Source organism: Leisingera daeponensis DSM 23529 (genome assembly GCF_000473145.1).
Classification (GTDB): Bacteria; Pseudomonadota; Alphaproteobacteria; order Rhodobacterales; family Rhodobacteraceae; genus Leisingera; species Leisingera daeponensis.
Genome location: NZ_KI421500.1, coordinates 2,003,958 through 2,222,128, shown reverse-complemented (window position 1 = coordinate 2,222,128; position 218,171 = coordinate 2,003,958). Strand labels below are relative to the sequence as shown.

Annotated in this window: 228 protein-coding genes, 1 other RNA gene and 1 riboswitch (2 of these 230 cut by a window edge); of the genes, 130 read left to right on the top strand and 99 right to left on the bottom strand. The window is 65.5% G+C overall.

The window, feature by feature from the left end:
- From DAEP_RS0111290 to DAEP_RS0111280, 3 genes are all read left to right on the top strand, one after another.
- On the top strand, nt 1-107 hold the final stretch of the coding sequence (locus tag DAEP_RS0111290; protein ID WP_027244723.1) for a M48 family metallopeptidase. It extends 580 nt beyond the left edge of the window; 107 of the gene's 687 nt are visible here — the last part of the coding sequence; its start codon lies beyond the left edge, outside the window; its stop codon occupies nt 105-107.
- A gap of 124 nt (nt 108-231) precedes the next feature.
- Entirely contained in the window at nt 232-2,034 is a 1,803-nt protein-coding gene (locus DAEP_RS0111285) for an adenylate/guanylate cyclase domain-containing protein (RefSeq protein ID WP_245595084.1), read from the top strand.
- Between the two features lie 81 nt (nt 2,035-2,115).
- Complete coding sequence (locus tag DAEP_RS0111280) at nt 2,116-2,778, top strand: GntR family transcriptional regulator (protein WP_008556941.1); 663 nt, start codon at nt 2,116-2,118, stop codon at nt 2,776-2,778.
- A gap of 9 nt (nt 2,779-2,787) precedes the next feature.
- Here the strand turns inward: DAEP_RS0111280 and DAEP_RS0111275 are convergent, their stop codons facing one another.
- The 3 genes from DAEP_RS0111275 to DAEP_RS0111265 form a co-directional block, all read right to left on the bottom strand.
- The gene (locus DAEP_RS0111275) at nt 2,788-3,663 is read right to left on the bottom strand and encodes a DUF1206 domain-containing protein (protein WP_027244721.1); all 876 of its coding nucleotides are present in this window, start codon (nt 3,661-3,663) and stop codon (nt 2,788-2,790) included.
- 159 nt (nt 3,664-3,822) lie between these two features.
- Nucleotides 3,823-4,785 (bottom strand): acetyl-CoA carboxylase carboxyltransferase subunit alpha, encoded by a 963-nt coding sequence (locus DAEP_RS0111270; protein WP_008555478.1) that lies wholly within the window; start codon nt 4,783-4,785, stop codon nt 3,823-3,825.
- Nucleotides 4,786-4,945: 160 nt separating this feature from the next.
- Nucleotides 4,946-5,542: a LysE family translocator gene (locus DAEP_RS0111265; protein ID WP_027244720.1), complete on the bottom strand. Its 597-nt coding sequence runs from the start codon at nt 5,540-5,542 to the stop codon at nt 4,946-4,948.
- Nucleotides 5,543-5,615: 73 nt separating this feature from the next.
- On the opposite strand from DAEP_RS0111265, the gene DAEP_RS0111260 reads away from it, so the two are divergent.
- Entirely contained in the window at nt 5,616-6,068 is a 453-nt protein-coding gene (locus DAEP_RS0111260) for an Lrp/AsnC family transcriptional regulator (RefSeq protein ID WP_027235288.1), read from the top strand.
- A gap of 426 nt (nt 6,069-6,494) precedes the next feature.
- Here DAEP_RS0111260 and DAEP_RS0111255 read toward each other — a convergent pair whose 3' ends face one another.
- Nucleotides 6,495-7,097 (bottom strand): hypothetical protein, encoded by a 603-nt coding sequence (locus DAEP_RS0111255; protein ID WP_027244719.1) that lies wholly within the window; start codon nt 7,095-7,097, stop codon nt 6,495-6,497.
- Between the two features lie 66 nt (nt 7,098-7,163).
- Complete coding sequence (locus DAEP_RS0111250; protein ID WP_027244718.1) at nt 7,164-8,123, bottom strand: L-malyl-CoA/beta-methylmalyl-CoA lyase; 960 nt, start codon at nt 8,121-8,123, stop codon at nt 7,164-7,166.
- A 470-nt stretch (nt 8,124-8,593) separates the two neighbouring features.
- Here DAEP_RS0111250 and dgcN point away from each other — a divergent pair, with 470 nt between their 5' ends.
- From dgcN to DAEP_RS0111225, 5 genes are all read left to right on the top strand, one after another.
- Nucleotides 8,594-9,595 (top strand): N-acetyltransferase DgcN, encoded by a 1,002-nt coding sequence (gene dgcN / locus DAEP_RS0111245; protein WP_008557835.1) that lies wholly within the window; start codon nt 8,594-8,596, stop codon nt 9,593-9,595.
- Nucleotides 9,596-9,747: 152 nt separating this feature from the next.
- On the top strand, nt 9,748-10,713 hold the full coding sequence (gene dgcA, locus DAEP_RS0111240) for an N-acetyl-D-Glu racemase DgcA (RefSeq protein WP_027244717.1): 966 nt from the start codon (nt 9,748-9,750) through the stop codon (nt 10,711-10,713).
- Nucleotides 10,714-10,723: 10 nt separating this feature from the next.
- On the top strand, nt 10,724-11,584 hold the full coding sequence (locus tag DAEP_RS0111235; RefSeq protein ID WP_027244716.1) for a D-amino-acid transaminase: 861 nt from the start codon (nt 10,724-10,726) through the stop codon (nt 11,582-11,584).
- Between the two features lie 325 nt (nt 11,585-11,909).
- Nucleotides 11,910-12,113: a hypothetical protein gene (locus DAEP_RS0111230; RefSeq protein WP_027244715.1), complete on the top strand. Its 204-nt coding sequence runs from the start codon at nt 11,910-11,912 to the stop codon at nt 12,111-12,113.
- Nucleotides 12,114-12,310: 197 nt separating this feature from the next.
- On the top strand, nt 12,311-13,147 hold the full coding sequence (locus DAEP_RS0111225) for a CE1 family esterase (protein ID WP_027244714.1): 837 nt from the start codon (nt 12,311-12,313) through the stop codon (nt 13,145-13,147).
- Nucleotides 13,148-13,184: 37 nt separating this feature from the next.
- On the opposite strand, the gene DAEP_RS0111220 is transcribed toward DAEP_RS0111225, so the two are convergent.
- A complete protein-coding gene (locus tag DAEP_RS0111220) occupies nt 13,185-14,009 on the bottom strand; it encodes a dienelactone hydrolase family protein (protein WP_027244713.1) in 825 nt (274 codons plus the stop codon).
- A gap of 74 nt (nt 14,010-14,083) precedes the next feature.
- Between DAEP_RS0111220 and DAEP_RS0111215 the strand changes: the two genes are divergently transcribed.
- Nucleotides 14,084-14,572, top strand: coding sequence for a winged helix-turn-helix transcriptional regulator (locus DAEP_RS0111215; RefSeq protein WP_245595083.1), 489 nt, complete (start codon nt 14,084-14,086; stop codon nt 14,570-14,572).
- 92 nt (nt 14,573-14,664) lie between these two features.
- Here the strand turns inward: DAEP_RS0111215 and DAEP_RS0111210 are convergent, their stop codons facing one another.
- The 3 genes from DAEP_RS0111210 to DAEP_RS0111200 all read right to left on the bottom strand — a co-directional run bounded on the left by DAEP_RS0111210 (nt 14,665) and on the right by DAEP_RS0111200 (nt 16,130).
- On the bottom strand, nt 14,665-14,979 hold the full coding sequence (locus DAEP_RS0111210; RefSeq protein WP_008556105.1) for a DUF1244 domain-containing protein: 315 nt from the start codon (nt 14,977-14,979) through the stop codon (nt 14,665-14,667).
- Between the two features lie 80 nt (nt 14,980-15,059).
- Nucleotides 15,060-15,299: a DUF6868 family protein gene (locus DAEP_RS0111205; RefSeq protein WP_008553553.1), complete on the bottom strand. Its 240-nt coding sequence runs from the start codon at nt 15,297-15,299 to the stop codon at nt 15,060-15,062.
- Nucleotides 15,300-15,392: 93 nt separating this feature from the next.
- Complete coding sequence (locus DAEP_RS0111200) at nt 15,393-16,130, bottom strand: N-formylglutamate amidohydrolase (protein WP_027244711.1); 738 nt, start codon at nt 16,128-16,130, stop codon at nt 15,393-15,395.
- Between the two features lie 120 nt (nt 16,131-16,250).
- On the opposite strand from DAEP_RS0111200, the gene pyk reads away from it, so the two are divergent.
- From pyk to rplT, 3 genes are all read left to right on the top strand, one after another.
- Nucleotides 16,251-17,696 carry a pyruvate kinase gene (pyk, locus tag DAEP_RS0111195; RefSeq protein ID WP_027244710.1) on the top strand — a complete coding sequence of 482 codons (1,446 nt, stop codon included), beginning with the start codon at nt 16,251-16,253 and terminating at the stop codon, nt 17,694-17,696.
- A gap of 285 nt (nt 17,697-17,981) precedes the next feature.
- The gene (gene rpmI, locus DAEP_RS0111190; RefSeq protein WP_008557770.1) at nt 17,982-18,182 is read left to right on the top strand and encodes a 50S ribosomal protein L35; all 201 of its coding nucleotides are present in this window, start codon (nt 17,982-17,984) and stop codon (nt 18,180-18,182) included.
- Between the two features lie 15 nt (nt 18,183-18,197).
- Entirely contained in the window at nt 18,198-18,563 is a 366-nt protein-coding gene (rplT, locus tag DAEP_RS0111185; RefSeq protein WP_008557989.1) for a 50S ribosomal protein L20, read from the top strand.
- Between the two features lie 84 nt (nt 18,564-18,647).
- Here rplT and DAEP_RS0111180 read toward each other — a convergent pair whose 3' ends face one another.
- Together DAEP_RS0111180 and DAEP_RS0111175 are read right to left on the bottom strand one after the other, a co-directional pair.
- Nucleotides 18,648-19,649, bottom strand: coding sequence for a hypothetical protein (locus DAEP_RS0111180; RefSeq protein ID WP_027244709.1), 1,002 nt, complete (start codon nt 19,647-19,649; stop codon nt 18,648-18,650).
- Nucleotides 19,650-19,795: 146 nt separating this feature from the next.
- On the bottom strand, nt 19,796-20,842 hold the full coding sequence (locus DAEP_RS0111175; protein WP_036760616.1) for a PAS domain-containing sensor histidine kinase: 1,047 nt from the start codon (nt 20,840-20,842) through the stop codon (nt 19,796-19,798).
- Nucleotides 20,843-21,050: 208 nt separating this feature from the next.
- Here DAEP_RS0111175 and DAEP_RS0111170 point away from each other — a divergent pair, with 208 nt between their 5' ends.
- Nucleotides 21,051-21,815, top strand: coding sequence for a MauE/DoxX family redox-associated membrane protein (locus tag DAEP_RS0111170; protein ID WP_027244707.1), 765 nt, complete (start codon nt 21,051-21,053; stop codon nt 21,813-21,815).
- 6 nt (nt 21,816-21,821) lie between these two features.
- Here DAEP_RS0111170 and DAEP_RS0111165 read toward each other — a convergent pair whose 3' ends face one another.
- On the bottom strand, nt 21,822-22,457 hold the full coding sequence (locus DAEP_RS0111165) for a DUF1326 domain-containing protein (protein WP_027244706.1): 636 nt from the start codon (nt 22,455-22,457) through the stop codon (nt 21,822-21,824).
- Between the two features lie 182 nt (nt 22,458-22,639).
- Here DAEP_RS0111165 and pheS point away from each other — a divergent pair, with 182 nt between their 5' ends.
- Genes pheS through pheT form a run of 3 tightly spaced genes read left to right on the top strand, consistent with a single transcriptional unit; the run spans nt 22,640 to nt 26,410 of the window.
- Complete coding sequence (pheS, locus tag DAEP_RS0111160; RefSeq protein WP_008555021.1) at nt 22,640-23,713, top strand: phenylalanine--tRNA ligase subunit alpha; 1,074 nt, start codon at nt 22,640-22,642, stop codon at nt 23,711-23,713.
- A gap of 17 nt (nt 23,714-23,730) precedes the next feature.
- The gene (locus DAEP_RS0111155) at nt 23,731-24,009 is read left to right on the top strand and encodes a YrhK family protein (protein ID WP_027244705.1); all 279 of its coding nucleotides are present in this window, start codon (nt 23,731-23,733) and stop codon (nt 24,007-24,009) included.
- Between the two features lie 4 nt (nt 24,010-24,013).
- Nucleotides 24,014-26,410, top strand: coding sequence for a phenylalanine--tRNA ligase subunit beta (gene pheT / locus DAEP_RS0111150; protein ID WP_027244704.1), 2,397 nt, complete (start codon nt 24,014-24,016; stop codon nt 26,408-26,410).
- Between the two features lie 88 nt (nt 26,411-26,498).
- Here the strand turns inward: pheT and DAEP_RS0111145 are convergent, their stop codons facing one another.
- A complete protein-coding gene (locus DAEP_RS0111145; protein ID WP_027244703.1) occupies nt 26,499-27,377 on the bottom strand; it encodes a LysR family transcriptional regulator in 879 nt (292 codons plus the stop codon).
- Nucleotides 27,378-27,464: 87 nt separating this feature from the next.
- On the opposite strand from DAEP_RS0111145, the gene DAEP_RS0111140 reads away from it, so the two are divergent.
- The 5 genes from DAEP_RS0111140 (at nt 27,465) to DAEP_RS0111120 (ending at nt 30,562) form a co-directional block, all read left to right on the top strand.
- Entirely contained in the window at nt 27,465-28,100 is a 636-nt protein-coding gene (locus tag DAEP_RS0111140) for a class I SAM-dependent methyltransferase (RefSeq protein ID WP_027244702.1), read from the top strand.
- A gap of 51 nt (nt 28,101-28,151) precedes the next feature.
- Complete coding sequence (locus DAEP_RS0111135; protein WP_027244701.1) at nt 28,152-28,814, top strand: phosphoribosyltransferase; 663 nt, start codon at nt 28,152-28,154, stop codon at nt 28,812-28,814.
- Nucleotides 28,805-29,254 (top strand): YtoQ family protein, encoded by a 450-nt coding sequence (locus DAEP_RS0111130; protein ID WP_027244700.1) that lies wholly within the window; start codon nt 28,805-28,807, stop codon nt 29,252-29,254. The genes DAEP_RS0111135 and DAEP_RS0111130 overlap by 10 nt, the downstream gene beginning before the upstream one ends.
- Nucleotides 29,251-29,781 carry a GNAT family N-acetyltransferase gene (locus DAEP_RS0111125; protein ID WP_027244699.1) on the top strand — a complete coding sequence of 177 codons (531 nt, stop codon included), beginning with the start codon at nt 29,251-29,253 and terminating at the stop codon, nt 29,779-29,781. Before DAEP_RS0111130 ends, DAEP_RS0111125 begins: the two co-directional genes overlap by 4 nt.
- 244 nt (nt 29,782-30,025) lie before the next feature.
- Nucleotides 30,026-30,562, top strand: coding sequence for a hypothetical protein (locus DAEP_RS0111120; RefSeq protein ID WP_027244698.1), 537 nt, complete (start codon nt 30,026-30,028; stop codon nt 30,560-30,562).
- A gap of 98 nt (nt 30,563-30,660) precedes the next feature.
- Here the strand turns inward: DAEP_RS0111120 and DAEP_RS0111115 are convergent, their stop codons facing one another.
- The 4 genes from DAEP_RS0111115 to ald all read right to left on the bottom strand — a co-directional run bounded on the left by DAEP_RS0111115 (nt 30,661) and on the right by ald (nt 35,072).
- Nucleotides 30,661-31,467 carry a mechanosensitive ion channel family protein gene (locus tag DAEP_RS0111115; protein ID WP_027244697.1) on the bottom strand — a complete coding sequence of 269 codons (807 nt, stop codon included), beginning with the start codon at nt 31,465-31,467 and terminating at the stop codon, nt 30,661-30,663.
- Between the two features lie 211 nt (nt 31,468-31,678).
- Entirely contained in the window at nt 31,679-32,584 is a 906-nt protein-coding gene (locus DAEP_RS23950) for a calcium-binding protein (RefSeq protein ID WP_154665053.1), read from the bottom strand.
- 196 nt (nt 32,585-32,780) lie between these two features.
- On the bottom strand, nt 32,781-33,665 hold the full coding sequence (locus DAEP_RS0111105; RefSeq protein WP_027244696.1) for a hypothetical protein: 885 nt from the start codon (nt 33,663-33,665) through the stop codon (nt 32,781-32,783).
- Between the two features lie 288 nt (nt 33,666-33,953).
- Nucleotides 33,954-35,072 carry an alanine dehydrogenase gene (gene ald, locus DAEP_RS0111100; RefSeq protein ID WP_027244695.1) on the bottom strand — a complete coding sequence of 373 codons (1,119 nt, stop codon included), beginning with the start codon at nt 35,070-35,072 and terminating at the stop codon, nt 33,954-33,956.
- 139 nt (nt 35,073-35,211) lie between these two features.
- Here ald and DAEP_RS0111095 point away from each other — a divergent pair, with 139 nt between their 5' ends.
- Together DAEP_RS0111095 and ppk2 are read left to right on the top strand one after the other, a co-directional pair.
- On the top strand, nt 35,212-35,670 hold the full coding sequence (locus DAEP_RS0111095) for an Lrp/AsnC family transcriptional regulator (protein ID WP_008556791.1): 459 nt from the start codon (nt 35,212-35,214) through the stop codon (nt 35,668-35,670).
- A 333-nt stretch (nt 35,671-36,003) separates the two neighbouring features.
- Entirely contained in the window at nt 36,004-36,921 is a 918-nt protein-coding gene (gene ppk2 / locus DAEP_RS0111090; RefSeq protein WP_008554675.1) for a polyphosphate kinase 2, read from the top strand.
- Between the two features lie 82 nt (nt 36,922-37,003).
- Here the strand turns inward: ppk2 and DAEP_RS0111085 are convergent, their stop codons facing one another.
- Together DAEP_RS0111085 and rpsU are read right to left on the bottom strand one after the other, a co-directional pair.
- Complete coding sequence (locus tag DAEP_RS0111085) at nt 37,004-38,047, bottom strand: CAP domain-containing protein (protein WP_027244694.1); 1,044 nt, start codon at nt 38,045-38,047, stop codon at nt 37,004-37,006.
- Nucleotides 38,048-38,762: 715 nt separating this feature from the next.
- A complete protein-coding gene (rpsU, locus tag DAEP_RS0111080) occupies nt 38,763-38,969 on the bottom strand; it encodes a 30S ribosomal protein S21 (protein WP_005614280.1) in 207 nt (68 codons plus the stop codon).
- A 116-nt stretch (nt 38,970-39,085) separates the two neighbouring features.
- On the opposite strand from rpsU, the gene DAEP_RS0111075 reads away from it, so the two are divergent.
- Both DAEP_RS0111075 and DAEP_RS0111070 read left to right on the top strand, forming a co-directional pair.
- Nucleotides 39,086-39,787, top strand: a complete 702-nt coding sequence (locus DAEP_RS0111075; RefSeq protein WP_008557983.1) for a COQ9 family protein — start codon at nt 39,086-39,088, stop codon at nt 39,785-39,787.
- Nucleotides 39,788-39,911: 124 nt separating this feature from the next.
- Nucleotides 39,912-40,895 carry an NAD(P)H-quinone oxidoreductase gene (locus DAEP_RS0111070; protein ID WP_027244693.1) on the top strand — a complete coding sequence of 328 codons (984 nt, stop codon included), beginning with the start codon at nt 39,912-39,914 and terminating at the stop codon, nt 40,893-40,895.
- Nucleotides 40,896-40,958: 63 nt separating this feature from the next.
- Here DAEP_RS0111070 and DAEP_RS0111065 read toward each other — a convergent pair whose 3' ends face one another.
- Both DAEP_RS0111065 and DAEP_RS0111060 read right to left on the bottom strand, forming a co-directional pair.
- Complete coding sequence (locus tag DAEP_RS0111065; RefSeq protein ID WP_008554820.1) at nt 40,959-41,816, bottom strand: DUF2189 domain-containing protein; 858 nt, start codon at nt 41,814-41,816, stop codon at nt 40,959-40,961.
- Nucleotides 41,817-42,125: 309 nt separating this feature from the next.
- A complete protein-coding gene (locus DAEP_RS0111060; protein WP_008556616.1) occupies nt 42,126-42,770 on the bottom strand; it encodes a ribonuclease T2 family protein in 645 nt (214 codons plus the stop codon).
- Between the two features lie 144 nt (nt 42,771-42,914).
- Here DAEP_RS0111060 and DAEP_RS0111055 point away from each other — a divergent pair, with 144 nt between their 5' ends.
- Nucleotides 42,915-43,682, top strand: a complete 768-nt coding sequence (locus DAEP_RS0111055; protein WP_027244692.1) for a DUF1013 domain-containing protein — start codon at nt 42,915-42,917, stop codon at nt 43,680-43,682.
- Nucleotides 43,683-43,991: 309 nt separating this feature from the next.
- Complete coding sequence (locus DAEP_RS0111050) at nt 43,992-46,124, top strand: hybrid sensor histidine kinase/response regulator (protein ID WP_027244691.1); 2,133 nt, start codon at nt 43,992-43,994, stop codon at nt 46,122-46,124.
- 57 nt (nt 46,125-46,181) lie between these two features.
- Here DAEP_RS0111050 and recR read toward each other — a convergent pair whose 3' ends face one another.
- A complete protein-coding gene (gene recR / locus DAEP_RS0111045; protein ID WP_008554673.1) occupies nt 46,182-46,781 on the bottom strand; it encodes a recombination mediator RecR in 600 nt (199 codons plus the stop codon).
- Between the two features lie 134 nt (nt 46,782-46,915).
- Between recR and DAEP_RS0111040 the strand changes: the two genes are divergently transcribed.
- Nucleotides 46,916-47,419 carry a GNAT family N-acetyltransferase gene (locus DAEP_RS0111040; RefSeq protein ID WP_051337376.1) on the top strand — a complete coding sequence of 168 codons (504 nt, stop codon included), beginning with the start codon at nt 46,916-46,918 and terminating at the stop codon, nt 47,417-47,419.
- 76 nt (nt 47,420-47,495) lie between these two features.
- On the opposite strand, the gene DAEP_RS0111035 is transcribed toward DAEP_RS0111040, so the two are convergent.
- Both DAEP_RS0111035 and DAEP_RS0111030 read right to left on the bottom strand, forming a co-directional pair.
- Complete coding sequence (locus DAEP_RS0111035) at nt 47,496-47,840, bottom strand: YbaB/EbfC family nucleoid-associated protein (RefSeq protein ID WP_008556296.1); 345 nt, start codon at nt 47,838-47,840, stop codon at nt 47,496-47,498.
- A gap of 199 nt (nt 47,841-48,039) precedes the next feature.
- The gene (locus DAEP_RS0111030) at nt 48,040-49,845 is read right to left on the bottom strand and encodes a DNA polymerase III subunit gamma/tau (protein WP_027244689.1); all 1,806 of its coding nucleotides are present in this window, start codon (nt 49,843-49,845) and stop codon (nt 48,040-48,042) included.
- A gap of 194 nt (nt 49,846-50,039) precedes the next feature.
- Between DAEP_RS0111030 and DAEP_RS0111025 the strand changes: the two genes are divergently transcribed.
- On the top strand, nt 50,040-50,582 hold the full coding sequence (locus tag DAEP_RS0111025; protein WP_008557845.1) for a protein-tyrosine phosphatase family protein: 543 nt from the start codon (nt 50,040-50,042) through the stop codon (nt 50,580-50,582).
- 157 nt (nt 50,583-50,739) lie between these two features.
- Here DAEP_RS0111025 and DAEP_RS0111020 read toward each other — a convergent pair whose 3' ends face one another.
- Together DAEP_RS0111020 and DAEP_RS0111015 are read right to left on the bottom strand one after the other, a co-directional pair.
- Nucleotides 50,740-51,144 carry a hypothetical protein gene (locus DAEP_RS0111020; protein WP_051337373.1) on the bottom strand — a complete coding sequence of 135 codons (405 nt, stop codon included), beginning with the start codon at nt 51,142-51,144 and terminating at the stop codon, nt 50,740-50,742.
- 107 nt (nt 51,145-51,251) lie between these two features.
- Nucleotides 51,252-51,474: riboswitch (cobalamin riboswitch) on the bottom strand.
- A gap of 18 nt (nt 51,475-51,492) precedes the next feature.
- On the bottom strand, nt 51,493-52,101 hold the full coding sequence (locus tag DAEP_RS0111015; RefSeq protein ID WP_027244687.1) for a TetR/AcrR family transcriptional regulator: 609 nt from the start codon (nt 52,099-52,101) through the stop codon (nt 51,493-51,495).
- 70 nt (nt 52,102-52,171) lie between these two features.
- Here DAEP_RS0111015 and DAEP_RS0111010 point away from each other — a divergent pair, with 70 nt between their 5' ends.
- Complete coding sequence (locus DAEP_RS0111010) at nt 52,172-53,044, top strand: alpha/beta hydrolase family protein (protein WP_027244686.1); 873 nt, start codon at nt 52,172-52,174, stop codon at nt 53,042-53,044.
- A 24-nt stretch (nt 53,045-53,068) separates the two neighbouring features.
- Here DAEP_RS0111010 and DAEP_RS0111005 read toward each other — a convergent pair whose 3' ends face one another.
- Together DAEP_RS0111005 and nudC are read right to left on the bottom strand one after the other, a co-directional pair.
- Nucleotides 53,069-53,536, bottom strand: coding sequence for an SRPBCC family protein (locus tag DAEP_RS0111005; RefSeq protein ID WP_027244685.1), 468 nt, complete (start codon nt 53,534-53,536; stop codon nt 53,069-53,071).
- 57 nt (nt 53,537-53,593) lie between these two features.
- Nucleotides 53,594-54,580: an NAD(+) diphosphatase gene (gene nudC / locus DAEP_RS0111000; RefSeq protein WP_027244684.1), complete on the bottom strand. Its 987-nt coding sequence runs from the start codon at nt 54,578-54,580 to the stop codon at nt 53,594-53,596.
- A 335-nt stretch (nt 54,581-54,915) separates the two neighbouring features.
- Between nudC and DAEP_RS0110995 the strand changes: the two genes are divergently transcribed.
- Nucleotides 54,916-56,772 carry a 5'-nucleotidase C-terminal domain-containing protein gene (locus DAEP_RS0110995; RefSeq protein ID WP_027244683.1) on the top strand — a complete coding sequence of 619 codons (1,857 nt, stop codon included), beginning with the start codon at nt 54,916-54,918 and terminating at the stop codon, nt 56,770-56,772.
- Nucleotides 56,773-56,835: 63 nt separating this feature from the next.
- An RNA gene (ffs, locus tag DAEP_RS23580) (signal recognition particle sRNA small type) lies at nt 56,836-56,934 on the top strand.
- Between the two features lie 191 nt (nt 56,935-57,125).
- Here ffs and DAEP_RS0110990 read toward each other — a convergent pair.
- Nucleotides 57,126-57,959 (bottom strand): prephenate dehydratase, encoded by an 834-nt coding sequence (locus DAEP_RS0110990; RefSeq protein ID WP_027244682.1) that lies wholly within the window; start codon nt 57,957-57,959, stop codon nt 57,126-57,128.
- Between the two features lie 118 nt (nt 57,960-58,077).
- Between DAEP_RS0110990 and DAEP_RS0110985 the strand changes: the two genes are divergently transcribed.
- Nucleotides 58,078-58,584, top strand: a complete 507-nt coding sequence (locus tag DAEP_RS0110985) for a c-type cytochrome (RefSeq protein ID WP_027244681.1) — start codon at nt 58,078-58,080, stop codon at nt 58,582-58,584.
- 84 nt (nt 58,585-58,668) lie between these two features.
- Here DAEP_RS0110985 and DAEP_RS0110980 read toward each other — a convergent pair whose 3' ends face one another.
- On the bottom strand, nt 58,669-58,905 hold the full coding sequence (locus DAEP_RS0110980; protein WP_008553403.1) for a putative hemolysin: 237 nt from the start codon (nt 58,903-58,905) through the stop codon (nt 58,669-58,671).
- Between the two features lie 217 nt (nt 58,906-59,122).
- On the opposite strand from DAEP_RS0110980, the gene DAEP_RS0110975 reads away from it, so the two are divergent.
- The 5 genes from DAEP_RS0110975 to DAEP_RS23575 all read left to right on the top strand — a co-directional run bounded on the left by DAEP_RS0110975 (nt 59,123) and on the right by DAEP_RS23575 (nt 65,782).
- The gene (locus tag DAEP_RS0110975) at nt 59,123-61,036 is read left to right on the top strand and encodes an extracellular solute-binding protein (RefSeq protein ID WP_027244680.1); all 1,914 of its coding nucleotides are present in this window, start codon (nt 59,123-59,125) and stop codon (nt 61,034-61,036) included.
- Between the two features lie 9 nt (nt 61,037-61,045).
- Complete coding sequence (locus DAEP_RS0110970; protein WP_008554878.1) at nt 61,046-62,131, top strand: microcin C ABC transporter permease YejB; 1,086 nt, start codon at nt 61,046-61,048, stop codon at nt 62,129-62,131.
- Between the two features lie 3 nt (nt 62,132-62,134).
- Entirely contained in the window at nt 62,135-63,241 is a 1,107-nt protein-coding gene (locus tag DAEP_RS0110965) for an ABC transporter permease (protein WP_027244679.1), read from the top strand.
- Between the two features lie 100 nt (nt 63,242-63,341).
- Entirely contained in the window at nt 63,342-64,937 is a 1,596-nt protein-coding gene (locus DAEP_RS0110960; RefSeq protein WP_027244678.1) for an ABC transporter ATP-binding protein, read from the top strand.
- Nucleotides 64,938-65,053: 116 nt separating this feature from the next.
- Entirely contained in the window at nt 65,054-65,782 is a 729-nt protein-coding gene (locus tag DAEP_RS23575) for a response regulator transcription factor (RefSeq protein WP_008557384.1), read from the top strand.
- A 270-nt stretch (nt 65,783-66,052) separates the two neighbouring features.
- On the opposite strand, the gene hemN is transcribed toward DAEP_RS23575, so the two are convergent.
- Nucleotides 66,053-67,408, bottom strand: coding sequence for an oxygen-independent coproporphyrinogen III oxidase (gene hemN, locus DAEP_RS0110950; RefSeq protein WP_027244677.1), 1,356 nt, complete (start codon nt 67,406-67,408; stop codon nt 66,053-66,055).
- Nucleotides 67,409-67,469: 61 nt separating this feature from the next.
- Between hemN and fnrL the strand changes: the two genes are divergently transcribed.
- On the top strand, nt 67,470-68,210 hold the full coding sequence (gene fnrL, locus DAEP_RS0110945) for a transcriptional regulator FnrL (RefSeq protein ID WP_008553698.1): 741 nt from the start codon (nt 67,470-67,472) through the stop codon (nt 68,208-68,210).
- 336 nt (nt 68,211-68,546) lie between these two features.
- Nucleotides 68,547-68,804 (top strand): GlsB/YeaQ/YmgE family stress response membrane protein, encoded by a 258-nt coding sequence (locus DAEP_RS0110940; RefSeq protein ID WP_008557301.1) that lies wholly within the window; start codon nt 68,547-68,549, stop codon nt 68,802-68,804.
- Between the two features lie 79 nt (nt 68,805-68,883).
- Here DAEP_RS0110940 and DAEP_RS0110935 read toward each other — a convergent pair whose 3' ends face one another.
- Nucleotides 68,884-69,723 carry a universal stress protein gene (locus tag DAEP_RS0110935; RefSeq protein ID WP_027244676.1) on the bottom strand — a complete coding sequence of 280 codons (840 nt, stop codon included), beginning with the start codon at nt 69,721-69,723 and terminating at the stop codon, nt 68,884-68,886.
- Between the two features lie 204 nt (nt 69,724-69,927).
- Here DAEP_RS0110935 and ccoN point away from each other — a divergent pair, with 204 nt between their 5' ends.
- The 4 genes from ccoN to ccoP are packed head-to-tail and all read left to right on the top strand — an operon-like array spanning nt 69,928 to nt 73,395.
- A complete protein-coding gene (gene ccoN, locus DAEP_RS0110930; protein WP_008553499.1) occupies nt 69,928-71,538 on the top strand; it encodes a cytochrome-c oxidase, cbb3-type subunit I in 1,611 nt (536 codons plus the stop codon).
- A 14-nt stretch (nt 71,539-71,552) separates the two neighbouring features.
- Nucleotides 71,553-72,281: a cytochrome-c oxidase, cbb3-type subunit II gene (ccoO, locus tag DAEP_RS0110925; RefSeq protein ID WP_027244675.1), complete on the top strand. Its 729-nt coding sequence runs from the start codon at nt 71,553-71,555 to the stop codon at nt 72,279-72,281.
- Nucleotides 72,282-72,292: 11 nt separating this feature from the next.
- The gene (locus DAEP_RS0110920; protein WP_008556234.1) at nt 72,293-72,529 is read left to right on the top strand and encodes a CcoQ/FixQ family Cbb3-type cytochrome c oxidase assembly chaperone; all 237 of its coding nucleotides are present in this window, start codon (nt 72,293-72,295) and stop codon (nt 72,527-72,529) included.
- Nucleotides 72,526-73,395, top strand: coding sequence for a cytochrome-c oxidase, cbb3-type subunit III (ccoP, locus tag DAEP_RS0110915; protein ID WP_008555209.1), 870 nt, complete (start codon nt 72,526-72,528; stop codon nt 73,393-73,395). The genes DAEP_RS0110920 and ccoP overlap by 4 nt, the downstream gene beginning before the upstream one ends.
- 321 nt (nt 73,396-73,716) lie before the next feature.
- Here the strand turns inward: ccoP and DAEP_RS0110910 are convergent, their stop codons facing one another.
- A complete protein-coding gene (locus DAEP_RS0110910) occupies nt 73,717-76,218 on the bottom strand; it encodes a Hint domain-containing protein (protein ID WP_027244674.1) in 2,502 nt (833 codons plus the stop codon).
- Nucleotides 76,219-76,610: 392 nt separating this feature from the next.
- Here DAEP_RS0110910 and DAEP_RS0110905 point away from each other — a divergent pair, with 392 nt between their 5' ends.
- Nucleotides 76,611-77,597, top strand: coding sequence for a calcium/sodium antiporter (locus tag DAEP_RS0110905; RefSeq protein WP_027244673.1), 987 nt, complete (start codon nt 76,611-76,613; stop codon nt 77,595-77,597).
- Here DAEP_RS0110905 and DAEP_RS0110900 read toward each other — a convergent pair.
- A complete protein-coding gene (locus DAEP_RS0110900) occupies nt 77,567-78,316 on the bottom strand; it encodes a DUF2270 domain-containing protein (RefSeq protein ID WP_027244672.1) in 750 nt (249 codons plus the stop codon). The genes DAEP_RS0110905 and DAEP_RS0110900 overlap by 31 nt on opposite strands.
- A gap of 254 nt (nt 78,317-78,570) precedes the next feature.
- Nucleotides 78,571-78,771: a hypothetical protein gene (locus DAEP_RS0110895; protein WP_027244671.1), complete on the bottom strand. Its 201-nt coding sequence runs from the start codon at nt 78,769-78,771 to the stop codon at nt 78,571-78,573.
- A 98-nt stretch (nt 78,772-78,869) separates the two neighbouring features.
- Between DAEP_RS0110895 and DAEP_RS0110890 the strand changes: the two genes are divergently transcribed.
- From DAEP_RS0110890 to ccoS, 5 genes are all read left to right on the top strand, one after another.
- A complete protein-coding gene (locus DAEP_RS0110890) occupies nt 78,870-79,745 on the top strand; it encodes a LysR family transcriptional regulator (RefSeq protein ID WP_027244670.1) in 876 nt (291 codons plus the stop codon).
- Between the two features lie 230 nt (nt 79,746-79,975).
- A complete protein-coding gene (gene ccoG, locus DAEP_RS0110885; protein ID WP_245595081.1) occupies nt 79,976-81,538 on the top strand; it encodes a cytochrome c oxidase accessory protein CcoG in 1,563 nt (520 codons plus the stop codon).
- 3 nt (nt 81,539-81,541) lie between these two features.
- Nucleotides 81,542-82,006, top strand: coding sequence for a FixH family protein (locus DAEP_RS0110880; protein ID WP_027244668.1), 465 nt, complete (start codon nt 81,542-81,544; stop codon nt 82,004-82,006).
- Nucleotides 82,007-82,011: 5 nt separating this feature from the next.
- Nucleotides 82,012-84,189 carry a heavy metal translocating P-type ATPase gene (locus DAEP_RS0110875; protein ID WP_027244667.1) on the top strand — a complete coding sequence of 726 codons (2,178 nt, stop codon included), beginning with the start codon at nt 82,012-82,014 and terminating at the stop codon, nt 84,187-84,189.
- A gap of 30 nt (nt 84,190-84,219) precedes the next feature.
- The gene (gene ccoS, locus DAEP_RS0110870; RefSeq protein WP_027235212.1) at nt 84,220-84,378 is read left to right on the top strand and encodes a cbb3-type cytochrome oxidase assembly protein CcoS; all 159 of its coding nucleotides are present in this window, start codon (nt 84,220-84,222) and stop codon (nt 84,376-84,378) included.
- A 236-nt stretch (nt 84,379-84,614) separates the two neighbouring features.
- On the opposite strand, the gene DAEP_RS0110865 is transcribed toward ccoS, so the two are convergent.
- The 3 genes from DAEP_RS0110865 to DAEP_RS0110855 all read right to left on the bottom strand — a co-directional run bounded on the left by DAEP_RS0110865 (nt 84,615) and on the right by DAEP_RS0110855 (nt 87,662).
- Nucleotides 84,615-86,282, bottom strand: a complete 1,668-nt coding sequence (locus tag DAEP_RS0110865; RefSeq protein WP_027244666.1) for a D-alanyl-D-alanine carboxypeptidase family protein — start codon at nt 86,280-86,282, stop codon at nt 84,615-84,617.
- Between the two features lie 261 nt (nt 86,283-86,543).
- Nucleotides 86,544-86,870 (bottom strand): hypothetical protein, encoded by a 327-nt coding sequence (locus DAEP_RS0110860; protein ID WP_027244665.1) that lies wholly within the window; start codon nt 86,868-86,870, stop codon nt 86,544-86,546.
- Between the two features lie 78 nt (nt 86,871-86,948).
- Nucleotides 86,949-87,662: an HAD family hydrolase gene (locus DAEP_RS0110855; RefSeq protein ID WP_027244664.1), complete on the bottom strand. Its 714-nt coding sequence runs from the start codon at nt 87,660-87,662 to the stop codon at nt 86,949-86,951.
- A gap of 106 nt (nt 87,663-87,768) precedes the next feature.
- On the opposite strand from DAEP_RS0110855, the gene clpS reads away from it, so the two are divergent.
- The 5 genes from clpS to DAEP_RS0110830 all read left to right on the top strand — a co-directional run bounded on the left by clpS (nt 87,769) and on the right by DAEP_RS0110830 (nt 91,883).
- The gene (clpS, locus tag DAEP_RS0110850; RefSeq protein WP_036761102.1) at nt 87,769-88,092 is read left to right on the top strand and encodes an ATP-dependent Clp protease adapter ClpS; all 324 of its coding nucleotides are present in this window, start codon (nt 87,769-87,771) and stop codon (nt 88,090-88,092) included.
- 12 nt (nt 88,093-88,104) lie between these two features.
- On the top strand, nt 88,105-89,094 hold the full coding sequence (locus DAEP_RS0110845; protein ID WP_027244662.1) for a class I SAM-dependent methyltransferase: 990 nt from the start codon (nt 88,105-88,107) through the stop codon (nt 89,092-89,094).
- Between the two features lie 83 nt (nt 89,095-89,177).
- The gene (locus DAEP_RS0110840) at nt 89,178-89,981 is read left to right on the top strand and encodes an SDR family NAD(P)-dependent oxidoreductase (RefSeq protein ID WP_008555949.1); all 804 of its coding nucleotides are present in this window, start codon (nt 89,178-89,180) and stop codon (nt 89,979-89,981) included.
- Between the two features lie 15 nt (nt 89,982-89,996).
- Nucleotides 89,997-90,890, top strand: coding sequence for an oxygen-dependent coproporphyrinogen oxidase (gene hemF, locus DAEP_RS0110835; RefSeq protein ID WP_027244661.1), 894 nt, complete (start codon nt 89,997-89,999; stop codon nt 90,888-90,890).
- A 177-nt stretch (nt 90,891-91,067) separates the two neighbouring features.
- Entirely contained in the window at nt 91,068-91,883 is an 816-nt protein-coding gene (locus DAEP_RS0110830; protein ID WP_027244660.1) for a glycoside hydrolase family 25 protein, read from the top strand.
- Between the two features lie 131 nt (nt 91,884-92,014).
- On the opposite strand, the gene hemC is transcribed toward DAEP_RS0110830, so the two are convergent.
- Nucleotides 92,015-92,974, bottom strand: a complete 960-nt coding sequence (gene hemC / locus DAEP_RS0110825) for a hydroxymethylbilane synthase (protein ID WP_027244659.1) — start codon at nt 92,972-92,974, stop codon at nt 92,015-92,017.
- Between the two features lie 198 nt (nt 92,975-93,172).
- On the opposite strand from hemC, the gene hemE reads away from it, so the two are divergent.
- On the top strand, nt 93,173-94,207 hold the full coding sequence (hemE, locus tag DAEP_RS0110820; protein WP_027244658.1) for a uroporphyrinogen decarboxylase: 1,035 nt from the start codon (nt 93,173-93,175) through the stop codon (nt 94,205-94,207).
- A gap of 84 nt (nt 94,208-94,291) precedes the next feature.
- A complete protein-coding gene (locus tag DAEP_RS24250; RefSeq protein WP_027244657.1) occupies nt 94,292-94,459 on the top strand; it encodes a hypothetical protein in 168 nt (55 codons plus the stop codon).
- A 2-nt stretch (nt 94,460-94,461) separates the two neighbouring features.
- Here DAEP_RS24250 and DAEP_RS0110810 read toward each other — a convergent pair whose 3' ends face one another.
- Nucleotides 94,462-95,547, bottom strand: a complete 1,086-nt coding sequence (locus DAEP_RS0110810) for a CaiB/BaiF CoA transferase family protein (RefSeq protein ID WP_027244656.1) — start codon at nt 95,545-95,547, stop codon at nt 94,462-94,464.
- A 46-nt stretch (nt 95,548-95,593) separates the two neighbouring features.
- Nucleotides 95,594-96,454: a helix-turn-helix domain-containing protein gene (locus DAEP_RS0110805; RefSeq protein WP_036761101.1), complete on the bottom strand. Its 861-nt coding sequence runs from the start codon at nt 96,452-96,454 to the stop codon at nt 95,594-95,596.
- A gap of 104 nt (nt 96,455-96,558) precedes the next feature.
- On the opposite strand from DAEP_RS0110805, the gene pobA reads away from it, so the two are divergent.
- Both pobA and DAEP_RS0110795 read left to right on the top strand, forming a co-directional pair.
- The gene (pobA, locus tag DAEP_RS0110800; protein WP_027244654.1) at nt 96,559-97,740 is read left to right on the top strand and encodes a 4-hydroxybenzoate 3-monooxygenase; all 1,182 of its coding nucleotides are present in this window, start codon (nt 96,559-96,561) and stop codon (nt 97,738-97,740) included.
- A 90-nt stretch (nt 97,741-97,830) separates the two neighbouring features.
- The gene (locus DAEP_RS0110795; protein ID WP_027244653.1) at nt 97,831-98,691 is read left to right on the top strand and encodes a crotonase/enoyl-CoA hydratase family protein; all 861 of its coding nucleotides are present in this window, start codon (nt 97,831-97,833) and stop codon (nt 98,689-98,691) included.
- A gap of 219 nt (nt 98,692-98,910) precedes the next feature.
- Here the strand turns inward: DAEP_RS0110795 and DAEP_RS0110790 are convergent, their stop codons facing one another.
- Nucleotides 98,911-99,585, bottom strand: a complete 675-nt coding sequence (locus tag DAEP_RS0110790; RefSeq protein WP_027244652.1) for an NAD(P)-dependent oxidoreductase — start codon at nt 99,583-99,585, stop codon at nt 98,911-98,913.
- Between the two features lie 200 nt (nt 99,586-99,785).
- On the opposite strand from DAEP_RS0110790, the gene DAEP_RS0110785 reads away from it, so the two are divergent.
- From DAEP_RS0110785 to DAEP_RS0110735, 11 genes are all read left to right on the top strand, one after another.
- Nucleotides 99,786-100,307, top strand: coding sequence for an SRPBCC family protein (locus tag DAEP_RS0110785; protein ID WP_027244651.1), 522 nt, complete (start codon nt 99,786-99,788; stop codon nt 100,305-100,307).
- 121 nt (nt 100,308-100,428) lie between these two features.
- Entirely contained in the window at nt 100,429-101,388 is a 960-nt protein-coding gene (locus DAEP_RS0110780) for an ABC transporter ATP-binding protein (protein ID WP_008555720.1), read from the top strand.
- Nucleotides 101,385-102,146, top strand: a complete 762-nt coding sequence (locus tag DAEP_RS0110775; RefSeq protein ID WP_027244650.1) for an ABC transporter permease — start codon at nt 101,385-101,387, stop codon at nt 102,144-102,146. The genes DAEP_RS0110780 and DAEP_RS0110775 overlap by 4 nt, the downstream gene beginning before the upstream one ends.
- 207 nt (nt 102,147-102,353) lie before the next feature.
- Nucleotides 102,354-103,151 (top strand): S49 family peptidase, encoded by a 798-nt coding sequence (locus DAEP_RS0110770; RefSeq protein ID WP_027244649.1) that lies wholly within the window; start codon nt 102,354-102,356, stop codon nt 103,149-103,151.
- A gap of 1 nt (nt 103,152) precedes the next feature.
- Nucleotides 103,153-103,326: a hypothetical protein gene (locus tag DAEP_RS24245; RefSeq protein WP_008553295.1), complete on the top strand. Its 174-nt coding sequence runs from the start codon at nt 103,153-103,155 to the stop codon at nt 103,324-103,326.
- A complete protein-coding gene (locus DAEP_RS0110760) occupies nt 103,323-104,285 on the top strand; it encodes a calcium/sodium antiporter (protein WP_008553386.1) in 963 nt (320 codons plus the stop codon). The genes DAEP_RS24245 and DAEP_RS0110760 overlap by 4 nt, the downstream gene beginning before the upstream one ends.
- A complete protein-coding gene (locus DAEP_RS0110755) occupies nt 104,266-105,093 on the top strand; it encodes an SDR family oxidoreductase (protein WP_281171967.1) in 828 nt (275 codons plus the stop codon). Before DAEP_RS0110760 ends, DAEP_RS0110755 begins: the two co-directional genes overlap by 20 nt.
- 299 nt (nt 105,094-105,392) lie before the next feature.
- A complete protein-coding gene (uvrC, locus tag DAEP_RS0110750) occupies nt 105,393-107,294 on the top strand; it encodes an excinuclease ABC subunit UvrC (RefSeq protein WP_027244647.1) in 1,902 nt (633 codons plus the stop codon).
- A gap of 137 nt (nt 107,295-107,431) precedes the next feature.
- The gene (gene pgsA / locus DAEP_RS0110745) at nt 107,432-108,103 is read left to right on the top strand and encodes a CDP-diacylglycerol--glycerol-3-phosphate 3-phosphatidyltransferase (RefSeq protein WP_008554844.1); all 672 of its coding nucleotides are present in this window, start codon (nt 107,432-107,434) and stop codon (nt 108,101-108,103) included.
- Nucleotides 108,103-108,348, top strand: coding sequence for a molybdopterin converting factor subunit 1 (moaD, locus tag DAEP_RS0110740; protein WP_008553532.1), 246 nt, complete (start codon nt 108,103-108,105; stop codon nt 108,346-108,348). Before pgsA ends, moaD begins: the two co-directional genes overlap by 1 nt.
- Nucleotides 108,349-108,352: 4 nt before the next feature.
- Nucleotides 108,353-108,799, top strand: a complete 447-nt coding sequence (locus DAEP_RS0110735) for a molybdenum cofactor biosynthesis protein MoaE (protein WP_027244646.1) — start codon at nt 108,353-108,355, stop codon at nt 108,797-108,799.
- A 258-nt stretch (nt 108,800-109,057) separates the two neighbouring features.
- Here the strand turns inward: DAEP_RS0110735 and DAEP_RS0110730 are convergent, their stop codons facing one another.
- Genes DAEP_RS0110730 through ubiA form a run of 3 tightly spaced genes read right to left on the bottom strand, consistent with a single transcriptional unit; the run spans nt 109,058 to nt 112,314 of the window.
- Nucleotides 109,058-109,372, bottom strand: a complete 315-nt coding sequence (locus DAEP_RS0110730) for a hypothetical protein (protein WP_008556394.1) — start codon at nt 109,370-109,372, stop codon at nt 109,058-109,060.
- Nucleotides 109,372-111,291, bottom strand: a complete 1,920-nt coding sequence (locus tag DAEP_RS0110725; RefSeq protein WP_027244645.1) for an OmpA family protein — start codon at nt 111,289-111,291, stop codon at nt 109,372-109,374. The genes DAEP_RS0110730 and DAEP_RS0110725 overlap by 1 nt, the downstream gene beginning before the upstream one ends.
- A 60-nt stretch (nt 111,292-111,351) precedes the next feature.
- Entirely contained in the window at nt 111,352-112,314 is a 963-nt protein-coding gene (ubiA, locus tag DAEP_RS0110720; RefSeq protein WP_027244644.1) for a 4-hydroxybenzoate octaprenyltransferase, read from the bottom strand.
- Between the two features lie 12 nt (nt 112,315-112,326).
- Here ubiA and DAEP_RS0110715 point away from each other — a divergent pair, with 12 nt between their 5' ends.
- The 4 genes from DAEP_RS0110715 to DAEP_RS0110700 all read left to right on the top strand — a co-directional run bounded on the left by DAEP_RS0110715 (nt 112,327) and on the right by DAEP_RS0110700 (nt 116,338).
- Nucleotides 112,327-113,052 (top strand): 16S rRNA (uracil(1498)-N(3))-methyltransferase, encoded by a 726-nt coding sequence (locus DAEP_RS0110715; RefSeq protein WP_027244643.1) that lies wholly within the window; start codon nt 112,327-112,329, stop codon nt 113,050-113,052.
- Nucleotides 113,052-114,032 (top strand): hypothetical protein, encoded by a 981-nt coding sequence (locus DAEP_RS0110710; RefSeq protein ID WP_027244642.1) that lies wholly within the window; start codon nt 113,052-113,054, stop codon nt 114,030-114,032. The genes DAEP_RS0110715 and DAEP_RS0110710 overlap by 1 nt, the downstream gene beginning before the upstream one ends.
- Nucleotides 114,033-114,374: 342 nt before the next feature.
- Nucleotides 114,375-114,902 (top strand): hypothetical protein, encoded by a 528-nt coding sequence (locus DAEP_RS0110705; RefSeq protein WP_027244641.1) that lies wholly within the window; start codon nt 114,375-114,377, stop codon nt 114,900-114,902.
- 65 nt (nt 114,903-114,967) lie between these two features.
- Complete coding sequence (locus DAEP_RS0110700) at nt 114,968-116,338, top strand: glutamate--cysteine ligase (RefSeq protein ID WP_027244640.1); 1,371 nt, start codon at nt 114,968-114,970, stop codon at nt 116,336-116,338.
- Between the two features lie 50 nt (nt 116,339-116,388).
- On the opposite strand, the gene DAEP_RS0110695 is transcribed toward DAEP_RS0110700, so the two are convergent.
- The 8 genes from DAEP_RS0110695 to DAEP_RS0110660 form a co-directional block, all read right to left on the bottom strand.
- On the bottom strand, nt 116,389-117,261 hold the full coding sequence (locus DAEP_RS0110695; RefSeq protein ID WP_027244639.1) for a DUF805 domain-containing protein: 873 nt from the start codon (nt 117,259-117,261) through the stop codon (nt 116,389-116,391).
- Between the two features lie 164 nt (nt 117,262-117,425).
- A complete protein-coding gene (locus tag DAEP_RS0110690) occupies nt 117,426-117,902 on the bottom strand; it encodes a YHS domain-containing (seleno)protein (RefSeq protein ID WP_008554500.1) in 477 nt (158 codons plus the stop codon).
- Between the two features lie 378 nt (nt 117,903-118,280).
- Complete coding sequence (locus tag DAEP_RS0110685) at nt 118,281-118,553, bottom strand: hypothetical protein (protein WP_027244638.1); 273 nt, start codon at nt 118,551-118,553, stop codon at nt 118,281-118,283.
- Nucleotides 118,550-119,155 (bottom strand): glycerol-3-phosphate 1-O-acyltransferase PlsY, encoded by a 606-nt coding sequence (gene plsY, locus DAEP_RS0110680; protein WP_027244637.1) that lies wholly within the window; start codon nt 119,153-119,155, stop codon nt 118,550-118,552. Before plsY ends, DAEP_RS0110685 begins: the two co-directional genes overlap by 4 nt.
- Nucleotides 119,155-120,465 (bottom strand): dihydroorotase, encoded by a 1,311-nt coding sequence (gene pyrC, locus DAEP_RS0110675; protein ID WP_027244636.1) that lies wholly within the window; start codon nt 120,463-120,465, stop codon nt 119,155-119,157. Before pyrC ends, plsY begins: the two co-directional genes overlap by 1 nt.
- A complete protein-coding gene (locus DAEP_RS0110670; RefSeq protein ID WP_008555730.1) occupies nt 120,462-120,845 on the bottom strand; it encodes a hypothetical protein in 384 nt (127 codons plus the stop codon). Before DAEP_RS0110670 ends, pyrC begins: the two co-directional genes overlap by 4 nt.
- Complete coding sequence (locus DAEP_RS0110665) at nt 120,845-121,378, bottom strand: hypothetical protein (RefSeq protein WP_008554529.1); 534 nt, start codon at nt 121,376-121,378, stop codon at nt 120,845-120,847. Before DAEP_RS0110665 ends, DAEP_RS0110670 begins: the two co-directional genes overlap by 1 nt.
- 5 nt (nt 121,379-121,383) lie before the next feature.
- A complete protein-coding gene (locus DAEP_RS0110660) occupies nt 121,384-122,334 on the bottom strand; it encodes an aspartate carbamoyltransferase catalytic subunit (protein WP_008556044.1) in 951 nt (316 codons plus the stop codon).
- A gap of 186 nt (nt 122,335-122,520) precedes the next feature.
- On the opposite strand from DAEP_RS0110660, the gene DAEP_RS0110655 reads away from it, so the two are divergent.
- From DAEP_RS0110655 to DAEP_RS0110625, 6 genes are all read left to right on the top strand, one after another.
- Entirely contained in the window at nt 122,521-123,285 is a 765-nt protein-coding gene (locus tag DAEP_RS0110655) for a uracil-DNA glycosylase (RefSeq protein ID WP_027244635.1), read from the top strand.
- A gap of 9 nt (nt 123,286-123,294) precedes the next feature.
- Nucleotides 123,295-123,894: a metallophosphoesterase family protein gene (locus DAEP_RS22635; RefSeq protein ID WP_036760607.1), complete on the top strand. Its 600-nt coding sequence runs from the start codon at nt 123,295-123,297 to the stop codon at nt 123,892-123,894.
- Nucleotides 123,891-124,511 carry a LysE family translocator gene (locus DAEP_RS0110640; protein WP_008553639.1) on the top strand — a complete coding sequence of 207 codons (621 nt, stop codon included), beginning with the start codon at nt 123,891-123,893 and terminating at the stop codon, nt 124,509-124,511. The genes DAEP_RS22635 and DAEP_RS0110640 overlap by 4 nt, the downstream gene beginning before the upstream one ends.
- Nucleotides 124,512-125,054, top strand: coding sequence for a molybdenum cofactor biosynthesis protein B (gene moaB / locus DAEP_RS0110635; protein ID WP_027244633.1), 543 nt, complete (start codon nt 124,512-124,514; stop codon nt 125,052-125,054).
- A gap of 129 nt (nt 125,055-125,183) precedes the next feature.
- Nucleotides 125,184-126,638, top strand: a complete 1,455-nt coding sequence (locus tag DAEP_RS0110630; RefSeq protein WP_027244632.1) for an efflux RND transporter periplasmic adaptor subunit — start codon at nt 125,184-125,186, stop codon at nt 126,636-126,638.
- 5 nt (nt 126,639-126,643) lie between these two features.
- The gene (locus tag DAEP_RS0110625; protein ID WP_027244631.1) at nt 126,644-130,039 is read left to right on the top strand and encodes an efflux RND transporter permease subunit; all 3,396 of its coding nucleotides are present in this window, start codon (nt 126,644-126,646) and stop codon (nt 130,037-130,039) included.
- Here the strand turns inward: DAEP_RS0110625 and DAEP_RS0110620 are convergent.
- Nucleotides 130,009-130,470 (bottom strand): NUDIX hydrolase, encoded by a 462-nt coding sequence (locus DAEP_RS0110620; protein WP_027244630.1) that lies wholly within the window; start codon nt 130,468-130,470, stop codon nt 130,009-130,011. The two genes, DAEP_RS0110625 and DAEP_RS0110620, sit on opposite strands and share 31 nt — an antisense overlap.
- Complete coding sequence (locus tag DAEP_RS0110615; protein ID WP_036760605.1) at nt 130,467-131,288, bottom strand: protein-disulfide reductase DsbD domain-containing protein; 822 nt, start codon at nt 131,286-131,288, stop codon at nt 130,467-130,469. The genes DAEP_RS0110620 and DAEP_RS0110615 overlap by 4 nt, the downstream gene beginning before the upstream one ends.
- 178 nt (nt 131,289-131,466) lie before the next feature.
- On the opposite strand from DAEP_RS0110615, the gene DAEP_RS0110610 reads away from it, so the two are divergent.
- On the top strand, nt 131,467-132,024 hold the full coding sequence (locus tag DAEP_RS0110610; protein WP_008553769.1) for a YqgE/AlgH family protein: 558 nt from the start codon (nt 131,467-131,469) through the stop codon (nt 132,022-132,024).
- A 150-nt stretch (nt 132,025-132,174) separates the two neighbouring features.
- Here the strand turns inward: DAEP_RS0110610 and DAEP_RS0110605 are convergent, their stop codons facing one another.
- A complete protein-coding gene (locus tag DAEP_RS0110605) occupies nt 132,175-133,125 on the bottom strand; it encodes an L-threonylcarbamoyladenylate synthase (RefSeq protein WP_027244628.1) in 951 nt (316 codons plus the stop codon).
- Between the two features lie 141 nt (nt 133,126-133,266).
- Between DAEP_RS0110605 and DAEP_RS0110600 the strand changes: the two genes are divergently transcribed.
- From DAEP_RS0110600 to DAEP_RS0110580, 5 genes are all read left to right on the top strand, one after another.
- Nucleotides 133,267-134,970, top strand: coding sequence for an acyl-CoA dehydrogenase family protein (locus DAEP_RS0110600; protein ID WP_008555854.1), 1,704 nt, complete (start codon nt 133,267-133,269; stop codon nt 134,968-134,970).
- A gap of 4 nt (nt 134,971-134,974) precedes the next feature.
- Nucleotides 134,975-136,021 carry an MBL fold metallo-hydrolase gene (locus DAEP_RS0110595; RefSeq protein WP_027244627.1) on the top strand — a complete coding sequence of 349 codons (1,047 nt, stop codon included), beginning with the start codon at nt 134,975-134,977 and terminating at the stop codon, nt 136,019-136,021.
- Between the two features lie 48 nt (nt 136,022-136,069).
- Complete coding sequence (locus DAEP_RS0110590) at nt 136,070-136,522, top strand: DUF6173 family protein (protein WP_008556861.1); 453 nt, start codon at nt 136,070-136,072, stop codon at nt 136,520-136,522.
- Nucleotides 136,523-136,706: 184 nt separating this feature from the next.
- The gene (locus DAEP_RS0110585; protein ID WP_008557812.1) at nt 136,707-136,841 is read left to right on the top strand and encodes an aa3-type cytochrome c oxidase subunit IV; all 135 of its coding nucleotides are present in this window, start codon (nt 136,707-136,709) and stop codon (nt 136,839-136,841) included.
- A gap of 23 nt (nt 136,842-136,864) precedes the next feature.
- Complete coding sequence (locus DAEP_RS0110580; RefSeq protein WP_008555306.1) at nt 136,865-137,485, top strand: hypothetical protein; 621 nt, start codon at nt 136,865-136,867, stop codon at nt 137,483-137,485.
- Nucleotides 137,486-137,507: 22 nt separating this feature from the next.
- On the opposite strand, the gene DAEP_RS0110575 is transcribed toward DAEP_RS0110580, so the two are convergent.
- Both DAEP_RS0110575 and DAEP_RS0110570 read right to left on the bottom strand, forming a co-directional pair.
- Nucleotides 137,508-137,837 carry an AzlD domain-containing protein gene (locus DAEP_RS0110575; protein ID WP_027244626.1) on the bottom strand — a complete coding sequence of 110 codons (330 nt, stop codon included), beginning with the start codon at nt 137,835-137,837 and terminating at the stop codon, nt 137,508-137,510.
- The gene (locus DAEP_RS0110570; RefSeq protein WP_027244625.1) at nt 137,834-138,562 is read right to left on the bottom strand and encodes an AzlC family ABC transporter permease; all 729 of its coding nucleotides are present in this window, start codon (nt 138,560-138,562) and stop codon (nt 137,834-137,836) included. The genes DAEP_RS0110575 and DAEP_RS0110570 overlap by 4 nt, the downstream gene beginning before the upstream one ends.
- Nucleotides 138,563-138,626: 64 nt before the next feature.
- Between DAEP_RS0110570 and DAEP_RS0110565 the strand changes: the two genes are divergently transcribed.
- The 4 genes from DAEP_RS0110565 to DAEP_RS0110550 all read left to right on the top strand — a co-directional run bounded on the left by DAEP_RS0110565 (nt 138,627) and on the right by DAEP_RS0110550 (nt 142,825).
- Entirely contained in the window at nt 138,627-139,502 is an 876-nt protein-coding gene (locus DAEP_RS0110565; protein ID WP_245595134.1) for a formate dehydrogenase accessory sulfurtransferase FdhD, read from the top strand.
- A 61-nt stretch (nt 139,503-139,563) separates the two neighbouring features.
- Nucleotides 139,564-140,208 carry a molybdenum cofactor guanylyltransferase MobA gene (gene mobA / locus DAEP_RS0110560; protein WP_027244623.1) on the top strand — a complete coding sequence of 215 codons (645 nt, stop codon included), beginning with the start codon at nt 139,564-139,566 and terminating at the stop codon, nt 140,206-140,208.
- The gene (gene mobB / locus DAEP_RS0110555; RefSeq protein WP_027244622.1) at nt 140,205-140,696 is read left to right on the top strand and encodes a molybdopterin-guanine dinucleotide biosynthesis protein B; all 492 of its coding nucleotides are present in this window, start codon (nt 140,205-140,207) and stop codon (nt 140,694-140,696) included. The genes mobA and mobB overlap by 4 nt, the downstream gene beginning before the upstream one ends.
- Nucleotides 140,693-142,825, top strand: coding sequence for a molybdenum cofactor synthesis domain-containing protein (locus DAEP_RS0110550; protein ID WP_027244621.1), 2,133 nt, complete (start codon nt 140,693-140,695; stop codon nt 142,823-142,825). The genes mobB and DAEP_RS0110550 overlap by 4 nt, the downstream gene beginning before the upstream one ends.
- A 147-nt stretch (nt 142,826-142,972) precedes the next feature.
- On the opposite strand, the gene DAEP_RS0110545 is transcribed toward DAEP_RS0110550, so the two are convergent.
- The 3 genes from DAEP_RS0110545 to DAEP_RS0110535 form a co-directional block, all read right to left on the bottom strand.
- Nucleotides 142,973-144,007, bottom strand: coding sequence for a hypothetical protein (locus DAEP_RS0110545; protein ID WP_027244620.1), 1,035 nt, complete (start codon nt 144,005-144,007; stop codon nt 142,973-142,975).
- A gap of 21 nt (nt 144,008-144,028) precedes the next feature.
- The gene (gene greA, locus DAEP_RS0110540; protein ID WP_008555606.1) at nt 144,029-144,499 is read right to left on the bottom strand and encodes a transcription elongation factor GreA; all 471 of its coding nucleotides are present in this window, start codon (nt 144,497-144,499) and stop codon (nt 144,029-144,031) included.
- A 251-nt stretch (nt 144,500-144,750) separates the two neighbouring features.
- Nucleotides 144,751-145,131 carry a VOC family protein gene (locus DAEP_RS0110535; protein WP_008553862.1) on the bottom strand — a complete coding sequence of 127 codons (381 nt, stop codon included), beginning with the start codon at nt 145,129-145,131 and terminating at the stop codon, nt 144,751-144,753.
- Nucleotides 145,132-145,227: 96 nt separating this feature from the next.
- Here DAEP_RS0110535 and soxR point away from each other — a divergent pair, with 96 nt between their 5' ends.
- The 4 genes from soxR (at nt 145,228) to DAEP_RS0110515 (ending at nt 150,188) form a co-directional block, all read left to right on the top strand.
- On the top strand, nt 145,228-145,707 hold the full coding sequence (gene soxR, locus DAEP_RS0110530) for a redox-sensitive transcriptional activator SoxR (RefSeq protein ID WP_027244619.1): 480 nt from the start codon (nt 145,228-145,230) through the stop codon (nt 145,705-145,707).
- Between the two features lie 168 nt (nt 145,708-145,875).
- Nucleotides 145,876-147,525 (top strand): electron transfer flavoprotein-ubiquinone oxidoreductase, encoded by a 1,650-nt coding sequence (locus DAEP_RS0110525; RefSeq protein WP_027244618.1) that lies wholly within the window; start codon nt 145,876-145,878, stop codon nt 147,523-147,525.
- Nucleotides 147,526-147,661: 136 nt separating this feature from the next.
- On the top strand, nt 147,662-149,377 hold the full coding sequence (locus tag DAEP_RS0110520) for a tetratricopeptide repeat protein (RefSeq protein ID WP_008557600.1): 1,716 nt from the start codon (nt 147,662-147,664) through the stop codon (nt 149,375-149,377).
- Nucleotides 149,367-150,188, top strand: a complete 822-nt coding sequence (locus DAEP_RS0110515) for a 4-(cytidine 5'-diphospho)-2-C-methyl-D-erythritol kinase (protein ID WP_027244617.1) — start codon at nt 149,367-149,369, stop codon at nt 150,186-150,188. The genes DAEP_RS0110520 and DAEP_RS0110515 overlap by 11 nt, the downstream gene beginning before the upstream one ends.
- A gap of 90 nt (nt 150,189-150,278) precedes the next feature.
- On the opposite strand, the gene DAEP_RS0110510 is transcribed toward DAEP_RS0110515, so the two are convergent.
- A complete protein-coding gene (locus DAEP_RS0110510) occupies nt 150,279-151,277 on the bottom strand; it encodes a polyprenyl synthetase family protein (protein WP_027244616.1) in 999 nt (332 codons plus the stop codon).
- 57 nt (nt 151,278-151,334) lie between these two features.
- Between DAEP_RS0110510 and DAEP_RS0110505 the strand changes: the two genes are divergently transcribed.
- The 3 genes from DAEP_RS0110505 (at nt 151,335) to DAEP_RS23570 (ending at nt 152,724) form a co-directional block, all read left to right on the top strand.
- Nucleotides 151,335-151,550 (top strand): putative signal transducing protein, encoded by a 216-nt coding sequence (locus tag DAEP_RS0110505; RefSeq protein ID WP_027244615.1) that lies wholly within the window; start codon nt 151,335-151,337, stop codon nt 151,548-151,550.
- Entirely contained in the window at nt 151,547-152,314 is a 768-nt protein-coding gene (locus DAEP_RS0110500) for a tRNA1(Val) (adenine(37)-N6)-methyltransferase (protein WP_027244614.1), read from the top strand. The genes DAEP_RS0110505 and DAEP_RS0110500 overlap by 4 nt, the downstream gene beginning before the upstream one ends.
- Before the next feature lie 236 nt (nt 152,315-152,550).
- Nucleotides 152,551-152,724: a YdcH family protein gene (locus DAEP_RS23570; protein ID WP_084204422.1), complete on the top strand. Its 174-nt coding sequence runs from the start codon at nt 152,551-152,553 to the stop codon at nt 152,722-152,724.
- A 67-nt stretch (nt 152,725-152,791) separates the two neighbouring features.
- Here DAEP_RS23570 and yddG read toward each other — a convergent pair whose 3' ends face one another.
- Nucleotides 152,792-153,670: an aromatic amino acid exporter YddG gene (gene yddG / locus DAEP_RS0110490; protein WP_027244613.1), complete on the bottom strand. Its 879-nt coding sequence runs from the start codon at nt 153,668-153,670 to the stop codon at nt 152,792-152,794.
- Nucleotides 153,667-154,614 carry a transcriptional regulator GcvA gene (locus tag DAEP_RS0110485; protein WP_027244612.1) on the bottom strand — a complete coding sequence of 316 codons (948 nt, stop codon included), beginning with the start codon at nt 154,612-154,614 and terminating at the stop codon, nt 153,667-153,669. Before DAEP_RS0110485 ends, yddG begins: the two co-directional genes overlap by 4 nt.
- A gap of 112 nt (nt 154,615-154,726) precedes the next feature.
- Here DAEP_RS0110485 and DAEP_RS24240 point away from each other — a divergent pair, with 112 nt between their 5' ends.
- Nucleotides 154,727-154,876 carry a hypothetical protein gene (locus DAEP_RS24240; RefSeq protein ID WP_167630826.1) on the top strand — a complete coding sequence of 50 codons (150 nt, stop codon included), beginning with the start codon at nt 154,727-154,729 and terminating at the stop codon, nt 154,874-154,876.
- A gap of 90 nt (nt 154,877-154,966) precedes the next feature.
- On the opposite strand, the gene DAEP_RS0110475 is transcribed toward DAEP_RS24240, so the two are convergent.
- The 9 genes from DAEP_RS0110475 to DAEP_RS0110435 all read right to left on the bottom strand — a co-directional run bounded on the left by DAEP_RS0110475 (nt 154,967) and on the right by DAEP_RS0110435 (nt 162,799).
- On the bottom strand, nt 154,967-155,233 hold the full coding sequence (locus DAEP_RS0110475; protein WP_027244611.1) for a hypothetical protein: 267 nt from the start codon (nt 155,231-155,233) through the stop codon (nt 154,967-154,969).
- Entirely contained in the window at nt 155,205-156,695 is a 1,491-nt protein-coding gene (locus DAEP_RS23330; RefSeq protein ID WP_154665052.1) for a S8 family peptidase, read from the bottom strand. Before DAEP_RS23330 ends, DAEP_RS0110475 begins: the two co-directional genes overlap by 29 nt.
- 140 nt (nt 156,696-156,835) lie before the next feature.
- Nucleotides 156,836-157,558 (bottom strand): acetoacetyl-CoA reductase, encoded by a 723-nt coding sequence (phbB, locus tag DAEP_RS0110465; RefSeq protein ID WP_008554116.1) that lies wholly within the window; start codon nt 157,556-157,558, stop codon nt 156,836-156,838.
- Between the two features lie 193 nt (nt 157,559-157,751).
- Nucleotides 157,752-158,927 (bottom strand): acetyl-CoA C-acetyltransferase, encoded by a 1,176-nt coding sequence (locus DAEP_RS0110460; protein WP_027244610.1) that lies wholly within the window; start codon nt 158,925-158,927, stop codon nt 157,752-157,754.
- 419 nt (nt 158,928-159,346) lie between these two features.
- Complete coding sequence (locus DAEP_RS0110455; protein WP_027244609.1) at nt 159,347-160,186, bottom strand: EAL domain-containing protein; 840 nt, start codon at nt 160,184-160,186, stop codon at nt 159,347-159,349.
- Nucleotides 160,187-160,313: 127 nt separating this feature from the next.
- Nucleotides 160,314-161,246, bottom strand: coding sequence for a sterol desaturase family protein (locus DAEP_RS0110450; protein WP_027244608.1), 933 nt, complete (start codon nt 161,244-161,246; stop codon nt 160,314-160,316).
- Nucleotides 161,243-161,641: a hypothetical protein gene (locus DAEP_RS0110445; protein WP_008553678.1), complete on the bottom strand. Its 399-nt coding sequence runs from the start codon at nt 161,639-161,641 to the stop codon at nt 161,243-161,245. Before DAEP_RS0110445 ends, DAEP_RS0110450 begins: the two co-directional genes overlap by 4 nt.
- Before the next feature lie 75 nt (nt 161,642-161,716).
- Nucleotides 161,717-162,058 (bottom strand): hypothetical protein, encoded by a 342-nt coding sequence (locus DAEP_RS0110440; protein ID WP_027244607.1) that lies wholly within the window; start codon nt 162,056-162,058, stop codon nt 161,717-161,719.
- A gap of 168 nt (nt 162,059-162,226) precedes the next feature.
- The gene (locus DAEP_RS0110435) at nt 162,227-162,799 is read right to left on the bottom strand and encodes a TlpA disulfide reductase family protein (protein WP_245595079.1); all 573 of its coding nucleotides are present in this window, start codon (nt 162,797-162,799) and stop codon (nt 162,227-162,229) included.
- 22 nt (nt 162,800-162,821) lie between these two features.
- On the opposite strand from DAEP_RS0110435, the gene argH reads away from it, so the two are divergent.
- The 4 genes from argH (at nt 162,822) to DAEP_RS0110415 (ending at nt 169,142) form a co-directional block, all read left to right on the top strand.
- Complete coding sequence (gene argH / locus DAEP_RS0110430) at nt 162,822-164,216, top strand: argininosuccinate lyase (RefSeq protein ID WP_027244605.1); 1,395 nt, start codon at nt 162,822-162,824, stop codon at nt 164,214-164,216.
- 36 nt (nt 164,217-164,252) lie between these two features.
- The gene (locus DAEP_RS24235) at nt 164,253-164,429 is read left to right on the top strand and encodes a hypothetical protein (protein WP_167630825.1); all 177 of its coding nucleotides are present in this window, start codon (nt 164,253-164,255) and stop codon (nt 164,427-164,429) included.
- A gap of 786 nt (nt 164,430-165,215) precedes the next feature.
- A complete protein-coding gene (gene lysA / locus DAEP_RS0110420) occupies nt 165,216-166,481 on the top strand; it encodes a diaminopimelate decarboxylase (RefSeq protein WP_008554328.1) in 1,266 nt (421 codons plus the stop codon).
- Nucleotides 166,482-166,529: 48 nt separating this feature from the next.
- Nucleotides 166,530-169,142, top strand: coding sequence for a DUF4175 domain-containing protein (locus DAEP_RS0110415; protein WP_027244604.1), 2,613 nt, complete (start codon nt 166,530-166,532; stop codon nt 169,140-169,142).
- A gap of 62 nt (nt 169,143-169,204) precedes the next feature.
- On the opposite strand, the gene DAEP_RS0110410 is transcribed toward DAEP_RS0110415, so the two are convergent.
- Complete coding sequence (locus DAEP_RS0110410; RefSeq protein ID WP_027244603.1) at nt 169,205-170,128, bottom strand: zinc-ribbon domain-containing protein; 924 nt, start codon at nt 170,126-170,128, stop codon at nt 169,205-169,207.
- 220 nt (nt 170,129-170,348) lie between these two features.
- Here DAEP_RS0110410 and DAEP_RS0110405 point away from each other — a divergent pair, with 220 nt between their 5' ends.
- From DAEP_RS0110405 to DAEP_RS0110390, 4 genes are read left to right on the top strand one after another with little or no spacing between them, the layout of a single operon-like run.
- Nucleotides 170,349-171,026, top strand: a complete 678-nt coding sequence (locus DAEP_RS0110405) for a cell division ATP-binding protein FtsE (protein WP_008557426.1) — start codon at nt 170,349-170,351, stop codon at nt 171,024-171,026.
- Nucleotides 171,023-171,922, top strand: coding sequence for a cell division protein FtsX (locus DAEP_RS0110400; RefSeq protein ID WP_027244602.1), 900 nt, complete (start codon nt 171,023-171,025; stop codon nt 171,920-171,922). Before DAEP_RS0110405 ends, DAEP_RS0110400 begins: the two co-directional genes overlap by 4 nt.
- Entirely contained in the window at nt 171,919-172,668 is a 750-nt protein-coding gene (locus DAEP_RS0110395) for a lysophospholipid acyltransferase family protein (protein ID WP_008553401.1), read from the top strand. The genes DAEP_RS0110400 and DAEP_RS0110395 overlap by 4 nt, the downstream gene beginning before the upstream one ends.
- On the top strand, nt 172,646-173,251 hold the full coding sequence (locus DAEP_RS0110390; protein WP_027244601.1) for a pyridoxamine 5'-phosphate oxidase family protein: 606 nt from the start codon (nt 172,646-172,648) through the stop codon (nt 173,249-173,251). Before DAEP_RS0110395 ends, DAEP_RS0110390 begins: the two co-directional genes overlap by 23 nt.
- A gap of 114 nt (nt 173,252-173,365) precedes the next feature.
- On the opposite strand, the gene DAEP_RS0110385 is transcribed toward DAEP_RS0110390, so the two are convergent.
- The 12 genes from DAEP_RS0110385 to mdh form a co-directional block, all read right to left on the bottom strand.
- Nucleotides 173,366-173,674 carry an EthD family reductase gene (locus DAEP_RS0110385; protein WP_008555624.1) on the bottom strand — a complete coding sequence of 103 codons (309 nt, stop codon included), beginning with the start codon at nt 173,672-173,674 and terminating at the stop codon, nt 173,366-173,368.
- Between the two features lie 119 nt (nt 173,675-173,793).
- Nucleotides 173,794-175,185 carry a dihydrolipoyl dehydrogenase gene (gene lpdA / locus DAEP_RS0110380; RefSeq protein WP_027244600.1) on the bottom strand — a complete coding sequence of 464 codons (1,392 nt, stop codon included), beginning with the start codon at nt 175,183-175,185 and terminating at the stop codon, nt 173,794-173,796.
- 70 nt (nt 175,186-175,255) lie between these two features.
- Nucleotides 175,256-175,525, bottom strand: coding sequence for a hypothetical protein (locus DAEP_RS0110375; protein ID WP_027244599.1), 270 nt, complete (start codon nt 175,523-175,525; stop codon nt 175,256-175,258).
- 166 nt (nt 175,526-175,691) lie between these two features.
- Nucleotides 175,692-176,102 (bottom strand): MAPEG family protein, encoded by a 411-nt coding sequence (locus DAEP_RS0110370; protein ID WP_027244598.1) that lies wholly within the window; start codon nt 176,100-176,102, stop codon nt 175,692-175,694.
- Nucleotides 176,099-176,371 (bottom strand): hypothetical protein, encoded by a 273-nt coding sequence (locus tag DAEP_RS0110365; protein WP_027244597.1) that lies wholly within the window; start codon nt 176,369-176,371, stop codon nt 176,099-176,101. The genes DAEP_RS0110370 and DAEP_RS0110365 overlap by 4 nt, the downstream gene beginning before the upstream one ends.
- A 75-nt stretch (nt 176,372-176,446) precedes the next feature.
- Nucleotides 176,447-177,979 (bottom strand): 2-oxoglutarate dehydrogenase complex dihydrolipoyllysine-residue succinyltransferase, encoded by a 1,533-nt coding sequence (gene odhB / locus DAEP_RS0110360; protein ID WP_027244596.1) that lies wholly within the window; start codon nt 177,977-177,979, stop codon nt 176,447-176,449.
- A gap of 12 nt (nt 177,980-177,991) precedes the next feature.
- Nucleotides 177,992-180,943, bottom strand: coding sequence for a 2-oxoglutarate dehydrogenase E1 component (locus DAEP_RS0110355; protein ID WP_027244595.1), 2,952 nt, complete (start codon nt 180,941-180,943; stop codon nt 177,992-177,994).
- A complete protein-coding gene (locus tag DAEP_RS0110350; RefSeq protein ID WP_027244594.1) occupies nt 180,940-181,476 on the bottom strand; it encodes a DUF805 domain-containing protein in 537 nt (178 codons plus the stop codon). The genes DAEP_RS0110355 and DAEP_RS0110350 overlap by 4 nt, the downstream gene beginning before the upstream one ends.
- Before the next feature lies 1 nt (nt 181,477).
- On the bottom strand, nt 181,478-182,362 hold the full coding sequence (gene sucD / locus DAEP_RS0110345) for a succinate--CoA ligase subunit alpha (RefSeq protein WP_008557941.1): 885 nt from the start codon (nt 182,360-182,362) through the stop codon (nt 181,478-181,480).
- Nucleotides 182,363-182,374: 12 nt separating this feature from the next.
- The gene (locus DAEP_RS22625) at nt 182,375-183,202 is read right to left on the bottom strand and encodes a glycosyltransferase family 25 protein (protein WP_084204421.1); all 828 of its coding nucleotides are present in this window, start codon (nt 183,200-183,202) and stop codon (nt 182,375-182,377) included.
- Nucleotides 183,203-183,214: 12 nt separating this feature from the next.
- On the bottom strand, nt 183,215-184,408 hold the full coding sequence (gene sucC, locus DAEP_RS0110335) for an ADP-forming succinate--CoA ligase subunit beta (protein ID WP_008556852.1): 1,194 nt from the start codon (nt 184,406-184,408) through the stop codon (nt 183,215-183,217).
- Between the two features lie 303 nt (nt 184,409-184,711).
- On the bottom strand, nt 184,712-185,674 hold the full coding sequence (gene mdh / locus DAEP_RS0110330; protein WP_008557495.1) for a malate dehydrogenase: 963 nt from the start codon (nt 185,672-185,674) through the stop codon (nt 184,712-184,714).
- A gap of 158 nt (nt 185,675-185,832) precedes the next feature.
- On the opposite strand from mdh, the gene DAEP_RS0110325 reads away from it, so the two are divergent.
- Nucleotides 185,833-186,588, top strand: a complete 756-nt coding sequence (locus DAEP_RS0110325) for a sulfite exporter TauE/SafE family protein (protein WP_027244593.1) — start codon at nt 185,833-185,835, stop codon at nt 186,586-186,588.
- Between the two features lie 77 nt (nt 186,589-186,665).
- Here the strand turns inward: DAEP_RS0110325 and DAEP_RS0110320 are convergent, their stop codons facing one another.
- On the bottom strand, nt 186,666-186,980 hold the full coding sequence (locus DAEP_RS0110320; RefSeq protein WP_027244592.1) for a hypothetical protein: 315 nt from the start codon (nt 186,978-186,980) through the stop codon (nt 186,666-186,668).
- Between the two features lie 349 nt (nt 186,981-187,329).
- Here DAEP_RS0110320 and DAEP_RS0110315 point away from each other — a divergent pair, with 349 nt between their 5' ends.
- From DAEP_RS0110315 to DAEP_RS0110245, 15 genes are all read left to right on the top strand, one after another.
- A complete protein-coding gene (locus DAEP_RS0110315) occupies nt 187,330-188,184 on the top strand; it encodes an HpcH/HpaI aldolase/citrate lyase family protein (RefSeq protein ID WP_027244591.1) in 855 nt (284 codons plus the stop codon).
- 34 nt (nt 188,185-188,218) lie between these two features.
- On the top strand, nt 188,219-188,767 hold the full coding sequence (locus DAEP_RS0110310; protein ID WP_008556248.1) for an NnrU family protein: 549 nt from the start codon (nt 188,219-188,221) through the stop codon (nt 188,765-188,767).
- Nucleotides 188,768-188,789: 22 nt separating this feature from the next.
- A complete protein-coding gene (locus DAEP_RS0110305; RefSeq protein ID WP_027244590.1) occupies nt 188,790-188,993 on the top strand; it encodes a DUF1737 domain-containing protein in 204 nt (67 codons plus the stop codon).
- Entirely contained in the window at nt 188,993-190,024 is a 1,032-nt protein-coding gene (locus DAEP_RS0110300) for a MaoC family dehydratase (RefSeq protein WP_027244589.1), read from the top strand. The genes DAEP_RS0110305 and DAEP_RS0110300 overlap by 1 nt, the downstream gene beginning before the upstream one ends.
- 124 nt (nt 190,025-190,148) lie before the next feature.
- A complete protein-coding gene (locus DAEP_RS0110295; protein WP_008556023.1) occupies nt 190,149-190,850 on the top strand; it encodes a DUF1194 domain-containing protein in 702 nt (233 codons plus the stop codon).
- Between the two features lie 194 nt (nt 190,851-191,044).
- Nucleotides 191,045-191,428: a succinate dehydrogenase, cytochrome b556 subunit gene (gene sdhC, locus DAEP_RS0110290; protein ID WP_027235105.1), complete on the top strand. Its 384-nt coding sequence runs from the start codon at nt 191,045-191,047 to the stop codon at nt 191,426-191,428.
- A gap of 18 nt (nt 191,429-191,446) precedes the next feature.
- Nucleotides 191,447-191,818: a succinate dehydrogenase, hydrophobic membrane anchor protein gene (gene sdhD, locus DAEP_RS0110285; protein ID WP_008554201.1), complete on the top strand. Its 372-nt coding sequence runs from the start codon at nt 191,447-191,449 to the stop codon at nt 191,816-191,818.
- Nucleotides 191,819-191,837: 19 nt separating this feature from the next.
- A complete protein-coding gene (gene sdhA, locus DAEP_RS0110280; protein WP_008554370.1) occupies nt 191,838-193,643 on the top strand; it encodes a succinate dehydrogenase flavoprotein subunit in 1,806 nt (601 codons plus the stop codon).
- A gap of 11 nt (nt 193,644-193,654) precedes the next feature.
- Nucleotides 193,655-194,434 carry a succinate dehydrogenase iron-sulfur subunit gene (locus tag DAEP_RS0110275; protein WP_008554754.1) on the top strand — a complete coding sequence of 260 codons (780 nt, stop codon included), beginning with the start codon at nt 193,655-193,657 and terminating at the stop codon, nt 194,432-194,434.
- 83 nt (nt 194,435-194,517) lie between these two features.
- Nucleotides 194,518-194,817: a hypothetical protein gene (locus tag DAEP_RS0110270; RefSeq protein WP_245595078.1), complete on the top strand. Its 300-nt coding sequence runs from the start codon at nt 194,518-194,520 to the stop codon at nt 194,815-194,817.
- Between the two features lie 45 nt (nt 194,818-194,862).
- On the top strand, nt 194,863-195,573 hold the full coding sequence (locus DAEP_RS0110265; protein ID WP_027244588.1) for a ZIP family metal transporter: 711 nt from the start codon (nt 194,863-194,865) through the stop codon (nt 195,571-195,573).
- Between the two features lie 129 nt (nt 195,574-195,702).
- Nucleotides 195,703-195,864, top strand: a complete 162-nt coding sequence (locus DAEP_RS24230) for a hypothetical protein (protein WP_008557170.1) — start codon at nt 195,703-195,705, stop codon at nt 195,862-195,864.
- Nucleotides 195,865-195,928: 64 nt separating this feature from the next.
- Entirely contained in the window at nt 195,929-196,126 is a 198-nt protein-coding gene (locus DAEP_RS0110255; RefSeq protein ID WP_027244587.1) for a hypothetical protein, read from the top strand.
- Nucleotides 196,127-196,480: 354 nt separating this feature from the next.
- The gene (locus DAEP_RS0110250; RefSeq protein WP_208855445.1) at nt 196,481-197,650 is read left to right on the top strand and encodes a type III PLP-dependent enzyme; all 1,170 of its coding nucleotides are present in this window, start codon (nt 196,481-196,483) and stop codon (nt 197,648-197,650) included.
- Between the two features lie 102 nt (nt 197,651-197,752).
- Nucleotides 197,753-198,610 (top strand): urea carboxylase-associated family protein, encoded by an 858-nt coding sequence (locus DAEP_RS0110245; RefSeq protein ID WP_027244585.1) that lies wholly within the window; start codon nt 197,753-197,755, stop codon nt 198,608-198,610.
- Between the two features lie 206 nt (nt 198,611-198,816).
- Here the strand turns inward: DAEP_RS0110245 and deoD are convergent, their stop codons facing one another.
- The 3 genes from deoD to DAEP_RS0110230 form a co-directional block, all read right to left on the bottom strand.
- Nucleotides 198,817-199,521 (bottom strand): purine-nucleoside phosphorylase, encoded by a 705-nt coding sequence (gene deoD, locus DAEP_RS0110240; RefSeq protein WP_008554791.1) that lies wholly within the window; start codon nt 199,519-199,521, stop codon nt 198,817-198,819.
- An 18-nt stretch (nt 199,522-199,539) separates the two neighbouring features.
- The gene (locus DAEP_RS0110235; protein ID WP_008554383.1) at nt 199,540-199,857 is read right to left on the bottom strand and encodes an H-NS histone family protein; all 318 of its coding nucleotides are present in this window, start codon (nt 199,855-199,857) and stop codon (nt 199,540-199,542) included.
- Between the two features lie 120 nt (nt 199,858-199,977).
- The gene (locus DAEP_RS0110230) at nt 199,978-201,945 is read right to left on the bottom strand and encodes a protein meaA (RefSeq protein ID WP_027244584.1); all 1,968 of its coding nucleotides are present in this window, start codon (nt 201,943-201,945) and stop codon (nt 199,978-199,980) included.
- Nucleotides 201,946-202,155: 210 nt separating this feature from the next.
- On the opposite strand from DAEP_RS0110230, the gene DAEP_RS0110225 reads away from it, so the two are divergent.
- The 7 genes from DAEP_RS0110225 (at nt 202,156) to DAEP_RS0110195 (ending at nt 210,287) form a co-directional block, all read left to right on the top strand.
- Nucleotides 202,156-203,268 carry an acyltransferase family protein gene (locus DAEP_RS0110225; RefSeq protein ID WP_027244583.1) on the top strand — a complete coding sequence of 371 codons (1,113 nt, stop codon included), beginning with the start codon at nt 202,156-202,158 and terminating at the stop codon, nt 203,266-203,268.
- 30 nt (nt 203,269-203,298) lie between these two features.
- Nucleotides 203,299-204,729: a 1-acyl-sn-glycerol-3-phosphate acyltransferase gene (locus DAEP_RS0110220; RefSeq protein WP_027244582.1), complete on the top strand. Its 1,431-nt coding sequence runs from the start codon at nt 203,299-203,301 to the stop codon at nt 204,727-204,729.
- 113 nt (nt 204,730-204,842) lie between these two features.
- Nucleotides 204,843-206,123, top strand: coding sequence for a crotonyl-CoA carboxylase/reductase (gene ccrA / locus DAEP_RS0110215; RefSeq protein WP_008557479.1), 1,281 nt, complete (start codon nt 204,843-204,845; stop codon nt 206,121-206,123).
- A gap of 372 nt (nt 206,124-206,495) precedes the next feature.
- Nucleotides 206,496-207,215 (top strand): helix-turn-helix transcriptional regulator, encoded by a 720-nt coding sequence (locus DAEP_RS0110210; protein ID WP_027244581.1) that lies wholly within the window; start codon nt 206,496-206,498, stop codon nt 207,213-207,215.
- Between the two features lie 94 nt (nt 207,216-207,309).
- Entirely contained in the window at nt 207,310-207,951 is a 642-nt protein-coding gene (locus DAEP_RS0110205; protein WP_027244580.1) for an acyl-homoserine-lactone synthase, read from the top strand.
- 63 nt (nt 207,952-208,014) lie between these two features.
- Nucleotides 208,015-209,553 carry an ATP-dependent DNA helicase gene (locus DAEP_RS0110200; RefSeq protein WP_008556133.1) on the top strand — a complete coding sequence of 513 codons (1,539 nt, stop codon included), beginning with the start codon at nt 208,015-208,017 and terminating at the stop codon, nt 209,551-209,553.
- On the top strand, nt 209,550-210,287 hold the full coding sequence (locus DAEP_RS0110195; RefSeq protein ID WP_027244579.1) for an SDR family oxidoreductase: 738 nt from the start codon (nt 209,550-209,552) through the stop codon (nt 210,285-210,287). The genes DAEP_RS0110200 and DAEP_RS0110195 overlap by 4 nt, the downstream gene beginning before the upstream one ends.
- Before the next feature lie 217 nt (nt 210,288-210,504).
- Here DAEP_RS0110195 and DAEP_RS0110190 read toward each other — a convergent pair whose 3' ends face one another.
- The 9 genes from DAEP_RS0110190 to tsaB form a co-directional block, all read right to left on the bottom strand.
- The gene (locus tag DAEP_RS0110190; protein ID WP_008557578.1) at nt 210,505-211,290 is read right to left on the bottom strand and encodes a TIGR02186 family protein; all 786 of its coding nucleotides are present in this window, start codon (nt 211,288-211,290) and stop codon (nt 210,505-210,507) included.
- Nucleotides 211,291-211,292: 2 nt separating this feature from the next.
- Nucleotides 211,293-212,216: a sulfite exporter TauE/SafE family protein gene (locus DAEP_RS0110185; protein WP_027244578.1), complete on the bottom strand. Its 924-nt coding sequence runs from the start codon at nt 212,214-212,216 to the stop codon at nt 211,293-211,295.
- Between the two features lie 271 nt (nt 212,217-212,487).
- Nucleotides 212,488-213,453, bottom strand: coding sequence for an ABC transporter permease (locus DAEP_RS0110180; RefSeq protein ID WP_008554840.1), 966 nt, complete (start codon nt 213,451-213,453; stop codon nt 212,488-212,490).
- Nucleotides 213,453-214,547, bottom strand: coding sequence for an ABC transporter permease (locus DAEP_RS0110175; RefSeq protein ID WP_027244577.1), 1,095 nt, complete (start codon nt 214,545-214,547; stop codon nt 213,453-213,455). The genes DAEP_RS0110180 and DAEP_RS0110175 overlap by 1 nt, the downstream gene beginning before the upstream one ends.
- Complete coding sequence (locus tag DAEP_RS0110170) at nt 214,548-216,077, bottom strand: ABC transporter ATP-binding protein (RefSeq protein ID WP_008555178.1); 1,530 nt, start codon at nt 216,075-216,077, stop codon at nt 214,548-214,550.
- Complete coding sequence (locus tag DAEP_RS0110165) at nt 216,074-216,427, bottom strand: nuclear transport factor 2 family protein (RefSeq protein WP_027244576.1); 354 nt, start codon at nt 216,425-216,427, stop codon at nt 216,074-216,076. Before DAEP_RS0110165 ends, DAEP_RS0110170 begins: the two co-directional genes overlap by 4 nt.
- Before the next feature lie 16 nt (nt 216,428-216,443).
- Nucleotides 216,444-217,439, bottom strand: a complete 996-nt coding sequence (locus DAEP_RS0110160) for a BMP family lipoprotein (protein ID WP_008556713.1) — start codon at nt 217,437-217,439, stop codon at nt 216,444-216,446.
- 155 nt (nt 217,440-217,594) lie between these two features.
- Entirely contained in the window at nt 217,595-218,020 is a 426-nt protein-coding gene (locus DAEP_RS0110155) for a GNAT family N-acetyltransferase (RefSeq protein WP_027244575.1), read from the bottom strand.
- Nucleotides 218,013-218,171 carry the end of a tRNA (adenosine(37)-N6)-threonylcarbamoyltransferase complex dimerization subunit type 1 TsaB gene (gene tsaB / locus DAEP_RS0110150; protein ID WP_027244574.1) on the bottom strand. The gene runs 438 nt beyond the window's last position, so the window shows 159 of its 597 coding nt (coding positions 439-597); its start codon lies beyond the right edge, outside the window; the stop codon is at nt 218,013-218,015. Before tsaB ends, DAEP_RS0110155 begins: the two co-directional genes overlap by 8 nt.

Genomic DNA, 218,171 nt, shown 5'->3' with positions numbered 1-218,171 from the left:
AGGCGTTCTGGGACACGGTGGAGCGGATCCACGGGCGCTGGCAAGCCCCCCGCGCCTGGCTGCGGGAACACGGCGCCAGCCTGCACCGCTACCGGTTCGGCGAATAAACGCAGTGCTTTGCGGGCCGGGCTGCGCGGGCTAAGCTCGCGTCACGTTTCTGTTTCCAGTTGCCCCGGTTCCTGAGGCCAGCCCGTGCCAGACAAACCGCAAAGACGCCTTGCTGCCATCTTCGTGCTGGATATCGCCGGTTTCAGCCGCCTGATGGCCGAGGATGACGCCGGCACGCTGAACCAGGTTCTGGCGCAGCAGCAAAGTCTGATCGCCCCGGCGATCCGCCGCCGCCAGGGCCGGATCGTCAAGCTGATGGGCGACGGGGTACTGGCCATCTTTCCCAGCGTGATCTCGGCGGTGGAGGCCGCGGCGGAGGTTCAGGCCGGCGCCGCCCGCTACCGCCATCTGCAGCTGCGCATCGGAATTACCCTGGGGGAGGTGCTGATTGCCCAGGGCGATGTCTATGGCGACGACGTCAATATCGCCGCCCGGCTGGAGGCGCTGGCGCCGCTGGGCGGGGTGGCGCTGTCGGCTGCGGCTTACGCGCAGGTGCAGGGCCGCATCCCCTATACGTTTGAGGATATGGGTCTGCATGAGGTCAAGAACATTCCGCAGCCGGTGCATGTCTATGCGCTGGGGCAGGAGCTGACCTCGCTGCCCAGCCTGCGCCGCAGCCCGCCGGCGTCCAAGCCCAAGGCAGCCCGGCCGCACCGGGGGATGCGGCCTGCCGTGCTGCTTCTGGCGGGGAGCCTCGCCGCCGCCGCCGCTGCGGCCGGCCTCTGGGGCTGGCAGCAGGCGGCGCAGCAGAGCAGCGTTGCGGCGGTGATGCCCGGAACCCCGGCTGCCGCCGCCTTCGAGGGCCGCCCGGTGATCGCTGTCCTGCCCTTCACCGCCGGCAATCTGCAGCCCGCTATTGCCCGTTTGCTGTCAGAGGAGGTGATCCGCAGCCTGGCGCCGGCCGGGGGGATCCGCGTCATCGCGCCCGGCAGCGCCCGCGCCGCCGAGGGCCTGCTGCCGGCCGAGGCGGCTGCCCTTCTGGACGCGGATTTTGTCGTCAGCGGCCATTTGCCGGGCACCCTGCGCGACGGGGTGAGGCTGGAGATCCTCCAGGCCGGCACCGGGGCGGAGCCGCTCAGCATCCTGCCGCCGCAGCCGCAGGATTCGGTCTCCGGGCTTGCACCGTCGCTGGCGGCCAGTGTTGTCCGGTATTTCGGCAAGGCGCTGCCCGAACTTGCCCCCGGCGGCGCGGCAGATGACGCCGTCCTGAAGCTGTTCACCGCCCGCAGCCTGATGCAGCAAGGCGACCGCAGCGGCGCAGAGCAGGCCCTGCAGCGGGCGTTGCAGATGGCGCCGGACTGGCCGGAGGCGCAGGCGCTTGCTGCGCTGTGGCACCTGGACACGCTGACCGGCCCGCTCACGCACCTTCCGCATCGCGCTGCTGAGGCCGCGCAGATGACTGCGGGCTTGCCGCCAGGGGCCGCTGTGTTGCAGCTGCGGGCGCTGGCAGCACAATTCGCGGGCCAGTCCGGCGAGGCGCTGAAGCTCGCTGAAACCCTGGCGCAGGATTATCCCAATGACGCCTCCGGCCAGCTGACGCGTGCTTGGCTGCTGCATCTGGCGGGGCAGGGCGGTGCGGCGCAGAAAGTGCTGGATCAGACGCGCCGCCTCGACCCGTTGCCGCAGCCGGCCGTGCTGACCGTGCAGGCCGCCATCCGCCTCGCCGCCGGACAGGAGGCTGAGGCCGCCGCCGCCGCCGCCGAAGCCCTGGCGCTGGAACCCGCGGCTCAGCGCGCGCTGGTCCTGCACTGCGCCAGCCTCGCCGCCCTCGGCAGCTTCGAGGAGGCTGCAGCGGCCTGCGGCAGGCTTGCCGGGGCACCGCTGACGCTGGATCAGGCGTCGGCAGGGTTTCCCTACACCTCCCAGGCCCCGCTGCGGCGGCTGCGCACCGGTCTCAGCCTGGCCGGGATGTCCGGCCGCCCCTGACCGGTTGCGCGACCGCGAGGCGCACCGCTGCGCGCGGAACTGTCCGCTTGACCGGGGCGTGGTTTGTGATCACATGAGGGCATGAATCTGACTGCCCGCTCCTCCCAGGATGCCGCCTCTGCCTCCGTTCCGGCGCATGACCGTGTCTACCGGTCCCTGCGCACCCGCATCATGCACGGCGAAATCACACCCGGTGCCGCGCTCACCCTGCGTGGCATCGGCCGCGAGTTCGAGGTCTCGATGACGCCCGCGCGCGAAGCGGTGCGGCGGCTGGCTGCCGAAGGCGCGCTGTTCCTGTCCTCCTCGGGCCGGGTTTCGACGCCGGAACTCAGCAACGAGCGGATCGAGGAGCTCGCCGCCCTGCGTGCCCTGCTGGAGGTTGAACTGGCCAGCCGCGCCCTGCCGCGCGCGCATATCGCGCTGATCGACCGGCTGCAGATGATCAACACGACTGTGGCGGAGATGGTCTCGAAACGCGATGCGGTCGGCTATATCCGGACCAATCTGGAGTTCCACCGCACCCTCTACCTGCGCGCCCAGGCGCCGGCGATGCTGGCGATGGCGGAAACCGTCTGGCTGCAGCTCGGCCCCACCATGCGGGCGCTGTACGGCCGCCTGCGCCGCACCGACCCGCCGCAGAACCACCGGCTGATCATCGCGGCGCTTAAGGCTGGGGATGAACCGGGCCTGCGTCTGGCCGTGCGTTCCGACGTCACCCAGGGGCTTCGGTTGCTGGCAGGCTAGGTGCGGGCCTCAGCTTTTGTCCAGCGCCGCGCGCAGGGTTTCGGTTGCGCTGTCCGAGGCTTTCGGAACGATCCGGTACAGCGCATTGACCAAGCAGAACAGGGCGAACCCCAGCAGGCCAACGCAAAGCACGGTCACCAGGATACGGCCATATACCTTGTCATGCAGCCAGTCGAACGCGGTTCCGATACCGGCCTCAGGCGTGCCGGAGGCGGACAGGGCCGCCTGCAGAAGCAGTCCCCCGATAATGGCAATCACCACCCCATGCGCCGCCAGCCCGGCCTTCAGGGCGGTGTTCAGATGCAGGGTAACAGGATTGGCCCGCAGGTGGTTGCGATAGGATTCTTTCCACGCCTTGCGGATGTAATAGCCGCCGGCCCCAATCGTCACGATGCCCGCCACGGCCAGCACGGTCTGCCCGGCAGCACTGCTGAAATACCCGCCCAGGCCGCCGCCGCCGCCTTCCGAGGCGTCGCCAGAGCCGGTCAGAACCGACAGCGTCAGTATGCCAAGACCCAGATGGATCAGCCCGGTCACAATCATCCCGGCGCGCGCGATCAGCCCCTTCGCGCCGCTTCCATAGGCTTCGAGATCCCAGAAACTGTCCACCATGCGCCAGACCGCATAGGCAAACAGGCCGATGGTGATGAGGATGATAACCGCCGTGCCCCAGCCGCCCTGCAGCCATTCCAGCGCCTCCGCCGTGCCCTTGGCCTCGCCGCCCTGCCAGATTGAGCGCAGCGACACTCCGGCCACGGCCAGATAGACCAGCGCGCGTCCCGCATATCCGGCTCGCATGATCGGCACTGCCCAGGCGAAGTCCTCCGGGTCCACATCCTGCAGGCGCTTGCGGCGGGCGTCATTGAAAAAGCTGTCGGTTGTCATGGCATCAAATCCCGGCTGGGCAAAGGGAGGGCTCTCCCTGACTCAATGCGCCAAACCCGGATTTGTTCCCGCGCCCCTGCCGTGGCGGCGGCCGTGCCCTGAAACGGCAAAGCCCGGCACAGCGGCCGGGCTTTCAAATTCAACAGACCGTCCAGGCCGTTACGCCGCCAGCCCTTTGGAGCCGATGTCCAGGAACTTCTGGCGCCGGTCCTTGACCAGCGCGGCTGCGTCCTTGTCCTTCAGCTCGTCCAGCATCTCCTGGATGGCGCCGCCCACAGCCTTGATCGCCGCCTTGGGATCACGGTGCGCGCCGCCCAGCGGTTCCGGGATGATCCGGTCGTTGACGCCCAGCTTGTTCAGATCCTGCGCCGTCAGCCGCAGCGCCTCCGCCGCTTCGCGCATCTTCTCCGCATCCTTCCACAGGATCGAGGCGCAGCCTTCGGGGCTGATGACGGAGTAGATCGAATGCTCCAGCATCGCCACCCGGTTCGCCGTGGCAAAGGCCACCGCGCCGCCAGAGCCGCCTTCGCCGATGATCACCGAGATCAGCGGCACGCCGATCTTCAGGCACATCTCGGTCGAGCGCGCGATGGCTTCCGACTGGCCGCGTTCCTCGGCGCCTTTGCCGGGGTAGGCGCCGGCCGTGTCCACCAGGGTGATCACCGGCAGCTTGAACCGGCTGGCCATCTCCATCAGCCGCACCGCTTTGCGGTAGCCCTCGGGACGGGCCATGCCGAAATTGCGCTCGATCCGGGATTTGGTGTCGCTGCCCTTCTCATGGCCGATCACCATCACCGGCTGGTCGTTGAACCGGGCCAGCCCGCCCATCACTGCCAGGTCATCGGCAAAGTTCCGGTCGCCGGCCAGCGGCGTGTACTCGGTGAACAGCGCCTCGATGTAATCCTTGCAATGAGGGCGTTCGGGATGGCGCGCCACCTGGCATTTGCGCCAGGGCGTCAGGTTCTTGTAGAGGTCCTTCAGCAGCTGCGCCGCCTTGGCGTCCAGCGCCTTGGCCTCATCCGCCACATCCATTTCCTCATTCGCGCGCGCCAGCGCCCGCAGCTCTTCCGCCTTGCCCTCGATTTCGGCCAGCGGTTTTTCGAATTCCAGATACTGGGTCATGTTGCCTCTGCTCTGCAGGTTTGCAGCTATATGGCCTTCTGCGCCGCAAGATGCAACTCAGCAAGAGCCGGGATCACCGGCCCGGGCGCCAGAGGCTGCCACCGCGCGGCCGCGGCAGGCACCGCCAAGCACAACGGGCCGGGCAGGGGGCCGCCCCGCATCATTGCGGCCAGATCACCGGATACAGCGAGGCCACCAGCAGCGCTGCCATGGTCCAGTTGAACAGCACCAGGCGGCGCGGGCTGGTCAGGAACCGCGCCATCTGCTGGCCCAGCACCGTCCAGGAGCCGACCGAGGGCAGGTTGATGGCGCCAAACACCACACCCACCAGCACGATCGCCGCCAGAGTCTGATCGGGCGTATAGGCGCTGATCGCCGTCAGGGCCATCGCCCAGGCCTTGGGGTTCACCCATTGAAACGCCGCCGCCTGCAGAAACGTCATCGGACGCCCCTCAGCCCCCTTCGCCTTCACCGGTGCGGCATGGGCGATTTTCCAGGCGAGCCACAGCAGATAGGCGACCGACACCACCTTCAGCACGATGTAGCTGACCGGGAAGGCATCAAACACCTGCACCAGCCCGGCCCCCACCAAGAGCACCATGAACACGAACCCCAGCGCCACCCCCAGCATATGCGGGATGGTGCGGCGGAAGCCGAAATTGGCGCCGGAGGCCATCAGCATCAGGTTGTTCGGCCCCGGCGTGATCGAGGAGACAAAAGCAAACAGTGACAGCGCGGTGAGGAGTTCATAAGTCATGCGCAAAATCATTGCGCCAAACCTGCCAAATGAAATTGCGTTTAACTGCGTTTTGCGTCTATTTTCGCAATCAATGGCGAAGAATGACAAAATAAACCAGCAGATATTGCAGGAACTCACTCGCGACGGCCGCATCAGCAATCTTGAGCTGGCAGAGCGCGTGGGCCTGTCCCCCTCCGCCTGCCTGCGCCGGGTGCAGGAGCTGGAGCGCGCGGGGGTGATCACCGGCTACCGCGCGGTGCTGGACCGGCAGAAGCTGGGGGTGGGGTTTGCCACCTATATCGGCGTCGGCCTGGGGGAGCACACCAAGGAAGCGCAGGAAGCTTTCGAGCGCGCCATGCAGGCGGCGCCGGAGGTGGTCGAATGCCACAATATCACCGGCACCATCGAATACCTGCTGCGCGTCGAATGCGCCGACCTGCCGAGCTACAAGCGGTTCCACACCGACATCCTCGGCACCTCGCCCTATGTCACTGCAATCACCACCTATGTGGTGATGGGCTCGCCCAAGGATCTGCGGGCGTGACCGCTGCGCGGCTGGAATCTTGAGTATTTGGGGAAAGATGAAGCGCAGCAGCCTTTCATCTTTCCTCAAATACTCACTGCGCAACGGGAGCCGCGGGCGCGCGGCTGCGGGTGTTGCGCCTCCGGCGTGCGCTGCTCTCACCCGATCTTAAGCCGCCCGTGGCAGTCTTGGCCCCGGTCGCGATCACCCGCCGGGGCTTGGCTCCCCGGCTCCCTTGGAACCGGACTCCCGCCTGGCAGCGGGGCCGTGCAGAGACAACGTTTAGCACGCGGGCGGATACGCCCGTCCATCTCCGCCATTCTGGCGGCGCCGCCAGTCCTTAACGCCTTCGCTGAACCGGAACATGGCAACAGGCAAATACGGAACAGACACACCGGCAGGGCAGTGGCCTTGGCCGGCGGTTTTTGCGCGCCCCGCCTGGGGGCGTTACCCGTCCCGCAGCAGCGCCCGCATCGCAATCTCCGGCGAGGCCAGAACCGGCACCTCTGTCTTCTCCCGCAGCAGCTCTGCCGCCCCGGCCATCGAGGCTTGCGCCAGCACCACACAAGCAAAATCCATCGTCCCCAGCGCTTGGGAAACATCCCTGGCAACAGCCACGGCAAAACCGGCGCTGTCCCCGGCCTCGAACAGCGGCCAATGCTGGCCCAGAAGCAGGGGTGTCAGCTGCGGATCGTGCGCCCCAAACGCCCGCCGCAGCAGCGCCTCCGAGGGTTCTGCGGTGCTCTGCAGGCAATAGGCCATCAGCACCGGCCCGCCGATGCGCGCGGCCTCTTGCATCATCGGCCAGTCGATGCGGGTGGCGCCGGCCGCCTCCGCCGCCGGGCCGAGGGTGGTGCAGGTGCACAAGACCGGCCCGTCAACTGCGGCGACCGCAGCGGCAATCTCTGCTTCAAGGGCGGCATCAATCCCGTCCTGCGCCCGGTCCAGCCAGTCGGCGCGCACCTGCTGGTCCAGATCCGCTGCGGGCGCCAGGGCACGAAAGGTTGCCACATGCACTTCAGCCGTATGCAGCAAGGTCAAATCCGGCATCTCTTCCTCCTGCCAAAAAGGGCGCCCCCGCGGGACGCCCTTAAAACCTTCACGCGCGGACCGGCGTCAGCTGCCCGCGATCAGCTCGGCCTGCGCCACAATCACCTCAGCCTGCTTGATCGAGGCGATATCGACAAGACGGCCCTTGTAGACGGTAGCGCCGGCACCCGACGCCTTGGCCTCTTCCATCGCCGCCAGGATCTCGCGGGCTTCTGCCACCGCTTCCTCGGACGGGGTGAACACCTGATTGGCCAGCGCGATCTGGCTGGGGTGAATCGCCCATTTGCCGACCATGCCCAGCGTCGCCGAACGCTTGGCCTGGGCGATATAGCCTTCCTCGTCGGAGAAATCGCCGAACGGGCCGTCCACCGGCAGGATGCCGTGGGTGCGGCAGGCGGCAACAATCGCGGCCTGGGCCCAATGCCAGGGATCGGACCAATGCTTCTGGCCCTCGCGGATCATGTAATAGTTCTCCTGGGTGCCGCCGATGCCGGTGGTCTGCATTCCCATCGAGGCGGCGAAATCCGCAGCGCCCAGGCTCATCGCCTGCAGGCGGGGGGAGGATTTGGCGATCTCTTCCACATGGGCGATGCCTGCCGCGGATTCGATGATCACCTCAAAGGACACCGGCTTGGTGCGGCCCTTGGCGCGTTCAATCGCAGTGACCAGCGCGTCCACAGCATAAACATCCTCGGCGCAGCCCACCTTGGGGATCATGATCTGGTCAAGCCGGTCGCCGGCCTGCTCCAGAATGTCCACCACGTCCCGGTACCAGTAGGGCGTGTCGAGCCCGTTGATCCGCACCGACAGGTACTTGTTGCCCCAGTCCACGTTGTTGATCGCCTCGATCACATTGGCGCGGGCCTGATCCTTGTCGCTGGGCGCCACCGAATCCTCCAGGTCGAGGTTGATGACATCCGCCGCCGAGGCCGCCATCTTTTCGAACAGCTTCACTTTGGAGCCGGGGCCGAACAGCTGGCAGCGGTTGGGGCGCGCCGGGGCGGCGGGCTGGATGCGGAAGCTCATGTGGCAATCCTCCGGGTAATGACATTTCAATTCTGCTGGGGTGAAGTGTTAGAAAGTTGCGCTGGCATGTGCAAGGGAATTTTGCGGTTGCAGAAACCACCGCTGCGGCGCGGCGTGCCCCGGCTGTCGTCTAAATTTATGTCAGCAATTGTGACCTTTTTTGCATCTTTTCGATTTCGGCTTTGTTTTGCTTGAGAAATCAGGCGCGCCCGGTGCCGGAACAGCCTGATGAAATGCCGAAAACGGCTGTCTGAGCGGGGTCTTTTTTGCCGAGTCCATCCCTTGGGACGCGAATCCTGCGGGAAGGCGTAATTTTATGTCTCTAATACTGACCTAATGAAGATTTCTTCGAATAGTACGTGTTCACGCAGGAAAATCTTGCGCCATGTGGCGCAAATACGGCGTATTTCGTATGAACTTGTGCAGGAATCTCCGCAAACTCACCGGCAAGAGTGAGAAGGAAACCCGCCATGATCGAAACCCCTTATCTGCTGTTCCTGGGCGATGCGCCCGACATGCTGGCCGCCAAAGTTGCCATCGGCATCCGTGACTGGCGCCCCGACCACGCCGTTGGCCAGATCTCCCTGCCGGGCTGCGGCGCGGACCTGGGCCTAAAGGAAATGACCCTGGCCGAGGCAAAGGAAGCCGGCGCCAAGACCCTGGTGATCGGCGTCGCCAACCGCGGCGGCGTGATCTCGCCCGCGTGGAAAGAGGTGCTGATCGCGGCGCTGGAGATGGGGTATGACCTGGCGTCCGGCCTGCACAACCTGCTGCGCGACGAAGGCGACCTGGTGGCCGCGGCCCAGACCCACGGCGGCACCCTGCACGACGTGCGCGTGCCCACCGTCGGCTATCCGATTGCCAACGGCAAGAACCGCACCGGCAAGCGCTGCCTGGCAGTTGGCACCGACTGCTCGGTCGGCAAGATGTACACCGCTCTGGCGATGGACGCGGAAATGCAGAAGCGCGGCATGAAGTCGACCTTCCGCGCCACCGGCCAGACCGGCATCCTGATCACCGGCCACGGCGTGCCGCTGGACGCGGTCATCGCCGACTTCATGGCAGGGGCGATCGAATACCTGACCCCGGACAACGACGACGACCACTGGGATCTGATCGAGGGCCAGGGCTCGCTGTTCCATATCTCCTACTCGGGCGTCACTATGGCGCTGGTGCACGGCGGCCAGCCGGACGCGCTGATCCTGTGCCACGAGCCGACCCGCACCCATATGCGCGGCCTGCCGGACTATGACGTGCCAACCCTGGAGGAGCTGCGCGAGGTAGCCCTGCCGCTGGCGCAACGCGCCAACCCGGCCTGCAAGGTGGTTGGCGTCTCGGTCAACACCCAGCATCTGTCCGAGGACGAGGCAGTGAAATACCTCTCTGAGGTCGAAGAGCGCATGGGCCTGCCCGCCGTCGATCCCTACCGCCACGGCGCCGGCCGCCTGGTGGACGCGCTGGCCGCGGTCTGATCTAACAGCCCCGCCGGAGGTGCTCAGGCGCTATCCGGGATGCCTCCGGCGGGAGAATTTTTGGAAAGATGAAAAGGCAGGTGCCCCGGTTGCCGGGCATCGCGCCAAGGCCCGCCGCCGCGGCGCGCGGGGCCGCAGGAAAGGGCAGTTTCATGAACATCACCGTCACCCCGGACGTCTTCAAACTGGCGCAGGTCTTCACCATCTCGCGCGGCTCGCGCACCGAGGCCAAGGTGCTGACCGTGCGGGTAGAGAAGGACGGCGTCACCGGCTGGGGCGAATGCGTGCCCTATGCCCGCTACAACGAGACGCTGGAGAGCGTGGCCGCCGAGATCGAGGGGCTGCCCGCCGATTTCACCCGCGAGGAGCTGCAATCGCTTCTGCCTGCCGGGGCCGCCCGCAACGCGGTCGATTGCGCGCTGTGGGATCTGGAGGCGAAACAGGCCGGGAAGCGGGTCTGGGAGCTGGCGGGCTTGCCGGAGCCGGGGCCTGAGATCACCGCCTACACGCTGTCGCTCGATACCCCTGAGAAGATGCAGGCGCAGGCGGCGGAGAACGCCCACCGGCCGCTGTTGAAGATAAAGCTCGGCACTCCCGATGACATGCCGCGCCTGGAGGCAGTGCGCGCCGGTGCGCCGGAGGCGAAGATCATCATTGACGCCAATGAGGGCTGGTCGGCTGAGGTTTACGCTGAGCTGGCGCCGCATCTGCTGCGCCTCGGCGTGGAACTGGTGGAGCAGCCGCTGCCCGCGGGCGAGGATGAGGCCCTGATCGGGATGGCGCGCCCGGTGCCGGTCTGCGCGGACGAAAGCTGCCATGACCGTGACAGTCTGCCCGGCCTCAAGGGTAAATACGACGTGGTCAACATCAAGCTGGACAAGACCGGCGGTCTCACCGAGGCGCTGAAGCTGCGCGAGGCGGCGCTCGCCGAGGGCTATCAGGTGATGGTCGGCTGCATGGTCGGATCCTCGCTGGCGATGGCGCCCGCGACGCTTGTGGCGCAGGGTGCGGCGGTAACGGATCTTGACGGCCCGCTCTTGCTGGCCGAAGACCGCGAGGAACCTTTGACATTTGACGCTGAGGGCGTGCATCCGCCCAAGGCTGCCCTGTGGGGTTGAGGAGACAACAATGACCCGTACCGTTTATGTGAATGGCGAATACCTGCCCGAAGGTGAAGCCAAGGTTTCGATCTTTGACCGCGGCTTTCTGTTCGCCGATGCGGTTTATGAGGTGACCTCGGTTCTTGACGGCAAGCTGATCGACTTTGAAGGTCATGCCGTGCGCCTGGAGCGCTCCCTGAAAGAGCTGGACATGACCTCGCCCTGCTCCAAGGAGGAGCTGTTGGAGATCCACCGAAAGCTGGTGGAGCTGAACGGCATCGAAGAGGGCCTGGTGTACCTGCAGGTCTCCCGCGGCTCCGACGGCGACCGGGATTTTGTGTTTCCCTCCGCGGACACCCCGCCGTCGCTGGTGCTGTTCACCCAGAACAAGCCGGGCCTGGCCGACAGCCCGGCCGCGCAAAAGGGCGCCAAGGTGATTTCGATCGAGGACATCCGCTGGGGCCGCCGCGACATCAAGACGGTGCAGCTTCTGTACCCCTCGATGGGCAAGATGATGGCCAAGAAGGCGGGCTGCGATGACGCCTGGCTGGTCGAGGACGGCTATGTGACCGAGGGGACCTCCAACAACGCCTATTACGTCAAGAACGGCAAGATCGTGACCCGGCCGCTCAGCAACGACATCCTGCACGGCATCACCCGCGCCGCGGTGCTGCGGCTGGCGGCGGAAGCGCAGATGGAGATCGAAGAGCGCCTGTTCACCATCGAGGAGGCCAAGGAAGCCGATGAGGCCTTCACCACCTCCGCCAGCGCCTTTGTGATGCCGGTGGTGGAGATCGACGGCGTGCAGCTGGGCGACGGCACTCCGGGCCCTATCGCGAAGCGCCTGCGCGAGATCTACCTGGAAGAAAGCCGCAAGAAAGCCGTCTGAGGCGTCTGCCGGCACGGATTGGAAAGCCGCCCCGGTGTGGGCGGCTTTTTCGCGTTTCGGGGAATCATGCGGCGCGATGCTGGGCGGTAAAATTGCGTGAAAAGCGCGCGATCCGGGCTGCCGGGCAGGGGTATTGTTTTAGTCTCGTCAACAATCGCCGCCGCGCTGCGCCACTGTCGCCGGAAGCCGGTGCTTCCACTCCGGATTTTAACTAATTTTATACAAAATGGGCGCGTCAACGGCGAAATAGGATAGTCTGGATTTCAGTTGAAGAGGCGCCGGGGGACGGGCCGCCTGCCAGAGTAACAAGCCGCGGAGGTGCCAGATGGAACAGTGTTATCAGCCGGAACTGGGTCAGATGATGGCGGCGCAGGCTGCGGAGCCCAGCGACATCGAAATTCTTGCAGCCGTCCGCCGGGTGCTGACCGCAGAGGTGGTGGAGCACCCCGATTATGCGCAGCCTCCTGCTGGCGGGGGCTGGTTTGCCGGGTCGCTGGCGGCCCGGCTGGTTGGCAGGTTCCGCGGCTAGGCGCGCATCCGGGGGGGAGCGCGCCCGGCTGCGGAACGGCCGCCGGTTATTGTTTAAGGAATTTCAAACGCAGGCCGCCCCGTTCGGGCGGCCTTTTTTGCCTCCGGCGGGAATTTTCCTGCTGCCCGTCGCAGAAGGCAGGCACGGCGGCGGAATGTGCTAGTCTGGGGCGGTTAACCAGGCTGGGAGGGGCGCAGATGCTGAGCCGGATTTGGAGACTGCTGGCAGCGGTGCTGATTGCCGCGCCCGCGGCGGCAGCGGCACAATCGGCGGGGTGCGGCGGCGAAATCCCCTGTCAGGTCGCGGGCGGTGAATACCGCATTGCCTTGCCGGCGGGCTGGCAGGGCGGACCCGCCGTGATGTTTCTGCACGGCTACGGCAGCAGCGGCGCCAAGGTCATCGCGAACACCGGGCTGGTCAAGGCCTTCACCGGGCGCGGCTATGCGGTGATTGCCCCCAGCGGCCTGCCGTGGAGGCAGGGCAAGCCCGCGGACTGGTCCGTGCGCGACGGCTGGAACACCTATCCCCGCAATGACCTGGCCTTTCTGCGCGCGGTGCTGGCGGATGCTGCGGCGAATGCGGGCGTCGACCCGGACCGCCTGCTGCTGAGCGGGTTTTCCCGCGGCGGGTCGATGGTCTGGGAGGTGGCCTGCTTGGCGCCTGGCTTTGCCGCCGCCTATGCCGCGGTGTCGGGCGGGTTCTGGCTGCCGATGACGCAGGAGTGCAAGGGCCCGGTGCAGCTGCTGCATATCCATGGTTTTGCCGACACCGTCGTGCCGCTGGAAGGCCGCGCGATCCCGGACTCTGAGGCGGGGATCGTGCAGGGCGATATCTGGCAGGGGCTGCAGCTGTGGCGGCGGCAGAACAGCTGCCCCAGCAACGCCGCAGGCCATGAGGCCGCAGGCGGCGTCTGGCGCAAGCGCTGGGAGTGCAAGGCCGGCGGGCTGGAGCTGATCCTGCACCAAGGCGGCCATGGCCTGCCCAAGGGCTGGAGCGCCATGGCGCTGGACTGGTTCGAAGGCCTGGAGCGCTAAGCGGGACGGGGCAGGGATGCCCCGCCGGGCTTTGCGGTTAGCCGCCCTGCGTCAACCGCTGCCTGAAGAACGCCAGGATATCATCCCGCGCCTGCAGGGTCGGGTGGCCTGCCTCATCCACCAGATGCGCGGTGACCACGCTGTGCGGGGTGGGGACATGCTTGGCAAAGAACGGCGGAACCTCTGTGGCGGCAGCGCTGTCCGGCAGGGTTCGGGCGTCGAACCGGTCCCCCAGCGCCCCGGCGTAGGCCGCAAACCGCTGCGCCTGGCAGAAGGCGTCGCCCTGAAACCGGTAGGCGAGCACGGTGAGGTCCTCACGCTCCAGCCGCTCGCGCACCGCAGCCAGTTCCCCGGCCGGGCTTTCCAGACCGGCGGGGGCGTCCAGCGGCAGCGAGGGCTGCGCCAGGACTGGTGCCAGCATCGAGGGTTCCAGCATCATCGAGAGGGCGAAATTGCCGGTAAAGCACATGCCGATGGCGCCGGTGCCGGGGCCGCCGCATTCGCCATGAGCCAACCGCGCCAGCGCCCGCAGCCACCGGGTGACGGGGCTGGCGCCGCCGCCCGCAAAGGCGCGGAACTCGGCACTGACGCATGCACGGCGGAACACCTCTGCGCCGTCCTCCGCCGTGGCCACAGCACCGTCGCGCCCGAACAGCGAGGGCATATAGACGGTGAAGCCCGCATCGCGCACCCAGCGGGCAAAGCGGGCCACATGCGGGCTGATCCCGGGCATTTCCGCCATTACGATTACCGCCGGGCCCTTGCCGCACACATGCACGGTTTTTTCCGCATTGTTGAGAGTGATCCGGCGCGGTTCGAAATCCTCGAGCGCGTCATCCTGGTCCATCGGGTGCGGGGTCATCGGGGCTGTCCTTTCTGCCTGCGAATCTAAGTCTCAATTTTGAACCCAGATAGAAATCCCCTATCTGGGTCCGCATGTCAAACTCAGCCTCTGATTCCCGTGAAACCCCGCCCGCCGTCCGCCGCCGCGCCCTGGTGCCCAAGGAGCAGTGCCCGATGGCCTTGGCCGCCGAAATCCTTGGCGACCGCTGGACGCTGCTGATCCTGCGGGAAGCATTCTATGGCGTCTGCCGCTATGACGACATGCGCGAAGACCTGAAGGCGCCGCGATCGACGCTGACGGACCGGCTGAACAGTCTGGTGGCAGGGGGGATACTGGAGAGACAGCCCTATCAGGAGGCGGGCGACCGGGTGCGCCAGGCCTATGTGCTGACTGAGGCCGGGCGCGGATTGGCGCTGACCTTCCTGGCGCTGACGCAATGGGGGGAGGCGCAAGTGACCGGCGGCGCAGCGCCGGTCGGGGTGGTGGACCGCGAGACCGGCGCACCGCTGCGCGTGGCATTGGTGGATGCGGAGGGCGCGCCGATTGATCCTGCGCGCGCAGCGTTGCGGCTGAGGCGCTGAGGCGGCGGCCGTTCCACCTCTTTTCACCTTTGGTCAAATACTCCGGGGTGAATTGGCCGTCAGGCCAAGAGGGGCAGCGCCCCTGACGCCGCTTACTGCTTGTCGGTCACGTTTTCCTTGAACGCCACCTCGAAGGCCGCCTGTTTCTCGGCGCTGGCCTCGGTCTGGTAGCTGGCTTTCCACTCATCCATGGTCATGCCGTAGTAGATCTCGCGCGCCTCGGTCTTGTCCATCTCGATGCCGCGCTCATTGGCGGCTTCCTGGTACCAGCGCGCCAGGCAGTTGCGGCAGAAGCCGGCCATGTTCATCAGGTCGATGTTCTGCACATCGGTGCGGTCTTCCATCAGGTGTTTTTGCAGGCGGCGGAAGGCGGCGGCCTGGATTTCGATCTCGGTTTGCTTGTCCATAACAGAAAGTCCTCGGGTCATCGGCGCGTTTGCGCACAGGCCTAGCAGCCGCGGCGGGGGCGGGCAATGGCGGGCTGCGGTCAGATCAGCTGCAGCGCCAGCCACGGCCCCAGCGCGGTGGCGAAGATCAAGATCTTATAGGTGCCAAGCCAGCGGTAGAAAGTGAGGCTGACGTCCGCGGGCGCCAGCCCGAACAGGCGGGCGTGCAGCCCGGCGGCCCAGTCGTGCATCAGCATGAGGAGGAGGGCGGACAGGGTGAGCAGGCCGATGTGCAGCACGGTCAGCCAGCCGAAAAAGGCAGAGAGGGCTTCCTGGGTCATGACGGCTCCCTTCCCGGAAAATACCGCGTTTCCGTTACAGATATGGGGGCGGGGGGCCGGTTCGGCAACGCCGGGCCGGTTTCCGTCTCCGCATCAGAGACCGGAGGCGTCCAGCGCCCGGGGCAGGATGCGGGCCAGGCGCTCGGCCCAGGCGTGCTGGCCCTTGTGTTCGGCAATCAGGTCATTGCGCAGCTCGACCAGCGTGTTGGGGCGGCCGGGTTTGGTGGCGTGGGTCTCAATCGCGTCGCCGGGCAGGTGGCCGGTGTAGGGCTCATTGACGCCGACACACAGTCCGTCCTCGCGGTTCAGTTCCTCAATCACGAAGGGCGAGAACCGCTCTCCCTCGGGGAACAGGATGCCGATCTCCCAGGGCCGGGGCGGGCGGCCGCGCAGCTGGCGGGTGAAGCTGTGGACCGAGACGATCACCGTGCGCGGCCGTTCCGCCAGCCGCGCCAAGGCGCGGTGGTAGGGGCGGTAGCAGGTTTCCAGCCGCTCCTTCAGCTCTGCCGCGCCCGCGTGGCGGTTGGCGGGGATGATGGTGCCGTCGTAGAGCTTCATCAGCAGGGTCGGATCATCCTCGCCGCGGTTGGGGTCGATCACCAGGCGGGAGAAGTTCGAGGCCACCACCGGAGCGTCCAGCATCTCGCCCAGAAGTTTCGACACCTCGTAGGCGCCGACGTCATAGGCGATGTGGCGCTCCATATCCGCGCGCGGGAGGCCCAGGTCGCCGCCGCCGGCAAAGGGCGGCACAACATTGGTCGCATGGTCGCAGGTGATCAGCCAGCGGGCGGGGCGGTCGGCGCCGTGCACGAAAAAGGGTGTATATGTCATGGACCTGTCATCTTTTGGTGACGGCTATTTAGGGGAGTTGCGGGAAAATGGGAATTAGGGGATAAGCAGCCCAACGCTGTTTGCGATAACATATTTTCAGGTCCGGAGGAGTAGACCCCGATGAAACGCTCGCGCAATGTCAAGATTGTCGCCACCCTGGGGCCGGCTTCGGAAACCTATGAGACGATCCGCGCCCTGCATGAGGCCGGCGCTGATGTGTTCCGGCTGAACATGTCGCACGGCAGCCACCCGGAGATTGCCGAAAAGCACAAGATCATCCGGCAGGTGGAAAGGGACCTGGACAGCCCGATTGCCATTCTGGCGGACCTGCAGGGGCCGAAACTGCGGGTGGGGGTGTTTGCCAACGGGGCCGAGGAGCTGGAGGAGGGAGCCAAGTTCCGCCTCGACCTGGATGAGGCGGAGGGCGATGCGGCCCGCGTGTGCCTGCCGCATCCCGAGATCTTTCAGGCGCTGGAGCCGGGCGCGCATCTCTTGGTCAATGACGGCAAGATCCGCCTGGTGGTGGACGCCTGCGGCCCGGATTTTGCCGACTGCACGGTGGAGACCGGCGGCACGATTTCCAACCGCAAGGGGGTGAACGTGCCGGACGTGGTGCTGCCGCTGGCCGCCCTGTCGGAGAAGGACCGGGCGGACCTGGAATTTGTCTGCAATCTGGGCGTCGACTGGCTGGCGCTGTCTTTCGTGCAGCGGGCCAAGGACGTCTATGAGGCGCGCACGCTGGCTGATGGCCGCGCTGCGGTGCTGTCGAAGATCGAAAAGCCGCAGGCGGTGGAGGATTTCGAGGCCATCCTGGATGCCTCCGACGGGATCATGGTCGCGCGCGGCGATCTGGGCGTGGAACTGCCGGTCGCAGCGGTGCCGCCGATCCAGAAGCGTCTGGTGCGCAAGTGCCGGGCTGCCGCCAAGCCGGTGATCGTGGCAACCCAGATGCTTGAAAGCATGATCGAAAGCCCGATGCCGACCCGGGCCGAAGTCTCTGACGTGGCGACCGCCATCTATGAGGGCGCCGATGCGGTGATGCTGAGCGCCGAGAGCGCGGCCGGCCAGTATCCGGTGCAGGCGGTGCAGACCATGGACAAGGTGGCGATCGAGGTGGAGGCCGACCCGACCTATACCCAGATCATCGCCGCCTCGCGCTCTGCCAAGGGCACCACGGTGGCCGATGGCATCGTCGCCGCGGCGCGGGAGATTGCGGAGAAGACCGAGATCAAGGCGATCTGCTGTTTCACCCAATCGGGCACCACCGCGCTGCTGACCGCGCGCGAGCGTCCCGGCGTGCCGATCATCGCGATGACCCCGGTCAGCGCCACCGCACGGCGGCTGTGCCTCAGTTGGGGCTGCCATTGCGTGATGACGCCGGAACTGGACCGCTTCAAGGGTGCGGTCGTGAATGCAGCGCGGGCGGCGCGCGCGGGCGGCTATGCCGGCGACAGCGACCAGATCGTGGTCACCGCAGGCGTGCCGTTCAACGTGCCGGGCACCACCAACATCCTGCGCATCGCCCCCTGCGACGAGCGGCTGATCTACAGCACCGATCCGGAGTAACCGCCCCCCGTTTGGCGGGCTGATTGCCGGGGGCGTGGCGCCCCCGGTGCTGCTGCATTGAGCGGGCGGTGCCCAACCGCTCGCCTGCGCCTGGGCGGCAAGGCCCGGCTGGGATGCCGGCAAACACGGGCCGGGGGCGATTTTCCGGGGTCAGGGGCGCTTATTGCGGAGATTCCGCTTGCCCCCCGTGTGAGGTTTGCTTAAAGGGCAGCTCTGTTCCGCGCGGCCGGCCGTCGAGGCATGCCGAGTCGCGCGTCTAGCGAACCCGCATTGAAGGAGACGGAAATGCCCAAGATGAAGACAAAATCGAGCGCCAAAAAGCGCTTCAAGGTGACTGCGACCGGCAAGGTCATCGCAGGTCAGGCCGGCAAGCGCCACGGCATGATCAAACGCACCAAGAAATTCATCCGTGACGCCCGCGGCACCACGGTTCTGTCGGCCCCCGACGCAAAGATCGTCAAGGGCTTCATGCCCTACGACCGCTAAGAGGAGATCTGAGATATGTCCCGCGTTAAAGGTGGTACCACGACTCACGCCCGTCACAAGAAGGTCATCAAGGCAGCCAAAGGTTACTATGGCCGCCGCAAGAATACCTTCAAGGTTGCCCGCCAGGCCGTCGACAAGGCGAACCAGTACGCAACCCGCGACCGTAAGAACCGCAAGCGCAACTTCCGCGCGCTGTGGATCCAGCGGATCAACGCAGCCGTCCGTTCGCACGACGAAGCGCTGACCTACTCCCGCTTCATCAACGGCCTGACCCTGGCCGGTATTGAAGTGGACCGTAAGGTTCTGGCCGACCTGGCCGTGCATGAGCCCGAAGCCTTCGGTGCGATCGTGCGCCAGGCACAGGACGCGCTGGCAGCCTAAGGCTCCAGACGGATCTGAATTCGGAAAAGGCCGCCCTGTCCGGGGCGGCCTTTTTTGTTGCGGGGCGCTGTCGGCGGCGGAGCCCTAGCTGCATTCCACGATCATCAGGCCGGTGGTTTCATCCAGCCGTGTTGAAACGCGGTCCGCAGGCAGGTTCGCGCAATAGCCGTTCAGATCATAGTACCCAGCCAGGTTGGCGAAGGAATGCTCGTCGACCAGGCGGTAGTTGATTGCGTTATTCCCGGATGGAATGAACACGCTTTTTTCCGGGTTTCCATCGGGTGAGATAATGTCGCCCCGGGTGACTTCCAGATAGGCCCAGGCGTGTTCTGGCACGCTGATCTTCTGGGTTGTCTTGTTTGCGAGCACTTCTTCAAAGTCCCGGCCGATCGTGGTTTGGGAGGACCACTTGTACGCGTATTCGGTTTCCACCGAGGCGGTGACGTAATAGGTGCCGGAAACGGACGCGCTGGTTGTCACGCTGTGGGTCTGGGACAGCGCGCGTTCGTAGGATTCCGTTTTGCGGGAGGCAACTTCGGTATATTCGGTGAGCTCCATACCGGGGGTGATCGCTCCAACAATGGCGGTGACGTCCCGGGCAAGGACCGTGCTGCTGCTGTAGCCCACCACGCAAACGGCATCGAGTGAATCGAGGAAGTTCCCGCTGCTGCCGCCCAGGGCGATCACAAGCAGCTCCTCCCGGGAACAGCCCAGTTCCGCGGACAGCAGTTTTTCGTCGTTCAGGATGCCGCCATGAAGTGTTGTGCCGTCTGTAAAATAGAATTTGAGCCCGCTGAGAAAGCTGTCGCGTATGTCGTAGCCGATATCCTGGACGAGAATATCCGGCGACAGAGTGACCGAGTCGCCCATACCGCCGCCCTCGCCGCCGTGGCGCGCGCCGTTGAGGAAAATGGCGTCAATCAGAGTGCCGGTTTTCAGGCGCAACTCGCGCAGGGAAACAGGATCGAACCGGCCGCCGCCGCCGCCGCCCATGTGGTGCTTGACGATCTTGCCGCCGCTCTCTTTGAGTTCCTTGATCTCGTTCTGGGAAAATACCGGAAGTTCCTTGCTGAATGCGCCGTCCATTGCAAACCCTTTCGATGAATAGTGAACAATCAGAGATTGCGCATTGCCATCTGGATTCGTCTTTAAAATGATGCTGTGAAATTGCTTAAAACACGCAACCGGCGAGGGACGCGTGGAAATTCAGTCAATAACCTGATTGGTGCAGGTCAGCCTCTGGGCATCCGCAGGGTGAAGACGGTTGTCTGTTCGTCCGATTGCGCTGTCAGCAGGCCGCCATGGCCCTTGGCGATCTGCTGGGCGATGAACAGACCCAGCCCCAGACCGTTCTGAGAGGCCCGCATCTCGGCGCGGGTGAACGGCTCAAACAGACGGCCCATGGTTTCTGCCGGGATCGGCGCGCCTGAGTTGGTGACGGACAGAACGAAGTCGCCGCCGTCGTCGCGGGCGGTCACCGTGACCGGTTTGCCCGGCGTGCCATGCGTCACCGCATTCGACAGCAGGTTCGACACCAGCTGGGCCATGCGCTCCGGGTCGCAGCCGAGCGGATCCTGGAAGCTGTACTCCTCGTGCAGTTCCGTGCCCGGATTGGCCAGCCGGATCTCCTCCACCGTCTGGCTCAGCACCGGCCGCAGGTCTGTCTTTTCGGCGTGGTCGATCTCGACGCCATTGCCCAGGCGGGCGCGGGCAAAATCGAGAATGTCGTTGATCAGCGACGACATGCGGGTGACGGACTGGCGGCCCAGGGCCAGGATCTCCAGCGCCTTGGCGGATTGCGGTTCATTCTCCAAGAGCCGCAGCGCCGCGCCGACCGCTGACAGCGGATTGCGCAGGTCATGGCCCAGCACCGCAATGAACTGCTCGCGGAAACGGGCCTCCTGCTCGCGGGTGGCCAAATGGGCTTCGTTTTCCTTGGCGCGGGTGACATCCCGGGCGCTGCAGAAGAACCGGTCCCCCTCCGGCACCGCGTTCCAGGACAGCCAGCGGTAGGAGCCGTCTTTGTGCCGGTAGCGGTTTTCGAACTGCAGCACCGGATGGCCGTGCTTGACGCGCTCGAACGCTGCCTCTGTCCGGGAGATGTCGTCCGGGTGGACAAAGTGGAAGAACTGGCGGCTTTCAATTTCCTCGGGCAGCAGGCCCAGCGTGATGAACCAGGCGGGGTTGGTGTCGGTAAAGACACCGGAAGCGTCAACGACGCCGAGAAGGTCGGGGGTGACCCTCCAGGTCAAGGTGCTCCGGTCCAGGTGCGTCGGCATGACGGTACATCCATTTTGCGAGGTGCGGTTTACCGTGCGCACGCAAACCCCTGCGTTGCAAGAGCTAAGGTGCCTGCCTGGCAGCTAAAATGCTGCTCCTGCACCGTCCTTTGCGGGCCCGGGCAAATCAGGCGGAACTTTGGGGCGGGGGCGCGGCGTTGAGCCGGTGACGATGACCCATTGGCCAGGACCGGAACAGGAGCACGCAATGACCGCCGCAGACCCCGCCCGCACCAACGCCTCCCGCAATAGCGCAAAGCTGTACCGGATGGATATGCCGGGCCATTTGTGCCCCTACGGGCTCAAGTCCAAGGCGTTGCTGCGCTGGAAAGGGCATGAAGTTGAGGACCACCGGCTGGCCACCCGCGAGGAGGTTGAGCGCTTTCAGGAGCAGGCGGGAGTCGAGACCACGCCGCAGACCTATATCGGCGGCGAGCGGATTGGCGGCTATGAGGACCTGCGCGCCCATTTCGGCATCCCGGTCCGCGCCGACGGGGAGACCACCTATGTGCCGGTGATTGCGCTGTTTGCCATGGCGCTGGGAATTGCGCTGGCGGCGCAGTGGGCCGCGTTCGGGGCGCTGGCGGGCGGGCGGACGCTGCAATGGTTTGTCGCCGTTTCCATGTGCCTGCTGGCGCTGCAGAAGCTGCGCGATGTGGAAAGCTTTTCCAGCATGTTCCTGAACTATGACCTGCTGGCCCGCCGGTTTGTTCCTTACGCCTATGTCTATCCCTTTGCCGAAGGGGTGGCGGGCCTTCTGATGCTGGCGGGCGTGCTGATCTGGCTGGCGGCGCCGCTGGCGCTGGTGATCGGAACGGTTGGCGCGGTGTCGGTGGTCAAGGCGGTCTATATTGACAAGCGGGAGCTGAAATGCGCCTGCATGGGCGGCAGCAGCGCGGTACCGCTGGGCTTTGTCTCGCTCACCGAGAACCTGATGATGGCGGGTATGGGCGCCTGGATGCTGTTGAGCTGAAGGTGCCTAGGCCGCGATCCCGTGCGGGCCGTGGCGGATGATGGCCCATTGACCGTAGGTGTCGTCCAGATCCAGCTTGATCGCCGCGGTGGATTTGCTGGAGGCGCTGCCGATTTCGGCCAGGGTGAACTCGATGCCGCCGGGGATGTCGATGCGGACCCGGTGCGGGCCGCCGCCATGCGGGGCCTGGATCGGGCGGCCCGAAGCGCTGAGCAGCCCCTCGATCTCCACCGTGGCGGTGCGGTTTTCGATGTCGGCCTCATAGTCGATCCGCTTGATGAGCGTCTCATGCACGGTGTCGCACATGGCGCGGAACACCCACCAGTGGGTGGCTTCCTCCTCCGTTTCACCGCCCAGCAGCACGGTTTCCAGCGCCGCGCGCTGGGCATCTGTGGCGCGGTCGTCGATGATCGCCTGCAAGGCGCCCTTGCCTTCGAAGATCGGACCGGGCCAGGCGTAGAGCAGGGCAGCGCGGGTGCCTGCGAGGTCGGTTTCCTCGAAATGGCCCTTACCGACATGGATCACCTCAAATCCGGTGCAATGCCCGTGGGTGGGCAGATCCTCGAACTGGCAGGGGCAGCCGTAGTTGCAGTTGCAGTTCCCGAAGCTGCGCCCTTCGATGTACCAATCTGCATGTGCCATGGCTGTGTCCTCCGGAGCAGCTGATAAGATGTGCGCGGAGTGTATCACAAAACGGGCATCATTTCAGGCCGGGAACCGGCCTGGCGCAGGGCGGCGACACAGCCGCGCGCCTTCCGCCGCCGCCCTCTTGCTTTCAGCCGCTCTTGTGGTAGCAGGACACAAGCAGAATTCGAGGGGCCGTGATGGACGATCTTAAAGCCAAATACCTGGGTCAGATTGCAGAGGCCGCCGACGAGGCGGCGCTGGAGGCGATCCGTCTTGCCGCCGTCGGCAAGAAGGGCGAAGTGGCGCTGAAGATGCGCGAGCTGGGCAAGATGACCCCGGAGGAGCGCCAGGCGGCCGGCCCGGCGCTGAACGCGCTGAAGGATGAGATCAACTCGGCGCTGGCGGCCAAGAAGGCGGGTCTGGAAGATGCCGCCCTGGATGAGCGCCTGCGCACCGAATGGCTGGATGTGACCCTGCCGTCGCGCCCCTCCCGCCAGGGCAGCCTGCATCCGATCAGCCAGGTGCAGGAAGAGATCACCGCGATCTTCGCCGAACTTGGCTTCTCCGTCGCCGAAGGGCCGCGGATCGATACCGACTGGTACAATTTCGATGCGCTGAACATCCCCGGCCACCATCCCGCACGCGCCGAAATGGACACCTTCTATATGCACCGCGCCGAGGGCGACAACCGCCCGCCGCATGTGCTGCGCACCCATACCAGCCCCGTGCAGATCCGCTCGATGGAGAAGATGGGCGCGCCGCTGCGCATCATCTGCCCGGGCGGCGTCTACCGCGCCGACTATGACCAGACCCACACGCCGATGTTCCACCAGGTCGAAGGCCTGGCGCTGGACAAGGACATTTCGATGGCGAACCTCAAGTGGGTGCTGGAGGAATTCGTCAAATCCTTCTTCGAGGTGGACGGCGTCGAGCTGCGCTTCCGCGCCTCCCACTTCCCCTTCACCGAGCCGTCGGCAGAGGTCGACATCCGCTGCTCCTGGGAGGGCGGCACGCTGAAGATCGGCGAGGGCGACGACTGGATGGAGATCCTCGGCTCCGGCATGGTGCACCCCAAGGTGATCGCGGCCGGCGGCATCGACCCGGAGATCTATCAGGGCTTTGCCTTCGGCATCGGCATCGACCGTCTGGCGATGCTGAAATACGGCATCCCCGACCTGCGCGCCTTCTTCGACAGCGACCTGCGCTGGCTGCGCCACTACGGCTTTCAGAGCCTGGACATGCCGGCGCTGCATGGCGGGTTGTCGCGGTGATCCGCCGGGAGTGATCCATGCTTTTTGACCAGGACCACAGAGGCGGCTCTGCCGCCAAACGGCGCAAATACGCGGTTTACGAGATCGTCTATACGATCATAGATTTTTCCGCGGCTTTGTGCTTCATCATTGGTTCGGTCTTCTTTTTCGATGAGAGCCTGAAAACGGCAGGCACCTGGCTGTTTCTGATTGGGTCCATCCTGTTTGCAGCTAAGCCGACCCTGCGCCTTGTGCGGGATCTGCGGCTGGCAGCCATGGGGGACGACGCGGATCTGGCCCAGAGGTTCAAGGACTAAACACATGAAATTCACGCTTTCCTGGCTGAAAGACCACCTCGACACCGACGCCTCGGTGGAGGAGATCACCGAAGCCCTGACCGATCTGGGCCTTGAGGTCGAAGGGGTCGTCAATCCGGCCGATGCGCTGAAGGACTTTACCCTCGGCTATGTGAAGCACGCCGAGAAGCATCCGGATGCCGACAAGCTGCGGGTCTGCAAGGTCGACACCGACGAGGGCGAGCTGCAGATCATCTGCGGCGCGCCGAATGCACGGGAAGGCATCACCGTGGTGGTCTGCAAGCCGGGGATGTATGTTCCGGGCCTGGATATCACCATCGGCGTCGGCAAGATCCGCGGCATCGAGAGCTTTGGCATGATGGCCTCCGAGCGCGAGCTGGAGCTGTCGGAGGAGCATGACGGCATCATCGAACTGCCCTCGGGCGCGGTCGGCGACAAGTTTGTGGACTGGCTGGCGGAGAACGATCCGGCCAAGGTCGATCCGGTGATCGAGATTGCGATCACCCCGAACCGTCCCGATGCGCTGGGCGTCTATGGCATTGCCCGCGACCTGGCGGCGCGCGGCCTCGGCACCCTGAAGACCCGCGCATTCGAGGCGATTCCGGGCGATTTCGACAGCCCGATCAAGGTCACCATCGACGAAGACACCCTCGACGGCTGCCCGCTGTTTGCGGGCCGGGTGATCAAGGGCGTGAAGAATGGCCCCAGCCCGCAGTGGCTGCAGGACCGGCTGACGGCGATCGGCCTGCGCCCGATCTCGGCGCTGGTGGATGTGACCAACTTCTTCACCTTCGACCAGAACCGCCCGCTGCATGTGTTCGATGCGGCCAAGGTGCAGGGCAACCTGCGGGTGCACCGCGCCCAGGGCGGCGAGACGCTGGTGGCGCTGGATGAGAAGAAATACACCCTCGGCGCGGGCCACATGGTGATCTCCGACGAAAACGGCGTGGAGAGCATCGGCGGCATCATGGGCGGCGCGGAAACCGGCTGCACCGAAGGCACCGTGGATGTGTTCCTGGAGAGCGCGTTCTGGGATCACGTGCAGATCGCGATGGCGGGCCGGGCGCTCAAGATCAACTCCGACGCGCGCTACCGGTTCGAGCGCGGCGTGGATCCGGAATACACCATCGAAGGCCTGCACCGGGCGACCCAGATGATCCTGGATATCTGCGGCGGCGAGCCGTCAGAGATGGTGATTGCGGGCGATGTGCCGGATCATTCCCGCGCCTATAAGCTGGACTCCGGCCGGGTGCAGTCACTGGTGGGGATGGAGATCCCGGAAAGCGACCAGCGCCAGACCCTGACCCGCCTCGGCTTCCGCCTGGAAGGCAACATGGCGCATGTGCCCAGCTGGCGCCCGGATGTGCAGGGCGAGGCCGACCTGGTGGAAGAGGTCGCGCGGATTGCCTCTCTGACCAAGCTGCAGGGCAAGCCGCTGCCGCGGCTGACCGATGGTATCCCGAAGCCGGTGATGACGCCGCAGCAGCGCCGCCAGCAGATGGCGCGCCGCACTTGCGCCAGCCTCGGCTATAACGAGATCGTCAGCTACAGCTTCATCGACAAAGCCTCGGCGGCGCTGTTCGGCGGCGGCGATGATGCCACCATGCTGGCCAACCCGATCTCCTCGGAAATGTCGCACATGCGCCCCGATCTGCTGGCAGGGCTGCTGCAGGCAGCGGCCCGCAATCAGGCACGCGGTTTCATGGACCTGGCGCTGTTTGAGGCTGGGCCTGCCTTTACCGGCGGCGAGCCGGGCGAGCAGGTCAACCAGATCGCGGGCCTGCTGGTCGGGCGCACCGGACCCAAAGACGTGCATGGTGCTTCGCGGGCGGTGGATCTCTATGACGCCAAGGCGGATGCCGAGGCGGTTCTGGCCGCCATCGGCGCGCCGGCCAAGGTGCAGGTCCTGCGCGACGGTGCTGCCTGGTGGCACCCGGGCCGCCATGGCCGTATCTGCCTGGGTCCGAAAAAGATTCTCGGCGTCTTTGGCGAGCTGCATCCGAAGGTGCTGAAGCAGATGGGGATCAAGGGCGCGGCCGTGGCCTTCACCATCTTCCCGGACGAGGTGCCGCTGCCGCGCAAATCCGGCGCCACCCGCCCGGCGCTGGCGATCAGCGATCTGCAGGCGGTGGAGCGCGATTTCGCCTTTGTGGTCGATGCGGATGTGGAGGCGCTGACCCTGGTCAATGCCGCCGCCGGTGCCGACAAGGCGCTGATCGAGGATGTGCGCGTGTTTGACGAATTCATCGGCGGCTCCCTGGGTGAGGGCAAGAAGTCACTGGCGATCACCGTGCGGCTGCAGCCCAGCGACCAGACGCTGAAGGAAAAGGATATCGAGGCGGTGAGCGAGAAGATCATCGCCAAGGTCACCAAGGCAACCGGCGGCACCCTGCGGGGGTGACACCGGGCCCAAGACTTTTTGAAAAGTCTTGGCAATAGTTCTCAGAAAACTTTTGGGCGGCGCACCTGACGGGCGCCGCCTTATTTTTTCACCTGCCGGCAAAGAACTCCGCGAGCAGGTCGAACACCAGCCGGATCCGGCGGCTGGTGTGCAGCTCGCGGTGGGTGGTCAGCCAGACCGGGAAGGTGAGCGGCTCCATCCCCGGCAGCAGCCGCTCTACCCCCGGCGTGACGGCGGCCACATCATCCATCATCGGGCACACGCCGAAGCCCTGTTTGACAAGCTCCCAGGACGCCAGGCCGCTGGTGGATCTGATGCGGAAGTTGTCCGCTGTGAGATGGATGCCCAGCGGCGCCATGAAGGCGATGGAGCGGTCGACGTCGGCAAAACCGACAAAGTCATGATCCGCCAGACCGGCCGGCGCTGAGGGCCGTCCGCGGCGCTCCAGATAGCTGGGGGCGGCATAGAAATGAGCAGTGGCCTCCTGCACCAGGCGGGCGATCAGCTCGGGCTGTTCGGGGCGGACGTGGCGGATGGCGATATCGGCCTCGCGCCGCATCAGGTCGCGGATGTCGTTGGCGGCCACCACGTCAATTGTCAGGCGCGGTGCCCGCTGGCGCAGCTGGTGCAGCACCGGCGGCAGCACATGCGCCGACATCACATCCGAGGCGGTGATCCGAACCGTGCCCTCGATGGATTGCGCCTGGCCGGTGGCGGCCAGGGTCAGGCTATTCGCGGCCTCGCCCATCTTGCGGCTGTGGGTCAGCAGCTCGTGCCCCGCCTCGGTCAGCGCCAGGGCACGGCCAGGGCGTTCGAACAGCAGCACGCCCAGCTCCGCCTCCAGCGCGGCGACCTGGCGCGACAGCGTTGGCTGGGTCAGGCCAAGCCGGCGGGCGGCTGCGGACAGCGACCCGGTCTCGGCGGTGGCGAGGAAGGCGCGGATGTGGTTCCAGTCAGGGTTTTCCATGCAAATATGTATAACGGACTTGCGGATTTCGGCAATTTATCTGTGGTTCCTGCATGGATAGGCTCAAGCTCAGCAAGGAGAGCCGCCATGACAGCCGACGCCCGCTTTTGGAACAGGATTGCCCCGAAATACGCCGAGGCCCCGATACGGGACCTGGATGCCTACCGCTACACGCTGGAGCGCACGCGCTCTTACTTGCAGGACAGCGACAGGGTGCTGGAGCTGGGCTGCGGCACCGGCTCCACCGCGATTGCGCTGGCGCCGACCGCGGGGGAAATTATCGCAACCGACTTGTCGGAAGAGATGCTGAAGGTGGGCCGGGAACGGGCCTGGAATGCGGCGGCTTCCAATGTGGATTTCCGCTGCTGCGATGTGCTGAGCGCGCCGGACGGGCCGTTTGATGCGGTGATGGCCTTCAACCTCCTGCATCTGGTGCCGGATTTCGAGGCTGCGCTGGATGCGATAGCCGCCAAGCTGCCCGCGGGCGGGCTGTTCATCTCCAAGACGCCCTGCCTGGGCGAGGCGCGGGGAACCTGGAAGTACTGGATGTATACCGTGGCCATCCCGCTGATGCGGCTGGCGGGCAAGGCGCCCAGCTATGTGGATTTCCTGGATATCCGCACGCTGGAGGCCGCGGTGCAGCGCGCAGGGTTCGAGATCATCGAGACCGGCAATTACCCGGCGGACACGCCCGGGCGCTACCTGGTGGCGCGGCGCCGCTGAGGCGTTGCCTTTTGCGCCGCCGCGCTAGGTTACGGGGTGGAGGCGACCCGGATGTTTGAGGACCGGATCACTGCCGGGCGTCAGCTGGCCGACAGACTGGCTGAGCTGGAGATGAAAGACCCCGTGGTGCTGGCGCTGCCGCGGGGCGGGGTTCCTGTGGCGCTGCCCATTGCGCAAAAGCTGAACGCTCCGCTGGACCTGATCCTGATCCGCAAGATCGGCATGCCCTCCAACCCGGAACTGGCCGCCGGTGCGGTGGCGGAGGGCAGCAAGCCGATTTTCAACGGTGCGCTGTTGCAGGCCATGGGCATGAAGCCGGAGGATTTTGCTTCTCAGGTTGCCGGGGCGCATGCGGAAAATGCCGCGCGCCGCGCCAGATATTTGCAAGGGCGCGATCCGGTGGAGCTGGAGGGCCGCACCGTCATCGTGGTGGATGACGGCATCGCCACCGGCGCGACCTTTATGGCGGCGCATTCCTGGCTCAAGGAACGCAAGCCGGCAGAGGTGATTCTGGCGGTGCCGGTGGCGCCGCCGGAAGCGGTGGACGAACTGCGCCCGCTGGTGGATACTGTGATCTGCCTGCTGAGCCCCAAGGAATTCTGGGCGGTCGGCGCGCATTACAGGGATTTTGCACAGACCAGCGATGATGAGGTCACGGCTGCCTTGGCCGCGGCCCCGCAGGCTGGCGCAGGAAAGGACAGGACGTGGCATTGAAGGTATATCTTTCGGGCGAGATTCACACCGACTGGCGGGAGCAGATTGTCGAGGGCGCACGGGGGCTGGAGGTGAGCTTCAGCGCGCCGGTTACCGATCATGATGCCAGCGACGACTGCGGCGTGGCCATCCTCGGGGCTGAGGAGAACAAGTACTGGCACGACCACAAGGGCGCGATGGTGAATGCAATCCGCACCCGCAAGGGGATCTCGGACGCCGATGTGGTCGTGGTGCGGTTTGGCGACAAGTACAAGCAGTGGAACGCGGCCTTTGACGCAGGCTTTGCTGCCGCGTTGGGCAAATCGGTGATTGTGCTGAGCCCGCCGGAGCATCAGCACGCGCTGAAAGAGGTCCATGCGGCCGCGCTGGCAGTGGCAGAGGAGCCGCGCCAGGTGGTTGAGATCCTGCGCTATGTGCTGACTGGCAAGCTGCCTGGATGACCTATCCGGTTCTGGAGACGGACCGGCTGATCCTGCGCCCGCATAGGGTGCAGGATTTTGCTGCCGTCGCGGCGCTCTGGGCAGAGCCGGAGGTGGTGCGGTTCATTTCCGGCCAGCCCTCGACCCTGCAGGAAAGCTGGACCCGGCTGCTGCGCTACATCGGCCATTGGCAGGCGCTGGGCTATGGCTATTGGGCGGTGACCCTGCGCGGCTGCGGCACGTTCATCGGTGAGGTTGGGTTTGCCGATTTCCGGCGCGCGATGGAGCCGCCGCTGGACGGCATCCCCGAAGCGGGCTGGGTGCTGGCGCCTGACATGCAAGGCCGGGGGCTGGCAACCGAAGCGGTGCGCCGTATGCATCAGTGGGCGGCGGAGGCCACGGATTGGGCGGAGACCGCCTGTATCCTTGACCCTTCTCACGCGGCATCCCAGCGGGTGGCGCGCAAGCTGGGATACGCGCCTGCAGGCGAAGCGGTGTACAAAGACGCTCCGGCGCTGGTTATGAAACGGCCGGTCGCGCGTGTCTGAGGCCGGGTTCTCCCGCCCCTGAAGGCGCTTCCGGGGAAGCGCCAGGCAGCGTTGGGGGTGGCGCCGCGCTTTGCGCGGCGCGGCGGTGCTTCGCCCGCACGGACGCCGCTGGTTTTTTACGGCGGTACTCCCTTTTTGCGCTCATTCAACGCTTCGTTAAGCGCGGCGGCCTAGGGTGCGGGAAAAGACACAAGACAGTTGACAGGGCAGCCGCTCGCTTAACCGGGCGATGCCGGGACATGCCATGACGAACCGCCGCAGACCACCCTCGCAAATCACCCCGCAGATCGAGGATGCGGGCCTGTTCAAGCGCGAGGTGCGCGACGTTCCGGTTGAGCTGGTGCCGGTGTTCAGCCGCAACAACCGCCGTGATCTGGTGGTGAAGGGGATTGTCCGGCCAGGGACGGAGATTGAAGTGGTGTTTGCCGGCCGCCGGTTGCGGGAAGCGGCAGCGCTGGTGGAGCGGATGAAGAAGCTGCGGGCGCAGGGGGTGCGCGCGGCGATGACCGGGCACGACGCGATGGTCCGGATCCAGCAGCTGCGGCTGCCGGTCCAGGTGCGGGGCACCTGGCGGCTGCGGTTTGAACCCGATACCTCCGGCTGGGAGGTCAAAAGCTATCAGCTGCTGGCCGCGCAATGGGCCTTTACCGATCTGGACGGGAGCACGGTTGTCTGCGGCTGGCCGCCCGAACAGCCGCAGGACAGGCGGCTCGAGCGGGCCCGTGCGGCGCGGGCGCGCCAGGCTGCCACCCTTGCCGCCACTGCCGCCCGGTCGCGCTGAGCCGGCCGCTGCCGCACTGCAAGACGCCCCGCCGCAGGGGGGGGGCGCCGGGCCCAACGGGCTGAGGCCCGCAGGGCCCGAAGACGGGCGGGAGGGCCTCAGCCTTCCTTCTTGACTTCCACCGTGTGCGGGTAGGGGATTGAGATGCCCTTGGCGTCAAACGCCTCTTTCACGCTCTGCATCAGGGCAAATTTCAGCTCCCAGTAATCATCTGCCTGGCACCAGAGCCGTGCGGTCAGATCGACGGAGCTTTCGCCCAGGTTGGTGACCCGGACCCAAGGGGCGGGATCCTGCAGCACCCGGGGGTCGGCGTTTGCCTGCTCCAGGATGATTGCCTTGGCCACCTCGGCGCTGTCGCCGTAGTCGATGCCGAACACGAGGTCGGCGCGGCGTGTGGGGTGATGCGAGAAGTTGGTGATGATCGCGCCCCAGGCCTTGCCGTTTGGCACGATGATCTGCACGTTATCCGGCGTCGCCAGCTCGGTCACGAAGAGGTTCAGATCCTTCACGGTGCCCGAGGTGCCGCCGATGTCGACAAACTGGCCGATCTTGTAGGGGCGGAACAGGATCAGCATCACCCCCGCGGCCAGATCGCTGAGCGTGCCCTGCAGCGCCAGACCGATCGCCAGGGTGGCGGCGCCCAGCATGGCGACCAGGCTGGTGGCTTCGATCCCGAAGATGTTGAGGACGGCAACCAGCACCACCAGGAGCAGCACCCAGCGTACTGTGCTGGCGGCAAAATTGCCCAGTGTCGGGTCGATCTGCGGCGTGCTGTTGATCCGCCGCCGGACCACGCTGCTGATCCAGCCGGTGGCAATCCAGCCGAGGATCAGCACCACCAGCGCCTTGGCGCCACTTACCAACAGGGGCCAATAGGCGCCTGCCTCTTGCATCATCTGTTCCATGTGCGCTGTCCCTCCGCGCTGTCATTCATTGCGCCGGACTGTCGTGGAAGAGCCGGGCTGTGGCAATAGGGCGCAGCGGGGAAAGTTCGGGCGGCGAAGGCTCAACTTTCACGGGAGAGGAAGGGACGCCGCAAGCAAGCAGCTTGTTCCTGCGGTGAAAAGGGAAAGCCCAGCAGAGAGCCGCGGGATGGGCCGCAGCTCTCTGCCGCCGTCAGAACAAGAACAGATCGGCGGTGATGTCCTCGGCGTCAAGGCCGGATAGCGTGATGGAGACGTTGGCGAAACTGACTTCGGCGCCGCCGTCTGTTTGCGAAATCGTGAGATCAGAGAAATCGGAGGCGCCGCGCTTGATCCGGATCAGGTCCTCGCTGGTGTCGAAATTGAGGATTGTGTCGGAGCCGTCTCCGCGCTTGAACACGAAGAGGTCAGCGCCGTCGCCTCCGTCCAGGGTGTCGTTGCCCCTGTTGCCGTACAGGACATCTTTGCCGCCACCGCCATACAGGTTGTCGTTGCCGTTGCCGCCCATCAGCCTGTCGGCGCCGGACCCGCCATCAATGGTATCCTTGCCGTTGCGGCCCTTGAGAACATCTCTGCCGCTGCCGCCGGAAATGGAATCGGCGCCCGCTCCGGCGGAGACAGTATCCGCCCCGCGTCCGGCATCGATAGTTTCGCTGCCGGCCAGCTTGTAGTACTGACCGGGCCGGATGTTATCGTCTTCGTCAGAACCGCTGATGGTCCAGTCTTCACCGTTCACGAAAGATACAAACTGGTCGAGATCGAACCGGCCCGTGGCCGTGGTGGCGGTGCGGCTGGTCAGGTCGAATAGGCCGTCCGCACTGACATCGACGCCGTCCAGCACCAGTTTATCGCTGAATTTAATCGACGGGGTCAGGGAAATCTCAGAATATTCAAATTCGGTGATGCTGCCGGTGATGAAATAGCTGCCTGAGCCGGGCACCCGCAGGTCGTTGCCGAAAAGGCTCACAGAATAGGGGTAGTTGTAGATCAGCAGGAAGGTGCCGGTGTCGTATTTGTTGTTCAGCTGCGCGCCGTTGAAGGTTGCAACAAGCCCGGCCATCTGAGCTTCCAGAGACCCGGTCACAGTCATTGTCGGCATGTACTCAACCCTTGATAAGTTTCACAGTCGTTAATAGTGCTGGTAAGGAGGGGCTATACTAAGGGTTGCGGCGATTTCAAGGATCAACCGTGTCGCTTGCCCCGGTATTTCCGTAAGGTCAAGGCTCGGGAGATCCGCGGGCGGCTGAGATGCCCCCAGCCGCACCAGAACACACAAGCGACAGGCGGGGCGCTGGTCAGACCATATCGAATTCGTCCGCGCTCATGTCCTCAACGGTTTCCGGCTCCGGCATGGCATAATCGTACAGGCTCAGTGCTGCCATCAGGTCCTGTCCGGACAGATCCTCTGTACCGCTGAGAGCACCGTCATAGGCCGCCAGCAGCGCATCGGCGCCCGCGAAACCGCCCTCCGGTGCTGCAATGCGGAACAGCTCTTCCTGGGTGCCGTCCTCGCCGGGGCCGTAAAAGACCACGCCCTCCACCGCGGCCAGATCGCCGCCCATCTCATCCGACAGGTAGTAAGACAGGTAGTTTTCAAAGGTGGGCTCGGTTCCCTCGGGAAGCGCCGGCACGCTGTAGGGGTTCGGATCGGGTTCTTCTTCCAGAATGTAGGTGCCCCCTAGCGGGTCGCCGGTTTCGGAAAACACCTCCCCGAAAAAAACCTTGCCATAGAAGGGGTCTTCCGGCTCCACCGGCTCCTCAGGATCGCTGCTGACGGCCTTGATGGAACCTGCGTCGGTGGTCGTGGAAGTGGCGCGGATGCCGAAGACGCCAATTTCATCCAGGTCTTCGATGTCCAGGGCAACCGTCATCGTATCCCCGGCCTGCAAGTAAGTTTCCTTGGCTTCTCCTTCCGGGCCTAGGCCGGGGCTGCTGAGTTCGGTGGCCTCGTCCCACTGCACTTTTTCGCCGTCGAGGCTGGCGCCATTCATGTTCAGCGGGCCCTTCAGCGCCTCGCTGGAGCCGGAGAAGTCGTCATCGCCAAAGTAGATGGCATTCACATCCATTGCGCCTTCGCCGACGGTGATATCGGCAAAAAATTCGCCGTTTTCCTCGTAAACGGTGACGGTGTAGGTGAGACCCTCCACCGCATAGGTAAAGATCTTTGAACTATCAGGCATAGGGGGGAGTTCCCTTGTGACCGGAAATGGCTGAGCGGCCTTGCCCTGCCGGCCGTTGCTGTTCAGGCATGCCGCATTTTCACAAATTCGCCTTATTTTTAACAAAATTTGCGAGGGCTAAAAACCACTCAGCCGGGAACAAACCTTCCCGATTGTATCCAATAGGTGAACGGAAGCGGGGCCGGGCGCATGAGCGCCTGCCGGTGACGCTCCGGACGTCCGGCAAAGCAAAAGCCCCGCCGGTCGGGCGGGGCTTTCTAATTTCCGCAGTGCGTGCGGGCCTTGGCCTTACTGCTTCAACGCCAGTTTCGGCGACAGCACGTCCAGACCGAGGGCTTCGCCGACCGCGTAGTAGGTCAGCTGGCCTGCGTGCACGTTCAGGCCGTTCAGCAGGTGCGGGTCGTCCTCACACGCCTGGCGCCAGCCTTTGTTGGCCAGGTTCAGCATGAAGGGCAGGGTCGCATTGCCCAGGGCCTGGGTCGAGGTGCGCGCCACGGCGCCCGGCATGTTGGCCACGCAGTAGTGCATGATGCCGTCGACCTCATAGATCGGCTCGGCGTGGGTGGTCGCCTTGGAGGTCTCGAAGCAGCCGCCCTGGTCGATGGCGACGTCCACCAGAACCGCGCCCGGCTTCATCTCCGACAGCTGCGCACGGGACACCAGTTTCGGCGCTGCCGCGCCCGGGATCAGGACCGCGCCGATCACCATGTCTGCCTCGCGCACCAGCTCGGCCGTTGCGCCGGCGGTGGAGTACTGGTTCTTGAACGAGCGGCCGAAGACGTCGTCCAGGTACTTCAGGCGGGTCAGCGACCGGTCGAGGATTGTCACATCCGCGCCCATGCCGGCCGCGACCTTGGCTGCGTGGGTACCGACGACGCCGCCGCCGATCACCACGACCTTGGCCGGAGCCACGCCGGGGACGCCGCCCATCAGCACGCCGCGGCCGCCGTTGGCCTTTTGCAGGGTCCAGGCGCCGACCTGCGGAGCCAGGCGGCCGGCCACTTCCGACATCGGCGCCAGCAGCGGCAGGCCGCCGCGGTCGTCGGTGACGGTCTCGTAAGCAATTGCAGTACAGCCGCTTTCCAGCAGGTCTTTGGTCTGCTCCGGATCGGGGGCCAGGTGCAGGTAGGTGAACAGCAGCTGGCCTTCGCGCAGCATCTTGCGCTCAACCGCCTGCGGTTCCTTCACCTTGACGATCATGTCGGCAGTGGCAAAGATTTCCTCGGCGGTGTCCAGGATCGCGGCCCCGGCGGAGACATAGTCCTCGTCGGTGAAGCCTGCGCCCATGCCGGCGCCTTTCTGGATGACAACCTCATGGCCGTGGCTGACGGCCTCGCGGGCGGCGTCAGGGGTCATGCCGACGCGGAATTCCTGCGGTTTGATCTCGGTGGGGCAGCCGATTTTCATGTGAGTCTCTCCTCAAAACTGTCTGCGGTCATTTTGCCGCAGGCAGCGGAAAAGGTGCTTCTTTTTTGGGCAAAATAAAAACATGCCTTTCGAAGAATCTTCGACTATACATGCCAAACCCAGCAAGGATCTTCGCGAAATGTCTTTGGACGAAACAGATCGTCGCATACTCTCGGTTCTGCAGAAACAGGGCCGCATCTCCAACGCCGACCTGTCGGAGCGGGTGAACCTGTCCGCCTCGGCCTGCCACCGGCGGGTGCAGCGGCTGGAGGCGGAGGGGTATATCCGCGATTATGTCGCGCTGCTGGATGCGCGCAAGATGAATGTGCCGTCAACGGTGTTTGTCGAGATCACCCTGTCCGGCCAGGCGGACGAGGTGCTGGACGCGTTTGAGAAGGCGGTGTCCAGAATCCCGGATGTGCTGGAGTGCCATCTGATGGCGGGGACGGCGGATTACATTCTGAAGGTGGTGGCGGAAAACACCGAGGATTTCGCCCGCATCCACCGTCAGCACCTGGCGCGGCTGCCGGGGGTGGCGCAGATGCAGTCGAGCTTTGCGCTGCGCACCGTGTTCAAGACAACGGCACTGCCGGTCTGAGGCGCCGGCGGGGGTGTTTTGCGTGCACCTCCTGTACACCCTCTGTGCACCCCCTGCGCGCCATCCGTGCCAGCGATGGACGGCGGCAGCAGCTGTTCCAGCCGGTTGCGCGGGCGTGGCTGGCTTTGGGCTTGAAACCGGGCGGAATTTCCGGTTGCCTTAAAGGAAGCTGCCGGCACGCGGTCTCCGGTCCGGGGGGCGCAGCCGGCAGATGGTTTTCCGTCACGCGCAGCTAGGTATTCCGCGGCTGTTCCGGCGGGATGACATCAAACATTCACATGCTGCCGGTAAAAGGCGGCGTTTGCACCACCTGACAAGGAAGGAACCCTGCCCGTGACCCGCGAATTTGAAACCGCATCCCTGGATTGGCTGGAAGCGGAGCTGCAGGACACGCTGGACGAGGATATCGAGATTGAGTTCTCCGAGCCGATGCTGAGCCAGGAGATCCGCAAGATTTATCGTGAGCAGCACCCGGAGATGCTCGACCGGCAGGTCTATTTCCGCAACCTCCTGCGGCTGCAGGCGGAGCTGATCAAGGTGCAGGACTGGGTGCAGCACACCGGCGCCAAGGTCTGCATCCTGTTCGAGGGCCGTGATGCGGCCGGCAAGGGCGGGGTGATCAAGCGGATCACCCAGCGGCTGGACCCGCGGGTGGCGCGGGTGGTGGCGCTGCCGGCTCCGAACCGCCGCGAGCAGAGCCAGTGGTATTTCCAGCGCTACGTGCCGCATCTGCCGGCGGGCGGCGAGATCGTTCTGTTCGACCGCTCCTGGTATAACCGCGCGGGTGTCGAACGGGTGATGGGCTTCGCCAGCGACGATCAGGTCGAGCAGTTCTTTCAGGACGTTCCGGAATTCGAGAGGATGCTGGTGCGGTCGGGCATTATCCTGCTGAAATACTGGTTCTCGATCACCGACGAGGAGCAGCAGCTGCGGTTCATGATGCGCATTCACGATCCGATGAAGCAGTGGAAGCTGTCGGCGATGGATCTGGAGAGCCGGATCCGCTGGGAGCAGTACACCAAGGCCAAGGAGGCGATGTTCAAGCGCACCAACATCCCCGAGGCGCCCTGGTATATCGTCGAGGGCAACGACAAGAAGCGCGAGAGGCTGAACTGCATCGAGCACCTGCTGACCAAGATCCCTTATGAGGAGGTGCCGGGGGAGAAGGTGGTGCTGCCGGACCGCAAGTACAATCCGGATTACGAGCGCCAGGTGCTGCCGGATGAGCTGTACGTGCCGAAAATCTATTGAAGCTTGAAGCCCCGGGCACTGCAGCCCGCACATGAAAAAGGGCGCGCCGCGGCGCGCCCTTTCGTGGTTTGCCCGGTGGGGATCAGAACAGGAAGTCGCCTGCGCTGAGGTCTTGGGAGGTGATGCCCGCCAGCAGCATGCTGTCGCCGTCGATGTCGGTGATCAGCAGGCCGTTTGCGGTCTGGCTGGTGTGGCTGTTCATCAGGTCGGCGTAGCTGGTGATGCCATCCGCCGCGCCCAGGTCGATGCGCTCGCCGCTGGCATTCGGGTTGAAATCGGTGACGGTGTCGTTGCCGCTGCTGAAAACAAAGATGTCAGCGCCGCTCTTGCCGGTCAGCCGGTCATTGCCCGATCCGCCGTCCAAGGTGTCGGAGCCGGCGCCGCCAATCAGCCTGTCCCTGCCGCCGCCGCCGTTCAGATCGTCCGCGCCGCCGCCGCCGCGCAGAACGTCGTTGCCGGCGCCACCGTCCAGGCTGTCACTGCCGGCCCGGCCAAGCAGCTTGTCGCGGCCGCCGTCGCCGCTGAGGCTGTCGCTGCCGCCGCTGCCGGTCAGGGTATCGTTGCCACCCAGACCGTCCAGGCTGCCTGCGCTGCTCAGGGTCAGGATGTCATCGCCGGCGGTGGCGCCGGTGCCGGTGCTGCCGCCAGAGCCGCCGCCGGAACTGCCGCTGTCGAGCTGCAGCGGCGCGCTGGTCTTGGCGAAGTTCTGGGTGACCATGACGGCGTCCCAGCCGTTGAAGTTGCCCTGCTCGATACCGATGCCGATCACCTCGACATTGGCGTTCAGGATGTTGGCGCGGTGGCCGGGGCTGTTCATCAGCGAATTGTGCAGATCGACGACGTCATCGGAGAGGCCGGCGGCGCCGCGCTCGCTTTGCCAGGCAATGTTTTCGGCCCAGGTCCAGCTGCCGGAAAAGACAAAGCCTGCGTCCTTCATCCGGTCGCCCGCGCTGGAGCCGCCCGCGCCGGTGTGGGAGAACACATCCTGCTGCAGCATCCACTCGCTGTGGTCTTCTGACGAATCGTTGAGGCGCAGCTCCAGCTGCACTGGATTGAGCCCGCGCGAAGTGCGCTCGGCGTTGATCAGGTCGAGCATCTGGCGCTCGAGTTCGCTTGCCTGTGACATCGTGTACTGCTCCGTGAGTGTGCCGACTGTGCGGCGGTTCGCCACCCGGTTAACGGAAAATCAGATGGCTGAAAGGGCGGCAGGGGGCAGAGGCGGGTTTGCGGCGAAGCTCTGCCCGAAGCGCCGGGCGCGATACGCGGAAACCTGCGCGCGAAGCACCGGCCAGCGGCCCGCATCCGCCGCAGGCGCCATCCCGCCGCCGGATGGGGCAGGATGGCACGGGGTGCGGCAAGGGATTCGGTCGCTGGCTGCCGGACGGCTGAGCAGGGTGGGATATGCCATCGGAGGGAACAGGAAGGCCGGGCGCCGGCGGGGGGAAGCTGGCGGCGCCCGGCATCTATGGAAACCCGGAGAGGCGTGCCTTGTTTGCAGGGACCAAGACGGGCGCCGGTATTAATGGGGGGAGGCGCAGCCTGCCCCGGGTTTCAGAGTTCCGGGTGTTCCAGGCCCGGGCGGCGGGAGCAAAGTTAGGGAAACGCATCAGACTTGCCCGGCCGCACTTCCTGTATAGCAGAACGAAAACAAGAAATACACCCTAAAGATGTAATCCGAAATATCTCACGATTATTGCGTGTGCTGCAAATTGCGCGGGCCGTGCTTGCAGCCAGTACAAATGACAAACCCCCGGGCAGGGCCGCGGGGGTCGTCTGATCTTATGTTCCGGCAGGTCCGGGGACCGCCGTAGTGCTGTCCAAAGCTGGAGAGCAAGGTGTGCTTACAGCAGACCTTCGCGCTGGGCTTTCTTGCGTGCCAGTTTACGGGCACGGCGGATCGCTTCAGCTTTCTCGCGCGCTTTTTTCTCGGACGGCTTCTCGAAATGTTGCTTGAGCTTCATTTCGCGGAAGACGCCTTCACGCTGCAGCTTTTTCTTCAGGGCACGAAGCGCCTGATCGACGTTGTTGTCGCGAACACTAACCTGCATGTGGTTTTCACCACCTTTCTAAGTTGAGTTGCAAGGATTTGCAGGAAGTGGCCGTATAGCAAAGCGCGCATATTTTGTCTAGTAGGGTGTCAGAACACTGCCAGCTGGAGGGTGAGATGACCGAAGACCAGGATCGCGCGCAGGACGATATCAGGGAAAAACTGTTGGATGCGGCGCTTTTGCATGTGCCGTTTGACGGCTGGACGGAGGTGACGTTCCGCGCCGCCTGCCAGGACGCGGATGTGCCGGAGGTGCTGGCCCACGCGGTCTGCCCGCGCGGCGGCGTGGATCTGGCGCTGGCCTATCATGCGCGCGGCGATTCGCGGATGCTGGCGCGGCTGGAGGCCGAGGATCTGTCCGGCCTGCGGTTCCGCGACAAGGTGGCGGCGGCGGTGCGCTTCCGGCTGGAGGCGGTCGATGACAAGGAGGCGGTGCGCCGCGGCACCACGCTGCTGACGCTGCCGCAGTATGCCGGCGACGGGGTCAAGGCGATCTGGAACACCTGCGACCTGATCTGGGAGGCGCTGGGCGACGGCTCGGACGATCTGAATTGGTACACCAAGCGCGCCTCGCTGGCCGGGGTCTATTCCGCCACGGTGCTCTACTGGCTGGGCGACGACAGCCTGAACCACCAGGCGACCTGGGATTTCCTGGACCGGCGCATCGACAACGTGATGGATTTCGAGAAGCTGAAGGCCGGGCTGCAGAAGAATCCGCTGCTGAAGCCGTTCCTGGTGGGGCCGAACTGGCTGGCGGAGCAGATCAAGCCGCCGAAAGGCCGTGATGATCTGCCGGGGTCGCTGAACCCGCGGCGCTGAGTCGGACACGGATCGACTGGCCGGACGGATCTGTCCGCAAAGGCGCCCGGCTGCGGCGCCTTTGCTGTTTGCGCCCCCCTTGCCGGATGCTAGGCAAGGGGCAAGGATCAGGAGGATATTTCCCATGACAGAGATGATGCGCGCGGTGGAAATCAGCAAGCCCGGCGGGCCGGAGGTGCTGCAGCTGTGTGAGCGCCCGGTGCCGCAGGCGGGGCATGGCGAGGTGGTGATCAAGGTGGCCTATGCCGGGGTGAACCGCCCAGACGCGCTGCAGCGCGCGGGCGCCTACGATCCGCCAAAAGGCGCCAGCGATCTGCCGGGACTGGAAGCCTCGGGCGAGGTCGTGGCGGTCGGTGCGGGCGTCAGCGGCATCAGCGAAGGCGATCAGGTCTGTGCATTGCTGCCTGGCGGCGGCTATGCCGAATATGTTGCAACACCGGCGGCGCATTGCCTGCCGGTGCCTGCCGGGCTGGACCTGAAACAGGCGGCCTGCCTGCCGGAGACCTTTTTTACCGTCTGGTCCAATGTCTTCACCCGCGGCGGCCTGAAAGCGGGGGAGCGGTTCCTGGTGCATGGCGGCTCGTCCGGGATCGGCACCACCGCGATCCAGCTGGCGCGGGAGTTCGGGGCGCGGGTGTTCGCCACGGCAGGTTCGGATGAAAAATGCCAGGCCTGCCTGGACCTGGGCGCCGAGCGCGCGATCAACTACCGCGACGAGGATTTCGTCCAGGTGTTGCAAGGCGAGGGCGGCGCCGATCTGGTGCTGGACATGGTCGGCGGTGATTATATCCCGCGCAACGTCAAGGCGCTGGCCGAGGACGGGCGGCTGGTGCAGATTGCCTTTCTGCAAGGGCCGAAGGTGGAGCTGAACTTTGCCCTGATGATGGTGAAGCGGCTGACGCTGACCGGCTCGACGCTCCGGCCGCAAAGCGACCTGGCCAAGGCGCGGATTGCGCAGGATCTGAGCGAGGCGGTCTGGCCGCTGATCGAGGCGGGCAAGGTGGCGCCGGTGATGGACAGCGAATTTGCGCTGGCGGACGCCGCCGCGGCGCATGCCCGGATGGAAAGTTCCGGCCATATCGGGAAGATCGTTCTGAAGGTAGCGTGATGCCTTAGGGGTACACGCGCAAGGGCCGGCGGATCCGCCGGCCCCTGTTTGTTTGCGCGGCTGCTACTGCACGGCGCGCCGGTAGAGGTGCCAGGTGGCATGGCCCAGCACCGGCACCACGATGATCAGCCCGGCCAGGAACGGGATCGCGCCGATCACCAGCGCGGATCCGACAAGCACGCCCCAGGTCATGCAGACGACGGGGTTCTTGCGCATCACCCGGATCGAGGTAGCCACCGCCACCGGGAGGCCCACGTGGCGGTCCAGCAGCAGCGGGAAGGACACGATGCTCATCGCCAGCGCGGCAAAGGCAAACACTGCGCCCACAGCGCCGCCCGCGATGGCCATGATCCAGCCTGCGCGGGTGGTCAGCACGTCGGCAGCAAAACTTGTGATCGAGGACGGCGGCTCCGGTCCCAGGGTGCGGCTGTAGATCATGTCCGCCGCCACCAGCCAGATGACGAACAACGCCGCCAGATACAGCCCCAGCACCAGAATGGCGCCGAAGGCGGGCGAGCGGGTGACGCTTAAGGCATCCACCCAGCGCGGCTCCATCCCTTCTTCGCGGCGCCTGGACATTTCATAGAGGCCGATTGCTGCCACCGGCCCGAGGATCGCGAAGCCCATGATCATGGGCACGATCAGCGGCAGCAGGTTCATCGACAGGCTCATCACGATCAGCGCGATGCCGATGAGCGGATAAAACAGCACCAGGAACATCGCATCGCTGCGGCAGGCGGCAAAGTCCTCCAGGCCCGCGGCCAGGGAATGGATGATGTCATCCATGCTCAGTTCGCGCGCCTGCGGCAGCTCCCGCACGCCGTCGCTGCCCATCTCGCCGACCGTTTCACTGATATGGTGCCCGGTGGTTTCTGCACCCTGCAGAAGCCAGCTGAGCGGGTTACCGATTGTCTTTGCCATGCGCTTCCTCCTCCTCGCTGACCAAAACGGAAGTGCCGTTTAGGCAGGGCCGGGCGCGGCACGTGGATTTATTGTAGCACGAAACGCGGCAAAGTCCGCTTCACAGGGCCTTTACCGCTGCGCGAGAAGAAGGGCGCCTTGCGGCGCCTGCCGCCGGCGGGAGTATTTGCGGAAAGGTGAAACGGCGGCGGCTCAGGCCGTTCCCCCTGCGACACTGCGGCGCCAGCTTCATCTTTCACCGAAATACTCCGGGGTGAATTGGCCGAAAGGCCAAGAGGGGCAGAGCCCCAGCCTGGCCTGCGCGCAGGGTCAGCGCACCGGCGCGAAGCGGGCATCTTTCAATGTGCAGTCCTTGATCGCATCGCGTCCGCAGGGGACCGGCGCGAGCGTTTTGGACAGGCAGATGCGGGCTTCCTGGATGGCGCCGTCCCGGCAGGTGATGGTCAGGCTGTCGCGCGACAGGGAGGGGTTCTCTTTCAGAAACGCATCCTCCACCACCGATGCGGGCAGGGTGACGGGTTTGTCCAGCTTGCGGAACACGGCGGGGCGGGTGACAGCGGCATAAGCCGCGCGCATCGCGCCGTAATAATTCTGCGCGCTGAGGCCGGAGCAGGTGCCGTGTTTCTTCCACTGATGCCAGGCGAGGCCCGCGCTGCCCATGATGTCCGCCATCTGGCGGCTCATGGCGCGGCTTGGCGGCGCTTCAGCCGTGCGGCAATAGCTGGGCCAGCCGCGGTGATATTGCGGCCAGAGCCCGTGCAGGGTCCAGCCGTGATCGTGGCGGGCATCGCATTGGTCCGCATTGCGGGCATCGCCCTCCTGCGCGCACCAGTTCGGCGACCAGCTGAGCGCCAGCACGTAATAGTCGAACTCGCCCGCCTGCTCGCCCTCTGCCGCTGCGAGGGTGGAAAAACCGGTCAAAACAGCCGCCAAACCCAGCAATAACTTGCGCATTGGCCTCTTTCCTTATGAAATCAAGCTGACTATATAGGGCAGAAGTTCCCCGACAACGGAAACCTGCCCCGCCAGCCGGGGACGCCCTTTCAGGCGGCGGGAGAGATGTATCCGGGGATCAAGGTGTTTTAAGGAGATGAGCACATGGCAAAACCGTTGATGGCCAAGGCAACCGCCGTGTGGCTGGTGGACAATACCACGATCAGCTTCAAGCAGATCGCCGATTTCGTGGGCATGCACGAGCTGGAGATCCAGGGCATCGCCGATGGCGAAGTGGCGGTGGGCGTCAAGGGGTTTGACCCGGTGGCCAACAACCAGCTGACCCAGGACGAGATCGACAAGGCGCAAGGCAACCCGCTGCACAAGCTGAAGCTCAAGTTCAACCCGGCCGCTGCCGGCGAGGAAAAGCGCCGCGGTCCGCGCTACACCCCGCTCAGCAAGCGCCAGGACCGTCCGAACTCGATCCTGTGGCTGGTCAAGTTCCATCCGGAACTGAGCGACGGCCAGATCGCCAAGCTGGTGGGCACCACCAAGCCGACCATCCAGTCGATCCGCGAGCGCACCCACTGGAACATCGCCAACATGCAGCCGATCGACCCGGTGGCGCTGGGCCTGTGCAAGCAGTCCGAGCTGGACGCAGCGGTGCAGAAGGCAGCGGCCAAGAAAGCTGCCGAAGGCGGCGTGATGAGCGACGACGAGCGCCGCAAGCTGGTGTCTACCGAGCAGTCGCTGGAAATGGACGCGGAGCCGAAGATCCCGAGCGCCATCGAAGGGCTGGAAACCTTCACCCTGGGCGGCGGCTCCTCCGATGAGGACGATAAAAAGGAAGAGGATATCCGCGACGCCGACAGCTTCTTCAACCTGCCTGCGGGCGGCGATGACGAGGACGAGGACGAAGACTCCCGGTTCTGATCCTGCGGGGGTTTCTGCGCCCCGGTTCGGGTAAATCATTAAAAAGCCGCAAATCCGGTGCTCCGGATTTGCGGCTTTTTCTGTTAGAATTGAGTCTCAAGGTTACAAGATGTTGACTATGCGCCGCCGTTTTGCGCAGCATGATGTTGCGGGGCAATCGTGTTCCAGGTTGCCTGCGGTCAGTGAAGTCCGGGAGCCCCCTCGCCAAAAAGGGCGGTTTCCCACTGTGTCAGGGACGAATGTTAACGAGTGATGCCAGCGGGCCGGTGCAGGGCGCCAGCCTGCACGGGGATGGCAGGAGTACGGGATATGGATGCATCGGGGGTGCCGCTGCTGGGGGACAGCTGCGGCTTCAATCTGGGGGTGTTGGCTGGCCTGCACGGGCTGGACTTCTGCCAGGAATTTGCGGGGCAGCTGGCCCGGGGAACGGGCGCGGATCTGGTCACCGTGGGCGAGCTGAGGGTCCGGGAGAGCGGGCGCATCAGGGTGCTGGCCAGCAGTTTCGACGGGCTGCCGCTGGGGGATTTCGAATATGAGCTGCGCGGAGCGCCGTGCCGCGACGTGGTGCTGAGCGGTGCGCCGCAGGTGCATTCTTGCCGGGTGCCGGAGCTGTATCCCGACGGCGGGATGTTCATTGAAGAGGGCCTGCGCAGCTATGCGGGGGTGGCCCTGATGGATCCGGGCGGCGCCGCCTCCGGCCTGGTGCAGGCTGCCTGGCGCGAGGACATCGGAGGCGGTTTGGCGCAGCAGGCGGTGGCGGTGATGCAGCAGTTTGCGCCGCGGCTTGGCGCGGAGATCGCGGGGCTGCGGCGGCTGGCAGCCCTGGCGGCGCTGGCAGCGGGGCCGGGCAGCAGCTGTCCGCGGGCGGCCGTGCGGCAGATTGCGCAGGTGCTGCAGGGCGCGCTTAGGGTGCGGGGTGCGTTTGTTGCTGAATGCAGCGCGGGCAGCCCGGACCGCGGCCGGGTGGCGGCGTGCTGTATCGGCGGGCGGCTGGCGGATGCGGCTGAAGGCCGGGCCGTGCGCTATGATGGCGCCGGAGCGCGGCTGCCGAATGGCTGGGAGGCCGTTCACCTTCCCGAGGGTCTGCAGCAGGCGGTGCCGCAGCCGCCGCAGAACCGGGACCGTTCCCTGCAATTCTGTTTCGGCTATCTGCTGCGGGATGCGGACGGCGCGGTGACGGGATGGCTCGGGCTGCTGCATGACCGCGGCATCGGGGTCGGGGCGCTGGAGCCGGATCTGACGGCGCTGATTGCTGCCCGCTGCAGCCAGGAGCTGCGCCGCTGCGCCGCCCGGCAGCAGCGCGAGCAGGCGGCGGCCGCACAACTTGTCCGGCACAAGGCCGAGAGCCTGGGGCGGCTGGCAGGCGCCATCGCGCATGAGTACAACAATCTGCTGGCCTCAATGCAGGGCAGGGCCGAGCTGGCGCTGGAGAACCTGGAGGCCGCGCATCCGGCAGAGCAGCATCTGCGGGCGGTGGAGCAGGGCCTGCGGGCCTCGGCCGGGCTGGTCCGGCAGCTGACAGGCTTTGCGAGGCCCGCCAGCGGCCCGGTGCCTGCGCCCTGCGACCTCAACGCCACCGTGCAGGAGGCGATGGAGCTGGTGCCCTTGGGGTGCCGGAAGGGCAAGGCAGTGGTGCTGGATCTGGCCGAAGGCGTGCAGGCGGCGCATCTGGACCCGGAGGAGGTGCGCGAGCTGGTGCTGAACCTGGTGCTGAACGCCGCGGAGGCGATCGGCCCGGGCGCTGGCACCATCACGGTGAGAACCCGGCGCACCTGCCTGGATGCCGCTGAGCGGCGGCGGCTGCTGAAGGGGCGCAGGATGGCGGCGGGCGACTGCCTGCTGCTGGAGGTCAGCGACACCGGCGGCGGCATGGGGCCGGACATGCTCTCCCGGATCTTCGACCCGTTTTTTACCACCAAGCCCGGCGGCCGCGGCCTGGGCATGGCGGTGGTGCTGGGCATCGTCAGCCGCCATCAGGGCGGGCTGTCGGTGGAGAGCCGCGAAGGCGCGGGCAGTGTTATCCGCTGCTATTTTCCGGCCTGCGCGGCGGCTGCGGCGGTGCAGCCGCCCGCGGCAGGGCGCGCTGCGGCGGTGCGGCGGATACTGGTGGTGGATGACGAGGACACCGTGCGCCGGGCGGTGGCGGGGCTGCTGCAGCTGCGCGGCTGCGAGGTGGCGCAGGCGGACGGCTATGACGCGGCGCTGGCGCTGCTGCACGCGAAGGGGCCGTTTGACGGCGCGGTGATCGACATGAGCATGCCGGGGCGCGGCGGCTGGGAAACGCTGGCGGGCCTGCGGGCGGCGCAGCCCGGGTTGACGGCGGTGATGATGAGCGGCTTTGCGGTCAGCGCGGCGGCGGCGGGGTTCCCGGACTTGGGCGATGTGCAGGTGCTGGACAAGCCCTTCACCAAGGAAAAGCTGTACAAGGCGCTGTTCCGTTAGGCAGGGCCGGGGCCGGTCTGCGCTGGCGCGCGGCGCGGTTGCGCCCCGGGCGCGCCGTCAGATTTCCTTGCGTGCGCTGAGAGCCGCGGAGATGGTGCCGTCGTCCAGATAATCCAGCTCGCCGCCGATCGGCACGCCCTGCGCCAGCGAGGTCAGTTTCACCTGTCCCTGCAACTGGTCGGCGATGTAATGGGCGGTGGTCTGGCCGTCGATGGTGGCATTCAAGGCCAGGATCACCTCGCTGACGCCTTCGGTGGCAACCCGGTCCACCAGCCGCGGGATACGCAGATCTTCCGGCCCGACCGCGTCCAGTGCCGACAAGGTGCCGCCCAGCACATGATAGCGGCCTTTGAACACGCCCGCGCGCTCCATCGCCCAGAGGTCGGCGACATCCTCGACCACGCACAACTCGCCATTGGCGCGCCGTTCGTCGGTGCAGATCGGGCAGATCTCGGTGGTGCCGGCATTGCCGCAGTTGAGGCATTCGCGGGCCGTCGCAGCGACCTCGCTCATCACGTCGGCCAGGGGTGTCAGCAGCAGCGCCCGCTTGCGGATCAGGTGCAGCACAGCGCGCCGGGCCGAGCGCGGCCCCAGCCCCGGCAGCTTGGCCATCAGGGCAATCAGGTCTTCAATTTCGCTGTTGGAGTTCTTGATCATGCCGCGGGCCCTTTTCTTCCCAGTCATATAGGCTGATCGGGGCAGGGAAGCGCAAGGGCCGGGCGGGAAAATGTTCGGGGTTTGTTTTTCCGCGGGACCAGGCTATGCCTTGGCATGGCTGACGGAGGGGCGGCATGGAAAACGGCGCTTCGCGGGAGGATAACGGAGGTCCGCAACTGCGGTTTGCCCGGCTGGCGGAGGTGCCGCTGCAGGAGATTGCCCGCCATATGAGCGACCCGCGGATGGCGGAGCATATGCCGCTGCTGACAGGGGCCTGGGACGAAGCCTTTGCCAGGGATTTCGTGGCGGCCAAGGAGGCGTGCTGGCGGCGCGACGGGCTGGGCCATTGGGCGTTTCTGCGCGGCGATGCTTACATTGGCTGGGGCGGGTTTCAAAAAGAAGGAACCGAGTGGGATTTCGGTCTGGTGCTGCGGGCGGATTGTTTTGGAATGGGCCCGGCCATTGCCCGCAAGGCGCTGGCGTTTGCCCGCCGGGATCCGCGTATCCCCTTTGTCACCTTCCTGCTGCCGCCGACGCGGCGCCACATGCGCCCGCTGGAGCGGCTGGGGGCGGTGCAGACCGGGGAAGTCCAGTACCAGGGGCAGCTGTTCCTGAAGTTCCGGCTGGAGACGGGCTGAAACGGGCCTGTGGCAGGCAAAAGAAAAGGCGGCTCCGGGTCGCCGGGCCGCCTTTTGCAAACGATATGCGGGCCGCTTAGAACGGCAGCTTGATGTCCTTGGGCAGGCCCATGCTTTCGGTCAGCTTGGTCATCTCTTCCTGCGCTTTTTCGGCCGCTTTGGCCTGAGCGTCCTTGATCGCGGCCAGGATCAGGTCCTCGACCACTTCCTTGTCGTCGCCGTTGAAGATCGACGGGTCGATGTCCAAACCTTTCAGGTCGCCCTTGGCGGACGCGGTCGCTTTGACCAGGCCCGCGCCGGCCTCGCCGGTCACCATGACGTTGTGCAGGTCTTCCTGCATCTGCGCCATCTTGGTTTGCAGTTCCTGTGCCGATTTCATCATCTTGGCCATGTCGCCAAGACCGCCGAGACCTTTGAGCATCTGTGTTCTCCTGAGATTTCCGGTTTGGAGGACAAATACGGGGCGCAGGACCGCGAAACAAGGGGGAGGATCGTCCTGCGCTAAGAGTTTAGCCGCCTTCCGCCCGGCCGGCCCCCACGGGGCGGGCGCCCCGCCGGCACAGGCGCTGCGCTAACATTCTGAAACGGGGCTGGAAAAGCCGAAAGCGAGGGGAGAGGGTTCAGCCGTCCTCAAACGGGTCCCATTCGTCCTCCACTTCGGGCAGGGCGTCGGCGGCAACTTCGGCGGCCAGTTCCTCCGGCGTGCGGATGCGGGTGATCTTGGCCTTGGGGAAGCTTTCCAGCACCGCCTGCACCAGAGGATGCGCGGCGGCTTTCTCGCGCAGGGCGTTCTCGGCGGCGTCGCGCACCTCGGCAATCGTGGGGGCGTCGCCATCCGGCGCGATGGAGACCACCCAGCGGGCGCCGGTCCAGTTCTGCAGCGCCGAGCCAAGCCGGGCAGCCAGATCACGCGGCGCCTGTACCGAGGGGGTGAATTCGATCCGGCCCGGCTGGTAGGAGACCAGCCGCACACCGGTTTCGACCTCGACCAGCAGCTTCACGTCGCGGTTGGTGCGGATCAGTTCGACCACATGCTCAAAACTCGGGTAGCGGGCCAGCGCGGAGCTGACCTGCGGCGCCAGCGCCATCACCGTGCCGCCGCCGCCACGGGCCATTGGCGCGCCGCCGGCCGGACCGCCTTGGGCACTGGCTGGTGCAGTGACGCCAAGCGCCGGAGCGCCCATGCCTTGCATCGGCGCACCGCCGCCGGGACCGGATGGCGGCAGCGGCGGGGGCGGGGTGTCCTGCAGTTTGCGGATCAGCTCCTCGGGCGAGGGGAGGTCGGCCACATGGGTGATGCGGATCACAGCCATTTCCGCCGCCATCATCGCGTTCGGGGCGGCGGCGACTTCCTCAAGCGCTTTCAGCAGCATCTGCCACATGCGGGTAAGGACGCGCATCGCCAGCGCGTCGGCCATCGCCTGCCCGCGGGCGCGTTCGTCCGGGCCGACGGTGGGGTCCTCTGCCGCATCGGGGGTGATCTTCACCACCGAGACCCAATGGGTGATCTCCGCCAAGTCGCGCAGCACCGCCAGCGGGTCGGCGCCTTCGGCGTATTGCGCGCTGAGTTCGGTCAGTGCCGCCGCCGCATCGCCGCGCAGGATCATGTCCATCAGGTCCAGCACCCGGCCGCGGTCGGCAAGGCCCAGCATGGCGCGGACCTGGTCCGCCGTGGTCTCCCCCGCGCCGTGGGAAATCGCCTGGTCCAGCAGCGAAGTCGCATCCCGGGCAGAGCCTTCGGCAGCGCGGGTGATCAGCGCCAGCGCGTCGTCGGCAATCTGGGCCCCCTCAGCGGTGGCGATCTTGCGCAGCAGGGAAATCATCACCTCCGGCTCGATCCGGCGCAGGTCGAAGCGCTGGCAGCGCGACAGCACCGTCACCGGTACCTTGCGGATTTCGGTGGTGGCGAAGATGAACTTCACATGCGCGGGCGGCTCCTCCAGCGTCTTCAGCAAGGCGTTGAAGGCGGAGGTCGACAGCATGTGGACCTCGTCGATGATATAGATCTTGTAGCGGGCGGAGGCGGCGCGGTACTGCACCGAGTCGATGATCTCGCGGATGTCATTGACGCCGGTGCGGGAGGCCGCGTCCATCTCCATCACGTCGACATGGCGGCCTTCCATGATCGCCGTGCAATGCTCGCATTTGCCGCAAGGATCGGTGGTGGGGCCGCCCTGGCCGTCCTCGCCGACGCAGTTCATGCCCTTGGCGATGATCCGCGCGGTGGTGGTTTTGCCGGTGCCGCGGATGCCGGTCATGATAAAGGCCTGGGCGATCCGGTCGGCGGCAAAGGCATTTTTCAGAGTCCGCACCATCGCGTCCTGGCCCACCAGATCGGCAAAGGTTTCGGGCCGGTATTTGCGGGCCAGAACCTGATACTGGGATTGGCCGGTGCCGCCGGTTGTGCCGCTGGGGATGTCGTTCATGATCTCTCGTGCCGGATTCGGATTGCGGGGCGTCCCGCGTTGCGCGCAGGGTATTGAAGCGCAGCCCGTTCGTCCACCGCAGAAGGGCGCAATCCGGGGCCGTAAAAGGGCTTTGGCATTGCCCGGTTAACGGCTAGGCTGCAGGGGCGGGGCAACGCGGGGGACAGCAGGGACGCAGCGGCTAAGGAGGCGGTATGCGATCTGAAGACACCTCTGAACCAGAAGCGCCGGACACGGCGGCGCCGGCCGGGCTGACCATCCACGCGCTGTCTGCGGGCGGCGGAATTCTGGCGCTGTGCCGGCTGCCCGGCGCGGAGGGCGATTACCGGGGCGACCTGATCCAGATTTATCAATGGAAGCCGGGGCTGGTGTTCTCAATGACCACGGAGGCCGAGCACGTGGCCGCCGGGGCGCCGCGGCTGGGGGTGGATATCCAGAGCATGGCCTGCCGCTGGGTGCATCTGCCTGTGCCGGATTTCCAGGTGCCGCCGCCTGCGGTGGCCGCGAAATGGCCTGCGGCCAGCCAGTCGGCACGGCAGGCGCTGGCGGGCGGCGGCCGGGTGCTGGTGCATTGCAAGGGCGGCTGCGGGCGGTCGGGCATGGCGGTGCTGCGGCTGATGATCGAATGCGGCGAGGATCCTGCGCTGGCGCTGGCGCGGCTGCGGGCGGTCCGGCCCTGTGCGGTGGAGACTGAGGCGCAGCTGGATTGGGCCTGTGCGGCGCAGGTGGCAGGATAGATCGCTGGGCCACCCAAACCTGCTTTCGCCCGGCCCGTGGTCCGGGCTGAAACCGATCCTCCCGCCAAACCGCAGGTTTGCCTCCGGCAAAACGTGAGGGCGCATGCGCCCCCTCACAGGTTCGGGCGCAGTCCATAGAGCACAGGCGAATTTGCGCTCAGAACGCTATCATCTGCTCAGCCTGCCGCGCCTCCGCTGTCTTCGGCAGCGCCTCCATCAGCGCGCAGGGGCGGGCGTCCAGTCTGGACGCCGCAAAGCCGGTGCCGTTGCAGTTGAGGATGGCATCGGCAAAGCGGTCGAGGCCCTCGCGCGGGGCGTCCTCGCCAACGCCGCAGAACAGGCGGATCCGGTCATGGCTGGCGGCGAACTGCGCCGGGCAATTGCGCGGGCAGCCGTCCAGCGCGGTGGTGCCGGTGATCTCGAAATCCTCCTGGGTCAGGGGCTTGGCCTTGGTCATTGCCTCGGCCAGCTTGCCGATCATCCGCTCAGCTGCAGGGCAGGGGCGCCCCAGATACTTGCAATCCGTCGCCGCATAGAAATGCGTTGTGTCCGTCCACATCATATTTGCGCCCTCCGCGCGTGGTGCGGGGGCAAAAGATCAAGAGACCGGATGAGAAAGCGGGAGTCCCGCGGTGCCATCAGACCCTGTCCGGACACCCCGCCCGGGTTCGAGTTTCACATTCGATGGCAGGTCTCCTGACTTGCGGGTCGTCGCTGTCCCGATCCTTCCCGGCCTCTTTACGGGCCAGTGGCTCTATCGGGGTCGCTCGCCGCTTACAGTTGCGGGGGCAGTCGCGGAATTGGCCTTGCCTGGGGCGGGGCCGCACCGTGTTCCCTTTTCATCCCGGACACAAGATTCTGTGGCACGGGAACCATCACCACAAGCGGTAGCGGCTGGTTCCGTGAGTCGTCAATCGGTTTTCTGCGGCGGAATTTGCATCTGGGTGTGCAGGGCACGTATGACATCCGAGTCCCGCCGCACCCGCGCCAGCTGCCAGCCGCCCTGCAGCAGGATATAGAAATTCTCCGCCGCTGCGCTGGCCTCATCCTGCGGCAGGCCCAGGCGCTGGGCGTGGCGGGCGGTGGCGGCAATCCAGCTCTCGAACAGATCTGCGGCGTGCTGGCGGAAGGCGTCGTTCTCCGGCCCGGCGAACAGGGTTGCGGAGACCGGGCAGCCGCTCCACTTGCCTTGTTTGTCAAAGAGTTTCGCCAGTTTGTAGCAGACCGTTTTGGCCCCGGCCTGAAAGCTGGGCGCAGGGTAGAAGGCGGCGTCGATCAGTGCCAGCATCTGGTCCGACGCCCAGGTGGACGCGGCCAGCGCAACGTCGGATTTGCCGTTGGGGAAATGGTGGTAGAGCGAGCCCTTGGGCGCCCGGGCCACCGCCAGAAGTTCCGCCAGTCCGGTGCCGTTGTAGCCTTTGTTGCGGAACAGATCTGCCGCAGCGCGGATCAGCCGGTCCCGGGTCGGGGCCGGAGCCTGGCTGCTGTCGGGCGGGGCGGCTGTCGTCACGTCAGTCATGGCGGCAGCTTGACAGCATTAGACCAATTGGTCCAGTCAGGAAGTGGACCAATTGGTCTAGGGGGCTGCCATGCTGGACAGACACGCAGAACATACCGCCGGTATCCGGGAGGAAGAACTGCGCTTTGCGTCCGGGGAGGCCGTGCTGGCGGGGCGGCTGTACCGCCCGGGCGGGGCAGCGCGGGCAGCGGTGGTGCTGAATGGCGCAACCGGAGTGCCGCAGCGGTGTTACCGGCATTTCGCGCGCTGGCTGGCGGCGGAGCAGCAGATTGCCTGCCTGACCTATGACTACACGGATTTCGGGGACTCGGCGCGGGGCCATCCGCGCCGGTCCAAGGTCACGATGGCCGATTGGGCGCTGGGTGATCAGCCCGCCGCCCGGGCCGAAATGCGGCGGCGATATGCGGGCGTGCCGTTGTGGGTGATCGGCCATTCTCTGGGGGCAATGCTGATGCCCTTGCAGAATGATCTTGAGGACGTCGCCCGCATGATCGTGGTTGCGGGCGGCTTGGTGCATCACCACGATCATCCCTGGCCCTACCGCGCGCTGGCGCTGGCTTTCTGGTTCGGCCATGTGCCGCTGGCGGTCCGTGCCGTGGGGTATCTTCCCGGGCGCGCGGTGGGGTTCGGGGCCGATTTGCCGGCGGGGGTTTACTGGCAATGGCGGCGCTGGTGCACCACCCGGGGCAGCTATCTGCCGGAGACGGGCCAAAGCCTGCCGCTGCCCCGCTGGGCAGAGACCGGAATCCCGGTGGATTTGTTTGCGCTGGCGGATGACGACGTCGTGCCGCCGCCGGCTGTCTGGCGGCTGGGAGAAGTTTTTGGCGGCGCAAACCAGCGCCGCACGGTTCTGGCGCCGGGGGATCTGGGGCTGAAGGCAATCGGCCATCTGGGCGCATTTGCCCGCGAGAATGCCGCGCTGTGGCCGCGGCTGCTGCCCTGACCCGTTCCGGCGCGGCGCAGCGGCTTAGGCGGTGCGTTTCAGCCGCTCTTCGGTGAATTTGGCGAATTCCGCCAGCCGCAGTTTGAACCGGCTGGTCAGCTTGCTGCGCGCAAGCTTCAACGACTGCACCAGCAGGCGTCCGGTCAGATTGGCAGGTGAAAGGTCCAGCTGCACCGACATCCGGGTCCGCTGCGGCGACAGCGCCAGCAGTTCGATTTCCATCCGTCCGTCGATGCCGCTGCCGCTGCCGGTCAGGGTCAGCCCGGTATCCGGCGTATAGGACACCAGCGTCAGCCGGATCTCGCGCGGCTTGCCGCGGAAGCTGAAGTTCAGATCCCAAGCCAGGCCGTTCTCAGGCCGGGAGAGGTCGCCGGTGCGCTGCAGCTCGACGCCGCGGCGCAGGGCGGAGCGCTCCATCAGCTCAAAATCGGAGATTGCGCCGAAAACCTCTGCAATCGGGGCCTCGATATCTTCTTTGCTTTCAAACTTCATGTCTGCCTGCCTCAGCTGCGCCGTCCGGCTGCGGTGCGCTTTGGGGCAATATGCGCCCTAGTCCAGCGTGTCCGCAAGCCAGTTCTTCAGCAGAAAATGGGCAATCGCCCCTTCCCGCGCGGGCTTCAGCACCGGGTGTTCGCCTGCAAAGACGGTCATCATCTCCTGGCGGCTGACCCACAGCGCGTCTTCGATCTCGGACGGATCGATGGTGATGCCGCGGCTCAGCGCCTCGCCTGCGCAGCCGAACATCAGCGACATCGGAAAGGCCCAAGGCTGCGAGGAGAGGTAGCTGACGCGGCCGACCTTGACGCCGGTTTCCTCCAGCACCTCGCGGCGCACCGCGGCCTCCAGCGTCTCACCGGGTTCGACAAAGCCTGCGAGCAGCGAATACATCCCTTCGGGCCAGCCGGGCGAGCGGCCCATCAGCACTGAGTCTCCATGGGTGATCAGCATGATCACAACCGGGTCGGTGCGCGGGAAGTGGGGTGCCTTGCAGGCCGGGCAGATGCGCTGCCAGCCCGCTTGCGCCACATCGCTGGGCGCACCGCAGCAGGCGCAGAACCGGTGGCTGCGGTGCCAGGCCAGCATCGCCTTGGCGGTGGAGGCCAGTTCGGCCTCCAGCGGCGTCAGGCGGGTCATCACCCGGCGCAGTTCGGCAAACACATGGGCGGGCGGCAGATCCGGGTGCTGCTGTTCGCTGGCATCGGCAAAGCTGTTGAGCGCGTCCGGGTCCAGGTCTTCGGGCTGCCAGCCGCTGATATCGCAGGCAAAGCAGGGGGCGCCGCCAGGGGTGAGGCCAAGGAACAGCGCCGTGTCCTTGCGGCTGGCGGCCAGCGGGTGGTCCGGCGCGGTCCAGGCCAGACCGCAGGGAAGGCCGGTGTCTTCAGCGCGGAGGGTCAGCGGTTTGCCGCGCCACATCAGCAGCACCTGAGCTTGCGGGCTGCGCCAGGCGGCGTCCAGCGCTGCCGGGTCGGTGCGCAGATGCGCGGCGCGGTCCAGACCGCCGCCGCCGCCGAAAGTCACCTGTTCTGCGCGTTTCATGGCAGCTCTCCTTTGACTGGCGGCAGGCAGCCGCGGCTGCCGGATGAAACGATGCAATCCATGACAGTGTGCCGCAGGCGGTGCCAGCATTCCGCTGCGATCTGCGCTTGCCTGTCGCTGCGCCGCCACACCTTCCCGGCCGCTGCGCGGGCTTTCGCCTGCAAACCATGGTGCAACTGTGCCGCAGGACAGGGGGCGGCGCGAAAAAGTTAACAGGCCTCTAAAAGGAGTTATTGCAAATCCTTAGAACGCTGATTCAAATGGCCGCCAATCAAGAATGGCACCGAATGGTGCGGAAAGAGCGGCGGGCAGGCGGTGTCAGCAGAGATTCGGACATGACAGGCGGGGCAGGAACTCCGGAGGCCCGGCCCGCTGGGGTGCTGCACGTGCTGGCGACCACGGACCTGCACTGCAACCTGCTGAGCCACGACTACTATGCCGACCGTCCGGACCCGGCCATAGGCCTGTCCCGCGTGGCCAGCCTGATCCGCCAGGCGCGGGCCGAGGCGGCGGATCAGGGCGCGGCCTGCATCCTGGTCGACAATGGTGATGGCCTTCAGGGGTCGCCGCTGGGGGATATCGTGCCTGGTGCCCCGGGGCCGCATCCGCTGGCACGAGCATTTCAGGTGCTGGAATATGACGCGGCGGGCCTGGGCAATCACGACTTTGACTTTGGCCTTGCGGCGCTGGCCGGGGTGCTGCGGGACATGCCGTGCCCCGTGCTGTGCTCTAACCTGACCGCCGTGCAGGCGGAAATTGATCTGCCTTTTACAAAAACAGCGGTGCTCGAACGGCAGATCCCGGGGTGCCCCGGGCTGCCGCCGGTGCGGATCGGGCTGCTGTCGGTGCTGCCGCCGCAGACGCTGATCTGGTGCGGCCGGGCGCTGGAGGTTCCGCTGGCCGCAACGGGCATCGTGGAGACCGCCGAGGGTGAGGCCCGGCGGCTGAGGGAGCAGGGCTGCGATCTGGTGCTGGCGCTGGCGCACACCGGGATTGCTGCCGGGACCGGTGCGGACAGCAGCGAGAACGCGCTGGAGCAGCTGGCGGCGCTGCCTGGGATCGACGCGGTGGTGGGCGGCCATACCCATCTGACACTGCCCGGAAAGGAGCACGCCTTCGCCAAACCGGTGGTGATGCCGGGGGCGCATGGATCGCATCTGGGGGTGATCAGCCTGGAGCTGGAGTACGGCGAGGCGGGCTGGCGGCCCGCCGGCGGCAGCGCCAGCCTGCGGCCGGTGGCGCAGACGGGGCGCTCCGGTGCTGCTGTGCCGCTGGCGAAGGAGGAGCCAAGCTTCACCCGGGCGCTGGCGGCGGATCATGCCCGCACCCTGGAGCGGATGCGGCAGCCCGCGGGCTACAGCCCTGTGGCGATGCATTCCTATTTCACCTTCTTTGCGCCCGACCGGGGTCTCGCGCTGGTCGCCAGCGCCCAGGCGGCTGCGGTGCGGCCCTTGCTGCGCGGCACCGCGGCGGAAGCCCTGCCGCTGCTGTCTGCGGCGGCGCCGTGCAAGTTCGGCGGCCGCTCCGGACCGCATTATTATACCGACATCGCAGCCGGGGAGCTGTGCGCCCGCAATATTGCGGATCTGCAGGTGTTCCCGAACGAGCTGCGGGTGGTTGCCGTCACCGGGGCGCAGCTGCGGGAGTGGCTGGAGATGTCGGCGGGGCTGTTCAACCAGGTCGCGCCCGGCAGCCGCGGCACATTGCTGGCCGATCCGCAGCGGGCGGGGCACCATTTCGATGTGATCTTCGGGCTGACCTATCAGATCTGCCTGTCGCAGCCGCCGCGCTATTCCGCCAGCGGGGAGTGCATCAATCCCTCGGCGCAGCGGGTCCTCGATCTCAGCTGGAACGGCCGCCCGGTGGCGCCGGAGCAGCGCTTTGCGGTCGCCGCCAACAGTTACCGGGTCAGCGGTGGCGGCAGTTTCCGGATGCTGCACGCGGCGGAGGAGCTGCCGCTGGCGCCGATGCGGATCCGCCAGGCGGTGCGCGACTATATCGCCGGGCAGCTGCCGCCGGACCCGCTGGCAGAGGCGCCCTATCCCTGGCAGCTGGCGGCGATGCCCGGCACCAGCGCGGTGGCTGTGACCGGGCCGGGCGCGGCTGCGCATCTGGACGAGCTGCCTGCCGGGCTGGCAGAGCCGCGCGGGTTCGGCAGCGGCGGCTTCTGGGAGATTGAACTGCACCTTTGAGCCTGTGACCGCAGTCCGGGCACGGCCCTTGCCATTCCCGGCGGCGGTCCTTATATCGGGATTCGAGAGGTTGGCGCGGGCAGGCGCCTCGCCAACCTGGTCAGGTCCGGAAGGAAGCAGCCACAACGAGCCCCGCTTGGGTCGATGTCCAGCCTCTCACTTTACTCCCCCGCACAGAATGCAGACCGGAACCCCTCCCGCCCGCTTCGGCGCAATCAAAGATTGCACCGCCGCCGTTGGGCCCGGCGCCGCGCTGCCGCGCGGCGGGATCCGCTGCTTCATCTGGCTGAAAATATCCTGGGGTGAATTGGCCGTGAGGCCAAGAGGGGCAAAGCCCCTCAGCCGTTTTGCGCTCAGAACCGGCCGTTGTCTGCCGGATAAACGCCGAGGATTTCCACATTGGTGGTGAAATAGCTCAGCTCGTCCATTGCCAGCTGCACATTGGCATCATCGGGGTGGCCTTCGATATCGGCGTAAAACTGGGTGGCGGTGAACGAGCCGTCCACCATGTAGCTCTCCAGTTTCGTCATGTTGATGCCGTTGGTGGCAAAGCCGCCCATCGCCTTGTAGAGCGCGGCCGGGATGTTGCGCACCTGGAATACGAAACTGGTGATCATGTTGTGGGCACCGCGGCGGGTATAGTCGATGTCCTTCGCCATGATCAGGAAACGTGTGGTGTTGTCGCCGTTATCCTCGATGTGGCGGGCCAGCACCTCCAGACCGTAGATCTCGCCGGCCAGTTCGCTCGCCAGCGCAGCGGAGTGGATGTCGCCGGCCTCGGCCACGTCACGGGCAGCGCGGGCGTTGTCGGGGCTGACGCGGCCGCGGATGCCGTGCTTTCGCAGGAAGGTGGCGCATTGCGGCAGCAGCACCAGATGCGAATGCGCCTCGCGGATGTCCTCCAGTTTCGCCCCCGGCACCGCCAGCAGGTTGATATGCACCCGCACGAATGCCTCGTCGATGATGTGAAGCCCGCTGTGCGGCAACAGCCTGTGGCTGTCGGCGACGCGGCCGTAAGTAGAGTTCTCCACCGGCAGCATTGCCTGTTCCGCCTCGCCGCTGCGCACGGCCTCCAGAATGTCCTCGAACGTGCGGCAGGGCAGCACCTCCATGCCGGGGCGGGCAATGCGGCAGGCCTCGTGGCTGTAGGAGCCAAGCTCCCCCTGAATGGCGATTTTGCGGCTCATGGGTGTGTTCCCCGTGCAAAACTTCAAGATTTGGGCGTTTCGTCGCGCTGTCTATACCTTGCCACTTGCAAGGGGAAGCCTTAGACACCCCAGCAGACAGCTAAATGGACTCGCGATCATGTTTGACACGATGACCCTCACCAAAGCGACCGCAGGCCTCTGCGGCGCGTTCCTGGTATTCCTTCTGGGCAAATGGGGCGCAGAAGTACTGTATCACATGGACAGCCACGGTGAGGCTTCCTATGTGATCGAAGTTGCCACCGACGAAGGCGCCGGCAGCGATGAGCCGGAAGTCAGCTTTGCAGAGCTGATGGCCGCCGCCGACGCAGCCAAAGGCGCCAAGGTGTTCAAGAAATGCTCCGCCTGCCACAAGCTGGCAGATGGCGCCAACGCAACCGGCCCGTATCTTTACGGCGTGGTTGGCCGCGACATCGCCTCCGCAGCGGGCTTTGGCTATTCCGGCGCGCTGACCAGCCTCGAAGGCGCCTGGACCCCGGAAGAACTGGACGCGTTTCTGGCCAAGCCGTCGGCCTATGCCTCCGGCACCACCATGTCCTTCTCCGGCCTGAGCAAGCAAAGCGACCGGGTGGATCTTATCGCCTATCTGGACAGCCTGGACGACTGATCCGGACCGCTGTCCCAGCTATCCAATAAAGAAGCCGCTGCGGTTTGCAGCGGCTTTTTTCGCGCCTGGCAGGGCGGTGCCGGCTCAGGCCGGGTTGTTTTCCCGGTAATAGGCCAGCGCATCGCGCTCCTGGCCGTCGGGCAGAATGCAGACGCCGATCGTGCCGGACTTGCCGCTGCGCAGCACGTACTGGCCGCCGGCCTGCACGCAATAGGCCTCTTCCGGGCTGGTGTAGACCACTTCCTCTTCCTGCTGGGCGCAGGCGCTGAGCGCGGCGGCTCCGGCAACCGCAAGCGCGGCAAATTTCATTGGTTTCAGCATCGGCAGACTCCCTCATTCTATAACGCAATTGTGATATGAGGCTGGCAGGTAATTTTATTTCGCGCAAGCGCGGCGGCGCGCAGGTCATTGTTTCGGCTGCTTTATGCCCAGAACACTTTGCCAATCACCCAATCTCAACTTGAATGTTACCGCCCCCGGACATTAGCTTGAGGGCAGAAATCCGGGCCGAAGTTCCGGGCAAAGGAGGTCATGGCAGATGAAAACCGCTCGAGCTGCGGCACGCGTGCGCGTGAAAGACAGGGCGAACCCGCTGCAGGCCGCGGCGGCGTTGGCCTTGGGGGTTGTTCTGGCACTGGCGGCGGCCACGCTGGCCAAGGCGGAAGAAACCGTCATCAAAAGCCATGGCTTTGCCGAATTCGGTGAGTTGAAATACCCGGAGGGCTTTGCCCGTTTCGACTACGTTAACCCGGACGCGCCCAAAGGCGGTGAACTGTCGATCTCCGCCGTGGGCACGTTTGACAGCATGAACCCCTTCACCCGCAAGGGGCGGGCCGGGGCGCTGTCTTCGGACCATTTCGAAAGCCTGCTGGTGGAATCTTATGATGAGCCGGGCTCCTATTACGGGCTGATCGCCGAGAGCCTGGAATACCCCGAAAGCCAGGATTGGGTGATTTTCAACCTGCGGCCTGAGGCAAAGTTTTCCGACGGCACCGCGGTCACTGCTGAGGATGTGGTGTTTTCCCACAACATCCTGCTGGACCAGGGGCTGAAATCCTATGCGGAGGCGGTGCGCAAACGCATCCCCAAGGCCGAGGCGCTGAGCCCGCACCGGGTGAAATTCCACTTCTCCCCGGACTTTCCGCGCCGGGCGATGATCACTCAAGTTGGCGGCACGCCGGTCTTCTCCAAGGCCTGGTTCGAGGCCGACCCGGAGAACCGCCGTCTGGATGAGCCGCGGCTGGATCCGGGCATCGGCTCCGGCCCCTACGTGCTGGAAAGCGCCGAGGTGAACCAGCGCATCACCTACAAGCGCAACCCCGATTATTGGGGCGCGGACCTGAACGTGAACGTAGGCCGCCACAACTATGACCGCATCCGGGTGGAGTATTTCGGCGACGCAATCGCCGCGATGGAGGGGTTCAAGGCGGGCGTTTACACCTTGCGCCCCGAGAACAACTCCAAAAGCTGGGCAACCGCCTATGACTTCGCCGCGGTGGAAAAGGGCCAGGTGGTCAAGGGTGAAATCCCCGACGGCAACGTGCCGGCCGCCAACGGCTTTGTGATGAACCTCTTGAAGCCTAAATTCCAGGACATACGCGTGCGCGAGGCGCTGCAGCTGGCGTTCAACTTCGAATGGACCAACGATAGCCTGCAATACGGGCTGTTCCGCCACCGTTCGTCCTTCTGGCAGGATTCTCCGCTTGCGGCCAAGGGGCTGCCGGAGGGCCGCGAGAAAGAGGTGCTGGAAGCGCTGGGTGATCAGATCGACCCGACAGTTCTGACCTCGGAGCCGGTGATGGCGCATAGCTCCCAAGCGTCGCGCCCCGGCGACCGCAAGAACCTGCGCCGGGCAATGAAGCTGCTGGAAGAGGCCGGCTGGACGGTTGGCGATGATGGGATGCGCCGCAACGCGGACGGCGAACCGCTGAAGGTGGAGTTCCTGGCCGACAGCCCGACAATCGAGAGGATCGTGCAGCCCTATATCAGCAACCTGCGCACCATGGGGGTGGATGCGGTGCTGAACCGGGTGGACTATGCCCAGTACACCAGCCGCCGCCGGGAGAAGGAGTTCGACATCATCTCCCATGCCTATCCGATGTCGCTGGAGCCTTCGACCGGCCTTTATCAGTATTTCGGTTCCGAAGCGCATGAGTATTCGGTGTTCAACCCCGCAGGCCTGGCCGATCCGGCGGTGGATGCTCTGATCGGCAATATTGTAAACGCCGAAACCCAGGAAGAGCTGCGCGCCAACGCCCGCGCGCTGGACCGGGTGCTGCGCGCCAAGCGGTTTATGGTGCCGACGTGGTATCTGGACGTGAACTGGATCGCCTATTGGGACATGTACCGCCACCCGGAAAACCTGCCGCCGTATAACACGGGGGTGCTGGATCTGTGGTGGATCGACGCCGCCCGGGAGGCCGAGCTTAAGTCCGCTGGCGCTCTGCGGTAAGACACAGACATGGCAGCTTATATCTTCCGACGCCTGCTTTTGGTGATACCGACGCTGTTCGGCATCCTGCTGGTGAACTTTGCGCTGGTGCAGTTTGTGCCCGGCGGCCCGGTGGAGCAGATCATCGCCCAGCTTGAAGGCGGCGGCGATGTGTTCGAGGGCTTTGCCGGAGGCGGCGGCGACGCTGGCACCGAGGCGATCAGCGCCAATGAGAACTATGCCGGCCGCCAAGGCCTGCCGCCGGAACTGATCAAGGAACTGGAACAGCAGTTCGGCCTCGACAAGCCGCCGCTGGAGCGGTTTCTGACCATGCTGTGGAACTATGTGCGCTTTGACTTTGGCGAGAGTTATTTCCGCAAGATCGGCGTGACCGAGCTGGTGCTGGAAAAGATGCCGGTCTCGATCTCGCTCGGCCTGTGGTCGACGCTGATCGCCTATCTGATCTCGATCCCGATGGGCATCCGCAAGGCGATGCGCGACGGCTCGCCGTTCGACACCTGGACCAGCGGCGTGATCATCGCGGCCTATGCGATCCCGGGGTTCCTCTTTGCCATCATGCTCTTGGTGCTGTTTGCCGGCGGCTCCTACTGGCAGATCTTCCCGCTGCGCGGGCTGACGTCGGACAATTGGGAACAGCTGAGCCTTTTGGGCAAGATCGGCGACTACTTCTGGCATATCGCGCTGCCGGTGCTGGCCTCCACCATCGGCGCCTTTGCGACGCTGACACTGCTGACCAAGAATTCCTTTCTGGATGAAATCAAGAAGCAATACGTGATGACAGCCCGCGCCAAGGGCCTGAGCGAGAACCGGGTGCTCTATGGCCATGTATTCCGCAACGCTATGCTGATCGTGATCGCGGGGTTTCCGTCGGTCTTTATCGGCATCTTCTTCTCCGGCTCGCTGATCATCGAGACGATCTTCTCGCTTGACGGGCTGGGGCGTCTGGGGTTCGAGGCCGCGGTCGCGCGCGACTATCCGGTGATCTTCGGCACACTGTTCATCTTCGGCCTGATGAGCCTGGTGGTCGGCATCATCTCCGACCTGATGTATGTGCTGGTCGATCCGCGCATCGACTTTGAGAAGCGGGAGGGCTGAGGGATGGCACTCTCACCGCTGAACCAGCGCCGCTGGAACAACTTCCGCAAGAACAAGCGCGCCTTCTGGTCGCTGATCATCTTCTCCGTGCTGTTCACGCTGTCGCTGTTTGCCGAGTTCATCGCAAACGACAAGCCGATCCTCGTAAGCTACCGTGGCGAGCTTTACACGCCGGTCTTCAAGTTTTACCCGGAGACCCAATTCGGCGGCGACTTCCGGACCGAGGCGATTTACAGCGACCCGGAAGTGGAATGCCTGATCCGCTCCGGCGGGATCGAGGACTGCTTTGACGAGCCTGAGGTGATCCTGGAGGGCATTTCGGCAGGCACTTATGCCGCCGAGGGGTTCGAGGAAGGCTGGACCCTCTGGCCGCCGATCCCCTACAGCTTCAATACTACCGTGGACCGCCCCGGCGCGGCGCCGCTGCCGCCCAACGGCCAGAACCTTTTGGGCACTGATGACACCAAGCGCGATGTGCTGGCGCGGGTGATCCACGGCTTCCGCCTGTCGATCCTGTTCACCCTGATCGTGACCGGTGCCGCCACGGTGCTGGGCATCCTCGCGGGCGCGGTGCAGGGGTATTTCGGCGGCTGGCTGGATCTGGTGTTCCAGCGCATCATCGAGATCTGGAGCTCCACTCCGACGCTTTATGTGATCATTATCATGTTTGCGATCCTGGGACGCAGTTTCTGGCTGCTGGTGTTCCTGATGGTGCTCTTTGGCTGGACTGCGCTGGTGGGGGTGGTGCGGGCCGAGTTCCTGCGTGCCCGCAATCTGGAATACGTCCGCGCGGCCAAGGCGCTGGGGGTCGGCAACATGACCATTATGTTCCGGCACATGCTGCCCAATGCGATGGTGGCGACGCTGACCATGCTGCCGTTTATCGTGACCGGCACCATATCTGCGCTCGCGGGGCTGGATTTCCTGGGCTTCGGCCTGCCGTCCTCGGCGCCGAGCTTGGGCGAACTGACGCTTCAGGCCAAGCAGAACCTTGAGGCGCCCTGGCTGGCTTTCACCGCCTTCTTCACCTTCGCGATCATGCTGTCGCTGCTGGTGTTCATCTTTGAGGGCGTGCGGGATGCGTTCGATCCGAGGAAGACGTTTTCATGATTGAGAAAAATACCAGGGGTGCGCCTGCCGGGGGGCAGGCAGGCGTGACCCGGGCCGCGAGCGGCCCGGGTTTTGAGCGGCGTGCCAGAGGCAAAACATAATGAACAACACACCCAAAGCCCCCCTCCTGAACGTCGAGAACCTCCGTGTCTCCTTCCGGCAGGACGGCAAGATCACCCCGGCCGTGCGCGGCGTGTCCTTCTCGGTGGGCCGCGGCGAGACCGTGGCGCTGGTGGGCGAGTCAGGCTCCGGCAAATCGGTCTCGGCGCTGTCCACAGTCTCTCTGCTGGGCGACAGCGCCATCGTTGAAGGCTCCGTCACTTACGACGGCACCGAAATGGTCGGCACCAGCGAGCGCCACCTGATGCAGGTGCGCGGCAATGATATCAGCTTCATTTTTCAGGAGCCGATGACTTCGCTCAACCCGCTGCACACCATCGAACGGCAACTGGAGGAGTCGCTGGCGCTGCACCAGGGGCTGACCGGCAAGGCGGCGCGGGCGCGTATTCTGGAGCTTATGGAGAAGGTCGGCATCCGCGATGCGGAAAGCCGTCTCAGCGCCTATCCGCATCAGCTTTCGGGCGGGCAGCGGCAGCGGGTAATGATCGCCATGGCGCTCGCCAACAAGCCCGACATCCTGATTGCGGACGAACCGACCACGGCGCTGGACGTGACCATCCAAGCGCAGATCCTCGACCTCTTGGCAGAGCTGAAGGAAAGCGAGGGGATGGGGCTGCTATTCATCACCCACGACCTAGGCATCGTGCGCCGAATTGCCGACCGGGTCTGCGTGATGAAGGACGGCGAGATTGTCGAGGAGGGGCCGGCGGCGGAGATCTTTGCCGCCCCCAAACACCCCTATACGCAGAAACTGCTGGCCGCCGAACCGTCCGGGACCCCGCCGCCGGTGCCGCAGGGCGCCGAAGAGCTGGTTGCGACCCGTGATCTCAAGGTTTGGTTCCCGATCCAGCGGGGGCTGCTGAAACGCACGGTGGGACATGTGAAGGCGGTGAACCCGGTCACAGTCTCGGTCCGCGCGGGGGAGACGCTGGGGATCGTCGGCGAGAGCGGCTCCGGCAAGACAACGCTGGCGCTGGCGATCATGCGGCTGATCGGCTCCGAGGGGCAGGTCACCTTTCAGGGGCAGGACCTGCGGAAATGGTCGACCCGCGACCTGCGCAAATTGCGCAAGGATATGCAGATCGTTTTTCAAGATCCCTTCGGCTCGCTCAGCCCGCGGATGACCTGCGCCCAGATCATTGCGGAGGGGCTGGCGATCCACAACGTTGACCGGCACCGCAACACCCGCGAACTGGTGGCCGAGGTGATGCGCGAGGTGGGGCTGGACCCGGCGGCGATGGACCGCTACCCGCATGAATTTTCCGGCGGCCAGCGCCAGCGCATCGCCATTGCCCGCGCCATGGTGCTGCGGCCCAAGCTGGTGGTGCTGGACGAGCCGACCTCGGCGCTGGACATGACGGTGCAGGTGCAGATTGTCGAACTGCTGCGCGATCTGCAGGCGCGCTACGGGCTGGCGTATCTGTTCATCAGCCATGACCTGAATGTGGTGCGGGCGATGTCGCACAACGTGATGGTGATGAACCAGGGCGATGTGGTCGAAGCGGGGCCTGCCGATGCCCTGTTCCGCAGCCCGCAGCATGACTATACCAGAAGGCTTTTGGCGGCTGCCGGATAAACTCCCGGGGTTGCAGTTAATACCCATGTAAAAGCTGCGCGCATAAAGTGCATTAATTTTAATCAGTTTAAAACTGCGTAAAATTATGCAAAAATGCCGCCATGCAAACAAATGGAATGGATCTTTACGAAAGATTCATGTCAGCGCGGACCAGCGCTGACAGGTGGCGGATTGCGAACGAGGTGATGGCCTCGCTTGGAGCCATCGCGCTGAACGTGGCGGAAGTTGAAATAAAAACCCGCAGGCTGCTTTGGCTGCGGAGCAGCATGACCCGCGCATTTCTCGCCGAATATGCGCAGCAGAAATTCTACGAAGTGGACCAGTTTGTCTCCGGAATCGGCCTGCCGTTCTACCCGTCGCTGCACGTGACCGGCACACTGGAGCGCGCAACGGCGCCAAGCCAGCGGCACTTGGACTTCAATTGGACGACCTGGGATATGGGTTACACCTTGGGGTATGCGATGCGGTTTGCGGGGGCTTGTCCAGGCACCAGCAAGACAGTCGTGTTTTGCGCCGGTGAGAAGGCGTCGGAGTTCACGGCGGAGCAGTTCGAGAAGATCCGGCAGGCGGGAACGGCTGTTGCTGCATTCATCTGCGCGCCGGGCATGGGACAGGAATATCCCGCTTTTGCCGCCCAGGAATCCGGCAACGCTCTGTCGAGCCGTGAAAAACAGATGCTGGCGCTGCTGGCGGCGGGGTACCTCAATACCCGCATCGCGCACGAACTGGGAATCGCCGAGGTCACCGTCCGCAAGACCCTGTTGTCGGCCCGCCGCAAACTGGGCGCAAAAACGCGCGAGGAGGCGCTGGCGATTGCCGTCCGGTCCGGTCTTCTGGACTTTTGAAAAGGCCGGGATGGGCATCCCGGCCTTTCTCAAATGGTTCGGTGCTGAAATGGCGGTCCCGTCCCGTGCCCGAGTACCAGAGCGGGCTGAAGCGGCCCGCGAGAGAACTGCGGATGCAGCCTCGTCGCGTTCCGGGAGGAACAACGCTTGCAAACGCGGAAAGGCCTGCGTTTGTGCTGCGATGGGGAACCCCGGAACGCAACATTAGTATGAAACCGGACAGCAGCCCGCGCCAGCTATCGATACCGATATGGGCCGCTGTCCGGGACCTTAGATCGCCGGGCTGTGCCCAGCTTTGCTTAGCTCATAGGCGTCGAGGCTGCGGGCGATCATCCGGGTCAGCGGCCGGGCCTCCCGCTTGATGACAAGACCCGCAGATGACAGTTCCAGCATGCCGGGAAACGCCTCTGCGGTGCCGCGCAGCAGGGCGTCGAGGCGGGCCGGGGAGACATCGAACCGGGACAGGATCTCCTCGCGGCAGATCCGGAAATCGCACATCAGCGCTTCGATCAGCCGCGCCCGCAGCAAATCCTCGCCCTGGAAGGTGTGACCGCGCGCGGTGGCGAACTGGCCTGCGCGGATGGCCCGGATGTAATCTGAGGTGCCGGGGGCGTTCTGGGCATAGCCTTGCGGGAACCGCGAGATGGCCGAGGCGCCGATTCCGATCAGAACGTCCGAAGGATCGTCGGTATAGCCCTGGAAATTGCGCCGCAGCCGGCCGCTGCGCTGGGCAATGGCCAGCCCGTCCGCGGGCCGCGAGAAATGGTCGATGCCGATCTCCCGGTAGCCATCCCACAGGAACAGCTGGCGCGCCGTTTCAAACAGCTCCAGCCGGGCCTCCGGCGTTGGCAGCGTGTCCGACCGGATCATGCTTTGCCGCCCGGCCATCCAGGGCACATGGGCATAGCCGTAGACGGCCACCCGGTCGGGTGTGAGCGACAGCAGCTTCTGCACGCTTTCGGTCATCCGCTCTGGGGTCTGATGCGGCAGCCCGAACAGGATGTCGGCATTGAGGCTGCCGACCCCGTGCGCCCGCAGCATGTCGATGGCCTGCTTGGTGGTCTCGAAACTCTGGATCCGGCCGATCGCCTGCTGGATGGTGCTGTCGAAATCCTGCACTCCGACAGAAGCGCGGTTTATGCCCGCCTGGGCCAGCGCATCCAGGCGCCTTTCGCCGACCTCGTTCGGGTCGATCTCGACCGAAAACTCGGCATAGGGCGCCAGCGGAAACGCGCCGGTGACCGCTGCGGCCAGATCGCGGATCTGTTCCGCGCTCAGCAGGGTCGGGGTGCCGCCGCCCCAATGCAGTCGCGACAGGGTGATGCCGTCGGGCAGCTGCTGCCGGAGCAGGGCGATCTCTGCCTTCAGAACCTCCACATAGGCCGCCACCGGCGCGTCCGATTGGGTGCCCTGGGTGCGGCAAGCGCAAAACCAGCACAATCTGCGGCAGAAAGGCACATGCACATACAAAGAGATTTTGCTGCCCGCGCGAACGCTGGATATCCAATTGGAAAATTGCGCGGAATCGGTTGATTTGCCAAAATGCGGCGCTGTCGGATAACTCGTATAGCGCGGCACTCTGGCGTCAAACAAACCGAGTTTGGCCAATTGAGCTTTCTGATCCATTCCATTACCGTTAAGGGAACGAGCGAACCCAAGCCTTGACCCAGATCAACCGGACCCCCTGATGAATGCTCCTATCCTGTCACAGTCCAGATGCGGGGACTGCCCGATCCGCCACCGTGCCGTCTGCGCACGCTGCAACGCGGACGAGCTGGAGGAGCTGGACGCCATCAAATACTACCGCACCTACGAGGCGGGGCAGCCGATCATCTGGTCGGGCGACGTGATGAACTTCGTCGGCTCGGTGGTGTCCGGCATTGCCTCGCTGACGCAGACGATGGAGGACGGGCGCACCCAGATGGTGGGGCTCTTGCTGCCCAGCGATTTTGTCGGCCGCCCGGGCCGCGAAGGCGCGGCCTACGATGTGGCGGCGACCACCGATGTGGTGATGTGCTGCTTCCGCAAGAAGCCGTTTGAGGAGCTGATGGAGCGCACGCCGCATATTGCGCACCGTCTGCTGGAGATGACGCTTGACGAGCTGGACGCAGCGCGGGAGTGGATGCTGGTGCTGGGCCGCAAGACTGCGCGCGAGAAGATCGCGAGCCTGCTGGCGATCATCGCGCGGCGCGATGCCACTCTGACGCCGGGCGGTGCCACCAACCGGATGGTGTTCGACCTGCCGCTGACCCGCGAGGCGATGGCGGATTACCTAGGCTTGACGCTGGAAACCGTGAGCCGCCAGATCTCGGCGCTCAGGAAGGACGGCATCATCGAGCTGGAGGGCAAGCGGCATGTGACCGTGCCCGATATGCGCCGCCTGATGGAAGAGGCCGGCGACGACAGCGACGGCGGCTTCCTGGGCTAAGCGCGCGGGCGGCAGTCCAATCATTCCCTGTTTCACGTGCCGCCGGTTGCGGGCGGTCCCCAGTGATCAAAGCCGTTGGTGCAGGAGGGCAGGCCGGGTCCTCCCGCGCCCGCGCATGCCCGGCTGCGCCGGACCCGCTGGCGGCCTTGGGCCCGGCACCGCGCAGCGGTGCCATGCCCAACGGGAGGAAGCCGTTCCAACTGGAAGGGCAGACGACGGGCGGGAGTGCCCCGGGGTGCGTCTGGCGGAAATCCGGACCCCGGCAACCTGAAGCCAGGGCGTGACCCGGCAAAAGGACTGTGATCTACTGGCGGCACCACAATAACGGAGGCGGGAATGCAGTTTGGAAGCCTGATCGGGATGCTGATCATCGGAGCCTTGGCCGGGTGGCTGTCGGGAAAGATCATGCAGGGACGGGGGTTTGGCCTTTTGGGCAATATCATCGTCGGCGTGGTCGGCGCCTTTCTGGCCGGGATGATCTTTCCGGCGCTGGGATTTGCGGCGGGAGGCGGATTTTTCTGGTCGCTGGTTCATGCCACGATCGGGGCGGTGATCCTGCTGTTCCTGATCAGCCTCATCCGCAAGGCCGGTTAGGCTGCTGGCGGGCGGAACCGGAAAAGGCGCCCTGCGGGGGCGCCTTTTGTCACTGCATCCGGCTGGAAGGGCCAAGCCGTCAATGCGCCATCAGCACCGGGACCGCCGCCTGTTCCAGCATGTTGCGGGTGGCACCGCCGAGAATGGCCTCGCGGAAGCGGGAATGGCCGTATGCCCCCATCACGATCAGCTCGGCGGCTGTATCGGCCGCATGGCGGTTCAGGATGTCCGACACCCGGGTCAGCGTCTTGCTCAGCACGTCGATCTCGCAGGTGACCCCGTGGCGGGACAGCATCTGCGCCAGCATGCCGCCCGGATCGGAGCGCTCCGGCCCGTGCTGCGGCGGGTCGATCACCGCAATGCGCACCAGGTCGGCACCGGTCAGGAAGGGCAGCGACCTGCGGATCGCGGTCATCGCCTCAATGCTTTCGTTCCAGGCCACCAGCACGGTCTTGGGCCGGCGCAGGGGCTCGCCCTTGTCCGGCACCACCAGCACCGGCGCGCGGCCCTCGAACAGGGCCGATTCGACAATCGGCTCGGCCTCGGCGCGTTTTTCCTTGCCATAGGGCTTGCCCAGCACCACCAGGTCGGAGAAGCGGGCGTGGCGTGCTACGTGGCGGCCAAGATCGGCGATCTGGGCGACACCGCTGTCGGTGGCAAAAGGCACGCCTGCGCGCTGCAGCGTTTCCACGGCGCCGGCCTGGATCGCTTCGGCCTCTTCCTGGGCGCGGGCCAGGGTTTCCTGCAGCACCATCGCATTGGCGCCTGCATAGTAATAGCCTGTCTGGGTGCGGTCGACGCCGAGGCAGAGCGCATCGGCATGGGCGCCGAATTCCTCTGCCAAAGCCGCAATCTGCGCCAGAGGCGCCGTTGCGGTTTCCGCAGCCGTAAGGACAGTAAGCAAGGATTTGTAGGACATGACACCTCCCGGCGGGGTCTGCGCCGCGGGCCCCCATGGCCCCGGCGAAGGGATTTTCAAAGCACGGGAAGAAGTGTCACATGTCGGCGGGAAGTGTCTTGATGCAGATCAAGGCAGGAGAGAGGCGCGTTTTGCAAGAAGAGCGCGGTCTATTAACGTCCCCGTATCCGCAGGATTCGCGGGGGCACGGCAAAGGGACGCAAGATGTCTAACTATATCAAGCTGATAGCGCTTGGTCTGGTCACGCTGTTTGCGATGATCGGTACCAATTACGCGCGGGATCTGGCTTACCAGGTGCATGCGGTCATCGTGATGATCGTGGCTGGCGGCCTGTTTCTCTATACTTTGCGCCACACCAATGAGCCGAAAAAGGCAGTTGCAGGTGTGGAAAATGAGTATTTCGACAGCGTTGTGCGCGCTGGTGCAATTGCAACCGCCTTTTGGGGCGTGGTCGGGTTTCTGGCCGGAACCTTCATTGCGTTCCAGCTGGCCTTTCCGGCGCTGAATTTCGAATGGGCGCAAGGGTTTGCCAATTTCGGCCGCCTGCGCCCGCTGCACACCTCGGCGGTGATTTTTGCCTTTGGCGGCAACGCGCTGATTGCGACCTCCTTCTACGTGGTGCAGCGGACCTCCGCGGCGCGCCTCTGGGGCGGCAACCTCGCGTGGTTCGTGTTCTGGGGCTACCAGCTGTTCATCGTGCTGGCGGCAACCGGCTACCTGCTGGGCGGCACCCAGTCCAAGGAATACGCGGAGCCGGAATGGTACGTTGACCTGTGGCTGACCATCGTCTGGGTCGCTTATCTGGCGGTGTTCCTGGGCACTATCATCAAGCGCAAGGAACCCCACATCTACGTGGCGAACTGGTTCTACCTGTCCTTCATTATCACCGTCGCCATGCTGCACCTGGTCAACAACGCGACCATCCCGGTGTCGATCTGGGGCTCCAAGTCGGTGATCGTCTGGCCGGGCGTGCAGGATGCCATGGTTCAGTGGTGGTACGGCCATAACGCCGTGGGTTTCTTCCTGACCGCGGGCTTCCTGGGCATGATGTATTATTTCATCCCGAAGCAGGCCGAGCGTCCTGTGTTCTCCTATAAGCTGTCGATCATCCACTTCTGGGCGCTGATCTTCCTGTACATCTGGGCGGGTCCCCACCACCTGCACTACACCGCGCTGCCTGACTGGGCCTCGACCCTGGGCATGGTGTTCTCGGTGATCCTGTGGATGCCCAGCTGGGGCGGCATGATCAACGGCCTGATGACGCTCTCGGGCGCCTGGGACAAGCTGCGCACCGACCCGGTGATCCGGATGATGGTGATCTCCGTCGGCTTCTACGGCATGTCCACCTTCGAAGGCCCGATGATGTCGATCCGCGCGGTGAACTCGCTGTCGCACTACACCGACTGGACCATTGGCCACGTGCACTCCGGCGCACTCGGCTGGAACGGCATGATCACCTTCGGCGCGCTGTACTATCTGGTGCCGGTGCTGTGGAAGCGTGAGCGCCTGTACTCGCTGAGCCTCGTGTCCTGGCACTTCTGGCTCGCCACCATCGGCATCGTTCTCTACGCCGCGTCGATGTGGGTGACGGGTATCATGGAAGGCCTGATGTGGCGCGAAGTGGACGCCAACGGCTTCCTGGTGAACTCCTTTGCCGACACCGTGGCAGCGAAGTTCCCGATGTATGTGGTGCGCGGTCTGGGCGGGGTCATGTTCCTCGCGGGGTCCCTCATCATGTGCTACAACCTGTGGATGACCGTCCGCCGGGCCCCGGCCAAAGAGGCCAGCCTGTCGGTTCAGGTCCCGGCTGAATAAGGAGGGCCGGAGCAATGGCAATTCTCGACAAACATAAGATCCTCGAGACCAACGCGACCCTCCTGCTGATCTGCAGCTTCCTGGTCGTGACCATCGGCGGACTGGTGCAGATCGCACCGCTGTTCTACCTGGAAAACACCATCGAGGAGGTGGAGGGCATGCGTCCCTACACCCCGCTCGAACTGGCGGGCCGCGAGGTCTACATCCGGGAAGGCTGCTATGTCTGCCACAGCCAGATGATCCGTCCGATGCGCGACGAGGTCGAACGCTACGGCCACTACTCGCTGGCGGCAGAGTCGATGTACGACCGCCCGTTCCAGTGGGGCTCCAAGCGGACCGGGCCGGATCTGGCCCGGGTGGGCGGCCGCTACTCGGATGAGTGGCACCGCGACCACCTGCGTGATCCGCAGGCGGTGGTGCCGGAGTCGGTGATGCCGAAATACGGCTTCCTCGAAGAGAAGAAGATCGACGGCAAGTACATCGGCGACATCATGGCCACCAACGCCATGCTGGGCACCCCCTACAGCGAGGACATGATCGAGACCGCACAGGCCGACTTCCGCGCCCAGGCGGATCCGGACAGCGATTATGACGGGCTGCTGGAGCGCTATGGCGACAAGGTCAACGTGCGCAACTTCGACGGTCAGCCGGGGGTCTCTGAGGCCGATGCGCTGATCGCGTATCTGCAGATGCTGGGCACGCTGGTCGACTTCTCGACCTTCACCCCGGATGAAAGCCGGTAAAGGAGGATAGGATGGAACTCTATACGCTCCTCAGGGAATTCGCAGACAGTTGGATGCTGCTGTTCCTGTTCACCGTCTTCATCGGCGTCATTGTCTGGGCGTTCCGCCCAGGCAGCACCAAGGCCTACGAGGATACTGCAAACATCCCGTTCCGCCACGTTGATGCACCTGCGCCCCGCAAGGGCGACGAGACAGCCGCGCCCCGAGGGGGCGACAAACCCGCCGCGACTAAGGAGGCGAGGGCATGAGCAAGAAATCGCAAAAGTTCGAGGGCGATCCGAAGACCACCGGCCACGAGTGGGACGGGATCGAGGAGTTCGACAACCCGATGCCGCGCTGGTGGTTGTGGACTTTCTACGCCACCATCATCTGGGGTGTTCTTTACACCATCGCCTATCCGGCCTGGCCGCTGGTCAACTCGGCCACGGCAGGCATCCTGGGCTGGTCCACCCGCGGCGACGTGGCAACTGAGATCGCGTCGGTGGAAGAAGCCAACGCGCCGGTCAACGCCAAGCTGGAAGCGGCTGAGCTGGTCGCCATCGCGGGCGACACGGAGCTGAACACCTATGCCGTCTCTGCCGGTTCCGCCGTGTTCAAGACCTGGTGCGCCCAGTGCCACGGCTCCGGTGCGGCTGGCGCCAAGGGCTATCCGAACCTCTTGGACGACGACTGGCTCTGGGGCGGCTCGGTGGAGGACATCCACGCAACGGTGACCCACGGCATCCGCAACGAGGACAGCGACGAAGCGCGCTATTCCGAGATGCCTGCCTTTGGCCGCGATGAGCTTCTGGAGAAGGAAGAAATCTCCCAGGTGGTCAACTACGTGATGTCGCTGTCGGGTGAGCCGCAGGACGCCTCGAAGGTCGAAGCCGGGTCGGTTGTCTTTGCCGACAACTGTGCCTCCTGCCACATGGAAGATGGTACCGGCGACCGCGCGCAAGGGGCACCGAACCTGGCTGACGCGATCTGGCTCTATGGCGGCGACTACGCCACCCTGACCGAGACCGTGACCAATTCGCGCTATGGCGTGATGCCGGCCTGGAACACCCGCCTGACCGAAGCGCAGATCCGCGCTGTGTCGGCCTATGTCCACCAGCTGGGCGGTGGCGAATAAGACAGACCGGGTAATAGAAGAACAAGGAAAGGGCTGCCCGGCGGGCGGCCCTTTTCCGTTTTGGGGCAGGCTGTGCGCAAGCAGACGCCGTGCAGCCGCACAGCTGAATCATCACTGAGGCGGACGGCAAAACCGCGTGATGCTTCGGAAGCTGCTCGCCCGCGCTTGAGGCCGCGGCCGTCGGGAAGACGCCGCAGCCTGGGGCCGTCGGCTGAGATCAGGCTGCTGCAAGCAAATCAAAAGGGCAGGGGGGCAGGCAGGGCCGGGCGGGGCAGAGTGCTCCGGCCCGGCAGAGGGCCGGGTAAGCCAATTCGCTTGGGATCAGGCGGCCTGCAGGACTTTCAGGTCGCGCCGTTTGAGCGAATGGCGGGCAAGGCCGCCGTAGACACCGCGAACCTGCTCCCGGCCCTGTTCGCCTGTCAGTCCGTGCACCGCCGCCAGTTCGGGGAACAGGCCGAACAGCTCCCGTTTGTCCGCAGCGCACAACCCGCGCATCGCCTCGGGACCGGGCCAGAAGGTTTCCGTTGCGATGCCCTCGGCAAAGATCACCTCGTGCCGCTCGGTCATCAGGTGCACGTAGGTGACCGGGCTGTTTGCAACTGGCTGCAGGGTGCAGTTCGGGTCGATCTCCGCCAGCAGTTTCGCGGACAGGAAGCTTTCGCCGAACGGGGTTTCCCGGTCAAACGCCTTAGGGCCCGTCAGCAGGCGGTGCTGCGGCGACAGCAGCATCGGCCGCTCAGGGCGCAGCAGGCCGCCCGGGCGGACGCAATAGGGCCGCAGGTGAGGGCGCAGCGCGAGTTCCGCCGGGCTGAGGGTGCGCTTGCCGGTCCAGATGACCGGCTGGAACCCGTTGTCCGCGGTCTGCAGCATGTCGCCCACACGGATTTGCCCGGCAGGGACCGCACCGCGCCGGGTGGCCAGCAGGACATTGGGTGTGAAGCAGGGGATGCCTGCGGAATAAAGCTGCGGCGCGGTCGAGAGCTGCTCCGGCGCAACTCCCTGCAGAACCAGTTTCTCGCCTGTGGGGAATGTCAGCAGCGCATTGCCGAACCCGTCGTCGGTGACGGAGACATCCCAAGCTCGGATTGCGCCGCCGGGGCCGGTGCCGCCGGTCAGCCCGGACACATCAAGCTGGTCGTTGTAGAAGCCGTCGCTGTCGTCATCGCCAACACTGAAATCGCTGACGGTGTCGGTGCCGCCGCCGCCGGTCAGTATCAGCTGGTCATAGCCTTCGCCGCCTGTGATCAGGTCGTCGCCGGCGCCCATGGTGATGGTGTCGTCGCCCTTGCCGGCGTCGATCGTCACCCCGGCGCTGTCCGCCGAGGCATCCACGATGTCGCCCTGATCCGTCAGGTTCAGCAGCTCGATCTCGGAGAAGGTGATCGTGTCGCTGCCGTCGGTGATCGTGCCGGCCTCATCCCCGGTGTAGGTGACGGTCACGCCGGTGGTGACATCGGACAAGTTGAGGGTATCGTAGTCGTTCCCCGCCTCGCCGCCTTCCAGCGTGTCATTGCCGAACCCGTCCGACATCTTGAAGGTGTCGGCGTCGGCTTCGCCATACATCAGGTCATCGCCTGCGCCACCAACCAGCAAGTCGTTGTCATTGCCGCCGTACATGGTGTCGTTGCCGTCGCCGCCTTCCAGCGTGTCATTGCCGTCGGTCGCAATGATGCTGTCATTGCCCACGCCGCCGACCAGGCTGTCGTCGCCGGCAGAGTTTCTGAGGGTATCGTCGCCCTCGCCGCCGATCAGCGTGTCATTGCCAAGGCCCGTTGTCAGGCTGTCATTGCCGGCGCCGCCTTCGATGTAGTCGTCGCCGTCGCCGCCGGAGAGCGTGTCGCCGCCGTCCCCGCCAATTAGCGTGTCGGCTCCGGCGCCGCCGTCCAGCACGTCGTCCCCGTCGCCGCCCTCCATGCTGTCATTGCCAGCCTCGCCGTACAGCACATCGTTGCCCCCCTGGCCGTAGACGACATCGTTGCCATCCCCCGCCAGAACGGTGTCGTTGCCCTGTTCGATAGGCGTGACAACGGCGTCTTCGATCACATCGCCGGACAGCGTGAAACCGGCCAGGCCGTCGCGCGTCTGCAGCGTGAACTCGATCGAGGACCGGTCTTCGAAGGCGGCGGAGAACCAGGCGTCCTGATCGGTGTAGTCATTCATTTCCGACCCGGTAGCCGTGACCATGCTGCCGTCAATTGCCGTGCCAAGCGAGGTGTTCTCCGCCACCCCGAAGCTGGTAAAGCTGTTGCCGTCGATAATGACAGCCTCGGCATCGCCATAGGTGCTGTTGTCATCCACGTCGTTGAAGGTGGCGGTGGAGTTCAGGTAGACCGGCTCTCCGGTGGCAGGATCGAAAAACTCCAGGCGGAAAGTGGCCCGGTCGCCAGGTGAATCGCCATTCAGCAGGATTTCTGCGCCAGCGTCGTACCCGAATTGCACTGACATGTAATCGTTGGACTTTTCGACCAGGACCAGTCTGCCCCAGACACTTGTGCCGTCCTCCAGAACAGCGATATCGCTGAAGATGGCGTAATCGCCCGCCGACCCGGTGTAGCCGTCGTGCGATACCGTTTGAATGTTGTTGATGTCCAGCACCAGCGGCGAGGCATCCGCACCCTGCTCGAATCCGTCGCCCATGTCCCCATAGACAACGTCATCGCCCTCGCCGGCATCAATGATGTCGCTGCCCTCTTCACCGGCGACGGTGTCCTGGCCTGCACCGGCGTCGATGGTGTCGTCCCCGGTGGTGCCATCCATCAAGTCGTCGTCTGCTGTGCCTGTCTTGCTGGCGATAAGGTCTTTTACCCAATCCAGGATTGCCATGAGCTGTATTTGACCTTCTATCTGGCGCGGCCTCAGCACGCGTTAGTAATAATTTTTGCGGTTTCACCGCCAATGGGAGAGTCGTGATGCCGGCAACCGTTACACGAGTGCCGATAAGGAAACGTAAATTCAGCGCAGGTTCCGGGCGTTTGGGCAGGCGCCCGAATCCTGTGGCGGCCTTGCCTGAACCGTGCCGGCGGCCTGCCTGCTGCACAGCAGTCCGCAAGCGGGAGAGTCTTGCAGAAATGACCGCCGCCGCATCTTGAAAGCCGCGCGGTGAACGCTCACCTCCATGCCAGACGTTTCTGCGCCGAGCCGCAAAGGGAAGGCAGCAGGGGCGCTGCCTGCGCTCCCTTGGCAGTCCCAATGGCGCATCTCCGGAAAGGTTTCGCGTGGTTGATATTTGGCTGCCGCTCTTGGGCGGGCTTGTTCTGCTGATCCTGGGCGGCGAATTTCTGGTGCGCGGCGCCGTGCGCGTGGCAGAGCGCTTTGGCATCTCACCCCTGGTGATCGGGCTGACGCTGGTCGGTTTCGGCACCTCGACGCCAGAGCTGGTGACCTCGGTCCGGGCAGCGCTGGCCGGGGCGCCGGGGATTGCCTATGGCAACATCACAGGCTCCAACGTCGCCAATATCCTGCTGATCGCCGGCACCTCCGCCCTGATCGCCCCGATGGCGGTGCAATCGGCTGCACTGCGGCGCGACGGCGGTGTCATGCTGGCGGCGACGCTGGTTTTTACTGTACTTGCCGCAACGGTGCCGGTGACACGGGCCGCGGGGGCAGCTTTTCTCCTGGCGCTGGCAGCCTACATCTGGCTGGCCATCCGGCAGGAGCGGACAACCGCCGCAGACCACGGCGCGCTCTATGACAAGTCCGCCGCGCTGGAAGGCGTAGATCCGGCGATTGCGCCCGCAAGCAGGACCAGGCTGCCAATGTGGCGGCCGCTGGCAACCGCCCTGGCCGGGCTTTCCCTGGTGATCGGCGGCGGCGGCCTGCTGGTGGATGGCGCGGTGGAACTGGCGCGCTCGATGGCGGTCTCCGAGACTGTGATCGGCCTGACAATCGTTGCCGTGGGCACCTCCGCGCCCGAACTGGCCACCTCTGTCGCTGCGGCGCTGCGGCGTCAGGGCGAAATGGCGTTCGGCAACATCGTCGGCTCCAACATCTACAACCTCATGGGCATCGGCGGTGCAACGGCCCTGATCGCGCCCTCAGAGGTGCCGGGGCGGATAGCGGGATTTGACAACCCGTTGATGGTGCTGGTGACCTTGGGCTTCATGGCGCTGGCCTGGACCGGCCTGCGGGTGTCGCGGCGCGAGGGCGCGGTGCTGCTGGCAGGCTATGCGGCCTATCTCTGGTGGCTTTGGCCGGCGGCCTGAGCCGCCGCCGAATCTGCCAGGGTCGTGGGTTTGGGTCCCGGTGGCGGCGGGGGGATGCCCAGCCCCTGCCGGTCATACAGGCTGCTCCAGATGGCAACGCAGCTCCAGCTCACCACATAGAGAACGCCCGCCGCGATCACCACGCCGCCCGGCAGCGGCCCGATCTCCGCCCGCTCCAGCGCCTGATCGAAGGACTCGATAGGGCGGGGGTGCACCGCGATCTTGCCGGCATAGGCCAGCGACTGGATCAGCAGCACCCACAAGTAGTTGCGCTTGATCCTCCGCCCGATCGATTGCAGCAGGTTGATGTGGTATTCCGGCCGGTTGTAATCCTGCGCCAGCACCTTCTGCCAGTTTTCCTCCAGATGCAGATCGCCGTCATACAGCATTGGCGCGTAGAAATGCTTCTCCAGCCAGCGGGCGCGGGCGCGGAAGACGTTGTAGAACCGGTAGCGCCGCGCCTCCAGCATCAGGAAGAAGATGATCAGGATGCCGACCAGGATCAGCGGCAGCGGCGAGGCCTCGGGCGAGGAATAGGAAATCGACAGCGCAACGCCCAGCGTCACCACCGCCCAGTTGGTGGTGATGTCCAGCCGGGTGCGCCACATCACGCTGCGGTAGACCTCACCGCGGTACAAATGCGCCAAAGCGCCGATCTCGGCCGCCGACAGCGGAGCGCGGTTCCCGGCGTCTGCCTGTCCGTTTTCTCCCTTGGCCATGGGATGAGAGTAGTTTTTTGCGGGAGACGGGCAAATTTTTGCGGCTGTTTGATCCGTGTCAAACTGCGCCGCGGCGAACCGGGCTAAACAGGCAGGCGAAAGACATTGCTGCCTGGCAGACATCCCCGCCAAAGCAGCATGACATCCCGCTAGGCCGACGTGCAGGCCGAACGGGTTATGCGCCGGTTTTCCGATCTGTTCGCGCGTTTCCTGGAAAACCGGCGCTTTTTCTTTCTCTCTTCAGGATCAAACCTTCAGATTTTTTGCGGATGGATGCAGCGCGTCTTGACCGGGCGGCGGCTCAGCCAGGCTGCCAGCCGCCTCAGCAGCCCCATGCGGCGCGACGGTGCGTCGTAGGCTCGGGGCAGCGGTTTGGCAGCGGGCAGATCGCGCAGCTTCACACAGTCCTGCCGCGTCGCGATCAGCATCGAGCGGGCGTATATACTGGTCAGCATTGGTCAGTCTCCTATCCTGCTGTCTGTCCCCGATGCTTGCGCAAAGCGGCGATTCCTGCGAGTTAAGAAAAATCGCATTCTGTAAGTTGAGATTACATATGGATTGGTTGCACATGCCGCCCCTGGCGTCTTTGCGGGCCTTCTCTGCCTTTGCGGAGGCTGGAAATGTGGTGCAGGCCGGGGCGGCGCTGAATGTCAGTCACGCTGCCATCAGCCAGCAGCTGCGGGCGCTGGAGTCGCATCTGGGCGTCGCGCTGCTCGACCGCAGCGGCCGGGCGCTGGCGCTGACTGCTGAGGGCGCGCATCTGGCGCGGGCACTGCAGCTGGGATTTGGCGCAATCCAAGCGGCTGTGCAGGAAATCGCGCAGCCCGGCACCGCTCGGCCGCTGCATGTCACCTGCACACCGATGTTCGCCGCGCACTGGCTGATGCCGCGGCTGCCGGGGTTTCAGGCGGACAATCCCGGGGTTGACCTGGTGCTCGACCCCACGGGCAGCCTGGTCGAACTGAAACCCGGCGGCATCGACATCGCCCTGCGCTACGGCAATGGCAAATGGCCGGGGCTGGAAACGGAAATGCTGCTGGCCTCGCCGATGGTGGTTGTCGCCGCGCCGGGGCTTTTGGGCGGGCGGCAGGTGAGCGCGCCTGAGGATTTGCTGGACCTGCCCTGGCTGGAGGAGCTGGGCACGTCTGAGGCCAGCCTCTGGCTGCGGTCGCGCGGTGTCAGCGAAGGCCTGCGCGGCCCGCGCACCCGGCTGCCGGGCAACCTTCTGATGCAGGCGGTGAAGGCCGGGCAGGGGGTCGCGGTCAGCGTCCGCGCCTTTGTCGAGGAGGATCTGTCAGAGGGCCGGCTGCTGGCGCTGTTCACCGAAGGCCAGGGGCGCGGCTACCACATCGCCACCCGCCCTGGCGTGCTGCGCCCGGAGGCGCGCAAGTTCATCGCCTGGCTCAGGCGGCAGCGGCAGCCGTTCTGAAACCGCTGTTTCCCGACGGAAACCGGCTGCGCATTGCTGCAATCTCTGCGCTGCGGCAACTTGCCTCTGGCGGGGCGGCGCGCGCAGGCATAGGTGGCGTTTTGCCTTCACAAGACGCTGTACCGGGCGCGAAAACATGATTGTCCGATACGCTTTTTGATCCACGTCAAAGTTCTGGCACTTTGCATCTGTGACAAGGGCGCCAGACAGCCACAAGACGGAGAGAGTCCGTGAGCGATTCCAACCCAGCCCCGAGCCTGTATGCCGCCAGGGAACCGATTTTCCCCCGGCGCGTCTCCGGACCCTTCCGGAACCTGAAATGGTACATCATGGCGGTGACGCTGGGGATCTACTACCTGACTCCCTGGATCCGCTGGGACCGCGGCCCCTCGCTGCCGGATCAGGCGGTGCTGCTGGATCTGGCGAACAGGCGGTTCTATTTCTTCTGGATCGAGATCTGGCCGCACGAATTCTACTTTGTCGCTGGCCTGCTGATCATGGCGGGGCTGGGGCTGTTCCTGTTCACCTCCGCTTTGGGCCGGGTCTGGTGCGGCTATGCCTGCCCGCAGACCGTCTGGACCGATTTGTTTATCCTGGTGGAGCGATGGATCGAGGGCGACCGAAACGCCCGCCTGCGCCTGCACCGGCAAAAGAAAATGGATTTCCGCAAGGCCCGTCTGCGCGTGACCAAATGGGTGGCCTGGTTCCTGATCGGGCTGGCCACCGGCGGCGCCTGGGTGTTCTATTTCGCCGATGCGCCGACACTGGCTTATGATCTGGTGACGCTGAATGCGCATCCGGTTGCCTACACCACCATGCTGGTGCTGACCGCGACAACCTTCCTGTTCGGCGGCTTTGCACGCGAACAGATCTGCATCTACGCCTGCCCCTGGCCGCGCATCCAGGCGGCAATGATGGATGAGGACACGCTGACCGTCGGCTACCGCGAATGGCGGGGCGAACCGCGCGGCAAGGGCAACGTCCGCCGCCGCAGCAAGGCCGAGGCGGAAGCGGCTGAACAGGCCGCGCAGGCGGCAGGCCCCGGCCAGGCGGCTTATGCCGGCACGCCGTATCCGGGCCTTTCCCCGGACGCGGACCCTACTGCCGCAACCGGCTCTGCCGAAGCCGCAGGGCCCGGCGACTGCATCGACTGCATGGCCTGCGTCAACGTCTGTCCGATGGGGATCGACATCCGCGACGGCCAGCAGATGGAATGCATCACCTGCGCGCTGTGCATCGACGCCTGCGACGACGTGATGGCCAAGATCGGCAAGCCGCGCGGCCTGATCGACTATATGGCGCTGTCGGATGAGGCGGAGGAGCGCGAGGGCAAGCCGCCCAAGAATATCTGGAAGCACATCCTGCGCCCGCGCACCATCATGTACACCACCTTGTGGTCGCTGGTCGGCCTGGGGCTGCTGTTTGCCCTGTTCATCCGCTCCGACATCGAGCTGACCGTGGCGCCGGAACGCAACCCGACCTATGTGACGCTGTCCGACGGCTCGATCCGCAACACCTATGACGTGCGCCTGCGCAACAAGCATGGCGAGGAGCGCCCGTTCCAGCTGACGATCAAGGGCGATCCGGCAATGCAGATCGCCTTGGAGGGCACCGAAGGCACAACCGTAGCGGTGCCCGCCGACACCGCGCTTTTGCAGCGCGTCTATATCGTGGCGCCCAAGGACGCTGCCCCGTCCAACACGGCCTCGACTCCGGTGCGCATTTGGGTGGAAGATCTGGACAGCGGTGAACGCGCCCACAAGGACACCAGCTTCAACGGCAAGGGGAACTGAACCATGGCCAAGCGCGAACGGGAATTTACCGGCAAGCACGCATTGATGCTTTTCGGCGGCGCCTTTGCGGTGATTATCGGGGTGAATATCGCCCTGGCCGTCAGCGCGGTGAAAACCTTTCCGGGGCTGGAGGTGAAGAACTCCTATGTCGCCAGCCAGGAATTCGACACGCGCCGGACTGCGCAGGAGGCGCTGGGTTGGTCGGTCTATGCCTCCTCGCAGGGCGACCAGGTCAGGCTGGAGATCACCGACGCCGATGGCAACCCGGTGGAGGTGGCCAAGCTGACCGCCACCCTGGGCCGGGCGACCCATGTGCGGGACGACCAGAAACCGCAGTTCGCCTTTGACGGCCAGGCCTATGTGGCGCCGGCCGATCTGGGTCCGGGCAACTGGAACATTCGCATGGTGGCGCGGGCCAAGAACGGCACCGAGTTCACCCAGCGCGTGATTCTGCACGTGAGAGGCTGACCGCAATGACCGCCCAGCTCCGCCCCTCGCTTGCGGCCTGCCCGGCCTGTGTTGCCGCCCCGCATGACAGTGCAGAGCAGGCCCCTGCAGAGGCGCGGCTGGCGCTGTCGCTGCCTGGCATCCATTGCCAGGCCTGCATCTCGGCGGTGGAGCGGGAGCTGAACGCCCATCCCGGCATCCATTCGGCGCGGGTCAACCTGACCCTGAAGCGGGCGCTGATCGAGGCGGACCCGGAGGTGCGCGCCGCCGACCTGATCCCGGTTCTGGAACGCATTGGTTACGAGGCGCATGAGCTGGATCTGGCGGCGCTGGCCGCCACCCAGAACGACAAGGCGGGCCGCGATCTGCTGATGCGGCTGGCGGTGGCGGGCTTTGCTTCGATGAATGTGATGCTCTTGTCGGTGTCGGTCTGGTCCGGCGCCTCGGACTCGACGCGGGACATGTTCCACTGGATCTCAGCCGCGATCACCTTCCCGGCGATCATCTTCTCCGCCCAGCCGTTCTTTGCCAATGCCTGGACCGCCCTGCGGGTCAAGCGGCTCAACATGGATGTGCCGATCGTGCTGGCGCTGGTGCTGGCGCTGGTGACCTCGCTGTGGGAGACCTTTCTGTCCGGCGAGCATGCCTATTTCGACGCCGCGCTGACGCTAACCTTCTTCCTGCTGGCGGGCCGCTACCTGGATTACCGCACCCGCGCGGTGGCACGGTCAGCGGCAGAAGAGCTGGCGGCATTGGAAGTGCCCCGTGCCATCCGGCTGCTGGACGGCGGCGAATACGAGGTGCCGGTGGCGGATCTGGCGATCGGCGACCTGATCCTGGTACGCCCCGGCGGGCGGATGCCGGTGGATGGCGAAATTGTTGCAGGCCAGTCGGAACTCGACCGTTCGCTGCTGACCGGGGAAACGCTGCCGGTGTTTGCCGCCCCGGGCCAGGCAGTCTCAGCCGGTGAAGTGAACCTGACCGGCCCGCTGACCATCCGGGCCACGGCGGTGGGCGAGGATACCTCGCTGCACCGCATGACCGACCTCGTCGCCATCGCGGAATCGGGCCGCTCCCGCTACACCTCGCTCGCAGACAGCGCGGCCAAGCTTTATGCGCCGGGGGTGCATATCCTGTCGGCCCTCGCCTTTGCAGGCTGGTATCTTTACACCTTCGACATCCGTACAGCGCTGAATATCGCCGCCGCGGTGCTGATCATCACCTGCCCCTGCGCGCTGGGCCTTGCCGTGCCTGCTGTCACCACCGCCGCCTCAGGCCGGTTGTTCAAGAAAGGCATGCTGATCAAACACGCCACCGCACTGGAGCGGCTGGCGGAGGTGGACACGGTGGTGTTCGACAAGACCGGCACGCTGACCGCCGGCACGCCGGAAGTCACCAACCTGGGCGGCCACGCCCGCGCGGATCTGGAGATTGCTCTGGCGCTGGCCGAAGGCTCCTCGCATCCCCTGTCGGTCGCGCTGGCCCGCGCGGCGCGCGAGTCCGGGATTAAGCCTGCCGCAGTGCAGGAGATCACCGAGGTTCCGGGCTATGGCGCCGAGGGCGTCTACCGCGGCGCGCGCGTCCGGCTGGGCCGCGCGGGCTGGGTCGGCGCCGGCCAAGGCAGCCAGACGGCGGCCTGGCTCGACAGCGGGGCAGGGGTGGCCAATGCCTTCCTGTTCACCGATGCGCTGCGCCCCGGCGCGGCAGAGGCTGTGCAGGCGCTGAAAGACGCGGGCAAGGACGTTCTGCTGATCTCTGGCGACGCCACCGGCGCGGTCGAGGATCTGGCCGGGCGGCTTGGCATCGCCAAATGGGTGGCCGAGGCGCTGCCGGCAGACAAGTCTGCCCGGGTGCAAATGCTGACGGAACAGGGTAAGAAAGTCCTGATGGTGGGCGACGGCCTCAACGACACCGCGGCGCTGGCGGGAGCGCATGTGTCCATCTCTCCGGCCTCAGCGCTGGATGCAGCGCGGGTGGCGTCCGACATCGTGCTCTTGGGCCAGGACCTCAGCCCGATTGCGGAGGCCTGCGGCGTGGCGCAGAAAGCGACCCGCCGCATCCGCGAGAACTTCCGCATTGCCACGCTTTACAACGTGATAGCCGTGCCGCTGGCGATTGCCGGGCTGGCCACGCCCTTGATTGCGGCGCTGGCGATGTCTACCTCTTCCATTACCGTCTCCCTCAACGCGCTGCGGCTGCGCTGAGGGGCCGCCTGCAATCACGGAACCGATCCCATGAGCGTCCTTACCTACCTGATCCCGATTTCGCTGATCCTAGGCGCGGTGGGTCTGGCGGCCTTCATCTACACGGTGCGCAGCAACCAGTATGACGACCCCGAAGGCGACGCCCGCCGCATTCTGAGCGACGAGTGGGACGACAAGCCCAAGCCCTGAGCGGTTCGCAGCATTCCAAGCCCTCCCGCCCCCGCAGGTGCCCTGGCTGAGGCCAGAGCCCCTTGGCGGCGTTGGGCGTGGCACCGCGCCCTGCGCGGTGCCACGCCCAACGGGAGGAGGGTTTTTCATCAGAAAAGCCAGACGACCGGCGGGAGCGGCGGGGTGAGACCGGGCGCCGGTCACGAAAAAAGGCGCCGCGGTGGCGCCTCTTTGCTGCTGATCGGAAGCTGCGCCGGTCAGGACGGGCCGATCGGGTTGCAGGTCACGTTGCGGGCGTTCAGGCGGCGGCAGGCCAGTTCCGCCTGCTCCTGGCTCATGCCGAGGAAGTTCGCCTCAAACCCGCGCCGGGTGTTGGCCACCTTGCGCAGGGTGCCGTCCAGTGTCTCCAGTTCTGACAGCGCGGTGCGCAGCAGCACTTTCTCAGCCTGGTAGCGGCTGCTGTAGAGGCCGACATTGATGCCCCAGTAGCGCCCCCCGGAGGTGGACAGGCGGGTAACCACAACCGGTTCCAGCTCCGGCGAGGCCTCAGCCAGCGCCAGGCTGGCCGGGCGGGCGGCGGGCCGAAGGCCGGTAAAGGGCACCTGCTGCACAGCCGCAATGACCGTGGCGGCCGCTGCTGTGTCCAGCGGCGCCGGCTCGGCCTCGGCTTCGGCCAGCGCAACGGCAATGCTGTCGCGCACGGCATCCCGCTGCAGAGCCCCCTCTGCACTGACAGTCTGCACATTCTCGATCTGCTCTGCGGCCGTCTCTTCCAGCGCGGCCGCTGCCACAGCCACTGCCACTGCGTCTGTTTCCGTCCCTGCCTCTGCTGCCGCTGCCGCAGCGTCCACGGGCGGCGTCTGCAGCGCTTCTTCAAGCGCGGCCACCAGCACCGGCGACTCGCTCGCGCCCGGGCGCAGTTTCGGGCGCAGGCTGGTTTCCACCTGGCCGCTCACCCGAATGGTCTTGCCCGCAACCGCGTGCGCCGGCTCGTCATCGGCCTCGGCCACCACAATATTGCCTGCCCCCTGATAGGCAGGCCGCTGCGGTTTGCGCAGTGCGGCCCGGGAGGGGGCGCGGCGGAAGCCGAGATCCAGCAGCTCCGCAACCTTGGCATTGCGCGAGGTGGAGGACTTGCCGCCGAACACGGTCGCGATGATCCGCTCGTCGCCGCGCTTGGCCGAGGCAACAAGGTTGAAACCCGCCGCCCGGGTATAGCCGGTCTTGATCCCGTCCGCGCCGCGGTAGGCGGCCAGCAGGCGGCGGTTGGTGTTGGGCACTTCGCGGATGCCGGCATCGGTCGAGCGGCGCGAGAACAGGTTGTAGTACTCCGGGTAATCATACAGCAGATGCCGTCCCAGCGTGGTCATGTCGCTGGCGGTTGACAGGTGCCCGCTGGCAGTCAGCCCATGGGCGTTCTTGAAGGTGGTGCGGGTCATCCCCAGCGCCTTGGCAGTGCGGTTCATCCGGCGGGTAAAGGCCGCCTCGGACCCCGACAGCGTCTCGCCGATGGCGGTGGCCGCGTCATTGGCGGATTTCACCGCCGCGGCACGGATCAGATAGCGGAAGGCAATCCGCTGACCGGGTTTGAGCCCCAGTTTCGAGGGCGGTTCGGCAGCCGCGTTGCGGGAGATCTTGACCTTGGTGTCCAGCGTGATCTCGCCGTTCCGCACAGCTTCGAACGCGATGTAGAGCGTCATCATCTTGGTCAGCGAGGCCGGGTGCAGCCGTGTATCGGCATTGCTTGAGTGCAGCACCTCGCCGGTCCTGGCATCAATGACCATCGCCGCATAGGGCGCAGCCTGCGCCCGTTGCGGTGCCAGCCACAGTCCCAGAACTGCTAGAAGAATACCTGCCGCTGCCCAGAGGAACCGGGTGCGGAAATACCGGCCAGACGCCGGATTGACCTGCGTGATCACTGCCATGTTTGCCTCGTGCCGCCGGTTGTCCGGCTGACGTTTCTGCCTGTTGGAGAAAGCGTAACACAGGGTTTACGAGGAATAAACAGCGGCGAAACGCGCGTGTCCGGCGCAACCGTTAAGTAGCGCCGGCATCTAGTGGGTCTTATGTGCTGGGCCGCTAGATGCAGGATGTGCTAACAAAGAGTTACCAAAAAAACTTTCAATTGAGCAATCTAAAGCGGCACGGGGCAGACCTTGAGACGGGCTGCAAGGGCTGCAACGCCCTCAGCCGGGATGAAAATGGGTCACATAGAAGGGCGTGGCATAGCTGAGGCCGAGCGAAAATTCGCAAGGCTGGCGCAGCTGCGCCTTGATGCGGGATTCGAGATCGGCCAGCAGCGCCCTGGAAAACGCCTCATCCCGGTGCGGCTTGCTCAGCAGCGCCACGCTGACGGCGATATGGCTGTGGCGGAACTGATCCGCCGGATAGGCGCGTCCCTTGCAGGCGCCTGCACCGGCGTCATGCTCCAGAATCACCGCCTCGATCGCGGCGAGGATGGCGGCGGCGTCGATCTCAAGATCGCTGGAGTATTTCAGCTCGGCGTGGGGCATGTCCCGGTGTCTCCTTCGCGGTTTGCCAATGGGATTGTGGCCGCGCAGCGGCCCGTCCAGCACCCCCGGGCAAAGCGGTCAGCCCAAACGCTCCACCAGATCCGCGAGCCCGCCGAGATCTGCAATCTCCGTATAGCGCGGGCTGTGCTCCGGCGCTTCGGCGTGCTCGACCTCCCAGACCAGCCCGTGCGGCACGTAGGTGCCCCAGCCGCCTGCCTCGATCACCGGCACCACGTCCGAGCGCATCGAGTTGCCGACCATCATCGCCCGCGCGGCGCCGTCGCCGTGGCGGGCAAAGATGTCCAGATAGACCTCAGGCGTCTTTTCCGAGACCACCTCAACCCCGTCGAACAGCTCGCCCAGGCCGGATTGCGCCAGCTTGCGCTCCTGATCCAGCAGGTCGCCCTTGGTGATCAGCACAACCTTATAACGGCCCGCCACGGCCTCCACCGCCTCGCGCGCACAGGGCAGCAGTTCGATAGGGTAGGAGAGCATCATTTGGCCTGCGGTGATCAGCTCCTTGATCACGGCGCCCGGCACCCGCTCCTCGGTCACGTCGAGCGCGGTTTCGATCATCGACAGGGTGAATCCCTTCACCCCGTAGCCATAGCGCCCCAAGTTGCGCTTCTCGGCGTCCAGCAGCCGCCGCTCCAGCTGCTCAAGGCCGATGTCGTCAGGGGTGTGATCCATCAGCAATTCGGCGAATCTGTCCTGCGTCACGCGGAAGAACCGTTCATTGTGCCAAAGGGTATCGTCGGCATCAAAGCCGATTGTTGTCAAATTACGTGTCAATCTGCGGGTCTCAGTCTCTTTTCCTGAACAGCTAAGAGGCTATATAAGCGGCACAGGAAATTCCATGCATCACTGGAACAAATTGCTTATGCCGCTGCAGCCCATCATGATGACGGATCATTCAGACGACGACACAGAGGCTGGCGTCCTGACCAAGACGCGCCCCAAGACCAAGCGTCCGCCGCGCTACAAGGTGCTGCTGCTGAATGACGACTACACCCCGATGGAATTCGTGGTGATGGTGCTGGAGCGGTTCTTTGGCATGACCCACGCGCAGGCGTTTGAGATCATGCTGACGGTGCACAAGAAAGGCGTGGCGGTGGTCGGCGTGTTCAGCCATGAGGTGGCTGAGACCAAGGTGGGCCAAGTGATGGATTTCGCCCGCCGCCACCAGCACCCGCTGCAGTGCACCATGGAAAAAGAAGACTGAAGAGGCCTTTATATGTCTGTCCGCCTGTCCCTGGCCGCCCAATCGGGCGGCTTTGCTGTGCCGTCCGAGGGCCGCATCGCCGTGTTCCACCCGCGCGCCGAACACGACCTGTCGGCGCTGCCCAAGGCGCAGCTGCTGATCATCCAGCCGTTCCGCCCCGACCACGATCATTTCGCCGCGCAGGGGTACGACTGTGCGCCGGCACCAGAGGCGGGGGCAGAATATTCAGTCGCCGTCGTCTTTCTGCCGCGGGCCAAGGCGCTGGCGCGGATGCTGGTGGCGCAGGCTGCCGCTGCCACCCGGGGGCAGGTGCTGATCGACGGCGCCAAGACCGAAGGCATCGATTCGGTCCTGAAGGACCTGCGCAAGCGCTGCGCGCCCTCGGCGCCGGTGTCCAAAGCGCATGGCAAGGTGTTCTGGATCGAGGGCGGCACCGATCTGTCCGACTGGCTGCCCGCAGGCCCGCAGCAGGTTGAGGGTTTCATCACCGCGCCGGGCGTGTTTTCCGCGGATGGCATTGACCCGGCGTCCCGCCTGCTGGCGGCAACGCTGCCCGTGAAACTGGGCCGCTGCGTGGCCGACCTGGGCGGCGGCTGGGGCTATCTGTCGGCGCAGGTGCTGAAGCATGACGGCGTTGAGGAGTTGCATCTGGTTGAGGCGGACCATGCCGCACTGGCCTGCGCCCGCCTGAATGCAGCGGACCCGCGGACGCGGTTTCACTGGGCCGATGCCCGCAGCTGGAAGGCGCCGGGCCCGGTGAACACCGTGGTGATGAACCCGCCTTTCCATACCGGCCGCGCGGCGGAGCCGTCGCTGGGGCAGGCCTTCATCGCCGCCGCGGCGGCGATGCTGGCGCCCAGCGGCAGCCTATGGATGGTGGCCAACCGGCACCTGCCGTATGAGACCGTTTTGGCGGAGCGTTTTGCCCAGGTGCGCGAAGAAGGCGGCGACAACCGCTTCAAGATCCTGCACGCGGCCAAACCGCGGCGCGGGCGCAAGTAACCGCGTTCCGGGCGCAATGCCGGTTTCCAATCCGGCAGTCCCGGTCTAACGTGCCTGCCAAACGGCCTAGGGAGTGATCTCGCATGTCCTTTTCCATCTCCGGCAAGACTGCCATAGTGACCGGCGCCGCCAGCGGCATCGGCCTGGCGATCGGCAAGCAGTTCGCCGATGCCGGCGCCAATGTCATGTTCGTCGACACGCAGGAGGCGCAGCTGGTTGCCGAACTGGGCGAGCAGGCCGACGAAAGCAACATCCGCTATTTCGCCGGCGATCTGCGGGAGCGCCTGACCATCGCCAACCTGCTGTCGGCCACCATCGACGCCTTTGACGACATCGACATTCTGGTCAACGGCGCCCGGCAGGTGGTGGCGACCGATGCGCTTGATGCGCAGGATGAAACCCTGGACCAGCTCTTGAACCAAAGCCTGCTGCCGTCGGTGCGCCTGTCCCAGCAGGTGGCCAAGCGGATGATCAAACAGGGTGAAGATCGCGGGGGTGAGGGCCTCCTGGGCAGCATCATCAACCTCTCGTCGATTGCGGCCCGCCGCACCCACCCGGACCTGATGGCCTATTCAGTGGCCTCCGCGGCGCTGGACCAGGTGACGCGCTCGCTGGCGGTGTCGCTGGCGCCGTACCGCATCCGGGTGAACTCCATCGCTTTCGGATCGGTGATGAGCGCCTCGATGCAGGCGACGCTCAAGGAAAACCGCAGTTTCCGCCAGGATATCGAGGCGCACACGCCTCTGGGCCGGGTCGCTTCGCCGACCGAGCTGACCGAAACCGCGCAGTACCTGGCGTCGGATGCCTCCGGGTTCATGACCGGCCAGGTGGTGACACTGGACGGCGGCCGCACCCTCCTGGACCCGGTGTCCGCGCCGATGCACTGATTGGAAAGACTTGGCATGACCGCAGAGATGATCGAGGAAAAAGCCCAGGCCGCCGCCTGGTTCCGCCAGTTGCGTGACCAGATCGTTGCGGCGTTCGAGGGGCTGGAGGACAGCCACAGCGAAGGCCCGTTTGCGGAGATGGCGCCGGGCCGGTTCGAGGTGACGCAGACCAAGCGGACTTCGGACGACGGCTCTGATGCCGGCGGCGGGCTGATGAGCGTGATGCGCGGCGGCCGGGTGTTTGAGAAGGTCGGCGTCAATATCTCAGAGGTCTACGGCACCCTGGGCGACCGCGCGCAAGCCGCCATGGCAGCGCGCAAGGGCATCCCGGGCATGAAAGACGATCCGCGGTTCTGGGCATCCGGCATTTCGCTGGTCGCCCATATGCGCAACCCGCATGTGCCGGCCGTGCACATGAACACCCGTATGTTCTGGACCCCGCATGCCTGGTGGTTCGGCGGCGGCTCGGATCTTAACCCTTGCATCGAATACGAGGAAGACACCGCGCATTTCCACGCCACCCAGAAGCAACACCTGGACCCGCACGGGCCGGACCAGTACCCGCGGCTCAAGGCCTGGGCAGATGAATATTTCTATATCCCCCACCGCAAACGCGCCCGCGGCGTCGGCGGCATCTTCATGGACGATCAGAACTCCGGCGACTGGGCCGCGGATTTCGCCCTGACCCAGGACATCGGCCGCGCCTTCCTGCCGGCCTTTGTTCCGCTGGTCGAAAAGCGCCGGGTGCAGGACTATTCTGAAGCCGACAAGGACGCCCAGCTGATCCATCGTGGCCTCTATGCGGAATACAATCTGGTTTATGACCGGGGCACCAAGTTCGGGCTGGAAACCGGCCACGATGCGAATGCGGTGCTGATGAGCCTGCCGCCGCTGGCCAAATGGGTCTGACACCGCCGCTCCTGTGACACTGCCGGCGCGCCGTTCCCAAAGCGGCGCGTTTTCCTTTGGCGGATTTTTGCTGACAACCTTTCCGGGCACGCGACTTTACGCCTGCCTGCGCTAGAGTGAGTCAGAACAGGCAAAGACAAAAGCAGTATTCAAAGGTTGAGGCAGGGAGCACATCACATGCGCAGACTGGTTCTGGGGGTATTGGCGCTGGCACTGGCAGCTGGCTGCGGCAGGGCGCCGGACAGGGAGGTGAGCGCGCCGCAGGTCACCCGGACTGAGCCAGCCAATGCACGGCTGGCAGGATTGTCCACCTATCCCCGCTTCGGCGACCGCGACCCGCACGAATGGGCGGGGCGCGCGCCCTGGTCCTACCCGGTGCATGGCATCGACGTCTCCCGCTATCAGGGCGATATCGACTGGCTCAAGGTGCGCCGCTCCGGCGTGTCCTTTGCCTATATCAAGGCGACCGAGGGAGGTGACCATACCGACGCCAAGTTCCGCGACAACTGGCGCGGGGCGGGCGCCGCAGGACTGAAGCGCGGCGCCTATCATTATTATTACTTCTGCCGCCCGGCGGCAGAGCAGGCGCGCTGGTTCATCCGCCACGTGCCGAAAGACCCGGACGCGCTGCCGCCGGTGCTGGACATGGAATGGAACCACCGCTCCCGCTCCTGCAGGACGCGGCCTGACGGCGCAACGGTGCGGGCTGAGGCGCGCAAGTTCCTGAACATCCTGGAGCGCCACTACGGCAAGCGCCCGGTGGTCTATACAACAGTGGATTTCTACCGCGACACCGGCATCGGGCAGCTCAGCGGCACCGAGTTCTGGCTGCGTTCCGTCGCGGGCCACCCGCAACAAGTCTACCCGGGCGAAAGCTGGAGCTTCTGGCAGTATTCCGGCACCGGCCAGGTGCCAGGGGTGGCGGGCGATGTGGACCTCAACACCTTCGGCGGGAGCCCGGAAAGCTGGCTCAGGTGGTCGGGGCAGATCTAGCGGAGACTGAAAAGGGGGCTTTGCCCCCTCGCGCCATCGGCGCTCACCCCCAGGATATTTTCAGCCAGATGAAGAGAGGATCCTTAATTCATCTGGCTCCAAATATCCCGGAGCGCGAGGCAGAGCCTCGCTCAGGCCTTCCAGTCAAAGAAGCCCTTGCCGGCCTTCTCCAAGAGCTTTGCCGCCATTTCCCGGCCCAGTTCCGCACCGTCTTCGACCGGGCAGGTCTGATCATCGCTGATGGATTCTGAGCCATCGGGACGCAGCACCTCGCCGCGCAGGCGCAGGGTGGAGCCATGCAACTCGGCAAGGCCCGCTATCGGAGTCTCGCAGGAGCCGTCGAGCGCCGCCAGGAAGGCGCGTTCCGCCGCCAGCCGCAAACCGGTCTCCCCGTCATGGATTGCCGCCAGCATTTCCGCCGCGCGGCCGTCATCCGCGCGCCGCTCGATGCCAATGGCGCCCTGCGCCACCGCGGGCAGCATGTCGCTGGTCTCGATCGGATTGGCAGGCACATCCGCCATCGCCAGACGGTTAAGTCCGGCCATCGCCAGGAAGGTGCAGTCCGCCACGCCCTCGGACAGCTTGCGCAGGCGGGTCTGCACATTGCCGCGGAACTCCACCACATTCAGGTCGGGGCGGCGGTTCAGCAGTTGCGCCCGGCGGCGCAGCGACGAGGTGCCGACCACCGCGCCCTCGGCCAGATCATGCAGCGATTTCAGCGCGGGAGAGATGAAGGCATCGCGCACATCTTCGCGCGGCAGATAGGTGTCCAGCGCCAGCCCCTCGGGCTGGGCCACCGGCATGTCCTTCATCGAATGCACCGCAATGTCGATGGCGCCCGACAGGAGGTCCTCTTCGATCTCCTTGGTGAACAGCCCCTTGCCGCCCAGCTCTTTCAGCGGCTTGTCCGCCGCGATCAGCGCCTGATTGTCGCCGGTGGTCTTGATCACTACGATCTCGAACGCCTCCTGCGGCAGATCAAAGGCTGCGGCAAGGCGGCTGCGGGTCTCATACGCCTGGGCCAGCGCCAGCGGCGATCCGCGGGTGCCGATTTTCAGGGGCGAAGCGGGGGTGGGCAGGGTCAGTGTCATGGAAGAAGCCATAAATCAGTTTGCGGCCCGGTGGAAACCGGTTTTTGCGCATCTCCCACGGGCATCGCGCGCGGGCTTTGACATAGGACAAGGCGCAAAAGGCCGGTGCGCGGCAGATCGCCCCTGCTCTTGACATTCGCCCCCGCAGGCGTGACCTCAGAGGGCGACCTATGTGGGCGAAAGATAGCGAGGAAAATCATGGCCGGACAAAAGAAGCTGCTGCGCGCACTGGCGGGTGAGAAACAGGATGTGCCGCCGATCTGGATGATGCGCCAGGCGGGCCGCTACCTGCCGGAATACCGCGCCACGCGGGCCGAGGCCGGGGATTTCCTGTCGCTCTGCTATAACTCTGACCTCGCCGCTGAGGTGACCTTGCAGCCGATCCGCCGTTACGGTTTTGATGCGGCCATCCTGTTTGCCGACATCCTGCTGATCCCGCAGGCGCTGGGTGCTGACCTGTGGTTCGTGACCGGCGAAGGCCCGCGGCTGTCGACCATCACCACGGACGCGGATTTCGCCAAACTGGGCCCGGCGAGCGACATTCACGAGACGCTGAACCCGATCTATGAAACCGTCCGTATCCTATCGCGTGAGCTGCCGTCCGAGACCACGCTGATCGGTTTTGCCGGTGCGCCCTGGACCGTGGCGACCTATATGATCGCAGGCCGCGGCACCCCGGACCAGGGGCCTGCTCACCGCTTGCGCGAAGAAAACACTGCCCTGTTCGAGGCGCTCTTGGCGCGGATCACAGAGGCGACCATTGATTACCTTTCCAAGCAGATCGAGGCGGGCGCCGAGGTGGTAAAGATCTTCGACAGCTGGGCCGGCTCGCTGAAAGGCGCGGACTTCGAAAAATACGCGCTGGAGCCCTGCCGCCAGATCACCGCGGCGCTGAAGCAGCGCCACCCGGGCATCCCCGTCATCGGCTTCCCGCGCGAGGCGGGTGAAAAATACGTGGGGTTCGCCAAGGCGACCGGCGTGGATTGCGTCGCGCTCGATAACTCTGTGGATCCGGAATGGGCCGCCGCCAATGTGCAGGTGGATGGCTGCGTCCAGGGCAACCTGGCCTCCCGCCACATGGTGACAGGCGGGCAGGATCTGGTGGATGAAACCCGCCGCATTGTCGAGGCGTTCAAGAATGGCCCGCATATCTTCAATCTGGGCCACGGCATCACGCCGGACGCGGACCCGGACAATGTGCAACTGATGATCGACACGGTCAGGGGCGGCTGACCTGCTGCGTGCTGCCCGGCCTTGTGCCGGGTGGCTGTTTCAGGCATCAGCGCAGAACGACGCGCCGCGAAAGAGGACATAACGGTGGATTACGGTAAATCTGGAGCACCCAAAATGGGCAAGAATAAACCTCGTCACGCCGAACATAATGCCAAGGGCACCAAGAAAAACCCCTTTGGCAAGCAGGCGGACAAGACTGAGCTGCTTAAGCGGATGAAAGCTGCCGCCGAGAAGGCCAAGAAAGAAGACTGACCCTATTTCCGGCCCAGCTCCGCCAGGATTTCCCTTGTGTGCTGGCCGCGACGCGGGATTTCCGGCGGCACCCACCCGGGCTGGCCGGAAAACCGCGGGGCAGGGGCCGCTTGCAGCACGCCCTGGTCTTCGACCCACGTGCCGCGGGCATTCATGACATGCGCCTGAGCCTCCTCCGGGTTCAGCACCGGGGCGACGCAGGCATCGCTCCCTTCGAACAGCGCCGCCCAGTGATCGCGCGGCTGACTGGCAAATATCCCGGCGAGGCGGCCGGTCAAGGCTGGCCAGAGCGCCTTGTTGAACTGCTGCTGGAACTCCGCCTCCTCCGCCAGCCCTAGCTTCTCCAGAAACAGCGCATAGAACTTCGGCTCCAGGCATTGGACCGAGACATAGCCGCCGCCGGCGCAGGCATAGGTGCGGCTCCAATGCGGCCCGTCGAGCAGGTTTGCTCCACGTGTGACGCCGAAGTTCCCGGCCTGGCGGATGCTCATCAAGAGATTCATCATATGCGCCGAGCCGTCGTAGATCGCGGTATCTACCACGCAGCCCCCGCCGCCGGACGCTGCCTTGAGGATGCCTGCCAGCATCCCCGCCACCAGATACATCGCGCCGCCGCCGATGTCGCCAACCAGCGTGGCGGGTGTCAGCGGCACGTCGCCAGGGTTGGACGCATACCACAGCGCGCCCGACAGCGAGATGTAATTCAGGTCATGCCCGGCAGCATGGGCCAGCGGGCTGTCCTGGCCCCAGCCGGTCATCCGCCCGTAAACCAGGCCTGGGTTCACCGCGTGGCACTCCGTCGGCCCCAGCCCCAGCCGTTCCATCACGCCGGGACGGAATCCTTCGATCAGCCCATGTGCGGTTTCGGCAAGTTTCAGGAAAGTTTCGGCGTCCTCAGGCGTTTTCAGATCAAGCGTGATGGACCGCTTGCCCCGGTCCAGCAGCGACTTTTCCGGCATCCCCGGTGTACGCCCGGTGTACGGCCGGTGCACGCAGATCACCTCCGCCCCGAGGTCGGCCAGTGTCATCGCGGCAAAGGGGCCGGGGCCCAGGCCCTCGACCTCCAGAATGCGGATCCCCTGCAGCATTAGCCTTCCCCTCGCGATGTCTGTGCAAAGGCCAGTCTGCTCCGGCTCAGACGCTTCCGGCAAGCTGCTGGCGGAATTTCCGTGGCGGCATTCCGGTGCCCTTGGCAAAGACGCGGCTGAAATGAGCGGGATCGTTGAAGCCCAGCTCATAGGCGATCTGAGCCGCGGTCATGTCGGTATAGATCAGCAGCCGCCGCGCCTCCCGCAGCACCCGGGCGCCGACCAGCGCCGAGGCCGGCTGGCCCGTGGCCTGATGGGCGATCCGGTTCAGATGGGTCGCTGACACCGCCAGCTCCTCCGCGTACTGCGCCAGCGGGCGGCGCAGGCGGAAGTCGCGCTCGACCAGCGCTTCAAACCGGGCAAACAGCGTGCCGGACCGCGATTGCACGCCGGCCTCCTGCCCGGCCGCGGCGGCGCGGGCGGCCAGCGCGGTGAGGCTGAGTGCCAGCCCGCGCAGCATCTGCGCCCGCCCAAACGCCTTGGCGCGGTATTCATGGAACAGCCGTTCCGCGAGGTCCTGCAACCCCTCTGGCAGCGGCAGCACGGCAGGCAGGTCGAGTGGCGCGCGGATCCCCTCACCCGGCGCCAGGTTCTGGTCCAGCAGGTCGGAAGTCAGGGTGATCACCCAGCCGCCGGTGCCATGGCCAAACCGGAAACCATGCACCACGCCGCGGGGCACATTGATCAGGCAGGGCGGGGTCAGCCTATGTCTGTTTCCGTCAAGATCCGCCGCTCCCCCGCCGCTGGTCAGCACCAGCAGCTGATGCAGCCTTGCGTGCCGGTGCGGCCGCAATGCCCAGTCATGCAACTCTGAACGGGTGCGGACCGTCTCGACATGCATCACATCGGCCAATTCGGCGGTTTCGCCGAACAGGTTGTAGCTGTCGATGCGGGCCGAGGGATGCATGTGCGAAATATACAAGAGATGGCACGGTTGGTCCATTCGCAAACAGATGCGCCCGGCGCATAATCCCATTCGCACGAATATACCGAACGATCAGGGGAACGCGCATGTCCACGCATCAGACGCAGGTTGTTATCATTGGCGGCGGGCCGTCCGGGCTGCTGCTCTCGCAGCTATTGCACCGCAAGGGGATCAGCTCCATCGTGCTGGAAAAGCACACCCGCGCCCATGTGCTGGGCCGGATCCGGGCGGGCGTGCTGGAGCATGGATTCGTCAACCTGATGCGCGAGGCGGGCTGCGGCGCGCGGATGGACCGGGAGGGCGAGATCCACGAAGGCTTCCACATCGCCCATCAGGGGCAGCTGGACCGGATCGACCTGGCGAAGCACACCGGCGGCGACACGGTGATGGTCTACGGCCAGACTGAAGTCACCCGCGATCTGTATGAAGCACGCGACGAGATGGGCGGTGTCGTGATCCACGAGGCGCAGAACGTGCAGCCCCACGCGCTGACCGAGGCGCGCCCCTTTGTGACCTGGGAGCAGGAGGGCGAGGCGCAGCGGGCCGAGTGCGACTTCATCGTCGGCGCCGATGGCTTTCACGGTGTCAGCCGCAAGTCGATCCCGGCGGATGTGCTGAAGGAGTACGAGAAAGTCTACCCGTTTGGCTGGCTTGGGGTTTTGTCGGAAACGCCTCCGGTCTCCGAGGAACTGATCTATGCCCGGCATGAGCGCGGCTTTGCCCTGTGTTCGCTGCGCAGCCGGGTGCTGAGCCGGTATTACATCCAGGTGCCTCTCACGGACCGGGTGGAGGATTGGAGCGATGCGGCGTTCTGGCAAGAGCTGAAGCGCCGGTTGCCGGATGAGGTCGCGGCTGGCCTGCAGACCGGCCCGTCGATCGAGAAATCCATCGCCCCCCTGCGCAGCTTCGTGGCGGAGCCGATGCGCTATGGAAACCTGTTCCTGGCCGGTGACGCGGCCCATATCGTGCCGCCTACCGGCGCCAAGGGTCTGAACCTGGCGGCCTCGGACATCTATTACCTCTATCACGGATTCCAGGACCACTATCTGAAAGGCGACAGCACGGGGCTGGACGCCTATTCGGAAAAGGCGCTGGCGCGGGTCTGGAAAGCGGAGCGCTTCAGCTGGTGGATGACAAACCTGCTGCACAGGGCGCCGGAGGGCAGCGAGACCGACCTGCGGCTGCAGCGCGCGGATCTGGACTACCTGTTCTCCTCGGATGCGGCGCAGGCGTCGCTGGCTGAAAATTACGTCGGGCTGCCGTACTAGGCCAAGCTTCACAGTGGTCTGACGCTGCGTCGGCCCGTCTATGCGGCGGACGCGGCCTGTGATCTCCTTTGCGCAGCGGAGGAGGAGCCCATGTCCACGGTACTGTACGAGAAGGATGGCCGGATCGCGCGGATCACGCTGAACCGGCCAGATGTGATGAATGCCATCAATGACGAGATGCCGCGGGATCTGGCCGCGGCGGTGGCACAGGCGGATGCGGACCCGCAGGTGCATGTGATGATCCTGTCCGGCGCGGGCAAGGGGTTCTGCGCGGGTTATGATCTGACCTATTACGCCGAGGGGAACGGCAGCGGCGAGGTGACTCAGCCGATGCCTTGGGACCCCATCAAGGACTACCGCTTCATGTGGGAAAATACCCAGGCGTTCATGTCCCTGTGGCGGGCGGCCAAGCCGGTGATCTGCAAGGTGCATGGCTTTGCGGTGGCGGGCGGGTCGGACATCGCGCTGTGCGCGGACCTGACGTTCATGGCGGAGGATGCGGAGATCGGCTACATGCCCGCGCGCGTCTGGGGCTGCCCGACCACGGCGATGTGGGTCTACCGGCTGGGCGCGGAGCGGGCCAAGCGGATGCTGTTCACCGGCGACCGCATCAGCGGCAGGGAGGCGGCGGAGATGGGTCTGGTGCTGAAGGCTGTGCCGGCGGAGCAGCTGGACGATGCCGTCGAGGAAATGGCGGCGCGGATGGCGGCAGTGCCCGTCAACCAGCTGGCAATGCAGAAGCTGGTGATCAACCAGGCGATCGAGCAGACCGGGCTGATGCAGACCCAGCGGCTGGCCACGGTCTTTGACGGCATCAGCCGACATTCGCCCGAGGGGCTGAACTTCAAGGCCAGAGCGGAGCAGAAGGGCTGGAAGCAAGCGGTGCAGGAGCGGGATCAGGGCACGTTCGACTGGACCGCTAATGAGTCACTTCCCAAGCGCAACCGCTGACCGGAGCAAGGCAGCGGCTCCCGCGCCTATGCCATGCATCGCAGATGCAATGCAAAGCCTTGGGTCCGGCGCCGCGCTGACGCGCGGCGTCGGGGCGTCAGGGGAACGGGTTTGCCTTGAGAGACACGGCGGCGCGAAGGTTGTGGAGGAGTGCGCGCGGCCGAGCGGCCGCAGCGCGCAAGGCGCGCTGCCCGGCCCAACGCCGCCTAAGGCCCGGCGTCAGCCGGCCGCCAGGGCGGGGGCGGGAGCGCCCCAGGCGACGGTCAGCCTTTGCCGGGTGCCGCGCGGGTTTTCCGCCAGATCCAGCAGAGCTGCACCGAAATCCGCATAGGAGATCTGCGAGATGCCATCCGCATCCGTCACCAGCGTATCGGTGCCGAACCGGTAGCGGCCGGTCTGCGGGCCTTCCGTCAGCAGCGCAGGCGGGCGGAGGCAGGTCCAATCCGTTTCGATCTCCGCCTCCAGCAGAGCGTCCTGCGCGGCGCAGGCCTCGGCAATCGGACGGACGCTTTCGGGGAGGAATCCCGGCGCGCTCAGCACTGTGAGGCCGCTGCCGTCGGCCAGCTTCAGCGTCGCGGCGCCGCCGGTCACCAGCACCGGAATGCCGGCCTGCCGGGCCGCATCAAGCGCGGCACGTGTCAGCGGCACCAGATCGGCTTCCCGCCCCGCGGGCGGCCGCAGAGCACTGATCGCCAGGCTGTGTCCCCGGGCGGCTGCTGCCGCGGCCTGCGGATCCGCCAGCAAGTCCAAGGGCTGCGGGGTGACCAGGGGGCTGAGATCCGCCAGCGCCTGCGGCTGCCGGGACACCGCTGTCACCTGATGGCCGCGCGCGACCGCTGCCCTCAGGGCGGCGCTGCCTGCATCGCCGGTTGCGCCAAAGAGGATGATTTTCATGGGTGTGTCCTTTTATTTGTCTCGACGTGAAGATAGTTCGCGATAAATCTTGACGTCAAGATTGATTTCAAGATTTCCTGCGGCTGTCCCTTTCCGCGCCCGCCCGCCGCCGCCCTCCGGGCCACTCCGGGCTTGGCAGGGCGGGGCCGGGCGGCTAGGTCTGGGGGAGCGGACGACACAGCGCCAGGGAGGCCCAGCCCATGCAGATGAGTGACCAGAAGGAAATCGCCGCCGATCCGGCAACCGTCTATGCGGCGCTGCTGACGCCTGAGGTGCTGCAAGCCTGCGTGCCTGGCGCGCAGGATGTGACCGGCACGCCCGAAGAGGGGTTCGAGGCCACCGTCACCCAGAAGGTCGGCCCGGTGAAAGCCACCTTTAAGGGGCAGGTGACCCTGTCGGACCTGGTTGAAAACGAGAAACTGACCATCAGCGGCGAGGGCAAGGGCGGGGCGGCCGGCTTTGCCAAGGGCGGCGCCATCGTGACCCTGGCGCCATCGGGCTCAGGCACGCTGCTGTCCTATGATGTCGAAGCCAAGGTCGGCGGCAAGCTGGCGCAGCTGGGCAGCCGGATCATCGACGGCTTTGCCAAAAAGATGGCGGACCAGTTCTTTGCCAACCTGCAAGCGCATCTGGCACCGGAGAGCGAGGCAGACGACGGCGGCGATGCCCCGGATGACGGCGAAAAGAAGGGCTGGTTCAGCAAGGTGACCGGCCGCGGCTGAGCCGCCCTGAACTCTGCGCAAGCGCACAGGCCAATCTGCGGCCGGATGAGCGGCACGGGGCTGGCAGATGCGGCACGCCGCCGCTAGGGTAGCCGGGATCTGAGACCATCCCGGAGGCATCATGGCGGCCATACTGTCCATCCGCGATCTGCGCAAAATGTACGATGGCGGTTTCGAAGCGCTGAAAGGCGTCTCGCTCGACATTGAAGAGGGCGAAATTCTGGCCCTGCTCGGCCCCAATGGCGCGGGCAAGACCACCCTGATTTCAACCGTTTGCGGCATCACCACTGCAACCTCTGGCAGCATCAGCGTGGGCGGTTTCGATAACGTCTCCCAGTTCCGCGCGGCCAGGGCGCTGATCGGGCTGGTGCCGCAGGAGATTACCCTGGAGCCCTTCACCAAGGTACTCGACACGGTCACATTCTCCCGCGGCCTGTTCGGCAAGCCTGCCAACGCGGAACTGATCGGGAGCATCCTGCGCAAGCTGTCGCTGTGGGAGAAGCGCGACAGCCGCATCATGGACCTGTCGGGCGGCATGAAGCGGCGGGTGCTGATCGCCAAGGCGCTGGCGCATGAGCCGCGCATCCTGTTCCTGGATGAACCCACAGCAGGGGTGGACGTCGAACTGCGCAAGGACATGTGGGAAATCGTGCGCGAGCTGAAGGCCGGCGGTGTCACCATTATTCTGACCACCCATTACATCGAGGAGGCAGAGGCCATCGCCGACCGGGTAGGTGTGATCACGGGCGGCGAGCTGCTGCTGGTCGAAGCGAAGGAGCAGCTGATGGCGCGGATGGGCCAGAAACAGCTGGAAGTGCAATTGGCCACGCCGGTCGAGGCGGTTCCGGAGGCGCTGTCGCAGCACAATTTGCAGCTGGTCAATGGCGGCAGCGGGCTGCTTTACACTTATGACACCCGGGCGGAACGGACCGGCATCACCACGCTGCTGAATGATGTGGCGCAGGCCGGTCTGGTGCTGTCGGATGTGCAGACGCGCGAATCCAGCTTGGAAGACATTTTTGTCGGCCTCGTTTCGGCGGGCGGAGATTCGAAGGGCACAGCCCAGGGAGACGCGGCATGAACTGGACTGCGGTTGCCACCATCTACAAGGCGGAAATGGCGCGGTTCTGGCGCACCTTTTTGCAAAGCTTCATCTCGCCGGTTCTGTCCACCTCGCTCTATTTCGTGGTGTTCGGCAGCGCCATCGGCAGCCGCATCCAGGAGGTCGACGGCGTCGAATACGGTGCCTTCATCGTGCCGGGACTGGTGATGCTGTCGGTGATCACACAGAGCATATCCAATGCCTCCTTCGGGATCTATTTCCCGAAATTCATCGGCAATATCTATGAAATCCTGTCAGCGCCGATCAATTTCCTTGAGGTGGTTGCAGGCTTTGCCGGGGCAGCGGCGACCAAGTCGCTCTTCATCGGCGTGGTCATTCTGTGCACCGCCTCGCTGTTTGTGGACCTCCCGATTCAGCATCCCGTTGCAATGGTCGCCTTCCTGGTGCTGACCTGCCTCAGCTTTTCGCTGATGGGGTTCATCATTGGCATCTGGGCCGGAAATTTCGAACAGCTGCAGCTGGTGCCGCTGCTGGTGGTGACGCCGCTGGTGTTCCTGGGCGGGTCTTTCTACTCGATCTCCATGCTGCCGCCGGTGTGGCAGACCATCACCCTGTTCAACCCGGTGGTCTATCTGGTGTCGGGCTTCCGCTGGGCGTTCTTCGGCCAGGCGGATGTGCCGGTGCTGCTGAGCCTTTGCGCCATTGGCGGCTTTACCCTGGCTTGCATGGCGGTGATCTGGTGGATCTTCAAGACCGGCTGGCGCATCCGGGCCTGAGTATCGGCAGGAAACCGGTCAAAAAAGCCGCATTTGCAGGCTGCCGTCCTGACCGCCGGGCGCCGCCGCCGCAGTCATCGGCACCCGTTTTCGGGGCGCAAATCAGCGTTGCATTTATGCCCGCGGAGGCGGCGGTTTTTGCGTTTCGCCGTAAAACCCCGGGGGGTGCATCTTGTTTCACCCCGGGCGGCCCTCTACATCGGCGCCATGAGAATTCACCTGCCTTTCCTGAAAAGACAGCCGCTGGTGGCGGTGGTGCGCCTCAACGGCGCCATTGGTATGCCGGGGCGCGGCTCGCTCAGCGATGCCGCTCTGGCCCCGATCCTGGAGCGGGCCTTCCGCAAGGGCAAGCCCGCCGCCGTCGCGCTGGAAATCAACTCCCCCGGCGGCTCGCCGGTGCAAAGCTCGCTGATCGGTGCCCGCATCCGCCGCCTGGCGGAAGAACTGGGCATCCCGGTCTATGCCTTCGTCGAGGATGTTGCGGCCTCGGGCGGCTACTGGCTGGCCGCCGCTGCGGATGAGATCTGGGCCGACGCGAGTTCTGTGCTGGGCTCGGTCGGGGTGATCTCCGCCGGGTTCGGCGCCCATGTGCTGCTGGCCCGTCAGGGCGTGGAGCGGCGGGTTTACACCGCGGGCGAGAGCAAATCCATGCTGGACCCGTTCCGTCCGGAAAACCCCGAGGACGTGCAGCGCCTCAAGGTGATCCTGAATGACATCCACGCCAATTTCATCGATCACGTCACCGAACGGCGCGGGGCCAAGCTGAAGAACGATGAAAATCTCTTCACCGGCGAGATCTGGCTGGCACGCAGAGCTGAAGAGCTGGGGCTGATCGACGGTATCGGCCACCTCAAACCCAAGATGCAGGAGCGTTTCGGCGAGAAGGTCCGCTTCCGCCGCTACGGCCTGAAGAAGCCTTTCTGGAGCCGGTTCGGAATGCGGCTTGCCCAGGACGCGCTGGCCGGGATCGAGGAACGTGCCGAATACGCGCGTTTCGGGCTCTGACGTGCTGTTCAAGATCGTTGCCCTCTTTCTGGTGGTGATGGCCGTGCTTGCGATGTTCGGCAAGCTGCGGTTTCCCGGCCAGAAGCACATCAATTCCAGGCGCTGCCCGTCCTGCGGCCGCTTCAAGATCGGCAAGGGGCCGTGCGCCTGTAAAAAAGGAGATCGTGGCAAATGATGCCATGGCTGTATTCGGCCCTTGGTTTGGTGATCCTGCTGCTGGCGGGCGATGCGCTGGTGCGCGGCGCGGTAAACCTCAGCCTGCGGCTGGGGGTGCCTGCGCTGATCGTGAGCCTGACCATCGTGGCCTTCGGCACCTCGGCGCCGGAGCTGCTGATTGCGATCAGCGCGGTCTACGAGGGCGCAGACGGCATTGCGATGGGCAATGTGGTCGGCTCCAACACCGCCAACATCCTGCTGGTGCTTGGCATCCCCGCGCTGTTGCGCGCCCTGCACACCAGCGAATGCAGCACCCGCAGGAACTATGTCTTCATGCTGGGCGCATCGGTGCTGTTCATCGGACTGGCTTTCAGCGGCACCTTCACGGTCTGGTCCGGCCTGATCCTGCTGACCGCACTGGCCGGGGTGCTGGGGGTAGCGTTCCGCGATGCCCGCAAACACCGCCGCAATGGCAAAGGCAATGGCTGCGCCGCGGATGCGGACTTGGAAGAGATCGAAGAGGCCGACCCAGACATGCCGTATTGGCGTGTCGGAATTTACCTGCTGCTGGGCCTGATCGGGCTGCCGCTGGGTGCCGACCTGCTGGTGGACAACGCTTCGATCATCGCGCGTCTTTACGGGATCAGCGAAACCGTGATCGGCCTGACGCTGGTGGCCGTGGGCACGTCGCTGCCGGAACTGGCCACAACCACAATGGCGGCGATGCGCCGGCAGGCGGATGTGGCGCTGGGCAACGTGATCGGCTCCAACATGTTCAACCTCCTGGCCATCATCGGCATTGCCACCTTTGTCGGCCCGATCACCGTCGATCCAGAGTTCCTGCAGTTCGACCTCTGGGTGATGCTCTCAGCCTCGCTGCTGCTGATCCCCTTTGTCTTTTTCAAGCAGGACATCACCCGGACTTGGGGTGTCATTCTCAGCGCGCTCTATCTGGCTTATATGGTGGTCCTGTTTTAACTCTAGGCCTGCAGCAGCAGGGAAGGCGCAGATGCGGGCATTGGTGACAGGAGCGGGGAAGCGGCTTGGCCGGGCGATAGCCCTGGAACTGGCCGCGCGCGGTCATGACGTCGCCGTCCACTATGCAACTTCCGCGCAGGATGCCGAGGAGACCGCCGGAGAAATCCGCGCACTGGGCCGCCAGGCGGCGGTTTTGCAAGCAGATCTCCTGGACGAGGCGCAGGCCCAGGTGCTGCTGCCCCGGGCGGCTGCAGCGCTGGGCGGGCCCGTCACCTGCCTGGTCAACAACGCCTCCATTTTTGAGCACGATACCCTCGCCACCGCCACACGGGACAGCTGGGACCGCCACATGGGCAGCAACCTGCGGGCGCCTTTCGTGCTGCTGCAGGCGATGGCGGCGCAGGACGTGCCGCTGGAGACAGACGCCCGGGGCGAGCCCTGTGCTTGGGGGCTGGCGGTTAACATGATCGACCAGCGGGTGCGCAAGCTGACACCGGAGTTCATGAGCTACACGCTGGCGAAATCGGCGCTGTGGACCCTGACCCGCACCGCGGCCCAGGCGCTGGCGCCGAGGATCCGCGTCAACGGCATCGGTCCGGGGCCGACCCTGCAGGGGCCGCGCCAAAGCGCGGAGCAGTTTACCCGCCAGCGCCAGGCCACGATTCTGCAGCGCGGCGCCGACCCGCAGGACATCACCGCGGCCTTGTCCTATCTGCTGCAGGCCGAGGCGGTGACCGGCCAGATGATTTGCGTGGACGGCGGCCAGCACCTGGCCTGGCAGACCCCCGACAGCGACGGGCTGGAGTGACGCAAGGCGGGCTAAAACCCTCCTCTCAGACGCAAGTTTTGCACCGGTGCGCATGCCGTGGCGGAAGCGTTACAAAAGTGTCTTTCTTTTCAGAACCTTGACAGGCTGCCTAAAAAATAATCCGTAAAATCAGTGCGTTAACAATGCGCCTAAATTTTAGGCATCCGTCCGAAACCAGCCGTAAATAAGGAAAAACGCGGGATAGCCCAAAGATATCTCCGTAGTTATCCACAACTTCCGTGGATTTTACCGCTCTTGATCCGGACAGGCAAACATTGCAGCCAGAGGCGGGGAATCATATGTCTGAGCACATGAACGACCAGCCTGCTGAAACATCCCCGGATTCGCCCGCCACAAAGCCCAGAACCGGCTACGCCGTGATCCAGGATTACGTGAAGACGTTGGACGCGTCACCCGGGGTTTACCGGATGCTGGATGCCGACAGCCGGGTGCTTTACGTGGGCAAGGCGCGCAATCTCAAGGCGCGGGTGTCGAATTACACCCGCCCCGGCAACAGCCCCCGGATCGAGCGGATGATCGCGCTCACCGCCTCGATGATGTTCCTGACCACTCGGACAGAGACCGAGGCACTGCTGCTGGAACAGAACCTGATCAAGCAGCTGAAGCCCAAATACAACGTTCTGCTGCGCGACGACAAAAGCTTCCCGAATATTCTGGTGGCCAAGGATCACGCCTTTCCGCAGATCAAGAAGCACCGCGGCGCCCGTAAGCAGAAGGGCAGCTATTTCGGACCCTTCGCCAGCGCCGGCGCGGTGAACCGGACATTGAACCAGCTGCAAAAGGCGTTCCTGTTGCGCAATTGCTCGGATTCCATGTTCGAGACCCGCACCAGGCCGTGCCTGCAGTACCAGATCAAACGCTGCTCCGCGCCTTGCACCGGGCTGATTTCTGAAGCGGACTATGCCGCCAGCGTGCGCGACGCCGAGCGCTTTCTGTCCGGCCGTTCCACCAAAGTTCAGGAAGAACTGGCAGAGCAGATGATGGCCGCCTCCGAGGCGATGGAGTTCGAGCGCGCCGCCGCCCTGCGCGACCGGATCAAGGCGCTGACACAAGTGCAGTCCTCGCAGGGCATCAACCCGCGCGGGGTGGCAGAGGCAGATGTGATCGGCCTCCACTTGGAGCGCGGCCAGGCTTGCGTGCAGGTGTTCTTCATCCGCGCCAACCAGAACTGGGGCAACCAGGATTTCTATCCGCGGGTGGACGCCGACAACAGCCCGGCAGAGATCATGGAGGCCTTCCTCGGCCAGTTCTATACCAACAAGGAGCCGCCGCGGCAGCTGATCCTGTCCGACGCCATCGAAAACGCTGACCTGATGGAGCAGGCGCTGAGCGAGTCGGCAGACCGCAAGGTTGAACTGCTGGTGCCGCAGCGCGGCGAAAAGACCGAACTGGTGGCCTTTGCCGTGCGCAACGCCCGCGAAAGCCTGGCCCGCCGGATGGCCGAAAGCGCCACCCAGGCCAAGCTCCTGCGCGGGCTGGCAGAGGCTTTTGGCCTAGAAGGCCCGCCGCAGAGGATCGAGGTTTACGACAACTCCCATATCCAGGGCACCAATGCCGTGGGCGGCATGATCGTGATGGGGCCGGAGGGTTTCCTGAAAAACGCCTACCGCAAATTTAATATCAGGGGCGATGACCTGGTTCCGGGCGACGACTTCGGCATGATGAAGGAGGTGCTGAACCGCCGTTTCTCGCGCCTGCTGAAAGAAGACCCGGACCGGGACAAGGGGCTGTGGCCCGATCTGCTGCTGATCGACGGCGGCGCAGGCCAGGTGTCAGCCGTGGCAGAGATCATGGAGGAGCACGGCGTGCAGGACATCCCGATGGTGGGGGTGGCGAAAGGGGTCGACCGCGATCACGGCAAGGAGGAGTTCTACCGCCCCGGCGCGCCTGTCTTTGCCCTGCAGCGCAACGATCCGGTGCTTTATTTCATCCAGCGGATGCGGGACGAAGCGCACCGGTTTGCGATCGGCACCCACCGGGCCAAGCGCGCCAAGGCGGTGAGCGCCACGCCGCTGGATGAAGTGCCCGGCGTGGGGGCCTCGCGCAAGCGGGCTTTGCTGGCCCATTTCGGCAGCGCCAAGGCGGTAAGCCGCGCAAATCTGTCCGACCTCAAAGCGGTGGAGGGCATCTCCGAGGCGCTGGCGGAGCGCATTTACGACCACTTCCACAGCAGCGGTTGAAATAAGCCCTTGAAAACCGGACCACTCCCTTGTTCATCTGGCCGGAAATATCCCCGCCGGAGGCATCCGCCCCCAGGGGGCGGTTTTTTGTCTGCCATCTGCTTTCCACACGCCAGTCAGCCGGATAATGTGCCCGCATGAAATGGACCCTGCCAAATATCCTCACCCTGCTGCGGCTTGTCGCTGCGCCCGGCCTTGCGGTGATGTTCCTTTACTTCTCGCGGCCCTATGCGGACTGGTTTGCGCTGCTTTTGTTCATCACCGCCGCGGTGACCGACTGGTTTGACGGCTATCTGGCCCGGGCCTGGAAGCAGGAAACCAAGATTGGCGCGATGCTGGATCCGATTGCCGACAAGGCGATGGTGGTGATCGCGCTGATGATCCTGGTGGGCTACTCGGCTGAACACTGGACCCCCTGGCTGGTGCTGCCCGCGACCGTGATCCTGTTCCGCGAGGTGTTTGTCTCCGGCCTGCGTGAATACCTTGGCGACACCGCCGGCACGCTCAAGGTCACCAAACTGGCCAAGTGGAAGACCACCGCCCAGATGCTCGCCATTGCCACGCTGTTCTCGCAGGGCATCTTTGAGCATTACCTGGTGATGTCCTCCTTTGGCATGGATGATCAGATCTACAGCCAGGTCATTGCAGGCGAGCTGGAGGACCTGTTCGGACTGCGCTGGAAAGAGGCCGGGGTGTTCTGGACCGGCCGCATCGGCCTGTGGCTGCTGTGGATCGCCGCGGCGCTGACCGCGATCACCGGGCTGGATTACCTTCGCAAGGCGATGCCGCATCTGAAGGAGGCGCATTGATGGACGTTCTGTACTTTGCCTGGGTGCGCGAGCGTATCGGCCTGCCGCGCGAGCAGGTGGAGACCTCTGCCGCCACAGTGGCAGATCTGGTCGAGGAACTGCGCGCGCGGGAAGAGCGCTACGCTGCCGCCTTTGCGGACCTCTCTGCCTTGCGGGTGGCGCTGGACCAGGAACTGTCGGAGTTCGACGCCTCCTTGGACGGCGTGCGCGAGGTGGCCTTTTTCCCGCCGATGACCGGGGGCTGAAGCGATGCGGATTTCCGTCCAGGAGGCTCCGTTTGAGCTGGGCGCCGAGAGCGACGCCTTTGCCGCGGGCGTTGCGGGCGCCGGCGCGGTGGTGACCTTCACCGGCGTTGTCCGGGACGCCGATCAGGGCGGGCTTACCGCGATGGAGATCGAGCATTACCCCGGCATGACCGAAAAGGCTCTGACCGCCATCGCGGAAGAGGCGATGAAGCGCTGGTCTCTGGCCGATGCGCTGGTGATCCACCGCCACGGCCGCCTGACCCCTGGCGAGCGGATCATGATGGTGGCCACCGCCGCCCGCCACCGCAAGGATGCCTTTGAGGCAGCGGAGTACCTGATGGACTACCTGAAATCGCGTGCGCCCTTCTGGAAGAAGGAAATCCTGGCCGGCGGCGGCTCTGACTGGGTGGCTGCCAAGGACGCCGACGAAGACGCACTGAAACGCTGGTGATCCTCGCACGACGGGCAGGGGCTCACGCCAGTTGTTCGATCATTACAGATGATTTTCATCTGTTGGGCCCGGCGCCGCCCTGACGCGCCAGCTTTCAAATGCAATCGAATTAGGCCTAATGGGGCAGACCTGCCCGTTCAGGCCTTCTCAGCATAATGAAAACGCCGCGCGTCAGCGCGGCGCCGGGCCCAAGGCTGTTCAGGATGTGCTGGCGCAGCCAGCTCGGCCTGCAGGCGCGGGAGCGCGCCGTTTGGCCCTTCAGTGCGGGATCTGGCTGCGCAGCTCTTCAGCCTCGCGGCGGGCCTCGCGCAGGCCGTCCATCGCCGCGCGCAATTCAGCTTCGGTCTGGGTCAGCTGGTTGGTCAGCTCCGCCTCGCGCTGCTGCAGATAGGTGATCGCCTGGTCACGGGTCTCCTCTGCCTCATGCAGCTCCTGGCTCATCCGGTCGAGGTCGGCCACGTCGCTCTGGCGCACCCGGGTAAAGCGGTGCACCAGCCAGTTGGCGAACCAGCCGATGGCAAAGGCCGCAAACAGGATGATCGCGGTGGTGATGATGAACTCGGTTCTGTTCATTACTCTGTGGTCTCCTGTGCGTCTTCTGCGCCTTCGCCGGCCTCTTCGCTGCCGTCCTCTTCGCTGGCTGTCTCGTCACCGGTGCTGCCTTCTGCGCTCCCGGCCTGTGCCGCGGGGCGGATCAGCTTGAATTCAATGCGGCGGTTGGCCTCGCGGCCTTCCTCGGTATCATTGCCCGCAATCGGGGTGCTCTCGCCATAGCCCTTGGCGGCAAAGGTCGAGGTCACAACCCGGCGTGCCCGCAGCTCGTTCAGCACCGACTGCGCCCGCGCCTGGCTCAGGTTCTGGTTCATCGCCTCGCGGCCCTGGCTGTCGGTGTGGCCCTGGATCTCCAGCCGCACCGGGCCGCAGCGGCCCAGAATTTCCGCAATCCGGTCCATTGTTCCGGCGCTGTCCGCGGCGATGGTGGCAGAGCCCGGCTCGAATGTGATCTTGCCGTCGCTCTGGGCGCTGGCGAGCTGCGCCTCGCACAGTTCCGGTGGCAGCGGCTTGTCCTTCGGCTCTGGCGGCTTCTCATAGGTTATGTCGAGGCCATAGGTTTCGGCCTCGCCCAGCTTGGCCGACAGGAAGCGCGCGATCTCCGCCGGAGCGTTCTTGCGGTGGCTCATGCCGCGCAGTTCCACGTTCCCAGGCGTCACCGTGACCGCGCCGCGCTGCAGGTAGGAGAGCGCTTCCAGCCCCGCCAGCACCCGCACCGGCCAGTCGGCGGGCAGGTTGGCGGCCACCCGCGCCGCCGTATGCACATTGCCGGAGCCGAACCGCGCCTTGGCGTAGCTGTCGGCAACCTTGCGCAAGGCGGCATCGGACAGACGGCCGCGAAGCTGCACCTGCCCCTCGGGGCTGAGGGTGGCGGTGAACTCCGGCACGCCGCCGGCATCCTGCGCCTCTGGCACCGGCAGCACCGCGTGCAGGGCAAAGACTCGGGGCAGGGCGCCTTCCAGCTCGCCCACCACGTGATCAAAGCGCGCCTCCGGCGTGCCCTCGGCGGCCACCAGCGTGATATCCGCATTGGCGATGGTGACGGAGCCGCCGCCCAGTTCGGCAAGGCCCGCGATGCTCAGTTCTGCCGCCCGGGCCCAGTTGGGCGAGGGCACGCCCATCCCGATCACGCAATCCGCATCCCCCTGCAGCCCGGCCTTTCGGGCGGCGGCCAGAATGCGGTCGCGGCTTTCCTCGCTTTCGGCAGAGCAGGCGTCGAACTCCGCGCCGTTTTCTTCCAGCAGGAAGCGCAGGGTGAACGGCGTGATCACCGGCCGCGGTGCGGCGATGTCCAGCGCCAGCCGCAGTCCCGGCGGCGCGGTGCGGCCCAGCCGTTCTTCCAGCTGCGCCTTGGCCTCCTCGCTGCCGGAAATGGCAGTCACCGAGACCTCTCCCGCCGCAACGGAAATCTTGGCGCGCGGCAGCAGTTTCAGCGCCTCCACAGCAAAATCCATCGCCTCCGGCCAGCCCTCGGGAATGCCGTATTTTGCGGTTTCCAGGAAGTCGGCCACATGTTCCGGCCCGGCCAGGCTCTCCAGCTGCTCGACCAGCGCGGCGCGGCCGGAGCCTGCGGGGATCAGTCCGATAATGGAAATGCCGCCGTCATTGCGCAGGATTTCCGCCGAGAACCGCGGCGGCGCCAGGCCATCGGCAGGCGGAACCTCCATCCCGTCCACGATCCGGGCCGCGTCGACAACCGTGCCCACCAGTGATTTGACCGAAAACCGCGTGGCCTCATCCGGGGCGGTGCCTTCCAGCAGCACCTGCAGCCCGTCCGCCGTCACCTCAGCCCAGGTATAGCCGCCGCCGTCCAGCGCTTCGCGCACACCGCGCTCGGTGCTTTCCTCCACGGCAGTGACGGCAAAACCGGCGGCAACAAGGCTCAGCCCGGCTGCGGCGGCAAAGGCCAGGCCCGGGATCATCAGCATAGACAAGCGCATATGGCGGCACATTCCCAGTTTGCGTTACAGGCTCTTACCGCGCACGCGGCCGCGGTTCAATCACACGAACATGGCCAAGACAAAGAAGATCAGCGGAATCAGGCCGGTATCACGGTTGAGCCGGAACAGCTGCAAAAGCCGCTGGTTGTTCTCCGCGTCAAAGGCGCGCAGCTGCCAGGTCATATGCCAGCCCATCGCCCAGGGTCCGGCAAGCGCGAGCACCAGTGCCAGCACCGAAGCGCTGTCCAGCATCGCGCCGATCACTGCCATCGCCATCAGGCTGACAAAGGCCATGATGAAGCGGCGCAGCCACACCGGTGTCTGCGTCCCGAACAGGCGGGCGGTGGATTTCACCCCGATCAGCGCGTCGTCCTCGGTGTCCTGATGGGCATAGATGGTGTCGTAAAACAGCGTCCAGGCGATCCCGGCCAGATACAGCAGCACCGGCGGCCAGCTGAGGGAGCCGGTATGCGCCACCCAGGCCAACATGGCGCCCCAATTGAAGGCAAGGCCCAGAAACACCTGCGGCCACCAGGTGAACCGCTTGGCAAAGGGATAGACCGCGACCGGCAGCAGCGACAGGATGCCCATGGCGATTGCCGCCTGGTTGAAGGTCAGAAGAATCATCAGCCCCAGCAGGCATTGCATCGCCATCCAGGCCAGCGCGCCCTTGACCGTCACCTGGCCCGACGGGATGGGGCGCGAGCGCGTGCGCTCCACCTGGCCGTCGAAATTGCGGTCGGTGATGTCGTTCCAGGTGCAGCCCGCGCCGCGCATCAGCCAGGCGCCGGCGGCGCAACCGGTGGCGATCCACAGATCCTGCCAGCGCGGGCTCTGATCCGCGAGGATCGCCAAGGCCAGCCCCCACCAGCAGGGGATCAGCAGGAGCCAGGTGCCGATCGGCCGGTCGGCGCGGGAGAGCCGCAGATAGGGGCGCGTCCATTCCGGGGCATATGTGTCGACCCAGTTTCCGGTAACCGCATCCGCGACCTGACCCTCTGGCGCTGGCTTCTGGCCTTGCATATGTAGGACCCCATGAGTGCAAAAATCAGACTGTATGTAGAGCACCCCTTGGGGGCAGGGCAAACGGTTCCTTTGGACCGGGATCAGGCGCATTACCTGTTCGGGGTTATGCGGCTGGCAGCGGGCGCTGCTGTGGCGCTGTTCAACGGCAAGGACGGCGAGTGGCTGGCCGAAGTGGCCGAGGCCGGCAAACGCGGCGGCACGCTGGTCTGCCAGGAGCAGTCCAAGCCCCTGCAGCTGCCGCCGGACCTGTGGCTGCTGTTTGCGCCGATCAAGAAGGCCCGCACCGATTTCATCGTCGAAAAAGCAGCGGAAATGGGTGCTGCGCGTATTTTGCCGGTGCAGACCGAGTTCACCAACTCCGAGCGCATCCGCCAGGACCGGCTGCAGGCCCATGCGGTTGAAGCCGCGGAACAATGCGGCGGCACCTATGTGCCGGAAGTTGCGGATTTGCAGAAACTATCGCGATTGCTGGACCAGTGGCCGCAGGAGCGGCAGCTTATGTTCTGCGACGAGGCTGAGGTCGGGAATGCGCTGCAGCTGGCCGCAGAGACGCAGAAAGACGCTCCCTGGGCCATTCTGATCGGCCCGGAGGGCGGGTTCTCAGAGGCTGAGCGCAAGCGCCTGCACGCGCTGCCGCAATCCCACGTCGTCAGCCTTGGCCCCCGCATCCTGCGCGCCGATACGGCAGCGGTGGCGGCCATGACCCTGTGGCAGCAGGCGCTGGGGGACTGGTAATGGGATATCTTGAACCGCTGCCGCTATTCGCCCGCCCGAAGGGCGCCACCCGCCAAATGGCACGGGTGCAACGTCAGGCGCAGCTGAAATGGCCCGGTGCCGGCATCAGGCTGCAAAGTGCGTTGAGGGTTTCCGAAGAGGCCTCGGTCTTCCGCGGCTATCGCGGCGAGGACCCGGTGGTGGTGAAGAAATTCTGGGACCTCAGCGCAAGGCGCGGCTTTGTCGGCGGCACAACGCAAGCGCTCCGCCGCTTTGAGCGCCTTGGCCCCCATCCGGACTTCTCCGTCAACAGGTGTCTAGCCAGTTCCGGCCGCTTGGGCCTTGTGGTGGTAAGTTTCGAGGCCGGAACGCCGGTTGACAAGCTGTTAAACCAGCCCGCCGCAAACCGGGCGCAGATCCTGCGGCAATGCTGCGCATGGAAGAGCTGGGCGGGGCAGGGAGAAGTCATACGCACCGCCCTGCCTTCGAACCTGATCGAAGCAGAAATCCACACCATTCTCGGCGCCAGTGCCCGGCATCCGCACGCACCTCTGCTCGCCGAGCTGGGCAATGAATTGCTGCGGATGCTGCCGCTGCTCGACGGCCAGCCGGCCGCGCGGGCACCTGGGCATCCTGACTTCGCCCCCCGCAATCTGATTCTGCGCCCGGACGGTGGCGTTGCGGCAGTGGATATCCACCGCTGCGGCACCTTCTTCCAGTCCCGTCAGGCGGCCATATTTCTCGTGTCCAAAGACTTCCAGAGCGAGAGCGCGGATGGTTCGCTGCTATTCGGGCTGGACCAAAGTGAGATGCTGCAGTTTCTGGCCCAGTCGAGCGTGCCGGAGGACGAAACCAATACAATTCTGGTTTTCTTTATTGGGCTCACTCTTCTCAGAATGCACTCCAACAAGCCGAGGCGCGGGCGGGGCATGAAGATGAGGCGCCTCAGAATCCGGGCCTATCTCGACGACCTGAGGCAAGGCGTTCGAATCGGAGCATGACTTCCATCTGCCCCTAACCCCGCATTTTGTTTCATGACGGCGGATCGCGTTACTCTGCCCCAAAATAAGATCCTGCTAACCGTATCCTTTTATACCTGATGAAGCTTCCGGTTCAGCGCACGGGACCGCGCGAAGACGGTTGGCACGGGCCTGCCGCAAGGGGTGGCGGCCTGCGTTCGGCGAACACTGGACTGCAGGGTTTCAGGTGCCCGTCACAGTCACCTGCGGCAAAAACCGCAAGGCGATCGCCGCGTTGCCCATTGCATCCGCAGGCCAGGCCGCACAAATAAGATTGGTGGGGCGGGACGCTGCCCCGCCCGACGTTGGTATAAGGCGAAACACATGAGTTTCATCCGCCCCGAAGCCCGTGCCACCCTGTGGCAATGGCGCGAAGTTCTGGCCGCCGTGATGATGTTCCTGCTCGGGCTGAAATGGGCGTTTTCTTCGGCCGGGTTCACGGCCATCACCGGCTGGGCGCTTGTGGCCACTGGCTTGGTGACCGCAGTGATCGGCGTCCAGCGGATGCGGTTCCGGCGCGGCAGCGGCGGCCCGGGCGTGGTGCAGGTGGACGAGGGGCAGATCGCCTATTTCGGGCCGCTCAACGGCGGCGCGGTTGCAGCCTCAGAACTGGAGCGGCTGGCGCTGGACCACACCTCAAAACCGCCGCACTGGCTGCTGGAGCAGCCGGGCCAGCCGCCGCTGGCAATTCCGGTGAACGCCGAAGGCTACGAGGCGCTGTTTGACGTCTTTGCTGCGCTGCCGGGCCTCAAAACCGAGCGCATGCTGACCGAGCTGCGCCGCAAGGGCGCTCACCAGGTCGTGATCTGGGAGCGCAGATCCAGCCGCCCGGAACATCTGCGTCTGCATTGACACCGGCGGCGATTCCGCCCACGACTGACCCTTCAACACAGACCTAACAGGACGGAGTGCCAGGCATGTCCATTCCCCAGTCCGGCGGCGGGCCGATCGAACGTCATGAGCAGCTTGCCGAATACCTTGCCGACGGCTGCAAGCCCAAGGACGCCTGGCGCATTGGCACCGAGCATGAGAAGTTCGGCTTCTGCAAGGACACGCTGAATCCGCTGCCGTATGCCGGCGAGCGCTCGATACAGGCGGTGCTGGAAGGCCTGCGCGACGGTCACGGCTGGGCGCCGCTGATCGAGGGCGGCAACTTGATCGGCCTGACAAAAGGCGGCGCCAACATCAGCCTGGAGCCGGGCGGCCAGCTGGAACTCTCGGGCGCGCCGCTGGAAACCATCCACGAGACCTGCGACGAGGTGAACGCCCACCTGCGCGACGTCAAGGACATCGCTGACAAGATCGGCGTTGGCTTCATCGGCCTTGGCGCGGCCCCGGTCTGGCGCCATGAAGACATGCCGCTGATGCCCAAGGGCCGCTACAAGCTGATGGACGCCTACATGCAGGAAGTCGGCACCATGGGCACCACCATGATGCGTCGCACCTGCACCGTGCAGGTGAATCTCGACTTCTCCTCCGAGGCCGACATGGTGCAGAAACTGCGGGTGGCCTTGGCGTTGCAGCCCGTCGCCACGGCGCTGTTTGCCAATTCCCCCTTCCTGGACGGCAAGCCGAACGGCCACAAATCCTGGCGCTCCCGTGTCTGGCGCTCGCTGGATGCCGACCGCACCGGCATGCTGCCGTTTGTGTTCGAGGAGGGCTTCGGCTTCGAGGCTTGGGTGCAGTATGCGCTCGATGTGCCGATGTACTTCGTCTACCGCAACGGCGAATACATCAACGCGCTGGGCATGTCGTTCCGCGACTTCCTAAAGGGCGAGCTGCCCGCGCTGCCGGGTGAAACCCCGACGCTCAGCGATTGGGCCGACCACCTGACCACGATTTTCCCTGAGGCCCGCATCAAGAAGTTCATCGAGATGCGCGGCGCCGACGGCGGCCCCTGGCGCCGCTTGTGCGCGCTGCCCGCATTCTGGGTCGGCCTGACCTACGACCAAAGCGCGCTGGACGCGGCCTGGGACCTGGTCAAGGGTTGGGACGCCGAGACCCGCGAAGGTCTGCGTGTAGCGGCCTCCGAACAGGGTCTGCAGGCCAAGGTGAACGGCATCAGCATGCACGAGCTGGCACGTGAAGTGGTGGCGATTTCGGAAAGCGGCCTCAAGGCGCGCCACAAGCCCGGCGCGGGCGGCCTGGTGCCGGATGAGACCCATTTCCTCAATGCCCTTAAGGACAGCCTCGAAAGCGGCAAGGTCCCGGCAGATGAGCTGTTGGAGCGCTACCACGGCGCCTGGGACGGGGATCTCAGCCGCATTTACAGCGAATTCGCTTACTAAAACTGCAAGGCCGCGTTCTGAACGCGGCCTTTTGCTTTCCAAAGCTGCGCTCAGCTGTCCGGCTTGCCCAGCACCCGGCGCTGATACAATTCCCGGACCTGCGCCTTGCGGGCGGCATGAAGCTGCCTTTCCTCTTCCTCAGTGCGCTTGGTCAGGTAGGCATAGCCCGCATAGGCGTTTCCCCGGCTGCCGCTGGCCTCGCGCGTGCGAGATGGCGGGGGCCTGGTGCCGTGGGCGTTCTCGCCGCGCTCCGAGGGCAGCAGCATGAAATAGAGATGCAGCAGCAACGCGATGAACGGCCCCAGCGCGATTAACGTGAAGTGGAACAGAAATTGAAACCCGAGGAGGGGATCGTGCGCTGTCAGGGCGCGGGTCTGATCCAGCACGCCGCCGGGATCGGCCTGCGCCGCAACGCCCATCAGCGCGGCCAGAATGGCGTCCCAGTCCAGTGCATTGGCGAGGGCTGCCAGATTGAACAACGCCTCCCAGAAGCTGCCGGACAGGGAGGCCGTCACTGCACCGGCGGCCATCAGCCCAGGGCCGAGGCCGCTTGGATCACTGATCGGAAGTGCTGTCAGAAGGCCAACGGTCAACACCAGCCCCAGCGAAACTGCAGTGAACGGCAGCTTGGCCCATTTCCCGTTGCACCCGGCATCATGCAGCCTCCGCACGGTCAGCGACAGCCGCGGAACGAAGGTGAACAGGAACAACCCGAGCGAGCCATAGTGGAAGGGGTTCAGCGGCGGGACCTCGCGACGCAAGAGATGTCCCCAAATCTCGGAGGCATCCCCAGGCAGCATCAGGAAAATAAACAGCCAGACCAACGGAATAACGCACCAATACTCAAGGCGGGTGGCGCGGCCGTCAAAGTCGAGAAACTTGAAAGCAAAGCTTTCAAAGGTGGAAAGTATGCGGGAGATCATTTGAAACCTGCTTGAAAATAATCTCCCCTGGGTTGCGCGGCAACTGCGGCGGAATTGGGACCCGTGCAGGGCAGGCCCGCGGCACCCGCCGCGGCCGGCCAAAGAAAATCCGGCGGCAGGGTATCCTGCCGCCGGCTGCCCGCTCGTGAGTGGTGGCTTAAGCCTTACTGGGCCTGCAGCTCTGCCGGATCTTTGTCCGCGATGCCGTCCCAGTTAGCGTCGGCTTTTTCGATGAAGCCGGGGATGTCGCCTTCCCAGCGGGTCTGAATGTCTTTTGCAAGGTTCAAATACAGCTTGTCGTCGACGATCTTCCACAGGGTCGGGTCGCCGTCGAACTTGAAGCCCATGGCCGCGCCAAAGGCGCAGTAGCCGCCGTATTCCGGCAGGTAGGCTTCGGGGTTCTTTTCAAATTGGGCTTTGTTCTCTTCAGACGCGAAACGGTACAGCGCGTCGTCGTGCGTGGCGGTGATTTTCCAGTTGCCCGGAGTCGGTTCTCCAACCGTGAAATAGGCCACCGGGTCATAGCCCTGCAGCGCCAGACCGGTGGAGGAGGCGTTGATCTCAACCCCCGCCGCCAGGGCTGAGGTCGCCATCGCAACCGACAATGCCACACCGCTGATCAGTGCTTTTACTTTGTTCATGGTCCCGTCCTTTCAAATCCTGGCCGCGGCGTTCCCAAATGCTTGCCCGGCCGGTGTTTCACCATGTGCGCCGCGGAATGCTGCGGGTCACGGCACCGATGTGGAGACCCGGGCGATCACGTTCAAAACAACTCAATTTGACTGTGCAGCGGGCGGCAGCGGGCTGTGCATTCCTGCGCAGAATGGGTGGCAGGCGGCGACAGCGGCGGCGCGGTTTTGTTGCAGTCGCGGGCTGGCGGTCAGATCCACGGCGGCGGCGGTACTCTCAACCGCGGTGTGGTCCGGGGTGAAGCGGGCGGGTAGCTTCCGGCGGTCCATGTGCGCATGTACAGCGGGGGGCTGCACCGCCTTTGCTCCAACTGCTGGCGCTGGAGCGGCCTATTCCGTGACCTTCAGCCCCAGAACAAAGCGGATCACTTTGTCTGCGGGCATCTCGCAGGGCTTCAGCCGCGCGCCCGAGGCCAGCCGGTAAAGGTTGAGACTGATGTAATCGCCGCCGCCGAGTTCGCGCGCCACCAGTTTTTGCGCCTTGCCCGCGGCCAGGTCCTGCCGGATGACCGCGTATTTGCGCCCGCCGGCAACACCGGTGAAGGCCCCCAGGGGCAGTGTGTCAAAAGCTGCAAGGAAGGCTTGCAGCTCTGCGGTGGTCACTTCTGCCCGATCCTGGGTTCGGTGCCTGCGCGCAGCCGGGCGATATTGGCCGAATGGCGGACAAAGACGATCGCCGCCAGCAGCACCGACAGGGCGATCACCGCCTGATACCCCAGCATGAACGCCCAAACCGGCGCTGACAGGGCCGAGACCAGCGCCCCCATCGAGGAAATCCGGCTGGCTGCCGCCGCCGCCAGCCAGGTCAGGCAGCAGGCGATGCCCACCGGCCAGGCCAGCGCCAGCAGCAGGCCCAGGAAGGTCGCCACGCCCTTGCCGCCCTTGAACCCCAGCCAGACCGGGAAACAATGGCCCAGAAAGGCCATCAGCCCCGCCGCCTGCGCCGCATCCTCGCCGGCCAGGGAGCGGGCCAGCAGCACCGCCGCCGCGCCCTTGCCGCCATCCAGGAGCAGTGTCAGTGCCGCGGCGGCCTTGCTGCCGGTGCGCAGCACGTTGGTGGTGCCGATATTGCCTGATCCGATCTGGCGCAGGTTGCCGAGACCGAAGGCCTTGGTGACCACCAGCCCGAACGGCACGGAACCAAGGCCGTAGCCGATCACCGCCCACAGGATCAGAACGGCGGCGGAGCTTTCAATAACTGGCATCAGGTCCTCCGGTAAACCGGCTCACCGGCGACATAGGTGGCTTCGACGCGGCCTTGCATCCGCTGGCCGTCGTAAGGCGTGTTCTGCGATTTCGAGCGCAGTTTGAAGCGGTCCATTACAAAGGGCACATCCGGATCGAACAGCACCAGGTCGGCCGGCGCGCCTTTGGCCAGGCGGCCGCTGTCCAGCCCCAGCCGTTTCGCCGGGTTCAGCGCCATCGCGCGGAACAGGGCGGGCATATCCAGAAGTCCGTCATGGCAGAGACGCAAGGCGGCCGGCAAGAGCGTCTCCAGCGCCACCGCGCCGGCCGCGGCCTCCTCGAACGGCAGGCGCTTGCTTTCCTCATCCTGCGGCGTGTGCATCGAGGATATGACGTCAATGAGCCCGGTCCGCACCGCCTCGACAACCGCCAGACGGTCCTCCTCAGACCGCAGGGGCGGCTTCACCTTGAAAAAGCTGCGGTAGCCTGCCACGTCCAGCTCGTTAAGCGTAAGGTGGTGGATAGAGGTGCCTGCGGTGACATCCAGCCCGTTGGCCTTGGCGCGCTCCAGCGCGGGCAGGGCGCGGGCGGTGGTGATCTGGTCGGCGTGGTATTTCGCGCCGGTCATTTCCAGCAGCGCAATGTCGCGGTCCAGCCCCATCCGCTCTGCCATGGGCGAGACCGAGGGCAGGCCATAGAGCGCCGCGAGCTTGCCGCTGGTGGCCGCGGCACCGTGGCTCAGGCCCGGCTCTTGCGGGTGGGCAATGACCAGGGCGCCGCAGGAGCGGGCATAGGTCAGCGCCCGCTGAAATACCTTGGTGTTCTGGACCACGTGGTCGCAATCGGAAAACGCCACCGCGCCCGCATCCATCAGAAACCGAATCTCGGTCATCTCGCGGCCTTCGCGCCCCTTGGTGAGCGCTGCCATCGGCAGCACGTTCACCGGCGTGTCGGCCTGGGCGCGCCGGGTAACAAACTCCAGCGTTTCCGGGCTGTCGATCGCGGGCGCGGTGTCCGGGCGGGTCACGATGGTGGTGACGCCGCCGGCAGCGGCCGCCAGACCAGCGGACTTATAGCTTTCCTTGTGCCGCTCGCCCGGCTCGCAGACCTTGACGCCGATGTCCACGATCCCCGGCGCCAGGCATTTGCCGCCGCAGTTCACCTGGGTTACGTCGCCTTGGCTGATGTTATGGGCGCTCAGCAGAGAGGCGGCATCGGTCCCGTTCTTTTCAACCGCCGCGATCCGGCCGTTCAGCACCAGAACCATGCCCGGTGTATCGCTGCCATGCTCCGGGTCGATCAGGCGGGCGTTGATGAAGAGAGTGCTCATGCCTTGGCTCTTTCGATAGCGTTGAGAGTCGCGGCCGGGTCGGCCTGGTATTTGATCAGGTGCTTGTCGCCGCCTTTGGTGACCACCTGCACATAGCTGCCCATGGTGCGGACGGTCTCGATCTGGGACAGCGAGACGCCGCGACCGGCCGGGCCGCTGAGGGCATCTTCGGTCAGGGTCCAGACCACCGCCAGCTCCTCGCTCGCCATGTACCAGCCGCGCAGGGCGATGGCCGCCAGGCCGCCGATGGCACCGGTCCAGATGTGCGGGCTGCCCATCAGCCACAGCACCGCCATGGCGCCGCCCATGCCGATGGCCGCCATCCAGGCGTGGGCGCGGATATAGGCGCCGCGGTCCGGTGTGAATTCACGTGCCGCCATCAGCTCACAAGCACCCAGATCAGCAGCGCAATCAGCAGCATGACCACGGTAAACAGCACAGCCCCGATGCGGCGGGACTGGGCCCGCGCTGCGCGGGGCGGAAGTTTCGGGGCGGAATAAGGCTTGGCGCTCTCGGCCGTTTGGGGCGGTGCGCTCCAATTGGTCTGCCGCTCGCCATATGTGCCGATCAGCTTGATCTGATCCGCCGGGGTCAGCCGCGTCTCCCTGCCATCAAAGGCGCGGGAGCGGATCAGCAGCACATAGCCCTCCTGGGCCTGCAGAACCTCCCGGTCCTCTTCGACCTGCGCGCGCGGCACGCCGCAGCCTTCGGTGAGGTAGCCGGCCAAGCCGATCTCCTCCAGATCAGAGACCGGGAAGATTTCCACCTGTTCCATGTCGAGCGTCTCGCCCCCCAGCACCTGCGCCAGCGCGCCGGGTTCCTTCAGGAAGGCCGCCTGCTCGGGCCGCATGGCGAGTTCGAACAGCCGGATCACACCGCGTTCGCCTGCCGGGATATGGATCACGCCGTCCATGCCGCTCACCCTGCCTCGGCCTGGCGTTCGGCGCGCAGGTTGCGGGCCAGCAGGTCCATCGCTGCCATCCGCACCGCTACCCCCATTTCCACCTGTTCCTGGATGACCGAGCGGTTGATGTCGTCGGCGAGCGTGCCGTCGATTTCCACGCCGCGGTTCATCGGGCCGGGGTGCATGACAATGGCGTCGGGCTTGGCCAGCGCCAGCTTCTCGGCGTCGAGGCCATAGCGGTGGTAGTACTCGCGCTCCGACGGGATAAAGCCGCCGTCCATGCGCTCCTTCTGAAGGCGCAGCATCATCACCACGTCCACGTCCTTCAACCCTTCGCGCATGTCGTCATAGATCTCGGCGCCGAATTCCGCGAACTGGCCGGGCACCAGCGTCGGCGGGCCAATGAGGCGGATGCGGTTTTCCATCTTGCCGAGCAGGATCAGGTTGGACCGCGCCACGCGGCTATGGGCAATATCGCCGCAGATCGCGATGTTCAGCCTGTGCAGCCGGCCTTTGGAGCGGCGGATGGTCAGCGCATCCAGCAGCGCCTGGGTCGGGTGCTCGTGCTTGCCGTCGCCCGCGTTCAGCACCGCGCAGTTCACCTTCTGCGCCAGGAGGTCCACTGCGCCGGAATGCGGGTGGCGCACCACCAGCAGATCCGGGTGCATTGCATTCAGCGTCATCGCAGTGTCGATCAGGGTCTCGCCCTTTTTGATCGACGACGCCTGCATCGCCATGTTCATTACATCGGCGCCCAGCCGCTTGCCCGCCAGCTCGAACGAGGCCTGGGTGCGGGTCGAGTTCTCGAAGAACATGTTGATCTGAGTAAGGCCCGCCAGCACGTCGGAGTGCTTCTCGGGGCGGCGGTTCAGGGCCACATAGTCGTCGGCCAGGTCGAGGATCGCGGTGATCTCATGCGGTTTCAGCGGTTCGATGCCAAGCAAATGGCGGTGTTCGAAGGACATAAGGGGCGGCTCCGCTTGATTTGCAGGTTCTTATAGGCGGCGTGCGCGGTTGCGGCAAGGCAGAGCAGGCGAGGGGCCGGCCCCTCGCGCACCCCGGAGTATTTTCAGAAAGATGAATGGCTTGAATTTGCAGGGCAGGGCCGGAGAGGTGTTCCGCTTGCTGGCCGGGCAGAGTAGCTTGGGCGCATGGAATCGGCATTGGATTACTGGAGCGCCCGGGCGCTGTTGGAGTGGCAGGCGGAGCTTGGCGCCACCGAAGCGCTGTGCGATGCGCCAGTCGACCGCTATGCGCTGGAGCAGGCCGCCCCCAAGCCGAAGCCGGGCGCTGCTCCGGCACCGCCGCCCAAGCCCAAGGAAGCGGATCCCGCGGAAGTGGCGCAGAAGGCCGCCAGGGGGGCTGCGTCGCTGCCCGCCTTGCGGGATGCGCTGGCGGGTTTCGACCATTGCGACCTGAAGCGCGGCGCGCGCAACTTGGTGTTTTCGGACGGCCAGCCGGGGGCGCGGGTGATGATCATCGGCGAGGCGCCGGGCCGGGACGAGGATCTGCAGGGCAAGCCGTTTGTGGGCCGGGCCGGGCAGCTTCTGGACAGGATGCTGGAGGCGATCGGCCTCAGCCGCGCCGAGAACGTTTACATCACAAATGTGCTGCCCTGGCGGCCGCCGCAGAACCGCGACCCGCTGCCGGCCGAGATTGCCATGCTGACGCCTTTTCTGGAACGCCATGTGGCGCTGGCGGAGCCGGATATCCTGGTGCTGATGGGCAATATCAGCTGTCAGGCGGTGCTGGGCAAACGCGGCATCACCCGGCTGCGCGGGCAGTGGGACCAGGCCTGGAAAAAGCCGGTGATCCCCATGTTCCACCCCGCCTATCTGCTGCGCCAGCCCGCGCAGAAACGGCTGGCCTGGGCAGACCTTCTGGAGCTGAAGGCGCGGCTGGGCAGCTTGTCCTGAGGTGATGCGATGAAAATCCTGGCGTTCTCCGATCTGCATCTCTCAGCGCCCCATGCGTCTGATATCGTGGCGGCCAGCGGCAAAGCGGATCTGGTGATCGGCGCCGGCGATTTCTGCAATTGCCGGCAGGGCATGGACCGGGCAGTTGCGATGCTGGCCGGCCTGAAGGCGCCGATGGTGGCCGTGCCCGGAAACGGCGAAAGCGCCGATGAGCTGCGGGCGGCCGGGCTGCCGGACACCACGGTGCTGCATGGAGAAGGCGGGACGTTCGAAGGCCTGCGCCTGTTCGGGCTGGGCTACGGCGTGCCGGAAACGCCTTTTGGCAGCTGGTCCTGCGACCTGAGCGAGACGAAGGCGGCAGCAATGCTGGCGGCCTGTGAGCGCGCGGACATCCTGATCTGCCATTCCCCGCCCAAGGGGCTGGGGGATGTGACCTCCGGCGGGCAGTCCGTCGGTTCCACCGCCATCCGGGCGGCGGCGGAGCGGATCCGGCCGCAGCTGCTGCTCTGCGGCCATGTGCATGATTGCTGGGGCTTTCGCGGCACATTAGGCAAGACGCAGGTGGCCAATCTCGGCCCCGGGGTGAGCTGGTTCGAGGTGGACCCATGATTGATGCCGTGACCCTGCTGGCTTTCGTCCCGGCAGCACTGGCGCTGAATCTGACGCCGGGGCCGGATATGATGTTTTGCCTCGGCCAGGGCCTGCGCTCGGGCCGCGCGGCGGCGGCCGCGGCCAGTGCCGGCATCTCGGCGGGCAGCATGGTGCATGTGACGCTTGCCGGGCTTGGATTGGGAGCCGTCGTTGCAGCGGTGCCGGGGGTGTTTGACCTGATCCGCTGGATCGGCGTGGTTTACCTTCTTAGCCTCGCCTGGGGTGCCCTGCGCAGCGGACCGGTCCAAGCAGATGCGCCTGCGGTTCCTGCCCGGCGGGCGTTCCGCGCCGGTTTCCTCGTTAACTTGACCAATCCCAAGGTGATCCTGTTCGTGCTTGCATTCGTGCCGCAGTTCGTACGGCCCGAGGCAGGGCCGGTGCTGGCGCAGTTTCTGGTTTTCGGGCTGATCCTGGCCGCGGGCGGTTTCGTAATCAACGGGCTGGCGGGCGTTTTCGCAGGCCAGGCCAAGCAGCGGCTGGCCGGCTCTCCGGTGTTCGCGCGCTGGCTGGGCCGGGTTTCGGCTGGAATTTTTGCAGGGCTGGCCGTGCGGCTGGCAATCATGGAGAGGGCCTAGATGTCCCGTATCGACGAAAGTCTGGACTTCATCCCGGTCCGCATTGCGGTGCTGACGGTTTCGGATACCCGCAACCTGGAGGATGACCGCTCCGGCCAGGTGCTGGCCGACCGGCTGCGGGAGGCGGGCCATACCCTGGCCGCGCGCAAAATCGTCCCGGACGAACGGGCGGAGATCGCTGCGCAGCTGCGTGCCTGGGTGGCGGATCCGGAGGTGGATGTGGTGATCTCCACCGGCGGCACCGGCCTGACGGGCCGGGACGTGACCGTCGAGGCGCACCGCGACGTTTATGAGAAAGAGATCGAGGCCTTCGGCACCGTTTTCACCTGGGTTTCGATGCAGAAGATCGGCACCAGCGCGGTGCAGTCGCGGGCGACCGGCGGCGTGGCGGGCGGCACCTATCTGTTTGCGCTTCCCGGCAGCCCCGGCGCCTGCAAGGACGGCTGGGATGAAATTCTGTCAAAACAGCTCGATTACCGCCACCGGCCCTGCAATTTCGTGGAAATCATGCCCAGATTGGAGGAACATCTGCGCCGGAAGTAAGCGGGCGCAGCGTGTAACCTCGCAAACCCGTGCGGAAATTCATATATTTCCAAGCGGGCACAAGGCATTTTACGCTTTGGCAGGCCGCCTGCGCGGTCCCGGCAGCAGCCGCCACCGGAAGGGAGAAACATGCGCTTTTTGCGTCAGAGTGTGACAGGGGTTTTCCTGGCGGCGGTCACGGCGGCCCTGCTGCTTTATGCCGGGCAGCTGATTTTTGGCGCAATCGAGGCGCAGCTGAACGCGGAGAAGGCAGCACCCCCGGCGCGGGAGCGGATTTTTGCGGTCAATGTGGTGACGGCGGAACTGCAGACGGTTGCGCCTGAGCTGACCGCCTTTGGCCGGGTGGAGAGCCGCCGCGCGCTGGAACTGCGCACCGCGGTCGGTGGCCGGGTGGTGCGGCTGTCTGAGGATTTCGAGGACGGCGGCACGGTCCGCGCGGGCGAGGTGCTGGTGCAGATTGACCCGGCGGACGCGCAGTCGGCGCTGGACCGGGCCGAGGCCGACATGATGGACGCCCGCGCCGAGGAGCGCGATGCGGGCCGTGCTCTGGTGCTGGCGCAGGATGAGCTGCAGGCCACTCAGGACCAGGCGCAGCTGCGCGAACGCGCCTTTCAGCGGCAGGTGGATCTGGCCGGCCGGGGCGTCGGTACCGCGGCGGCGGTGGAAACGGCAGAACTGGCGTCGGTGCAGGCGCGCCAGGCGGTGATCTCGCGCCGTCAGGCGGTAAGCCAGGCAGAGGCCCGCGCCGATCAGGCCGCAACCCGGGTGGCACGGGCGCAGATTGCGCTGGACGAGGCGCGCCGGGATCTCGACGACACCACGATCAAGGCTCGCTTCGACGGCACCCTGCAATCGGTGAGCCTGGTGCAGGGGCGGCTGGTTTCGGCCAACGAGAAGCTGGCGGATCTGGTCGATCCGGACCTGCTGGAGGTGGCTTTCCGGGTCTCGACCGCGCAATACGCCCGGCTGCTCGACGCCGAAGGGCATCTGCTGCAAGCACCCGTGCGGGTGACGCTGGACGCCGACGGGGCGGGGCTGAGCGCCGCCGGGCGGATCTCCCGCGCCAGCGGCGCGGCGGGCGACGGGCAGACCGGGCGGCTGGTCTATGCGCTTCTGGAGACTGCGCCGGGGTTTGAGCCCGGGGATTTCGTCACTGTCAAGGTAACTGAGCCCGAGGTCGCGGCGGTGGCCCGTGTGCCCGCCTCGGCGCTGGGGGCCGATGGCAAGGTGCTGGTGCTGGGCGAAGAGGGGCGGCTGGAGGCGCTGCCGGTGGAGCTGGTGCGCCGCCAGGGCGATGATGTGCTGATCCGCGGCGCCGGGCTGGAGGGCCGCGAGGTCGTCACCGGCCGCACGCCGCTGCTGGGCGCCGGCATCAAGGTGCGTCCCCTGCGCCAGGGCGCCGGGGTGCAGGCGCTGCCCGAGCTGATCGAGCTGAGCGACGAGCGCCGCGCCCGGCTGGTGGCCTTTGTCGAGGGCAGCAGCGCGATGCCGACAGAGGTGAAGGCGCAGATGCTGCGGCAGCTGGCCGAGGCGCGGGTGCCCGCGCAACTGGTCACCCGCATCGAATCCCGGATGGGAGGCTGAGGGCCGTGGTCCGCAAGCTCCCCCGTCCGGCCCGCGGGCTGTTCAGTTACTTCGCCCGCCACCGCACGGCCGCAAACCTTCTTCTGGTGATCATGCTGGTGCTGGGGGCGGCGGCGATGCCCAATATGCGGGCGCAGTTCTTTCCGGATGTGATCGTCGAGCAGGTGACTGTCTCCGTTGAGTGGGAGGGCGCCGGGCCGGAGGACGTGGACAACGCCATCGTGCAGGTGCTGGAGCCGGTGCTGCTTGCGGTCGACGGGGTGGAAAAAACGTCCTCCATTTCGCGCGAAGGGCTGGCAACGCTGACGCTGGAGTTCGAGCCGGGCTCGGACATGGGGCAGGCGGCCGATGACGTGCAAAGCGCCGTGGACGGCATCACCTCGCTGCCGGAAGAGGCAGAGGAGCCGGAGGTGCGGCGCGGCGCCTGGCGCGACAGGGTCACAGATGTGGTGATCAGCGGCCCGGTGGCACCTGGTCAGCTTGGCCTCTTTGCGGATGAGCTGGTGGTGCGCCTGTTCGAGGCCGGCGTGACCCGCACCACCATTCGCGGGGTGGCCGCGCCGGAAACCATCGTCGAGGTGCCGACTGCCCAGCTGATCACCCATGACATCACCATGCGCGAGATCGCCGACGCCATTGCCGCCGAGGTCGACGCGGATCCCGCAGGCGATGTGAGCGGCGCCAATGCCCGGGTGCGCACCGGCAGCGAGAAACGCCAGCCGGATGAGCTGAAAGCCATCGTCCTGCGCACCAATCCCGACGGCTCCGTCCTGACCATTGATGATGTGGCCGCGGTGCGGGTCGAGGGGGTGGACCGCAACCGCTCCTATTTTGTCGGCGGCAATCCGGCGATGTCGATCCGGGTCGACCGCTCTGACCAGGGCAATGCGATCCGCTTGCAAGGACAGGTGCAGGACGTGGTCGCGGAAATGCAGGCCAGCCTGCCGCAAGGGGTGACAGCGCAGCTGATCCGCACCCGCGCCGAACATATCACCGACCGGCTGAACCTGCTGGTCGACAACGGGCTGATGGGGCTTGCGCTGGTGCTGTGCCTGCTGTTCCTGTTCCTCAACACCCGCATTGCCTTCTGGGTGGCGGTGGGCATACCGGCCTCGATGTTTGCCGCGGTGGCGCTGATGTATGCGGCCGGGATCACCCTTAACATGATCAGCCTGTTCGGCCTGATCATCACCCTGGGCATCGTGGTGGATGATGCCATCGTGGTGGGGGAGCACGCCGATTTCCGGGTGCGGCGGCTGGGCGAAAACCCGGTGCAGGCAGCTGAAAATGCCGCCCGGCGCATGGCGATGCCGGTCTTTGCGGCGACCCTGACCACGATCATTGCTTTCTTCGGGCTGACGCTGGTGGGCGGGCGGTTCGGCGAGCTGATCCGTGACATCCCCTTCACCGTGATCGCGGTGCTGGCGGCCTCGCTGGTCGAATGCTTCCTGATCCTGCCCAACCACCTGGCCCATGCGCTGACCCATGCGCAGGCGCGGCACTGGTACGACTGGCCGAACCGGATGGTGAACAGGGGGTTCCGCTGGCTGCGCGACCATGCGTTCCGGCCGCTGATGGGGCTGATCGTCACCGCGCGCTATGCGGTGCTGGCGGGGGCATTGGCGATCCTGGCCAGCCAGGCGGCGCTGTTCATCAATGGCGATGTGCAATGGCGTTTTTTCAACGCGCCTGAGCGCGGCTCCGTCACCGGCAATTTCGCCATGGTTGAGGGCGCCACCCGCGCCGATACCCTTGCGATGATGCGGGAGATGCAGCGCGCGACAGAGGCGCTGGGCGCCGAATACGCCGAACGCTACGGCCGCAACCCGCTGGATTTCGTGATGGCCGAGACCGGCGGCAATGCGGGCCGCGGCCTGTCGGGGGTTGAAGGCAAGGATGCAGACCTGCTGGGCGGCATCTCGATCGAACTGATCGACGCCGACCTGCGGCCCTATTCCAGCTTTGCCTTTGTGGCGGAGTTGCAGGAGAAGGTGGCCCGCCACCCTATGGTCGAGACGGTCTCCTTCCGCAGCTGGCGGTCCGGCCCCGGCGGCGACGCGCTGGACGTGCAGTTCGCGGGCGCCAGCGTGCAGACGCTCAAGGCCGCCTCAGAGGACCTGAAGACTGCTCTGCTGCGCTTCCCCGAGGTGTCCGCAGTGGAGGACAATCTGGCCTACGACAAGGAGGAGGTGTTCCTGGACCTCACCCCGCACGGCCAGGCCTTGAATTTCACCATCGGCAGCCTGGGCCGGGCGCTCCGGGCGCGGCTGAATGGGATTGAGGCGGCCACCTATCCCGACGGGCCGCGCAGCGCAGCGATCCGGGTGGAGCTGCCGCAGAACGAACTGACCGCCGATTTCCTTGAACGCACCCTGATGCGGGCGCCCAGCGGAATCTACGTGCCGCTGGCCGATATCGTCTCGGTCACGCAGCGCACCGGGTTTTCCACCGTGCGCCGCGAGAACGGGATCCGGGTGATCAGCGTGACAGGTGATATCTCGGAGGACGATCCGGCCCGCGCCGAAGCGGTGATGCAGGCGCTGCAGGAGGAGATCCTGCCCAAAATCGCCAGCGAGCGGCAGGTCGAATGGCGCCTCTCGGGGCTGGCGGAGCAGGAGCAGACTTTCTTGCAGGAGGCGGGCACCGGCCTGATCCTCTGCCTGACCGGGATCTACCTGGTGCTGGCCTGGATCTTTGCAAGCTGGACCCGGCCGCTGGTGGTAATGGCGATCATACCCTTTGGCCTCGTTGGGACCATCTGGGGCCACTACATGTGGGAGGTGCCTCTCAGCATGTTCACGGTGGTGGGTCTGCTGGGAATGACCGGGATCATCATCAACGATTCCATCGTGCTGGTGACCACGATCGACCAGTACGCCGAAGACCGCGGGCTGATCCCGTCGATCATCGACGCGGCGGCGGACCGGCTGCGGCCTGTGATGCTGACGACGATGACGACGGTGCTGGGGCTGGCGCCGCTGTTGTTCGAACGCGCGCAGCAGGCGCAGTTCCTGAAGCCGACGGTGATCACTCTGGTCTATGGCCTGGGCTTTGGCATGTTCCTGGTGCTGCTGGTGGTGCCTGCCCTGGTGGCAATGCAGCGTGATCTGTCGCGGCCGATGACAGCGCTGCGCCGGGCCCTGCGGCGCGGGGCCGGGCGTCTTCGCTGGCTGGTGCTGGGCACCGCGCTGGCGCAGCTGGCCTGGCTGGTGCTGACGCTGGGCTGGGCGATGGCCACCGGCGCATTGCATCCGCTGCTGCGGGCGCTGCCCGCGCTGGCGGCAATGGAGCCGGTGCGCGCCGGGCTGTTGGCCTGTGTGGCCGGGGCGCTGGTGCTGGCGCTGCTGGCGTATTTGGCAGGCGGCGCGGCCTACCGGCTCAGCGCCCGCCAGCGGGCCTGAGCCAGCCGCGCGACCTCACCCACCTGATCCAGCAGCTGCAGGCCGCGGCTTTCGATCTCCGCGATGGGGATCCATTCCGCCTGTTCGGCGTCGTCATCCGGCAGCGGCTCACCGCTGGTGTGCGCGCACAGGACAACGGTCAGCAGGTACTGGCGCTGCACCGCGCCCGCCTCAGCGCGGACAATAACATCCACATTGGTCAGGTATTCCAGCGGCCGGGCGGAGACGCCGGTTTCCTCCATCAGTTCGCGCGCGGCGGCCTGCAGGGCGGTCTCGCCCATCTCCACATGGCCGCCGGGAAACCCCCACCAGCCCGCGTTCGGCTCCTTGCCGCGCTGCACCAGGATCACGTGGTCCTGGCCATCGAAGTGACGGCAGACCACGGCAATGGTGCCAAGCACCGGGCGCTGCGGGCTGTCAGCCGAGCTCATCCGGCGCTGCAGCCCTGAATGTCGACAGAGTGGTTCTGCCCCAGCACGGTGATCCGGAGTTTCGAGCGGTCAATGGCGTAGGCACTGCTGTCGGCAGGCAGAAACTCGGTTTCCGCCACCAGCAGCCCGCCCTCGCGCCGGGTGGTGGTTTCGCCGGCGTAAAGCTTGGGATTGCCGGGCTCGATCACCGCGATCTCCTCGCCGCCGGCCGGGGGCATCGAGATTCGGGCGGTGACCTTCATGCCGTATTCTGAGGGGCGCAGGCTGCAGGCGGCATGGCGCACGCCGGCTTCCTTGGCCGACCAGGGACGGCTGGCAAGCGCCGCGGCAATCGCGGGGTTGCGGCCTGCGCCGCTGTCCAGCTGGTGATCAAAGCTCAGCTCGGCAGGCACGCAGACATCCTTGCACACCCCCAGCTGCATCCGCCCTTTGAGGCGCACCGGCTTGCCCGGGGTCTCGGGCGTGATCTCCACAGGCAGCACCAGCTGATCGTGATAGCCGATGGTGCGGTAGCCGGAGGTCAGGAAGACTTCGGGAGCAGGCCAGGTGATCGACAGCGCGCCGACGTTGCGCGCGCCGCGCCAGGAAAAGCTGGGCGGGATACCGGCATCGCCGGGCGCACGCCAATAAGTCTTCCAGCCGGGTTGCAGCTTGACCCGCAGCGCGCCCATGTAGGTGCCGCGCGGTGTCATGCCGCCGTCCAGCACTTCTATCTCTGCGATGTCTCCCTCCAGGGTGCCGGACAGGGCCGGGGAACCGGTTGCAAGGGCCAGCATGGACGCCGCGCAGGCAGCAGCTTTGGTCAGTGTCGTTCTCATGCCAAATACATGCGCCCGGCGGCGCGGTTTGCCAAGTCACGATCCGGTCATTGGCTGCCCATCGCCCTGTGTTTGCGGCAAATTTGCCGGAGGCTTCACCGCCCGGCGCTTTTGCGCCCCTTGCGTGCCGGGCGGCTGCGCGTCATGGTGGGGGGAGGCAGCAGAAAGACGGAAATTCATGGATCTGACTGGCAAGCTCTTGATTGCAATGCCTGGAATTGGCGACCCGAGGTTCGAGCACGCGGTGGTCTTCCTGTGCTCGCACGGCGAGGAAGGGGCGATGGGGCTTATTGTCAACAAGCCCGCCGACGGCGTGGCGCTGGGCGACCTGCTGGAGCAGCTGGACATGGGCGGCGAAGGCAGCGCCGCGGCAGCTTTGCCAGTGCGCTTCGGCGGTCCGGTGGAAACCCAGCGCGGCTTTGTGCTGCACACGCCGGATTACGAATCGGATGTGAGTTCGCTGAAGGTGCCGGGCGGTTTTTCGATGACTGCGACGCTGGATATCCTGGAGGATATTGCCAACGGACACGGGCCAAAGGACCTGCTGGTGCTGCTGGGCTATGCCGGCTGGGGGCCGGGGCAGCTGGAGTCGGAAATTGCGATGAACGGCTGGCTGACGGCCGAAGCGAGTCCCGAGCTGGTCTTCGGCCAGGCCGATGACAGCAAATGGGAAGCAGCGCTGAAGACGCTTGGCGTCGATCCCTTGACCCTGTCGGCCAGCGCGGGCCACGCCTGACCCGCTGCCGCAGGGGCGTTTCGCTGCGGGGCAGGGGGAAGTGCTCCCGCCCTTTGGTTCAATAATCAAAGATGACCGGAAAAAGGTTGGGGGCCTCTCTGATAAGGATAAATGAGGCGGGAACTCCGCGTGGTGCTGCAAACCCGCCGTTCAATCCCGCGGCGCGGCGGCGCGGCGGAGGCGGTCGTTGATGGCCTCGCCCAGCCCATGCTCCGGGATTGGTGCCACGGCGATCGGCTTGCCGAGCGCGTCCAGCTGGTGCAGGTGGCCGAACAGATTGGCCGCCGCCTCGGCCAGATCGCCGCGCTCGGACAGGTTCAGGTCGCACGCGCCGGGGCCGAAGCCGAGATAGAGTTCTCCCTTCACCGGGGCTGCGGCATTGAGTCGTACCGGCGCACCCGGCGCGTAGTGCGACAGCAGCTGGCCGGGCGCGGTCAGCGGGTCATGCGCATCGCGCACCGCCAGCTTGCGGCCTAGAACCGCCTCGATCTCCTCCGCCGCCAACCCGCCGGGGCGCAGCAGCACCGGCTCTGGCCCCGCCAGGCCGATGATCGTCGACTCCAGCCCGACCCCGCAGGCACCGTCGTCCAGAATGGCGGCGATGCGCCCGTCCAGCCCGGCCTTCACATGCGCCGCAGTGGTCGGGCTGATCTTGCCGGAAGGATTGGCAGAGGGCGCCGCCACCGGGCCGTCCAGCGCCCTGAGCAGCGCCTGGGCCGCGGGGTGGGCAGGCACCCGCACGCCCAAAGTGTCCAGCCCGGCCGTCACCAGCGGCGAGATGCCGTGGCCGCCGCGCAGGGGCAGCACCAGGGTCAGCGGGCCGGGCCAGAACGCATGCGCCAGCGTCTCCGCGGTGCCGTTCCACTCCACATAGCGCTGCGCAGCCTCCGCCGAATGCACATGCGCGATCAGCGGGTTGAAGGAGGGCCGCCCCTTGGCCTCATAGATCGCAGCCACCGCTTTGCCCTGGCGGGCATCGGCGCCAAGCCCATAGACCGTTTCGGTCGGGAAGGAGACCAGCTTGCCCTCGCGCAAAAGCTGGGCGGCACGGGCGATGCCCGCTTCCGTGGCGGCAAGGATTTCGGTGCTGTGCTGGGGCATTCCGGGTGACGCGGCGTTTTGGTTGATTGAAACAGGCGTGCGATTAGGTAATCGGTCAAGCCACTGACCATAATAGGCCCGTGCCGGGAAGCCAAGACTGCCCGCGCCAGGACGCCCCCGAAACACCGCTAAAGGACGCCCATGACCTTCCGTGCCCCCGTTTCCGAGTACGAGTTTCTGCTGAACAATGTGACCGGATATAACGAAATCGCCGCTACCGCCCGCTTTGCCGAGGCCCCTTCGGATGTCGTGAGCGCCATCCTGAACGAGGCCGGCAAGATGTGCGACGAGGTGCTGGCCCCGCTGCAGCGCAACGGCGACCTGACGCCCGCTTACCTGGAGAACGGCGTGCTGCGGACCTCCCCGGGGTTTGCTGACGGGTTCAAAGCCATCTCCGAAGGCGGCTGGATCGGCATGAGCGCGCCGGAAGAACACGGCGGCATGGGGCTGCCGCTGACGGTCGCCACCGCGGTGAACGAGATGATGGCAGGTGCCTGCCTGTCGCTGCAGCTGGCCCCTTTGATGAGCCAGGGCCAGATCGAGGCGCTGGAGCATCACGCCTCGGACGCGATCAAGGATCTGTACCTGCCCAAGCTGATCTCCGGCGAATGGTCCGGCACCATGAACCTGACCGAGCCGCAGGCGGGCTCCGACGTGGGCGCGCTCAGCTCCAAGGCAGAGCCGAACGGCGATGGCACCTATGCGGTCACCGGCCAGAAGATCTATATCTCCTGGGGCGACAACGACTTCTGCGAAAACATCTGCCACCTGGTGCTGGCGCGGCTGCCGGACGGGGCACCGGGCACCAAGGGGATATCGCTGTTCCTGGTGCCGAAGTTCCTGCCGGACGCCGATGGCAACCCGGGCAAGGCCAACGACCTGAAGGTCGTCAGCCTGGAGCACAAGATGGGCCTGCACGGCTCCCCCACCTGCGTGATGCAATATGACGGCGCCACCGGCTGGCTGGTCGGGAAGGAGCATGGCGGCATGGCTGCGATGTTCACCATGATGAACAACGCGCGCCTCGGCGTCGGCGGCCAGGGTGTGGGTGCCGGTGAGGGCGCCTATCAGCACGCGCTGGCCTATGCGCTGGAACGCAAGCAGGGCAAAAGCGCCAGCGGCGTCATCGCAGACCACGCCGACGTGCGGCGGATGCTGATGGAGATGAAGGCGGACCTGTTTGCCTCCCGCGCGATCCTGCTGGCCTGTGCCCAAGCGATCGACATGCAGACCGCAACCGGCGAGAAGGACTGGGCCGCCCGCGCCGCGTTCCTGACCCCGATTGCCAAGGCCTTTGGCACCGACACTGGCATCCGGGTGTCAGAGACCGGGGTGCAGGTGCATGGCGGCATGGGTTTCATCGAAGAGACCGGTGCCGCGCAGTATTACCGTGACGTGCGGGTGACGGCGATCTACGAGGGCACCAACGGGATCCAGTCGATGGACCTGGTGGCGCGCAAGATGATGGACGGCGGCGAGACCGCCTTTGCCCTCATCGACGAGATCGAGGAACAGGCCGAGCGCGCCCGCGCCACCCACCCGAACATGGCCGAATCCGTCTGGCAGGCCTGCGAATCCCTGCGCGAGGCCACCGAGTGGCTGGTGGCGCAAGAGGACCTGCAGGACCGCTTTGCCGGCTCCGTGCCGTACCTGCGGGCCTTTGCCCGGGTGCTGGGCGGCCACTACCACTTGGCTGCGGCGATGGCGGACCAGGGCGGCCCGCGCGAGAAGCTGGCCCGCTTCTACATCACCCGGATGCTGCCCGAACATGCCTCGCTTCTGGCGCACGCTCAGGCGGGGGCCGCGGGCACCTTTGCCCTCAGCCTCGACGAACTGGCAGGCTGACGCCGTGACCGACATCCCCGACGTTTCGCCCCGCACTCCGTGGCAGGAGCCGCCTGCGCAGGGCGAAGCGATCGAGGTGGCCGAAGGCGTCCTGTGGATGCGCCAGCCGCTGCCGATGAAGCTGGACCACGTCAACATCTACGCGCTGGATGACGGCGACGGCTGGACGGTGATCGACACCGGCTTCAACACCCGCAAAAGCCGTGCGATCTGGGACAGCCTGATGGCCGGCCCCTTGCAGGGCAAGCCGGTGCGGCGGGTTGTTGGTACCCACCACCACCCCGATCACATCGGGCTGGTCGGCTGGTTCCAAAGCGCGCATGGGGCTGAGCTGATCACCACCCGCACCGCCTGGCTGTTTGCCCGGATGCTGACGCTGGACGTGCAGGAAGTCTGGCCGGAAGAAACCCTCGCCTATTACCGCAGCGCGGGCATGGCGCCGGAGTTCTATGAAAAGCGGGTGAATGACCGGCCCTTCAACTTTGCCGATACCGTGCACCCGATGCCGCTAGGCTTCACCCGGATCAAGCAGGACGACGTGATCCGCATGGGCGGGCGCGACTGGGATGTGCATATCGGCAACGGCCACGCGCCGGAGCACGCTACCTTCTGGAGCCGCGATGACAATCTGGTGATCACCGGCGACCAGATCCTGTCGACCATAAGCCCCAATATCGGCGTCTACGCCACCGAACCGATGGCGGACCCGCTGGGCGAATGGCTGGAAGCCTGCGAGCGGCTGTCGAAACTGGCGCGCCCCGACCACCTGGCCCTGGGCGGCCATAAGCTGCCGTTCACCCGCCTGCCGCTCCGGATGCAGCAGCTGATCGGCAACCACCACGGTGCTCTGGACCGGCTGATGGACCACCTGTCGGAGCCGCGCACGGCCGCCGATTGCTTTGCCCCCCTGTTCAAGCGCACAATCGGCGAAGGCGAGTACGGCCTTGCGCTGGTCGAGGCGGTGGCCCATGTAAACCATCTGTACCATACCGGTCAGGTGACGCGCTGGGAGCGCGAAGACGGAGCCTGGCTCTACCAGCGCCAGGGGTGAGGCACCCCGGACAAGCAAGGGGTGACGCACCCCGGACAAGGGGGAACCATGAACGACGAGATTTCAACCAGCGCCGAGGCAGCGGAAGCGGCGGTGCTGCCCTGCGTGCATGAAGTCCACTCCGACCCCGATGCCTGCGCCGGGCTGACCGAAGTGCCGGAAAAGCTGCAAAAGCCAGATGCCGCCAAAAGCCCCGCCCGCTGGGCCTACGAGCGCCTGATCCTCTATATCCAGAACTTCGAGAAACAGCTGGATGCCGAACACGAGGTCGCGATGGGCTTTGCCGGCGGCAATGCCGGGGTGCTGCGGATCGAGGGCATGGGCTATTTCGATCCCGACATCATCACCTTCTACGGCAGCGAGGGCAGCGGCTCCCGGACCCAGCTGGTGCAGCATGTCAGCCAGCTCAATGTGATGCTGCGCGCGGTGCCCAAGGCGCGCCAGGAAGAACCCGCCACCCGGATCGGCTTCCGCCTCGCCTCCGACCTGCAGCAGGACTAGGGTCCGCGCCCGGGGGGCCGATTCGGCGCCGGAACCGGACACAGCGCAGCAGCGGCCCGGATTGCCGCTGCGGCATTGGGATTCGCGTCTCATTTCTGTCAGATGCGCCCGATTGACGTGGTGACAGAGCGGCGCAAATCCAGTAATCACCGGAAAAATGCACGTGAATTGAGGGAAAACTCACATGGCTGAACATCAGCACGGCACCATGGATACCACCGTTCAGGAAAAGACCTATTCCGGTTTCCTGACCTTCGTGACCCGCTTCAGCATCGCGCTGGTCATCTTTGCCATTTTCCTGGCGGTCTTCGCGTCCTGATTTATTGAACGGGGATTGCTGTAATGCGCAATCTGCTCTGCCTTGGCGCGGTCCTGGCCGCGCTCGCGGGTTGCGCTGCGCCGCAGCAGCCCAACGCGGATGCTGAAACCCTGGCCCGGGTGGCTTACCGCCACCCCGGACCGCCCGCGCTCACCCTCTACACGATGATCAACAACCGCACCGGGCGGGGCGGCCACACGTCGCTGATGATCAACGCCTCTGAGCGGGTGATTTTCGATCCTGCAGGGTCTTTCTATGCCTCCGTGGTGCCGGAACGGGACGATGTCATCCATGGCATCACGCCCGCTGTCGAGAAGGCCTACCGCGGGGCCCACGCCCGCAGCACCTATCACGTCGTCATCCAGCGCATCGAGGTCACACCGGAGCAGGCGGAGAAAGCCTACCGGCTTGCCCTGAGCAACGGCCGGGTTCCGGGGGCTTTCTGCGCGCAGGCGACGATTGGCATTCTGCAGCAGGTTCCGGGATTCGAAAGCCTGGACCGCACTTTCTATCCGGAAAAACTGGCAGAGCAGTTCGGCCAGCTGCCGGGGGTGGTGACAGAGCGCTATTACGAAAACGACAGCGGTGATTTGCAGGCGGGCCTAGCCAAAAGCGACGCCGCGCTCAGCGCCGCTTCAGAGTGATCGTGCTGCCCGGCGCGCAGCGCTAGGCGGCAAGATACAGCAGCAGCAGCGACAGCCCGCCGGTGCCCAGGCCAACCAGCACGTTTCTGGTTAGATAACCCGCAGCGAACGTCGCAGCCGCGGCGGCAAAATGCATCAGGCTGAGCTCACCTCCGGCGGGGGCAGGCCAGACCACCAGCGGCGCCACCAGCGCCGGAATGATCGCCACCGCGGTATAGCGCAGATGCCGCATCAGCCATTCCGGGATCGCGCGCCCGCCCATGAAGCCGATGAAGGCGAACCGCAGGGCGTAGCTGCCAAGCGCCAGCCCGATGATCACGGTCCACAGCAGCGGTGCGGGAATACTGCTCATTTCGCGGCCTCCGATTTTACCTTCTGCCGTTCCAGCCACAGTTCCGCCTGGGCGCCCGCCACCATGCCGGCAATCCCCGCCACGATCAGCCCCAGGTTATAGGGCAGGGCAGCCGCCGGCAGCGATGCGGCCACCGCCACGAAACAGGCGGCGATATGGGCCGGCGTGCGCAGCATCGGCCCGATCATCGCCAGAAACGCCAGCGGCAGCACGAAATCCACGCCCCAGCTTTCGGGAATCCGGGTGCCGACCAGCGCGCCAAGCGCCGTGCCAATCACCCAGGCCGGCGCCACGATGCCATTGGTGCCAAAGAAATAGGCCACCCGCTGCGCCAGCGGCATCTCCGGCTCGGTCTCGAACTGCACGATCGACAGCGCATAGGACTGGTCCACCACGAAATAGGCCGCCAGCGCCCGCTGCCACATCGGCGCATCGCCAAGGTAGGGCGTCAGCGAGGCCGAATACATCGCCATCCGCAGGTTCACCGCCAGCGCCGAGATCAGGATGATGATCAGCGGCGCGTTCTCCTGCATCAGCTGCAGCGCGGTGAACTGGGCGGCGCCTGCAAAGACCGCCAGCGAGAAGGCAAAGGCCTCCGGCACGATCAGCCCGGCCTCTGCTGCCAGCACCCCGAACAGAAAGCCGAAGGGCGAGGCCATGAAAATGAAGGGCGCGCTGTCGCGAAACCCCTTCCAGAAGGCCGATTTGGTGGTGGTGATTGCCATCTGCGCGTCCTAGATTGCGTTGAACCGCCCTAAGGCGGACGCAGAAGGAATGCAATTGGTGAGCATGGATATCACGTCAGAATATCTGATCGCCCCCGGCGTCGCAGATCCGCGGCTCACCCGCGCCGTCACTGGCGTCGACCAGAACGGCGAGACAAGCGAGATCGCCGTGGTCGAGGAGCGCCCGCTGACCATCTTCCTGAATTCGCAGGAAATCGTCACCGCGATGACCATCGGCGACTACCCGGAATACCTGGCGCTCGGCTTCCTGCGCAACCAGCGGATGCTGCGCGACGGGGACGAGGTGACCCGCGTCGATTATGACGAGGACCTGGAAACCGTTGTGGTGCGCACCGCGGTCGAAACCAGCCACGAGGAAAAGCTGAAGAAGAAGACCCGCACCTCCGGCTGCGCGGTCGGCACCGTCTTCGGCGATATGATGGAGGGGCTGGAGGACGTGCGCCTGCCGCAGGCAGAGGTCCGCACCTCCTGGCTCTATGCGCTGGCCCATAAGATCAACCGCACGCCGTCGCTGTATCTGGAGGCCGGCGCCATCCATGGCACCGTGCTCTGCCAGCAGGACCGCCCGCTGGTCTATATGGAGGATGTGGGCCGCCACAACGCGGTGGACAAGATTGCGGGCTGGATGCTGTCGGAGCAGGCAGAGGCCGCGGACAAAATCCTCTACACCACCGGGCGCCTGACCTCGGAGATGGTGATCAAGACCGCGATGATGGGCATCCCGGTGCTAGCGTCCCGTTCCGGCTTCACCGCCTGGGGCGTCGAGATCGCGCGTGAGGTGGGACTCACCCTGATCGGCCGGATGCGCGGCCAGCGGTTCATTTGCCTGTCGGGCGAGGAGCGTCTGGTACGCGACATGGACCCCAAGGACGCGCCGGTGGAAGAGAAGAAGCACCGGCGGAAGAGTGCGGACAGGTAACCGCATTTCGCGTGAAATCCGGCCCGGAAAACGCGTGTTTTCCGCCGCAGGAGGAGAAGGCATGACAGAACAGAAGCCTTTGGGCGTAATCCTCGCAGGCGGTCTCGCCACCCGGATGGGCGGCGGCGACAAGGGGCGGCTGCAGGTCGGCGGCCAAAGCCTGCTGTCCCGCGTGGCCGACCGGCTCGGCCCTCAGGTCGCGGGCCTCGCGTTGAACGCCAATGGCGACCCGGAGCGGTTCGCCGACCTGGGCCTGCCGGTCATCGCCGACTCGATCGAGGGCTTTGCCGGTCCTCTGGCGGGTGTCTTGGCCGGTCTTGACTGGGCGGCAGAGCAGGGCGTTGAAACCATCGTCACCGCCGCCGCCGACACGCCCTTCTTCCCGCAGGATCTGGTCGCCCGTCTGACCGCCGCTGCACAGGGCATGGAGCAACCTCTGGTCCTCGCCACCACCCCGCGCACTGGTGATGAGGCGCTGAAATCCGGCGGGCGCAGCAAAGTGAACCGGCACCCGGCCTTTGGCCTCTGGCCCGTCGCCCTGCGCGATGACCTGCGCGCGGCGCTGAATGACGGTTTGCGCAAGGTCGTCCTCTGGACCGACCAGCACGGCGGCCGCGAAGCGCTGTTTGAGGCCGACCCTTTCGACCCGTTCTTCAACATCAACACACCGGATGATCTGGCCCGCGCCGAGGCGCTGCTGACATGAAGATCTATGGCGTCACCGGCTGGAAGAACAACGGCAAGACCGGGCTGATGGAGCGGCTCGTGGCGGAATTCTGCGCCCGCGGCTTCACCGTCTCCACCATCAAGCACGCCCATCACGCAACCGACGTGGACCAGCCCGGCACCGACAGCCACCGCCACCGCCAGGCCGGCGCGTCGGAGGTGGTTCTGGCCTCCGCCGGGCGCGTGGCCATTATGCAGGAGCTGCGCGGCGCACCGGAGCCGCCGCTGGCGGCGCTGCTGGCCCGTCTCCTCCCGGTCGACCTGGTGCTGGTGGAGGGCTACAAACGCGAACCGCACCCCAAGATCGAGGCCTTCCGGCAGGCTGCTGGCACCGATCTGATCGCCCCGCAAGACCCCAGTATCCGCGCCGTCGCCAGCGACACTCCGCTGGCTCTGGACCGCCCTGTCTTCGATCTGGACGGCACCGCCGCGGTAGCGGATTTCATTCAGGCGGAATTGGATCTGTGAGCGGTTTCGACACCGTGCTCGCCGTCGATTGGTCTGCCGCCAAGCGTAAACCGCCGCGGGAAAGCAGGGACGCGATCTGGCTCGGCGTGGCGCGCGGCGGCACTGCGGAGCAGCAAATTTATTGCCGCAGCCGGCAGGAGGCGGAGGCTTCGATCAGCCGCTTCCTGGAACAAGAGCAGGCCGCGCGGCGTCGGGTGCTTGCAGCCTTTGACTTTCCCTTCGGCTACCCGCGCGGCTTCGCGCGCCGGATCACCGGGTCGGATGACCCTTTTGCCCTCTGGCACTGGCTGGAAGAGCGCATCGAAGACGCTGAGGACGGCAGCAACAACCGGTTTGACGTTGCTTCCGAGATGAACCGTCAGTTCGCCGGCGTTGGCCCGTTCTGGGGTAAACCGGACCAGGCGCGCTGGCCGGATATTCCCTACCGCAAGGCCGGCATCGCCTACAATGACGTGCCGGAGCGGCGCCGCGCAGATCTGGCGGCCAAGGCGGCCTCCTCCTGTTTTCAGCTGTTTTTCAATCCGACGGTTGGCAGCCAGGTGCTGATGGGGCTGCCGGTCCTGCAGCGGCTGCGTCTCCGGCACAAGGCGGCTGTCTGGCCTTTCGAAAACATTGCGGCCGCGCAAATTGTGTTCGCGGAAATTTGGCCAGGTTTGATCGAACCCGCCGTGAAGGCTGCCCTGGCTGCTTCCGGCCCGGAGGAAATCCGCGACCGGGTGCAGATGCGGCTGTTGTCGCAAGCGCTCAGCCGTGTGCCGGCGGAAGAACTAAGTGAAATGCTGGCCGCAGTGCCTGAGGAAGCGCAAGAGGAGGCTTGGATTTTGGGCACGGGACATGATGACCGCTTGAACGCTCTGGCCTGGGATAAGCCGGGCGGGCTGGCGCCGCCGCCGCTCAGCAACGACTGTTTTGCCTTGCCTGCGGGCGTCGACTGGACCCCTGTGGATGACGCGCTGGCCCTGCTCAGGGACAGGCTGGGGCCGGTCACCGGCGCAAAAACCGTGCCGCTGGCAGACGCGCTTGGCCGGGTGCTGGCAGAGGATGCGGTGGCCGAACGCGCCAACCCGCCGCTGCCGAATACGGCGGTGGACGGCTACGGCTTTGCCGGCGGCAGGGCAGAGGGGCCGCATGTGCTGCCGCTGGTGCAGGGCCGGGCGGCGGCTGGCGTGCCGTTTGACGGCACGGTCCCCGAAGGCAGCGCCATCCGCGTCCTGACCGGCGCCGCGCTGCCCGATGGCGTGGACACGGTGATCCTGGAGGAAGACGTCAACACCGACGGCACCCGGATCGCCTTCAACGGCCCGCTGAAACAGGGGGCGAACACCCGCAGGGCGGGCGAGGACGTCTGCGCGGGCGAACGCATCCTGCCCGCAGGCCGCGTGATCACACCGGCCGATCTTGCCCTGGCCTCCGCCACTGGTCTGGCGCGGCTCACGGTGCGGCTGCCGCTGCGGGTGGGCGTGCTCTCCACCGGCGATGAGCTGGTCGAGGCGGGGGAGCCCGCAGGCAAGGGCCAGATTTTCGACGCCAACCGCCCGATGCTGCTGGCGCTGATCCGCCAGCTGGGTTTCGTGCCGGTGGATCTGGGCAAGGCCGCAGACGACCGCGAGGCGCTGCGGGCGCATCTGGACGGCGCCGCGGCGCAAACCGATGTGATTCTGACCTCCGGCGGCGCTTCGGCGGGGGATGAGGACCATATGTCGGCGCTGTTGCGCGAGGCTGGCGCGATGCAGGAGTGGCGCATCGCGCTGAAGCCCGGGCGCCCGCTGGCGCTGGGCATGTGGCAGGGCACGCCGGTGTTCGGGCTGCCGGGCAACCCGGTGGCGGCGCTGGTCTGCACGCTGATCTTTGCCCGGCCTGCCATGGGGCTGATGGCAGGTGCCGGCTGGCAGGAGCCGCAGGGCTTCGAGGTCCCGGCAGCTTTTGAGAAGCGCAAGAAACCGGGCCGCCGCGAATATCTGCGGGCACGGGTGCGGGACGGGCGGGCCGAGGTGTTCAAATCCGAAGGCTCCGGCCGCATCAGCGGCCTCAGCTGGGCGGAAGGGCTGGTGGAACTCGGCGACGGCGCCGCGGAGATCAAGCCCGGCGATCCGGTCCGCTTCCTCCCCTACGGCAGCTTTTCGATGTAAACGGAGCACTCCCGCCCGCGGCCCGGCGCATCATGGATGCTTGCCCGCCGTTGGGCCCGGCGCCGCGCTGACGCCCGGCGCCGCTCCGCTCTTTCATCTTTCCAAAAATACTCGCGCCGCAGGCAGCGGCCCGTCAGGGCCGCCGGATCAATCAAACGTCCCGGCCACCCGGCCCAGCAGCATGAAGGCGCGGGCGGTGCGGGTGTTGCCTAGGGCGGAAATTTCGCCGTCGGTGGCCTCTGCCTCGAAATCCGCAAACATCTGGTCGAAGCGGCGCAGGAAGTGGTGCGCCGCGTCGCGGAAGATCGGGTCCTGCTTCATCCGCGCCGCGGTCAGCGCCAGCGAGGTGCGGTCGCGCACGCCGCCAAGCGCCGCCACCGCGCGGCCGCGGGCACCCTGCCCGAACTGGCGCCAGACTTCGGGCCGGGCCATGTCGGGCCGCAGGTCGTCCATGTAGATGCCGTCCTGGCTCAGCAGCGTCAGCACGTCTTGCGAGGCCTGGATCACCTGCGCCGCCTTGCGGTCCTTGAGCGCGGCGCGCAGCGCGGCAAAGCCCTCTGCGTCTTCGGCGGTTTCCGGGAAATTCAGGGCGCGGATGAACTGTTCCGCAGGCAGCGGCGGCGCGGTGTCCGCGGCCTGGGTGCCAAGCGCCAGCGAGCCCTGGCCGGCGGCGGTCATCTCGGCGGCCTCGGCGGGGATTGCCGGGCGCACCGGATTGGCGCGGCGGCTGGAGTGGAAGGTGGCCAGCGCGGTCTCGGTCTTGCGGGTTGCCTCCGCGATCTCCTCCAGCCGCTTGGCCATCGACGGCTCGGCCACCGCGGCATGTTGCTGGGCCTGGGCCAGGTAGGTCTGCCGCAGCCCGTCGATGGCGGCCTGCAGCTGTTCGCTCTCCTCCCGCATCACCCGGGCCGAGCGCGCGGCAGAGGCCGCAACCCACAGCATCGCCAGCGGCAGCACCACCGCCAGCACACCGGTGATCAGATCGGTCCATTGCGACAGGCCCGCGCCTTCCGGGGCAAAGACGTAGAACGCCACTGCCGCCAGCAGCCACAGCGCCCCCAGCCCGATGGCCACCAGTTCGGCCCCGCCCAGCCCGCTGCCCGCGGGCGACTCAAAGCCGCGCAGCGGGCGTCCGCCTGCGGAGGTCGGGCTGGAGCCCGGGCTGCTGCTGGAGCCTGTCATCACCATTCACCGCCTTGCAGATCAGGAATAGACGATCTTGAGAATCTCGTAGGAGCGTTCGCCGCCGGGCGTGCGCACTTCGACACTGTCCCCTTCGTCCTTGCCGATCAAGGCGCGCGCGATCGGGGACTTGATGTTCAGCAGGCCCGCTTCGATGTTGGCCTCATGCTCGCCGACGATCTGCCAGGTCTTTTCCTCGTCGGTGTCCTCGTCCACCACGGTCACCTTGGCGCCGAACTTGATCGCGCCGTTCAGCTTGGCCGGGTTGATCACATCGGCCAGCGACAGGATGCCCTCCAGTTCCTTGATGCGGCCCTCGATGAAGGACTGTTTCTCGCGGGCAGAGTGGTATTCGGCGTTTTCCGACAGGTCGCCCAGCTCGCGCGCTTCGGCGATCGCCTGGATGATGGCCGGGCGTTCGACGGATTTCAGGGTTTTCAGTTCGCTTTCCAGGGCAGCGTGACCCGCCGGGGTCATCGGAATCTTTTCCATGTGGTTGGTCCAGGTCGCTCTTTATGTTCTGTTTTTGTCAGTACGAAAGCCGGAGCCCCGCAGCAGGTGCTGCGGGGCGTCCGGTCCGGTTGGCATTTACCTGACCCAATCCTGTGCCTGATTTCAAGTGGCCGCGGGGGCTGCTGGCACGCAAATCCGCCTAACTGCGTGCTTTGGCCGGCTTTTCCACAGGAATGCGCAAGAAAATGCCGTGCTCGGGCAGCCGCGGAAGCCCCGCTTGCCAGAGGAGGTCAATCATATTGCACCGCCTCGTATTCGATGCCGTTTTCGTCGTGGAAATAAAACCGGCGGCCCGGCTCATAATCGCCGTGGTTCATCGGGGTGAAGCCTGCGGCCTTCACTGCGGCCTCGGTGGCGTCCAGGTCCTCGACGATCACCGCCAGGTGGTTCAGCCCGCCGATAATGCCGTAGCTTTCCGGCGCTTTGCCTGCAGACGTTCGCGGCGTGTAGAGCGCCAGGTAGCTGTCTTCCCCGCCCACATGCACTGTGTAGCCGCCGTTCTTGGCCTCGCCCTGCCAGCGCACATGCCAGCCAAAAACATGTTCCATCCAGGCCGCTGTGCCATGGGGGTCAGCGACGGTGACATTTGCATGTTCCAGAACTGCGCTCATCGGAAATCTCCTTTTGCCTGAGCAAACCTGTTGATGCGACTCACCGTAATTCCTAAACCTAACTTTAGCTCAAGGGATTTCTTCAGGGAGTTGCCCATGCCCCAGTCTGCCGGCATTTCCATCGGGTATCTGGCCGAACGCACCGGCCTCGCGGTGTCCGCCATCCGCTATTACGAGGCGCAAGGCCTGGTGGAGCCCTGGCGCAACGCCGGCGGCCAGCGGCGGTTCCAGCGGGCCGACATCCGGCGGCTCAGCTTCATCATGATCGCGCAGCAGTTCGGTTTTTCCCTGCCGGACATCCGCGGCTTCCTCAAAAGCCTGCCGGGCAGCCGCACTCCCACCAAAGCGGACTGGGCGCGCATTTCGGACAGCTTCCGCAGCCACTTGGACCAGCGAATCGAAACCTTGATGAAACTGCGCGACAATCTGGACGGCTGTATCGGCTGCGGCTGCCTGTCGCTGCCGAATTGCAAGCTTTACAACCCCGAGGACCGGGCGGCACAGAAGGGGCAGGGCCCCCGATACCTCATGGGAGACCGTCCCGAGACAGAGATGGCGGCGGAAAATGATCCTTGAGTGACGATAATGGACGCACTTTTTGTCTCAGTTGCCTGTTTTACAGGTGTTTGACGCGGAGTTTGGATTGACCCATGGGGGCGCCGAACGCTAAGCAGCCGCGAAAGAATATTGCGCCCGCAGACTGTTGCGGGGCCGGTAGCAAGAGTTAGCCAAGGAGCGCCGCAGATGGCCGAGATTGAACGCGAAGCGATGGAATACGACGTGGTGATCGTCGGGGCCGGCCCTGCTGGTCTGTCTGCGGCCATCCGCCTGAAACAGCTGGATGCCGACCTGCAGGTCGTGGTCCTGGAAAAGGGCTCAGAGGTGGGCGCGCACATTCTGTCGGGCGCGGTGCTGGATCCCTGCGGCCTGAATGCGCTGATCCCCGACTGGAAGGAAAAGGGCGCTCCGCTGAACGTGGAAGTCAAGGAAGACAACTTCTACATGCTGGGCGAGGCAGGTCACGTCCGCATCCCGAACTTCCCGATGCCGCCCTTGATGAACAACCACGGCAACTACATCGTCTCCATGGGCAACGTCTGCCGCTGGATGGCGGAGCAGGCCGAGGAAATGGGCGTCGAGATCTTCCCGGGCATGGCGTGCTCTGAACTGGTCTATGGCGAAAACGGCGAAGTGAAGGGCGTGGTTGCCGGCGAATTCGGGAAGAACCCCGACGGCACCCCCGGCCCGGCCTATGAGCCCGGCATGGAGCTGCACGGCAAGTACGTGTTCCTCGGTGAAGGCGTGCGCGGCTCGCTCTCCAAGGAAGTGATTGCCAAATACGGCCTGTCTGACGGCAAGGAGCCGCAGAAATACGGCATCGGCATGAAGGAAATCTGGGAAATCGACCCGGCCAAGCATAAGGAAGGCACCGTCACCCACACCATGGGCTGGCCGCTGGGTTCCAATGCGGGCGGCGGCTCGTTCATCTACCACCTGGACAACAATCAGGTGTACGTGGGCTTTGTGGTGCACCTGAACTACAAGAACCCGCACCTGTTCCCCTACATGGAATTCCAGCGCTTCAAGCATCACCCGGTGGTGGCCGAGCTGCTGAAGGGCGGCAAGCGCGTGGCCTATGGCGCCCGTGCGATCACCGAGGGCGGCTGGCAGTCGATGCCGAAACTGGTCGCGCCGGGCGTGGCGCTGCTGGGCTGCTCCGCGGGCATGGTCAACGTGCCGCGCATCAAGGGCAACCACAACGCGATGCTGTCGGGCAAGGCCGCGGCCGAAGCCGCCTATGAGGCGATCAAGGCAGAGCGGTCCGGCGACGAGCTGACGGCCTATGAAACCGACGTGCGCGATGGTGCCATCGGCAAGGATCTGAAGATGGTCCGCAACGTGAAACCGATGTGGTCCAAGTGGGGCCTCACCGCCTCGCTGGCGCTGGGCGGCCTCGACATGTGGACCAACAACCTCCTTGGCTTCTCCTTCTTCGGCACCCTGGGCCACGGCAAGAACGACGCCGAGGCGACCGAGGAAGCCTCCAAGCACAAGGTGATCGACTACCCGAAGCCCGATGGCGTGCTGTCGTTTGACCGCCTGACCAACGTCAGCTTCTCGATGACCAACCACGAGGAAAGCCAGCCCTGCCACCTGCGACTGGGCAACGAGGACACCCCGGTCCGGGTCAACCTGCCGAAATACGCCGAACCGGCGCAGCGCTATTGCCCGGCCGGTGTCTACGAAGTGGTGGAAAAGGACGGCCAGCCGGAGTTCGTGATCAACTTCCAGAACTGCGTCCACTGCAAGACCTGCGACATCAAGGATCCGTCCCAGAACATCACCTGGACCACCCCCCAGGGCGGCGACGGCCCGAACTACCCCAACATGTAACGGGAAGTTTAAATTTTCGGCGCGCTTTCGCCGGATTTTATGGGGCGGCCGCCGGGCCGCCCCATTGCGTGTTGACGGCCGCCGCACTACCCTTTCTTAGAAGAGCAAGAGCAGTAAATCGTAAGGGGGTCCCCGCGTGCCCGTATCCAATCTTCGCAGCTTGACCTGTGCGGCCCTGATGGCCGCCGCTGCTGCACCAGCCGTGCAGGCCGAAGGACTGGCCGGATCCTACCTGGCCGGACGGGCCGCCACCTATGACAGCGATTTTGCTGCGGCGGCGCTTTATTACACCCAGGCGCTGGCGCGCGACCCGCAGAACCCGCTGCTGATGGAAAACGTGGTGTTTGCCCAGCTTGCAATGGGCAAGGCGGAACTCGCCGTTCCGGTGGCGGAGCGCCTGCGCCAGATCGGCGCGCGCAGCCAGGTGGCCAGCATCGTCATTGCCGGCGGTCATGCTTCCGGCGGGAATTTCCAGGCGTTGCTGGACCGCGACCTCGAACAGGAGGCGATCCACCCGCTGGTGGACGGCCTGCTGGAAGGCTGGGCGCATATCGGCACCGGGTCGGTGTCCAGTGCGCTCAAGACGTTTGACCGGATGGCGGAGGACAGCAGCCTGAAGCCTTTCGTGCTCTATCACCGGGCGCTGGCGCTGGCCTCTGCCGGCGACTATGGCGGCGCCGAGGCGCTGTTCGCCGCCGAGGACGGCCGCCTGGCCAGCCTCAGCCGCCGCGCTGCGGTGGCGCGGGTGCAGATCCTGTCGCAGCTGGGCCGCAACGCAGAGGCCCGCGAGACGCTGCAGGCGGCTTTCGGCAGCCGCCTGGACCCCGGGCTGGAAGCGCTGGATGCGCAGCTGCGGGACGGCAAGACCCTGGCCTACACCATCGCGCCGGGCCCGCGCGAAGGCATTGCCGAGGTTTTCTTTACCCTGGGGGCGGCGCTGAACGGCGATACCGCCAATGATTACGTGCTGATGTACGCCCGCATGGCGGCATCGCTGCGCCCGGACCACGTGGACGCCATCCTGCTCAGCGCCAGCCTGCTGGACCAGCTGGGCCGCTATGAGCTGTCGGTGGCGACCTACAAGCAGGTGCCGCGCAGCCATCCGGATTACCACGCCGCGGAACTGGGCCGCGCCGAGGCCCTGCGCCGCGCCGCCAAGCCGGATGCGGCGATCGAGGTGCTGGAGCAGCTGGCGCGGCAATTCCCGCAGCAGCCCGGCGTGTACGTCAGCCTCGGCGACCTGTTGCGCCAGCAGGAGGATTATGCAGGGGCGGCCCGGGCCTACGACAAGGCGCTGGCCAACACGCCGGAGGACGACAGCAGCCGCTGGTTCCTGCTCTACGCCCGCGGCATCTGCCACGAGCGGCTGAACCAGTGGGAGCAGGCAGAGGCGGACTTCCGTGCCTCCCTCGCGCTGGAGCCCGACCGGCCGCAGGTGCTGAACTATCTGGGCTATTCGCTGGTGGAAAAACGCAGCAAGCTGGATGAGGCGCTCAACATGATCGAGCGCGCGGTCGCCGCGCGGCCCGACTCCGGCTATATCGTCGACTCCCTCGGCTGGGTGCTTTACCGCCTCGGCCGCTTTGACGAGGCGGTGGCGCATATGGAGCGCGCGGTGGAGCTGATGCCGGTGGATCCGGTGGTCAATGACCACCTGGGCGATGTTTACTGGGCCGTGGGACGCGCGCGCGAGGCGGAGTTCCAGTGGAAGCGCGCACTCTCCTTCATCGACCCGGAAGATACCGACGGCGAGGCCGATCCCGAGCGCATCCGCCGCAAGCTGGACATCGGCCTGGACGCGGTGCTGGCCGAAGAGGGCGCAGAACCCCTGAAGGTCGCCAATGGCGGCTGAGGTCTTCGCGCCTGCCAAGATCAACCTGACCCTGCATGTGACCGGCCGCCGCGCGGACGGCTATCACCTGCTGGATTCGCTGGTGGCCTTTGCGGACACCGGCGACCGGCTGCGGCTTGACCCCGGCCCGGAGCTGGCGCTGGAGGTCTCCGGCCTGTTTGCGGACGGCGTGCCAGCGGATCAGCGCAACCTGGTGTGGAAGGCCGCTGCCGGGGCGGGCTGGACCGGGCGCATCAGCCTGGACAAGCATCTGCCCCACGGCGCGGGCATCGGCGGCGGCTCCTCCGACGCCGCCGCTGTCCTGCGTGCATTGGCCGGGCAGGGGACCGCTGCTCCCGAAGGCCTGCCGCTGTCGCTCGGCGCCGATGTGCCGGTCTGCATGGCCGCCCGCGCCTCACGGATGCAAGGCATTGGCGAGCAGGTGACGCCGGTCGAACTGCCGGAACTGCACGCGCTGCTGGTCAATCCGGGCGTGCATGTGCCCACGGGTGCGGTCTTCTCTGCGCTTGCCTCGCGTGACAACCCGCCGATGCCGCAAAGCATCCCGTCCTTCACTTCTGCCGAAGACTGCGCCGCCTGGCTCGGTGAGCAGCGCAACGATCTGGAGGCCCCGGCCATCACCGCCGCACCGGACATCGAACGGGTGCTTTCGGATCTGCGCAGCTCCCGCCAGGCTATGCTCGCGCGCATGTCCGGCTCCGGGGCCACCTGCTTTGCGCTCTACCCCACGAAAAAGGCCGCCCATATGGCGGCCTATGAGATCGGGGCCGAGCATCCCGAATGGTGGTGCAGCGCCGTCACTTTGACCTGACGGGCGGACTCCGCCGGCTCGCCTTTTCATCTTTGCAAAAATACTCTGGGGTGAGCGCCGCAGGCGCGAGGGGCAAAGCCCCTCCGGGCATCAGTTCAGCCGCGCCACGACGTAATCGGCCAGGTCGCTCAGCATGGTGCGGATCTCGTGATCGGGCAGCACCTCCAGCGCCGCGCGGGCCTTCGCCGCCCACCCCAGCGCATCCTGGCGGGTGGCCTCCAGCGTGCCGTATTTCGCCATCAGCGCCAGCGCCTGCTCCAGATCGCCGTCCTGTTGCTTGCCCTTCTCGATGGTGCGGGTCCAGAAGGCGCGCTCCTCGTCCGTCGCCTGCGCCACCGCCTTGATCACCGGCAGGGTCAGCTTGCGCTCGCGGAAGTCGTCGCCGACGTTCTTGCCGGTTGCCTTGCTGTCGCCCTGGTAGTCCAGCAGGTCATCGGCAATCTGGAAGGCAATCCCCAGCGCATCGCCATACTCAAACAGCGCCTTCACCTGCGTCTCCGGCGCGCCGGCAATCACCCCGCCCACCTCGGTCGCCGCCGAGAACAGCGCCGCGGTCTTGCCGCGCACCACCTGCAGATAAATGCCTTCATCGGTCTTCAGGTTCGACGCCGCGGTCATCTGCAGCACTTCGCCCTCGGCGATGGTGGCGGAGGCGTTGGCCAGAATGTCGAGCACCCGCAAGCTCTCTGTCTCCACCATCAGCTGGAAGCTGCGGGCAAACAGGTAGTCGCCCACCAGGACAGAGCTTTTGTTGTCCCACAGCAGGTTCGCCGTGGGCCGCCCGCGCCGCTGGGCGCTTTCGTCCACCACGTCGTCATGCAGCAGGGTGGCGGTGTGGATGAACTCCACCGTGGCGGCCAGCTTCAGGTGATGGTCGCCCTCGTAACCGCAGAGGCGCGCCGCCGCCAGCGTCAGCATCGGCCGCAGCCGCTTGCCGCCCGCCTCGACCAGATGCGCGGTCACCTCAGGGATTCGCGGCGCGTGTTCGGAGGCCATCCGGGTGCGGATCAGCGCATTCACCGCCTCCAGCTCCTGGCTCAGCGTCGCGGCCAGCATCTCGTGCGGCTTCCGGGTCATCACTTGGTCCATCACTTTCCCGCTTGCAAGGCTCGACAAGGCGCAGGCCTTGCCCTTAGATCCAAATCCATGAAAGAGCTTCTGCGCAGCACCGATCCGACGATCATCGCCTTTGCCTCCGCCCTCCTTGAGGGAGAGGATATAGACTGCTTTCAAATGGACGTAAATATGAGCGTCCTGGAAGGCGGGATCGGAATTTTCCCGCGCCGTCTGATGGTTCGCGCCGAGGATTACGACGCCGCCGTGGTGGTGATGCGCGACAATGAAATCCCGCTGGGAAGATGAGCGGCTTCCGCGAAGACGAGCTGACCCGCAACGGCTTTCTCGGCGGCAGGGTGCAGCTTTGGCAGCCTGCCCGCGGCTACCGCGCCGGGGTGGATCCGGTGCTGCTGGCGGCGGCGGTCCCCGCGCGGGCCGGAGAGGCGGTGCTGGAGCTGGGCTGCGGTGCCGGCCAGGCGCTGCTGTGCCTGGCGGCGCGGGTGCCGGGGCTGGCCCTGACGGGCGTGGAGCTGCAAGCGCCCTATGCGGACCTCGCCCGCCGCAACGCTGCCGCCAGCGGGCAGGCGATGGATGTCTATGAGACCGATCTCGCTGCGATGCCGGAGGCGCTGAAGCAGAGCCAGTTTCAGCACGTCATCGCCAATCCGCCCTATTACAAGGCTGGCGCCCACAGCCAGGCCCGCGACGCGGGCCGCAAGGTCGCCTTGGGGGAGGGCACGCCGCTGTCAGACTGGATCGCCGCCGCCGCCCGCCGTCTCGCGCCCAAGGGCTATCTGCACATGATCCAGCGCGCCGACCGGCTGCCGGACATGCTGGCGGGCTGCTCAGGTGTGCTTGGCTCGCTGGAGGTGCTGCCGCTGGCCCCGCGCCAGGCCCGCGCGGCCGAGCTGGTGATCCTGCGCGCGCGCAAGGGCGGGCGGGCGGACTTCCGTCTTCATGCGCCGCTGATTCTGCATGAAGGCGACCGGCACGAACGCGACGGCGAAAGCTACCGGCCGGAAATCCGCGCGGTTCTGCGCGACGGCGCCGCTTTGCCCTGGCCCGCCTGAGGCACCGTTTCCCAGCGGCGCGAATTTAGGGATGCGGCTGGCCGGTTTCAACCTTTGGCGAATCCAAATTTGCGTGTTTCTGCTGCTATGCGCCGGCGTCTGCGGCAAAATGGGCGGCGCATAGCCGATATGAAAATTTCATGACAAAAATACTGCGGCTGCAGCGTGACAGACGCGGGAACTTATGCTCCACTCATATTCGTCAAACACATCTAGCTCAAAGAAGGAGGGTTGCCATGAGCCTCAGCTCGCATCTGACCGAACTTAAGAAGAAGCACGAGCACCTGAGCATGGAAGTGGAACAGGCCCAACGGTCACCCAGTACCGACGGGCTGCAGATTGCAGCGATGAAAAAGCAGAAGCTCAAACTGAAGGAAGAGATTGAGCGCCTGACGGCCGAAGTGGTCTGAGGGGTCTTGCCGGGGCCTTGCCCGGCATGAGGTTTGGAGGGCCTGCCCGGTTGCGGCGGCCCTCTTTTTATTTGCGGGCCTTCGCGGCACCGGTGCTGGCCCGGGCTGCAATCAGCGCGCCGCCGGTGATCAGCGCCGCCGCCAGCGCCAGCCCCCAGGAGGCCGCGGCAATCCCCGCCAGCACCAGGATCAGCGTCGACAGCAGCGGCGCCGCATAGGAGCTGGTGCCAAGCATCTGGATATCGCCCTGCTTGACGCCAATGTCCCACACGTAGAACGCCAGCCCCACGGGGCCGAGCCCCAGCAGCAGCGTCGACGCCCAGCCCAGCGTGCCTGCGGGCCATACCGTCTCCTCCAGCAGAAAATGCAGCCCCCAGGAGGCCGCGGCAGTGGCCAGGCAGAACACCGCGACCGAACTGGTCGGCGCGCCGCCCACCAGCCGCGACAGCACCGAATAGCCGGACCAGGTGAGCGCGCACAGCAGCGCCAGACCGTAGCCCGGCAGATACTGCGCCTCAAATCCGCCGCCGCCGCCGGAAATGATGGTTGCCGCGCCGGCAAAACCCAAGCCGGCGCCGATCAGATGCCCCGCCTTCAGCTGCTCGCCGGGCAGCAGGCCGGACAGCAGAACGATCAGCAGGGGCCACAGATAGGCGATCAGCCCGGCCTCCGCCGCGGGCGCCAGCCGCAGCGCTGAGAAATACAGCGCGTGATAGCCGAACAGACCCAGGGTGCCGAAGATGTAGACCCTGACCGGCACGTGGCGCAGCTGGCCCAGCTTGCCGGAGGCCGCGGTCCAGATGATCCCCAGGGTGCCCCCGATGGTGAAGCACAGCGCGTTCAGCAGCAGCGGCGGGGCAGGTTCCGAGCCGACGGTCAGCAGCGCCAGCAGCGCCCACAGCAAAACAGCGATGAAGCCAATGGCGGTTGCGCGGGTCTTGGTCATTGGGAGTGCAGATCCTGAACAGGGATAATGTCGAAATCACCCCACATATGCGCGGTTTTCTCGATTTCCGCAAAGAACCAGTCGCGGAAGGCTGCGATCTGCGGCCGGTCCCTGGCTTCCGGCAGACACAGGAAGCGGAAGCGCGCGTCGGTCTGGATCGCGACCTTGAAGGGCGCCACCAGCCGCCCCTCCCGGACGTCCTTGATAATCAGCGGCCGCCGCCCCAGCGCCACGCCCAGGCCCGCGCAAGCGGCGTCAATGGCGTGATCGGGCGCCGAGAAATGGGTGCCGGTGCCGGGGGCGAATTCCAGTCCCACTGCCTGAAACCACGCAGGCCAGTCGCAGCCCGGCGCGATCGTGCTGAGGGAATCGTCGAAGATCAGCGGCGCGCGGCGCAGCGACTCCGGGGTCGGAAACTGCGCGTGCATCTCCGGCGTCATCACAGGTGTCAGCCAGTCGGGCCGGGTGCCGTAGGACGCCAGCCCGGCATCGTCGGAGACGCCAAAGCGGATCGCCACATCCACACCGCCGCGGCGCAGGTCCACCACCTTGAGCGAGGCCGACAGCCGCAGCTCGATTTCCGGGTGGCTGCGGGCGAATTCGAACAGCCGCGGCGCCAGCCATTTCGCCGTCAGCGCAGGCCCGGCGGTTACCGTCAGCGTGGTCTCATCCAGCAGCCGCCGGGTGCTCTGCCAGGCTTGGCCCAGCGCCCGGAAGCCCTCGGCGGCGCCGGGCGCCAGCGTCTCGCCCGCCTCGGTCAGCTCCACCGCGCGGTTCAGGCGCCGGAACAGCGGCTGGCCCAGATGCTCCTCCAGCGATTTGATTTGAAACGACAGCGCCGCAGGGGTCACGTTCAGCTCCTCCGCTGCCTTGGCAAAGGACATGTGGCGGGCGGCGGCATCAAAGGCGCGCAGGGCGGTGAGGGGCGGCAGGCGGTCTGACATAATCACATAAGTATACCTTAACTGAACGCTGGAAAAGTCTCGTTTGTGCGTTTCAGGCCATGGCCTCATATTGGTTGCAGGCAAAGGATACTGATCCGAAAGGAGGCCGAAGATGCTGGAATATTCTGCTGATGCCGCCGTGAGGTCTGCCATGGCCCGCGCCCACGCCGAACGCGCTCAGGTGCTGAAACTGGCCTGGACATGGCTGTTCGGCAAGAAGCCGGTGCCGGCCCTTCGCCCCAAGGTTTCCCGCTGGGCCTGAGCGCGCTCTAATTCGAGAAAAGGCACTTACGGGATAGGAAGAGGGCCGGCCTTGCGGGGCTGGCCCTTGCCGTTTCCGCATCAAGCCGCTTCAGCGGGAGGTCTGGTGGCGGATCAGCGGCTCAACCCTGAGGTAGCGGCCCAGCTGAGCGTCCAGATGGCGCAGGGCGTCCGGGCTGGCAGACACCAGCACCCGCTCGCGGGCGGGCGGGCTGAGCAGCGTGAGCCCGTCAATGTCTTCCAGCTGGCTCTGCCAGTTCTGCGGCAGCTCCTCCCGCATCGCGCGTTTTACCGCGATCACATAATCGGCCATCGGCCCGGCCTCCGCTTCAGCTTCGGGGCATTCCGTGCCCTTCATATATGGCAGCAAGACCGATCGTCCTGCAAATTTCCCGCAGCCGGTGGCGGGCGAGGTCGCTGCGGAAGATGTTGCGCGGCATCGCAAGGTAAGACGCATCTTCCGCCAGCACCCGCGCCAGCACGCCGCAGGCCACCGGTGTCGCCATCGAGGTGCCGTCGAGCGCCGCATAAGGCGCAGCAAGCCCGTGCCGGGCTGGAACCGGCGCGATGATGCCGACCCCCGGCACGATGGCGTCGATCTCCGGCCCGAAGCAGGAGAAACGGGCGAAGTAGAACCCGTCAAGGCCGAACAGCTCCGGCTGATCCGGCAGTTGGCCGCCCGAAACGGAGTCCTCCGGCGCGGTGCCCAGCTTGCCCGCGGCGGAAATTGCCGCGGTTTCGGGCAGGGCGGCGGGGAAATGGACGAACTCAAAGGAATTGGCAGCGGCGCAGAGGCACAGCGTGCCGCGCTCGGCGGCGTCCTGCACCGCATCCTGGACAACCTCTGACTTGACCGGCGCGCCCAGCGACAGGTTGATCAGATCCGCGCCCGCGCGGCTGAGGCTGTCGATCGCATCGGCGATATCGATATTCGCGGCGCCTTCGCCGGGCGGGAACACTCGGGCCGTGTGCAGCTCCACCCCCGGGGCGATGCCGCCATGCACCAGCTCCTCCCCCGGCCGCCCGGCGATTGTGCCAGCCACATGGGTGCCATGAACATCCGCGTCCGCCCCGCCATCGGGATCGTGGATGCCGAGGATAAAGGCGCCGTGGTCGGTGCCCTGAAGATGCGGATGCGGGCCCAGCCCGGTGTCGATGACTCCCACCCTGATGCCTGCGCCTGCGTCCGGCGCGAAACTGCTGATGCCGCTGGCATGGTGCCACCAGTCCAGCCGCCGGTTGCCCGGCAGTTTGCTGCAGACCACCGTGGTCTTCTGCCCGGACACCTGCGCCCACCGCGCCCAAAAGCCCGCATAGGGTTTGACGATGGCGGCCAGGGGCTGGAAAGCCGGGTTGCTGGGGAAGGCGGCGGCCCCGTCCGCCCCGGTGAGGGTCTCCTCGCGCATCACCTCGCCATCCAGCCGCCGCAGGAACAGGATCACGGTGGCCTGCGCCAGCGGCGCGCCGCCGCCGCGCACGTGGAATTCGAGCGGCGCAGCGCCTGCGGGCGCGACCCGCATCAGCCCTGCCAGCGGCACCCGGGCGTGTTTGAACATGGAGAGCGCACCCTCGCGCTCATGCAGGATCAGCGGCTCAACGATCACGTCGCTGGGGGTCGCTGCATCCAGTGCGAGCATTTCGGCCGCGGTGCCCTCGAGGATCACGCTGTGCCGGGCCAGGTCGTCGGCCGGGCGGGATTCGGAACGGATATGCGCGGTGGCGGGCAGTATCGTCAGCGCCTCGGCCAGCGCCGCGCGCGAGGCGATCTTTTCGGTTTCCTGGAACTTGCCGGCGCGCCGGTTGGACATCACGAATTGCATGATCTGCACTCCCTCCTTGCGGCACGTATGAGGGTAGATCTTTTCGCGTCCGCAACCAGTGGCGGCTCAAGGCGGTTGTGACCGCCCGTGTGTCCCGCACCCAGCCAAGGCAGGGTGCGGGCCGTCAGCAGGGCAGCGTATCAGACGAAGAACTGCGCGCCGTTGGCGGAGATGGTCGAGCCGTTGATGAAGCCCGAGTCGTCGGAGGCCAGGAAGGCCACGCAGCGGGCGATCTCTTCCGGCTCGCCCAGGCGGCCGGCCGGGATCTGGGCGATGATCGACTCACGCACCTTCTCCGGCACTGCCATCACCATCTCGGTGGCGATATAGCCGGGGCAGACCGCGTTGGCGGTGATGCCGGCGCGGGCGCCTTCCTGGGCCAGCGATTTCACGATGCCCAGGTCGCCCGCCTTGGTCGCGGCATAGTTCACCTGCGCGAACTGGCCCTTCTGGCCGTTGATCGAGGAGATCACGATGACGCGGCCGAACTTGCGCTCGCGCATGCCCGGCCAGATCGGGTGCACGGTGTTGAACACGCCGGTCAGGTTGGTGTCGATCACTTCCTGCCACTGCTGCGGCGTCATCTTGTGGAAGGGCGCGTCGCGGGTGATGCCGGCGTTGGCCACAACGATGTCGATCGGGCCCATTTCCTCTTCGACCTTGGCGATGCCGGCGGCGCTTTCCTCGTAGCTGCCAACATTCCACTTATAGGTCTTGATGCCGGTTTCGTCGGTGAATTTCGCCGCGGCTTCGTCATTGCCGGCATAGGTCGCGGCCACATTGCAGCCCTGCGCCTTCAGCGCCTGGGAAATTGCTGCGCCGATGCCGCGGGAACCGCCTGTGACGAGTGCAGTACGTGCCATTCAAGAATCCTCCAGATGAGTTTTTGCTTTGGTAATCTTGCTACAGTTTTGCTTGTGTGGGCGCAACAATATTGCTTCGTGAAATTTCTGCATTGCCGCAATTAAATTGTCGCACCCGCGGAATACCGCTGAATTGTAAAAGAAAAAGGGCGCCCCGAAAGGGCGCCCTGAGATATCAGCGGGTTTGTGCCACTTACGGGCGCTCCACGCACATGGCAACGCCCATGCCGCCGCCGATGCACAGCGTGGCCAGGCCTTTCTTGGCGCCGCGGCGCTTCATTTCGAACAGCAGCGTGTTCAGCACCCGGCAGCCCGAGGCGCCGATCGGGTGGCCGATGGCAATGGCGCCGCCGTTCACGTTTACGATCGACGGATCCCAGCCCATGTCCTTGTTGACCGCACAGGCCTGGGCGGCAAAGGCTTCGTTGGCCTCGACCAGATCCAGGTCATTGACCGACCAGCCGGCCTTCTCCAGCGCCTTGCGGGAGGCATAGACCGGGCCGACGCCCATGATCGCCGGGTCCAGGCCAGCAGTGGCGTAGGAGGCGATGCGGGCCAGCGGCTCGATGCCGCGGCGTTCGGCCTCGTCGGCGCTCATCAAGAGGGTGGCGGCGGCGCCGTCGTTCAGGCCGGAGGCGTTTGCCGCAGTGACCGAGCCGTCCCTGGTGAAGGCCGGGCGCAGCTTCTGCATGGCTTCGATGGTGGCGCCGTGGCGGATGTATTCGTCCTGATCGACCACGATCTCGCCCTTGCGGGTTTTCACGGTGAAGGCGGCGATCTCATCCGCGAACTTGCCGGCCTTCTGGGCGGCTTCGGCCTTGTTCTGCGAGGCAACGGCAAACTCGTCCTGCATATCGCGGGAGATCTGCCACTGCTCGGCCACGTTCTCGGCCGTCTGGCCCATGTGGTAGCCGTTGAAGGCATCCCACAGGCCGTCGCGGATCATCGTGTCGATGTATTGCATGTCGCCCATCTTGTGGCCCGCGCGCAGGTGCGCGGCATGGGGGCTGAGGGTCATGTTCTCCTGGCCGCCGGCCGCCACGATGGAGGCATCGCCCAGCTGGATGTGCTGCGCCCCAAGGGCGACAGCGCGCAGGCCGGAACCGCAGACCTGGTTGATGCTCCAAGCGGCGCTTTCCTTGGGCAGGCCCGCGTTGATATGCGCCTGGCGGGCCGGGTTCTGGCCCTGGGCGGCGGTCAGCACTTGGCCCAGAATGGTTTCCGACACCTCGGATTTGTCGACACCGGCCCGCTCCACCACGGCTTCCAGCACCGCGGCGCCCAGATCATGGGCAGGGGTATTGGCGAACGCGCCGCCAAAGGAGCCGACGGCGGTGCGCGCGGCCGATGCGATTACAACATTGGTCATTGATTTCTGGTCCTCTGCCATCATTTTGGTCTTCGGAAAAGCGCCGCGCAAACGGCCAGGCCGCGGCTGCGCAACATTCTTTCCCGTATCCACCGGGTACCGGCATAATCTATTGCTGCGCGTGCAGCAATTGACAGGGTGTCCCAGTCGGCGCGCAAGAGTCAACCGCCAGAAACGTCCTCTGCCGGAGGATTTCCGTCTGCGCCGGGGCGGGGCTTCGCAGGGCCGCCGGCCCGGGTGCCGGATCGCGGCGCGGGGCGGGCCGGAAAGCCGCTGCAAAGACAACGTGCTAACGTCTTGGCAGACGGCGTGGAGGACACCGCCGGCGTCCTGCGCGGAGCGCTGCGCCGGTGTTTCAGGGCAGGGGGAGCGGCTGGCGGTGCGATCTGTGCGCAAGGGCGCTGGCGGGCTGTCCGGCGTTAACCGGCCTGCTGGCGCTGCTTCATGTCCTCGATCCAGGGCGGCGACACTGACGGTGCGCCGTACAGGTAGCCCTGCAGGCAATCCACCCCGTTCTCCACCAGAAAGGCGGCATCTTCCTGGCTTTCCACCGACTCGGCGACGGTGAACATGTCGAACTGTTTGGCAATGCCGATCAGGGCGCGCACAACCGACTGGTTATCATGGCTGGCGTGAATGCCGCGCACGAACTGGCCGTCGATCTTCACCGCGTCGAAGAAGAACTGGCGGAAATGGCCGATCGCCGTTGTCCCGGCGCCGAAATTGTCGAGCGCAAAGGCTATCCCGTGCTGCTGCATCCGGCCCATGAAATCCAGCACCAGCTCCGGCGCGGCCATCACCGAGGCCTCGGTCAGTTCCAGCACAAGGCGTTCGCCCAGCGTGGCGTCGCCCTTCAGAAACCGGTGCAGCACCTGCGTCCAGCGCTGATAGCCGATGGAGCGGGCCGACATGTTGACGGACAGGCGGATCTGCGGGAATTTCTCCAGCGCGCGCAAGCCGTGCTGCAGCGCCAGGCAGTCCATCTCGCGGCCGATCTCCTTGTCCTCGACCACATGCATGAATTCCCGGGCGGGAATCACCCGGCCTGTCGGGTCCAGAACCCGGATGTAGCCCTCGTAAAAGGCGACGCCATGCGGCGCCATGGCCTGCATGACGGGCTGATAGGCCAATACGGTCTGACCGTGCTTAACCGCTTCGCCGACCATTTCCAGAGTGGACCGGTCGCGGCCTGCCACGGCCGCGCTCAGCGGGTTATCGGAGCCTTCGGGCAGATCTGCCATCGCGTTTCGTTTGTTCATGTGCTGCTGGGGCCCTGTTCCGGCAAAGGTGTGACACAATATGATGCTCCGGGCAGCGTCGCGCAAAAGGGTTGAGCCGGGATTAAAATTTAAATTTGAGCTATCGGGGCGCTCGCCCCGGCCCGGCTCAGCCGCCGAAGCCCGGCGTGCCCGCATCCTCCGGGTGCCGTGCCAGATGCGCAGCCTTGATCCCGGCAGAGGTGTCGCGGCTGCCGTCATGGCTGTAGCCGGGCGGCGCAAAGGCATAGAGCATCCGCTGCTTCCAGGTCAGGCCGGGCTGGGCCATGTCCTTGAAAATGCCAGCCCATTCGTGAAAGGCCACGCGCAGCGGGTTGAAAGTGGCGATGTTGTGGACCAGCCCGTAATCGGGCCGGTCATGGTCCTGTTCCGGCACGAAGGTGCCAAACAGCTTGTCCCAGATGATGAACACGCCGGCATAGTTGCAATCCAGATAGCGCGGATTGCGGCCATGGTGGGCGCGGTGGTGGCTGGGGGTGTTCATCACCGCCTCGAACCAGCGCGGCAGGCGGCCGACCGCCTCGGTGTGGATCCAGAACTGATAGATCAGGTTCACCCCGCCGCAGAACAGCACCAGCGCCGGGTGGAAGCCCAGCAGAACCATCGGCGCCTTGACCACCATCATGAAGGTGAAGGTGCCGGTCCAGGTCTGCCGCAGCGCGGTGGTCAGGTTGTAGTGCTGGCTGGAGTGATGATTGACGTGCGACGCCCAGACCCAGCGCACCCGGTGGCCCAGGCGGTGCACCCAGTAATAACGCAGGTCATCCAGCACGAAACAGGCCAGCACCGCCCAGACAGAAGTGCCCATGTCCAGCGGCGTCAGCTCCCACAGGAACATGAACAGGGTCCAGGCGATGAAGCCCAAAAGCAGCCCTTCGGCGACGCTGCCCGCGCCCATGATCAGCGAGGTGACGGCATCGCGGGTCTCATACCGCCCGCCGCGCTTTTTCAGGGCGATCCACAGGAACTCTGCCAGGATCGCGGCGATGAAGAACGGCACCGCCAGCTGGGTCACGTCGGGAAAGGAAATCTGTCCGGTCATGCAGCCTCCGCTGGGGTGTTGATCAGCTCCAGCCACTGCCGGCGCTCGCTCTCTTGCAAGGACAGCGAGAGGCCGGGGGCGGAAAAGTCATTGAACTCGAAACGCAGCCCGGCGGCGGTTTCGCGAATCCGGGCTGCGGCCAGAGGGCGGCCCACCGTATCGGCGCCAAAGGCCCAGAGCAGCCCGGGGCCGCCTTCGGTCAGCACCAGCGCCGCCTGCCCGCTGGCGGCGGGCAGAACCTTGATCACGCAGTCGTTGGGAAAATGGCGCAGCCAGGCGGACTTGGCGCTGCCGGCGGTCAGAACAGCCTGCCGGGACCGCCCCGTCAAGTGCAGCAGCACGGCAATTCCGGATATCCCGCCCACGACCAGGGCCAGCAGCAGTTCCAGCGGCATCACGTCCTCCCGCGGGCAGACTGGCGGCCCGCCGGAAAGCTGTCAAAGGTGGCGTGGGGTCAAGCCCGGCTGCCGCTATCCCGCCATTGCGGTGCTGCGCGGGCGGGCCAGAACCTCCATCTGCACCACCCGCTCGACAAAGGGCACCAGCCCTTCCGGCCCGGAGGCGCGGTCCTTGAGGTGGATGCAGACGTCCGGCCTGAGGGCGGCAATGATGCCGATCAGATCGCCGCGGATCTGGTCGTCCAGGCCTGCGCCCATGATCACGCATTCGATGCGCGGCTCGGTTTCCAGCTGGCGCACCACTTCGGGCTGGTCATGCGCGCCCAGCCATTGGATCGGCAGATGGTCCAGCTGCTCAGCCACATTGCCGATCACATGCGGCAGCTTGCCGATCAGTAACACAACAGGTTTCATTTCACGCTCCACCCTAAACCATGGCGCCTGCTTCAGGACGCCCCTCGGAAGTGAAATAGTGCGAAACCCGGCCGGGTCAGGGCCACGGGCCGCGCGGCGGCGCGGCAGGAAGCCTGTCCCGTTTGCAGCGCCGGCCAGCCCTCAGCCCAGGCATCCCGGCGGCCCGGCTCAGCTGCCTTCCGGATCAGCGATCATCGCCGCGATGATCTGCTTGGCGCTCTCGGAGTTCCACTCGGCATCGCCCAGCAGCCGCGCGACCTCCTTGCCGTCGCGGTCCAGCAGCACCGTGATCGGCAGGCCGATCACCGCCATCTCGCGGGCCAGCGCCTGTTTCGGGTCCTGGTGGCGGGGCAGGCTGGTGATACCGTTCTCGTCAAAGAACTTCTGGATGCCCGCGGGCGAGTTGCGCCCGGTGGCAATAGTCAGCACCTGGAAATCCGCGCCGCCGAACTCCTGCTGCAGTTCTTCCAGCTGCGGCATCTCCTTGCGGCAGGGGGCGCACCAGGTGGCCCAGAAGTTCAAGAGCACGATCTTGCCCTGGTAGTCGGCCAGGGTCGCCGTGCCCGCGCCGTCGGCCAGGTCGAACGCGGCCGCGGACACATCGCGCGGCTCGGCATGGACCACCAGTTTCTTCATCGAGCCGTCGCGCAGGGCCTCCAGCTGCGCCTGATCCGCCGCAACAGCGGCATTTGCACCCAAGGCGAGGGCCATATAAAGGGAAAGCTGACGAAACAGACGCATATTATCTCCGGGGTTCCACACCATGACAGATCAATCCTCGAACCAGATGTGGGGCGGCCGCTTTGCCGCTGGCCCGGACGCGATCATGGAGGCGATCAATGCCTCGATCGGGTTCGACAAGCGGATGGCGGCGCAGGACATCGCCGGCTCCAGGGCCCATGCGGCGATGCTCGCCGCCACAGGCGTCATTACGGATAATGATGCCGAGGCCATTCGGGAAGGGCTGCTCACCGTTTTGTCAGAGATCGAGGGCGGAACCTTCCAGTTTTCCACAGCACTGGAAGACATCCATATGAACGTGGAGGCCCGCCTGAAAGAGATCATCGGCGAGCCTGCAGGCCGCCTGCACACGGGCCGCAGCCGCAATGACCAGGTGGCGACCGATTTCAAACTCTGGGTGCGCGACCAGCTGGACGCCGCGGAATCGGGCCTCTTGGCGCTGATCCGCGCGCTTCTGTCGCAGGCTGAGGCGGGAGCCGATTGGGTGATGCCGGGCTTCACCCACCTGCAGACCGCGCAGCCGGTCACCTGGGGCCATCACATGATGGCCTACGTGGAGATGTTCGGCCGCGATCTGTCCCGCGTGCGCGATGCCCGCGTGCGAATGAACGAATCGCCGCTGGGTGCGGCGGCGCTGGCGGGCACGTCCTTCCCGATCGACCGGGAGATGACCGCCAAGGCGCTGGGCTTTGACCGTCCGGCGGCAAACTCGCTGGATGCGGTCAGCGACCGCGACTTCGCGCTGGAGTTCCTCTCGGTGGCGTCGATCTCTGCCATGCACCTCTCCCGCTTTGCCGAGGAGCTGGTGATCTGGTCCTCCGCCCAGTTCCGTTTCGTGACACTCAGCGACCGCTTCTCCACCGGCTCCTCGATAATGCCGCAGAAGAAGAACCCGGATGCGGCGGAGCTGATCCGCGCCAAGGTGGGACGGATCTTTGGCGCCAACACCGCGCTGATGATGGTGATGAAGGGGCTGCCGCTGGCCTATTCCAAGGACATGCAGGAAGACAAGGAACAGGTTTTTGACGCTGCCGACAACTGGATGCTGGCGCTGGCGGCGATGGAGGGGATGGTCAAGGACATGACCGCCAACCGCGAGTCGCTGGCCGCGGCGGCGGGTTCCGGTTTCTCTACCGCAACCGACCTTGCTGATTGGCTGGTGCGGGTGCTGAAGGTGCCGTTCCGCGATGCGCACCACGTGACCGGGACCCTGGTTGCGATGGCCGAAAAGCGCGGCTGCGATCTGCCGGACCTCTCCCTGGCGGATATGCAGGGCGTGCACGCAGGCATCACCGAGGACATCTTCTCTGTGCTTGGTGTCGAAAACTCGGTAAACTCGCGCATGTCTTATGGCGGAACAGCACCCGCCCAGGTGCGCGCGCAGGTCGCCCGCTGGAAAGAGGTTCTGGGCGGCTGAGGCCGTCCGGGCGGGGCTGCTGCAAGGAGGCAGACAATGCGCAACGTGATTTTTGCCTTGATCGGGCTGGCGGCGCTGGCCGCCTGCGGCGTCGACGGCGAGCCGGTGCAGCCGACGCTGAATGCCGGCGTTGGCGTCGGTGACAGCGGCGTCCATGTCGGCGGCGCGGTCGGGCTGCACAAGGGGCCGGTCAGCGTTTACCTGGGGTTCTAGCGGTGCCGCGCCCTTGATGCGCAACCGCTCAGCCACCATCTGAGAACCGCCCCTCTGCAACAGCCGGGGCGGTTTTTTCTTTGGAGATTGCGCGATGAAGCCTGTTGTTATGTTTGCGGCATTGCTTGCACTTGCAGCCTGCGAGGCCGGGGCGCCGGCAGCGGGGCGGCCGCAACAACATGACACTGCCCAATCCAGTGCGCCTGCCAAACCCGGTGTGAAAGTATCCGGCTCGGCCCGGGCCGGGGTGTCTCATAGCTTCTAGGCGCACGGCTTTTGCCCGTCCGGCCAGCCGGCCGTGCGGGTGCTTTTTGCTGCGTTGCTGGTCTGCCAGTCCTGATCTGCCAGTCTTGTTCTGCCTGTTCTGATCTGCTGCTGGTTCAGCAGCGGTCAGGCTTAAGGAATGGCGGCGCCGCCAAGGGGCGGAGGCGGGACGGGAGCTTCCTCCCGCACGCTGAACGTCGTCTTTGCGTGCCCGTGCCAAAGGGCCCTGTTCCAAGATGCCGGGGGTGTCAGGCCCGGCAGTGACCGCGATCAGGGGAAAGAATGCCGCATCCCGCTTAAGATCGGGTGAGGGCAGCGTGCGCAGGGGGCGCAACCCCCGGGGCCGCGGCACCCGGAGGCCGCGGTTGCGCAGTGAGTATTTGGGGAAAGATGAAGGCGCGGCGCTCTCTTTTCATCTTTCTTCCAAATACTCAAAATTCCCGGCGCGGCCGCTGGCAGGACGGCGGAGGGCTGGGCGGAATCATTTGATCCATCTGCCCCTTTTGCCCTAAACGCGTGGTTATGGACCATTTTCTCTACCGCGACGGCGCGCTTTTCGCCGAAGACGTTCCCCTCTCCGAGATCGCCGCGGCGGTGGGCACCCCGTTCTATGTCTATTCCACAGCCACTCTGCTGCGCCACTTCCGCCTGTTCGACGAGGCGCTGGAGGGCACCGATCATCTGGTCTGCTTTGCGATGAAAGCGGCCAGCAATCAGGCGATCCTGAAGACGCTGGCGCAGGCCGGCGCGGGCATGGATGTGGTCAGCCAGGGCGAATACCTGCGGGCGAGGGCGGCGGGGGTGCCGGGCGACCGGATCGTGTTTTCCGGCGTCGGCAAGACGGCAGAGGAAATCCGCGTGGCGCTGACCGGCGGCATCCGCCAGTTCAACGTCGAATCCGAGCCGGAGATGGAGGTGATCAGCGCCGTGGCTGAGGAACTGGGCGCCAAGGCCCCCATCACCATCCGGGTCAATCCGGATGTGGATGCCAAGACCCACGCTAAGATCGCCACCGGCAAATCCGAGAACAAGTTCGGCATCCCGATTGCCCGCGCCCGCGAGGTCTATGCCCGCGCCGCCGCGCTGCCGGGGCTGGAGGTGGTGGGGATCGACGTCCACATCGGCTCGCAGCTGACCGACCTGGAGCCGTTCCGGCTGGCCTATCAGAAGGTGGCGGAGCTGACGGAAACCCTGCGCGCCGACGGCCACGATATCCGCCGCCTCGACCTTGGCGGCGGCCTGGGCATTCCTTACGAGCGCTCGAACTCCGCGCCGCCCTTGCCGGTGGAATACGGCGCGATGGTCAAGGAAACGCTTGGCCACTTGGGCTGCGAGATCGAGATCGAGCCGGGCCGCCTGATCGCGGGCAACGCGGGCCAGCTGGTGTCGAAAGTGATCTATGTGAAATCGGGCGAGGGGCGCGATTTCGTGATCCTCGATGCGGCGATGAACGACCTGATCCGCCCGGCGATGTATGAGGCGCATCACGACATCATCCCGGTTCAAGAACCCGAGGCAGGCACAGAAAGCCGGCCCTATGACATCGTTGGCCCGGTGTGCGAGACCGGCGACACCTTTGCCAAGCAGCGCGATCTGCCGCCGCTTGCCGCGGGCGATCTGGTCTCCTTCCGCAGCGCCGGCGCCTACGGCGCGGTGATGGCGAGCGAGTACAACTCCCGCCCGCTGATCCCCGAAGTGCTGGTGCACGGGGATCAATTCGCGGTTATCCGCCGGCGGCCGGACTATGAAGAGATGATAAACCGCGATACCATCCCGGAGTGGCTCTGAAGCGGTCCGGACGCGATCCGGCGCGGGCCATCACAGCATGAGGCCCGAATGCCCTTTGACAGACGTGCCGATCCGGTCCTGAGGAAACTGCGCTGGCCTGCGGCTTTGACGCGGGCCGGGCTTGTGGCCGAACGCGCCGTGCGCGCCTTCTGGCCGCTGGTTTCGGTGCTGATGGCGGCGCTGGCGGCGCTGATGCTGGGGCTGCACCAGATGCTGCCGGACAGCGTGGTCTGGACTGGCGTGATTGCGGCTGTAGTTGCCGCCGCGGCCGCCTGCGGCTGGGGGGCCTGGCGGTTCCGCTGGCCCAGCCGGGCCGCGGCGCTGGAGCGGCTGGACGCGGCCTTGCCGGGCCGTCCGGTCAGCGCCCTGCTGGACACCCAGGCGATTGGCGCTGAGGACGCCGCCTCCGTCGCGTTGTGGCAGGCGCACCAGCGCCGGATGGCCGCCGCCGCCGCGCAGGCCCGCGCCCCTGCGCTCGACCTGAACGTCGCGTCCGCCGACCCCTATGCGCTGCGCTATATGGCGATGCTGTTTCTGGCGGTTGCGCTGCTGTTCGGCTCAATCTGGCAGGTGGCCTCGGTCAGGGATCTGGGCACCGGCGGCCCGGCGGCCCTCAGCGGTCCGGCCTGGGAGGGCTGGGCAGAGCCGCCCGCCTATACCCGCCTGCCGGTGCTCTACCTGAACGATCAGCCCGAAGGGGTGCTGAAACTGCCCGAAGGCAGCCGCGTCACCTTGCGCTTCTATGGCGAGGCGGGGGCGCTGACGCTGTCGGAAGCCGTCTCTGATCCCGCTGCGGAGCAGCTGCCCGCGCCGGAGGGCGCGGTGGCCTTTGAGGCGGTCCGCGACGGCGGGTTTGCCATCGAAGGGAGCGGCGGGCGCAGCTGGCAGGTGGAGGTGATCCCGGATCACCCGCCCGGCATCGCGGTGGCCGGCCAGCCGGAGCTGGAGAACGACGGTTACACCTCGCTGGCGTTCAGCGCCCGGGATGATTACGGCGTGGCCGGCGGGCAGGTGCGGATCACCCTGGATCTGGCCGCGGTGGAGCGGCAGCACGGGCTGGCCGCCGACCCCGACCCGCGCGAGGCGCTGGTGCTGGACCTGCCGCTGCCCCTGTCCGGCTCGCGCGAGGACTTCACCGAAAAGCTGATCGAGGATTTTGCCCGCCATCCCTGGGCCAACCTGCCGGTGGTGTTCACCCTGTCGGCCATGGATGAGGCCGGGCAGTCGTCGGCCGCAGCAGGCTTTGGCACGGAGCTCTTGACCCGCCGCTTCTTTGACCCGCTGGCGGCGGCGGTGATCGAGCAGCGCCGCGACCTGTTGTGGGCGCGCGCGAATGCGGTGCGGGTGGCGCAGATCCTGCGCACGCTGTCGCACCGGCCGGAGGGGCTTTACCGCGACTACGGCGATTACCTGCGGCTGCGCACCATCCTGCGGCGGCTGGAAGGCTACACCGTGCAGGGCTCCCTTCCCGAACCGCGGCAGGAGGAGATCGCCGCCGCGCTGTGGGATCTGGCGATGCAGCTGGAAGAGGGCGACGTGGGCGATGCGCTGGAGCGGATGCGGCGGGCGCAGGAGCGGCTGAGCCAGGCGATGCGCGACGGCGCCAGCGAGCAGGAGATCGCCCGCCTGATGCAGGAGCTGCGCGAGGCGACCCAGGATTATCTGCGCCAGCTGAGCCGGATGGCTGAGGCGGAGGGCGAGATGATGGATCCGGGTGACATGCCCGAGGATATGATGACGCTCAGCCAGGATGACCTGCAGGCGATGATGGACCGCATTCAGGAGCTGATGGAGCAGGGCCGCATGGCCGAGGCCGAACAGGCGCTGCGCGAGTTCCAGCAGATGATGGAAAACATGCGGATGACCCGCTCGCAGCAGGGCCAGGGGCAGGGCGATCAGGGCCGCGAGGCGATGGAGGGGCTGGCGGAGACCCTGCGCGAGCAGCAGGGGCTGTCGGATCAGGCCTTCCGCGATCTGCAGGAGCAGTTCAACCCCGGCGCCCGCAGCGGCGAAAGCCAGGGCAACGAGGGCCGTGACGGCGGCCTGGGCCGCGGCCAAAGCCACCAGGGCGGCCAGGGCGGCGACAGCGGTGAGGGCGAAGGCGGCGAAGGGGCGGACAGCCGCAACCCGGAGGGCCAGGGCGGCCAGAACGGCAGCGGCCGGGAGCAGCCGGGGCAGGGCGGCTCTTTGGCCGACCGGCAGCAGGCCTTGCGCCAGCAGCTGCAGCAGCAGCGCGACGGGCTGCCGTATCTGAGCGGCGAGGCCGGCGAAGCCGCGCGCGAGGCGCTGGACCGCGCGGGCCGCGCCATGGAGGGCGCCGAGGACGCGCTGCGCGGCGGCGACAATGCCGAAGCCATCGACCGCCAGTCCGACGCCATGGAGGCGCTGCGCGAAGGTATGCGCAGCCTGGGCGAGGCGCTGGCACAGCGTGACGACGGCCAGCGCAACGGCCAGGGGCAGCCGTCGTCCACGGCGCAGGGCGACCGGCTGGACCCGCTGGGCCGCAGCAACGGCTCGTTGGATGACGGCGGCAAGGTCGGCGAGGGCAACGCCTACCGCCGCGCCTGGGACCTGCTGGAGGACATCCGCCGCCGGGCCGGCGAGCGCGAGCGCACCGAGCGCGAGCGCAGCTATCTGCAGCGGCTGCTGGACCGGTTCTGAGCACCCGGCGGGCGCGCTGGAAAAGCTGTCAGTTCAAGAGAGGATATGAGAGGCCGGCCGCGTTACTGCGCGGCTGTCAGGGTCTTCACCTGCGCATCCAGCCATAGCCGCATCTGATCCACCCAGCTGACATAGCCGCTGAGCGCGGACTCCGCCTGCGGCAGCTTCTCGGCAATCAGGCTGGCGTTGTCATAGACGATCACCATCACCAGCGCCGCAATCAGCGACAGCGAAAAGCCGCGGGCAAAATTGTTCTTGCGCCGCACCGGCAGCTCGTCCGTGGCCGCATAATGGGCCGGCGCGCCGCTGCCGGCAGAGCGCAGGGTGGAGTTGATCTCTTCGATGTCCGGCAGCAGTTCCTTGCGGGAGCCGCTCTCGGCGGCGGCCAGCTGGCGCGGATCCTCGCCGCGGATGCGGGCCATCCGGTCGCGGGCCTGACGGCTGCGGCGGGCGGCCTCGTCCTGGGGGGCGATGGCCTCCTCCAGCCCCAGGTCGGGCTGGGTCTCCAGGCTCTGGCTTTCCGCCGCCCGCAGCGAGGCTTCGCGCTCGGCCTCCTCGCGCAGGATGCCGGTCAGGGCCGGATCGAGCGCGCGCGCGCGCTGCGGCTGCGGTTCGGCCTGCTGAGGCGGCATGTCTTCTTCTGCGTCCTGCGCAAAGACGTCCGGACCGTCCTGGCGGCTGTCTGCGAAAAAGGCTGCGGCCTCCTCGTCGAGGCCGCTGTACTCTGAGACAGGTTCTGCGGCATCTTCGGCGGCTTCCTCTGCAGCCCGCTGCGGGGCGTTTGCCGCGGCGTCCTGCTCCGGCTCCTCCCCGGCCTCAGCCGGAGCGGGGGCGTCCTCTGCCAGCGGGGCAGCCGCGGTGTGCGCAGCGGCGGCCTGGAACCAGGTCTGGCCGCAGTCGGAACATTGCACATCCCGCCCTTCCGCAGGGATCACATCCTCCGGCACTTCGTATTCGGCTGCACAATTCGGGCAGGTCAGGCGCATCATGCTCTCCTCGGCACCATCCCGCCGCCCGGCGGGCGGGCGGGTTGTTTTTCAACGGATTATATGGGTCCGCGTCCGGCGGCGAAAGAGACAAATGGCCGGACGCCGCAGCCCTTGGCTTCCCGGCAACAGAGCCCCCATTGAAACTGCCGGCCCCTTGGGGCAAAACACCGGAGCAAAATACCGGGGCGCCAAACCGGGGCGCATTCAGGGGGCGGCAGTGATCGAGCTGGAAAATGTGGGTTACAACTACGGTGGCGGCGAGCTGCTGGATGCCGTGTCGGTGCAGCTCGCACCGGGCTCGTTCCACTTCCTGACCGGGCCGTCCGGCGCGGGCAAGACGACGCTGCTGAAACTCTGCTACGGTGCGCTGACACCGACCTCGGGCCGGGTGCGCGCCTTCAATATGGATGTGCACGGGCTGGACCGCGACCAGATGGCCTATCTGCGCCGCCGCGTCGGCGTAGTGCATCAGGACTGCCGGTTCCTGGACCATCTGCCGGTGATCGAGAACATCGCCCTGCCGCTTTTGGTGTCGGGGCGGGAACTGAACCACGAGGAGGCCAATCTGCGCGAGCTTCTGAACTGGGTCGGCCTCAGCGAGCGCGCCCATGCGCTGCCGCCGGAGCTGTCGGGCGGCGAGCGCCAGCGGGCCGCGCTGGCGCGCTCGGTGATCCTGTCGCCGGATGTGATCATCGCGGATGAGCCCACCGGCAACGTGGATTGGGAGATGTCGCAGCGGCTGCTGCAGCTTCTGGTGGAGCTGAACCGGATGGGCAAGACCATCCTGGTCGCCACCCATGACCTGTCGCTGATCCGGGCCGCCAAGAAACAGGTGCAGGCGCGGGTGCTGCGGATTTCCAACCGGCAATTGCAGCTCGCGGGGGCGGACCTATGACCGACAGCAAGCTGCACAAGCTGATCCTGGGTGACAGCCAGGCCAACCGGGTGGTGCCGCCCACCGGTTTCACCGCCCAGCTGACGCTGTTTGTGGCGGGCGCGATGGGATTTCTGGCGGTGTTTGCCCTGGCGCTGTCGATGGCCTCCGGCCGCCTGGCCGACCGCTGGGCTTCGGAGCTGGCGCGCGCCGCGACCCTGCGCATCAACGCCCCGGCGGAGCAGCGCGTGGCGCAGACCGAGGCGGCACTGGAAATCTTGCGCCAGACGCCCGGCGTGGCCACCGCGCGGGCGCTGACCGGCGAGGAGCAGGCGGCGCTGCTGGCGCCCTGGTTCGGCTCCAGCCTGCCTGCGGGCAGCCTGCCGCTGCCGCAGCTGATCGAAGTCACTGCGGATGATCCCGGCTATGACCCGTCGGGGCTGCGGCTGCGGCTGCAGGCAGAGGTGCCCGGCGCGGTGCTGGACGATCACACCCGCTGGCGCGAGCCGCTGGTCGATGCCGCACGTTCGCTGCGGCGCCTGGCCTGGGTGTCGATCCTGCTGATCGGCGGCGCCACCGCGGCGATGATCACCCTGGCGGCCAACGCCGCGCTGGCAGCCAATGCCCAGGTGATCGAGGTGCTGCGGCTGGTGGGCGCGCTCGACAGCTATATCGCCCAGGCCTTCATCCGCCGCTTCACCCTGCGGGCGCTGACCGGCGCTGCGGCCGGCGTGGTGCTGGGTATGATCGGGGTCTGGCTGATGCCGGAAGCCTCGGATGAGGGCGGTTTCCTGACCGGCCTCGGTTTTCAGGGCTGGGGCTGGCTGGTGCCGCTCCTGATCCCGCCGCTGGGCGCGCTGGTGGCCTTTGCCGCCACCACCCGTGCCGCCACCAAACGTTTGGGAGAGCTGTCTTGAAGAACCCGGTCCAATGGCTGCGCTCGGCGGTCTTTCTGGTGCAGATGTATCTGGCGATGCTGGTGCTGGGCGTGGTGTTCGCCCCGTGGGCCGCGGTCTCGCCCAAGGGAGCGCGCCTGGCCTGCAAATCCTACGCCCGCTGGGTGCTGTGGACCGCGCGCTGGATGGTCGGCATCCGCTCCGAGGTGCGCGGCCAGGTGCCCGCCGGCGAGGTGATCGTCGCGGCCAAGCACCAGAGCTTTCTGGACATCCTGATCATCTTCAACGCGGTGCCGTCCGCCCGCTTCATCATGAAGCGCGAGCTGATGTGGACGCCGGTGATCGGGGTTTATGCCAAACGCCTGGGCTGCGTGCCGGTCGACCGCGGCAAGCGCGGCGCGGCGATTGCCAAGATGGTCAAGGATGTGGCGCTGCAAAGCCGTGAACCGGGCCAGCTGATCATCTACTCCCAAGGCACCCGCGTGGCGCCCGGCGCCCGCAAGCCCTACAAGATCGGCACTGCGGTGCTGTACCAGGGCCTGAGCCAGCCCTGCGTCCCGGCCGCCACCAATGTGGGCGTGTTCTGGCCGCGCACCGGCATCTACCGCAAGCCGGGTCTGGCAGTGGTGGAGTTTCTGGAGCCGATGCTGCCGGGGATGGACCGCGACGACTTCATGGTGCAGCTTGAAAACCGGGTGGAGCAGCGCTCGGACGAATTGATGAGAGAAGCGGGATTTGAACCAGATGCAATACCTCAGCAGCATTGAACAACTGGAGGCGCTTTACGGGGAACCGGGGGCGCCTTCTTTACGTAAGGTGGCGCGGCAGATGACGCCGCTGTACCGCAAGTGGATCATGGCCTCAAAACTGTGCATGCTGGCCACCGTCGGCCCGGAAGGCACCGACGACAGCCCGCGCGGCGATGACGGCCCGGTGGTGCAGGAGCTGGACCCTGGCACCCTGGCGCTGCCGGACTGGCGCGGCAACAACCGGCTGGACTCCTTGCGCAACATTGTGCGGGACGGGCGGGTGTCGCTGATGTTCCTGGTGCCGGGATCGAACAATGTGGTGCGCGTCAACGGCACCGCCCGGCTGACCGCCGACCCGGTCCTGCGCGCGCGGTTTGCAAAGAAGGGCAAGCTGCCGGCCACGGTGATCGTGATCTCAATCGGCGAGATCTATTCCCAATGCGCCCGCGCGATGCTGCGGGCGGGCACCTGGAGCGGCGCCGACGAAAGCGCTGGCCTGCCGACCATGGGCGACATCCTGGCCGAGCAGACAGCAGGCGAGGAGGGCGGTGCCGGATACGATCAAAGCTGGAACGCCCGCGCCGCCGAAACCATGTGGTGAGCGGGCGGCGCGGCGGTCAAGGACGTGCAGACGTCCTTGGCAAGAACCTTTGACACATTTCGCCGCCGCACGGCCTGAGCCGGGGGCAGTCCGGCCGGCTGGCCGCGGCGGCGGTCAGCTGATGACCTCGCCGATCAGGATCTGCGGCTGCACATCGGTGAAGTTCGGGATGTCCTCCAGCGCAGGCCCCGCCGCCTGCATCGCCGCGTCCAGCGCCGCCTGATCGGCAAAGACGAATGTGGCGATGGCATAAAACGGCGCCGGAACATGCGGCCCGCCTGCCAGCCCCTTGGCCACCACAGACGACTGGATATGCGGCCCCATGTGCTGCTCCACGATCTGCATGTGGGTCTTTGCGTAATAGGCGTGGTCGAACTTGGTCCCCTCAGTGACGGGGTAGATGACTTGCAACGTGACGGGCATGAAGGTGTCTCCTGCGGGTTATACACTTTGGGGCAGTAGAGCGGGGTTGGGGCGCAAATGCCAAATGAAAAAGGGCAGCTGCCGCCAGCTGCCCTATACCGTACCCTGATTGGCCCGGCTTAGCTGTGGATCGGCCCGTCGCCGCAGGCCAGAGCCGCCTCGCGCACCGCTTCGGAATAGGTCGGATGCGCGTGGCAGGTCAGTGCCACGTCCTCGGCCGAGGCGCCGAATTCCATCGCCACGCACAGCTCGTGGATCAGGTCGCCGGCCGCGGGGCCGATGATCGCGGCGCCGAGGATGCGGTCGGTTTCCTGGTCGGCGATGATCTTGACGAAACCGCCGTCGGCCTGGTGCACCGCCTTGGCGCGGGCGTTGCCCATGAACATGAACTTGCCGACCTTGATCTTCTTGCCCTCGGCCTTCAGCGCGTCCTCGGTCGCGCCCACGGTGGCGACTTCCGGCGTGGTGTAGACAACACCCGGAATGACGCCATAGTTCACATGGCCGTGCTTGCCCGCGATCACCTCGGCGACCGCCATGCCCTCATCCTCGGCCTTGTGCGCCAGCATCGGGCCTTCGATCACGTCACCGATGGCATAGATGCCCTTGATGTTGGTGGCCCAGTGGCTGTCGGTGGCGATCTGGCCGCGCTCGGTCATCTTGATGCCGAGGCCGTCCAGCCCCAGCCCTTCGGCATAGGGTTTGCGGCCCGTGGCCACCAGCACGACATCGGCGTCCAGCGTCTCCTCGCCGCCGCCCTTCTTGGGCTGGTACCTGACCTTGGCCTTCGACTTGGAGGTTTCCACCCCCTGCACGGCGGCGCCCAGGATAATGTTGAGGCCCTGCTTTTCCAGGATCCGCTTGAAGGAGCGCTGCACGTCCTTGTCCATGCCGGGGCAGACGGCGTCCATGTACTCCACCACGGTCACCTCGGACCCGAGGCGGGCATAGACCGAGCCCAGCTCCAGCCCGATGACGCCCGCGCCAATGACGGCCAGTTTCTTCGGGATCTTCGGCAGCTCCAGCGCGCCGGTGGAGGAGACCACGATCTTCTCGTCGATCTCGACGCCGGGAATGGACGCAGGCACCGAGCCGGAGGCGATCACGATGTTCTTGGCCTCATGCACGTCGTCGCCGACCTGCACCTTGCCCGCCGCCGGAATGGACGCCCAGCCCTTGATCCAGTCGATCTTGTTCTTCTTGAACAGGAACTCGATGCCGCCGGTGTTCTGGCCGATCACCTCGTCCTTGTAGGCCTTCATCTGGTCCCAGTCGACCGAGGGGGCTTTGCCCTTGAGGCCCATATGGGCGAAGTTGTGCTCTGCCTCATGCAGCAGGTGGGTCGAGTGCAAGAGCGCCTTGGAGGGGATGCAGCCCACATTGAGGCAGGTGCCGCCGAGGGTTTCGCGGCCCTCGACAACAGCTGTCTTCAGTCCCAGCTGGGCGCAGCGGATGGCGCAGACATAGCCGCCGGGGCCGGCGCCGATTACGATGACGTCATATTGGGACATGGGTCGGTTTTCCTCTTTTCTCCCCGGTTCCGTTTGCCGGAACACGCGCTAGGGGATGGTTGTTTTATGATCAGACCGGGGTCAACATCTTGATCGAGATATTGGTGACCCCGTCGCGTTCAAGGTGCATGGCGAGTTCCTCCGAGCCGAAGAAGGCGCGGGCCTTGTCCAGATCGGTGATGGCGAACAGCGCCACAGCGTGGTTCTTCTTGTCCGGGTCGCTCCAGACGTTCAGATCGGTGATGCCGGAGGCCTGCCGGTTGCGCTTGTCCTGCCGGAACACGGTGAGCCAGGCGTCGAAATCGGCCACATCGGCCTGCCAGAGTACGTGGGTTGCCATTGGGATTACTCCTTTATCCGTATTGAAGGCAGGATGCCCCGGATCGGCAGGGGAGCGCTTTGATTCCACTCAAGAAAGGCGGCTTCACTGGCGATGTTTTGTGCAAGGGGGCGCTGCCCCCGGCCCTGGCGGGCCTCCCCCGGAGTATTTGGGCAAAGGTGAATAGTCATAGCAGCGCCGCCACCAGCATCAGGGCGGTGGCGAGGTAGCCCACGCTCCAGATCAGGCTGCGCCAGGGCACCCAGCCGAAGGCGTAGGCCGGGATATAGAGCAGGCGCGCGCCGAGGTAGGCAAAGGCGCACCCCGCGGTGAAGGGCGAGCTTTTGCCTGCCAGCGTGACCGCGAGGCAGGCAATTGTGAACAGGATCAGCCCTTCGAAATGGTTGTTCATCGCGCGGTACAGCCGCGCGGTGCGGCGGGAGACCTGATCCTGCAAATCGCCGCCCAGCCGGTCGCGGTCGCGCGGGCCTAGCGTCTTGCCCTGGCCAAGCTCCAGGTTTGCAGGCACCGCCATCAGGGCGATCTGGAAGACCTGCAGGAGCGCGGCGAGGGTGAGGGCGGTGAGTTCGGGGGTCATGTCCGGCGATCTTTTCGAGCTTTCACCCAGATCCAGAGTGGACAGATCCAGCCAAGAGCTGCGTACAAAGCGAAAACCTTGAACGACGGCCGCTGCATCTGATGGGTGGATTCTCCTGCGTAAGTTAACAGCGCAACGAATACACAGAGAAACCAGACCCATAACCAGAAGGAAACCGGGTGGTCGGCCTTCCAGTCGAGCACGCGTTTCTTGAGCGCGAAAAGCTTGGGAAACTCCCTTTCATGGTCCGGCTCGGGTTGGTAGCTCATACCGCTCACGCAATGCTATTAAGAAACACGCATCGGGCCGCTGATGGGCCCGATGCAATTCAGATGCGCCCGTCCTTACAGATCCATCAGCAGACGGCGCGGATCTTCCAGTGCTTCCTTGACGCGGACCAGGAAGGTCACGGCGCCTTTGCCGTCGACGATGCGGTGGTCGTAGCTCAGCGCCAGATACATCATCGGGCGGATCTTGATTTCGCCGTTGATCACCATCGGGCGGTCCTGGATCTTGTGCATGCCCAGGATGCCGGACTGCGGCGGGTTCAGGATCGGCGAGGACATCAGCGAGCCGTAGACGCCGCCGTTGGAGATGGTGAAGGTGCCGCCCTGCATTTCCGCCATCGACAGCTTGCCGTCGCGGGCGCGCCTGCCCTTCTCGGCGATCGCCTTTTCGATCTCGGCAAAGGACATCGCGTCGGCGTCGCGGATCACCGGCACAACCAGGCCTTGCGGGGTGCCAGCGGCAACGCCCATGTGCACGAAGTTCTTGTAGACGATGTCGGTGCCGTCGATCTCGGCGTTGACCTCGGGGACTTCCTTCAGCGCGTGGCAGCAGGCCTTGGTGAAGAACGACATGAAGCCCAGGCGCACGCCGTGCTTCTTCTCGAACTGGTCCTTGTACTGGTTGCGCAGCGCCATCACCTCGGTCATGTCCACCTCGTTGTAGGTGGTCAGGATCGCGGCGGTGTTCTGGGCGTCCTTCAGGCGTTTGGCGATGGTCTGGCGCAGGCGGGTCATCTTGACCCGTTCCTCGCGCGCGGCGTCGTCCGCCGTGACCGGGCCGCGCACCTGGGCAGGGGCCGGGGCAGATGCAGGTGCGGATTTGGCAGCGGCCAGGGCGGCTGCAACGTCTTCCTTCATGATGCGCCCGTCGCGCCCGGTTCCCTTGACCTGGCTGGCGTCGATGCCGGCCTCTGCCATTGCCTTTTCCGCCGAGGGGGCGTTTTTGACGCCTGCGCCCGCTCCGGTGCTGGTGCCGCTGGCAGCGTCTGCGGCGGGTCCGGCATCGGTGCCGCCCGCAGCGCCGGCTTCACCCGCCGACAGGACCGCCAGCTTGCCGCCCGCGTTCACGGTTGCGCCTTCTTCGGCCAGGATTTCGGTCAGCACGCCGGCCGCGGGCGCGGGCACTTCGACGGAGACCTTGTCGGTTTCCAGCTCGCACAGCATCTCGTCCTGCGCGACGCTGTCGCCCACCTTCTTGAACCAGGAGGAAACGGTCGCCTCGGAGACCGATTCGCCAAGCGCGGGGACCATGACCGGCACCGGGGCGCCGTCGCCGCCGGAGGACGCATCAGACGGAGCCGGTGCTGCCGCGGTCTTGCTGTCCGCTGCTGCCGGGGCTGCGGCGGTGCCGTTGGCCTCGGTCAGGGTGGCCAGCAGCGCGTCGACGCCAACGGTCTCGCCTTCGCCGGCGACGATCTCGCCCAGGGTGCCGGCCGCGGGCGAGGGCACCTCGACGGTCACCTTGTCGGTTTCCAGCTCGCAGAGCATTTCATCGGCATTGACGGAGTCGCCGGGTTTCTTGAACCAGGTGGCCACGGTGGCCTCGGTCACGGATTCGCCCAGGGTGGGTACGCGGACTTCGGTTGTCATGTCTCTTTATCCTCAGATGCTCAGCGCTTCGTTCACGAGGGCTGCTTGTTGGGCTTTGTGTTCGCTGGCCAGGCCGGTTGCGGGCGAGGCCGAGGTGGCGCGGCCAACGTAGATCGGCCTTGTGTGCTTGGCGCCGATCCGGGTCAGCACCCATTCGATGTTGGGCTCGATGAAGGTCCAGGCCCCTTGGTTCTTGGGTTCTTCCTGGCACCAGATCATCTCGGCACCCTTGAAGCGTTCCAGTTCCTTCACCATCGAGATCGCCGGGAACGGGTAGAACTGCTCCACCCGCATCAGGTAGATATCGTCGATGCCGCGGGCGTCGCGCTCTTCCAGCAGGTCGTAATAGACCTTGCCGGAGCACATCACGACGCGCTTGATCTTGTCGTCCGCCACCAGCTGGGTGTCGGAGTTGCCCTTCTGCGCGTCATCCCACAGCACCCGGTGGAAGCTGGAGCCGGTGGTGAAATCCTCGGCGCTGGAAATCGCCAGCTTGTGGCGCAGCAGCGATTTCGGGGTCACCAGGATCAGCGGCTTGCGGAAGGTGCGGTGCAGCTGGCGGCGCAGGATGTGGAAGTAGTTCGCGGGCGTCGTGCAGTTGGCGACGATCCAGTTGTCCTGGCCGCACATCTGCAGGAAGCGTTCCAGGCGGGCGGAGGAGTGCTCCGGCCCCTGGCCCTCGAACCCGTGCGGCAGCAGGCAGACCAGGCCCGACATCCGCAGCCATTTGGACTCGCCGGACGAAATGAACTGGTCGAACATGATCTGGGCGCCGTTGGCGAAGTCGCCGAACTGGGCTTCCCACAGGGTCAGCGCGTTCGGTTCCGCCAGCGAGTAGCCGTACTCAAAGCCCAGCACCGCGTATTCACTCAGCGCCGAGTCGATCACCTCGTACTGGGACTGGCCCGCGCGGATGTTGTTCAGCGGGTAGTAGCGTTCCTCGGTCTCCTGATCGACGATGCCGGAATGGCGCTGCGAGAAGGTGCCGCGGGTGGCGTCCTGGCCCGCGAGGCGCACCGGGTAGCCTTCCAGCAGCAGCGAGCCGAAGGCCATCGCCTCGCCGGTGGCCCAGTCAAAGCCTTCGCCGGTCTCAAACATCTTGCCGCGGGCGTCCAGGAAGCGGGCCACCGTGCGGTGCAGCGGGAAGCCGTCCGGCACCCGGCTGAGGGCGGTGCCGATTTCGGCCAGGGTTTCCGGCGCAATGGCGGTGCTGCCGCGCTGGTAGTCGGCGTCTTTCTTGTTGAGGTGCGACCAGCGCCCGTCCAGCCAGTCGGCCTTGTTGGGCTTATAATCCTTGCCGGCCTCGAACTCCTCGTTCAGTTGGGCCTGGAAGGCGGCCTTCATGTCCTCGATCTCGCCCTCGGGGATGAGGCCGTCCTTGACCAGCCGGTCGGTGTAGAGCGTGAGCGTGGTCTTGTGGCCCTTGATCTTCTTATACATCAAGGGGTTGGTGAACATCGGCTCGTCGCCTTCGTTGTGACCGAAGCGGCGGTAGCAGAAGATGTCGATGACCACGTCCTTGTGGAACTTCTGGCGGAATTCGGTGGCCACCTTGGCGGCGTGCACCACCGCTTCCGGGTCGTCGCCATTGACGTGGAAGATCGGTGCCTCAACCACCAGCGCGTTGTCGGTGGGGTAGGGGGAGGAGCGCGAGAAATGCGGTGCGGTGGTGAAACCGATCTGGTTGTTCACCACGATATGCATGGTGCCGCCGGTCTTGTGGCCGCGCAGGCCCGACAGGGCAAAGCATTCCGCCACCACGCCCTGGCCGGCAAAGGCCGCGTCGCCGTGCAGCAGGATCGGCAGCACCTGGGTGCGTTCACTGTCGCCCAGCTGGTCCTGCTTGGCGCGGACCTTGCCCAGCACCACCGGGTTCACCGCTTCAAGGTGGGAGGGGTTGGCGGTCAGCGAAAGGTGAACGCTGTTGCCATCGAATTCCCGGTCGGAGGAGGCGCCGAGGTGGTATTTCACGTCGCCGGAGCCGTCCACGTCCTCGGGCTTGAAGCTGCCGCCCTGGAATTCGTTGAAGATCGCCCGGTAAGGCTTCTGCATCACATTGGCGAGGATGTTGAGGCGGCCGCGGTGCGGCATGCCGATCACGATGTCGCGGACGCCAAGGGCGCCGCCGCGCTTGATGATCTGCTCCATCGCCGGAATGAGGCTTTCGCCGCCGTCCAGGCCGAACCGTTTGGTGCCGGTGTATTTGACGTGCAGGAACTTCTCGAAACCCTCGGCCTCGACCATCTTGTTGAGGATCGCCTTGCGGCCCTCGCGGGTGAAGGTGATTTCCTTGTCGTAGCCCTCGATCCGCTCCTTCAGCCAGGCGGATTGCTCAGGGTCGGAAATGTGCATGTACTGCAGCGCGAAGGTGCCGCAGTAGGTGCGTTTCACGATCTCGACGATCTGGCGCATGGTCGCAACCTGCAGGCCCAGAACGTTGTCGATAAAGATCGGCCGGTCCATGTCGGCGCCGGTGAAGCCATAGGATTTCGGGTCCAGCTCCGGGTGCGGGGTTGCGGCGCGCATGCCCAGCGGGTCGAGGTCTGCTGCCAGATGGCCGCGGATCCGGTAGGCGCGGATCAGCATCAGGGCGCGGATCGAATCCAGCACCGCGCGCTGCACCTGGTCGTCGGTCAGCTCAACACCCTTTGCGGCGGCCTTTTCTTTGATCTTCTTGCCTGCTGCCTTGGCCTCAACGGGGGCCGGCCAGTCGCCGGTCAGCGCGCCGGTCAGCTCGTCCGCGGGCATCGGCGGCCAGTCTTTGCGCGCCCAGGAGGGGCCAGTGGCCTCGGCCTTCACGTCCAGTTCGGCATCGCCCATCTGGCGGAAAAACTCCGCCCAGGCGGCATCCACCGCGTTCGGGTCATTGGCGTACTGGGCATAGAGCTGCTCCAGATACTCCGCATTGTGCCCCTGCATGAAAGAGGAGGCGTGGAAGAGGTCGTTGGGGCTTTGATCGGTCATTTAGGTGCCTCTTGCGGGTTGGGACCGTATTTGTTGGTGCCAGTGTCAGACGGCAGCAGGGTCAAGGCTGCAGCTTGAGGAAACGTAAAAAGAAATGCGAAGGTCGCGGTAATGGTGCCGATAGCCATAGGAATTCCGGCTAGCGCGGCTGCAATCACAACGCCAAATCCGACTGGGCCATCGGCTCCTGCGCTAATCTGGGCATCCGCCCATAGGAAGATGGCTCTGGTGAGGTACCCAAGCACGACAGCCAGAAAGAAGAATTTCCAAGGCTCGATTGCATCGCTTCCATAAGTTCCGGTGTCCTGCACTCGCCGCCAGCCGACGGCAAACAAAGGCACCGATGCCAAAGCCGCAATTCCGAGCACGAACCAGAAACTGAGTTCAAATTGCATGCCGGCAAACGCAGCAAAGAGGGGAAGACCCGCGCCCAAAGGAGCGAAGGTCCAGAATTCCCTGCGGGAGGAACGGCCTGAAAAAGCCAAAGGCCTTTTCAGCGCGCGAATGAAGCTTTCCCGCAGGGCTGACGGCATCTTACTTGCCGATCGCTTTCAGCACCGCTTCACCCAGGCCGGCCGGGCTTTCGGCGACCACGATGCCTGCGGATTTCATCGCTTCGATCTTGTCTTCGGCGCCGCCCTTGCCGCCGGCGACAATCGCGCCCGCGTGGCCCATGCGGCGGCCCGGAGGGGCGGTGCGCCCGGCGATGAAGCCTGCAACCGGCTTGGAGCGGCCCTTTTTCGCCTCGTCCTTCAGGAACTGCGCGGCTTCTTCCTCGGCGGAGCCACCGATTTCGCCGATCATGATGATGCTCTCGGTTTCGTCATCCGCCAGGAACCATTCCAAGACGTCGATATGCTCGGTGCCCTTGATCGGGTCGCCGCCGATGCCCACGCAGGTGGACTGGCCCAGGCCAACGTCGGTTGTCTGTTTCACGGCCTCGTAGGTAAGCGTGCCGGAGCGCGATACAACCCCGACGGAGCCGCGGCGGTGAATGTGGCCGGGCATGATGCCGATCTTGCAGGCATCGGGGGTGATGACGCCGGGGCAGTTCGGGCCGATCAGGGTCGACTTGGAGTTCTCCAGCGCCCGTTTCACTTTCATCATGTCGAGAACCGGGATGCCCTCGGTGATGGCCACGATCACTTCCATCTCCGCGTCGATCGCTTCCAGGATCGAGTCGGCGGCAAACGGCGGCGGCACGTAGATCACCGTGGCATTGGCCTCGGTCACGTGCTTGGCTTCATGCACGGAGTTGAAGACCGGCAGGTTCAGGTGGGTCTGGCCGCCTTTGCCGGGGGTCACGCCGCCGACCATCTTGGTGCCGTAGGCGATGGCCTGTTCAGAGTGGAAAGTGCCCTGCGAGCCGGTGAAGCCCTGACAGATGACCTTGGTGTTTTCGTCGATGAGGACTGCCATGTTTTGGTTCCTTCAAGCGGTATGTGTGTGTTGGGTCTGCGGGGTGGCCAGAGAACGGCCGTCGAAGCGGATTTTTTCGAGAGTGGCCCGCCCCAAGACCACGCTGGGAAGTATTCGAAAGCCGCCGCGGAACTCGTAAATCCCGCGCCGGAGTTTCTGGCGGATCAGCGGCCAGCCCTTGGGCCGGTGGCGCGCCGGGCCGATGGCGTGTTCGTCCGGTGCCTCGTTGCCTTGTTCGGCGAGTGCCGGCTGGACCTGATAAACCTTGATGCCGCGCGCAGGCTTTGAGGCGTCAAAGTTGAACAGCAGGTTGTCCAGCGTGATCCCGAACGGGCGGCTGTCCAGAAGATGCTGTGCCGCCCGGCGCGAGATCGCATAGGCGGCGCCGCCCGCGTGGCGTGACAGCAGCTGGCGCACCTCGCGGCCCAGATGGGTGAAGCCGCCGTTGCCAAGCGCCACCTGCAGCTTGCGGCTGCGCCAGCGCTCGAACTTGACGATGCCGGCATCCGCGGGCCACCAGGACAGATCCGCCAGCCAGGCGCCGGTGTCGGGCGACAGGAAGACGTCATCTTCCAGGATCAGCGCCACATCGGCGTCTGATCCCAGAAACGCCTCCCAGGCTTTGGCATGGCTCAGGGTGCAGGCCATGTCCTTGGTCTGGAAGTAACCCCAGTTGCCCTCAGGCCGGCACTGGCTGAGCATCTCCTCGCGGCTGACGGCAGTGCTGTCCACCGCGTCAACCCGCGTGGCCGCAAGCCCGGCCTGATCCAGCTCCCGCTGCATCAGCGCCGCCCGGCCTTTGGCCTGCCGCAAGCCTATGAGGTAGACAGCCGCTTTCACCGGATCAGGCCCTTAGCCCTTAACCGCCTTCACGATCTTCTCGGCGCCGTCCTTCAGGTTGTCGGCGGCGATCACGTCGAGGCCGGAGGTGTTGATGATCTCCTTGCCCTTCTCGACGTTGGTGCCTTCGAGGCGAACAACCAGCGGCACCTTCAGACCGACTTCCTTGACTGCGGCGACCACGCCTTCTGCGATCACGTCGCAGCGCATGATGCCGCCGAAGATGTTCACCAGGATGCCTTTGACGTTGGGATCGGAGGTGATGATCTTGAACGCCTCGGTCACCTTCTCCTTGGTGGCGCCGCCGCCCACGTCGAGGAAGTTGGCAGGCTCAGCGCCGTAAAGCTTGATGATGTCCATGGTGGCCATCGCCAGGCCCGCACCGTTCACCATGCAGCCGATCTCACCGTCGAGCGCGATGTAGTTCAGGTCGTACTTGGAGGCTTCCAGCTCTTTCGGGTCTTCCTCGGTGGTGTCGCGCAGCTCTGCCACGTCGGCGTGGCGGTAGACCGCGTTGCCGTCGAAACCGACCTTGGCGTCCAGCACCTTGAGGTTGCCATCATCAGCGATGATCAGCGGGTTGATTTCCAGCATCTCCATGTCCTTCTCGACGAAGGCTTTGTAGAGCTGGCCCATCAGCTTGACGCACTGCTTGACCTGCTGGCCTTCGAGGCCCAGCGAGAACGCGATGCGGCGGCCGTGGTAGGGCTGGTAGCCGGTGGCCGGGTCCACGGAGAAGGACAGGATCTTTTCGGGGGTGGCAGCGGCCACTTCCTCGATGTCCATGCCGCCCTCGGTGGAGCAGACAAAGGAGATGCGCGAGGTCTGGCGGTCCACCAGCAGCGCCAGGTACAGCTCGCGCTCGATGCCGGAGCCGGCCTCGATGTAGATGCGGTTCACCTGCTTGCCCGCGGGGCCGGTCTGATGGGTGACCAGGGTGCGGCCCAGCATCTTCTTGGCTTCTTCGGCAGCTTCCTCCACCGACTTGGTCAGGCGCACGCCGCCTTTCTCGCCGGCATCGGCTTCCTTAAAGGAACCTTTGCCGCGGCCGCCTGCATGGATCTGCGCTTTCACGACCCACAGCGGGCCGTCCAGCTCACCGGCGGCGGTTTTGGCTTCCTCGGCCCGCAGAACCACGCGCCCGTCGGACACCGGCGCGCCATAGCTGCGAAGAAGGGCTTTGGCCTGATATTCGTGGATGTTCATCTGAAACTGTCCCGTCTGGCTGCAATTGTCTGCTGTTTTATAGGCCGTCATAATGCCAAGTGTTAAAGGCTTATTTGACGGGAGACGGGGAAATGGCGAAGATTTTCAGGTTTTGTGATCACGGTTTTTGGGGGTGTGATCACAAATTGACAAGGCCTTAACAGCGGTGATTCGAGCCTCGGCCGGGAGGCCGTGCCCGCCGCATCATGGGCCAAAAGCGTCAGCCGCGGGACCGGGGACGCTGCGGCAATAAAAAAAGGGCCCGCCGGACGCGGGCCCCTTGAATGCCGGTTTTCTGCGCGCTTAGGCCAGCGAGCTGTCGATGCCCTTGCAGGCCTCGACCAGACCCTTCACCGCGTTGACCGAGTTGTCGAACATGGTCTGCTCTTCTTCGGTCAGCTGGATGTCGACGATCTTCTCGATGCCGCCGGCGCCGATCACGGTGGGCACGCCCACATACATGTCTTTGACGCCGATTTCGCCGGTGCAGTAGGCGGCGCAGGGCAGCACGCGCTTCTGGTCTTTCAGGTAGGCCTCGGCCATTTCGATCGCCGAGGTCGCCGGCGCATAGAAGGCGGAGCCGGTTTTCAGCAGACCGACGATCTCGGCGCCGCCGTCCCGGGTGCGCTGCACGATGGCGTCGAGCTTGTCCTGGGTGGTCCAGCCCATCTTGACCAGATCGGGCAGCGGGATGCCGGCCACGGTGGAATAGCGCACCGACGGCACCATGGTGTCGCCATGGCCGCCCAGCACGAATGCGGTGACGTCTTTCATGGAGACGCCGAATTCCTCGGCCAGGAAGTGGCGGAAGCGTGCGGAGTCCAGCACGCCGGCCATGCCGCAGACCTTGTTGTGGGGCAGGCCGGAGAATTCGCGCAAGGCCCAGACCATCGCGTCCAGCGGGTTGGTGATGCAGATCACGAAAGCGTCCGGCGCGTGGTCGCGGATGCCTTCGCCCACCGATTTCATAACCTTGAGGTTGATGCCCAGCAGGTCGTCGCGGCTCATGCCCGGCTTGCGCGGCACGCCTGCGGTCACGATGCAGACGTCGGCGCCTGCGATGTCCTCATAGGACTGGGTGCCCTTGAGGGAGGCGTCGAAGCCTTCGGAGGGACCGGATTCTGCGATGTCCAGCGCCTTGCCTTCGGGGATGCCTTCGGCGATGTCGAAGAGAACAACGTCGCCCAGTTCCTTGAGGGCTGCGAGGTGCGCGAGGGTGCCGCCGATCTGACCTGCGCCGATGAGGGCGATTTTGGGTCGTGCCATTGGAAAATGTCTCCGGTCCGGTTGAAATTTCCTGATGCCTACGGCGTAAACCCGGGCCGTGCAAGGGTTCTGCGCTGCGGCATAGGGCGCGGTATACTTGCGTATGCCGAGGTGGTACCGCTAAACGGTCTTTAATTCAGGGCTTTCAGGGGCGGGCTATGGCGGCGTTTGATGCGATGTTTTTCGTTTTTGCCATTCCTGCGGTCGTTTTTGCGGGTGTCTCCAAGGGCGGTTTCGGGTCCGGTGCGGCCTTCGCCTCGGCGGCGATTCTGGCATTGGTGGTGGAGCCGGGCATGGCGCTGGCGCTGATGCTGCCGCTGTTGATGCTGATCGACGTTGCCGCGCTTAAACCCTACTGGGGCCGCTGGAATCTGAACGCCGCGCTGCTGCTGATCGCGGGCGGTTTGCCGGGAGTGGCGCTGGGGGCGTGGCTCTATACCCTTGTTGATGCCGATGCGATGCGGGTGCTGATCGGCGCGGTGGCGGTGGGGTTTGTGCTGTGGCAGCTGCGCGCCCGGCTGGGCCTGCGGGTTGCTGCGGCGCGGCCGCTGCCGCGCGCGGCGGGCCTGGCCGCAGGGCTGGCGGTGGGGTTCACCAGCTTTGTCAGCCATGCTGGCGGGCCGCCGGCCGCGGTCTATCTCCTCAGCCTCAAGTTGCGGAAAACGGAATACCAGGCCAGCACGGTGCTGATTTTCTGGGCGATCAATATTGCAAAGGCGCTGCCTTATGCCGGGCTGGGCTTGTTCACACGTGAAACGCTGCTGCTGGACCTGATGCTGGCGCCCTTTGCGCTGCTGGGGGCCTGGCTGGGGGTGAAGCTGCATCACAGCATCCCGGAACGATGGTTCTTTGCGCTGACCTATGTGCTGCTGCTGGTGACCGGCACCAGGCTGATCTGGGACGGGCTGGCCTGAAGCCCCCTTCAGGCGCAGCCCGCCGCGGCGGCCCCGGCCGCTGTTTCCGCAGTCTGGAAACCTGCCTCAATACCTGCTCAGACGTCGCTGTCTGTGTTTGGCAGTGCTTCTGCGAGCACTTCGTAGGACTGGCCGGAGGCGACCAGGCAGGTCATGCCGTTGGGAGTGGTCACGGTGATGGTCCAGCTGCCGGTCTCGTCCGACGCAAAAGTCTCCATCACCATGCCTTGCTGGCCCATGCCAATGCTTTGGCGGCTTTCGCCGTATTTCTCGGCCAGGCGTTTGATCACCGTGTCGCGCGGCGCGCAGTTGCGGCTTTGCGCGGCGGCGGGGGCCGCGGCCAGGGTCAGGGCGGCCAGGAGGGCCGGCAGTGCAAGTGTTGTCCTTTTCATCTCGTTTTACCCTTTCCGGAACGGCCGGACAGAGCAGGGTGCCGGACGGCAGCCCCCGTATCCCTGAACGGGCCGGTGTGTGACGCAATTCGTGCTGCAGGCCCCATGCCTGCGGGCAGCAGGGGCGGCCCTGATGGGCGGCGGAGATCCTGTGCCGTAGTACCCTTAACTGTGCCTGTCAGGTGCTGATAAGTGGTTAACCCAGAGGGCGCCGCAAAAGCACGCGCCTTATCAGTGGCTTGCTGCGATTGCGGGGAAGTTTACGCTGCGCTGCGGCGGAATTGTACTTGAAAGTATACAATCGAATCTGTACCGCTTTACGCAATAAAATAACTTTTGGAGAGCTTGCATGGACCCGCGCGCGCGCCCTTACCGTTCGGTTTTGTATATTCCCGGCTCCAAGCCGCGCGCCCTGGAGAAGGCCAAGACCCTGCCGGTGGACGCGGTGATCTTTGATCTGGAAGACGCGGTGTCGGTGGACGAAAAGCCCAACGCCCGTGCGACCCTGGCGCAGGCGCTGGAGGCGGGCGGCTTTGGCGCGCGGATGAAGATCGTGCGGATCAACGGGCTGGATACCGAATGGGGCCGCGAGGACGCCATCGCGGCGGCAAAGATGGATTGCGACGCGATTCTGCTGCCCAAGGTGAACGCGCCCGCCGATCTGGACGCGCTGGCAGAAATCACCGGGGACATCCCGCTGTGGGCAATGATGGAGACCCCGCGCGCGATGCTGAATGCCGCCGCCATCGCCGCGCACCCCAGGCTGCAGGGCATGGTGATGGGCACCAATGACCTGGCCAAGGAACTGCAGACCCGCTACCGCCCGGACCGGCTGCCGATGATGGCGGGCCTCGGCCTGTGCCTGCTGGCGGCCAAGGCCGAGAGGCTGGTGATCGTCGATGGCGTTTATAATGCCTTCAAGGATGTTGAGGGGCTGGCTGCGGAATGCGCACAGGGCCGCGACATGGGCTTTGACGGCAAGACCCTGATTCATCCGGCGCAGGTGGAGGTGGCCAATGCGGCCTTTGCCCCGACCGAGCGCGAAATCGACACCTCCCGCCGCCAGATTGCCGCGTTTGAAGAGGCGCAGGCCGCAGGGCAGGGTGTTGCTGTGGTCGATGGCAAGATAGTCGAGAACCTGCATGTGGCGACGGCGCGTGAGATCCTGGCAAAAGCGGATGCAATCGCCGCGCTTTCCGCATAGGTGTTAACAAGTTTAACATCTAAGAGGGGCTGATATGGCGCTTTTGATCCTGGGACTTTTGTTGTGGTGGGGCGGCCACCTGTTCAAACGGCTGGCACCGGATATGCGCGCCGCGATGGGCAATGCCGGGCGCGGCGCGGTGGCGCTGGTGCTGATTGCCGGCATCGTGCTGATGGTGCTGGGCTACCGCGGGATGGACTTCATCCACGTGTGGGCGCCGCCCGCGTTCATGGTGCATATCAACAACCTGATGGTGCTGATCGCCATCTGGATGATGAGCCCGGCGCCCAAGAAAGGCGCGCTGCTCAATGGCATGCGCCACCCGATGCTTGCCGGCTTCAAGCTGTGGGCGGTGGCGCATCTTCTGGTCAATGGCGATCTGGCCTCGATCATCCTGTTTGGCGGGCTGCTCGCCTGGGCGGTGGCTGAGGTCATCGTCATCAACCGGTCCGAACCGCAGTGGCAGCCGGGGCCGAAGGGCACGCTGGCCAAGGACGGGATGTTCTTCCTGGCCTCAATTGTGCTGCTGGCAGTGATCGGCTACGTCCACGGGCTGATCGGCCCGTCGCCGTTTCCGGGATAGGCCCAGAGCAGGAGAGGACACCATGAAACTGTACCGATTTTTGTCCGAGGACGACACCTCTGCCTTCTGCCACAAGGTGACCGATGCGCTGAACAAGGGCTGGGAGCTGCATGGCAGCCCGACCCAGGCCTTTGATCCCGTGAAGGGGATCATGCGCTGCGGCCAGGCGGTGGTGAAGGACGTGGACGGAACCTACACCCCTGAGACCAAACTGGGAGAACACTGATGGCCAAGACCAATCCGGGCCGCTTTTTCGAAGATTACACCGTGGGCGAGGTGATCCGCCATGCGGTGCCCCGCACGGTGTCGGGCGGTGAGCGGGCGCTGTATCACGCGCTGTATCCGGCGCGCCATGCGCTTTATTCTTCGGATGAGTTTGCCCGGGCCTCTGGTCTGCCTTCGGCGCCGCTGGATGATCTGGCGGCCTTCCACGTGGTGTTCGGCAAGACGGTGCCGGACATCTCGCTGAATGCGCTGGCGAACCTCGGCTATGCCGAGGGGCGCTGGCTGCTGCCGGTTTACCCGGGGGACACGCTGCGCTCTGAATCCGAGGTGATCGGCCTCAAGCAGAATTCCAATGGCAAGTCGGGCGTCGTCTATGTGCGCACCCGCGGCCTGAACCAGCGCGATGAATGCGTGATGGAATACGTGCGTTGGGTGATGGTGCGCAAACGCGACCTGGAGGCACCGGCGCCGGAGACGGTGATCCCGGAGCTGAACAAGGTGATCCCGGCGGATCAGCTGGCGGTCCCGGCGGGCTTGGATTTCAGCAATTACGATTTCACCCTGGCAGGCGAGCCGCACCGCTGGGGCGACTATGAGGCGGGCGAGACCATCGACCACGTGGATGGCGTCACCATCGAGGAAGCCGAGCATATGATGGCGACCCGCCTGTGGCAGAACACCGCCAAGGTGCATTTTGACAATACCGCGCGCCCCGATGGCACCAGGCTGATCTATGGCGGCCATGTGATCTCCCTGGCGCGGACGCTGTCGTTCAATGGTCTGGCAAATGCGCAGATGATCGTCGGCCTGAACGGCGGTGCGCATGCCAACCCCTGCCTGTCGGGCATGACCGTGCGGGCCTGGTCGGAGGTTCTGGACAAGGCCGACACCGGCGCGCCGGGTGTCGGCGCGATCCGCCTGCGGCTGGTCGCCACCAAGGGCGGCGCGCCGTTCCAGCTGAAGGGCGAAGACGGCAAGTACCTGCCGGATGTGCTGCTGGATCTGGATTATTGGGCCTTGATGCCGAAGTGACCGGGCAGGGGGCCTTGCCCCCTCGCGCCTCTGGCGCTCCCCCTCAGGATATTTGCAGCCAGGGGAACAGGGGGCCGGCAGAAATGTGATGACCCTTGGCGCGATTGCCGCTTAAGCTGGCTTTATGCGGGTTTTGCAGCTTCTGGTATTCTCCACGCTCTCCCTCTGGCCGCTGCGCGCAGCGGCCTGCGATCTGGCATTGGTGCTGGCGGTGGATGTCTCCGGGTCGGTCGATGCCGAGGAATACCGCATTCAGATGGACGGTTTGGCAGCCGGATTGCGCGACGGGGTGGTGTCCGAGGCGCTGGTCAAGGCGCGCGCCCAAGTGCTGCTGATGCAGTGGTCCGGACAGTCGCGCCAGGAGGTCACGCTGCCCTGGGCCGAGGTGCGCAGTTTTGCCGATGCCGAGGCGCTGGCGCAGCGGATCGAACAGGCGCCGCGGCCCTGGCGCAATTACTCCACCGCTGTGGGAGAGGCGCTGTTTCTGGCGGTGGAGCAGTTTGCCGCGGTGCCGGAGTGCACGCGCAGGGTGATCGACATTTCCGGCGACGGGTTTTCCAACGAAGGGGTCGAGCCGCGCGAGGCGCATGGTGCGCTGTCCGCGCTCGGCGTGACCGTGAACGCCATTGCGATCGAGCAGAGCGAGCCGGACCTGACCGCCTATTTCTTTGAAAACGTGATCCGCGGCGAGGGGGCCTTTGTGGTCACGGCCGCCAGCTTTGCCGATTACCCGTCGCGCATCCGCAAAAAGCTGGTGCGGGAGGTGGCGCGGCAGACGGCCATGGCACCGCATAGGGATGCCGGGACCGTGGCAGCTTTGCAGTGATTTGCAGAAAGGGCTGTGATTCTGCAAAAGATTTCCAATGAGGTGATTTGTGATCACTAAATATTTGCTGTGATCACAACGCGTGACGTTTTAGCGCCAACAGCACGGAAACCTGCTGTTTTTAACCGTTCGGTCGGGTGACACGCCGTAAAAATCGGCTAAAACGTCGTCAGCCAACCTGAAAAGGAGCCAACATGGCCGATGTCAATCGGGGCAACCGCCCGCTTTCGCCGCATTTGCAGGTCTACCGCCCGCAGCTGACCTCCGTGACGTCGATCCTGACGCGGATCACCGGCAACGCACTGATCGTTTCCGCGCTGCTGATCGCCTGGTGGTTCCTGGCCGCGGCAACCTCTGCCGACTACTTTGCCACCGCCAACGGCCTGCTGACCAGCTGGTTCGGCGATCTGGTGATGACGCTGTCGGTGCTGGGCCTGTGGTATCACACGCTGGCCGGCATCCGGCACCTGATCTGGGACAACGGCTATATGCTGGAACTGGAGCAGGCCGAGAAACTGGGCTGGGGCGTGGTGATCGGCTCTGCCGTTCTGACCGTCCTCACCATCATCATCGTCTAAGCTCAAAGGACACACGCGATGCGATATCTGACTGACCGCAAACGCGCCGTTGGCATGGGCGCTGCAAAATCCGGAACCGCGCACCATTGGTCGATGCAGGTGAGCGCTGTGGCGCTGCTGATCCTGGTGCCGCTGTTTGTCTTCACCTTCGGCTCTGCGCTGGGCGGCTCTTACGAGGAGATCACCGCCTATTATTCCCGCCCGTTCCCGGCACTTGTGGCCGTGCTGACCATCTGGGTGGGCATGATGCACTTTAAATCCGGCGCCCAGATCATGATCGAGGACTATGTCCATGGCCTGAAAGGCCGTCTGGCGATCATCCTGGTCAAATGCCTGTCTTATGCCGTCGCCGCGACCAGCGCCTATGCGCTGATCCGCCTGGCCCTGTAACGCTCCGAGGTTTCCATCAATGGCTGCTTACGAATACGAAACACATGAATATGACGTGGTCGTGGTTGGCGCCGGCGGGGCTGGCCTCCGTGCGACGCTGGGCATGGCGGAACAGGGGCTGCGCACCGCTTGCGTGACCAAGGTGTTCCCGACCCGCTCCCACACCGTGGCGGCGCAGGGCGGCATTGCCGCGTCCCTGGGCAACATGGGCCCGGACAGCTGGCAGTGGCACATGTATGACACCGTCAAGGGCTCCGACTGGCTGGGCGACACCGACGCGATGGAATACCTGGCCCGCGAGGCGCCCAAGGCGGTCTATGAGCTGGAGCATTACGGCGTGCCGTTCTCGCGCACCGAGGAAGGCAAAATCTACCAGCGCCCGTTCGGCGGCCACACGACTGAGTTCGGCGAAGGCCCCGCGGTCCAGCGCACCTGTGCCGCGGCGGACCGGACCGGCCACGCGATCCTGCACACGCTTTACGGCCAGTCGCTGAAGAACAACGCGGAATTCTACATCGAGTATTTCGCCATCGACCTGATCATGTCCGAGGACGGGCAGTGCCAAGGCGTTGTCTGCTGGAAGCTGGACGACGGCACCATGCATGTCTTCAACGCCAAGATGGTGGTTCTGGCGACCGGCGGTTACGGCCGTGCGTACTTCTCTGCCACCTCGGCGCATACCTGCACCGGCGACGGCGGCGGCATGGTGGCCCGCGCGGGCCTGGCGCTGCAGGACATGGAATTCGTGCAGTTCCACCCGACCGGCATCTACGGCTCCGGCTGCCTGATCACCGAGGGCGCGCGGGGCGAAGGCGGCTACCTCACCAACTCCGAAGGCGAACGGTTCATGGAGCGCTATGCGCCCCAGTACAAAGATCTGGCGCCGCGCGACTACGTCAGCCGCTCCATGACCATGGAGATCCGTGAAGGCCGCGGTGTGGGCGCCGAGGGCGACCATATCCACCTGAACCTCTCCCACCTGCCGGCCGAAGCGCTGGCGGAGCGCCTGCCGGGCATCTCCGAGAGCGCCAAGATCTTTGCGGGCGTAGACGTGACCAAGGAGCCGATCCCGGTTCTGCCCACCGTGCATTACAACATGGGCGGCATTCCGACCAACTATTGGGGCGAAGTGCTGAACCCGACCGCAGACGACCCGACCGCCGTCGTGCCGGGCCTGATGGCCGTGGGCGAGGCGGGCTGCGCCTCGGTGCATGGCGCCAACCGTCTCGGCTCCAACTCGCTGATCGACCTGGTGGTCTTTGGCCGCGCCTCCGCCATCCGCGCGGGCAAGGTCGTGGACCCGGAAGCGGCAAACCCGGTGCTGAACCAGGCCTCCGTCGACAAGGCGTTCGACCGCTTCGACACCCTGCGCAATGCCAACGGCGGCATCCCGACCGCGGATCTGCGGCTGGAGATGCAGAAGTGCATGCAGGCCGACGCGGCGGTGTTCCGCACCTCCAAGACCATGGCGGAAGGCGTCGAGAAGATGACAGCGATTGCCGCCAAGCTCGATGACCTGAAGGTGACCGACCGCTCGCTGGTCTGGAACTCCGACCTGATGGAGACGCTGGAGCTGACCAACCTGATGCCGAACGCGCTGGCCACCATCGTTGGCGCCGAAGCCCGCAAGGAAAGCCGCGGCGCCCACGCGCATGAGGACTTCACCTCCCGCGACGACGAGAACTGGCGTGTCCACACCGTCTCCCGCGTGGAGGGCAACAAGGTGGAGCTCAGCTACCGCCCGGTGATCACCGACCCGCTGTCGACCGAAGCCGAAGGCGGCATCAGCCTCGCCAAAATCGCGCCCAAGGCGCGGACGTTCTAAGGAGACAGACCATGGTTCAACTCAGCCTCCCGAAGAACTCCAAGATCACCACCGGCAAAACCTGGCCCAAGCCGGAGGGCGCCAGCAATGTGCGCAAGTTCAAGATCTACCGCTGGAACCCGGACGACGGCCAGAACCCGCGGGTCGACACCTATTTCGTCGACATGGACAGCTGCGGCCCGATGGTTCTGGACGCGCTGATCAAGATCAAGAATGAGATCGACCCGACCCTGACCTTCCGCCGCTCCTGCCGCGAGGGGATCTGCGGCTCTTGCGCGATGAACATCGACGGCATCAACACGCTGGCCTGTATCTACGGCATGGATGAGATCAAGGGCGATGTGGCGATTTACCCGCTGCCGCATATGCCGGTGGTCAAGGACCTGATCCCGGACCTCACCCATTTCTATGCCCAGCATGCCTCGATCATGCCGTGGCTGGAGACCAAGACCAACCGCCCGGCGAAAGAGTGGAAGCAGTCAATCGAGGACCGCAAGAAGCTGGACGGGCTTTATGAGTGCGTGATGTGCGCCAGCTGCTCGACCTCTTGCCCGTCCTACTGGTGGAACGGCGACCGTTACCTGGGGCCGGCCGCGCTGCTGCACGCCTACCGCTGGATCATCGACAGCCGCGACGAGGCCACGCCTGAACGCCTGGACCAGCTGGAAGATCCGTTCAAGCTGTACCGCTGCCACACCATCATGAACTGCGCCAAAACCTGCCCCAAGGGCCTGAACCCGGCCAAGGCGATTGCGCATATCAAGAAGATGATGGTCGAGCGCACCGTCTGAGCGCAGCAGGGCTGATCCGCAAGGATCCGCCGCCGCACGCGATGAAATTTGCATGGCCCCCGGTTTCCTGCGAAACCGGGGGCATGTTTTTTAGCTGGCATTGGAATTCGGGCATGAAACTGATGGGACTTGCCGCGGGCGCGCTGACCGTGCTGGCGGGCTGCATGACGGCCACCGACCACGACCGTATCGGCGGCCAGCTGGCGGCAACGGACGCCAAGATCCCCGGCTGTATCGCGGCTGCGGGCATCACCGGGCAATACCGGGTGAGCACGGAGTTTCTGGGCCATGGGGCAGGGGCGACGGTTCTGCGCACGGTGCAGCCGGGACCGGACGTCACTGAGGCACAGGCGGCACAGGCGACGAGCTGTATCAACACCTGACGCAAAGCGGTTGAGCTGCGGCTGCGGCAGCCCTAGGGTGCCGGAATGCAACCGCATGTTTTTGCCATTCTTTTAGCCGGGCTCGCCGGGCTTTCGATGCCGCTGGGCGGATTTCTTGCCTGGTGCGAGCACATCCGCAACCCGACGCTGCGCGACGAGGTGCTGCATGCAGTCGCGGCCTTCGGCGGCGGCGCGCTCACTTCTGCGGTGGCGCTGGTGCTGGTGCCGGAGGGGGCGCAGGCGCTGCCAGCGGTGCTGGCGGTGCTGCTGTTCGCGGCGGGCGGCGGCGTGTTCTACCTCGCCGATACCGTGCTGCAAAAGCGCGGCGGCAGCGGCGCGCTTCTGCTGGCGATGCTGCTGGATTATGTGCCCGAGGCGATGGCGCTCGGGGCGATGCTGGTGGCGGATGCCGCCACCGCCTGGCTGCTGGCGCTGATGATCTTCTTGCAGAACCTGCCGGAGGGGTTTGCCGCCTTCCGCGATGTCTGGAGCGGTGACAGCCCGGCCTGGCATGTGCTGCTGGCCTTTGTCGGGCTGGCGGCGCTGGGGCCGGTCTGCGCCCTGGCGGGGCTGGTCTGGCTGGCAGAGGCCCACGCGGTGCTGGGGGCCATCATGGTTTTTGCGGCGGGCGGCATTCTCTATCTGCTGTTTCAGGACATCGCGCCCAAGGCGCATTCCAGCCGCAGCAGCGTGCCGGCACTGGGCGCAGTTGCGGGCTTTGCCCTGGGGCTGGCTGGGCACCTGCTGACGGTCTGACGCGCCTCCATGGTTGCTGCAATGCAGCAAGCGCATGGCGCCTTTGCAGAAACGGCGGCTGCGCCCGCGGCGGGCAGGCAGTAGTTTGGCGCTTGAGGGAGGATCGCGCCAGACTATGGAGGCAACCCGATGAACCCGGTGAATTTGCAGCAGGACCCGAAGGACAAGGCCCGTCAGGCCGCGCTTGAGGCCCTGGAGCAGGCTTATGCCTATTACACCCCGGAGCCGCTGCCCGCGGCAGCAGAACCGAACACCACGGACGGCGTGGTCGAGTATTATCAGGCTGCCTGAGGGCAGCCTGACGCGCAGGCGGCAAACCGGTTGAGCCGGAGGCTGCCGCGGCGTAGACAGGGGCATGCCTGTTCTGCTGCTTGTCCTTTTGGCGGGCGTGTTCGCCTATTTCGTCTGGCGCCGCCGCACCACCAGTCTGACCCGCAACTGCCGCTGGCGCCAGCAGCGCGCCCAGGGCCAGTGGCGCTGCAGCTATTGCAGCGCCGCGGAACCGGGAGAGGCCGCCCCGCGCCTCTGCCGCGATCCGCGCCGCGCGCCATAGCCGGAACGTGCAGCCCGCAGCGGTGATCTCCCGCGCCCGCAGGCGCCCCGGCTGCGCCGGAACGCCTTCCGAGCGGCCTTGGGCCCGGCACCGCGCCGGGCGCGGTGCCGGGCCCAACTGCGGGGCGCCTTTTCAGAAGGCGGCGGAGCAGGCGGGAGCCCTTCGGTCCGCGCATAGCAGACCGGCAAAAAATAATGCTTGAAAGACTCATCTCTTTGCCCGATATGGGCGGGCAAGACGCCAACGCACGCGCCTCTGTCGAAAGGGGTTTTACTCCCCTAAGGTTACGTAGCGACGGTAACGTCTCTGACTGAACTCAGCGGCCGTATTGGGCCGGGTCTTTTGGAGATGACCATGAACGTACACGTAGCCGGGCAGACTGCTCGCGATTCCGTATCTGTATCCCGTCACCTGCAGCACATCGCGCAAAACCGCTTCGACCGGCCGACTCTGGTCATCGACAGCCAGGCAGTTGCCCGCCAGTACCAGGCGCTGGACCGCGGCCTGGGCCGCGCGCGCATCCACTATGCTGTGAAGGCCAACCCGGCGCCGGAAGTGCTGGAAACCCTGGTGCGCCTTGGCTCCAATTTCGACGCGGCCAGCCGCGCCGAGATCGAGATGTGCCTGGCCGCCGGCGCGCGCGCTGAGCAGATCACCTTCGGCAACACCATCAAACGGCCCGCCGACATTGCCTTTGCCCATGGTATCGGCATCACCCATTTTGCTGCCGACGCCCAGGAAGAGCTGGAGAAGCTGGCCGAATTCGCGCCCGGCGCGCATGTCTGCCTGCGGGTGATCGTCGAAGCGTCTGGCGCCGACTGGCCGCTCAGCCGCAAGTTCGGATCGTCTGCTTCGATGGCGCTGAGCCTGATGGACGCCGCCGCGGGCCTTGGCCTCACCGTGCATGGCCTGTCGTTCCACGTCGGCTCGCAAACCCGCGATCCGCTGATGTGGGCGCCGGTGCTGGATCAGGTGGCAGAGGTCTGGACCGCGGGCCGCGCGGCCGGCCATGACCTGAAGCTGGTGAACATCGGCGGCGGCTTCCCGGCCTCCTACAAGACCGAGGTGATGGGCGCCGAGGATTATGCCCGCGCGGTGATGGAGCAGGTCGATGCCCGCTTCCCCGACGCCGCTGAGGTGATGGCAGAGCCGGGCCGCGGCCTGGTGGCAGAAGCCGGCGCGATTGCGGCCGAGGTGCTGCTGGTCTCCCGCAAACATGCCGACGACATGTTCCGCTGGGTCTATCTGGACATCGGCAAGTTCTCCGGCCTGGCCGAAACCATGGACGAGGCAATCCGCTACCAGATCACCACCAGCCGCGAGCACGAGCCGACTGGCCCCTGCGTGCTGGCAGGCCCCTCCTGCGACAGCGCCGATGTGCTGTATGAAAAGCAGCTGGTGCAGCTGCCGCTGGGCCTGAAGGCCGGCGACCGCGTGGTGATCCATTCCTGCGGCGCCTACACGTCGACCTATGCCTCGGTGGGCTTCAACGGCTTCCCGCCGCTGGACGTGGTGGTGATCTGACCTCCGCCTTCCGGCGTTTGTGATCTGTTCCGGCCGCCGCAGGGCTTGAAACCCTGCGGCGTTGCCGTCTTGATGTGGCAAACGGACGAGAAGGTTTGCCCCATGACTATTGCCCCCGAAACCCCCGCCGATGCGGACGCCCGCCGCGCGGTCGAGCCGGTGATCTGCTACCCTAACGACACCCTGCCGGTCCCGGATCTGCCGCTGTACCGGCAAGCGCGGCAAGCGGCGGTGAAAACCGGGGAGGTGCTGGTGCAGCCCCGCGATGCCGCCTGTTTCGAGGTGCCCGCCGGGCATTTCTTCCGGATCAGTTCGGTGGAGGGGCCGCAGGTGGGCGATCTGAACCTGTGGAACAGGGCCGACCTCAGCGAGCGGTTCTACTCCGGCAAGACCCGCGCCCTGCACGGCACCCATCTCACCGCCGGAGAACGGATGTGGACCAGCTTTCCGCATCTGCGCCCGATGGCAACCATCACGGAAGACACGCTGGGCTGGTACGGCATCGACCCGTACGGCGGCTCCGTGCATGACGTGATCGGCACCCGCTGCGACCCCTACACCGGCAACCTGCTGGCGGGCAGCCAGTACCATCACTGCTGCCATTCCAACCTGACAAGGGCGCTGGCGGGCCACCTGGGGCTGCCGCTGGCGGAGGCGGAGCCGCATGTGCATGATGTGCTGAATGTCTTCATGTGCACCGGCTTTACCCGCGATACCGGCCAGTACTTCATGAAAGCGAGCCCGGTGCGCCCCGGCGATTATCTGGAGTTCTTTGCCGAAATCAGCCTGCTGGGCGCGCTCAGTGCCTGCCCGGGCGGGGATTGCTCGGCGGAGCATTCCAGCGATACGGCGGCTTGCTATCCGCTGCTGGTCGAAATTTTTGCCCCGGCCAAAGGTGCTCTTGGCGATTGGAAAAGCCCGCCGCGAAATGGCTATGACCGCAGCCATGGACTTGGCTGAGCCGGCAATAATGGTTTGGATATCCGGCAAGTGGACAATAATGGCGCAATATCTGCATGGAAGCAGGCAGGTCATTTAATTGGCCTGAGTGAGAACGCCATTAGCGCCGCATTTTCACCGCGCGTGAAATGAAGCAGGGCCTTTCAGGCAGGAAAAAAGGGCAGGGCGAAAGCCGCTGCCCTTACTGATTGTCAAAATGAAAACTTTCAGCTGAACGCGGCCTCCAGGGCAATTTCCACCATGTCGCCAAAGCTGCGCTCGCGCTGATCGGAGGGCAGCGCCTCGCCGGTGCCCAGATGATCGGACACGGTCAGCACCGCCAGCGCCCGGCAGCCGTGGCGGGCCGCCAGCGTGTAAAGCTCTGCCGCTTCCATCTCCACGCCGAGAATGCCGTGGCGCACCATCTGCTCGTTCAGGTCGGGGCGTTCGTCATAGAACACATCCGAGGAGTAGATGCCGCCGATATGGGTCGCCGCGCCGCGTTTGGATGCGGCCTGGGCCGCCGCCTGCAACAGGCCCCAGTCGGCGCAGGGGGCGAAGTTCAGCTCCCGGAAGATACCGCTGGACGGGCTGTTGAGGGTGGTGGCGGTCATCGCCAGGATCACGTCCCGCACCTTGACCTTCTCCTGCATGCCGCCGCAAGAGCCGATGCGGATCAGCGTCTTGGCGCCATAGTCCCGGATCAGTTCGTTGGCATAAATCGACAGCGAGGGCATCCCCATGCCGCTGCCCTGAATGCTCACCCGGTGCCCCTTCCACGTGCCGGTATAGCCCAGCATGCCGCGCACTTCATTGACCAGTTTGGCATCTTCCAGAAACGTCTCAGCCGCCCATTTCGCCCGGTAGGGGTCGCCGGGCATCAGCACGGTTTCTGCAATATCGCCCTTGGCGGCGCCGATGTGAATGGTCATCGCTCAGCTCCAGACAGATCAGATTTCCAGATCGGAAATATCCTTGCCCGCGGTCAGCGCGGCATGGACCCAATGCGGTTTGCGGCCGCGCCCGGTCCAGGTTTCTTCCGGATTTTCCGGGTTGCGGTATTTCGGAGCGGCCTTGGCCTTTTTTGCGCCCTGGCGCGACGCGGTGGCGATCTCGTCCAGCGAGAAACCGTATTTTGCGGCAGCCTCCTCGGCGGCTTTCAAGGCTTCCTGGCGTTCGCGCAGTTCCGCATCCTGCAGTGCTTTTTCAACATTACTGCGAAGCTGCAGAAGCTCTTTTCTGCTCATTGCCGAAAGGTCGAGGGTCATTCTGAACTCCATATATAAAATGACACACCGGAAAAACCGGCATGTCATTCCTTATGGACTGAATACCAGACGCGTTTCAGCATCTTTTTTATCGGTTTGCAGAAAACTGCCGGTAAAAAGTCAATTCACTGCAATTTCCGGTGGCCTTGCCAGGTCCACAATGTCGCTCATAATTGAATTGAGCTCGAAATCCTTGGGTGTATAGACGCGAGCCACGCCCATGGCCTTCAGCTTTTGCGCGTCCTCCTCCGGGATGATGCCGCCGACGACCACCGGGATATGCGCCAAACCGGCGTCGCGCATCCGCTGCATCATTTCTTCGACCAGCGGCAGGTGGCTTCCCGACAGGATCGACAGGCCCACCACATGGGCGTCATCCTTTTGCGCCGCTTCCACCAGTTCCGCCGGGGTCATGCGGATGCCGTCATAGGTGATGTCCATGCCGCAGTCGCGGGCGCGGAAGGCGATTTGCTCGGCGCCGTTGGAATGGCCGTCGAGGCCCGGCTTGCCGACCACGAACTTGATCCGTCGGCCCAGCACGTCGCTGACCGCGTTGACCGCATCGCGCAGCTCGTCCAGACCCTCGGTTTTGTTCGACATCGAGGCCGACACGCCGGTCGGGCCGCGGTAAGTGCCGTAAACCTTGCGCATTTCCTCGGCCCATTCGCCGGTGGTGACGCCGGCCTTGGCCGCGGCGATCGACGGTTCCATGACATTTGTGCCGCTCTGCGCCGCGGCGCGCAGCGCGGCCAGGGCCGATTGCACCGCGTCATTGTCGCGCTCACCGCGCCAGGCGTTCAGCCGTTCGATCTGCTCCTGCTCCACCGCCGGGTCGACGACCATGATGCCGCCGTCCTCGGTCTGCAGCGGCGAGGGCTCGCCCTCGGTCCACTTGTTGACGCCCACCACGATGGTCTCGTTCTTCTCGATCCGGTTCAGGCGTTCCGCATTGGAATCGACCAGCCGGCCCTTCATGTATTCGATCGAGGCGACAGCGCCGCCCATCGATTCAAGGTTGGCAAGCTCGGCGCGGGCGCCTTCCTTCAGTTCCTCGACCTTGGCATCGACCGCCGGATTTCCGTCGAACAGGTCGCCGTATTCCAAAAGGTCGGTCTCATAGGCCAGGATCTGCTGCATCCGCATCGACCATTGCTGGTCCCACGGACGGGGCAGGCCAAGCGCCTCGTTCCAGGCGGGCAGCTGCACCGCGCGGGCGCGGGCTTTCTTGGACAGCGTCACTGCCAGCATCTCGATCAGAATACGGTAGACGTTATTTTCCGGCTGCTGCTCCGTCAGGCCCAGCGAGTTCACCTGAACGCCATAGCGGAAACGGCGGAACTTGGGATCCTCCACGCCATAGCGGTCGCGGCAGATCTCGTCCCACAGGTCAACAAAGGCGCGCATCTTGCACATCTCGGTCACGAACCGGATGCCCGCGTTCACGAAGAAGGAGATGCGCCCGACCATGGCCGGGAAATCTTCCGGTGCAATGCGCGGTTTCAGCTCATCCAGCACCGCCTGCGCGGTTGCCAGGGCAAAGGCCAGCTCCTGCTCCGGCGTCGCGCCGGCTTCCTGCAGGTGGTAGGAACACACGTTCATCGGGTTCCACTTGGGCACGTTGGTGTAGCAGTACTCCGCCACATCCGCGATCATCTTGAGGCTGGGCTTGGGCGGGCAGACATAGGTGCCGCGGCTGAGGTATTCCTTGATCAGGTCGTTTTGCACCGTGCCCTGCAGCTTGGACACATCGGCGCCCTGTTCCTCGGCCACCGCGATATACAGCGCCAAGAGCCACGGCGCTGTTGCGTTGATGGTCATCGAGGTGTTCATCTGCTCCAGCGGGATCTGGTCGAACAGCGCCCGCATGTCGCCCAGGTGGCAGACCGGCACGCCGACCTTGCCCACTTCGCCGCGCGCCAGCACGTGGTCGCTGTCATAACCGGTCTGGGTCGGCAGGTCGAAGGCGACCGAAAGCCCGGTCTGCCCTTTCGCCAGGTTGGCGCGGTAAAGCGCGTTGGACGCCTTGGCCGTGGAGTGGCCGGCGTAGGTGCGGATCAGCCAGGGGCGGTCTTTTTGCATCTGCGGCATGTCGGGCCTCGCGAGTCAGAGTGTCGGTAATTTTATTTCGTCACGCTGATGTAAACTGCAATTTTCAACCCGTGTCAATTCGCTGCGTTGCGGCATTCGCAGGGCTGATGCCCAGTTCCGCGGTTAACCATCAGGAACGGTGCGGTTGAGATAGAGCTGGATGCGGACTAGGGTCTTATAAGTTGAATCGATTTTTAGAAGATTACGGCTTTGAAGAACACTTTATCCGGGCGGCGCCTTGCCGAGTTCGACGGTCTGCGCGCTGTCGCCGTGCTGGCAGTTGTGCTGTACCATTATTTTCAGGCGTACCCCCAGCACTATCCCTACGGCGCGGGGCTGCTGCCTTTGGCGAGATACGGCGATCTTGGTGTCGCGCTGTTTTTCGTCATTTCCGGCTTTGTCATCACGCTGTCGCTAGCCGGCCAGCCCGGGCCCTGGCGGTTTGCGCTGAAGCGTCTGGCGCGGCTGTGGCCCGCCCTGGCGGTTTGCTCGATCCTGACGTTTGCCTTTGTCCACAGCGTTGACAGCGGTTTCAGCCGGGAAGTGCAGGGCGGGCTCAGCGGCTTTGCCGCCTCCTGGACCTTCACGTCGCAGCGCTTCTGGCACAGCGCCTTGGGGTTCGATGGTTACGTCGATGTGGTGTATTGGACGCTCGCCATTGAAATCCGCTTCTACCTGCTGGCTGCGGTGATTTGCTGGCTGGCGCCCGCCGGACGCTTTGCGGCGGTGGCGCCGTTGGTGCTGCTGCTGATGCAGTCCCTGTTTGCAGCGGTCCAGTTCGCGGTTCCGGGGCTGGTGCCGCAGGTGGTGATCGAGACGCTGTTCCTGGCCTATGCGCATCTGTTCGCGGCGGGCATCACCTTTGCCGCGGTCTATGGCGGGGCGCGCGGCAAGCGGCAGGCGGCGCTGATCTTCTGGAGCTTCTCGGTCGCCCTCTACCGCGCAGAGGATTGGGGGGAGACCGCCGTCCTTGCCCTGATCTTCCTCGCGGTTGCAGCCTGTGCCTGGCGCCTGCGGGCGGCCAGCGTGCTGGCGTGGCGGCCGCTGGCGGCGCTGGGGGTGATCAGCTATCCGGTTTACCTGCTGCACAATTACATCGGGGTGACCCTGCTGTCGCTGCTGCCGCCGGGGCTGTCAGACGGGGTCTTTGTGCTGGCCGCGGGCCTGGTTCTGGGGGGCATTCTGCTGCTGTCGAGCGCTGTTCATCATCTGGTCGAACTGCCGGCGCAGCAGGCCGTCCGGTCCTTTCTTGAACGCCGCGATGATCGCGGCCGCGCGGTGCGGCTTGCGCCAGCGCCGGAAGCCGCGGCAAAGGGCTTGTAAACCGGGCAGGCTTGGGCAAGGCTTCGCGGGATGACGCAAACCGTGGAACTGCCGCTGTGGCTTTTTGTGCTGATCGTGGCCTTCGCCGCGGTGACCTTCGCGTCGCATTTCCTGTTTCCCTCGGTGCGCTGGTTCTTCCGGCGGCGGCTGGAGCGCGCGGTGGCGCGGCTGAACAAGCGTCTTGAACGCCCGATCGAGCCTTTCAAGCTGGCCCGCCGCCACGATATGATCCAGCGGCTGATCCACGATCCGCAGGTGGCGCAGGCGGCAGCGGATCACGCCGCGGCGGAGGGCATCCCGGAAAACGTGGCGTTTGAGCAGGTCCGCCGCTATGCGCGCGAGATCGTGCCCGGCTTCTCCGCCTTCGCCTATTTCGGTCTGGCGATCCGCGCCGCCCGGCTTTTGTCCAACGCGGTCTACCGGGTGCGGCTGGGCCACCAGGACGAGGAGGCGCTGCGCGCCATCGACCCCAAATCCACCGTGGTGTTCGTGATGAACCACCGCTCCAACATGGATTACGTGCTGGTCACCTATCTGGCGGCGGAGCGTTCTGCGCTGTCTTATGCGGTGGGGGAGTGGGCGCGGGTCTGGCCGCTCAGCCGCTTGATCCGGGCAATGGGCGCCTATTTCATCCGCCGCCGCTCGCGCAATGATCTCTACCGCCAGGTGCTGGCCGCCTATGTGCGCCTCGCCACCCGCGGCGGTTCCACCCAGGCGATGTTCCCCGAGGGCGGCCTGAGCCTGGACGGCGCCCTGGCACCGCCCAGGCTGGGGCTGCTGAAGTACATCGTCGAGGGGTATGACCCGGACGGGCGCGACGTGGTTTTTGTTCCGGTGGCGCTGAACTATGACCGGGTGCTGGAGGACCGGATCCTGACCTCTGCCGCCAAGGCGGGCGAGCGCCGGTTCCGGGCCGGGATCGGGCTGGTGGCGCTGCGGCTGCTGCGGCAGCTGTGGCTGTGGATGACCGGGCGCCACCGCCGCGCGGGCTATGCAGCGGTGAACTTCGGCCGCCCGCTGAGCCTCGCCGGTTTCGGGGCCGGGCGGCAGGGCGACATTACCAAGCCGCTGGCGCGTGAGCTGATGCAGCGGATCAGCGCCATTGTTCCGGTGCTGCCGGTGCCGCTGATCGCCGCCGTGCTATTGCGCCACGGCGCCCTCAGCCGGGCCGCCATCGAGCACCGGCTGGAAGGTCTGATCGCGGCGATGCCGCTGGCGCATGCCCATATGCCCCGCGAGAATCTGTCCTATGCGGCGGGCAGCGGCCTGCGGCAGCTGCAGCGCCGCGGGCTGGTGGCCGAATCCGGCGGCCGGTTCGCCCCGGTCGAAGACCGCCGCGACTTGCTGGTGTTTTATGCCAATTCGATCCGCCACCTGTTGCCCCGGGACGGCGCGCAGCCGGGCGGGAACCGTGATTTTTCTGCACCTGCTAAGGGAAATGCTGCATCCGCTGGGTCATAAAATTACCCATACGGCGCAAAAGTGGTTGCAATATTACTCAGCCAATCCTATCCCTCAGATAATCGCTGCGATTCTGCACCGCGGCAAAAGCACAGGATACAAAGGAGGCCATCATGGCATTGGATACCCAGACTGACGTCATGTCGTACGAGGCGCCGGAGAAAGATCTCTATGAACTGGGGGAAATCCCCCCGATGGGCTATGTGCCCAAGAAGATGTACGCATGGGCCATCCGCAAGGAACGCCACGGCGAGCCGAATACTGCGATGCAGCAGGAGGTGGTCGATGTTCCGGAGCTGGACAGCAACGAGGTGCTGGTCCTGGTGATGGCGGCCGGCGTCAATTACAACGGCGTCTGGGCCTCGCTCGGCAAGCCGATCTCGCCCTTCGACGGTCACAAGGCCCCCTATCACATCGCCGGTTCCGATGCCTCCGGCATCGTTTGGGCCGTGGGCTCCAAGGTCACCCGCTGGAAGGTCGGCGACGAGGTGGTGATCCACTGCAACCAGGACGACGGCGACGACGAGGAATGCAATGGCGGCGACCCGATGTATTCGCCCAGCCAGCGGATCTGGGGCTATGAGACGCCGGACGGCTCCTTCGCCCAGTTCACCAACGTCCAGGCCCAGCAGCTTATGCCGCGCCCCAAGCACCTGACCTGGGAAGAAAGCGCCTGCTACACGCTGACGCTCGCCACCGCCTACCGGATGCTGTTCGGCCATGAGCCGCACGACCTGAAGCCGGGCCAGAACGTGCTGGTCTGGGGCGCTTCGGGCGGCCTCGGCTCCTATGCGATCCAGCTGATCAACACCGCCGGCGCCAACGCCATCGGCGTGATCTCGGACGAGAGCAAGCGCGACTTCGTCATGGGCCTCGGCGCCAAGGGCGTTCTGAACCGCAAGGACTTCAAGTGCTGGGGCCAGCTGCCCACGGTCAACACTCCGGAATATGCCGAGTGGTTCAAAGAGGCGCGCAAGTTCGGCAAGGCGATCTGGGACATCACCGGCAAGGGCGTGAACGTCGACATGGTGTTCGAGCACCCGGGCGAGGCGACCTTCCCGGTCTCCACCTTCGTGGTCAAAAAGGGCGGCATGGTTGTGATCTGCGCGGGCACCACCGGCTATAACCTGACCTTCGACGTGCGCTACATGTGGATGCACCAGAAGCGCCTGCAGGGCTCGCACTTTGCCCATCTGAAGCAGGCCGCCGCCGCCAACAAGCTGATGGTCGAGCGCCGCCTGGATCCCTGCATGTCCGAGGTCTTCACCTGGAACGACCTGCCGGAAGCGCACATGAAGATGATGCGCAACGAGCACCTGCCGGGCAACATGTCGGTGCTGGTGCAGGCCCCGAAAACCGGCCTGCGCACCCTGCAGGACGTGCTGGAGGCCTGATCCCCCAGGCGGCAGCGCTATCAAGCTGAGACCAATCCCGCGAATCACATCTGTGGTTCGCGGGATTTTTTCTGATTTGACGGTCGGCAGACAGGTATTTCAGCCGGTTGCCGGATGCGGCCTCGCTATTTCGGGGGAGGACCTGGCCGCCGGCAGGAAAAGCCGGTTCTCTACGCCCCGGTTTTTGCGGCGTTTTTCTGCTGCATCGCACAGCCGTTCACCCAAAATGAACGAAAGCGGAACCTTCGCATTGACCTCCGGGAGGTCCCCACTGCAAAAGAGCATGAACGACCGGCCAGCCCGCGGCAGCAGATCCTGCCACGAGCCTCCCTCAGAATGGGGCCGGACCTGAAGGGCAGCAGCACGTATTTCATGGCATACAAAGCAGAACTCGACCGCATCCTGGAGGCGCTTGACGCCACTGAAACCCTGGAAGGCCTGCAACTGATCGTTGAGCAGGTCTGCGAGGTGTTTGGCGTCGATCATGCAATGTATCTCTGGGTCGAGACCGCCGGGAACCACTATTATTTCGGCACCTACTCCGAGGCTTGGACAGGACGCTATCTGGACAAGGCCTATTCACGGGTCGATCCGGTGGTCGTGGGCTGCTACCAGCGTTTTCACCCCGTCGACTGGAAGCGGCTGGACTGGAACCCCAAACCGGCGCGCGAGTTCCTGAAAGACGCGATGGAGCATGGTGTGGGCAATCAGGGTTATGCGATCCCTATCAGGGGTCCGAACGGCCAGTTCGCGCTGTTCACGCTCAGCCACAATTGCGGCGATGCAGCTTGGGAGAAGCTTGTCGCGAAGTACAACCGCGATTTCATCCTGGTGGCGCATTACTTCAACCGCAAGGTGCTGGAACTGGAACCTTCCCGCACCGCAGAACAGGCGCAGCCGCTGTCGCCGCGGGAAGTTGACGCGCTGACGCTGCTGGCGATCGGCTACAGCCGGGCACAGGTGGCCCAGACCCTGGCGATCTCCGAGCACACCCTGCGGGTTTATATCGAAAGCGCCCGCTTCAAACTTGGCGCGATCAACACCACACACGCCATTGCCCGCGCGGTAAGTCTCGGTTTGATTGTGGTTTAACGGTAGAGCTACCCTTTTGCGTGTAAATTCTCTCGGGCGTTGAACCCAATAGTCGTATCATTCCCCTGCTTTTCTACCAAAAGGGGAATTTACCATGCTGCGCTATGTTTACGGTCACGATCTTCACAAGCACGCGGACTTGGCTCATTCAATGTTCCTGGACAGGGCCGATCAGTTCAAGACGCGGCTCGGCTGGGAGGTGCAGGTGAACGGCAACGGCGAGGAAAGGGACCAGTACGACGAACTGGACCCGCTCTACATGATCTGGGAAATGCCGGACGGCCGCCACGGCGGCTCCATGCGGTTTCTGCCGACCACCGGCCGGGTGATGGTGAATGAAATCTTCCTGGATCTCTGTGGCGGCGTCCCCATCTGCAGCCCGCTGATCTGGGAATGCACCCGGTTCTGCCTGTCGCGCAAGGCGCAGGGCAGGATCGCAGCAGGGCTGATGCTTGGCAGCCTCGAAATCATGCGCAACTTCGACATTCCTCATTACACAGGCGTGTTCTACCGCCACACGGCCCGCGCGTTCCGCAACCTGGGCTTCGCGCCTGAGATCACCGGCGTCCAGGGTGAGGGGCGCAATCCCATCTGCATGGGCTTTTGGGAATATGCCGAAGAGACCTATCACAGCGTGTCGCGCAAGGCAGGCATCCCGCCGGAGCTGTCGCAGCTCTGGTTCGACCGCTCCTTCGGCGGCGCCGGCGCCGCCGGCCCGGTGGCGCTCAGCGCCTGAACATTGCGCAAACCGGGGCCGGATCCTCTGGCGGACCCGGCTCCGCGGCTGTAGGGTCGCGCCATGACAGCTCTGCCCGTACAGTTTTCCGATGACCAGGCCGCCGCTTATGACAGCGTGACCGAACTCTTGCGCCAGGCGGGGGTGGACCTTGACGACGGGCTCTTGCACCCGCCCCGCGGCGATGCCGGGGTGATGGCGGTGATCGGCAAGGCCGGGTCCGGTAAGACGCTGCTGCTGGCCGAGCTTTACAAGGCGCTGGAACAGGCCGGGGTTGAGATCGTCTCCGGTGATTACGAAAGCCGCAAGAAGGGCGAAGACCGCCGCACGCTGGCGATTCTGGCGCCCACCAACAAGGCCGCCAGCGTGCTGCGCCTGCGCGGGGTGCCGGCCACCACCATCCACCGTATTCTCTACACGCCGGTTTACGATCCTGAATTCGAGAAAATCGCCGAATGGCTGGCGGGGCAGGGGGAGCAGCCCGACATCGAAGGGCTGAGCGAGGAGGCGCTGGCCCGGGCCGCGGCCTTTTACGAAAGGAACAAGTCGATCCCCGGCGCGCTGGCGGCGGCGGGCCTGCGCGGCTCCGACTTCATCACCGGCTGGAAGCGGCGCGAGGATCCTCTCGACATCGGCTTCATCGACGAGGCGTCGATGCTGGACGACCGCCAGTTCGAGGATCTGAAGGAGATCTTCCCGAACCTGATCCTGTTCGGCGACCCGGCGCAGCTGGCGCCGGTCAACCAGTCGGGCTCCATGGTGTTCGAAACCCTGCCGGAGCCGCGCCAGCTGATCCTCAACCGCATCCACCGGCAAGAGGCGGGCAATCCGATCCTCGACCTGGCCCACGCGCTGGCTGACCCGCAGCTGGGGTTCGAGGATTTCGAGCGCATGGTGGAGGACACCGCCCGGCGCGACGAGAGGGTGGTCTGGGGCCAGCGGGTGGAGGTCGACCTGATGGCGCGCTCGCCGGTGCTGGTGTGGCGCAACAACACCCGGATCCGGCTGATCAACGCCTTCCGCGCCGTCCATGGCGCGCCGGAGGACGCGCTGATCGCCGGCGAGCCGCTGATCTGCGACGGCATCGAACTGCCGATGAAGCACCGCAAGAAGCGCCTGGATCTGGAGGCCCGCGGCCTGATCAAGGGCGCGCAGGTGATCTACCTCGGGGCCGGCCGCAAGCCCGGGTTTTCGCGCCTGCACGTGATGGGGGCAGAGGATCCGCAGGTCTCCGCCGCCTCGATCGTGAAGATCGAGAAACCGGATGAGGAAGAGCCCTTCATTCCCTATGCCGCGCGTATGGGCGCAACCTTTCTGCACGGGGCGGCGGTGACCATCCACAAGGCGCAAGGCTCTCAGTGGGACACCGCCCAGGTTTTTGCCCCCGACATCTACGCCGCCGCCCGCATGGGCCGGGTGGAGGCGGGCCAGCCGTTGTGGAAGCGGCTCGCTTATGTCGCCATCACCCGCGCCCAGGAGCGGCTGATCTGGGTGGTCAGGAACCGGCTGGCCAAACCCTCCGGCCCGCTGCCGGTGGATGACCTCAAGGCCATCCCGGCCGCGGCGCTGACACTGGAAGCACAGGAGGACACCCCCGCATGAGCCCTTCCATCCTGATCACCGGCGCCAGTTCCGGCATCGGCCGTGCCGTGGCGGAGCTGTTTCTGGCCGAGGGCTGGCAGGTCGGCCTGCTGGCCCGCCGCGCGGACAGGCTGGAAGAGGCGGCGCTGGGCCATGACAACGCCCATGTGCTTCCCGCTGATGTGACCGACCCCGCGGCAGTGGACCACGCGGTGAACAGCTTTGTGATGGCGGCGGGGCGGCTGGATGTGCTGTTCAACAACGCAGGCATCTTCACCCCGCCGGGCACCATCGACGAAATCCCGCTGGAGGATTGGTTCGCCTCGGTGAACGTGAACCTCACCGGCATGTACCTGGCGGCCCGCGCGGCCTTCCGGCAGATGCGCCACCAGGCGCCGCAGGGCGGGCGGATCATCAACAACGGCTCCATCGCCGCCCATGTGCCGCGGCCCCAGTCAGCGCCATACGCGGCTACCAAGGCCGCCATCACCGGCCTTACCAAGAGCCTGTCGCTGGACGGCCGCCCCTTTGACATCGCCTGCGGCCAGATCGACATCGGCAACACCCGCACGCCGATGGTCGAAGACCTGAGCCAGCGCCACGCGGAGGCGAACCCGGACGGAGAGCCGATGCACACCTTCGCGGTGGAGGACGCGGCGAAATCGGTGCTGCACATGGCCCGCCTGCCGCTGGAGGCCAACGTGCAGTTCATGACGGTGATGGCCACCAAGATGCCCTACATCGGCCGCGGCTAAGCGCTCCCGCCCGTCGCAGGCGCCTCAAGGATGCGCCGCTCCCGTTGGGCGTGGCGCTGCGCTGGCGCGCAGCGGGCCGGCTCTCCCGGCGGAAGAGCCGCTTGCCGGGCCGCGAAACGCGGGCCTTCATCTTTCGCAAAATACTCCGGGGTGAATTGGCCGCCAGGCCAAGAGGGGCAACGCCCCTTTCCCGCTCCGCCAGGAGAGGCTGACCCCCTTAGCGGTTCCTGAGCAGGCTGAAGGCTGCGGACGCGCCCCAGCCGGCCGCAATGGCAATCGCCAGCGACATCAGCCCGTAAAGGAACGGCTGCTCGCGCGAAAGCGAGTACAGAAACTTCTCCAGCCCCACCTTGCGCACATCGATGGCAGTCTCATAGCTTGACACAACTTTGCCGCCGCGGGTCAGGAAGATGCGGGTCTGATAGCTGCCCTCGGTCAGGTCGGCGGGCATCTCGATGGCGGTGCGGAACAGGGTCTGCTCATCCACCGCCACCGTGTTTTCGCGCAGGGAGTACAGCCCGTTCTTCTCGCGGATCCGGATCACCGCATCGGCAAAAGCCTGGGCGCCGCGGATGTGCATCGCGGCGCCGACCGAGCGGATCGCGCGTTTGATCGAAATCCGGTAGCGCAGGTCCTCGGTGTCGGTCAGCACCTGATTGAACGGGGCGCTGGTGGCCACCGCATAGAACGCCGGCGCGGAATCGACCAGAACGCTGTCGACGTTGACCCAGATCCCCAGCTTCTTTTCCTTGCGCCGCACCATGACGGAGGGCGCCGGGCCGGACACGGCGACCACCACTTCCAGCGGGTCGTCCTGCGGGATCGGGGTTTCGCGTTTGACGGCGCCGAAAACCAGGATTTCCGACCCGTCGAAGGTGGCGGTGATCGCCACCCGGTCCTGGCTGAGGCCAAGCACGACCTCTTCCTTGCCGGCCTGGGCCGCGGTGTGCGGCAGCAGGGCCAGGGCGGCGGCGGTCAGCGCGGACAAAAGCAGCTTGCGCATGGTCAGTGCCCCCCGGGCTCACCCAGCGAGTAGATCTCGGAGGGTTGCAGCAACAGGTCGAGGCCCAGCTTGACGCAGACCGCGATGACCATCAGCGCCAGCAGGATGCGGAGCTGTTCGGCCTTGAGGTAAACACCGATCCGCGTGCCGATCTGGGCACCAATCACGCCGCCGATCAGCAGCAGCACCGCCAGCACGATATCGACGGTATAGTTGGTGGTGGCGTGCAGCATGGTGGTGAAGCCGGTGACCAGGATGATCTGGAACAGCGAGGTGCCGACAACCACCTTGGTCGGCATCCCGAGGATGTAGATCATCGCAGGCACCATGATGAAGCCGCCGCCGACGCCCATGATCGCAGCCAGGATGCCGACGCAGACGCCGACCAGAAGCGGCGGGATCACCGAGATATAAAGGCCGGAAGTGCGGAAACGCATCTTGAACGGCAGCGCATGCACCCAGCCGCGCTGGCGGCGCGGGGCGGGCGCGGCACCACCGGCCTTCTTGGCCTTGCGGATGGCGTTCAGGCTTTCGATGAACATCAGGCCGCCGACGACGCCGAGGAAGACGACATAGCACAGCTTGACCAGCAGATCGACTTGCCCCAGCGCCTTGAGATAGTTGAAGACCACAACCCCCAGCGCCGCCCCCATCAGGCCGCCGGCCTGCAGCACCAGCCCCATCTTGATATCGACCGTGCGCCTTCGGAAATGCGCCAGCACGCCCGAGAAGGAGGAGGCAACAATCTGGTTCGCTTCGGTGGCCACCGCCACCGCGGGCGGGATGCCGATGAAGAACAGCAGCGGCGTCATCAGGAAGCCGCCGCCCACTCCGAACATGCCTGAGAGAACACCCACCATTCCTCCGAGGCCCAGAAGAAGGAAGGCATTTACCGAGACCTCAGCTATGGGAAGGTATATCTGCATGATCTTTGTTAGACCGCGGACCGTTCAAAAATCAATGATCTCTGCCGCTGCGCAGCGTGCAGGACTGATTTGCGGCGGCAAACTGGACTTAACTGTGGCAGCGCTGCACTGATGGACCAAGCGGCTCCCGCGCCCGCAGGCGGCCGGCTGCGCCAGCCGCCTTGGCGGCCTTGGGCCGGGCGCCGCACTGCGTGCGGCGCGACGCGTTCTCTGTCAGGAAAAGCAAACGCCCGGCGCGGGGCCGGGCGTTCGAGGAGTTCTCTGGCGGAGCTCAGCGCTCCTTGACGTAGGGCTGGCCGCCGGCGCGGGGCGGGATCGCCTTGCCGACGAAACCGGCCAGGATCACCACCGTCAGCACATAGGGCAGCGCGTCCATGGCCTGAACCGGGATGACGATGCCGCCAAGCTCGATGTTCTGGAAGCGCAAGGCGATGGCTTGCAGCAGCCCGAACAGCAGGCAGGCGCCCATTGCGTGCCAGGGCCGCCACTTGGCGAAGATTAGCGCCGCCAGCGCGATGAAGCCGCGGCCCGCGGTCATGTCCTTGACGAAGCCCGCCTGCAGCGCGGTGGCCAGATAGGCGCCTGCAATGCCGCACAGCAGGCCGCAGATCATCACCGCGCCATAGCGCAGGCCGACAACCGAGACGCCCGCGGTGTCCACTGCCGCCGGGTTCTCGCCCACCGCGCGCAGGCGCAGGCCGAACCGGGTGCGGAACAGGATCCACCAGGTGGCCGGCACCGCCAGGAAGGCGATGTAGACCAGCACAGAATGGCCCGACAGCAGCTCGGAATAGACCGGCCCCAGCACCGGAACGCCGGACAGGCTGTCGGCGAAGGGCAGGGTGATCGGGGTGAACCGGCCGCCGCTGAACAGCGACGGCGTGCGGCCGCCCTGCTGGAACCAGTCCTGGGCAATCAGCACCGTCATGCCCGCAGCCAGGAAGTTGATCGCCACGCCGGAGATCAGCTGGTTGCCGCGGAAGGTGATCGAGGCCACCCCGTGCAGCCCGGCCAGCACCAGCGAAGAGGCGATGCCCGCCAGCAGCCCCAGCCAGACGTTGCCGGTCACCGCGGCCACGGCGGCAGAGAAGAAGGCGGCCATCAGCATCTTGCCTTCCAGGCCAATGTCGAAGATGCCTGCGCGCTCGGAGTAGAGGCCGGCCAGGCAGGCCAGCAGCAGCGGCGTCGCCAGGCGGACGGTGGAATCCAGAATCTGGATGATCGTCAGGAATTCCATCAGTTCTGCCCCCGCCGCACCGCCAGAAAGATCTTCTCAAGAGGCATCCGCACCATGTTGTCGAGCGCACCCGTGAACAGGATCACCAGCGCCTGGATCACCACGATCAGCTCGCGCGGGATCGAAGTCCAAAGCGCCAGCTCCGCGCCGCCCTGGTAGAGGAAGCCGAAGAGGATGGCTGCCAGGAACACGCCGAACGGGTGATTGCGCCCCATCAGCGCCACCGCGATGCCGATGAAACCGGCGCCTTCGGTGGCGTTCAGCACCAGCCGTTCCGCTTCGCCCATCACGTTGTTGACCGCCATCATGCCCGCCAGCGCGCCGGAGATCAGCATCGCGATCATGATGATGCGCACCGACGAGATGCCGGCATAGCGCGCGCCCGGCTCGGATTTGCCGAGGGAGCGGATCTCGTAGCCCAGCGGCGTGCGCCAGATCAGCAGCCAGACGAACAGGCAGGCGCCCATCGCGACCAGCAGGCTGACGTTGGCGGGGGCCGATTTGGAGAAGTTGATGCCGATCGGGGCCAGCAGCTCATGCAGGGAGGGCAGGTGGACAGCCTCGGGGAAGCGTTCGGTGGCCGGATCCATCGAACCTTCGGGGCGCAGCACGTTGACCAGCACATAGTTCAGCACCGCCGCGGCGATGAAGTTGAACATGATGGTGGTGATCACGATATGGCTGCCGCGCTTGGCCTGCAGATAAGCAGGGATGGCGGCCCAGGCGGCGCCAAAGATACCCGCACCCAGCGCGGCAACGGCCAGCGCCAGCGTCCAGTGCGGCCAGGGGATCAGCAGGCAGACCAGCGCCACGCCCAGGCCGCCCAGCATCGCCTGGCCCTCGCCGCCGATGTTGAACAGGCCCGCATGGGCGGCCACCGCCACCGCGAGGCCCGTGAACATGAAGTTGGTGGCGTAATAGAGCGTGTAGCCCCAGCCATAGGTCGAGCCCAGGGCGCCATTGACCATCAGCTTGACCGCGGCCACCGGGTCTTCGCCGATCCCGAGGATCACCAGGGCCGACAGGAGCGCGGCCAGGATCAGGCTGATCAGCGGGATCAGGACCACATCGGCCCATTTCGGCATCTTGTCCATTTACGCGGCCTCCCCCGCGACACCGGCCATCAGGAGGCCGAGTTCTTTCTCATCGGTCTGATCCGCCGGGCGTTCGCCCATGATCATGCCGTCAAACATCACCGCAACCCGGTCGGAGAGCGACAGGATCTCCTCCAGCTCGACCGAGACCAGCAGGATCGCCTTGCCCTGGTCGCGCAGCGCGACAATTTGCTGGTGAATGAATTCGATGGCGCCGATGTCGACGCCGCGGGTCGGCTGGCCGACCAGCAGCAGCTCAGGGTTGCGCTCGATCTCGCGCGCCACCACGATCTTCTGCTGGTTGCCGCCGGAGAAATTCTTGGCCGCCAGCCAGGGATCCGGCGGGCGCACGTCGAATTTCTCCATCTTGGCCTCGGTATCGGCCTGCAGGGCGGCGTTGTTCATCAGCACGCCGTTCTGGTAGGCGGCATCGCGGTGATAGCCGAAGGCCACGTTTTCCCAGGCGTGGAAGTCCATGATCAGGCCCTCGCGCTGGCGGTCCTCCGGCACATGGCCGATACCGGCGCCGCGGCGCGCCTTGGCATCCGATCCCGGGCCGCTGAGCGGCAGCGGGGTGCCGTGCAGCTTGATGCTGCCAGTGCCCGGACGCATGCCGCCCAGAACTTCCAGCAGTTCCGACTGGCCGTTGCCGGCCACCCCGGCAATGCCGACGATCTCGCCCGCGCGCACCGTCAGGTTGATGCCTTTGAGCCGCTCGACGCCGGCCTCATCCACCACCCGCAGGTTCTCGATCTCCAGGATCGGGGCGCCGGGCTGCGCAGGCACCTTGTCGACGCGCAGCAGCACTTTGCGGCCCACCATCAGCTCGGCCAGGTGCTCGGGGCTGGTTTCGGCGGTCTTGACGGTCGCGGTCATCTGGCCGCGCCGCATCACCGAAACGGTGTCGGTGTACTCCATCACCTCCCGCAGCTTGTGGGTGATCAGGATGATGGTCTTCCCTTCGGCGCGCAGCCGGTCGAGGATGCGGAACAGCTGGTCGGCTTCGGACGGCGTCAGCACGCCTGTCGGCTCGTCCAGGATCAGGATCTCCGCCTTGCGGTAAAGCGCCTTGAGGATCTCCACCCGCTGCTGCGCGCCGACGCCGATTTCGTCGATGCGGGCATCGGGGTCCACGTACAGCTCGTATTCCTCCTCCAGCGCCTTCAGCTCCTTGCGGGCGCGGCGCAGCGAGGGCATCAGCATGCCGCTGTCCTCGGCCCCCAGCACGATGTTTTCCAGCACGGTGAAATTCTCCACCAGTTTGAAATGCTGAAACACCATGCCGATGCCCGCGGCAATCGCCGCCTGGCTGTCGGGGATCTCGGTCTTCTTGCCGTTGATGAAAACCTCCCCTTTGTCGGCCTTGTAAAAGCCGTAGAGGATCGACATCAGCGTCGACTTGCCCGCACCGTTTTCACCGATGATACCGTGAATGGTGCCGGGGGCGACGCGGATGGAAATGTCCTTGTTTGCCTGGACGGGGCCAAAGGCCTTGGAAATGCCTTTGAGTTCGATGGCGGGGGCGGTCAAGAGGGCTCTCCCATGCCTGTAAATCCGATCAGCCGCACCACTTTGCCGTCTTGCAGATCGGCAAAATACTGGCCGCGCACCATGCGGGTGCCGTCCTTCAGGAAATCCACCGTGGCGCGCGCATGGCCGTGGTGTTCCGAGACGGCCACGACCTTGGCCTCTGCGCCCGGCATCTTCGCGCTGAACTGCGCGATATGGTCCAGATAGGCGCCGCGGCCCGCGATGGGGGCGGGGGTGCTGGGATCGGAATAATAGAATCCGGGCCCGATCGCCGCGTCGGTCTTTGCAACACGGCCTTCGGGGGTTGGGTCGCCCCAGGCTGCAAACAGAATATGAATAGACTCCGTCATGGCCTGGGGCTTTCTCTTAGAAGCTCAGTGCCGGGCAGCTGTCATCGGACATGTAGTCATGCACCTTGATCTCGCCCGAGGCGATCTTGGCAGCAGCGTCGTCCACTGCGGCCTGCATCTCTGCGCTGACCAGCTCGGCGTTGTGCTCGTCCATGGCATAGCCGACGCCGCCATTGGCCAGGCCCATCACAGAGAAGCCGGTTTCCATCTCGGCACCGTCCGAGAAGGCCTCAAACACGGCGTTGCCGACGTTCTTGGTCATCGAGGTCAGCACCTTGCCCGGGTGCAGGTGGTTCTGATTGCTGTCCACGCCGATCGACAGGATGCCTTCGTCGGCGGCGGTCTGCAGCACGCCCACGCCGGTGCCGCCGGCCGCGGCATAGACCACGTCAGCGCCCTGGCTGATCTGCGCCTTGGTCAGCTCCGACCCTTTCACCGGGTCGTTCCAGGCTGCCGGGGTGGTGCCGGTCATGTTGGAGATCACCTTGGCGTCCGGCTTGGCAGCCTTCACGCCCTCGGCATAGCCGCAGGCGAACTTGCGGATCAGCGGAATGTCCATGCCGCCGATAAAGCCGACGGTGTTCGACTTGGACGCCATCGCCGCCATCATGCCGACCAGATAGGAGCCTTCATGCTCGTTGAAGACGACCGAGCGCACATTGTCGCCCTCAACCACCATGTCGATGATGGTGAATTTGGTGTCCGGGTAATCGGCGGCCACCTGGCCCAAAGCGTCGGCAAAGGCAAAGCCGACCATCACGATCGGGTTGGCGCCGGCCTCGGCAAAGCGGCGCAGGGCCTGCTCGCGCTGGGCTTCGGACTGCAGCTCGATCTCGCGGTAGGTGCCGCCGGTCTCTTCGACCCAGCGCTGGGCGCCGTTGTGCGCGGCTTCGTTGAAGCTCTTGTCGAACTTGCCGCCCAAGTCGAAGATCAGCGCAGGCTCGGCCAGCGCGGCACCTGCTGTCAGGGCCAGCGACGCGGCTGCGCCCATCAGCGATTTCATCAGGGTCATCAGGTTAACTCCCACTGTCATTATTGTTGGATGCAGCGGGGCATTTCCGCTGCCCGGCCACGTTCAGGCCAAAGAGGGTGCGGCAATTTAGCCTGCAGGGCAGGGAGAGGGTCAACCGCTTTTTGACCAAATGGTGCGAAATCCGCGCAACTGGCCTAGCGTAAACCTTTTCTCATCAGGATTGCATCCGCCGGTTTTGCCCCTTCCCGGCGGTAATATCCGGCCCGGCGCCCGCATTCCGCGAATCCGCAGGCGTGATACAGCGCCTGCGCGGGGGCGTTATCGGCGGCGACTTCCAGGAACAGCTCTGCCGCGCCCCGCGCGCGGGCCACTGATTCCCAGTCGGCCATGCAGGCGCGGGCCAGCCCCTGGCGCTGATGGCCGGGGCTGGTGGCAATGGTCAGCAGCTCCGCCTCATCCGCGATCACCCGCACCAGCGCAAAACAGCGGGCGCTGCCTGCGGCAAAAACCAGCGGGCTGTCCAGCAGCGCGGCAAACTCCGCCGCCGACCAGGGCCGGGACTGGGTGAAGGCCGCGGCATGGGTGGCGGCCATCGCTTCCGGGGTCAGCGGGTCAGCCATCAATCAGCGCGGGCGGCACATCGCTGGACGGTGCTGCATCGGCGGAGCGCAGATACAAGGGCGCTGGCGCCCCGGTCACGGTGCCGAACCGCCCGGCCGCGATCCGCGCAATGGCTTCGGCAATGCCTGCCGGGCTTGCCTCGGGCGCGAA

Excerpts from the sequence above, each read along its gene's own strand:
- DAEP_RS0111280 (WP_008556941.1), top strand. The coding sequence starts at position 2,116 with ATGAATCTGACTGCCCGCTCCTCCCAGGATGCCGCCTCTGCCTCCGTT.
- DAEP_RS0111275 (WP_027244721.1), bottom strand. The coding sequence starts at position 3,663 with ATGACAACCGACAGCTTTTTCAATGACGCCCGCCGCAAGCGCCTGCAG.
- DAEP_RS0111270 (WP_008555478.1), bottom strand. The coding sequence starts at position 4,785 with ATGACCCAGTATCTGGAATTCGAAAAACCGCTGGCCGAAATCGAGGGC.
- DAEP_RS0111265 (WP_027244720.1), bottom strand. The coding sequence starts at position 5,542 with ATGACTTATGAACTCCTCACCGCGCTGTCACTGTTTGCTTTTGTCTCC.
- DAEP_RS0111260 (WP_027235288.1), top strand. The coding sequence starts at position 5,616 with ATGGCGAAGAATGACAAAATAAACCAGCAGATATTGCAGGAACTCACT.
- DAEP_RS0111255 (WP_027244719.1), bottom strand. The coding sequence starts at position 7,097 with ATGCCGGATTTGACCTTGCTGCATACGGCTGAAGTGCATGTGGCAACC.
- DAEP_RS0111250 (WP_027244718.1), bottom strand. The coding sequence starts at position 8,123 with ATGAGCTTCCGCATCCAGCCCGCCGCCCCGGCGCGCCCCAACCGCTGC.
- dgcN (WP_008557835.1), top strand. The coding sequence starts at position 8,594 with ATGATCGAAACCCCTTATCTGCTGTTCCTGGGCGATGCGCCCGACATG.
- dgcA (WP_027244717.1), top strand. The coding sequence starts at position 9,748 with ATGAACATCACCGTCACCCCGGACGTCTTCAAACTGGCGCAGGTCTTC.
- DAEP_RS0111235 (WP_027244716.1), top strand. The coding sequence starts at position 10,724 with ATGACCCGTACCGTTTATGTGAATGGCGAATACCTGCCCGAAGGTGAA.
- DAEP_RS0111230 (WP_027244715.1), top strand. The coding sequence starts at position 11,910 with ATGGAACAGTGTTATCAGCCGGAACTGGGTCAGATGATGGCGGCGCAG.
- DAEP_RS0111225 (WP_027244714.1), top strand. The coding sequence starts at position 12,311 with ATGCTGAGCCGGATTTGGAGACTGCTGGCAGCGGTGCTGATTGCCGCG.
- DAEP_RS0111220 (WP_027244713.1), bottom strand. The coding sequence starts at position 14,009 with ATGACCCCGCACCCGATGGACCAGGATGACGCGCTCGAGGATTTCGAA.
- DAEP_RS0111215 (WP_245595083.1), top strand. The coding sequence starts at position 14,084 with ATGTCAAACTCAGCCTCTGATTCCCGTGAAACCCCGCCCGCCGTCCGC.
- DAEP_RS0111210 (WP_008556105.1), bottom strand. The coding sequence starts at position 14,979 with ATGGACAAGCAAACCGAGATCGAAATCCAGGCCGCCGCCTTCCGCCGC.
- DAEP_RS0111205 (WP_008553553.1), bottom strand. The coding sequence starts at position 15,299 with ATGACCCAGGAAGCCCTCTCTGCCTTTTTCGGCTGGCTGACCGTGCTG.
- DAEP_RS0111200 (WP_027244711.1), bottom strand. The coding sequence starts at position 16,130 with ATGACATATACACCCTTTTTCGTGCACGGCGCCGACCGCCCCGCCCGC.
- pyk (WP_027244710.1), top strand. The coding sequence starts at position 16,251 with ATGAAACGCTCGCGCAATGTCAAGATTGTCGCCACCCTGGGGCCGGCT.
- rpmI (WP_008557770.1), top strand. The coding sequence starts at position 17,982 with ATGCCCAAGATGAAGACAAAATCGAGCGCCAAAAAGCGCTTCAAGGTG.
- rplT (WP_008557989.1), top strand. The coding sequence starts at position 18,198 with ATGTCCCGCGTTAAAGGTGGTACCACGACTCACGCCCGTCACAAGAAG.
- DAEP_RS0111180 (WP_027244709.1), bottom strand. The coding sequence starts at position 19,649 with ATGGACGGCGCATTCAGCAAGGAACTTCCGGTATTTTCCCAGAACGAG.
- DAEP_RS0111175 (WP_036760616.1), bottom strand. The coding sequence starts at position 20,842 with ATGCCGACGCACCTGGACCGGAGCACCTTGACCTGGAGGGTCACCCCC.
- DAEP_RS0111170 (WP_027244707.1), top strand. The coding sequence starts at position 21,051 with ATGACCGCCGCAGACCCCGCCCGCACCAACGCCTCCCGCAATAGCGCA.
- DAEP_RS0111165 (WP_027244706.1), bottom strand. The coding sequence starts at position 22,457 with ATGGCACATGCAGATTGGTACATCGAAGGGCGCAGCTTCGGGAACTGC.
- pheS (WP_008555021.1), top strand. The coding sequence starts at position 22,640 with ATGGACGATCTTAAAGCCAAATACCTGGGTCAGATTGCAGAGGCCGCC.
- DAEP_RS0111155 (WP_027244705.1), top strand. The coding sequence starts at position 23,731 with ATGCTTTTTGACCAGGACCACAGAGGCGGCTCTGCCGCCAAACGGCGC.
- pheT (WP_027244704.1), top strand. The coding sequence starts at position 24,014 with ATGAAATTCACGCTTTCCTGGCTGAAAGACCACCTCGACACCGACGCC.
- DAEP_RS0111145 (WP_027244703.1), bottom strand. The coding sequence starts at position 27,377 with ATGGAAAACCCTGACTGGAACCACATCCGCGCCTTCCTCGCCACCGCC.
- DAEP_RS0111140 (WP_027244702.1), top strand. The coding sequence starts at position 27,465 with ATGACAGCCGACGCCCGCTTTTGGAACAGGATTGCCCCGAAATACGCC.
- DAEP_RS0111135 (WP_027244701.1), top strand. The coding sequence starts at position 28,152 with ATGTTTGAGGACCGGATCACTGCCGGGCGTCAGCTGGCCGACAGACTG.
- DAEP_RS0111125 (WP_027244699.1), top strand. The coding sequence starts at position 29,251 with ATGACCTATCCGGTTCTGGAGACGGACCGGCTGATCCTGCGCCCGCAT.
- DAEP_RS0111120 (WP_027244698.1), top strand. The coding sequence starts at position 30,026 with ATGACGAACCGCCGCAGACCACCCTCGCAAATCACCCCGCAGATCGAG.
- DAEP_RS0111115 (WP_027244697.1), bottom strand. The coding sequence starts at position 31,467 with ATGGAACAGATGATGCAAGAGGCAGGCGCCTATTGGCCCCTGTTGGTA.
- DAEP_RS23950 (WP_154665053.1), bottom strand. The coding sequence starts at position 32,584 with ATGCCGACAATGACTGTGACCGGGTCTCTGGAAGCTCAGATGGCCGGG.
- DAEP_RS0111105 (WP_027244696.1), bottom strand. The coding sequence starts at position 33,665 with ATGCCTGATAGTTCAAAGATCTTTACCTATGCGGTGGAGGGTCTCACC.
- ald (WP_027244695.1), bottom strand. The coding sequence starts at position 35,072 with ATGAAAATCGGCTGCCCCACCGAGATCAAACCGCAGGAATTCCGCGTC.
- DAEP_RS0111095 (WP_008556791.1), top strand. The coding sequence starts at position 35,212 with ATGTCTTTGGACGAAACAGATCGTCGCATACTCTCGGTTCTGCAGAAA.
- DAEP_RS0111085 (WP_027244694.1), bottom strand. The coding sequence starts at position 38,047 with ATGTCACAGGCAAGCGAACTCGAGCGCCAGATGCTCGACCTGATCAAC.
- rpsU (WP_005614280.1), bottom strand. The coding sequence starts at position 38,969 with ATGCAGGTTAGTGTTCGCGACAACAACGTCGATCAGGCGCTTCGTGCC.
- DAEP_RS0111075 (WP_008557983.1), top strand. The coding sequence starts at position 39,086 with ATGACCGAAGACCAGGATCGCGCGCAGGACGATATCAGGGAAAAACTG.
- DAEP_RS0111070 (WP_027244693.1), top strand. The coding sequence starts at position 39,912 with ATGACAGAGATGATGCGCGCGGTGGAAATCAGCAAGCCCGGCGGGCCG.
- DAEP_RS0111065 (WP_008554820.1), bottom strand. The coding sequence starts at position 41,816 with ATGGCAAAGACAATCGGTAACCCGCTCAGCTGGCTTCTGCAGGGTGCA.
- DAEP_RS0111060 (WP_008556616.1), bottom strand. The coding sequence starts at position 42,770 with ATGCGCAAGTTATTGCTGGGTTTGGCGGCTGTTTTGACCGGTTTTTCC.
- DAEP_RS0111055 (WP_027244692.1), top strand. The coding sequence starts at position 42,915 with ATGGCAAAACCGTTGATGGCCAAGGCAACCGCCGTGTGGCTGGTGGAC.
- DAEP_RS0111050 (WP_027244691.1), top strand. The coding sequence starts at position 43,992 with ATGGATGCATCGGGGGTGCCGCTGCTGGGGGACAGCTGCGGCTTCAAT.
- recR (WP_008554673.1), bottom strand. The coding sequence starts at position 46,781 with ATGATCAAGAACTCCAACAGCGAAATTGAAGACCTGATTGCCCTGATG.
- DAEP_RS0111040 (WP_051337376.1), top strand. The coding sequence starts at position 46,916 with ATGGAAAACGGCGCTTCGCGGGAGGATAACGGAGGTCCGCAACTGCGG.
- DAEP_RS0111035 (WP_008556296.1), bottom strand. The coding sequence starts at position 47,840 with ATGCTCAAAGGTCTCGGCGGTCTTGGCGACATGGCCAAGATGATGAAA.
- DAEP_RS0111030 (WP_027244689.1), bottom strand. The coding sequence starts at position 49,845 with ATGAACGACATCCCCAGCGGCACAACCGGCGGCACCGGCCAATCCCAG.
- DAEP_RS0111025 (WP_008557845.1), top strand. The coding sequence starts at position 50,040 with ATGCGATCTGAAGACACCTCTGAACCAGAAGCGCCGGACACGGCGGCG.
- DAEP_RS0111020 (WP_051337373.1), bottom strand. The coding sequence starts at position 51,144 with ATGATGTGGACGGACACAACGCATTTCTATGCGGCGACGGATTGCAAG.
- DAEP_RS0111015 (WP_027244687.1), bottom strand. The coding sequence starts at position 52,101 with ATGACTGACGTGACGACAGCCGCCCCGCCCGACAGCAGCCAGGCTCCG.
- DAEP_RS0111010 (WP_027244686.1), top strand. The coding sequence starts at position 52,172 with ATGCTGGACAGACACGCAGAACATACCGCCGGTATCCGGGAGGAAGAA.
- DAEP_RS0111005 (WP_027244685.1), bottom strand. The coding sequence starts at position 53,536 with ATGAAGTTTGAAAGCAAAGAAGATATCGAGGCCCCGATTGCAGAGGTT.
- nudC (WP_027244684.1), bottom strand. The coding sequence starts at position 54,580 with ATGAAACGCGCAGAACAGGTGACTTTCGGCGGCGGCGGCGGTCTGGAC.
- DAEP_RS0110995 (WP_027244683.1), top strand. The coding sequence starts at position 54,916 with ATGACAGGCGGGGCAGGAACTCCGGAGGCCCGGCCCGCTGGGGTGCTG.
- DAEP_RS0110990 (WP_027244682.1), bottom strand. The coding sequence starts at position 57,959 with ATGAGCCGCAAAATCGCCATTCAGGGGGAGCTTGGCTCCTACAGCCAC.
- DAEP_RS0110985 (WP_027244681.1), top strand. The coding sequence starts at position 58,078 with ATGTTTGACACGATGACCCTCACCAAAGCGACCGCAGGCCTCTGCGGC.
- DAEP_RS0110980 (WP_008553403.1), bottom strand. The coding sequence starts at position 58,905 with ATGCTGAAACCAATGAAATTTGCCGCGCTTGCGGTTGCCGGAGCCGCC.
- DAEP_RS0110975 (WP_027244680.1), top strand. The coding sequence starts at position 59,123 with ATGAAAACCGCTCGAGCTGCGGCACGCGTGCGCGTGAAAGACAGGGCG.
- DAEP_RS0110970 (WP_008554878.1), top strand. The coding sequence starts at position 61,046 with ATGGCAGCTTATATCTTCCGACGCCTGCTTTTGGTGATACCGACGCTG.
- DAEP_RS0110965 (WP_027244679.1), top strand. The coding sequence starts at position 62,135 with ATGGCACTCTCACCGCTGAACCAGCGCCGCTGGAACAACTTCCGCAAG.
- DAEP_RS0110960 (WP_027244678.1), top strand. The coding sequence starts at position 63,342 with ATGAACAACACACCCAAAGCCCCCCTCCTGAACGTCGAGAACCTCCGT.
- DAEP_RS23575 (WP_008557384.1), top strand. The coding sequence starts at position 65,054 with ATGGATCTTTACGAAAGATTCATGTCAGCGCGGACCAGCGCTGACAGG.
- hemN (WP_027244677.1), bottom strand. The coding sequence starts at position 67,408 with ATGGATCAGAAAGCTCAATTGGCCAAACTCGGTTTGTTTGACGCCAGA.
- fnrL (WP_008553698.1), top strand. The coding sequence starts at position 67,470 with ATGAATGCTCCTATCCTGTCACAGTCCAGATGCGGGGACTGCCCGATC.
- DAEP_RS0110940 (WP_008557301.1), top strand. The coding sequence starts at position 68,547 with ATGCAGTTTGGAAGCCTGATCGGGATGCTGATCATCGGAGCCTTGGCC.
- DAEP_RS0110935 (WP_027244676.1), bottom strand. The coding sequence starts at position 69,723 with ATGTCCTACAAATCCTTGCTTACTGTCCTTACGGCTGCGGAAACCGCA.
- ccoN (WP_008553499.1), top strand. The coding sequence starts at position 69,928 with ATGTCTAACTATATCAAGCTGATAGCGCTTGGTCTGGTCACGCTGTTT.
- ccoO (WP_027244675.1), top strand. The coding sequence starts at position 71,553 with ATGGCAATTCTCGACAAACATAAGATCCTCGAGACCAACGCGACCCTC.
- DAEP_RS0110920 (WP_008556234.1), top strand. The coding sequence starts at position 72,293 with ATGGAACTCTATACGCTCCTCAGGGAATTCGCAGACAGTTGGATGCTG.
- ccoP (WP_008555209.1), top strand. The coding sequence starts at position 72,526 with ATGAGCAAGAAATCGCAAAAGTTCGAGGGCGATCCGAAGACCACCGGC.
- DAEP_RS0110910 (WP_027244674.1), bottom strand. The coding sequence starts at position 76,218 with ATGGCAATCCTGGATTGGGTAAAAGACCTTATCGCCAGCAAGACAGGC.
- DAEP_RS0110900 (WP_027244672.1), bottom strand. The coding sequence starts at position 78,316 with ATGGCCAAGGGAGAAAACGGACAGGCAGACGCCGGGAACCGCGCTCCG.
- DAEP_RS0110895 (WP_027244671.1), bottom strand. The coding sequence starts at position 78,771 with ATGCTGACCAGTATATACGCCCGCTCGATGCTGATCGCGACGCGGCAG.
- DAEP_RS0110890 (WP_027244670.1), top strand. The coding sequence starts at position 78,870 with ATGGATTGGTTGCACATGCCGCCCCTGGCGTCTTTGCGGGCCTTCTCT.
- DAEP_RS0110880 (WP_027244668.1), top strand. The coding sequence starts at position 81,542 with ATGGCCAAGCGCGAACGGGAATTTACCGGCAAGCACGCATTGATGCTT.
- DAEP_RS0110875 (WP_027244667.1), top strand. The coding sequence starts at position 82,012 with ATGACCGCCCAGCTCCGCCCCTCGCTTGCGGCCTGCCCGGCCTGTGTT.
- ccoS (WP_027235212.1), top strand. The coding sequence starts at position 84,220 with ATGAGCGTCCTTACCTACCTGATCCCGATTTCGCTGATCCTAGGCGCG.
- DAEP_RS0110865 (WP_027244666.1), bottom strand. The coding sequence starts at position 86,282 with ATGGCAGTGATCACGCAGGTCAATCCGGCGTCTGGCCGGTATTTCCGC.
- DAEP_RS0110860 (WP_027244665.1), bottom strand. The coding sequence starts at position 86,870 with ATGCCCCACGCCGAGCTGAAATACTCCAGCGATCTTGAGATCGACGCC.
- clpS (WP_036761102.1), top strand. The coding sequence starts at position 87,769 with ATGATGACGGATCATTCAGACGACGACACAGAGGCTGGCGTCCTGACC.
- DAEP_RS0110845 (WP_027244662.1), top strand. The coding sequence starts at position 88,105 with ATGTCTGTCCGCCTGTCCCTGGCCGCCCAATCGGGCGGCTTTGCTGTG.
- DAEP_RS0110840 (WP_008555949.1), top strand. The coding sequence starts at position 89,178 with ATGTCCTTTTCCATCTCCGGCAAGACTGCCATAGTGACCGGCGCCGCC.
- hemF (WP_027244661.1), top strand. The coding sequence starts at position 89,997 with ATGACCGCAGAGATGATCGAGGAAAAAGCCCAGGCCGCCGCCTGGTTC.
- DAEP_RS0110830 (WP_027244660.1), top strand. The coding sequence starts at position 91,068 with ATGCGCAGACTGGTTCTGGGGGTATTGGCGCTGGCACTGGCAGCTGGC.
- hemC (WP_027244659.1), bottom strand. The coding sequence starts at position 92,974 with ATGACACTGACCCTGCCCACCCCCGCTTCGCCCCTGAAAATCGGCACC.
- hemE (WP_027244658.1), top strand. The coding sequence starts at position 93,173 with ATGGCCGGACAAAAGAAGCTGCTGCGCGCACTGGCGGGTGAGAAACAG.
- DAEP_RS0110810 (WP_027244656.1), bottom strand. The coding sequence starts at position 95,547 with ATGCTGCAGGGGATCCGCATTCTGGAGGTCGAGGGCCTGGGCCCCGGC.
- DAEP_RS0110805 (WP_036761101.1), bottom strand. The coding sequence starts at position 96,454 with ATGCATCCCTCGGCCCGCATCGACAGCTACAACCTGTTCGGCGAAACC.
- pobA (WP_027244654.1), top strand. The coding sequence starts at position 96,559 with ATGTCCACGCATCAGACGCAGGTTGTTATCATTGGCGGCGGGCCGTCC.
- DAEP_RS0110795 (WP_027244653.1), top strand. The coding sequence starts at position 97,831 with ATGTCCACGGTACTGTACGAGAAGGATGGCCGGATCGCGCGGATCACG.
- DAEP_RS0110790 (WP_027244652.1), bottom strand. The coding sequence starts at position 99,585 with ATGAAAATCATCCTCTTTGGCGCAACCGGCGATGCAGGCAGCGCCGCC.
- DAEP_RS0110785 (WP_027244651.1), top strand. The coding sequence starts at position 99,786 with ATGCAGATGAGTGACCAGAAGGAAATCGCCGCCGATCCGGCAACCGTC.
- DAEP_RS0110780 (WP_008555720.1), top strand. The coding sequence starts at position 100,429 with ATGGCGGCCATACTGTCCATCCGCGATCTGCGCAAAATGTACGATGGC.
- DAEP_RS0110775 (WP_027244650.1), top strand. The coding sequence starts at position 101,385 with ATGAACTGGACTGCGGTTGCCACCATCTACAAGGCGGAAATGGCGCGG.
- DAEP_RS0110770 (WP_027244649.1), top strand. The coding sequence starts at position 102,354 with ATGAGAATTCACCTGCCTTTCCTGAAAAGACAGCCGCTGGTGGCGGTG.
- DAEP_RS0110760 (WP_008553386.1), top strand. The coding sequence starts at position 103,323 with ATGATGCCATGGCTGTATTCGGCCCTTGGTTTGGTGATCCTGCTGCTG.
- uvrC (WP_027244647.1), top strand. The coding sequence starts at position 105,393 with ATGTCTGAGCACATGAACGACCAGCCTGCTGAAACATCCCCGGATTCG.
- pgsA (WP_008554844.1), top strand. The coding sequence starts at position 107,432 with ATGAAATGGACCCTGCCAAATATCCTCACCCTGCTGCGGCTTGTCGCT.
- moaD (WP_008553532.1), top strand. The coding sequence starts at position 108,103 with ATGGACGTTCTGTACTTTGCCTGGGTGCGCGAGCGTATCGGCCTGCCG.
- DAEP_RS0110735 (WP_027244646.1), top strand. The coding sequence starts at position 108,353 with ATGCGGATTTCCGTCCAGGAGGCTCCGTTTGAGCTGGGCGCCGAGAGC.
- DAEP_RS0110730 (WP_008556394.1), bottom strand. The coding sequence starts at position 109,372 with ATGAACAGAACCGAGTTCATCATCACCACCGCGATCATCCTGTTTGCG.
- DAEP_RS0110725 (WP_027244645.1), bottom strand. The coding sequence starts at position 111,291 with ATGCGCTTGTCTATGCTGATGATCCCGGGCCTGGCCTTTGCCGCCGCA.
- ubiA (WP_027244644.1), bottom strand. The coding sequence starts at position 112,314 with ATGCAAGGCCAGAAGCCAGCGCCAGAGGGTCAGGTCGCGGATGCGGTT.
- DAEP_RS0110715 (WP_027244643.1), top strand. The coding sequence starts at position 112,327 with ATGAGTGCAAAAATCAGACTGTATGTAGAGCACCCCTTGGGGGCAGGG.
- DAEP_RS0110710 (WP_027244642.1), top strand. The coding sequence starts at position 113,052 with ATGGGATATCTTGAACCGCTGCCGCTATTCGCCCGCCCGAAGGGCGCC.
- DAEP_RS0110705 (WP_027244641.1), top strand. The coding sequence starts at position 114,375 with ATGAGTTTCATCCGCCCCGAAGCCCGTGCCACCCTGTGGCAATGGCGC.
- DAEP_RS0110700 (WP_027244640.1), top strand. The coding sequence starts at position 114,968 with ATGTCCATTCCCCAGTCCGGCGGCGGGCCGATCGAACGTCATGAGCAG.
- DAEP_RS0110695 (WP_027244639.1), bottom strand. The coding sequence starts at position 117,261 with ATGATCTCCCGCATACTTTCCACCTTTGAAAGCTTTGCTTTCAAGTTT.
- DAEP_RS0110690 (WP_008554500.1), bottom strand. The coding sequence starts at position 117,902 with ATGAACAAAGTAAAAGCACTGATCAGCGGTGTGGCATTGTCGGTTGCG.
- plsY (WP_027244637.1), bottom strand. The coding sequence starts at position 119,155 with ATGCCAGTTATTGAAAGCTCCGCCGCCGTTCTGATCCTGTGGGCGGTG.
- pyrC (WP_027244636.1), bottom strand. The coding sequence starts at position 120,465 with ATGAGCACTCTCTTCATCAACGCCCGCCTGATCGACCCGGAGCATGGC.
- DAEP_RS0110670 (WP_008555730.1), bottom strand. The coding sequence starts at position 120,845 with ATGGCGGCACGTGAATTCACACCGGACCGCGGCGCCTATATCCGCGCC.
- DAEP_RS0110665 (WP_008554529.1), bottom strand. The coding sequence starts at position 121,378 with ATGGACGGCGTGATCCATATCCCGGCAGGCGAACGCGGTGTGATCCGG.
- DAEP_RS0110660 (WP_008556044.1), bottom strand. The coding sequence starts at position 122,334 with ATGTCCTTCGAACACCGCCATTTGCTTGGCATCGAACCGCTGAAACCG.
- DAEP_RS0110655 (WP_027244635.1), top strand. The coding sequence starts at position 122,521 with ATGGAATCGGCATTGGATTACTGGAGCGCCCGGGCGCTGTTGGAGTGG.
- DAEP_RS22635 (WP_036760607.1), top strand. The coding sequence starts at position 123,295 with ATGAAAATCCTGGCGTTCTCCGATCTGCATCTCTCAGCGCCCCATGCG.
- DAEP_RS0110640 (WP_008553639.1), top strand. The coding sequence starts at position 123,891 with ATGATTGATGCCGTGACCCTGCTGGCTTTCGTCCCGGCAGCACTGGCG.
- moaB (WP_027244633.1), top strand. The coding sequence starts at position 124,512 with ATGTCCCGTATCGACGAAAGTCTGGACTTCATCCCGGTCCGCATTGCG.
- DAEP_RS0110630 (WP_027244632.1), top strand. The coding sequence starts at position 125,184 with ATGCGCTTTTTGCGTCAGAGTGTGACAGGGGTTTTCCTGGCGGCGGTC.
- DAEP_RS0110620 (WP_027244630.1), bottom strand. The coding sequence starts at position 130,470 with ATGAGCTCGGCTGACAGCCCGCAGCGCCCGGTGCTTGGCACCATTGCC.
- DAEP_RS0110615 (WP_036760605.1), bottom strand. The coding sequence starts at position 131,288 with ATGAGAACGACACTGACCAAAGCTGCTGCCTGCGCGGCGTCCATGCTG.
- DAEP_RS0110610 (WP_008553769.1), top strand. The coding sequence starts at position 131,467 with ATGGATCTGACTGGCAAGCTCTTGATTGCAATGCCTGGAATTGGCGAC.
- DAEP_RS0110605 (WP_027244628.1), bottom strand. The coding sequence starts at position 133,125 with ATGCCCCAGCACAGCACCGAAATCCTTGCCGCCACGGAAGCGGGCATC.
- DAEP_RS0110600 (WP_008555854.1), top strand. The coding sequence starts at position 133,267 with ATGACCTTCCGTGCCCCCGTTTCCGAGTACGAGTTTCTGCTGAACAAT.
- DAEP_RS0110590 (WP_008556861.1), top strand. The coding sequence starts at position 136,070 with ATGAACGACGAGATTTCAACCAGCGCCGAGGCAGCGGAAGCGGCGGTG.
- DAEP_RS0110585 (WP_008557812.1), top strand. The coding sequence starts at position 136,707 with ATGGCTGAACATCAGCACGGCACCATGGATACCACCGTTCAGGAAAAG.
- DAEP_RS0110580 (WP_008555306.1), top strand. The coding sequence starts at position 136,865 with ATGCGCAATCTGCTCTGCCTTGGCGCGGTCCTGGCCGCGCTCGCGGGT.
- DAEP_RS0110575 (WP_027244626.1), bottom strand. The coding sequence starts at position 137,837 with ATGAGCAGTATTCCCGCACCGCTGCTGTGGACCGTGATCATCGGGCTG.
- DAEP_RS0110570 (WP_027244625.1), bottom strand. The coding sequence starts at position 138,562 with ATGGCAATCACCACCACCAAATCGGCCTTCTGGAAGGGGTTTCGCGAC.
- DAEP_RS0110565 (WP_245595134.1), top strand. The coding sequence starts at position 138,627 with ATGGATATCACGTCAGAATATCTGATCGCCCCCGGCGTCGCAGATCCG.
- mobA (WP_027244623.1), top strand. The coding sequence starts at position 139,564 with ATGACAGAACAGAAGCCTTTGGGCGTAATCCTCGCAGGCGGTCTCGCC.
- mobB (WP_027244622.1), top strand. The coding sequence starts at position 140,205 with ATGAAGATCTATGGCGTCACCGGCTGGAAGAACAACGGCAAGACCGGG.
- DAEP_RS0110545 (WP_027244620.1), bottom strand. The coding sequence starts at position 144,007 with ATGACAGGCTCCAGCAGCAGCCCGGGCTCCAGCCCGACCTCCGCAGGC.
- greA (WP_008555606.1), bottom strand. The coding sequence starts at position 144,499 with ATGGAAAAGATTCCGATGACCCCGGCGGGTCACGCTGCCCTGGAAAGC.
- DAEP_RS0110535 (WP_008553862.1), bottom strand. The coding sequence starts at position 145,131 with ATGAGCGCAGTTCTGGAACATGCAAATGTCACCGTCGCTGACCCCCAT.
- soxR (WP_027244619.1), top strand. The coding sequence starts at position 145,228 with ATGCCCCAGTCTGCCGGCATTTCCATCGGGTATCTGGCCGAACGCACC.
- DAEP_RS0110525 (WP_027244618.1), top strand. The coding sequence starts at position 145,876 with ATGGCCGAGATTGAACGCGAAGCGATGGAATACGACGTGGTGATCGTC.
- DAEP_RS0110515 (WP_027244617.1), top strand. The coding sequence starts at position 149,367 with ATGGCGGCTGAGGTCTTCGCGCCTGCCAAGATCAACCTGACCCTGCAT.
- DAEP_RS0110510 (WP_027244616.1), bottom strand. The coding sequence starts at position 151,277 with ATGGACCAAGTGATGACCCGGAAGCCGCACGAGATGCTGGCCGCGACG.
- DAEP_RS0110505 (WP_027244615.1), top strand. The coding sequence starts at position 151,335 with ATGAAAGAGCTTCTGCGCAGCACCGATCCGACGATCATCGCCTTTGCC.
- DAEP_RS0110500 (WP_027244614.1), top strand. The coding sequence starts at position 151,547 with ATGAGCGGCTTCCGCGAAGACGAGCTGACCCGCAACGGCTTTCTCGGC.
- DAEP_RS23570 (WP_084204422.1), top strand. The coding sequence starts at position 152,551 with ATGAGCCTCAGCTCGCATCTGACCGAACTTAAGAAGAAGCACGAGCAC.
- yddG (WP_027244613.1), bottom strand. The coding sequence starts at position 153,670 with ATGACCAAGACCCGCGCAACCGCCATTGGCTTCATCGCTGTTTTGCTG.
- DAEP_RS0110485 (WP_027244612.1), bottom strand. The coding sequence starts at position 154,614 with ATGTCAGACCGCCTGCCGCCCCTCACCGCCCTGCGCGCCTTTGATGCC.
- DAEP_RS24240 (WP_167630826.1), top strand. The coding sequence starts at position 154,727 with ATGCTGGAATATTCTGCTGATGCCGCCGTGAGGTCTGCCATGGCCCGC.
- DAEP_RS0110475 (WP_027244611.1), bottom strand. The coding sequence starts at position 155,233 with ATGAAGGGCACGGAATGCCCCGAAGCTGAAGCGGAGGCCGGGCCGATG.
- DAEP_RS23330 (WP_154665052.1), bottom strand. The coding sequence starts at position 156,695 with ATGCAATTCGTGATGTCCAACCGGCGCGCCGGCAAGTTCCAGGAAACC.
- phbB (WP_008554116.1), bottom strand. The coding sequence starts at position 157,558 with ATGGCACGTACTGCACTCGTCACAGGCGGTTCCCGCGGCATCGGCGCA.
- DAEP_RS0110460 (WP_027244610.1), bottom strand. The coding sequence starts at position 158,927 with ATGACCAATGTTGTAATCGCATCGGCCGCGCGCACCGCCGTCGGCTCC.
- DAEP_RS0110455 (WP_027244609.1), bottom strand. The coding sequence starts at position 160,186 with ATGAACAAACGAAACGCGATGGCAGATCTGCCCGAAGGCTCCGATAAC.
- DAEP_RS0110450 (WP_027244608.1), bottom strand. The coding sequence starts at position 161,246 with ATGACCGGACAGATTTCCTTTCCCGACGTGACCCAGCTGGCGGTGCCG.
- DAEP_RS0110445 (WP_008553678.1), bottom strand. The coding sequence starts at position 161,641 with ATGCCGCTGGAACTGCTGCTGGCCCTGGTCGTGGGCGGGATATCCGGA.
- DAEP_RS0110440 (WP_027244607.1), bottom strand. The coding sequence starts at position 162,058 with ATGAAACCTGTTGTGTTACTGATCGGCAAGCTGCCGCATGTGATCGGC.
- DAEP_RS0110435 (WP_245595079.1), bottom strand. The coding sequence starts at position 162,799 with ATGCGTCTGTTTCGTCAGCTTTCCCTTTATATGGCCCTCGCCTTGGGT.
- argH (WP_027244605.1), top strand. The coding sequence starts at position 162,822 with ATGACAGATCAATCCTCGAACCAGATGTGGGGCGGCCGCTTTGCCGCT.
- DAEP_RS24235 (WP_167630825.1), top strand. The coding sequence starts at position 164,253 with ATGCGCAACGTGATTTTTGCCTTGATCGGGCTGGCGGCGCTGGCCGCC.
- lysA (WP_008554328.1), top strand. The coding sequence starts at position 165,216 with ATGGACCATTTTCTCTACCGCGACGGCGCGCTTTTCGCCGAAGACGTT.
- DAEP_RS0110415 (WP_027244604.1), top strand. The coding sequence starts at position 166,530 with ATGCCCTTTGACAGACGTGCCGATCCGGTCCTGAGGAAACTGCGCTGG.
- DAEP_RS0110410 (WP_027244603.1), bottom strand. The coding sequence starts at position 170,128 with ATGCGCCTGACCTGCCCGAATTGTGCAGCCGAATACGAAGTGCCGGAG.
- DAEP_RS0110400 (WP_027244602.1), top strand. The coding sequence starts at position 171,023 with ATGACCGACAGCAAGCTGCACAAGCTGATCCTGGGTGACAGCCAGGCC.
- DAEP_RS0110390 (WP_027244601.1), top strand. The coding sequence starts at position 172,646 with ATGCAATACCTCAGCAGCATTGAACAACTGGAGGCGCTTTACGGGGAA.
- DAEP_RS0110385 (WP_008555624.1), bottom strand. The coding sequence starts at position 173,674 with ATGCCCGTCACGTTGCAAGTCATCTACCCCGTCACTGAGGGGACCAAG.
- lpdA (WP_027244600.1), bottom strand. The coding sequence starts at position 175,185 with ATGTCCCAATATGACGTCATCGTAATCGGCGCCGGCCCCGGCGGCTAT.
- DAEP_RS0110375 (WP_027244599.1), bottom strand. The coding sequence starts at position 175,525 with ATGGCAACCCACGTACTCTGGCAGGCCGATGTGGCCGATTTCGACGCC.
- DAEP_RS0110370 (WP_027244598.1), bottom strand. The coding sequence starts at position 176,102 with ATGACCCCCGAACTCACCGCCCTCACCCTCGCCGCGCTCCTGCAGGTC.
- DAEP_RS0110365 (WP_027244597.1), bottom strand. The coding sequence starts at position 176,371 with ATGAGCTACCAACCCGAGCCGGACCATGAAAGGGAGTTTCCCAAGCTT.
- odhB (WP_027244596.1), bottom strand. The coding sequence starts at position 177,979 with ATGACAACCGAAGTCCGCGTACCCACCCTGGGCGAATCCGTGACCGAG.
- DAEP_RS0110355 (WP_027244595.1), bottom strand. The coding sequence starts at position 180,943 with ATGACCGATCAAAGCCCCAACGACCTCTTCCACGCCTCCTCTTTCATG.
- DAEP_RS0110350 (WP_027244594.1), bottom strand. The coding sequence starts at position 181,476 with ATGCCGTCAGCCCTGCGGGAAAGCTTCATTCGCGCGCTGAAAAGGCCT.
- sucD (WP_008557941.1), bottom strand. The coding sequence starts at position 182,362 with ATGGCAGTCCTCATCGACGAAAACACCAAGGTCATCTGTCAGGGCTTC.
- sucC (WP_008556852.1), bottom strand. The coding sequence starts at position 184,408 with ATGAACATCCACGAATATCAGGCCAAAGCCCTTCTTCGCAGCTATGGC.
- mdh (WP_008557495.1), bottom strand. The coding sequence starts at position 185,674 with ATGGCACGACCCAAAATCGCCCTCATCGGCGCAGGTCAGATCGGCGGC.
- DAEP_RS0110325 (WP_027244593.1), top strand. The coding sequence starts at position 185,833 with ATGGCGGCGTTTGATGCGATGTTTTTCGTTTTTGCCATTCCTGCGGTC.
- DAEP_RS0110320 (WP_027244592.1), bottom strand. The coding sequence starts at position 186,980 with ATGAAAAGGACAACACTTGCACTGCCGGCCCTCCTGGCCGCCCTGACC.
- DAEP_RS0110315 (WP_027244591.1), top strand. The coding sequence starts at position 187,330 with ATGGACCCGCGCGCGCGCCCTTACCGTTCGGTTTTGTATATTCCCGGC.
- DAEP_RS0110310 (WP_008556248.1), top strand. The coding sequence starts at position 188,219 with ATGGCGCTTTTGATCCTGGGACTTTTGTTGTGGTGGGGCGGCCACCTG.
- DAEP_RS0110305 (WP_027244590.1), top strand. The coding sequence starts at position 188,790 with ATGAAACTGTACCGATTTTTGTCCGAGGACGACACCTCTGCCTTCTGC.
- DAEP_RS0110300 (WP_027244589.1), top strand. The coding sequence starts at position 188,993 with ATGGCCAAGACCAATCCGGGCCGCTTTTTCGAAGATTACACCGTGGGC.
- DAEP_RS0110295 (WP_008556023.1), top strand. The coding sequence starts at position 190,149 with ATGCGGGTTTTGCAGCTTCTGGTATTCTCCACGCTCTCCCTCTGGCCG.
- sdhC (WP_027235105.1), top strand. The coding sequence starts at position 191,045 with ATGGCCGATGTCAATCGGGGCAACCGCCCGCTTTCGCCGCATTTGCAG.
- sdhD (WP_008554201.1), top strand. The coding sequence starts at position 191,447 with ATGCGATATCTGACTGACCGCAAACGCGCCGTTGGCATGGGCGCTGCA.
- sdhA (WP_008554370.1), top strand. The coding sequence starts at position 191,838 with ATGGCTGCTTACGAATACGAAACACATGAATATGACGTGGTCGTGGTT.
- DAEP_RS0110275 (WP_008554754.1), top strand. The coding sequence starts at position 193,655 with ATGGTTCAACTCAGCCTCCCGAAGAACTCCAAGATCACCACCGGCAAA.
- DAEP_RS0110270 (WP_245595078.1), top strand. The coding sequence starts at position 194,518 with ATGTTTTTTAGCTGGCATTGGAATTCGGGCATGAAACTGATGGGACTT.
- DAEP_RS0110265 (WP_027244588.1), top strand. The coding sequence starts at position 194,863 with ATGCAACCGCATGTTTTTGCCATTCTTTTAGCCGGGCTCGCCGGGCTT.
- DAEP_RS24230 (WP_008557170.1), top strand. The coding sequence starts at position 195,703 with ATGAACCCGGTGAATTTGCAGCAGGACCCGAAGGACAAGGCCCGTCAG.
- DAEP_RS0110255 (WP_027244587.1), top strand. The coding sequence starts at position 195,929 with ATGCCTGTTCTGCTGCTTGTCCTTTTGGCGGGCGTGTTCGCCTATTTC.
- DAEP_RS0110250 (WP_208855445.1), top strand. The coding sequence starts at position 196,481 with ATGAACGTACACGTAGCCGGGCAGACTGCTCGCGATTCCGTATCTGTA.
- DAEP_RS0110245 (WP_027244585.1), top strand. The coding sequence starts at position 197,753 with ATGACTATTGCCCCCGAAACCCCCGCCGATGCGGACGCCCGCCGCGCG.
- deoD (WP_008554791.1), bottom strand. The coding sequence starts at position 199,521 with ATGACCATTCACATCGGCGCCGCCAAGGGCGATATTGCAGAAACCGTG.
- DAEP_RS0110235 (WP_008554383.1), bottom strand. The coding sequence starts at position 199,857 with ATGACCCTCGACCTTTCGGCAATGAGCAGAAAAGAGCTTCTGCAGCTT.
- DAEP_RS0110230 (WP_027244584.1), bottom strand. The coding sequence starts at position 201,945 with ATGCCGCAGATGCAAAAAGACCGCCCCTGGCTGATCCGCACCTACGCC.
- DAEP_RS0110220 (WP_027244582.1), top strand. The coding sequence starts at position 203,299 with ATGACGCAAACCGTGGAACTGCCGCTGTGGCTTTTTGTGCTGATCGTG.
- ccrA (WP_008557479.1), top strand. The coding sequence starts at position 204,843 with ATGGCATTGGATACCCAGACTGACGTCATGTCGTACGAGGCGCCGGAG.
- DAEP_RS0110210 (WP_027244581.1), top strand. The coding sequence starts at position 206,496 with ATGGCATACAAAGCAGAACTCGACCGCATCCTGGAGGCGCTTGACGCC.
- DAEP_RS0110205 (WP_027244580.1), top strand. The coding sequence starts at position 207,310 with ATGCTGCGCTATGTTTACGGTCACGATCTTCACAAGCACGCGGACTTG.
- DAEP_RS0110200 (WP_008556133.1), top strand. The coding sequence starts at position 208,015 with ATGACAGCTCTGCCCGTACAGTTTTCCGATGACCAGGCCGCCGCTTAT.
- DAEP_RS0110195 (WP_027244579.1), top strand. The coding sequence starts at position 209,550 with ATGAGCCCTTCCATCCTGATCACCGGCGCCAGTTCCGGCATCGGCCGT.
- DAEP_RS0110190 (WP_008557578.1), bottom strand. The coding sequence starts at position 211,290 with ATGCGCAAGCTGCTTTTGTCCGCGCTGACCGCCGCCGCCCTGGCCCTG.
- DAEP_RS0110185 (WP_027244578.1), bottom strand. The coding sequence starts at position 212,216 with ATGCAGATATACCTTCCCATAGCTGAGGTCTCGGTAAATGCCTTCCTT.
- DAEP_RS0110180 (WP_008554840.1), bottom strand. The coding sequence starts at position 213,453 with ATGGAATTCCTGACGATCATCCAGATTCTGGATTCCACCGTCCGCCTG.
- DAEP_RS0110175 (WP_027244577.1), bottom strand. The coding sequence starts at position 214,547 with ATGGACAAGATGCCGAAATGGGCCGATGTGGTCCTGATCCCGCTGATC.
- DAEP_RS0110165 (WP_027244576.1), bottom strand. The coding sequence starts at position 216,427 with ATGACGGAGTCTATTCATATTCTGTTTGCAGCCTGGGGCGACCCAACC.
- DAEP_RS0110160 (WP_008556713.1), bottom strand. The coding sequence starts at position 217,439 with ATGACCCTGATGAAATCGCTGATGGGCGCAGCCGCGTCGCTGGCCCTG.
- DAEP_RS0110155 (WP_027244575.1), bottom strand. The coding sequence starts at position 218,020 with ATGGCTGACCCGCTGACCCCGGAAGCGATGGCCGCCACCCATGCCGCG.